Genomic DNA, 169,885 nt, shown 5'->3' with positions numbered 1-169,885 from the left:
TGTGCCTGTTCCTGCTTGAGATGGGTCTCGAGGCAGGGCGGCGGTTCGGCGACTTCCGACGTGTCGGGTTGGCCCTCGGCGCCTTCGGGCTGGTGATGCCGCTGATCGGCGGCGCGATCGGCGTGCTGGTCGGCCACTACATGCTCGGTTTCAGCATCGGCGGCACGACTCTGGTCGGCGTCCTCGGCGCAAGCGCCTCCTATATCGCCGTACCACCCGCAATGCGGCTTGCCATACCGGAGGCCAATCCGTCCCTGTATTTGACCTTGTCCCTTGGTGTCACCTTCCCCTTCAATGTCGTCATCGGTATCCCGATCTATTATCAGCTCGCCCGCATGTTGGCCGGCGGGGCCTGATCGACAGATGGGCGTCGGTGATACCGGCGCCCCCTTAGCCTGTTTTGAAGCGAGTCGTTGGAGCCCGTAAACATGCATCGACTGTTTCCCGAAAAGCTGATCACCGTCATCAGCACGGATCTGCTCGAAGAGCGGCTGGTCGCCTTAGTGCGCCGAAGAGGCGCAAGCGGCTACACACTCATCCGCGCCCGCGGCGCAGGCTCTGATGGTCTGCAGTCCGGCAATCTGGATGCCGACACCAACTTGGTGCTAAAGGTCATTCTGCCGCCGGATCGGATCTCCGATTTACTTGATGACCTGAACCAACTGATCCGCAAGGGCTACCACCTGACCGTCTTCGTATCGGATGTGTCCGTCCTTAGCCACGAGAAATTCGATCAGCCGATGGCCGACTGAAGCCAACGTTGGGGAGGTGCGACTCGGGTTGCCCATGCCATTTTTACGGCCCGAAGAGCCGGCCTGCCGATCTTCGTGACCGGACGCAAGATCGCCGGCCGGGAAGGGTCTCTTCTTGGCCTATTACACGGACTATACGGCCTACGTGGTGATGGCCGCGATGCAGCATGCCGCGCTCGATCTCTACGGCACCGCGATGCTCTGGTTCATCCTGCCGCTCACCGGAATCACCCTCGCGGTCATGTTCGCCAGGGATCACGTCAACGGGCGAGACAAGACCAACGGCGGTTAAGGCGATTTCCGCAAGATTCCATACCGGAGGTTGTGCTGACGATAGGAAGCACAACTCGCGCCGACGTTTGGTTGTGCCTCGCACGGCTCGGCACAACCTACGCCTGGATTGTGTCCCTTTCTGGGTTTGCCCCGAAACCGTGGTCCGGTCCGCTGCGCGGACCATCCCCGCCCGACCGCACCACCCACGTCCGGCCCGACACCTCGTCGGCCCGCATCGCCCATCGGTCCGCACAGTGGACCCTACCGGGTCTGTCCCGGGTTTGCCTAGTGTTCGTCGCCGACACCCATCGTCCGCACTGCCTGCAACCAATCATCCCCGTCGGGACTGATGAGCAGTTGGTCGCCGAGGTCTTCCAACGTTTGGAGGTCGGCGATGCGCGCAAGCAACGGTTGTGTCTGCTCGGCGATTGTTGGACCGAATCGGCGTCGCACCTGACGGACCAGGATGTGGCGGGGTGCCTCGCGACCTTGCTCCGAACCTTGCTCCAAACCTTGCTCCAAGCCTTCTCGTTTCCACTGATCGGTCCAGGTTTCCAGATTCTCGGCCAGCATGTGATACACCTCGCTGATCTGCTTCGCACGGCCCAAGCCGAAGGTGTCGTCGGGCTGCTGGGCGAACACCTGCTCAAGGGCCCGGAAGACGGACTCGCACCATCGGCCCTCCTCGACATCCTACGTCGCCGCGAGCAACGCGACGCATCCCTCGAGCTGATGCACGAGTCCGAATACCGGCGCATGCTCGAGACACTCGGCACCGCGGCCCAGCAGCCCGTCATCATCAAAGGCACCGCCCTGGCCTACAGCCTCTATCGCCAACCCCACCGGCGCAGTCGCTGCGATCTCGACCTGGTCTTTCGGAGCCGAGCCGCCGCCCTCTCTGTGATCGATCTTCTCACCGAGGCCGGCTACCGACGCCTGAATGCGGTCGACGGCGACTGGATCACCCAGGCCATAACGCTCGTGAAGCGCGATTCGCTCGGCATCACCCATTCGCTTGATCTGCACTGGTCCCCCATCAATCAACCCGCACTGGCAGCAACACTCGGGTTCGCCGAGATCGCCGCAGCCGCGCACGGGCTGCCGTCCCTCGGCCCGCATCCCGCCGCCGCCGCACGCCCTGTTGATCGCCTGCCTGCATCGAATCGCCAACATCCGCACCGGTCGCGCCAATCGATTGATCTGGCTCTACGACATCCATTTGCTCGCCGGAACGCTGGAACCGGACCAATGGCGGTCGCTCGAAGCGCTGGCCCGAGCACGCGGATTTGCCGGGCTCCTGCTCGATGGACTCCTGGCCGCGAGCGCTCGCCTCGGCACCCGACTCCCCGACGAAACCGTCGAAACCCTCCGAGATTCGGCGGCGTCGCAATGGCGCACGCCCGCCGGGTTCACCAGCGAACGCGCGGCCCGACCTGCGCGCACTTCCCGGCTGGCGCGCCCCTACACGACTGCTGCGCGAGCATCTGCTACCCTCCGCCGACTACATGCGCATCAAATACGCCGGCGTTGATCACCCCTTGCCCGTGCTCTATCTACGCCGCATCCTAAACCGACTGTTTCGCCCGAAGCGTTAGCCGTTCGGCGATTTCCCGAAGAATCGTCGGTAGGGCCCGCTGTGCGGACCGAACGCCCTCGCGGACCACACCGACCCCTCACCCAGCGCCGCCGGACGCCACCCGCGGCCTCCGAAAACGCTCCAGCTCACCTTGGAGCGCCGACAGCGGCACTGCCGCACGTTCGGGCTGCTCTCCCTGCAGCTTCAACTCCACACCCGGACAGAACAAGGGCGCGTCGAGCTGGGTCGGTCGCTCCCCCTAAAACGCTCGGCCGTGGCGACGGACAATTCGCGACCACGCTGGAACGCGCCCTTTTCCCCGGCCCAAATCTCCTTGACAGACTGCTCATGCAGATTCCCGGCAGACCAGCGCACATGCAGACAGGGATACAGGTTGCCGAAGGGATCAATGAGGATGTCCCCGCCGCCGATCCCGCAGTGATAGGGCTCCTCCTCACCACCCGGATCCCCGCCGAGCGCCTCGTCCGTCGAATCCTGCTGCGCATCTGCCCCCTCGCACTCCGCCGCCACCGGCGCTATTTATTACCCACACTGACCACAGCCCTCAGGGTCCAGCCGGGATCGAGGGGTAGAAGATGGCAAAGGTCTCGGTGATGTCGGTGAGCCGGTTCAGGCCACGCCACAACGCGGTAGCCCCGGGATCGCCGTCGCCGTTGCGCCCGAGAAAGCCGCCGAGCCGGGCGACCATGCGCATGGCCTCGCCGAGGCTCGGCGGGGTCTCCGGCGGGATGGGCGAGCGCTGATGATGGCAGACCAGGGCCTGCCACTCGGTCTCCTCGAAGAAGACCGTGCAGGGGATGTCCGGGGTCGCACGCCCGCGTTTGGCCAGATCCATCACCCGCCAGGCGACGACCAGATCGATGGCCAGGCACGCCTGCAGGCTGTCGGCATCGCCGAGGCGGCGGTCCTCGATGCGGCAGCCGCTTTTGAGGGTGCGGTGAAATACCTCGCTCGGGGCGGGCTCCACGCCGTAGAGTGCTTTGAGATTCGCCCGCGTCGTCTCCTCCCGGCGGTCGTGCTCGAACTGCAGCGGCGACGGATACTTCAGCCCGAACAACGCCAGCCCCGACATCAGATGATCCACCAGCGCAATCGCGTTGCCGGGCAGATCGGGGATCTTCCCGAACACCTGCCGCGCCGTGTGCAGCAGGCCTTCGGCGCTCAGTTGTTTGCGGACGAAAGGAGCACTCACCGGAATCTTCCTCGCAACCTTAGACTTGCACGGCAGCATACGGATTTCTCAACGAAAGTTTACGAAGAGCTTTTCTTGAGCCTGAGCTAACATGCAGTTTTTGAAAGGAAATTTTTTTTCGGCGGGGATTGCTGGCTCGAGCGCATTTGTGCATAGAGAAGATGCGTTCGGTTGCTCCCCATCAATGCTTTTTCGGCCGGAGGCGTCTATAGCCGAGCGCGCAATGGCTACGACATGACAGGGAGGTTTCCGGGGAGGTCTCTGCGGACGTTTGGGGCCCCGGCAGGCGGGTGGCGGATGGGCCTTGTTCGTATCGCCTGCCATCGCGGCACGTGGCGCAGAGCGCCACGGGGCAGGCGTGACACCGCGGAGCGGGTGTCACGAGCTCGTTTGCTGTCACCCGTCCGTGTAGTGTTGCGCGTTCGTTTTGGGTTTGGGTGGCCCGTCGAATGGGCGAGGCCGCCGGATGCACTGCACTGATCCGCCGACCGGCGGGCCTTGCGCGCAAGAGCGTCGGTCCGCACAGCGGACCCTACCGAGGCAACTCGATCCGCACGGCAGAACACGCAATCATCGTCGTAGGGTCCGCTGTGCGGACCAGATTTCGAAAAGGGCTCGGAGCCCTTTCCGATACGTTAAAGCAGCTTCACCAAAGCCGCCATAGCACCGACTTGGGCGAACATCAGCGGGATGAGCCACAGCAGCAAGCTGTTGCGGCTGCGCTCGATCGCGGCTGTCATATCGCCGCGCATTTTGACCATTTCTTTCTGAAGCCTGAGCTCGGTTTGGCGTAGCTCGCCGCGCAACTGCTCGATGTCGGCCTTCACCTCGCCGCGCAACTTCTCGATCTCGGTCTTGACCTCGCCGCGCAACTGCTCGATCTCGGTCTTGACCTCGCCGCGCAACTGCTCGATCTCGGTCTTGACCTCGCCGCGCAACTGCTCGATCTCGGCCGTTAAATCGCCGCGCAATTGGACGATTTCTTTCTGAAGCCTGAGCTCGGTCTGGCGTAGCTCGCCACGCAACTGCTCGATGTCTTTTTGCAGGCGCAGCTCCGTCTCGCTCAGATGCGTACGCGTTGCGAGATCCGGAAGATGCGGATAACGCTCCTCCAGCCGCTCGAACGCCTCGGCGATGACGCGCGCCCGGGCGCGCTCGTCCGGCGCGCTGGCAAGGGCTTCGTAAAGCTCGACTACGGTGCTCATCGTTGTTCGCCCACGCCTTGTTGATCTGAATCGCAGTTGACGCCCATGGCCCGTCGAGCGCTTTGACGCACGGAGAACCCCGCATCACCGTAGGGTCCGCTGCGCGGACCATCCGGTGCCAAAAACCACCGCCGGTGCCGCCCGAGGTCATTGGTCCGCACAGCGGACCCTACCGACGCAGGCTCAATCCGCACGGCAGAACCCCGCAAACTGAGCTTCCCTCGGTTTTTCGTCTTCCAAGGGCAGGGGTTCATGCGACCTGTTTTTCTCCCTCCCGAGTGTTGATCCAGTCCTTCAGAAACAGTGCCGGGGAAGTGTAACCGAGGGTGGAATGCAGACGCTTGCGATTGTAGAACACCTCGATGTACTCGAAGGCGGTGGCCTTCATGGCGTCGCGGGTGGCGAAGCGCTCCCCGAAGACACGCTCGTTCTTGAAGCTGTTGAACCCGCTCTCGGTCGGGGCGTTGTCCCAGCAGTTCCCCTTGCGGCTCATCGAGCAGACCATGCCGTGCTGCGCCGGCTTTTCCTGGAACGCATGGCTCGCGTACCGGCTCCCCCGATCGGAATGGTGGATCAGCCCCGGGGGCGGCTTGCCTCGAAACCAACCCATGGTCAGCGCGTCGGTGACAAGGTCGGCCGTCATGCGCGGCTGCAGCGACCAGCCCACGACCTCGCGGTTGAACAGGTCCAGCACGATGGCCGAGTACAGCCAGCCTTCATCCGTCCACAGGTCGGTGATGTCGGCACTCCAGACCTGATGCGGGCCGCTCGGGGCGACGTCGCGCGCGAGCAGGTTGTCGGCCACCGGCAGGCTGTGCTTGGAGTCGGTCGTGGCCTTGTCGCGGCGCTTGTGGCGCCCCCGGATGCCGTGCTCGCGCATCAGGCGCTCCACCCGTGCCTTGCTCGCCGAGAAGCCTCGCGCGCGCAGCTCACGCACCATCCGCGGGCTGCCGTAAGCACCCTTGAGCTCGGCATGGATGGATCGGATCAGGGCCAGCAACTGCGCATCCGTCAGCCCACGGCGATCCGGTGTGCCGCCACCCTGCCAGGCCCGGTAGCCGCCGACACTGACCTCCAGGACATCACACAGCTCGTTCAGGGCGAAGCCGTTGCGGTGCGCATCGATCCAGGCGTACGTCACAGCGCATCCCGCACGAAGTACGCCGTCGCTTTGTTTAAGATGTCGACCTCGCGCTTGAGCCGCGCGTTCTCCGCGCGCAGACGCGACAGCTCCATCGCCTCCGGTGTGACTTTCGCTGCGCCCGCACCGTTGAGCGTGCCGACGTCGAACGCCTTCACCCGGTTGCGCAGGGTCTACTCGACCAGACCCATCTCCTTGGCCACCGCGCTTACGCGCTTGCCGTCCTTGACCCGCTTGACCGCCTGTTCCTTGAACTCGGCGGTGTACTCTTGCTTCGGAATCTTCTGCATCATCGTCTTCAGTGTGACAGACAGTCTACGTCACCCTTGGAAGACGAAATTTCGGAGGAAACTCAAAGGGATTCCGCCACCGCTTTCGTTACCTCAACGGCATGCCGTTGAACGACGCCAACTTCGACCTCGAGGTGAACTTCCTCGAGTACCGGGAACACGCCCCCGACGGCAGCGTCACCCACTTCTCTTGGGTAACCGACATCCCCGTCGAGGACACCAACCTGATGACCCTGATGCGAGGAGCCCGCGCACGCTGGAAGATCGAAAACGGGTCACCGGATTGGGTCTCGAAGAGATCGCGGCCCTGCGCGCGGGTGGATCCGCACTGAACCGATGCGCGGCGCCCCGACGCCGCCATTGATCCGGTTATCCCGATGGAACCGTTGACGGCCCGGGCGAGCTGCGCCGACGGGGCCTCGGGCGGCACCGGCGGTGGTTCGGGGCACCGTATGGTCCGCGCAGCGGACCCTACGATGGTTGCGGGGTTGCGCCGTGCGGACCGAGCGCAGCGCCGGTAGGGTCCGCTGTGCGGACCGATGGCATCAACAGGCACCGGCGGTGGATTCTTGCGCCGATGGGCTCGGGCGAGCGCGCCCATCATCAATCGTACGAACCCCATGACCGATCAAACGCTCCTCGATCCGAAGAACGACTACGTTTTCAAGCGGCTGTTCGGGGAAGCGCCGGAGCTGTTGGTGGCCTTGATCAACGATCTGCGCCCGGACGTACCCGAGATCCGGTCCGCGGAGATCCTCAACCCCGGCATCCAGCCCGAGGAGCTGAGCGGCAAGTACATCATCCTGGACGTGCTTGCCCGCGATGCCGCCGGGACCTGCTACAACGTCGAGATCCAGGTGCGCCGTTATGACGCCCGGGGCCGTCGCGGGTTGTACTATTTGACGCGCGTGCTCGTGCAGCAGTTGGGTGCGGGCGAGGACTACGAGGTACTGGGCGCGGTCATCGGGATTCAACTGTTGGACTTCGACCTGTTCGAGGACGGCGCGGCGCAGCAGAACCAGGCGCTGTGGCGCTTCGAGATGCGCGACGCCACTCAACCCGAGGTGACGCTCGGGAACGTCCTGCAGCTGAATCTGATCGAATGGAAGAAAGCCGACCGGCTGGGACTCACGGCCGGTCCATTACGCGCGTGGGTGACGTTTTTCGAGCATTGGCGAGAGGAGGCCATCATGGCACAGGTCGAGCATCCCCCGATTCTGGAGGCGATGAACCGCGTTCGGGCGCTGAGCGCGGATGAGCAGGCGCGGCGCTTGGCGTTCGTGCGCGAGCGGGCGCTGCACGACGAGGTCACGCTGCTGAAGGAGGCGCAGCGCAGAGGCGAGCAGATCGGGTTGGAGAAAGGCGAACTGATCGGGCGGGAGAAAGGTCTTGAAGAAGGCCGCCGGGAAGCAGCGACGGAGACCGCCCGCGGACTCATCCAGCTCGGCGTGCTCGGCGACGAGCAGATCGCCCAGGTCACCGGCCTGAGTCTCGAACAGGTCGAGGCCCTGCGTGCGGGCGATCGGCGCTGAGCCGACATATACGGCGCAAAGACGCCGCCATCGATCCGGTCATCCCGCTAAAGCCGTTGGTGGCCCGGGTGAGCGGCGTCGGTAGGTTCCGCTGTGTGGACCGACGGCCTCGGGCGGCACCGGCGGTGGTTCGGGGCACCGGATGGTCCGCGCAGCCGACCCTACGGTGATGCGGGGTTCTCCGTGCGTCAAAGCGCTCGACGGGCCATGGGCGTAAACCGCGATTCAGATCAACAAGGCGTGGGCGAACAACGATGAGCACCGTAGTCGAGCTTTACGAAGCCCTTGCCAGCGCGCCGGACGAGCGCGCCCGGGCGCGCGTCATCGCCGAGGCGTTCGAGCGGCTGGAGGAGCGTTATCCGCATCTTCCGGATCTCGCAACGCGTACGCATCTGAGCGAGACGGAGCTGCGCCTGCAAAAGGACATCGAGCAGTTGCGTGGCGAGCTACGCCAGACCGAGCTCAGGCTTCAGAAAGAAATCGTCCAATTGCGCGGCGATTTAACGGCCGAGATCGAGCAGTTGCGCGGCGAGCTACGCCAGACGGAGCTCAGGCTTCAGAAAGAAATGGTCCAAATGCGCGGCGATATGACAGCCGCGATCGAGCGCAGCCGCAACAGCTTACTGCTGTGGCTCATCCCGCTGATGTTCGCCCAAGTCGGTGCTATGGCGGCTTTGGTGAAGCTGCTTTAACGTATCGGAAAGGGCTCCGAGCCCTTTTCGAAATCCGTGCGGACCGACGCTCTTGCGCGCGAGGCCGCCGGTCGGCGGATCAGTGCAGTGCATTCGGCGGCCTCGCCCATTCGACGGGCCACCCAAACCCAAAACGGACGCGCGACACCACACGGACGGGTGACACCAAACGAGCTCGTGACACCCGCTCCGCGGTGTCACGCCTGCCCCCGTGGTGCTCTGCGCCACGTGCCGCGATGGCAGGCGATACGAACAAGGCCCATCCGCCACCCGCCTGCCGGGGCCCCGAACGTCCGCAGAGACCTCCCCGGAAACCTCCCTGTCATCTCGCAGCCATCGCGCCCTCGGCAACAGACGCCTCCAGCCGAAAAAGCACTGATACGGGGCAACCGAACGCACCTTCTCCGTACACAAATGCACCCGAGCGTCTATGCTTGACACCGGATGTTCGTCCATAGTCGGTCGGCCCGATTGTGCTGACAAGCCGCAAGTTTTCACTTGGTTAAGCCGCCAGCTCAGCCAGAACCTCAGGGTGCTTCAGAGCGATCTTCAATAGACATAGCACCGCACCCGGCGGCACGGAGCGGCCCTGCTCCCAGTCGCGCAGGGTTGCCACGGGCGTCTGAATCAAGTCCGCGAACGCTGGCTGCGAAAGTCCTAAGGTGTTGCGGGTTATCCTGAGCAACAGCTGTTCCTCGGCGTACCTGCGGCCTGCGAGTCCCGCTTTCATCTCGGTTAGGCTTTCGCGCAAGTCCGGCAGGTCCTCCCCTGCGTCTTTTTCGATGGCCTTGGCGATCTGCTCGATGTTCACTCGGTGATCCTCTTGATCTCGTTGGGCTGGATGTTCGTCTGTTTCGATTTTTGATAGATGGCGATCAGATAGACCAATCCCTCGGCATCAAGATTGAAGTAGATCACTCGAACTCCGCCACGCTTACCCTTTGACGGCGCTGACCAGCGGACTTTCCTGACTCCATCGGCGCCGGGGATCACCTCGCCCGATAGCGGGTGCTGAGCGATCCAACTCACAAAATCGAGTCGTTCATCCTCCGACCAGATCCCATCGGCCTGCTTGCGGAAGGTCGGAGTTTCGATCACGGTTCGCATGTGAGAAAAGTACTGGATTCCAGTATTTCCATCAAGCGCGCTGACCGACGCGCGGGAGGGCTTCAGCCCGACAAATGCGCCGCAGGAGCATCCGGCACCCCGGCTGGCCACGTCGCCCGGTGGATACGGCGCGACAAGCGTCTTCGCCAAACCGCGACCGCCCTGCCGCGCGCCTTATCCTGCAACCCTCGCGGCCGGACGGGGCATTTGCCCCGTCCGGAACATTTTGGCCCGAACCTCGGCTTTGCCCGATGCTGAAAGCAACAGCTGTTCATCGGTGTACCTACGGCCCGCGAGGTACCGCGCCGAGGGCCTGCCGATCCATCTTGTCGGAATCGAGCTCAGCCGCCGGCAGTGCACCCGGGTGGGCTTCGAGGTCGAGACGCTGATGTGAGAGCCGGACGGCTTCACGCCGCTCCACATCGGTCTGTTGGCGGATGCACGATTCTGTAGGCGTTGGCAAACTTTCCAACATGAAGGCTGAGTTGCTCTTGCGCCGACGGGTCGTACTGGCGCCGCATGTGTTCGCCGAGCTGGTGATCTGGCGGTTGCCTGAGCCGTTGCGCAACAGCGTGCACCGTTTCAAGTATCGCTTGGCTCTCGTATGTACAGGCATTTGTTTGCTGCGTTACGACATTGAAGCCGGAAAAGGTGATCATCGGCATTGGGGCGACCAAGAAATGCCGCACCGCTTCGAGACAGTTGAAAGGCTGGTCGCGGCTTTCCAACGCGATAGTCAGCGGATGCGTGAGGAGAACGAGCGATGCCGATCTTGACGATGAAGGTCCAAGATCTGGGTGCGAGCCTGGGTGATTTTGCGCAGGCATGGAACACGGGCGCGCAGAGTGACCCGGTGATCAGTTTTGCCAGCCCAGAGTTGCTCTGGGAAGTGTTGACCGCCAAGCGTTGGCAAATCCTCAAGGCGATGACCGGGGCCGGTAGCCTGTCGATCCGAGCGGTAGCGCGCCGCGTCGGCCGAGATGTGAAGGCGGTGCATGCTGACCTCCATGCCTTGATCGACGCGGGCCTGATCGAACAAGACGCGCAAGGTGTCTGCTTTCCTTTTGATGCGGTGCATGTTGATTTCATGCTCGATGCGGCCTGACGCCTTTTGACTCTTGTTGTTGCTCACTTTGTTTCACCGCCCAATTCCCGAATTATTTCGCGCGGAATGCTCGCGGCTTTCCCGCACTGATCACCCCGGTGGCGCAGTGTCGGCAGGTGGAGGAGTGCGAGGAGCCCGAGGAGCGCGAAGGCGGCGTGTGGAGTGCGTCGCGGCGGTGGTCGACGCGCCCGGGTCGGGCGCCTGTGGGGAGGGTGCCCGGCGGGTGGCGACCCGCCGGGGGGGAGGGTCGGTCAGAAGGGCAGCGGATCGTCGAAGTCGTTCTCGAAGAGGTCCAGTTGGGTGACGGCGTCGGGCGGCGGGTGCGGGTCCGGATCGGTGTCCTCGCCGTCGAGCCACTGCCGCACGGCCGCTCCGTAGCGCGCCTGGATCTGCACGAGCAGTTCATCCAAACAATCCTGGACGGCCCAAGCCTGCTCGGGCGTCCAGTCCTCGGGCAGGAGGATGGTGAAGGGTTCGGGAAGCCGGTTCATGGGGCGACCTCCTCGCGGGCGGTCTGCACGTGCTCGGCGCTGACCTGGCGGGCCTGTTCCAGTGCCGCACCGGTGAGCGCGTAGTGGGCCAGACGATTGACCTTGCGGGGCATGCCGCGGGTGGCCTGGAACAGCGCCTCCACGGCGAACGGCTCGAACAGCGGCAGCTCGCAGCCGGCCAGGCGCAGCCGATGGGTCAGATAGGCCGGCAGCTCCTCGCGGGTCAGCCCGGTCACGTGATGACGCACCACGATGCGCTGGGCGAGCGACTCGTGCACCGCCATGCTCAGACGGCGGCGCAGCTCCGTGAGCCCGACCAACAGCAGACAGAGGCGATTCTCCGAATCCATTTGGTAGTTGGTGAGCAGGCGCAGATCCTCGAGCACCTCGTTGCGCAGATGATGGGCCTCGTCGACGATCAGGACAGGGCGTTGCTTGGCCTCCAGGCTCAAGCGGGTGATCTCGGTGCGGATGGTGCGGAAGGCCGCGGCGCGGTTGCGCTCCACCGGCAGGCCGAGCTCCCAGCCGATGGTCTTGTACATGTCCATCACGTTGCCGGTGGACAGCGGAATGTAGAACACCCGATAGAGGCCCGGATGCAGGTCGACGGCGACCTTGCGGCAGACCGTGGGTTTCAATCCGCGCCCGGCCAATTGGCCGGGCGATGCCTAGGCTGTTCAATTTCCCATCGGAAGGCCGAGAAATGTTCATGCAGTTTTCATGGCCGGTCTCAGAGCACGCCGACGGCGTGCGAGCATGGAGGGCCCGAGGTGCGTCTGGACCCACCGCTCGACATCAATGGTGCGCACCGATGCCATCGCCTCGCGGATGACCGGGGCAGTGAGCTCGCAGAGGAAGGCCGGAATCAGCAGCACGAGCCTGCCGACTTCTTTGAGCGGGCCGCGGGCGGTGAAGGCTTTGTAATGGCCGAAGACCGATTCGATGATATCGGAGGACGCCAGCCAGGTCGCCCCGGCGGGAAGCTTGGCCGCCTCGTGTTCGAGGTGCTGGAGTATCCGTGTCTGGAACTCGGCCACCGGGGCCGCCAGCGGTCCCTGCGCAGCCAACTCGGCCTGCACCACCGCCGGTGTGGCGCACGAGAGGCCCCGGGTTTTCAGGACCGTCTGGATGGTCTTGGACACGGCGATCGTCTGCGTCCACTCGGGCAAGCGCGCGCGATACGGCAAGACAAACACCGGTACTCGTGACCGTCGTCTCGACGGCCAGCACCGTCATGTCGCCATGCCGTGGCGATTAGCCGGTCTCGGCCAACCGGGCGACGGGAATGCCGAGCACGACCAAGCATTTCAGCGCACCCGGGCCCACCGTCTCATCGATGACGAAAATCCAATCGTCGCGCCGCGGCAGGGTTTTGAATGGCTCAACGCAATGCTCGGCCAGGTCTTGACCATCGGTTGGCCCAAACCGAGTTAGCAAAAAATCCGCCCCCCGCACCCGTTCAACCCTGGCCCCCGCACACCAGGCAGAAAGCAACGGTCGGATTCGGCCGCGAGGGCCACAATCAGATCCTCGCAGAGCCACAACCCCGAACCCTGCAGCTGCCAGAGCGGAATTTCCACCGACGCGATCAAACCTTTACGCTTGGCAAGAACAATGATTCCCGCTGTACCCGGGAGAAAAGGTCTCCATTTAGCCGACCCCGATTAATGGCACGACCTATTTTCTCGCACCCAAGACCGCCAGCGAACGTCGCAGTTGCAGCGCTATATGAACGGCGTAATGCGTTCCAGTTTGGGTTCCCGGGCTTGATCTGTCTCATTCCTGGCGGACCTCGACCCAGGCAACCAATTCAGACGCATATCCTTTTTCGGGACTCGCGATGCCGCGATAGCTCAGCTCACTCTGCAAGGTCGGCTCGATGTGCCGGTGCATCAGATCGATACGCTCCGACGGCTGGAAGACCGGATGGGCCGCGGGCGTCCGAAAGACATCGCGATAGCGCTTTTCGATCGCCGGAACGCGTTTGCCCTCCAGGTCGACGGCGATCGGGATGATGTCGGCGCCCGCGCCCGAGCCACCGCCGAAGGACTGCACCCACCAGACACTGAGGGCGATCGGTTGGTCCAGGTCGCCCTTCGCGACCGCGCCGATCCCGGCCGGCGGCGCGCTTCGCCACCGCTCCGACAGCCGGCCCAGGGTCGGATGATCGAGCCCCATCAGCACCAGAGCGTCGTCGCTCTGCGCGAGATCCCGGTCCAGCGTGCAGAGGATCGGCGCCGCTTGAGCGTCGAGCGTCAATTCAAAACGGCACGCGTCGATCTCACGGTAACGTCCGCCCTGATCTTCGACGGCCGCACGCAGGAAGGCGACCAGCCGCGCCTTGCCTGCGTCGATGTCGGCGAGGGGCTTGTAGTCGTCCAGGCTGAACCGATCCAGATCCTGAAACAGCTCGAAGACCACCCGACGCGCCTCACGGGCGTTGCTCATGGCCGCTTCAAGCTCTTCGCGGGTGCGTTTCAGCTCCGGGTCGGAGAGTGCCTCTCGATAGAGCTGGTCGTAGCTCAGCCGGTCGTTCAACTGACCGAGAATCTGACCACGCAGATCCTCCGTGACGTTGCCATGCTCGTCGACCTTGCCCAGGGTGCGGGCGATCTCGTTGAGCTTGTCGTTGAGCAGCAGAAAGATCCGGCCTTCGATGGTGTCTGAGAGGACCAGGTTATAGACCTGCGCCGTGTCCTTCTGGCCATAGCGATGGATGCGTCCGATCCGCTGCTCCATGTCCATCGGATTCCAGCCTTGGTCTCGCGCTCGCACGGAAAGGCGGCCAGCACCTCGGCGATGCGCAGACGCTCTTCGGGGAGCGCCAGCGCGACTGCCGTCGCAGCCAACTCCTCGCCCTCGGCGGTCAGTGTCTCCGCCGACTCCGATGACGCCACACTGGCCAATTGCTCTTCGTCCAGCTTGCGCATCAGCCGGAGCTTGAGGTCGGCGAGAATACGCTCGACCTCGCCCCGCCCGAGCGGATCATCCGGTAGACCGGTCTGCTCGTGGATCAGGTTCCGGGCCGCATCGATCAGGGCCTGGTGTCCATCGATATCCAGCGCCTGGTCCTTGAGGATGGCCTCGTGAAGGGTCAGCGCCAGTTGCCGACGCCGCAGCGTGCCCCGAACTGCCGCGAAGCTGGATGCGGCGATCTTCTGGAAGATCGTCATCACGAAACCCAGCGCCCGGCCCTGGTTGCCCTGCTGCTTGGCGAGGTCGAACCCATCGAGCAAATACTCGCGCAGCTTGCCGTAGAAGGCCGTTTCGGCAGGGGCCATGACAAAGGATTCCGTATGCACCCAGCGGCGCGTAAACAGCGGCGCCCCGTCCGGCGTGCAGGCATCGGCCTTGGTGCGGCGGTAGACCACCGCGTTGAGCCGATGGCGTTCCTCGACCATCTCTTCGGGGCTCTTGAACAGGGTCGGATCGAGCAACTGAACCAGCATCCAGAAGCGAAAGTGGTCGCCTTGGTGTGGGGTAGCGGACAACAGCAGCAGATCGCGCGCGTGGTCGCGCAGCGCCTCGGCGAGTTTGTAGTTCTCGGTCTTGCGGACCTTGCGGCCGTTGCGATAGGCGGACAGATGATGTGCCTCGTCGAACACCACCAGATCCCAGGTTGGCGCCTCCTTCAGGCGTTTGATGCGCGCCGGTCGCTTCAGGGTGTCGACGCTGGCGATGAGGCGGTCGTGCTTGGCGAAGGCGTTGCTCTTGCGGTCGGTGACGTCTCCCTCGGTGCCGAACACCTCGAAATCCAGGTTGAAGACCTCGTTCAGCTCGCGGTGCCAGTTGCTGACCAGGCCGGCGGGGACGACCATCAGGGCACGCGTCAGCTCCCGGCGACTGGCCAGCTCACGCAGGATCAGCGCCGTCTCGATCGTCTTGCCGAGCCCGACTTCGTCCGCCACCAAAAAGCGGCGGGGCGCGGCGGTCGCGACCTGATGCGTCAACACAACCTGATGCGGCAGCAGATCGATCTGCGCGGAGGTCAGCGCCGCCGCGTTGTCCATCAAGGGCAGCGCGTAGGCCTCCAGATGCAACCAGGCATGGCGCAGCCGCTCCGCGCCGCCCTGAACATGCGCGATGATCGCCTCGGTGCGACAGGTGACGATCTGGAGCGACGCGGCGAAGACCTGCCGCTCCCCGCCGGTGAAGAAGACCCGCACAGTGCCGTCGGAGGCGACGGCGAGCACTACCCCTTCACCGAATTCGGGATGGCGGACGCGCTGTCCGGGCTGAAAATCGAGCGGCATGGGATGCGATCCCGGTCAGTCAGGATCGGGGGCGAGCGTTGTCGGCAGAGCATCCACTTTAAGCGCCATACCCCGAAACTCCCCGGACTCGGTCTGAACGCGAACCTTTAGGACGCAGGGTCCGTCGAAGTGTATCGGAGAAAAAACCAACATGAACTGCGCCATCAGGAGCCGATCGGCCCTTTGGTTTTCTTCCATGTCGGCATCCACAGCAGATGCCGCCGCCAGCTCCGCATCATCCACAATCAGTTCTTGCAGGGTCTCTTCATCCTTCAAGACCTGCAAGGTCAAAGATCGGAGCGGTGCATTCGCGGGGGTGAGGATCCTGACGGCCAGGCAGAGCTTAGGTAGCGTGACCGGAAAGGCGCGAACAAACAGCCCCCCCGAATAGACCCCGATATAGGAGAGCTTGCCGCCGACCTCATGGCGGATGTCGTCACAAAAGAGGGTCTCGACGTGGCGTGCGATCATGGCTGCTTGGCTCGTACGATGGCTTCCTGCCGGTTTAGCGCCTGATCCAGCGTGTTCAAGTCGATGTCAAGCGCAGCAGCGAGCTTTCGGCAGGTCTGAATGGCGAGGTTCTCGGTGCCGCGCTCGATCCGAGCAACATGGGATTGACTCGTCCCCAATGCCTCGGCCAAACGGGTTTGAGACCAGCCTTTCCGCAGCCGCAGGGTGCGCACCGTATCGCCGTCACCGGGATAAAAGGTCTCCGCGACCCAATGTCGGCCTTCCTCGATGGCTGCCCGCTTTTCCGGGTTCTGCTCCCAACATTCGACCAGATCGCCGATCGTGACGTGTCGAGCGGGTGCCTTCGCCTTAGGCACGGCGTAGTCTTCAAAGGTATATATCTGACAGCGGGCGTTGCTGCTGGTCTCAACCGCCGTGCCGGGTTGGCCGACAACCTTCTCATAGCTCTTGATAGGCGCGGAGGATGCGCTGGCTGAAGGGATGGCTTGAGTCATAGTCGAATTTCCGCGGCGCGATCGCCAAAACGTGGTAGTGGTGTTGTTTGGGTGCAAAGGCATAGACAACGCGGTAGCGGAGTCCTTTGTCCTCCAGATCCCAAACCTTCAGGCGCCAGAGATCTCGCCCCTTGTTCCACTGCTCGAACCACTTGCTGACATGAAAATCGGCCGAGCGATGAGCACCGTAGTCATGCTGTGTCAGACGGTCGAGGAGGTCGAGATAGCCTTCCAATTGCTCGAACAGGGCCAGGAGACGGGCTGCCGCTCGGCGCCCAAAGGATCAGACCGGCCTGGCCCTCGTAGAAGTCCTGAAAGGAGAAGACGGCCTCGCGCAGATCGGTCTCGAGCCACTGAGCGGCGTCTTCGCCGGAGAGAACATCGAGACAGCCTTCCAGCCCGGCCACGATGAGTGCGTCTCCCTCGGCGGCCGGCAGCTCGTCCGGCCAGTCATCCACCAAGTCAATCCTGAAGCCGCTTCTTGGCGGCTGAATAGACCTGGCTCCGATCCCTCCGCCCGAGTGCAATCACAGTGATATAGACCACCTCATCGTCGACCCGATAGACGAGCCGATAACCCACGCCACGCAATTTGATCTTGTAGCAATCCGCCATCCCCGAGAGTGCGGCGGAAGGAACGCGCGGATTAGTCATCCGCTGCGCCAGTTTCTTCTTCAGCGGACCGCGGACACTCGGGTCCAACTTGCGCCATTCGGCCAGGGCGAGCTCATGGAAGCGCAGCCTATAGTTCATCGAGCATGACATCGACAAAGGGACCATCGGCGCGCTCACGAACGAGCGCGGCATCTTCGAGGTCCTCGAGCTGAGCCATTAGCCGTTCGTAGAAATCCGCCGACAAGAGATAAGCCTCCGGTTGATTGCGGTTGAACACGGCGACCGGGTGGTCTTCGGCTTCCCGGATGACGTTGGCATAGTTACGTTTGAGCTCGCTGACACTCACTGCGACCTCGGCGAGGATATTCTTCATCGTGTCTTACCCCTGATGGCTACCAAGTGCCGCGCCCCAAAGATCCAAATCGAGAGACACGAATGAAAAGATCAGGCGATTTCCGTGAATAGGCATGCCGAATGTGCATGTTGGAAAGACCTGTAGGGGCGAATTCATTCGCCCCTACACGCCAGTCGATCTTATCCCGGAAATCACCCAAGCAGAAAGCGACACGCATCGGCCTGTGCCCGTCAACTGATCCGCGGATGATGCAGCCCGGCCCACTGTTTGCCGTCGTAGTCGGCGCTGGAATCGTCGCTGCTCAGCAGTCGCTCGACCTCGTTCTCGGCGCCGGAGAAGAGCAGACGGCCGATCGGCAGGCCGTCGGGGCCGGCGTCGCGATGCTTCCAGTGGTAGGTCTCGCTCGCGCCATTCATGCTGATGCGGTTGCGGCCGCTCGGCACCCATAGGATCAGACCGGCCTGGCCCTCGTAGAAGTCCTGAAAGGAGAAGACGGCCTCGCGCAGATCCGTTTCGAGCCACTGGGCGGCATCGTCGCCGGAGAGGACATCGAGACAGCCCTCGAGCCCGGCGACAATCAGCGCGTCGCCCTCGGCGGCGGGCAGCTCGTCCGGCCAGTCATCCACCAAGTCGAAGAACTGGCGCAGCGACAGCACCGCGCCCGGCGGCGCGAGCCGGGCAAGGACGTCGGCGTCCCAGAGCAGCGCAAAGCCGCGTCGGGACCAGCCCTGGTTGTAGCGCACACGTACCATTCAATCACCTCCTGCCGCGTCTCCGTAGGTTGGGCAAAGCGCAGCGTGCCCAACGGCTCCCTGCGATGACGGCGCAGGTTGGGCACGCTGCGCTTTGCCCAACCTACTGGCTGTATGCGGCCGAGACTTGTCATGCCGCCATCGCTCGTTGTGCCAACAATCGATGCTCTTCGGTCATCTAGGCCGAAGGTTGGGCAAAGCGTAGCGTGCCCAACCCAAACCCTTATTCAAAGTTAAACCCCTGGATCTCCGTTGGCTCGATCGTGCCCCAATCGGGTGCATACCATCCTTTTTGAACGCACCGCTGGAAAGAACTATATGGCCATTCTCCTGCTGACCGCGCATAACCATGCTTCACTGGATTGAAATGAATATAATCGATATGCCGCCGCCAGTCTTCTTCGTCGCGGATGGTATGTTCCCAAAATCGTCGCTGCCAAACCATCCGCTCCCGTTTTTGTCGTCTTGAATCCGATTGTTCAGCGGTTGTCCCAATACAGCCGATACTAAAATAACGCTTGATCCGGCTCCATCGCCCCGAAAAATCCCGGTCCCCTTCAGGTAAATGCCATAGGGCATGCAGGTGGTCCGGCAGGATCACGATCGCATCCAAAGCGAATGGATACTTCTCGATCTCGCGTTTGAATGCCGCTCGCAGGCGATCGATATGGTCAGGCCGAGTCAGAATGGGCTGACGCTCATAGGTCACGAGTGTAAAGAAGAAGCTCCCGCCGGATTGTTGCGATCTGCGATACCGCATGATGTCCTCTCGCTGGCGTTTGGTTGGGCACGCTTCGCTTTGCCCAACCTACTTTCTTCGGCAAGGCGTAAGCTCCCGGGTCGCCCGACGCCGGCCACGACGACCTCCTGAAAGATGATATCCGGAGTCCAAAACTCGGGAAACAAGGCGTCCAACAGATCGAGCCGCCCGATCAGCGACAGCGCAACCAAGGGCCCGGCGTTGATGACAGCGCGCTCGATGAGCATCACGCGAACTCTTCGTCCAGATCGTCTCCGCTCAAATCGACCACCGGAACCCCTGCGCGGCCTGCGGCCAGAAGAAAGGCGACCCGCCCCATGCCGCAAAGCACTGCGGCTTTGCCCGAGGAGATTCGCCCCTGCTCGAACAATTTGAGCGCCAGCAGAAAACGCGCCTCATCGGTGCGCATTCCACGCCATTCGGCCACCTGTTCCACCACTATCCGGCCGGCGACTCCACCGGCATTCGGCCACCCGTTCCACGGCCATTCGGCCGGGGCAGTCGGAGCGAAGCGACGCAGGCGGGTCATTGTTACTCGGTGGGTGTGGTCGGCGTCAACGTCCGGGCGTGACGTTTGCGCATCGACTCGCCTTTGAGGGTGATCCGGTAGGCGTTGTGGACCAGCCGATCGAGGATCGCATCGGCCAGGGTGGGATCACCGATCAGGTCGTGCCAATGCTCGACCGGCAGCTGGCTGGTGATGAGGGTGGCGCGCCGGCCGTGGCGATCGTCGAGCAGTTCGAGCAGATCGCGCCGGGCCTCGGCGTCCAGGCCCATCAGTCCCCAGTCGTCCAGCAGCAGTAAATCGGTGTTGGCGAAGCTGCGCATGAGCTTGGGGAAGCCGCCGTCGGCGTGTGCGAGGCGCAGCTCCTCGAACAGGCGCGGGGCACGCAGATAGCGGGTGGTGAAGCCCTGGCGGCACGCCTGCTGTGCCAGGGCGCACGCCAGCCACGTTTTTCCGATGCCGGTCGGGCCGAGGACCAGGCAATTGAGACCCTCGCGGATCCATTGGCCGGTGGCCAGTTGGGTGACGAGGCCGCGATCCAGGCCGCGCGGGGTGGTGTAGTCGATATCTTCCAGACAGGCGCTGTGCTTGAGCTTGGCCTGGCGCAGGCGGGTCTGCAGACGGCGCTCCTCGCGGGCGGTCAGTTCCCGGTCCACGAGCAGGCCGAGGCGCTCCTCGAAACCCAAGGTGTGGATGTCGGGCAGGTCCAGCTGCTCGCGCAGTGCGGTGGACATGCCGGTGAGGCGCAGCTGTTGGAGCTTCTCCAGGGTGGGATGATATAACATGGGGTCGGACTCCTCTCTGGGGGTGTGACGGTCAGTGGAAATAGCCCGGACCACGCAGGTGGTCGTGGGCGGCGGGGAGATCCAAGCTGTGCTGCTCGGGGAGGGCTTGGCGGTCGAGGCCGCGTTGCAGGATCGACTCGATGCTCTTGTAGCGGCAGGCGTTCAGACGAAGGGCCCGCGCACAGGCGGCCTCCAGGCGGTCGTGACCGTAACGCTCGCCCAGACGCAGGATCCCCAGACAGGAGCGGAAGCCCTGCTGGGGATGCGGACGGTTGGCCATGATGTGACCGATGACCCCGGCGGTGGCCGGTCCGGTCTTTTCGGCCCAGCGCACCAGGCGTTCCGGGGTCCACTCGGCGTACTCGCGATGGGCCTTGGGCATGTGCTCGGCGACGGTGGTGTGGCGGCCCTTCAGCGGGGAGCGCACATGGCTGGCGATGCGCTGGCGGTGGTGGAAGCATTCGACCGTGTGGTCGGTGAGGCGCACGTCCAGCGCCTGCTTCACCAGGGTGTAGGGCACCGAGTAGTAGTGCCCGTCGACCTCGACGTGGTAGTCGATGTTCACCCGCACCCGCTTCCAGGTCGCGTAGACGTAGGGGGTCAGAGGGAGCGGACGCAGTGCCGGACGATCGATCGTCTCGAAGGCCGTGCGTCGCGAACCGGGCAGTTTCTTGAAGGGCCGCTGATTGAGCCGTTCCAGCAGGCCGCCGATCGCCGTGTTCAACGCGCTCAGGCTGAAGAAGCTCTGGTGGCGCAGAGCCGCCAGGATCCAGCGCTCGACGATCTGCACCCCGGTCTCCGCCTTGGCCTTATCGCGCGGTTTGCGCACCCGTGCCGGCACCACGGCCACGCCGTAGTGGTTGGCCAGCTCCAGATAGGTGGGATTGAGATCCGGCTCGTAGCGATGGGACTTGCTCACGCCGCTGCGCAGATTGTCCGGGACCAGAATGGCTGGAACCCCATCGAAGTAGGCGAAGGCCCGCACATGCGAGCCGATCCAGTCGGCCAGGGCCTGCGACCAGGTCGCCTCGGCGTAGGTGTAGTTCGAGGCCCCGAGCACCGCCACGAAGATCTGCGCGGTGCGGATCTCCCCGCTGGCCGGATCCACGACCTCCACCGTGTGCCCGGCATAGTCCACGAACAGCTTCTCCCCGGCACGGTGGGTCTGACGCATCACCACGTCGAGCGCGCCGCTCCAGTCTTCGTAGCGCTTGCAGAACCAGCTGTAGCCGAAGCCCTCGGGGTGCTCCGCCCGGTACTCCTCCCACAGCAGCATCAGCGTCACACCGGGACGGCGCAGCTCTTGATGCACCACCGTCCAGTCCGGCACCACGCGGGTGTCGGCCGGCACCGCCGGTGGCGGCGGAAACAGCCGCCGCTCCAGCTCCCGATCGCTCAAGGCCTCGGGCAAGGGCCAACTCAGCCCCGCGGCGGCAAAGCGCCGCTCGTACTCCCCGACGCTGCTGCGCGACACCTGCAGGCTCGCCGCGATCTGCCGAGCCGACAGGCCGACCTCGAACCGCAGGCGCAAATACTCACGAATCTTACGCATGGACAACCGCTCCATCTCGACCCCTCGCTTCGAAAAAAGGGTCGATCTTAGTGGATCGTGGTCCTGCGTCGCCCCCTGCCCGGGGGTGGCCGAATGGCCGTGGAATCAGTGGCCGGATCGCCGTGGAACGGGTGGCCGAATCAGCGTGGAATCAGTGGCCGAATGCCCGTGGAATGGGTGGCCGAATGGGCGTGGAATACGCAAATGGTTCCAACCCGAAGGGCCGGGTTTTCTGATTGCTACCATTGGTAGCAAATCCGAGAAGCGGCCTGTTTAAGGTCGATCGGGATTGAAAAGGCGGGTTTTTCTGATTTGGCACCAATGGTGCCAAAGATCAGAAACCGACCAAACGTGACCGCAACCACGCAAGGGTTGCGCCCGTTACTCACGTGAGTTACGGGCGCCTTCCGCGGTCGCCTATGGGTTGCCCTCCACGGCATCGACCCACGCCAGGCGGGCGGCTTCAAACGCCTTGCGGGCGGCCCGGGCCTTGCGTTCGGCGGCCGTGAGCTCGGCGCGGATCATGCGGGCGGCGGCTTCCATGCGCTCGAACTCGGCTTGGGCCTGGTCGCGGGTGGCCTTGAGGGTTTGGATTGAAGGCTTCATGCTGCGCGCTCCGCCCTCGCCCGGAGGGCCTCGGCGACGATGCACGCCCGTTCGGCGGCGGCTGCGGCTTCGCGCTGCGCGATGTCGTCATCCAGGGCCGCGCACAGCAGGCGGGCGGCGGCTTCCACGGGGGTTTCCCCGGTGTCGGCGGCGATGCGCTCAAGGGCTCGCGAGTGCCGACCGGACAGGGCGTCGTTGAAGGCGTCGGCGATCTGGAGCAGGCGGGCCGACAGGATGTGGGCGGCGCTCGCGATTCCTGAAAGGCGGTCGCGCTCGAACTCCGTATCAACGGACTCATGGTCTTCGATGTCGAGCGTTCGGGTCAGGCCTTGCAACGCCCACGCCGTTCTCCACAGCTCATCCATTCCGGTGTATGCGGTGCTCATCGTTCGATCTCCAGCGGGGGTTGGCGGTCTCCAATGAAGCGAAGCGCAGCCTCGGCGCGGGCCTGGACGGCGCCGAGGTGGTGGTCGTGCGCGAGGGTTGCGACGGCGCGCAGGGTGGCGTTGTTGCCGGTGCCGATCGCTCGGCGGATGACGCGCTCAAGTCGGCGCGCGTGCGTGCTGCTATGCTGGCGGTTAGCCATGATTCACCTCGGTATCAGGTGGGTTGTGGTCAGGCATCCTCGGGCGCGCCAACGCCCTTGGGTGCCGCTTCACTTCGGTTTCGCGCTTCTCTTTCCCTCCCTCAGCTTCTTGCAGATATCCCGGACCAGGGGCCTCGACTCCGCGGGTACCCAGTCAGTGACCGACACGAATCCTTCTGCTCGCATCCGAGCACGCCATTCGGCCATGCGGACGCGGGTCGGTTTCCCTTTCTCGGTATCGGTAACATGTGACATATGCTTAGTGTAACAGCGTGCGGGCGGAATTCTATACCGTTCGTCGGGTTTCTCGGTCGGCGCTGGATCCTCAAGGGGTCGCGCAAGTGATCGCCGATACTGGCGATTTTGGCGGGTGCGGTCGGAAGGCGATACCCGATCCAGGATGGGTTCGGACCTTTACTACACGTGTGGTAAACCTCAGCAGCTTTGTCGGAAGGCGATACCCGATCCAGGATGGGTTCGGACGATAAGGTCACGTGTGTGTAACCTTATGGGCGGAGTCGGAAGGCGATACCCGATCCAGGATGGGTTCGGACCCTAGATTCTGCTTGCGAAGAACAAATGGAAAATGCCGGAAGGCGATACCCGATCCAGGATGGGTTCGGACCTTGATCGATTTTTAAAGTCTTTAATTTTCGATCAGGCCGGAAGGCGATACCCGATCCAGGATGCGTTCGGACGCAATTCGGGATTCGGATCCCGAATTTAAAACGCGCCGGAAGGCGTGACACGATCCAGATTGCGTTCGGACGTTGCGGAAAAGCCACGTTGTGCCGGTTCCGGCACAACGTCGGAAGGCGTGACCCGATCCAGGTAGCGTTCGGACCCTGGGGTTAAGTCGCGTCTCAAACGCGACTTTGGCCGGACGTCGTGACAGTCACGGCGCTTACTTTTGAAACCTCGCGACGTCGCGAGGTTGTGACCGTCACTTACCCGGGGCGTCTCCTTACAGAGTAGGAGACCCCAACCGGGGCAGGGTGTTGACCGGCCGCGGTCACGTCGTCGTTCTGAATCTCGCTTTTTGCTTCGGTCTCGACAGGCGATTCAGCGGGTTCAGGTGCCGTTTCCGGGGTGTATTCGGGTTCAGGTACTTCTTCAGTCGCGGTTTGCGAGCGCTCGCATACCGGCGCAAAGTATTCATCCGGGCAGGGCGTTGTTCAGCGGGGCGGTGGTACCAGGCGGATCCGGGCGCGTCGCGCGGCGGCGGCGGCTTCCCGGTCGAGCCGTGCGCGCTCTGCTCGGAACCAGGACCGGAAGATCTCGACGGCGGTGTCTTCGTCGGTCGCACGCAGGTCGAACCCGCCCGAGTCGTTGGCGGCGATCAGGGGGCCGTCGATCTGCAGTTGTACGCTGTTCGTCACTGTGACGGCGGATCGGCGGCGGTGGTGATGACGAGAGATGTCTCGTTTCTGGATCGCGCAGGCACCTTGCCCCACGCGTGCCCCGTGCCATGCAGGCGGTTGACGCCGTTGGCGAAGCCGGGCGGGACCAGCGCGCCTTGCGCGTCGGGCGCCGGTCGGTCGGACCCGAACAGGACCTCGAATCCGTCGAAATCCCGTGACGTGACGCAAAAGGCCACGTCGGCGGCGTCGGCGAGCTTCGTCCAGGTGGTGCGGTTGATCTCGATGTGTGCCACGTCGGGGTTCCGTTGAAAGGGGTTGCCGGCTCACCATGGACGCGCCGGCGGCGACTCCTTCCCCCATGGCGGGGTCCATCGCAAAATCAAACCTCGAGATTGACCTCGGAGGGTGCGCGCCCGAGCTCGCGGGTGTCGCGCAGCACCAGCAACAAGTCTACGGCGTTCATCTCATGCAGCCGGGCGGTGGCGCGGCGGGCGGCGGCGATCTGCTCGGGGGTCGGCTCGGCGGTCGTGCGCACGGCAAGCCAGGCGTCGACGTCCTCGAGGACCTTCATCACGCGCGGATGGTCGGCGCTCATACGCCTTTCCCGGTGAAGGTGATCCGTGGCCCGGACGGCTCGCGGACGCCTTCCGGGTCGGCGAGCACAAGTCCGGCCTCGCGGGCGGCGTCGCGGATCGCCTGCAGCTCGCCTTCGGCCTTCTCGATCTGGCGATCCAGCTCCTCGAGGCGCTTCTCGCGGGCGGCGGCCGGGAGTCCCTCGTTCGGAATTCGCAGCGCGGCGACCCGCTCGGCGAGCTTGGCCTTGATGGTCTCGGGGCCGACGAAAAAGCACAGCGCGGCGTCGGATACGCTGCGCCGGGTCTCCAGCTTGCGCGGCGCGTCCCATGTCTTGTAGTGGCGCAGCAGGTGGAAGAGTCCGGTTTCTTCGCTGCGCTCAAGATCCAGGTGGCGCGCGACGTAGCTCGGGCCGATGCCTGCAAAGTGGTCGAGCTGGCGATCCAGGGCCTCGCGATAGTGCGCGGCGGCGCCGTCGATGCGCAGATTCAGCGCGTCGATGATGTCGACGCGGTTGGTCGGGGCGGCGGCGACGTCTTCGCGTTCCTGCTTGAGACGCTCGACCGAGGCGCGTAGCGCGCTGAAGTCTCCGGTGGCCTTGCCAAGGGCCGCACGCAGACCGCTGATGACGCTTTCGAGGTTAGCCATGGGTGGCGACCTCCGCACGCTGGCGGGCGGCGTAAGCGCCATAGCGGCGGGCGAGCTCGGGGTTTTCGCGGGCGAGGCGCAGTGGAGCGGTCGCCCTCGGCTCCCCGTGCATCACAAGCGTGTCGATCGTGGCGCGGTATGCGTCGGCGACGCTGTTGTCGAGCGGCGGCGGGGCGTGATCGGCGGCGGCTTGTGCGGCGAGTTCCGCATGTTCGCGAGCGGCGCGCAGGACGGCCTCGGGGCGGCTCATGCCTTCGGACTGGTATCGGGCGCGGACGGCTTCGAGCCGGGTGGCGGCGCTGTCGGTTGGCTTCATGGTGGATCCTCGGGGACTGGTCAGGGTTGATGCGAAGGTGCCTGCTCGATCGGCCATGCCGGCCTTGACGATGGCGGAGCCGACCAGGAGTCCGCCACGGCCGTAGTTGGTCGCGACGGTGGCGGGTGTCGTCGCACGGTAGCGGGCCACGTCGGCGAGGAAGACCGCGGCGAGGGCGTCGACCGTGCGCTGTATCTCGGCGCGGCCGTGCTCGGTCTCGGGCGTCGCCTGCTTGAGCGGACTTTGCGAAGAGATGACCTTGGTCGGGGCGTTGCGGTCGGGGCGGTAGGTCGCGACCACGCCGATGGAGCCGACCAGGGCGGAGCGACCACAGACGATCTCGTCAGCGGCCGATGCGAGCCAGTAGGCGGCGCTCGCGGCCATTCCCTCGACATAGGCCACGACGGGCTTGCGGCTTTGGCGGATCAGGGCAGCGAGCTCCGCGGTACCGCAGACCACACCTCCGGGACTGTCGATGTCCAGGACGATCCGTCCCACGCCTGGAGCGTCGTTCGCGGCGGTGATCTCGAGGGCGAGGGCCTCGACGGTGGGCCAGCCGAGGAGTCGGCTCAGGAAGCTGTTGCGGCGCAGGATGGGGCCGTACAGCGGAATGATGCGCACGCCAGGCGCTGGCTGGCGATCCAGGGCGGCGCGGCGCTGCAACTGGTCGGTAGCGCGCGGGTCGGTGGCGAGGCGCTCCAGTGCGTCGGTGATCGGGCGTAGGGCGTCGGGCTCGATTGCCCAGGGGTCGGTAAGTGCGTCGAGCATTCTGCACGGCCGGTGGTGTGGCGGTGATCGCATCATCGGCCGGGCAGGGCAACATCAACAGCGTCAGCTCGCGTTGTTGACGATGCGCGACAACTGCATCGGCGTCCCGGGCAGCGTGCCGAATTGTCGGGCGGCGAAGAGCTCAGCGCGCAGCAGCGAGGCGCCGGGCGGCGGCTCCGGTAGGTCACGCCAGCGGGGCCAGATGACCGACTCGAAGCGGGCGATCTCATCGGCCAGGGCGAGGCATCCGCGCCACGGCGAGGCGGCGCCGATGATGCCATGGGCAGCGACCAGGTGCCGGTCGCGTAGCGCGCGGCGGTGCAGCGTTCGGGCGGTCTCGCGGCCGGGGGCGCCGGTAAGCCCAAGGGCCTCGTCCAGCGTCGCGGCGTCGGCGGAAAGCCAGCGCTCGATCGCGTCGACCATGCGGCGCTCTGGCGATCCGGATTCAAAATTGAAGGCGGACAAGCGGCGCGCGACGGCGATCAGGGACTCCGCGGGACTCATACCCAATCCCATCCTTCGGGCAGCGCCGTGCCGGTGTCGCGCATGCGCCCGAGTCGCGTCTTGATGCTGCGGATCGCGATGCGTGCGCGTTCCTCGTCGTACCAGCGCAGGACGGCAGCCGGCTCGAACCGGTGGGACTGCCCCGGTCGACCCGAGATGGCCGGAACAAGCGGAAACTCGGCTGGCTGTCGCACAATCCAGGACCGGACGCTCGCGGTTGACCAGTGGACCCCTCGCTCGCTGAGAAGAAGCTCGGGTATGCAGGTAGTCTTGATGTAACCCATTGAATCAATAACCATAAAAGCTCCGTATAAGTACCTAGCCAAAGTCCGGGGCTTTGCCGCCCGCACCCTACGCGGGCGGTGGAAGGACCCACTTACGATCCGATAATGACGCGGCCGACCGCTCTCATGTCTTCGATCGCTGCTCCGCAGGCGTACCGGACCCATACGGAGCCCGACGCGTCGACCGTGATCTCAGACACGGCGGCGTCGAGTTCCTCGAAGGTGAGGGCCGACCAAAGCTCCGATACTTCCCAATGCCGACCGTTGGAAACCGGCGGCGCGGGCTCGGGGCGGTTTACCGCCTGATACTTTTTGCACGTGGTCGAGCGCGTCGTGATGAAGACCTTCCGAGCGACCCGACACAGACGCTCACCCTGGACGAAGAAGCGACACTCGGGGCAGTGCACGGGCGGCCGTGCGATGTCTTTACGGCTCATGGATTCCACCTTGCCACGCCAGCAGCGACGGCGGCGGCGTGCATCTGGGGTATGAAGCGCGGGTTGCGCGCTAGGTTGTCGAGATACTCGGCACGCAGCTCGGGGTCCGTCTCGCCGATGGCGTCGAGATAGGCGTCGGCGAGGGTCCGATCGGCTGGATCCAGGATGGGCGGCGGGGCGACCTGGGGGTTCTGCTCGTTGCCCAGTATCTGGACGATCTGGGCCTTGTAGATCCGCACCAGCTCGCGATGCGTTGTCGTGACGCGCGAAGCAGGGCGAACAATCAAGTCGTCCCCGTCCGCTTGGAGCTCCAATCCAGCAGCGCGGAGCCGTTGAATGGCAGCGGCGGCGCTCATCAGAATCGGGCCTCATCGGCTTCGCGTAGTCTATCTATGCCTACTGACGCCTCCGGGCTGTGCGCGTTTGAAACTAAAGTTTGCGCAAACCCCTTCGACTCCTTCGCACTCCTTCGCCACGCCTGTTCAACCCCTTCGCGGACTCCTTCGCACGCCTCAAACCCCTTCGCAGCTTGGCGAACCGAGGCAACCCAGTCGTGGGAGTCTTCTAACCAGCTGTTGGAATCCTCGCTGCGAAGGCGCAAGCGAAGCCCGTAGATGCAGGATGCACGGGTGCGGGGGTGTTGGCCGTTCTCCAGCAGGTAACCAAGTGACTCGGCAATATCCATCAGGACCGTTCCGAACTTCACGACGGACACCGGGCGGCGGTTCTGTTCGTCGCACCATTTGAGATAGTTCGGATACAGGCGGTCGTGCCAGTGCGCGAAGGTGATCGAGCCGGACTCGCGGACCTCCTTCTTCTCGCCGATCTGCGTCACATAAAGGTCGTGGTCGGCGGTTTTATCGGGCCGACCGGGAATGCACGACAACATCATCCAGTCCGCAACCGTATTGCCTGCGGCCATACCGAGCAGGTTGTCGGCGGCGACCCGTTCGGGAGGGGCTTCGATACGTCGGCGGATCTCCGCAACAGGCATATCCAGCAGCCAGTTGATGAGACCGGGCATCTCGGCATGCAGGACGCCTTGCTCGCCTCCGCGGCTGCGCCAATCCTCGCGTTCGGCCGGGGTTGCCGTTCTGGGGAATCGCACCATGACGCGTCGGCGCTCAAGCCCCGAGGTGGCGTCGGTCGATGCTATCTGCTCGTTCGTCGCCAGCAGGACTAGTCCGTTGAAGACGAAGGAGCCCGATTGCTGCACATGCTTGCGCTCAAGGGGGATGCTGTCGCCTCCGGTAACCGCTTTCAGCATGTTGAGCGCGCCTCCGTGCCGTCCGGCTTCGTTGATCATGGCAAGGCGTTTGCCGTAGAGCTTGGCAGTTTCGAAGCGGTTTTCTTCCAGGTCTCGCAGCGAGCTGATAGCGACGTTGACGGCTCCGACTAAAGCCATCGCGAGACGCTGGAATGTCCCCTTTCCCGATCCTCCTCGACCAATCAAAACGAGGAACATTTCCAGAAAAATCCCACGCACCAGGGCGGCGAGCCACGCACGGAGCAGTTGCACCGTTTCTTCATCATTTTCGACCGCCGACGATAACCACGCCTTGATGTTCGGGCATTTGGCGGTCGGGTCGAACCGATGGGGGAGCGACCAATCCAGCGCGTAATCCGGTGCTGCTGGCTGCAGGGTGCGGGTCTTCAAGTCCAGTAGGCCGTTCTCGAACGGGACCACGCCGGTAGGCCAGGTCGGAGGAGGAAGGAGCCCGCGGCGGCAGGCAATGCCGGTGATGCCGGTCAGGTAGCCGAGTCGGTAGCCGAGCGGGTCCGTCCCCACGGCCACGGCGTCGGCGATCAGCTTCTCGGCGGGGGCTGCGGTCACCAGGGGGCGCCAATGGGTGCCGACCCAAAGGAGCCACGAACCGGCTTCGGCATCCCATGCGAGACGATCGGTCAAGGCGCGCGACACGACGTCGGCGGCGGCTGAGTCGATCATGCGACGCGGACCTTTCTCCCCGTTCTCGATCAGCTCACCAGGCGTAATTGCGAAGGGGTTGCGAAGGGGTTGCGAAGGGGTTGAACCCGCGTGGCGAAGCAGTTCGAAGGAGTCGAAGGAGTTACAGGATAATAAGGAAGCGTTTTCCTCCTCATCTCGCGCGCGTAGTTCATCCATGCCTACCGGACCGTTTCGGGCATTTTCGCCGCGGGGGCTTTCGCTACCCGAAGGGGGGGGCGGCGCGGACCGTCCATCGGCAACGCCACGGGCATACCCGTCGGCAATGGTCTTGCGTTCGGCCTCGATGTTGATCGGGGCGGCTTCGCCGTTCGTATTGGTGGGGCGCATCCGCTCGGCAAACTCGGCGAGGATAAAATCCAGGGCCGATTCGGGGAGCCCGTCGCGCGCTGCAAAGGACCCGAGCTTGTAAATTTCCGCGTGGCGACCGAGGGCCGGGTCGTCGTGCGTGCGGCGGGCTCCGTTCCAGGCGAGGCGGCGCGCCTTCGGGAGCCATTCGGCGGCGGGCTCGGTGCTCGAGGGCGTCTCGATCGGGGCTGTCGTGACGTGCGGCGGGCTCAGGATGGCATCGCGGTCGAGCCCGAGCCCGAGGATAAGGTCGTCAAGGGTGACGCGGGCCGCGGGCTCCCAAGTTAAAAGGCGGTGGGGGTGCGGCGGGTCGTGCTTTGTGTTGGAGCCGACCGGGAGCCGGACGTAACGAACCGGGTTGTTCCCGTTCTTGTCGGCGGTGATGTGGCCCGCGTCGGCGAGGGCACGATGCAAACGGGTGGCCGCCCCCACATCCTCGATCGGATCCGCCAGCCTGTAACCGACCTGACAGTTCGATCGGCCTTCCGGTCGGGAGGTTTCCAGGATCCACGTCGGGGCAATGCCTTTCAGCGGCGCGGCGTCGTCGAGCACGACACACACCAAGCGCGCAAAATTCTCAAGGCGTCGGTGTTTCTTTCCCTTTTGATCCGTTTGCAGCGTTGCAACCGAGAAATAGGTATTGCGGTCGGGGTGGTCGCCTACAGGGCCGGCTACAGGATACCCGCCCCATTGGATCGGCTTCGCCTTGTTGGGGTGGGTCGGAAAGTGAGCGCACCATAGGTATTCTGATTCCGGGAGTTCTCCGAACAGTGCGGCGAGGAACTCGGCGTTGGTGATTGCGTCGGACACGTCGGTCTCCGTGATGTACGGGACCGACCGGACAGGCGGGCAGGGGCGCGACAGACCGACCGCGGACGCGGTATGATTGTCTCGCCGGTGCTCGGACTCTTATCCAGTCGGAGCTTAATCGCGAAGGGTTTGCGAGACCCTTCGTGGACGGCTTTCAATGTACTCGGGTCGGTCGCCCATCTCAACGCCTCGACGGGAGTCGGTTCCTGTCGGGGCGTTTTTCGTCCAGCGCTTCGAGCTCTTGGCGCGTCGTGCTGCACGTCGGTCTTGGCTTCGGCGGCTCATGATGCCGCACTCCTAACCGGCTGGACTTCCGCGGCTCGGGCGTAATCCGTCAGCGCTGTTTTCCTGTAGAAGACTCGGGCGCCGATACGGGTATAGGCGGGGCCACGTCCTTCACTCCGCCAGCGGGCGAGCGTGCGCTCGGTGCAACCAAGCTCCGCGGCGGCGTCGGTGGGCCGGATGTAGTCGTCGGCGAATCGCATCGGTGTGTCCTTTTTGGCTGTCGTTGGGGGTTACATGTCGACAGAGACACTCTATGCAGACTTAATTCGACTGTCCTCCGGGAATCCCGGAAAGCGCGGCGTCAGTTTCGGTATGGTTTTTGCCTATTCTTGTATCATTTCGGAAGTCTTCCGTTTTGATACAAGCAGGGCACGCTGCACCGTCAACGTCATGGATTAGTTCGTTCAATGGCCGATGATCTCGATCAGGCGGAGTTCCCATGCTTCCAGGGCCGCGCGGATCTCTTGCTGATACTTGTGCCGGTCATAGACCCCGGTCACGCCTTGAGCGGCGTGACCGATGACGCGCTCGGCGATCTCTTGGGGAATTCCGATCTCGGCGAGGCGGGTCCGGCAGGTGCGGCGTAGGTCGTGCGGTCGCCAGTAACCCCAGTCCGGGTGGTCACGGCTCCCGAGGGCGGGGCGGTAGCGGGTCAGCGCTTTTGAAAGTGCTGCGACCGTTCCGGGGTGGCCCTCCCTAAACTCGAAGACATAAGGCGACTCGGGCCAGTTGCGGCGATTGGCGAGGCGCGCGACCTCCGCGCGGGCGTCACTCACGAGGGCCAGCGCGGTCTTGGTCAAGGCAATGCTGTGCCCCGTGCCGGTCTTGCGGCGGCTCGCCGGTATCGTCCAGATAGAGCCCTCGATCTCGGTCTCGGTCATGCCCAGGACCTCGCCGGGGCGTTGCCCGGTAACCAAGATCAGCTTCAAGGCGAGGGCGGTCAGGCGATGAATGCCGCAGGTGTCGGCGGCGCTCCAGAACGCGCGGATCTCGTCATCGTCCAAGGTGCGGCCACGCTTTACGGTGGCCATGCGCTTGTTGATCCGAATCCCCTTGATGCCGGTCGCGGGTGAGACCTCGATCAGCTCCCGATCCTCCGCGAAGGACAGCAGCAGCTTGATGTAGCTGAGGAGCAGGGCGGCGGCGCGCGGGGTCTTCACTGCTCGGGACTCGACCAAGCCGATGATGTCGGCGCGCGTGATGGTTCGGACATTGCGCTTTCCGAGGGCCGGGATCAGGTCACGGTCGAAGTAGCGGCGGATTTCCGGGCCGCTCGCGAGCTCCCCGAGCCGGGCGGCCGCGAAGGTGTCGACCAGATCGGCGACGGTCGGGTCCGTGCGTTCCTTTCGGCGCTCCGCCAGCGGGTCCTCGCCGCAATCCACGCGGCGGCGGATCGCGTTCGCCTCCAGGCGGGCGGCGGCGAGGGTCCATGTCGGGTATGCTCCGATCGTTTGGATACGCGCGGCGCCGGCTTTCGTCTGGTAGCGCAGCACGAACGACCGTGCTCCACTGGCCATGATGCGCAGACCGAAGCCTTTCGGCGCGGATCGGTGGTGGTCGAAGACGACATGCTTGCCTGTCGCGGGCGCCGGCAGGGTGCGAACCAGTTGATCGGACAGCGCGACCGGAGCACGCCTCGGGGCGGGTGATTTCGGGGCGGTCGGTTGGTCGGACATCAAAACGCCTATGGGCATTGCTACAGGTGTGCCACAGCTTCGAAGTGTATTCGATGGCGTTTTATCGGTAAAGAATGTCTTTACATGTCGTTGAATGTCATAACCTAGTCAACCACTTAGGAAGTTTTAGATAGACGTGGCGCGGGGTTGGCTGCGGCGGTGGTAAATGATTGGTGCTCAGCTTCTGGGCACCACGTCCTTGTCGGTCGTCCGCCTGGTCGCTACCATCGGCGCGGCAACCGAACAGCAGCGATCCGGCGCGAGGAGCGAGTATGAGAGTGGTGATCATCGGCGGTGTGGCCGCAGGGATGAGCGCGGCGAGTCAGGCCAAGCGGGCACGCCCCGACGCCGAGATTATGGTTCTGGAGAAGACCCAGGACGTTTCCTACGGCGCCTGTGGACTGCCGTACAAGCTGCCTCCGGACACGGACATGGACGACCTGCTTGTCATCTCAGCGCAGCGCTTTCGCGAGGAGCGCAACATCGACGTGCGTCTCGGCCACGAGGTGCTGAAGATCGACCCGAGCCGGCGCGAGGTCGGCGGACGCAACGCCGAGGGTGATTTCGTGCTCGGCTACGACAAGCTGATCATCTGCACCGGCGCGCGGGTCTCGGTGCCGCCGATCAAGGGGCTAGATACCCTTTGGGGTGACGGCGCCTATCCGCTCAAAACCATCGACGACGGGCGGACCATCAAAGCGGCTATGGCGGCACATCCGCCCAAGCGTGTGGTGGTCATCGGCGCCGGCTACATTGGGCTGGAAGCGACCGAGAACTTCCGGGAGATGGGCGCCGAGGTGACCGTGGTGGAGGCCCTGCCCGAGATCCTGCCCTGGCTGCCCGAGACGCTGCGGGCGCGCGTGATGGACGAAGCGAAGGCGCACGGGGTCGAGATGCTGCTGGGCACACGGGTCGAGGCGATCGAGCGCACCGGTGCGGCGATCAGCGTCAAGACCGCGCAAGCCATCCTGGAGGCCGATCTGGTGCTGGTCGCGACCGGCGTTCGCCCCGAGTCCGAGCTGGCAGCGGCCGCGGGACTGGCGCTCGGGGCCGCCGGATCGATCGCGGTGGACGCCTACCTGCAAACCTCCGAGGAGCACATCTACGCAGCCGGCGACTGCGCCGACGCGATCCATGCCATCACCGGGGAGTCGGTCTGGTTTCCGCTTGCGCTGCGTGCCAATCGGGCGGGCAAGCTCGCGGGCGACAACATCTTCGGCCTGAAACGCCCGGCCCCTCCGGTGCTCGGCACGGCCGTGTTCAAGTTCTTCGGACTTGAGGTCGCCCGCACCGGGTTGTCGCGCAAAGAAGCCGATGCGGCCGGACTCGACACCGCGACCGCCGAAATCGTCGGCTCCACCCGTGCCGGCTACTACCCCGGCGGTGGCAAGCTCTCGGTCTGGCTGATCGGAGAGCGCAAGACGCGCAAGCTGCTCGGCTGCTGCATGGTCGGCCCCGAGGCGGCCGCGCACAAGATCGACACCGCCGCCGCGGCGATCCACGCCGGTATGACCGCCGAGCAGATCTACGACATGGACTTGGCCTACGCGCCGCCGTTTGGTCCCTCTTGGTCGCCCTTGTTGATTGCCGCGTCGCAGTTGAGCAAGGCGCTCGACTGAGTCGGCGACCGCCAGGGGCTGACGAATCGTGCGTAGTCTGGGCTTCCAGCCCTGATTCTTTCAGGCCAGGATGGCCTGACGACGCAATCAGCCGCCCATGCGGTCGGACCAATGGTCAAGACCTGCTGATTCAAGTCCACGAGGCTCAGCTTCATGACCACTGCAACGCACGGCAATTTCCAGCGTCTGATCTTCGCCGTCGAAACCATTCCGCCGGCACCGACCGCGGTCGCCCACCCCTGTAATGCCGCGGCATTGGGCGGGGCCGTCGATGCCGCGAAGGCCGGCATCATCACGCCCATCCTGGTTGGACCTCGCAAGAAAATCCTCGCGGCAGGGGCCGACGCGGGGATCGACCTCTACCCCTACGAGATCGTCGATGCCGAGCACAGTCACGCATCCGCCGAGAAGGCCGTCGCCCTGACACCGCCGTTGCGATGACGGCGAACGCTAGGCCGACACGCACATCGTCGTCGAGGCGCTCGTTCCCGGCGGTCGCGACCATCGCGTTGGGCGGGGCGATCCGGGTCATGACGGCGGACGATGCGAGGCGAGACGCGCACGCAGACCGCGGGCGGCGCGCAGCGCCCGTTCGCGGCCTTCCCAAAGCCACAGGGGCGGACCGGCTCGGCGGTGCAGCAGCCGGAAGTGCAGGGTCGGTGTTGCGCCGAGATAGTCCTTGAAGCGGCCGAGGGAGGTGGTCGGTGATCCGCCGAAGTTGATCCACTGCCAGGGCGTGGCGTCAACCGCCGCGCCGGTGTTCGGGGGCGCCAGCGCCTCAGCGACCGACCAGTACAGCGCGGGGATGGTGCCTAGGCCGACAGTCTCGGCGTCGAAGCCGGCGCGCCACAGATAGGCTTCCCGGTCCTCGCGGCTCAGCAAGACCAGCACGCTCGCCCGGCGGACGCCGGTGCCGTCACGGGCCGAGTACAGGCGCGCCCCGTCACGCGCCTGAAGCCATGCGATCCGCTTCTGCAACACCTCGGCCCAACGCCGGGTCGGCGCTTGACCGAAGCGCAGCACCACTCGGCGGTGCAGGTCGATGAAGGCCGTTACGGCGTCCGCTTCGCGGTCTTCGGCCAGGCGCAGCTGCTCCGAGGCACGCCGGATCTCGCGTCGCTTGTCCCGGTTCATTGCGGTCCACACGTCCGGCAGGTCGCAGAGCGGCCAGCGGTGGGTGTAGACCGGCACCAAGGTGAAGGGTCCGCGCAGCAGTGCACGTAGGTCCTGAAGCGCGGGATGGGTCTCGGCGACGATCAGATCGATCCGCGCCGCCACCGCCGCGGCCAGCGCCGCCAGTGCGTCGTAGCGCGCGCTGGCCTGGCGTACTGTCCCGGAGTCAAGGTCTGCGCTGAGGATCGGGCCGGCATAGAAGAGCTCGAAGTGATGGCTGATGGCGCCGCCGCAGCAGGGTCGCACCGGCAAGGCCCAGCCCGCCTGCAGCCGCCCGCCGTCGTCGCGCAACGCGAAGCGCAGCACCTGCAAGCGTGCCCCGTCGGTTTCCGCCAGCATCCGTAGCCAATCGCTGCGCAAAAAGGCTGAACCTTGTGGCGAGTCCTGCACGAGCGCATCCCAATCCGCATCGAGCGCGGGCGTCAGCGCATCGCAAATGACCTCCGGCATAAGCTTCCTCCTGACTGAGCGTCTGTTCCGGGTATGCGCGATGTTCAAGGATCCATCAAAACGGAAACAGCCAAGGCACCAGGGCCACCGACACCGTCATCGCGATGACGACGAACGGCAGGCCGACGCGCAGATAGTCGCCGAAGCGGTAGTTGCCCGCGGTTGCAACCATCGCGTTGGGCGGGGCGATCGGGGTCATGAACGCGGATGAGGCGGCCAAGGCGACGATGATCGCGAAAGGGTACGGCGAGGCGCCGAGCTCGGCGGCCAGTGCGAGCGCGACCGGAATCACCAGCACCGCGTTGGCGGCCGCGACCACGAAGAGGCCGATCAGTACGGTGATGAGATAGAGCGTCGCCAGGATCAGATAGGGTCCGGCGTCGCCGAGCAGTGCGACCAGCGCGGTGGCGGCGAGGTCGATCCCTCCCGTGCGTTCCAGGGCGATGCCGAAGGGCAGCATGCCGGCGATCAACACCAGGGTGCGCAGGCTGATGGCGCGGTAGGCGCTGTCGAGATCGATGCAGCGAAACAGACCCATCAGCAGGCAGCCGATCAGCGCCGCCTGCACCGCCGGCACCAGGTCGAGCACCATCAGGGCCACGGTGATGGCGAGAGCCAGCAGCGCGAAGGGCGCCTGTTTGGCGGCCGGCAGCACCTCGTCGAATTCCTTCGGTAGATTCAGCGCCACCAGATCGCGTCCGCCGCCGCGTAGCTGGCGGATCGCCTTCCAAGCACCGACCAAGAGCAGGGTGTCGCCGGGTTGCAGCCGTTCCTCGCGCAGTCGCTCGGGTGTCTGTGCGGTGGTGCCTCGACGCAATCCGATCGCAGTCAGATCGTATTGCGAGCGCAACTGCAGCTCGACGAGTGTCTTGCCGACCAGGCGCGAGTCCGCCGGCAGCATGACCTCGGCCATGCCCACACCCTGTGCCTGGTCGGTGAAATAGGCCCCGGACAGCGGCAGGCGCTCCAGTCCCAAGTCGGTGCAGCGGGCATCCGGTGCGGCGATCGGGGTCGGGCTGTCGATCAGCAGGATATCGCCGGCGGCGATCTCGGTGGTTGCATCCGGCCCGATGAGGCAGGTGCGGAACGGCCGACTGCGCTCGACGGCAAGGACCGCCAGCTCGGCATGGCCCGGCAGGGCGAGCGCGCCGAGCGGTTGCCCGACGAGCGGGGAGCCCTCGCGCACCCGCACGCGCAGCTCCCGCTCGGCCAGGCGGTAGGTCTCGACCCAATCGCTCAGGCTCGGCCGCCCGCCCGTGCGCTGTCCGTCCGCCCCTCCGGTGCCCAGCCAGTGGCGCGCGAACATCATGTAGGCGACGCCGAGCAGCAGGATCGGCAGGCCGATCGGGGTCAGCGTAAAGAAGGACATGCCCTCCGCCCCGGTGCGCACCAGCTCGTAATTGACGATCAGGTTCGGCGCCGCGGCGACCAGCGTCAGCATGCCGCTGATGAGCGCGGCGAAGGAGACCGGCATCAGGACCTGTGCCGGCGACATGCCGGTGCTCTGAGCGATGCGCAGCGCGACCGGGATGAAGATGGCGACCACGCCGGTGGAGTACATCACCGAGCCCAGCGCGCCGACGATCAACATCAGCATGGCGACCAGACGGGTCTCGTTCTTGCCGCCGCGAGCGACCAGCCAATCGCCTAGTCCCTGCGCGATGCCGGTTCGGGCCAAGCCCTCGCCGATGACGAACATGGCCGCAATCAGGACGATGTTCGGGTTGGCGAAACCGGCGATTGCCTCACGCACCGTGATGACCCCGGTGAAGGGCAGCGCGACCATCATCAGGAGACCCACGGCATCGGCCCGAGGGCGACCGAGGCTGAACATCAGGATCGCGCCGACCAACAGGGCCAGCACGAAGACCAAATCAAGGTTCACATTTCCCCCCTCGGCACGAATCAGGCGCCGTTCGGTTTGTTTCAGAACACTTCCCCGGCGTTGAAGCCCGCATCGACGGCCTGTTGGGCGGTACACGGTGGCCCTCGTTCTCGGTTGCGGCGAGCATCCTCGGCACTGTGCTCGGCGCAAATGATGCCTTCTTTCGCCGGCAGGACCTACAAAATCGGCGCGAGCAGGCGTACGGTCTTTGCGCCGACTTTTTGGTGGAATGGCAGGGCGTCATAGGCCCGGGTCCGACCAACCGTCGGCGCAAGTTGTACTTCCTATCGTCAGCACAACCTACAAGCTCGTGACAGGCGCAGGGCGTCGAGCGTGGTCACGGATAGGATCAGCACCGTCACGCCCGTGGCGATCACCACTGCGATGGCGGCGACCTGTCCCTTGAGGTCGAAGAGATCGCGCTGGAGCTTGGTACGGAGTGCTCGCGTCGGTCGACCTCGGCGACTCGACCGGGAACCCGGTCCGGACGTCCCCGCGCTCCCTACTTCTCCGATCCGCTCAGAAGGCGTCCGCTTCAACCTCCAGATAGGCCAGCGAGACGTGCTTGCCCAATTCCTCCTCGAAGCCCGGCCAATCCTTGAAGCGGGCAAGCTGCTCGGCGATGATCGGACGCATCTCGAAGTCGCTGCCGCCGCTCTCGTACAAGGCCGCGACACCGTCGTAGACCCCGGTCAGATAGTCGCGATAGGCATCGACGATCTCCCAGCCGCCGGTTTGGCCGTGCCCCGGAATCAGCACGCTCGCCCTCACCGTGGCTTTGACCCCATCCAACGCATTGATGCTGCCGATGAAGGATCCGTCGTCCATGCGCACGATGCGCCTGTTGCAGGCGTTGTCGCCCAGGAACAGCGCGTCTAGCTCCGGGATTTCGAACATCAGGTCCGAGGTGCTGTGCACGTGCGGGAAATAGTGGGTCTTGAAAGTAAGCCCTCCGATCGAAAGGGTCTCGCCACCCTCGAGGGCATGCGTCGGACCCTCGGCCACCGTCCCTTCGGTGGCGCCTTCGGTGGCGCTCAGCATGCGTTGCACCCACTCCTCGCCGGCCCCTTCGGCGACCAGCTTCAGCATCTCTGGATGCCCGTAGATCGGCACCTGCGGGGCCACGGCCAACATCGCCTGATTGCCCAGCCAATGGTCGCCGTGGACGTGCGTGTTCAGCACCGCCAGCAAGGGTTTGTCGGTCACCTTGCGGATCTGGCGCAGGACCATCTCTCCGGTCTGGACGCTCGACCCCGGATCTACGACGATCACGCCGGTCTCCGTGACCAGGAAGGCCGGGTTGTTCATGAATCCCTGGTTCTCGGGGGTCGGATAGTCCACCGGTCCGTGGATCACATAGAGACCGGGAGCGACCTGCTCCGCCGGGTAGTCCGGCAGGTCCGGGCCGCGATCCGCCAGGGCGGGGAAGGCGAGGGCGAGCATCAGGCAGGAGAGCAGGACGACCGGCCACGAGGGCCCGTGCGGGATTCGATCAAGCGGCATGGGTAAGCCTCCTCACGGTGAACCAAAATGGCGTTATACAGCAGGGGCGGCAAGGGAACATCCCGAGCCCGGTGCGATGCCGTGCTGCACTAGAAACTGGACCAGCCGAGATGCTCTCCGATCCATGCCTGAAGAGACCGCACCGCGGAGCGATCCTCCCAGGTGTCGTAAGAATCGGAAACCTGCCAATCCGGCTCGTTGCGCCAGCGCTGCTCGAACCAGGTCAGCGCAGCGCGGAGGAAGGGATCATCCGCCGGACCCACGACAAGGACATTCGTCTCCAGGTTGAAGTCGTCCAGGTTCCGTCGGGTGAAATTCGACGACCCTGTGATGAGCACGGCTTCGCCATCGGCGCGTTCCAGAACAAGCTGCTTGGCGTGACATTGCTCCCCGCTGGTATGACACCAGCGGACCGGGATTCCGGCATCGTGGAAACGCCGCCCGGTCTGGCGATTGGGGATTCCACTCTTCTCCCGGCCGAAGGCATCCCGGTTGGGGTCGAGCAGGATTCGGACATCGACGCCGCGACCCGCTGCGTCCTTGACGGCGCGGATCAGCGTCTCGTGAGAGAAATAGAACATGGCGATATTGAGCCGATCCCCGCGAGCCGCGCTCCGGATCGTGTCGAGCGCCGCCTCCCGGATTCGGCTTTCGGTGATGATCCGCGCCTGTAGTGGACTCGGCGCAGGCGCGTCTTGGTCGGCCGGGACCTCGAAGGGCACCTGCCCGGCGGAAAAGCGGATCACGGCGGTTTCGGTTTCCAGGAGATCCAGCGCCGCTTGGCCGCGAAACACCACAGCCGTGTTCACATGGGCGCTGCTCGCGTCATGCGGATTGGCCGACGTCACCAGTGCCACCCAGCCATCGCCTTCATCGGCCACGAGCGTCTTGCGATGATTGGCCTTGAGGTTGAGCAAGGCCAGATAGGTCCGCAGCGTGACCGCCTCTTCGCCCACCGGATTGGGCAGCCAGCCACGGGTGCTGTTGCCCAGCCACTTGCAGCAGAGTCGCCAAGCGGCCGACCAGAGGGGGTTGGGATCGCGCAGTCGATCGAGATCGGTATAGACCAGATGCGCACCCGCTGCCTCGAGCGCATCCAGGTGCGGCGCCGCGACCCCCCCGTAGAGGCTGTTGAAGGGGTCGGTGATGATGACCACTACGAGCCCCGGCCGGTCGCGCATGCGGAGCAGCAGGTTCTCGGTCAGCTCCCGAGACAGTGGCCGATGGGTTTCCGTGATCGTTCCCTGCATGGCATTGAACAGAAACATATCCAACACCAGCAGCCTGTCTGCACCCTGGATCAACGCGAAGACGCGATCGAAGATGACCTGTCGCGTGTGCCGTTCGCTCTCGGCATCCACCCAGGTGTGATCGGCGAGAAACTCCAGGTCATGCACCGGGCGCAGCGGTGGGGCAACGCTGATTCCAGACGGTAGGGGCTTGTAGGCATGGTAGAGGCCGTTGCCCAGAACAAGGGCAAGCAGCACCAGCAAAATGGCTTTCATCACCGGATCTATCGACGGGTCATGGGGCTCGATAGCCTACTGTACCTTGTCCCTGGGCCGAGGCCGCCCAAGGGCCGGGTTGGGTAACCGAATCCGACCGAGACGCGCCCGGCCATCAAGGACAACGCGCAAAGCGTCGTCGAGGACGTTCAGCGCATCCGTCGGCACCCCCTTGTTCCGGGCGATATTCCGATCGACGGCTACATCGACGACGTATGCACCGGCAAGCTTCTTGAAGTGCCGGAAGCTACTCAGGTCGGCATGGCATCGGTTTGATCGAAGCGGTGCGAACCTGCTCGTGACACCGCTCCGGCGGTGTCACGCCTCTCCCGGCGCTCCGCGCCACGATCCACAGTCTTACCCCCTTCCGTGGGTCTATCGGAGCGGCCGAGCTGTCGAGGGCCAAGGCAAAAGCTCGCGACCCTTAACCGACATCTTCCCGAACCCGCGCTCAACTCGCACTGATGACGAAGACGCCCGCACAGATCAACAACACCCCGAGGGCGCGCAGCAGGGTGACCTGCTCTCCAATCATAAATCCAACCAGCAGCGCCAACGCAAATCCCAGTCCCTCCAAGGGGTATGCCTTACTGACATCCCAACGCGCCAGCACCCACAACCAAGCGACAGCGCCAAGCGTATAGAGCGCGAAGCCGCCGATGATGGAGGGATTGAGCATGACGACCCCTGCCACGTGCAGTGCTGCTGGCTTCGCCATCGCCGCCTTGACCGCGACGCTCGACAGCCCTGCCTTGATCAGAAACTGAGCGGTTACAGATAATAGAACACAGCCAATCGCTGCGAGTGCCGTGTACATCGGTTTATCTGCTCACCATTTTTTGGTTGCTATCAAAGAAGCAATTCGGTTTCTTTCTTTGCGCTTGGCGCGGCCGAGCTTCGGGAGTTTGGACAAAGCCTTTGACGAGCAACGTCGCCATGCAGCCGGGTGCTCGGTTCCGGCCGGCCATGCAGGCGTGACGACCTCGCAGCCATCGGAGGATGAATCAACCCGACCCAATAGCGGGACCGTGCTCACGACACGAGTGCGCTGTCGTGCTTGCTCCAGAATTTGCGCGAGGATCTGCGGCACCTCGAAAACAGCACGGTTATCGATCCGTCGCACCCTGGATTGGTACTCGGGCAAGTTCCGCGTGATGTCGTCGACCGCTGCGCGGATGGACCGAAGACTGCGTTGCACAACACCCAAGCCATGTTCGCGCACCCATTCGGTATTCCAGCGCTCCTGCGGCATGGTCCATGCGTTGCGGGTCACGATCACCGGCAGCCCCTCGTGAACGGCCTCGCTTAGACTGCCCGGCCCCGGCTTCCCGATGAAGAAATCGGCCAGCCGCATCCATCGCGCAACGTCGGTCGTGAAGCCGACCACGACACGCGGCGCTGCCGCCGGCAGGGCGCGCAGTTCCGCTGCCAGGGTTTCGTTGCGGCCGCACATCAGAATCAGCGGGGTCTTCGGCAAGCGGGCGGCAATGCCCTTCATCGCTCGCGAGCCCGTGCCGCCGAACAACACCAAACCGGTTGGCGTCGCTGCATCCAAGCCCACCCGCTGCCGCTCTTCGCTGCGATCGACGGGCGCCTGCGTATAGAACTCGGGGCGCAGGATCATCCCGCTGCTGCGATACACGTGATCCGGCGAGCAGCCGGCGGCCAAAGCCTGCGCGTACGCGTACTCGGTACCGCACACCAGATGCTGAGCGAGGTCCGGCTCGATCCAGAAGTGTGGCGGGTGGTCGGCCATGTCGGTGAGCACCGTGACGAAGGGCACGCTCGCGTCGGCCAGCGCCAGACCGTCATACATCGCGCGGTTGAAGTTCGGGATCAGCGAAACGACAAGATCCGGCTTGGTCGTTCGCCAATGGATCGCCAGCCGCTGCACCATGAGGGCATGCGTCCAGCGGATCATGCCTTGCAGAAGCTTCAGCTCCTGCGCCAGCCCAAGCGTGAAGCCGGTGGCCAAGCGCCGATTGTAGATATCCTCCGGCTCCATCCCGGTAACGCGCCGAAAGTACCCGAGCGGATCCAGAACCTGCATCAGGTTGACCTTTCGCACCTGCCAAGGCAATCCCTGATCATGGATGACCTGCTCCAGCGCCAGCGCTGCAGCACGGTGACCACCCCCGGCATTGAACCAGATCAGATCGACGGTGGTCATGAGGGCAATCGTCGAGCGCAACGGCGACGGCGAGGGGAGATGTGGTGTTCAGTCAGCGGACGAAGAATCACGAGGCGACATACCGAGCGACTGGACCACATCCGGCTAGTGTAGCTCGGATGGTCGGCGGTTCCGGTGACAATCGTGTGACGCCTGCAGATGCCCGATACATTCATAGCGCTTGGCTTTTGGGTTGCCATCTTGAGTTTTATCAATAGATTAGACACCATTCGCTGGCCACCTATCAGTTGACGCCGGCGCCCTGGAGCCAGCTCGAAATGCCTCTCACGCAGACACGGACAGCACGGAGGATTCGAGATCTTTCCTTCGCGCCCTCCGTGACTCCATGGATCCGTGAGATATCTTAGAAACTGATCGGTGGCAAGACCCCATTCGTTGCGTTGCCGCGGTCGAGGTTGTCGCCTCGCTCGGGCCGCATGCGATGGCGTCCGTCATCACGCCGCGGCTCTGGCCTCGACCAGCTTCAGCACCTGCACCAACAGCTTCGCATCCTCCAGTGAGAACACCCCGGTCACGCCCTGGTCATCGAAATCCGTGAAGGGGCTTTCGTAGATGCGGCGGGGATCCAAGAGGCCGCGTTCGGTGAGGTGGTCGATGATGAGATTGATGAACTCGATCTGATTGGCGGTCAGCTCTCGTCCATCGATGAAGCCGGCAAGGGCCTGTTTCGCGGCCTCGCGGTCCAGACCGACCAGCGAGCGGATCAAGAGACCAATGCCGCCTTCGTTGCGGATGCGCTCCAAGTCCTCCGGACCGGCGATGCCCTCGTCCTCGAAATCGCTGTAGACCGTCTTGCGCTCGCCCGGCTCGATCAGCTTGACCAGACTGCGCAGACGGCGGCGGAGGTGCTCGAGCATCGGCAGGGTGATGTCCTGCCAGTAGTCCTCGGTCTGCACCTCGGCGCTTAACTGCTGCCAAGCGGCTTTGTCCTGGTACTTCTCGACGAAGCGCCGCTTCGGGCGAACGATGAAGTTGTCCAGGCTCATGCCGGCAACCTCTTCATGGAGCCGTTCGGCAAGACCTGCACGCAGCGCCGACAACTCCTCCGTCGCAACTCCGACATCCTTGCCTTGAATCTAGCCGATGAGCTCGACGCGGGTCACGAACAGCCGCTCGCCCAAGGAGCGACCGAGCGCCCCGTCGGTGGTCTTGGGGTTCTGGTTGAAGAGCTCGAAGTTCTGGCAGAAATCGAAGACCAGGAAGTGCTCCTTAATTGAACAGCCACTTGTTCAGCGCCGAGGCATCGACCTTGTCGGGGATGTCCCCGTCGTCCGTCCATTCCAGCGCATCCCACTGCTCCTTCTCCTCGTCCGAGAGGTCGTCGTAGCGGATGCCTTCGCGCTGAAACTTCAGCGGTACCGAGACCGCGATCGGCGGTACCAGGAAGCCGTCGGCAACCGCTTCGTCCAGATCATAGGCGTCGGTCGGGGCACCTCGCTCCAGATCGAAGAGGCTGTAGGTGTCGCGATCGATCTCGTCGCGCGGCGTGGCGGTAAGCCCCACCAGATAGCTGTCGAAATAGTCGAAGATCGCCCGGTACTTGCGATAGACGGAACGGTGCGCCTCGTCGATCACGATCAGGCCGAAATGCCCGGTGCCGTAGCCGTTGGTGAAGAAGAGGATCGATCGGCGCCGGTACTGCGCCTCCATGCAGTCGCCGTAGAGCTTCACCTGTTGCTGGCCTGCCCATGCATCGCTCTTGGTGCGCTTGCTCTCGACCAGCGCGAGCGGCTTGCCGTCATCGCCCCAGAGCACGTTGTCAACGAACCCTTTGCCCGTCGCGTTCGGCATCCCGGTCACCGGAAACTCGCGGTCGCGCGCCTGATCGAGCGGCCAACCGGCCTCATTCAGCAAGAGGTCGATGAAGGCGTCTCGGGTTTGCGCCTCGTTGTAGTCGTGATCATCGGGGACGGCTTGATTGGCTTTCTTGGTCGCCTCGATCTGCACGCGGAGCGCCTGGATCTGCGCTTCCAGCTCGTCGCGCTGCCGCTGGGTCTGGAGGCGCGCGGCCTCGGCCTCTTCGCGGGCCTTCGCCTGCTTGGCATAATCCTCGGCGATGCTCTGCAAGCGCGCAAGCGTCGTCGCCTCGACCATCTGCGTCTTCGGCAGGGCGTCGGCTGAGAACTGCAAGCCTGCTTCGGGCTTCTTGCCCTTGGCGTAGGTGCGAACCAGCCAGTAGGAAAAATGAAACAGCTCGCGCAGGGCGACGGTCGCCGTGTTCTCGGACACCGCGCGGCTGTCGTGGACGGCGCGATTGCCGAAATCCTTGATGAGCCGGGCCTTGGTCACGAGCGCGTTGCCGACCAACTGGAGGAAGGTGGCCTCGTGGATCAGCGCCGAGAGCGCCGTGCCGTAGGGGCTGCGCAGCGACCCGTCGTGCTGATACATCCAGCCGACGGCGGTTTCCAGGGCGAGCCGGGTATAGAAGCAAGCCGCCCGCGGATCAGAGCGTGCCAATGTCTCCGCCTGGCCCGCGTGCTCGAAGACTGCCGCGAATTCTGCTTGGAGGAAGGCGAATTGAGACATGGCGGCATGCTGCTTGATCAGCGTTGAGGCAACACGACTATGCAGCAGACTCGATCAGTGTGACACGATGCGTGAGTCCTAACTGATTGGCGCGCTTTTGAATACCCTGGTCAAGTGTCGCCAAACCGATGACTGGACCGGCCAGAGCCAGATGCAGCGCGTCGGCAAAGTCCATACCCTGCTCATACCAGTTCAGCGCATCGGCGACCTGCGGGCCGTGCTCGACTTGCACGGTCGGCAGCCCTGACACATGCCGAAGGCGCTCTGCGACGATCGCCGGTTCGAGCGCGTAACCGCGTTTCGATCCCATCACCTAAACCGCTTCGAGGACCACGGTGGGCAGGAGCAGGCAGCGATTCGCGCGAATGAACTGAGCCGCCAAGCGCGCCTGATGGGGGTCATCCTTGATCGCGTAGCGGATGATCAGGTTGGTATCCAGCGCGATCATCGCGCCTCGCCTCCTTCCCAGTCGATCGCCTCGCGCATCTGCTCCAGCGAGAGCGGCTGACCGTGATAGACGGACGGGGCGTCGTCAGACTCGAATTCCGTCGGCGCAAAGTCAGTCCCGGCGGTATCGATGCGGTGCCGGGTCAAGAGGAAATCCAGAAACTCTGCGAGCGCGATCCGCCCTGGCTCGTCGAGGATCCGCGCCTTTTGGTAAATCTCTTCAGCGTTGATCATGTCATCCTACCCGATCGTCTCGCTCGCAGATGTGGTGAGGGGAGCGTCGAAGTCGTCCGACACCCGATGCGCGCCGACGGCCTTTTTCGTCACTCCGGCTACTTCGGCGGGCGACGTGCGTCGACAGGCCATCTTGGCCTGATCTCGTTCCCACGCTCCAGCGTGGGAATGCGGTCCAGCCGCTCCAGCGGCCCGTGTTCCTGATACGCGACGCTGGAGCGTCGGGACTTGCTTCTACGCCGGAGCGTGGGAGCAAGAGAGAAAAAGGCATGTGTCGCACCATCAGGGCCGAACGGTCCAGCCCTTCCGTTTTCTCGACCTCCGGATGGACGGCACCATGAGCAATCAGGTGAAAGGCGGCGCACTCTTCCGGCTCTATGCCCCGGCTCCGCAGATTCCTGCGCAAGGCGTTCTGGGTCTTCGTAAAGCCGAGGTGCTGGCCCATGCGGTAATAAGGTTCGGTCGCGTGCGGGCTGGAGTTGTCTCCGGTGCGACCGACATAAAGCATTTCTCCCTTGGGCGTCTCCATCTGCCAGACATAGAGCCAGAAGCCGCGCTGAAGCATCGGCCCCGGTAATGTCATCCTGCATGTGGAAGGAGACGCCATGTCCTATAACTCCCCTCGAAAGGATCGGTGTTGGACGCAGGAAAAGAGGTTTGCCAGATACAAATACGACCTACTGCTCTGACTGCTTAGAAGATCTATTCCACCCAAGCGACGTTCGAACAGCTCTTGTTCATGTTTCGGGGGCAGCGGGATTTCGACGCAGGCCAATGTTTGACGTGTTATTTGTGGCTGCGCGGAGCCTGTAATTGCGTCATCAACACCTCTGACCCGCAAAGCCCACTCAAGATATCGTAATCCAACATTCGTGTTGTCTAGGTCATCTAGCGCCATGGCATTACCCGTCACATACGAAAAAGGATCACATACGTTGATGGTTCCACAGGTCGCTCCTCGGCAAGTGATAAGAACAGTAACTTGTTCATGGTTGTATTCTCTATAAAAACCGATCTTACCGTTTGCGCCATAGACGAGATAACCATGTTCTTCCATTTCGCTAGAGGGTATGGTTTTCCACTGCTTTGGCCGACAAAAAAGTGATAGTGGCACTTTTTCATATTGAGCTAGCCATCGTTCACGACTCCCAAACATCTCATAGAAAATCGCCTGCCCGAGGGAGTTGAGCCGGTCGATGGCGCGCTGCCGCAGGCGGCGCAGGCTATCGGCCTGATCGAGGATTGCCGCGATACGCTTTTGCTCTTCTAGTGGTGGGAGGGGGATTTTTAGTTCTTGAAACTTTGACTTAGAAATGATCGGAACAGTCGTCGCTGGTGCTAATTGCTCAAGAAGCGGTTTCAATCTTCTGCAAGCGTAATATCCGTACCTTGGGTAGATGGTCTTTCGATCAAACACAACGGAGTTGATTTGCTGGTTGGTGGCAAGCTCGCGGGCTGCAAAGCCAACTTTGCCGAGAGAGCCTATGCAACAAACCATTACCGAACCAGGGGGAACAGTATTCAGAAAACCTGCACCCTTATCAGTAAGCGTTCTCGGAGTTTCCTCTATGGGACCATCCGCATCAAGCTCAGTCGGGGTCACAAAAGGAATCGCCCCCCCCGAAATTCCAAGGATCAGATGTTGGTGGTGTCTTACCCGTTACAACTTTCCCAACCTCTTTTAAAGATATCATAGGCCAACTCATCCCAATATCTTCTCTAGCCGCGTCAGCCCTGCCGAAATCTCCCCCTCGATCTCGCGCAACTCGCGGATGATGTCGGCGGGCGCGTCGTGCTCGACATGCTCATGCTCGACCTTGCTTATAGCGGTTAAGTGACAGGTCATAACTGCCGGTGGCGGCAATCTCCGCCTTCGGCACGGAGAAACTCTGCGCGGTGCGAGGACGCTCCCGTTCGCTGCTCTCGCGCTGTTTCCATCTTGCCAGCACATCGGGCAGGTTGTTCTTGCCGTGCTCGTCTTTGCCGAGGGCTTCGCGCGGAACCGCCCCGAGCCTCTCGGGCGACAGCAGCGGCGTGCGCTTGTCGTCGAGCGAGTAGCCGTCGGCCTGCACGTCGTAGAACCAGACCTGATCGGTTCCGCCCACGCCGGTCTTGGTGAAGAACAGGATCGCAGTCGAGACACCGGCATAGGGCCGGAAGACGCCGGATGGCAGCTTGACCACGGCATCGAGCTTGTGGTCTTCGACCAGCATCCGACGCAGTGCCTGGTGGGCCTTGGATGAGCCGAACAGCACGCCGTCGGGCACGATGACGGCGGCCCGGCCTCCGGTCTTCAGGAGCCTCAGGAAGAGCGCCAGAAACAGAAGCTCGGTCTTCTTGGTCTTGACGATTTTTTGCAGATCCTTGGCCGTGCTTTCGTAGTCGAGCGATCCGGCAAAGGGCGGATTGGCGAGGACCAGAGAGTAGGTCCCGGCATCGGCGGTGTGATCCTGGGCGAGGCTGTCGCGGTAGGTCACGTTGGCGTTCTCGACGCCGTGCAGGATCATGTTCATCGCCCCGATGCGCAGCATGGTTGCGTCGAAATCGAAGCCGTGGAACAGCCCCTCGTGGAAGTGGCGGCGCTGCCGCTCGTTGCGGAACACCCTGGATGATGGGCGCGCAAATACTCCCCGACGGCGACCGGGAAGCCGAATGTCCCGGCGGCCGGGTCGCACATCACATCATCAGGCGTTGGCTCGACCATCTCGACCATGAGCTGGATGAAGTGGCGCGGCGTGCGGAACTGACCGTTCTGCCCGGCAGAGGCGATCTTGCCGAGCATGTAGTCGTAAAGGGTCGCCCTTGGTGTCCCGGTCATCCATCGGAACCTGATCCAGCATCTCGACCGCCTTGGCAAGCAGGGCGGGATTGCTGAAGCCCAGGCGCGCATCGCGCATGTGGCGGCCATAGCTGGAGCCTTCCTCGCCCAGCGTGCGCAGGAAGGGAAAGACGTGATCGGCGACCACATCTATCATCCGCCGCGGCTCGAAGTGCTTGAAGCGCGACCACCGCATGTCCTCGTAGGCGCAGCCTTTGTCGTCCTTGCCCAGCGGAAAGATCCGCCGATCCATCGGGATGCCGAGGGTCTGCGATTTGTTCTCCTCCAGGGTGTGCAGGTCGTCGAGGCGCTTGATGAACAGCAGGTAGGTGATCTGCTCGATCACCGAGAGCGGGTTGGAGACCCCGCCGGACCAGAAGGCATTCCAGATTTGATCGACCTGGTTGCGGATGTCACCTGTCAGCATGGTCTTCGTCGTCCTTCTATTCAGTCTTGGCCAAGATACCCTGCCTGCCGGTGGTCGGCCGGCTCAGTCTGCCCCGACGGGACTCTGACGTCTCGGTCACCGGGCCGCGAGGGTCGTCTTAGGCGAATACCGGAAACCCTCATACCAACGGCGTAGGTTGTGCCGAGCCGTGCGAGGCACAACCAACCGTCGGCGCAAGTTGTGCTTCCTATCGTCAGCACAACCTACGGGTATGGAAGTTTGCGGAAATCACCTTACGGCGTCTCAGGGACGCGGCTCCAGCTTCCACACATGCTCGGCGAGCGCGGTGAGGCCGCGTCGGCGAAAGTTCGGTGACTCGTCGATCACGTCGAAACTCGCCAGCGGCTCGATGTTGTAGCGGTCCCCGAAGCGCGCTTGCACCTCGTCGCGACCGACCGAGAAGGGCGGGCCGGACATCTCGGCCTGATCGTATTCGAGCGTGATCAGAAGGCTCTTTGCGGTCGCGGGCACGATGGTCTTGAAGTGCTCGGCGTAGGCCGGGCGCATCTGCGGGGGGAGGGCGATCAGCGAGGCGCGATCGAAGACGGCGCCGACGCCTTCCAAATGTGCAGGCGTGAGGTCGAAGTAGTCGCCCACGAGCACCCGTAGCTCGTCGACCGCGTAGGTGCGAAACGGCGGTGTCTCCGTCACGCGCGGTTCCAGACCGTTTTCGGCGAAGAGTTCCTTCACCCCCAGCTCGCTGATCTCCACCCCGACGACACCGTGGCCCCGGCTGGCGAGCCAGAGGAGGTCGAGTGTCTTGCCGCAGAGCGGGACGAAGACCAGGGTCTCGGGTACGAGCCCGAGACCGGGCCAAAAGTCTTGGAGATGCACGTTGATCTCGGGGAGATGCCAGCCGATCTCGCCATGTTTCCAACGGTCGAGCCAGAATTCAGGGGTCATGGGGGAAGTGGTGAGTGGTGAGTGAAGAGTCGTGAGCAGGGGGCTGACGGGATCGGGATCAGCGCGTGTCGTGTCGATCGCCGAGGCAGCGCGAGTGCGATTCGCGTGACAGACACGGCCCACGCCGAGGGTTTGTCCCGAGACCCGACGGAGGATTGTACGCCGATTGCGGCATGGAGACCTTCACCGGCGAGATCAAGTGCGGCCCGCTCGCCAGCGCAGTCTGAAGACCGACTGTCTGGATGCCTCCGACCGGTACGCCAGCCGTCCTGTCGCTCCGGCGGCCCGTGCTGCGGATGCGACGCTGGAGCGTGGGAGCAAGGAAGATCGGGCAGGCCATTCCACGCCGAGCGCGAATCCAAAAAAACCCGCTTGCGCGGGCTTGTTCTCAAGTGCCGACACGGGCGCTGCGACGCGGTAAGTGTCGAAGGCTCGGCAGCAATGGAAGGCGCTACTTGATCTTGCCTTCCTTATACATGACGTGCTGGCGGATGACGGGATCGAACTTCTTGATCTCCATCTTGCCGGGCTGATTGCGTTTGTTCTTGGTGGTCGTATAAAAGTGACCGGTACCGGCACTGGAATTGAGCCGGATTTTATCGCGTGCTGCCTTGGCCATGGTATGCCCTCCGGTTAGACCTTATCGCCGCGTGCACGGATCTCGCCCAGCACGGTATCGATACCGCGCTTGTCGATGATGCGCATGCCCTTCGTGGAGACCCGCAGCTTGACCCAGCGCTTCTCGCTCTCGACCCAAAACCGGTGGTCGTGGAGATTGGGCAGAAAACGCCGCTTCGTTCTGTTGTTCGCGTGCGAGACGTTATTGCCGGTAATCGGGCGCTTACCGGTGACCTGGCATACCTTGGACATGGCGGAATCCCTAGAATTCGGAGGTCGTGCTTCGGGGTAGAAAGAAGCGGAAAGCTAACATGTTTTCGCGATTCGACGCAACGCAAAATTCCTTGTCGTCGTCATCACCCCGCGTGCGCATGCGTTTCTCGGCCGCCGCAAGACCGTGACAACCGGGTGCAGCACGACTATACTTCCCGGCTCGGGCTGAGTGGCAGAGTGGTCATGCAGCGGCCTGCAAAGCCGTGCACCCCGGTTCGATTCCGGGCTCAGCCTCCATCATCAACCCCCGCAGGTACCCTTCTCGGAACTCTTCGTCGGTTGTCGACTCGGACGGTGTCGCCCCTTGTCGCAACTAAGGATCGAATGACGCACCGATCGGCGGACTCAGCCGGCAACCGTAAGCCTCACGCCGCGCCCGGGTGGCGAAATTGGTAGACGCAAGGGACTTAAAATCCCTCAGGGCAACCTATGCGGGTTCGAGTCCCGCCCCGGGCACCATCCCTCTTCGGACGGACTCATGTCGGAGCAAGACCCTCTCAAAGAGCTTCACATCGATCGCGCCGACCGTGACGGCGGCGGCCATCGCTGGCTTTGGCTCGTTCTCGTGATCCTCGCGGCCGGTGCGCTCGGCGGCGCGGCCTACTATGTGTTCTCCGAAAGTCCGATCCCGGTGGATGTCGTGATCGCGCAGGCACCGACCGCGGGTCCGACGGCCGTCCTGGATGCGACCGGCTATGTGATCGCCCGCCGCCAAGCGACGGTGTCGAGCAAGATCTCGGGCAAGCTCGCCGAGGTGTTGATCGAGGAAGGCGTCGAGGTTGAGGCGGATCAACTGCTCGCACGCCTCGACGACACAGACGCGAAGGCACAGCTCGATCTCGCCCGGGCGCGTCTGGCCGCGGCGCAGGCCCGGCTCGGCGAGATTCAGGTTCAACTTGAGCAAAACCGCCGAGGTCTCAAACGACAGACCGAGCTGCGCGCGCGTCAGTTGGCCTCGGAGGAGGCGCTCGAAACCGCCGCTACGCAGGTCGAGACCCTCTCGGCGCAGCTCGAGGCGCAGCGAAGCCAGGTGCGGGTGTCCGAAGCCGAGGTCGAGGTCGCGCAGGTCGCGTACGACAACACGGTCGTGCGCGCCCCCTTCGCCGGCGTGATCGTCGCGAAGGCCGCCCAGCCCGGCGAGATCGTCTCGCCGATGTCGGCCGGCGGCGGCTTCACCCGCACCGGCATCGGAACCATCGTGGATATGGATTCGCTCGAGATCGAGGTCGACGTCAACGAGGCGTTCATCAATCGCGTCAGACCCGATCAACCGGTGCAGGCTGTCCTCGACGCCTACCCGGATTGGACGATCCCGGCATCGGTGATCGCGATCATCCCAACGGCGGACCGCAGCAAGGCGACGGTACGGGTGCGGATCCGGATCGACGCGAAGGACCCGCGCCTGATCCCGGAGATGGGCGTGCGGGTGTCCTTTCTTCGGGACGATACGGAGGTCTCGGACGGCGCGACCGATGGGGTGCTGATCCCCGCGAGCGCGATCCGTGGCCATGACGACGGCAGTATTGTTTTCGTCATGGACGGCGATCATGTCCGGGAGCGGCAGGTGACCCCCGGCGAGGAGATCGGCGATCGACGCCTCGTCGTGCAGGGCCTGATCGCAGGTGAGCGCGTCGTGCGCGATCCGCCTCTCGCATTGGCCGATGGCATGCGGGTATCGCCGAGCGGCGGGGCCGAAACGCCGTGATGCCGAACAGATCGGATTGAATCGCCGGCCCGAACCCATGTCCGACATCATCGCGAGCCCCGAGCCCGGTAGCCCAGAACCCTTGGTCGCGATCCGCGGCGTCAGCAAGGTCTACGTGCGTGGCCGACAACGCATCGAGGTCCTGCATCATGTCGATCTGGATTTCCCGGAGGGCGATTTTCTCGCCTTGATGGGGCCGTCGGGATCGGGCAAGAGCACGCTGCTCAACATGATCGCTGGGCTGGATCTGCCGACCGAAGGGTCCTTGAGCGTTGCCGGGCACCGGATCGATCGGATGTCCTCGACCGAGCTTGCACGCTGGCGGGCGGCTAATGTCGGATTCGTCTTCCAGTTCTACAATCTCCTGCCGGCGCTCTCGGCGCAGAAGAACGTCGAGCTGCCGCTCTTGCTGACCCGGCTGTCGGCGGCCCGGCGTCGGCGCAACGCGGCGATTGCGCTCGATCTGGTCGGACTCGCCGACCGGGCATCCCACAAGCCGAACGAGCTTTCCGGCGGCCAGCAGCAGCGCGTCGCCATCGCCAGGGCGATCGTCTCGGATCCGACGCTTTTGGTTTGCGACGAGCCCACGGGGGATCTCGACCGCCACTCGGCCGAGGAGGTGCTGACCCTCCTGCAACGGCTCAACCGCGAATACGGCAAGACCATGATCATGGTGACCCACGACCCGAAAGCGGCCGAGTTTGCGCGACGGATCCTTCATTTGGATAAGGGGATTCTGGTCGAGCAGGCTGAGATCGGAGCCTGAAAGATGGGTTTCGCTGCGCTCTACCCATCCTACGCGTTGCTCCCGACTTCTGTTGGTAGGTGGCTGGTGGCTGGTGGCCGGAGGGTCTCCTCGCGATGAAATATCTCCCTCTTCTCTTCGCCGCGCTCATGCGCAAGAAGACGCGCACGCTGCTCACGCTGCTTTCGGTGGCGGCGGCCTTTGCGCTCTTTGGAATGCTGGATGCCGTGCGGGTGGCGTTCAACGCGCCTCAGAGCGTGATCGGGATCGATCGGCTCATTACGTCCTCGCGCCTCTCGCTGATTCAGCCCTTGCCCTATGCGGATCTGGCCCGGATCCAGTCGACGCCCGGTGTGAAGGCGGTCACCCATGCAAGCTGGTTCGGGGGTATCTATCAGGACCCGAAGAACTTCTTCCCGAATTTCCCGGTCGAGCCCGAGACCTATCTCGACATGTATCCGGAGTTGGTCCTCCCGCAGGCGCAGCGTCAAGCCTTCCTCAAGACGCGTACCGGAGCGATCGTCGGACAGGGTCTCGCGGATCTGCACGGATGGAAGGTTGGCGACAAGATCCCCTTGCGCCCGACCATCTACCCCAATCGCGACGGTGGAGAGGTTTGGACCTTTGACCTCGTCGGCATCTTCGAGGCCGCCCAGCCGGAGCTTCGTGCCGCGGAGAAGCAGATGTTGTTTCACCACACCTATTTCGACGAGGGGCGCGAGATCGGGCAAGGCACGGTCGGCTGGTATATCGTGCGGGTCGAGGACGCGTCGCAGGCCGACCGGATCGCGCAGGCGATTGACCGTCAGTTCGCCAATTCCGCCTCCGAGACACGCACCCAGAGCGAGCGCGAGTTCCAACTCGCCTTCGCCAAACAGATCGGTGACATCGGGCTCATCGTCACGGCGATCATGGCCGCGGTGTTCTTCACCTTGGTGCTGCTCACCGGCAATACCATGGCGCAATCCATCCGCGAGCGGATTCCAGAGCTGGCGGTGCTCAAGACGCTCGGGTTTACCAACCGCGCGATCCTTCTTCTCGTCATGGCCGAGGCGCTCGTACTGCTTTTGCTCGGGGGCCTGATCGGGCTCGTACTCGCCACTCTGGCCCTTCCGGTCATCGGCGAGGCCAGCTCCGGACAGCTCGACGTGGCGATGCGTCCGGAGAGCTGGCTGCTGGGGCTCGGGCTGATGGCGACCATCGGCATCCTGGTCGGACTGCCGCCGGCGCTCAAGGCGATGCGCCTGGGGATCGTCGATGCGTTGGCGGGACGATGAGCGAGCGACCGACGGCGTCGGGCGTTGCCCTGGATCAACTGCGGTCGACCTTGCCGACGGTCGCTGCGGGACTCGCCGTTGCAGCCTTCTTCGGGATCTGGATTCTGGTCCCTGCGCTCATGATCGCGCTCGCGCTGGTCTTCGTCGGCTGGCTGGTGCTGACGCGAACCGGGCGGCAGGCGCTCGCCGTCGCCCGGGTCGGGTTGAGCACGGTACCCGAGCGTCTCGGGGCGACCTCGGTGGTGGTGGTCGGCATCGCCGGGGTGGTCGGGGTGCTGGTCGCCTTGCAGGCGATGGCAACGGGTTTCGAGGCGACGCTCACGGGTGCGGGCAGCGACGACACCGCCCTGGTGCTGCGCGCCGCGGCCAACGCCGAGCTTTCCTCGGCGCTCGATCGTCCCTCCACGACGCTGATCATCCAGGCCCCGGGCATCAAGCGCGACGCGAACGACCGCCCCATTGCATCGGCCGAGGTGGTGGTCGTGGCCAGCGTCCCGAAGCGAACGACGGGGACGGATGCGAATCTCGAGGTTCGAGGGGTCGGCCCGGCCACCTGGCTGGTCCGTCCGCAGGTTCGGATCGTCGAGGGCCGCCGCTTCCGACCGGGATTGCGCGAGCTGATCGTCGGTCAGGGCGCGCTGCAACAATTCAGCGGGGTCGAGATCGGCGACAGCATCGTCCTCAACAACCAGGACTGGCGCATCGTCGGCGTCTTCGCCTCGGGCGATACGCACGAGTCGGAGGTCTGGGGAGACGCCGAGTCCATCGCGGCGGCCTACCGGAGCAACGGCTTTCAATCCGTCGCCGTGCGGTTGACCGAGCCGGCGGCGATCGAGCGCCTGCGCGCGGCCCTGAGCGCCGACCCGCGCTTGAGGGTCGAAGTGGAGACCACGCGCGCCTATTACGGCAAACAGTCGGAGCGTCTGACCAGGGTGATCCGGGCGGTCGGTATCGGGGTCGCCGTCATGATGGCGCTCGGGGCGGTCTTCGGTGCGCTCAACACCATGTATGCGGCGGTCGCGAGCCGCGCGCGCGAGATCGCCACCTTGCGCGCGCTGGGATTTACCGGACTGCCGGTCGTCGTTGCGGTCATGCTCGAGACCATGGCCTTGGCCTGTGCGGGCGGAATCCTCGGGGCCGGGATCGCCTGGGCCTTGTTTCACGGCTTCACGGTCTCGACTTTGGGATCGAACTTCAGTCAGGTGGTCTTCCAGTTCCAGGTGACCCCGGAGCTTCTGATCCGCGGCCTGCAATGGGCGCTCGGTATCGGATTCATCGGGGGCATCTTTCCGGCACTCCGTGCCGCCAGGCTTCCGGTGACGACGGCGTTGCGGGAGTCTTGAGGGGCTGCTTCGCTCGAGTTTAATTTGATCCTTGAATATGCGGCGCATAGACTCGGGATCCGAGGATTCACAGTCGCGCAACTTCCATGACCTGAAAAAGGCACCTAAACCGCGCCGGCTCCGACAATCGTCGAGTCTGCCGAGGCCGATTCCGTCCAAGAACATTACATGCTGCGCTGGGCGCGGTTCAAACACCCGGGGAAAGACGTCCGATGTCCCATACGCTCGTGCGCTACTCGAAGGTCGTGGAGATCGTCGGCGACCTGCTCAAGGTACTGGTTCCGCCCCCGGTGTCCGAGCAAGGCCAGCGTGTCGCGTTCGGTGACCTGGGTTGGGTCGAGGACCCGAGCGGTTTCAAATCGATGGCGCGCGTGATCAGGCTCGAAGGCGAGTTGGTGTCGCTTCAGGTCTTTTCGGGTACCAAGGGGCTCTCCACGCAGGCGTCGGTCCGCTTCCTCGGCCATCCGATGCGAGTGACCTACTCGCCGAACGTCCTGGGTCGCGTCTTTCGAGGCGACGGCACCCCCTTCGATACCGGACCCGGCCTCGCTCAAGACCCCAAGATCGAGATCGACGGCCCCTCGGCAAACCCGGCGCGCCGCTCGCTCGCCTCCAAGATGGTGCGCACCGACGTCCCCATGATCGACATCTTCAACTCTCTGGTGGAGAGTCAGAAGATCCCGATCTTCTCGGTCGCCGGCGAGCCGTACAACGCGCTGCTCGCACGCATCGGCATCCAGGCGGATGCGGACATCGTCGTCTTCGGCGGGCTTGGTCTGATCTTCGACGACTATCACTTCTTTCTGCGTCGCTTCGAGGACGCGGGCGTGTTCGCCCGCACCGTCATGTTCGTGAACCTCGCATCCGACCCCGTGGTCGAGCGCCTGTTGGTTCCCGATATGGCCCTTGCGGTCGCGGAGCGGTTCGCGGTCGAGGAAGGCAAACGGGTCCTCGTCCTGCTGAGCGACATGACCGCCTATGCCGACGCCATGAAGGAGGTGGGTATCGCGATGGAGGCCGTGCCGTCCAATCGCGGCTACATGGGCGATCTCTATTCCCAGCTTGCGCGACGTTACGAGAAGGCTGCCGACTTCAAGGACGGCGGCTCGCTCACCATCCTCACCGTGACCACGATGCCGGGCGGCGATGTGACGCACCCGGTCCCGGACAACACCGGCTACATCACGGAAGGCCAATTCTATCTCCACGACGGCATGCTCGACCCCTTCGGCTCGCTCTCGCGTCTGAAGCAGCACGTGATCGGCAAGGTCACGCGCGAGGACCACAGCCAGATCATGAACACCATGATCCGCTTCTACTCGGGCGCCCGCGATGCCGAGCAGAAACAGGCGATGGCCTTCGATCTGTCCGAGCTCGACATCCGCTTGATCAAGTTCGGGGACCTCTTCCGGGAGCGCTTCATGGACATCGATGTGAGCATCCCGCTGGAAAAGGGCCTGGATCTCTGCTGGCAAACCCTGGCCGAATGTTTCGATCGCGACGAGCTGCTGATGAAGGAGAACCTGATCGACAAGTATCTCCCGACGCTCGATGACGACGAGCCGATTCAAGCGGCGGCTTGACCCGGGACAGACCATCGCATGTCACGCGTCAGTCTCAGCAAGTCCTCGCTCGCCAAGCAGAACCGTGCCCTGCAGACCTACGAGCGCTACCTGCCTTCGCTCGATCTGAAGCGCAAGCAGATCATGACCGAGCGCGCGAAAGAGGTCCTGGCGCAAGCGGAGACCCAACGCAAGATCGCGGCACTGCGCGCGCGCGTGACCGAGAACCTGCCCATGCTCGCCAATCGCGAGATCGCGCTGACCGACCTGGTGCAGGTGCGCGGCGCTCGCCTCGGCGAGGAGAATCTGCTGGGAACGCGACTGCCCGTGCTCGAAGGGCTCGATCTCGTCAAGCGCAACTACGGCTTCTTGAGCAAACCCCATTGGGTGGACGTCTTGGTCGAAGCACTCTCCGAGATGCTGACGCTTCAAGCGCAACTGGCGCTGCACGATCGTCGTCTCCTTTTACTCGATGAAGCGGTGCGCAAGGTGACTCAGCGGGTGAATCTGTTCGATAAGGTGTTGATCCCGCGTACCCGCGAGAACATCAAGCGGATTCGCGTCCACCTCTCCGACGCCGAGCGTGCGGCGATCGTCCGCTCGAAGATCGCGAAGGGCAAACGACTCAGAGAGGCATCGGCATGAGCATTCAACGCCTGACGCGCCTGACCTTGGCCGGTCTCGCCACGGACAAGGACGCCGTGCTCGAGCGGCTCCAAACGCTCGGCTGTCTGCATCTGATCCCCTTGCGACCGGCACCGCGGGAGCCCGAGAAGGAGCCGGCCAGCCACGCCGTCGAGGCGCTGCAGGCCCTGCGCTACCTTCAGGATATGCGCGAGAAGCGTCGTCAGGTCCGTGACCCGGCGGGCTTCGATCTGCCCGGCACTATCGCGGCCGTCCTGGACAATCAGCAACGCCTGCGCGATACGAGCGACCGCCGCGATGCCCTGGTCGAGCGCATCGCCGAGCTTGAGCCCTGGGGGGATTTCACCCTGCCGCCCAAGCAGGATCTGGCCGGGCGCAAGTTTTGGTTCTACATCGTGCCGCAGCGCCAGATGGTGCAGCTTGCCACGCTCGAGCTGCCCTGGCAGGTGGTGCATCGCGACAACCGTCAATCCTGGGTCGTGGTGATCCACCCGGACGAGCCGCCCCGCGACGCCCTGCCGGTGTCGCGCACCCTGGCCGGGGCCCTGAGTCTCTCGGAGGTCCGCCGCCGTCTCGAGGCGGCCGAGCTGGAGCTCGAAGAGATCCAGGCCGAGCACGTTGCCTTAACCCGCTGGATCTACCTCATCTCGACACATCTCGCCCAAGCCGAGGACGAGGCGCAGCTTCGCCATGCACAGGCGCAGACGCGCGACGAGGAGTCGCTCTTTCTGGTGCAGGGCTGGGTGCCCGAGGACGCGGTCGCGCCGGTCGAGGCACTCGCCGAGCAACAGGGCCTGGCACTCTTGATGGAGGCGCCCGTACCGGACGACGCACCGCCGACCCTGCTCGACAATCCCGGCCCCATCGCCGCCGGCCAGGACCTGGTGGCCTTCTACCAGATGCCGGCCTACGACTCCTGGGATCCCTCGCGCGTGCTGTTCTTCTCCTTCGCGGCCTTCTTCGCGATGATCCTCTCCGATGCCGGTTACGCCGCCCTCCTGGGCGTCCTGTTGCTGGCCTATTGGCGCAAGATCGGCAGCAGCGCGCTCGGCGGGCGCCTGCGCATTCTGGCCGCGGCACTGGTCGGCACATCCCTGGCTTGGGGTGTCCTGGTCGGCAGTTATTTCGGCTTCGCACCCCGGCCGGACAGCCTCCCTGGCCATCTGCATCTGCTCGATATCAACAACTTCGAGGTCATGATGCGGTTGTCGGTCGGGATCGGCGTGGTCCACCTGATCCTCGCCAATCTCGAGATGGCGGGCGCTCAACGCGGCCGAGCCGCGGGGCGTGTGGCCATCGGCTGGATCGCGGTGATGCTGGGCGGCTTTACGCTCTGGATCGCGGGCGATGTCGGCGCACCAGAGTGGGTGATCCTCTCGGCACAGGTCCTAATGGGCCTCGGGCTCGCCGTGGTCCTGCTCCTCGGCAGCGATCGTCGCGTGGACGGCGTCAAGACGCTTGCCCTGCGCGGCTTCGACGGCCTGAGCAACCTGGTGCGGGTGACCCAAGTCTTCGGGGACGTGCTCTCCTATCTGCGACTCTTCGCGCTCGGGTTGGCCTCCGCCTCGATGGCCATAACCTTCAACGGCTTGGCGCGCGATGTGGCGACCGAGCTGCCCGGTCTGGGACTGCTGCTCGCCATCCTCATCCTCCTGGCCGGACATGCGCTGAATCTGCTGCTCGCGCTCATGAGCGGCGTGGTCCACGGGTTGCGGCTCAACTTCATCGAATTCTACAACTGGGCCCTGGCCGGCGAAGGCTACCCCTTCAAACCCTTTAAACGGACGGAGTTGCGCGAATGAATGAATTTGTGGTTGCGCTGGGCTGGGCCGGACTCTTCTCTCCTATGGCCCTGGGTGCGATCGGCAGCGTCATCGGCTGCTCCGTGGCCGGGCAGGCGGCGATCGGGGCGATGGTCGACACCGATTCCGGCTACGGACGTTACATCGGCGTCTCGGTGATGCCCTCCTCGCAGGTCATTTACGGCATCGTCATCATGTTCAGCCTGCAGCGCGACGTCACGCCCGTGACCGCACCGGCGCTCTTCGGCATCGGTCTGCTGTCGGGTCTCGCGCTGCTCTTCTCGGCGATGCGTCAGGGTCAGGCGTGCGCCTCGGCGATTCATGCGAGCAAGACCAAGCCCGAGATCTTCGGTCTGTCGTTGGCGCCGGCCGCCATCGTCGAGGGTTTCGCCGTGTTCGCCTTCGTGTTCGCGCTGGTGTTGGCCGGCGGGATCCCCGGATGAGCCGCACGAGCAGCGAGGGGCGCGACACCATGACCACAGAAGACAAGGGGGCACTCAAGGGCCTTGCATCGTCCGGCGTCGAGGCGCTGATCGAGCGGCTGCGCGACGAGGGCGTGCAGACCGGTCAAGCCGAGGCGCAGCGGATCGCGGCGGAGGCGCGGCGCGAGGCCGCCCGCATCGTGCGTGAGGCCGAGAACCGCGCCAAGGCCATCCGCGAGGCGACCCAACAGGAGGTCGATGCGCTGCGCAAGGGCGGCGAAGAGGCCCTGCGGATCGCCATGCGCGACACCGTGCTGCGGCTCAAGGCCGACCTTTCCGATCGCTTCAGCGACGAGGTCAAACGGCTGATTGCCGTCAAGATCGAGCAGGAGGCATTCCTTGAGCGTTTGATCCTGGAGGTGGCCGCCGAGGCACGCACGGAGGCCGGGATCGACGCCGGACAGGCCGTCGAGGTCCAGTTGCCGAAGGCCTTGGTGAGCCCCGAGGAGTTGCGCCGCAACCCGCTGGAGCTTCGCGAAGGATCCTTGTCGCACTTCGTGCTCTCCTTGGCGGGCAACATCCTAGCCGAGGGCGTGACCTTCGGGGTCGCTGCCGGAACGGACGGCAAGGGCATCCGGCTCGCACTCAAGGGCAAGGACGTGCACATCGACCTGACCGACGAGACGGTCGCCGCGACCCTGCTCGCGCACCTGCAACCACGCTTTCGGGCCATCCTCGAAGGCATGGTGAAGTAAGGATACGAGACGACCGTGGCGCACTCCGACCGTTACGCGATGCTCTTGAGCGCGTTGCCGTATCATGGCCCGCTCTTCGGTGCAAAACAGACCCCCTTGTCGCGCATTCGACTGAACCAGCGTCTCGCCTTGCTGGATCCGGTAGAAGCGGATTGTCTGCACCACGCCAGACGCCTACTCGAATGGGCCCAGCAGGAGCCCGACCGGACCGACGCACAGTCCGTGGTCCGAGCCAAACAGGTCATCGACGGGATCACGAACCCCTTTATCCGCGATCTGGTGACCTGGCGTCTTGAGATGCGCACGCTGGTCGCCGCCCTGCGGCGGCGGCACCGCGGCGAGTCCGCGCCGCGCGATCGCCGCTGGGGTTTCGGCCGCTGGACGAGCCGGATCATGCAGCACTGGAACGAGCCCGCCTTCGGTCTCGAACGCGCCTTTCCCTGGCTGCCCGAGGCCGAGCGTTTGCTCGCCCGCGGCGCCACCGTCGATCTGGAGCGCCTGCTGCTCGGTGCGGTGTGGAACCACTTGGAGAGCTGCAGCGACGGGCACTATCTCGATTTCGAGGCCGTCGTCATCTACGTCCTGCGCTGGGACATGATCGCGCGCTGGACGACGTACGACGGCGCGGAGGCCGCACGACGCTTCGACGAGCTGGTCGAGCAGGCGATGGCGGGGGTCGAGAAGAGCCTGCGGCCGTCCGCCGCTGCTGCCCGACCGGAACGCATTTAAACCGCGCCCGGTGCAGTATGCGATGTTTTTGGATGGGATCGGCCGCGGCAGACGTGACGACCGCTGGAGCTGGCGCGGTTTAAAGTATTGAAAAATTTTAAACTCTAAACCGCGTCTCACTGGGATCAAGAAAATCTCCGAAGCTAAGCGAGCAATGAAAACGACGCTTGTCGCTCTGGACGCGGTTTAGACGCGGTTTAACCCTGTCGACCGCTGGCTCGACGTCGGCGCCCTACTGGATCAACTCATGGCAAGACACACGACCCGAGGCAAGCCCAAGCACGAGGACCGGTCGCGTGCATCCGAAGGCGCCTCCCCGACACAGGACCTCGCCGAGATGCGCGACGACGCACCGATAGTCCCACAGGCACCCGCGACACAGGCCGACGCACTCGCACGGGTGATCGCGGTGCAGGAGAGCCTGGTGACCATCGAGGCCGGCTGGGAGAAGGGGACGCGCCGCCCCCTGATGAAGAACGAGGTGGTCCTCATCCTGCCGCGACGGGTTCCCACCGATGGACGCCAGGAACGGCTCAAGGCCGAGGTCCTGCGGGTGCGCGGCGATACTGCCGACGTCCAGGTGTTCGAGGATACGCGTGGCATTACCATCGGCGATCCGGTCGAGCAGACCGGCGAGATGTTGTCGGTCATCCTCGGACCCGGCTTACTGGGTCAAGTCTATGACGGCCTGCAAAGCCCGCTCGACAAGATCGCCATCGCGCATGGCATCTTCCTGCCGCGCGGCGTGGACGTCGATCCGTTGGACCGAGAGCGCAAATGGTCCTTCGTCCCTGCCGTGTCGCAAGGTGCGCGCCTGGGGTCCGGCGGCCTGCTCGGCACGGTCGCGGAGGGTCGCTTCACGCACAAGATCATGGTGCCGTTCGACCAGGTTGGCGAGGTCGAGGTCACCTGGATCCAGGAAGGGAGCGTGACGCTCGACACCCCGGTCGCGCGCATCCGCGATGCCGGGGGCGAGGAGCACTCGGTCGACCTGACCCAGCGCTGGCCGGTCCGCCGCCCCCTGACCGAGCAGATGCTGCGCGCGCGCACGACCGAGCGGCTCTATCCGAACGAGCCGATGATCACGACCATGCGGACCATCGACACCTTCTTCCCGGTCGCGCGCGGCGGGACCGCCTGCATCCCCGGCCCCTTCGGTGCCGGCAAGACCGTGCTGCAGCATTCGCTCGCCAAGCATGCGGACGTGGATATCGTGCTGGTGGTTGCCTGCGGCGAGCGCGCGGGCGAGGTCGTGGAAACCATCCAGGAGTTCCCGCGCATCAAGGACCCGGCGACCGGCGGCTCGCTGATGGACCGCACCATCATTATCTGCAATACCTCCTCCATGCCGGTCGCGGCGCGCGAGGCGTCGATCTACACCGGCATCACCATCGGCGAGTATTACCGCCAGATGGGCTATCACGTCCTACTCCTGGCGGACTCGACCTCCCGCTGGGCACAGGCGATGCGCGAGACTTCGGGGCGCCTGGAAGAGATTCCGGGCGAGGAGGCCTTCCCGGCCTATCTGGAATCGGCGATCCGCAGCGTCTACGAGCGCGCCGGCCTGATCCGCAGCGCCGACGGCAGCTTGGGAAGCCTGACCATGATCGGCACCGTCTCCCCGGCCGGCGGCAACTTCGAAGAACCCGTCACGCAGGGCACGCTCAGCACGGTCAAGAGCTTCCTCGGGCTCTCTTACGACCGTGCGTACCGCCGCTTCTACCCGGCGATCGATCCGCTGATCTCCTGGTCGCGCTACCTGGAGCAGTTGTCCGACTGGTATGCCCGCAACCTGGATCCGACCTGGACCGAGCGCGTCAAGGCCCTGAAGGATTCCCTTGTCCGCGGCGACAGCGTCCAGCAAATGATGCAGGTGACGGGCGAAGAAGGCATCACGACGGACGACTATGTCGTCTATCAAAAGGCGCTCTTCCTCGACATGGTCTTCCTCCAGCAGGACGCCTTCGACGATGTCGATGGCGCGGTCCCCATGGATCGCCAAAAACTCACCTTCGACCGCGTCTGGGGCATCGTCGAGCAGGAGCGCAGCTTCGAGGACAAGACCGCGGTGCGACACCATTTCAACAAGCTGACTGGCCTCTTCAAGAACTTCCACTATGCCGCACCCGAATCGCCGGACTACACGCGTCTGCTCGCCGAGATCGACGCGATGACCCACTGACATGACGGGCTGTCGGATATCAATGGAAATGACGGAAGCCCCGAAGCCTGTCGCACCAAGATCGATCGATGGATTCCAGCTCGTCCGGGATGCCGGCAAGCTCTGGCTCGAGCACAACGCCTTCAGCCATGCCGGCGCCTTGGCCTTCTTTACGCTCTTCTCCCTCGCACCCACCTTGGTCATCGTCGCCGCGGTCTTGGGCCTGGTGCTGGGCGAAAGTGCGGCCCAAGGCGAGATTGCCGCCCGGCTGCAGGACGCCATCGGGGTCGGCGCGGCTCAAGCGATCGAGCACGCGGCCTTGATGTCGCGGGTGGAGACGACGGGCTTGATGCCGACCCTGCTCGGGATCGGCGCCGTCGTGGTTGGTGCAACCACCGTCTTCGCCCAATTGCGCTTCTCGCTCAACACCATCTGGGGTGTCAGACCCAATCCCGAAAGCAGCGGTCTGTTGCACATCGCCATGACGCGGATCTTGGCCTTGTTCGTGGTCCTTTTGATCGGTCTGGCGTTGTTGCTCTACAGCGTGATCAGCACAGCGCTGAGTACGATCGCGCCCTACCTGGACCTGTCGTGGCCGGGCCTGGAGCTCTTGTGGAGTGGCGGGCAATCGGCGATCGCATTGCTGATCGCGACGGTATTCATCGCAACCCTGTTCAAAGTGATGCCGGACGTGATCCTCTCTTGGCGGGATGTGATGATCGGCGCCATTGTCACCGCGCTGATGTTCGCAATCGGTCGCTACGGCATGACCCTGTTTCTCGCACACACCGCGAAGGCGTCCACCTTCGGAGCGGCGGCCTCGTTGGTGATCGTCCTGTTTTGGGTCTATTTCTCGGCGCTGATTCTCTTACTGGGCGCGGCCTTTACGCGAATGCATCTTCAGGCGCGCGGCAAGCCCGTTGTCCCCCGAAAATCGGCGGTCAGGGTCACGCAGGAATTCGTTCGGCAATCGCCTTAGATGTTTCCTTTCGGGGAAATTTATCGTTGGCCCCGCACCCCGCACCCTGAACCCCGCACCCGGAATCCTGAACCCGCAGCGGCTCAACGACCGGGGTTGAGGGCCGGCAAAGCGGCACGTTTGATCCGGGCGACGCGGTCCTTGCGCGGACGCAGCGCGGCGCCGCGGCCGACTTGTCGCATGAAGTCGCGTTTCCATCGCGAGAAGTCGAGATCCTGTCGGCCGTAGAGCGCGGCGTCCAGCTCCTGCATCAGCCGGGTCAAGGTCGCCGGATCCGCGTGCGGGCGTAAGCTCAAGATGAGCCGGGTGAGGTTGGGCTGGGTGGCCTCGCCTTGGAAGCGGAGCCGGCTGCGGGCATCCGCCTCGAAGCGGTCGCACCAGTCGACGGGGTCCGATGCGCGATTGGCGTGGCCCACGCAGAGCAGGAATCGACTGCTCGGGGGGAGTGCTGCAGCCGCGGCTGCGCGCATGCGCGCGACCAGCGGTTCGGGTCGCAGCCGACGGGCGAGGCGACCCCAGCGGTTGCCTATCAGGGCACCGAATGCACTGAGTCTGCCGACGAGCCCTGCCGCCGTTCGGGCGGGCGGTCGATCCTGCGGCTGCGATTTGGTGGCGTAGAAGACGCCGCCCCAATAGCCGGCGAGCAGCAGCAGAAGCCCCGTCAGCGGGAGCCATACAAAGCTCCAGTCTTCCGCGGTCATGACGGAGGAGGGCATGCCGAAGGGGCCGCTCTCTCCGCCGATGCTCAAGGTACGCATCGGCAGACTCGCGAGCTCTCGGGTGCCCAAGTCGGTGTTCCACCAGGCGACACCGATCTCGGGAAGGGTCAGTCGACCGGAGGATTGAGGGACCAGGGTGTAGTACTCGGTACGGCGTGCGACCAGATCACGGCGGTCTGCCGAGAGGCCACTTTCCGTGAGCACCTGCTCGCGATAGACGCGGTGATCCGGTCCGGCGAGTTGGTCCTCCAGGCTCGGCAACTGCGCTGCAGTGCCTCCGGTGGCGACAAGCTCCAGCGCCAGCGTGACGGGCTGCCCGGGGACCAAAGTGGTTTCGCGACCGATGTCGGCCTTGAGACTTAATGATCTCAGGGGCAGCCAGGGCGTCACCGCGCTCACGGCCGGTCGAACCTGAAGGCGAATCGGGAGGTCGGTCACCGACTCGAAGCGCTGCATGCCGCCGCTCATGCCGCGTACGGTTCCCGTCACCTTGATGGGGGGAATCTCGATACTGCCCGGTCGCAACGGGATCAGGGTTAGGATGAAGGTGTTGACGATCTCGCGCCGGCCACCCTCGGCAGCGCGGGACTCCGGGGTCGGTCCGTCCAGACGCTGGACGATTGCGTCTCCGGTCGCCGGGAGATCGAGCGTGGCCTCACTGGGATTGTCCGAGGTGATGAGCCGAAGACGCAGCAGCAATGGCTGCTGCACATAGGGTTCCAGCTCGTCGAGCGTGGCTTCGAGCCGAGGCGGCTTGCCTTGAGCCTGGGTTCGGTATTGCCCCGGATATTGCCCCGGCATCTGGTGCGGGAACTGACCGTAACCGGGTGCCGGCATCTGACCCGGCGGATAGGCCGGGGGAACACCCTGCGGATTGGCCGGCGGGGTGCCTTGCGCGGTACTCGGCGGTTGGGGGCGGAACTGCCAGGACCCGGCCTGCGGCGGGGGTTGGCCGTAGGGTCCCCGAGGCTGGAAGGGCTGCTGTCCCGGAGGACCATAGGGCCAGGCGCTCGCCGCTGGCCCGAACAACCCCAGCGTCAGGCCCAGTATCAGGATCGGAATCAAGCAAAGTATCGGACTCGACGCCTGGATCACCAGGCCGAACGGCGTCGCGTGACGTCGGAGACTTTCGGTGCGCATCACCACGGACGATTCTCCAAGATTGGCGCACCCGTCGTCTGCATCCAACGCAGCTCCTCCAGGCGATACTGATTGCGGATTAAGAGTGACGGGTCGCCCTCCACCTGCTTGAGTCGCTGCTCCATCACGTCCATTCCTGCGCCCAGCGCGGGTGAGCCGTCGATCGCGCCTCGTTCGTCCGTCGTGTCCTCGCCCAATTGGTCGCCGGGGCGATCGCCGAGTTGATCGAAACGCTCTGCGGCCTCCGGCTGGGCCTCGGTGCCGAGCGTCTCGGGTGGTTTCACCTCTGCCGGACCGAGCCGATCCGGACGGGGTGTCCGGCCGATTGCGTCGTCGGTGCCACCGTCTTCGCGGTCGGGCTGGCTCGGGTCGGGGCCCGGGGCGTCTGCGCGACCCGGCTCTGCAGAATCCGGCTCCTTGCCGTTTTCGTCGTGAGATTCGGGCTCGCCGAGACTCGGGTCACGCCCGTCCATTGGGTCGTTCCCGGATGATTCATCTCGGGGCGATTCGTCTCGCGGTGCTTGCGTCGGGTCTTCCTCGCCGTCGGCGGGCTCGTCCTCTTGCGGTGTTGCGGAGGGTTCGGTCGATGGCCTGGATTCGGGCTCGTCCTCGCCGCCGCCCTCGCTGACATCGCCGGGCTCGCCGTCCTTTCCGGATTCGGACTCGGATGCAGTCTCCTCGCCGGATGCGCCGTTCGGCGTGGTCCGATCCCCGGCGTCGCCTCGATCGCTGTCGGTCTCGGGTTGATTGGACTCGCCGCCCTCCGAGTCGGTTGCGGTGTCCGCTGTCGTGCCGGCCTGTTCCGATTCATCCGCGCCGCGTGCGTCGCTGGAGTCACCCTGCGCCTCGCCATCGGTGGGTTCGGATGCGTCGCTGCCTTGCCCTTCACCCGCCTCGTCGCCTTCACCCTCGGTCTGCGACTCGCTTTGCTGGCCCGAGCCGTCGGAGGATTGATCCTGAGCGCCGCTGTCCTCGCCCTGCTCGTCGCCGGATTCCTCGCCTTCGGATTCTTGTTGCTGCTCCGCGCCTTCTTGTTGCTCGGATGGCTGTTGCTGCTCCCCCTGCTGTTGGTCCTCGGATTGACTATCCTCCTCTGATTCCTGCGCCTCCTCGGACTGCTGCGCCTCCTCGGACTTCTCCTGTGGCGATTGCTGCTCCTGTTGCTCTTCTTCTTGTGATGCCTGATCGCGATCTTCGGCACTCTGTGTCGGATCCTCCCCGTCCTCTTGTTCGGACTCGTCGCGAAACTGCTCCTGCTCGAGCCTCGCCAAGGTGGCTCGGGTGACGGCAAGGTTATGGGCCGCATCCGTGTGGCTCGGATCGTCGCGCAGAACCGACTCGTAGGCCGTCGCGGCGCCTGTGTAGTCGCCGCGCTCGAAGCGGGTGTTGCCGAGGTTGTAACGGGCCGATTGGCCCTCCTTGCCTTGCTCGGCCTGGTTGAAGGCGCGTTCGGCCTCGTCGAGTCGCCCCGCGCGGTAGAGGGCGACGCCTTGCCGATAGGGATCGGAGAAGGACTCCGCGGCGGTGTCGAAGTCACCCGACTGATAGGTCTCGAGCGCCTCCTGCTCGGAGGTCTTGAACCATCCGGCGACTGCCGGATACGGCAGGCAGACGGCGAGCATGAGGAGCACTGCGGCGGAGCGGGAAAGAACGCCGTGGCGTAGGATCAACGGGGTGCTCATGTGGAAGACCTCCGCCGCCGAATCGGCGCGCGGAACCGGGTCAGGAGAAGCAGCATGACGAGAACGACGGGGATCCAATAGCGCTCGTTCCACACCCGGGTGCGCTCTTCGCTCGATTGCGGCGGCAGGCGCGAGACCGAGACTGCGCGCAGGATGGCGTCCGAGTCCGAGTCACGATAGTCGGCGATCCGATGGATGCCGGCGCCGGCCTCCGCCAGACGCGCCAAGAGCGCGTCATCGAGCGAGGAGCGGATCGGCTCGCCGCTGAGATCCCGGATGAATCCGCCGGCCGGTCCCGGCACCAATCCGCCCTGCGTCGTCCCGATGCCCAGCGTGTGGATGCGGATCCCTCGGGATGCCAGCACGGCAAACTGCTCGGGGAGGTCGGGCTCCTCGAAGTCGCCGTCCGAGATCAAGAGGATCGAGCGGGCGCTGTCCTCGGGGAGGCCCGCCAGGAGCAGCTCGGCGCGCGCGAGTGCGGCGCCCACGCGACTGCCCTGCAGGTTCGGGTCGGCAAGCTCGCTCGATAAGGCGGGCAGGGCATTGAGGATCGTCTGGGTGTCTTCTGTGATCGGCGAGATGACGTGCGGCACGGTGGCGAAGACGATCAGGCCGAGCCGCGCCTCGCGGTTCTTGCGAATCAAATCGCTGATCTCGTGGCGGGCGCGCCCGAGGCGGTTCGGGGTGACGTCGGTGACCTGCATGGAACGAGATATATCCAACAAGATCAACAGGTTGTTTCCAGGATGGAAGAGCCGTACGTCGGTGGCGTCCCAGCGCGGGCCGGCCATCGCCGTGAGGATGAGCCCCCACAAGAGAGCCCAGCTCAGATAGCGGCCCCAGCGCTCGGTGGTGCGCAGATCGCGTGTCCCGGTCAGATGCGGCAGCAGGTGCGGATCGGCATAGCGGTGCAGCGGGCCTTGGGCTGCGCGGGCCGCGCTGCGCTTGAGCCAGTAGGCGACCGGGAGCAAGGCCAGGAGGCCCAGAAACCACAGGGGTTGCTCGAAGTGAAAGCCGCCGTCAAACACCCGCCGTCCTCCCGACGAAGCGCTTGCGGCCTTCGGGGAAGAGGCCGAGACCGAGCAACGCGATCAGGGCGAGTCCGAGCGGCCAGCGGTAGAGCGGTTGAGGCAGGTAGGCGGTGCGTGTTTCCGCCTCGGTCTTCTCGAGCTGGCCGATGCGTGCCGAGATCTCCTCAAGCGCGCGGGTATCGGTGGCACGGAAATAGGCCCCGCCAGTGAGCTCGGCGATCTCTTCGAGGGCGCCTTCGTCCATGGTCAGATCGTCGCGATACCGCACCACGCCCTCTTCGAGGATCGGGATGCTCGCCTGCTTGCTGCCGACCCCGATCACGTAGACGCGCACCCCGTTCTGTCGGGCCACCGTCGCCGCCTCGCTCGGTGCGAAACGTCCGGCATTGTTGTCCCCGTCGGCGATGACGATCATGACCCGCGACCCCTCGGGACGCTCGCGCAGCTTCACCACCCCGAGCGCGATGGCGTCGCCCAGCGCGGTGGCCGGACCGGCAATGCTCGGGACGATCCCGTCGAGGAGCTGCCGCACGGCCAGCCGGTCCAGGCTCAGGGGCGAGAGCACGAACGCCTGGCTGCCGAAGACCACCAGCCCGACGCGATCGCCGCTGCGACCCTCGATAAAGCGGCCCATGACCCCTCGCACCACGCTCATGCGGTTGACCGGGCGGCCATCGACCGTGAAATCCAGCGCCTCCATCGAGTGCGAGGCGTCGACCGTGATCATGAGATCGTACCCCGGCGTGCTGATCTCGGTGTAGGGCGTCAGCCACTGCGGACGCATCAGCGCGAGCACGAGCGCGATCCAGAGCAGATAGAGCAAGGTCCGATACAGCCAGCCGGTGAGCTGCAGACCGGGGCGTCGCGCGGCAAAGGCCGCCTGGAGTGCGACGATCTGCGGGTGCAGCAGGGTGACACGCTGACCTTCGAGCGTCGTCTCGCCTGGATCCTGTCCGCGCTCGGGCCAAAGCCAGGGCAGGAGAAGCGGCAAGGGCAAGAGGAGTGCGGCCCAATGCCAATGAAACTCAAACATGGCGGATCTCAACCACGGGCGCTCCCCCGCGCTCCGAGCCACGGCAGGCGCTGGATGGTGCCTTGGGTCAGGCGGCGGATCAGGACGTGGCGCCGACCCTGCGGCGCGTCGCGGACCTCGACCCAGGCGAGCGCCGCGTCGATCAGCGCCAGGAGATCCTTCGGGCCGACACCCTTGTGAAGTGCGCCGGCCGGTGCGTAGGGTGCGTCGATCAGGATGCGACCGCGCTCGTGCCAGAGGAAGCCGTTCGGATCCTGTGCGGCAAGCCAGTCGAGCCAGGCGGTCCCGACGAGACCCGCGCAGGCCGAACGCCCGAGTCGGGCCATCGCGATGCGGCGCAGCAGCTCGGAGAGCTCGCCGAGTGTCTGTTTGGCGTCCTGCCCCTTGCCGGCGCGGCGTCTGAGATCACGGAGCGCGGCAGCGGCCTCCCAGCGCCAACTGCCGAGTGTGATGCCGGGGATGGGGATGCGCAGGCTGAGCCGGGCACGCAAGCGCCAAACAAGGAGGGCAAGCAGCGTCAGGGCGATCGCCAGCAGCCACCAACCGGGGGCCGGCGGCCACCAATGGATGGGCGGGATATCGTGGATACCGCGCAGCATCGCGATGGGCGGCGAGGGAGCGAGGATCGGGTCCATCACACGGCCCTCGAGCGCGCCCGCTGCTCCAAGGCGCGGATCAAGCTGAGATGGATCTCGGCGTCGGTCCGCACCGGGAGCAGGATGATCCCGAGGCGATGGACCACCGCCTGGAGTAGGGCGCGCCGCTCCTCCCATGCCTCGCGATAGCTGCGCCGGGCCTGCGGGTCGTCCGTGTCGACCTCGACCAGGGTGCCGTCGGTACCGGTGAAGGTGGTGATGCCCATCGCCGGGATCTCCCAATCCGCCGGGTCGTCGACCGGGATCAGCGCGACCGAGTTGCGTTGTCCCAGATCACCGAGGATGGCCTCCAGCCCCATGGCATCGCGGTTGAGATCGGCGATCACGAAGACGAGCGAGCCGGTCGGCAGGCCCGAGGTCGCCCGCCGCAACGCACCGCCGAGACAGTCGATGGACGGATCCAGCTCGGCGCCGGGCACGGTCAGGGCGCGCAGCAGTTGCCAGAGCGCGCGGCGACCGCGCGAGGGGCGAAAGTGTTGGAGCCCGGTGGAGGGGTCGCCGAAGACCAGTCCGCCGACCCGGTCGTTGAGCCGACTCGCCGCCCAGCCGATCAGGGCCGCCGCGCGGGCCGCCTGCACCGACTTGAAGGTCCCGCGCGTGCCGAAGGCCATGTGCGGGCCCTTGTCGACACAGAGCATCACCGAGCGCTCGCGCTCCTCGCGGAAGATCTTCATGTGCGGCTCGTTGGTGCGGGCCGTCACCTTCCAATCCATATAGCGGATGTCGTCGCCCTCGCGATACTCGCGAACCTCCTCGAAGTTGACCCCCGCGCCGCGGAAGACCGACGCATAGAGTCCGGCGAAGGTCGAGTTAACCAGATGATGAGAGGGCAGTCCGAGCGTATGGGCCTGATGGCGCAGCTCCAGCAGGTCGTCGAGACGGGGGTAGAGACTCATGCGACGGCGGCCGATGTCAGGGGATGGCCACCAGGGTGAGTAGTCGGTTGACGAAGACGTCCGTGGTCACCCCCTCGGCCTCGGCCTCGAAGGTCAGCAGTAGACGATGGCGCAGGATCTCGGGAACGACGGCCTGAATATGGTGCGGTGCGACGAAGTCGTCGCCGTCGAGCCAAGCCCTTGCGCGGGCGCAGCGGGCCACGGCGATACTGGCGCGCGGCGAGGCGCCGAAGCGGCACCAACGCCCGAGGTCGCGGTCATAGAGCTTCGGCTGACGGGTCGCCTGCACCAGGTCGACGATATAGCTGTGCAGCTTGGGATCCAGGTAGAGCCCGGCGACGTCGCGACGCATCGCGAAGAGATCGGCCTGGCTGAGGCGCTCGACCGGCGCGGTCTCGGGCTCCTTCTGCTGGCGGGCGTCGAGCTCGAGGATCTTCAGTTCCTCGTCGCGACTGGGGTAGGTCACGACCGCCTGCATCAGGAAGCGGTCGAGCTGCGCCTCGGGCAGGTGATAGGTGCCTTCCTGCTCCACCGGGTTCTGGGTCGCCAGCACCATGAAGAGCTTGGGCAGCGGATAGGTCCTGAGCCCCACCGTGATCTGGTGCTCCGCCATCGACTCCAACAAGGCCGACTGGACCTTCGCCGGGGCGCGGTTGACCTCGTCGGCCAGCAGGATGTTGTGAAAGAGCGGGCCGGGTCGGAACTCGAACTCGCCTTTCTCGTGGCGATAGATGTCGGTGCCGATCAAATCCGACGGCAGGAGATCCGGCGTGAACTGAATGCGGTGGAAGTCGCCCTCGAGCGCATCGGCGAGCGCCTTCACTGCGGTCGTCTTGGCCAAACCCGGCATGCCCTCGACCAAGAGATGCCCGTCGCTCAGCAGGCAGATCAGCATGCTGTCGATGAAGGACGCTTGTCCGATGATGCGGGAGGCGATGTGATCGCGAACGGGCTTGAGATCGCTTGGCGTCATGCTCTTTTACGTCTTGTCCGGGTGGCTGACTGCTTGAAGGGGGCGTGGGTCGCCGATTCTTCCGATCGGTCGCATCAGGCCGTATAATCCTGTGCCTTTTCCGGGGCAAGTGCAAGCCTCGTCCAGACTGACGGGCTTGCTCGATTTATCAGCATATTCAGATGTTTTCATCCGGTTGCCTGCCGCGTCGGGCATGCGCACGAGGTGGCGGTGCCCGTCCGTCGACTCGACAACGGGACGTCGCTTGTCACCTGTCAGTCGACGCCGGCACTCTGGTTCCAGCTCGCAATGCCTCTCACGACGACGCGGAGGCCATGAAGAATCCGGGATCTTTCCTGAGTCGGCGTCGTAGCTCCGTGCCTCCGTGTTTCCGTGAGAGATTTTGAAACTGATCGGTGCCAAGGGGACGTCGCATGAGCCTTGACAAACCGGTTGTACACATGGACTCGGTGCCTCTTCTCGCCGTGTCCTTGATCATTCAAACAATCGTGTGCTGATCGTTCACGAAATGTCAATCTATTGTTTTAATGAGGTAAAATTCAGGCGATCAAGATCTGACCGATCTGTTTGCGACCGAGCAACCGTATGCCTTCGGACGCCTTGATCAGAGATTTTGCACAGACTTATCCACAGGTTCTGTTGGCATCTCCGAAATGCCTACTGGTGCGGATGTGTTGCCGCCCGGTTGCGAGTGCGGGGCGGAGGTGTTGCGGCTAAGTTGCGAAAAGCGCGTGCCTTGGTTCGAGCCTGCGCGGCTCGACCCGCTGACGTGTCGGGTGGTGGACTGCGGCGAGCCTGCAGAAGTCTGCGTCGCGTGAGGGCCGGCGGAGCGATCAGGCCGAGTGGGACTGCGCATGCGTTGGCTGATGGCCAAGCTGCGCTGAGATCTGCTCGGCGGCCTCGATGAGATCGGTGGTCCACTCGAGCCGGCGGCGCTCGATCGGGGCGGAGACCGACAGCCCGGCGCTCACGTTGCCGGTGCTGTCGTAGAGCAGAACGCCGATGCAGCCGACATCGAGCTCGGCCTCCTCGTTGTCCAAGGCATATCCCTGCGCCAGCGACTCGCGGCATTCGGCGAGCAGGCGGGGGAGGGTGCTGACGCTGTTGCGGGTGTAGGCGGGCAGATTGGTGCGGTTGGCATAGGCTCGGATCGCCTCCTCGCCGGCGGCGCCCAGCATCAGCTTGCCGACCGCGGTGACGTGCAGCGGGGCACGCGAGCCCACCAGTTGCTGCACATGGATCATCCGGTTCGGCGTCGCCTTCTCGATATAGACCACCGCGTCGCCCTCGCGGATGGTCAGGTTCACGGTCTCGCCCAACCGGTCGCGCAGCGAATCCATCACGGGGCGGGCGATGGCACGGACATCGACGTTGGCGTGCAGCCGCACACCCAGTTGGAGCAACCGCAGCCCGAGACGGTAACGCCCGACCGAGTCCTTCTCGACGAACCGGTTCTGGATCAGCGAGGCCAGGATGCGATGCGCGGTCGAGGCGTGCAGCCCCGTCTCGGCGGCCAGAATCTTGAGACTCACGGGCTCGGAATAACGGGCGATGGCGTCGAGCAGGGCGGCGGCCCGGTCGATGACCTGGATATGCGGTGCGACGGCGTGCTCGGACATGATCGGCTCAGCTCGGTGTCTCGATTGGAAGATCAGCGGGGTCAGGTCTTGACGTGTGCCTCGCCGGTCGGCGCGGGTGCATCGCGGATGCTGGTACCTCCATTTCAACAGATGGGCACGCAACACGGCCATTCGGCTCGCCAGCTCGCGCTGCGCGCTCTTTCCCACGTCATCGATCTCCTCGGCATGTGCGCGATATCCAAGCGGTCGAATTGTCCTTCTCGGCCTCGCTCGTAAGACCGGCCACCCAAACCTACTGACGCTCGTGACACCCGCTCCGAGACCGGGCAAGTATTCCGCGGCCGCCCGTCGACCCGCTCAAGCACTCGCCGGGGCGGCGGGCGGGACCGCAAAGGCGCCGCGGCGGCGGCGGTGGCGAATCGGCGCCGCGAGGCGGACCGGCGCGCGAGGCGCCCTTGCAGGCGTCCTCATGAGCTGCAGACGCTGAAAAATGACGCTTCGAGTTGGCCTTCCGCCCGAGCGGCGGCGCGCTTCACAGGCCGCCCGGAATCCGTCGAGTCCGAGGATGCTCGAGACCCGTCGGAAGTTGTCGCAGTGGACCAAAAGGGCCAGTTCTCCCTGGACCTTCTCCAGGCCGCGGACCAGGAAGTGGTCCCGGCCCATCCAGCGCTTGAGGGTGCCGAAGGGGTGCTCGCAGAGCGCCGCTCGCGCGCGATGGCCTTCCACTACATCGGCCAGCTCCGAGCGGTAGATCTGCCGGTAGGGGGTCTTCTCGGGCAGGCACCGCTTGGCAAGCGGACAGCCTTCGCAGCGCCCGGCCCTGGCGGCGTAGCGCTTGAGCGTCTTGCCGTTGCGTGCGACTTCGCCATAGGGGTGCAGGATCTCGCCGCCGGGACAGATGTGGACGTTTGGCCCGGGCAGGTCGTGAAAGGCGCTCGCGGGCAGGCGTCCGGCGTCGCGCACGGCGCGCTCGGTATCGGGGATGGGGACGTAAGGGAGGAGTCCGGCGCGCTCGCAGGCGGCAATATCGTCTTCTGTCCAATAGCCGGCGTCGGCGAAGACCTCCGCCTCCTTGATCCCCAGCGCGCTCTTGGCGGCCTCGGCCATCGGGGCAAGCTGACCGACGTCGTTGCCGGCCGAGGTCGCTTCTGCGACGACGATGAGCTTGTGCTTGTCGTCGACCACGCTCCGGACGTTGTAGCCGACGGTGGACTTACCGTGCTTCTTGAGCCGGCGGGCGTCGGTGTCGGTGCGCGAGATCTGCGTCTCGCCGGTGTCTTTCAGCGCGGCGATCCGCGCGGCCTTGGCCGCCTGGCGGGCGGTGAGCTCGTCGAGCTTGGCGGATACCGCGCCCGTCGGTGCCGCCTCGGCGTCCTCGCGGGTGTCGGCGCGGTCGAGCTCTTGGTGGTACCGGGCGTGCTCGCGCTCCAGCTGGGTCAGGGTCTTGACGCTCGCGTCGCCGGCGTTGGCGTTGAAGTGGCTGCCGTCGATGCCGAGGTGCTCCCCGCCGACCAGATCAAGCTCGCGGCACAGCAGGACGAACTCACGGTTGGCCGCCTTGAGCGCCTTGGCGTTGGTGCGGCGGAACTCGGCGATGGTGCGGTAGACCGGGCGCAGGCCCTCCAGGAGCCAGATGATTTCCAGGTTGCGCTCGGCTTCGGCTTGCAGCCGGCGGCTGGAGCGGATGCGGTTTAGATACCCGTAGAGGTCGAGCTTGAGCAGGTGGGCGGGCGCGTAGGGCTGCCCCGGCGTGAGCCCGCCCTCGGCGTGGCGGAAGCCGAGCGCCGCAAGGTCGAGGGTCTCGACGTCGATGTCGATGGCCCGCGCCAGGCGGTCCTCGCTCACGTCGTCATCCACGCTCGGGGGCAAGCGCATCGCCTGGCGGCGGTTCAGTCCCAATTTGTAGCGGCGCTCGCACATCGCGGGGGCTCCGCCGCGCTGCCCGCGCGGCTCGGTGAGCTCAGGGTCGGTGCCTATTCTACCAGTCCGCCCCTATCGGTGCAGCAGCGGTGGAGTTCTTGCCCAGTCTCGGAGCGGTGTCACGCGTCCTTGAACCTGGATCCGGTTCGACCGGCCGGAAGCAACGGCGGCGACCGTCGCGAATCGGCAGCTATCCGTGCGAGTCCGCTCGTCCGAGAAGGACGATCTCCCGGCCAGCGCCGCCATCGATACAACGCGCGCCGAAAGCCTGATGGAACGCGTCCTTTGCGGCGTCACCCGTGCAGTGGGTCGGCACCACGTAGGCGACGTCGAGGGCCTGCAGCGCGCGAATCGTCCGGTCGATCCCCGCGGCGTCCGAGTACATCAGGTGAAAGCCGCCGATGGCCCAATCGATCCTCTTCCCCAGCAGGCGCCAGGCGTGCTCGACGATCCGCTCCATTCCGGGATGTGCACAGCCGCTGATGACTGCCGTGACCCCGTCGGCTTCGATCACAATGGCGTGCTCGGAAGGGTCGCTCTCGAGCATGCCGGTCGAGAAGACGCCCGGGGCAAGCTGCAGAGGATCGGCGCCGACGACAACCAACTTGCCGCAGAGGCCATGAAGATCCTTGATCAGATGCTTCGAAAAACCCTCGTGCACCACGACGCTGACCTGTGGATTCAGCTCCAAGACGGAGTCAAACCCGCCGATGTGGTCCCAATGCGGATGGGAGAGAACGAGCAGATCGACCGATTCCGGGGCGATGTCGAGGGCGGCCATGTTCTTCAGCAGAATCCGGCCGTTGCTGCCCGTGTCGAACAGGATGGTTCGGCCCTGGATCCGAATCAGGGCTGCGAAACCCCAAAGGCTGCTTAGCCCCGGGACTCCGGGATAGTTGTCGAATAGGATCGTCATGCGGAAAGGGTTTGTCATGGGTCGCGTCCTCGGACCTCCCGAGACCTGCTCGGGTCGCCCGTGCTGTTGTGGGTCGGCGTTGCGGGAAAGCGGCCTCCCTCATGAAGACCGGCCATCCAAGACTTCAGTCGCTCGTGACACCCGCTCTGCGGTGTCACGCCTGCCCCGTGGCGCTCTGCGCCACGTGCCACGATGGTCGGAGTTACGAGCGAGGCCGCCTGTGCCGACCAAGGGTGTCCGTAATGTCCGGTGGCCTGGTTGGATTCCCGGACGGGACGCGTTATGGTCGTTCCGGGTCGACATCTGGCCTCGCCCCGTGCCGCGCATGCATTCTGAATTCCCGACAGCGAGAACAACGCGAATGAAATCGATACGACCAAAGCGCATCTTGATGACCTCGGCGTTACTGGCCCTGCTTTCGGCATCGCCCTTGCTGGCCGATGCCGATGCTGCAACCGCCGCCAAGGTCGAGACCATCATCGCTCTCAACCAACACCTCAGTGGCTATGCGATCCAGGTCCTCTCGCAGGACGGTCGCCTGCGCATCGAGGGATCGGTCCCGAGCGTCATCGAGCGAACCCTGGCCGAGGATCTGGCAAACCTGGTCGCGAATGGGGTGCCGGTCGACAACGCGCTCGAACTGGATGCGGCCTTCGCGGCGAGCCCGGGGCCTCTCACTGTCCGGGTCGAAGACCTGGATGTGGCGACTAGGATCCGCGAGCGCCTGGAGTGGCAGATCAGCACGAGCGGGCTGGAGGTTTCCGTCGAGATCGACGGGGGCATCGCTCGCTTCCAGGGTCGAGTCGGCTCGACCGGAGCGTCCGATCGCGTGGCGACACTCGTCAGGACCACCGAAGGGGTTCGCGAGGTCTTCAATTACATCAACGTCGACCCGGATATCTTAACCGAAGAGCGCGAGCGGCAGGCTGCGGTCGCCGAGGTGCGGCGCTCCGATACCTGGATCGCCAATCGCCTGGAGGCCGTCCTGCGCTACGACACCACCGTGAACGCGTCCAGCATGGAGGTGAGCTCGACCGACGGGGTGGTGTTGCTTCGCGGCACCGTCACGTCCCTGGCCGAGCGCCAAGTTGCCGAGGCGCTGGCGGGTGACATTTTGGGTGTGCGCGAGGTGGAATCGTTGCTGAGTTTCGAGAGACCCATGTGACCCTCGCGGTGCGCGTCTCTGCGCACCGAGGTGATGTCCTCGATTCCCCTTTTTGGATATGCATCCTCTCCAAGGCTCGGGCATGCATACGGTCGTTGCCATCAAGCCATGCTATTACCCATAACTTCCGCTGGCGTCGCTCTGCGCCTGCAGCGCGAGCACGAAATCGGCGGCGCGTTGCAGGCCGATCCAGATCCTTTGCGGTCCCGGAAAGCCGTCGCCTTTGCGGTTGAGGAAACCGCCGAGGCCGGCGACCATCCGCACCATCGTATCGAGCGAGGGCGGTTCGGTGGGTGGCGGCTGGCGGCGGGTCACCAGATAGACCGCTTGCCATTCCGCGTCGGCAATGACCGCGTCACACGGCATTTCGGGGCAGTCACGCCCCGCCAGGCGGATGCGCTCCTGGATGTCCGCGAGCGTCCCCTCGTCGCGCAGGTCCATCAGCAGGCGGGCCACCGACAGGTTCTCGGGCAAACCGACCGACAGCAGGACGATGCCGGCGAGGCGCAGGCGCACGCTGCCCACGCCGGCCTTCATGGTGCCGCCGGCGCTGTGGAGTCCAACCCCCTGCTTGCCGCGCGTGCTCAGCTCTTTGAGCAGGTCCATGATGTCTTGCGGCAGGGTCGCCAGGGTGCGCGCCGTCACGCCGTCCGACAGCGCGAAATCGGTCCAGAGGTAGCGCAGCACCTTCACCAGATGCGATTTTCCGCAGCCGAAGAATCCGCTGACCCAGGCCGCCCGTTGCTCTTTGTCCAGGCTGTCGAGAAAACCCTGCAGGATCTTGGCGAGGCCCGCTTGGTATTCCCCCTGGCAGACAAAGGTCTCCAGCTCATAGCGCAGGGTATCGAGATCTTCGACATTGTTGCTGGAGACGCCCTCGTTGGCGATCTGCCAGGCCAGGGGGTCTTTAACGAACAGCTCTCGGTTTTGCATGGTCAGTCGTCCGTGAGGATTGGGGTGGCGAGATAATTCCAGCCGGTGCGGGCACCGAGGAAGCGATAGGTGTTGCCCTCGCGCTCGCCCGGGAAGAAGAGCACGACGATGCCCGGCAAGTGGCTGTCCAGGGCATCAAGGAGGGCGGAGACGTGGACGAAGTCATACAACTCCATCAGCCCCGAGACGGCGAAGACGGTATGGACCGCGTCCGCGGCCGGCACCCCTGCCAGCTCGCGCCTGAGACGCTCGACGAGGTCGTCGACGAAACCGGGGTCGGCATAGGTCTCGACGATGTCGGGGGCCGCGAGGCAGTCGGCGCGCTCATCGGGATCGAAGGTGTCCATCCAGTCGGCGAACGCGCCGCCGAGATCGATCCGTCGCCAGTCGAGACCCTCATCGCGCGTGGCGATCTCGAACTCCGGGATGCGATTCACCAGGCGGCGCTCGTCCTCGGGCGGGTACACGATGAACCAGACCCGCTGGCTCAAGGGGAGGTTGTCGCGCGGGGTGAGCGAGACGTGGCGGCGGTAGCTCGCCAGCAATTGGTCAATGCGTGCCATTCAACAACGCCTCCTCGTCGGGGAGCAGCAGGCCCGAGAAGTCGATCTCCGTGACCCCGCCGCCGTGACGCAGGCGGAGCCAGTCGTTCTGCGAGCCGACGGCGAGGTGCGACAGGATGGTTGACGGGTCGGCCCCCACCAATCGTGTGAAGACCGAGGACACCAGCAGATCCCCGCGCAGGCCCAGCAGATAGCCGGCGAACATGGTGTAACTACAGGCGGCCGGGGTCGGGACGGGCAGTGCTCGGGTCCGCGTTGCGGTGCCCTTCAGGTGGCCGGTTGCCGCCCAGGTGACACCGAGACGGGTGGCGAGGCTGGACAGCATGACCGGGCTGTAGCGCTCGGGGTAAACCTCTTCCAGGTACGCCACCATCTGCGGACGAGTCAGGACCTCACCGGGTTTGAGGGTCTCGATCAAGTCGAAGCTGGCCCGCAGTTGGGGGTCTCTGCAAAACGCGCAGGTCAGGGCCAGCAGCGGCAGCGACGCGGGGTCTTCCGTGGCGAAGCGACGCAGCAACCGGAACAGGGCCAGGGCGGGGTCGAGCCCGTACGGCTCGTAAAGGTGCTTTTTGCTCTTTTGGCGACTGGAAAAGGTCGGCTTACCCAACACATTCTCGTCCCGAATGGCGGCGCGGTAGTCGGCGCGGCCGGCGGTCACGGGAACGGAGGCAAATAGCAGCCGTAACTCGGGCAGCATCAGGGAGCGTGACAGGTGGCCACCCGATCGGCGCAGGGAGAAGCCGAAAGCGGTCGCATGCGGTGGGATCACCAAGGGGCCGGCATCCATCGATGCAGTCATCCGGGAGTTGCGACGGTACAGGCAAATAAAAACCCGCACTCAGGCGGGTTCTTCGGTATCTGCGAGCGGCATGACAGGGTCATTTGGTGGAGCCGAGGGGGATCGAACCCCTGACCTCCGCATTGCGAACGCGGCGCTCTCCCAGCTGAGCTACGGCCCCGTGTGTCCGATTGTATCTGCGAGGGTCCGTCCCGATGTTCCTTTTCGAGTGAACCCGGCAGAAGGCGCATTGTGCACCGTGCCGGCGTCTGGAAACAAGTCCCGCGATCCTTCCCCGATCCTCCCGGAGTGTGCATGCTCGATTCCCTGCCGTTGCTCTTCCCGTCCGACTTTCCCGCGATCGACCGGCGTCGCTTGCAGACACTGCAGATCAACCTGGGCTATCGCTGTAATCAGAGCTGTCGTCACTGTCATGTCGATGCGGGGCCGAAGCGCTCCGAGTCGATGAGCGAGGAGACGGTCGAGGCGGTGCTCGCATTCCTGGACCGGCATCCGGTGCGCACGCTCGACATCACGGGCGGTGCGCCTGAGATGCACCCGGAGTTTCGTCGTCTGGCGCGCGAGGGTCGGCGCCGGGGCGCGGAGGTGATCGATCGCTGCAATCTGACGATCCTTTCGGAGCCCGGCCATGAAGATCTCGGTGCCTTCCTGGCGGAGCAAGGTGTTCGCATTATCGCGTCTTTGCCCTGTTATCTGGCCGACAATGTCGACACGCAGCGCGGCAGCGGTGTGTTTACGGCCAGCATCGCCGGTCTGCGCCAACTCAACCGTCTAGGCTATGGCGTCGAAGGCAGCGGCCTCGAGCTGGACCTGGTGTTCAACCCGCAGGGTCCGACCTTGCCGCCCGCTCAGTGCGCCTTGGAGGCCGACTACCGCGCCGTTCTCGGCGAGCGTTACGGCATCGTCTTCAGTCGGTTGTTGACCATCACGAACATGCCGATCAAGCGGTTCGGCAGTCTGCTCCAGTCGACCGGACAGTTCGCCGACTATATGACCCTTCTGAAGGGCGCCTATCGCGCGGAAAATCTCGACGCCGTCATGTGTCGCGATCTGATCAGCATCGATTGGCAGGGCTTCGTCTTCGATTGCGACTTCAATCAGATGCTTGGTCTGGCGCTCGAGCGGGACGCACGGCGTCTGCACATCTCCTCCCTCGGTCACGATGCGCTCGAGGGTCTGCGCATCCGCACCGCCGAGCACTGCTATGGCTGTACGGCGGGCCAAGGCAGTAGCTGCGGCGGGGCCTTGGCGTGAGGTGAGCGGCCCAGGTCATCCCGAGGGTGTGTCGGTGCTCTACCCGAATGCCCGCATCCTGATCTTCGCCAAGGCGCCGATCCCGGGACAGGTCAAGACCCGCCTGATTCCGACGCTGGGGCCTGCGGGTGCTGCCGAGCTTGCGTGTGATCTTCTCGAGCGACTGGTCGGGCGACTGTCGCTGGCTCGACTCGCTCGGTTGGAGCTCTGGTGCTCCCCCGATCCCGAGCATCCACTCTTTCGCGACCTTGCCGAATCGGCCGGCGTCGCGCTGCGCACGCAGCGGGGCGAGGATCTTGGCGAGCGCCTGAGCGCGGCAGCGGCGGATGCGCTGGGCCGTGCAGACGCGGTGCTTTTGGTTGGGGCCGATATTCCGGAGCTGGATGCGGACTACTGCGCTTCGGCCCTAGCCGCCCTTGCAGACTCGGATGCGGTTTTGGGCCCGGCCGAGGACGGCGGTTACGTCTTGCTCGGGCTCAAGGCCCCTGCGCCAGGGTTGTTCGGCAACATGCCTTGGGGCGGTGACCGCGTCGCCGCAATCACGCGGGGACGCATCGCCTCGATCGGGTGGCGCTGTCCGGAGCTTCCGATCCTCTGGGACCTGGACCGGCCCGAGGACGTCCTGCGTTACCGTCGCCTCGATGCCGATCGGGGCGACACGCGACCGAGGGTCGGTAACGTCGACGCCTGAGGCGATCTCCGGAAAAATCCACACCCGTAAGTTGTGCTGACGATAGGAAGCACAACTTGCGCCGAAGGTTGGTTGTGCCTCGCGGGCTCGGCACAACCTACGACGGCCGTGGCTTGAAGCGCCGCGATGCGCCGCTTGGCATAACGTTTTCCGGAATTCGGCTAAGAGGTGCGTTGCAGAACCAGCTCCAACACGGCCTTGCTGCCGAAGTAGGCCAGAATCAGCACGACGAATCCACCGAGCGTCCAGCCGATCGCGATACGACCGCGCCAGCCATTGCGAAACCGCCCGATGAGCAGTCCTCCGAACATCATCCACGCGAGGACCGAAAGCACCGTCTTGTGCACGAGGTGCTGTGCGAGCATGTTTTCGAGAAAGGCGAAACCGCTCAGCAAGGCCAGCGTCAGCAGCACGAAGCCCGCCGTGATCATCTCGAAGAGCAGGCTTTCCATCGTCTGAAGGGGCGGCAGGGTGCGCACGTAACCGCCCGGGTGGCGGCTGCGCAGATGGCTGTCCTGCACGGCCAACAGGATCGCCTGCACCGCGGCCAGGGTCAGAAGACTGTAGGCCAGCATCGAGAGCAGGACGTGGATTTTCAGGGGCCAATCCGCACTCGGGCGCATGAAGTCGACATCGACGAACGTTGCCTCCAAAACCAGGCTCAGGGCTGCGGCCGGCAAGAGCAGCAGGCCGAGGTTCTCGACCGGTTTGGTCAAGCTCGACACCAGCAGCAGGGTAATGATGGTCCAGGTGGTCAGCGCTAGCGCGTTGTAGAACCCGAGGTTGAGCCCGGCGTGGCTGAAGATGCTGTCCCAGAGCAGCCAGCTGTGAAGCGCGAGGCCGACGAAAACCAGCCCGAGCACTAGCGGGCGCTGCGGTGTCCAGCCTTCGGTCTTGCGGAACAAGCGCATGCCGATCAGGGTGGCGGCGGCCGAGTAGCAGAGGATGGCGACGATGGCGACGAGGGTATGGGTCATAGATGGAAACCGATGGGCCTAAACCGCGCCCGGCGCGGTATGCGATGTTTTTGGATGGGATCGGCCCCGGCAGACTTGACGACCGTTGGAGCCGGCGCGGTTTAAGATATTAAAAAATATATTATTTTAAACCGCGTCCCCACTAAGTGTTGTGGATTCATCAAACGTCTAGCTCACTCGAAACTCAGCATCTTGCTCTGGCCGCGGTTTAAGTGGGATCGCATACAGGGCTAGCGCAAACCTGACGTCGTCGAGACGGGGCCTTGTCGTATCGCCTGCCGGTGGCCGGCATTATACTCGGAACTTTCGCGACAGGCCGGGCCGACGCCGGCCTAATTCCGAACGAGTGTCCGTGCGGGCAGCGCGGCCCGACGAGGATCGAGGTCCACCCTATGTTTGAGAATCTCCAGGATCGCTTCGGCGATGTCCTGAACCATCTGCGCGGTCAGGGCCGTCTGACCGAAGAGAACATCAAGGAGACCGTCCGCCAGGTGCGCATGGCGCTCCTGGAGGCCGACGTTGCCCTCCCGGTGGTGCGGCAGTTCGTCGAGGAGGTGCGCGAGAAGGCGCTCGGCGAGACCGTGACCCGGAGCCTGACCCCCGGCCAGGTCATGATCAAGATCGTCAACGACGAGCTGGTCAAGCTGATGGGACAGGCCAACGAGCAGTTGGATCTGACCGCACAGCCGCCGGCCGTGGTGCTGATGGCGGGCCTGCAGGGCTCGGGCAAGACGACCAGCGTCGCCAAACTCGCACGCTGGCTGCAGGAGAAGCAGGGCAAGTCGGTGATGGTCGTGAGCTGCGATGTCTACCGCCCGGCCGCCATCGAGCAGTTGAAAACGGTCGCGGCCGAGGTCGGGGCCGAGTTCTGTCCGAGCACGCCGGATCAGAACCCGATCGATATCGCCAAGCGCGCTCTCGATGCGGCGCGCAAGCACTTCAAGGATGTCCTGATCGTCGACACCGCCGGCCGGTTGCATGTCGACTCCGCCATGATGGACGAGATCAAGGCGGTTCATGCTGCGTTGAAGCCGATCGAGACCCTCTTCGTCGTGGATGCCATGACGGGTCAGGACGCGGCCAATACGGCCAAAGCCTTCGACGAGGCCCTGCCGCTCACCGGCGTCGTTTTGACCAAGACCGACGGCGATGCCCGCGGTGGTGCGGCCCTCTCGATCCGCCACATCACCGGCAAGCCGATCAAGTTCCTCGGCACCGGCGAGAAGACCACGGCACTCGAACCCTTTTATCCGGATCGTGTCGCCTCGCGCATCCTCGGAATGGGGGATGTGGTCTCCTTGGTCGAGGAGGTCCAGTCCAAGGTCGACAAGGACAAGACCGAGAAGCTGGTCAAGAAGCTCAAGAAGGGCAAGGAGTTCGACCTCGCCGACTTCAAGGAACAGCTCGATCAGATGGCCAATATGGGCGGCATGATGAGCCTGATGGACAAGCTGCCCGGAATGGGACAAATCCCCGACCACGTCAAAAACAAGGCCAGCGATAAAGAGATGGGCAAGCTGATCGCGATCATCAACTCCATGACGCCGCAGGAGCGTCGTTTCCCGGCCGTCATCAAGGGTTCGCGGAAGCGTCGCATCGCCGCGGGATCAGGCACCGAGGTGCAGGACGTGAACCGCCTGCTCAAGCAATTCGCTCAGATGCAGAAGGTATTCAAAAAAATGAAGGGCGGCGGCATGGCTAAGATGATGCGCTCCATGCAGGGGCGCATGCCCGGAGGCTTCCCGCCGGGCGGCATGCCGCCAGGTGGCTTCCCGATGTAGCATGTCGGCGTCGGCGGTGTGGCGGTGCTGGTCGGCCCCGTCCTTCGAGATGGCTCAACCGAGCCTCGCCGGACGCCCTCGAGCCCACCGGGGTGAATCGTGGCGCTCGCGCGCTGTTATCATCGTTGCGCTAGGGGAACAGTACGCCGAACGGGCGAAGAATGATCGAGGAAAGGGCTGGTCGGAACAGGGTGTCCTACCAAAAAGGCATTAGAAGTTAGAACCTTGGATCTGGCGCTCCCTAGGGGGTTCGAACCCCTGTTACCGGCGTGAGAGGCCAGCGTCCTAACCGCTAGACGAAGGGAGCAGGTACTGCGGCGTGGAAGCGCGTATTATACGCGCATCACGGCGCTCTACAAGCCGGCTGTGACCTTCCCCTTACCAATGGCTGCAGCTTTGCGCCCCGTCGTGCTCGGCACCGGGTGTCGCCTTCATGGGTGCGGCCCTCAGCGATCAGGAATTCCTCCGAAAAGGTGATGCAGGAACCTTTCCAAAACACGAGCTCGGACGCGATCGCGGCGACCCCATTGATCGTGCCTCGGCCCGAGCACGGGATCTCGCGCGCGAACATCAGCGAGAACGCACTCAAGGTGCTCTACCGTCTGAAGCAAGAGAATTTTCAAGCCCATTTGGTCGGCGGCGGCGTGCGTGACCTTTTGCTCGGTCACGAGCCGAAGGATTTCGACGTGGCGACCGACGCGACTCCCGAAGAGGTCCGGCAGGTCTTTCGCAACTGTCGTCTGATCGGGCGACGCTTTCGTTTGGCGCATGTCCATTTCGGGCGCGAGATCATCGAGGTGGCGACCTTCCGAGGGACGACGACATCTGACGGCGACGAGAACGACAGGCAGATGGAGAACGGTCGGATTCTCAGGGACAACACCTACGGCACCATCGCCGAGGACGCTTTGCGCCGGGATTTCACGGTCAATGCGCTCTACTACAATATCGCCGATTTTTCGCTCATCGATTACGCCGACGGGCTCGAGGACATCAAGGCCGGTCGGCTGCGTCTGATCGGCGACCCGGAGCAGCGCTATCGCGAAGACCCGGTGCGGATGCTCCGGGCGGTGCGCTTCGCCTGCAAATTGGGCTTCACGATCGAGCCGCAGACCGAGCAGCCTCTGTTCGAGCTTGCGCACCTACTCGCCGACATTGCCCCGGCGCGACTCTTCGATGAGCTGATCAAGCTCTTCCATTCGGGGTACGGCCTCGGCGTCTTCGAGAAGCTGCGACAGTACGGGCTGTTCGGGGAGCTTTTCCCGGCGACCGAGGACTGCTTGGCGCGGGAAGACCAAGGTTTCCCCCTCACCTTCGTCAGTCGGGGTTTGGCCAATACCGACAAGCGCCTGTACGAGGACAAATCCGTCACGCCGGCCTTCCTGTTCGGCGTGCTCCTCTGGGAGCCGGTCCGGCAGCGTTTCGAGGAGTATCTGGCCGGCGGGGAGGCTGCCAACGAGGCGATGTTCTTGGCGGCGAGCGAGATCTGTTCGCAGCAGCAATCGCTTGTTGCGATCCCGAAGCGATTTTCGCTGCCGATGCGCGAGATCTGGTCGATGCAGCCTCGCCTCGAACAGCGTGACGGCAAGCGTCCACAGCGCTTGGTGACGCATCCGCGGTTCCGGGCCGCCTATGACTTCCTGGTCCTGCGCGCGGAAGCCGGCGAGGCGGATCCGGAGCTGGCGGCTTGGTGGACGCGCTTCCAAGAGGCGAGCGGGCAGGAGCGCGCGAACATGACCGAAGGCGGGGCCAAACGGCGGCGGCGTCCGCGGCGGCGCAAGAGGGGAGATGCCGCGGGTCGCGGGACGGAGGCGGCGGGCGTCGTGGAAAGCGGCGGCTGATCCTTCGGTTCGGACGCGATCGAGCGCTGGGTAGCGTTGCTCGATCTCGGCCACTATCCTCGCTTCTATCGAGCCTGATCCTCGGAGTCGACCATGTCTCTCGCGCCGATCTCGGTCGCCACCCTCGCCGGTATGAAGGCGAAGGGCGAGCGTATCGCTTGTCTCACCTGTTACGACGCCAGCTTCGCGCGCCTGCTCGATACGGCAGGTGTCGATCTGATGCTGGTGGGGGATTCTCTCGGAATGGTGCTCCAGGGGCACCGCACGACCGTGCCGGTCACGATCGAGCAGATGGTCTATCACGCGGCTTGTGTTGCGCGCGGACGGGGGCGGGCATTGCTGGTCGTGGATCTGCCCTTTCTCGCCTGCGCGACGTCCGAGCGCGCAATCGATGCGGCCGGGCGGCTGATGCAGGAGGGCGGGGCGGAGGTGGTGAAGCTCGAGGGCGGGGCGCCGATGCTGGAGACGGTGCGGCGTCTGACGGATCAAGGCGTGCCCGTGTGCGCCCATTTGGGACTTCTACCTCAGTCGGTGCACCGCATCGGGGGTTATCGTTTCCAAGGTCGGGACCACGCCTCGGCAGAGGCGATCCGGCACGATGCCATCGCCATGCAGGAGGCCGGCGCGAGCCTCTTGGTCTTGGAGTGTGTTCCCGAGGCGCTGGCCTCCGAGATCGCCTTGACCCTGGCCATCCCGGTTATCGGGATCGGCGCCGGGGCAGGATGCGATGGCCAGGTGCTTGTGCTCTACGACATGCTGGGACTCAATCCGGGTCGTCCGCCGAGCTTCAGCCGGAATTTCGTGACCGGGCAGGTTTCCATCGCGGATGCGGTCGCGGCCTACGTCCGAGCGGTGAAGGCGCGTGAGTTCCCCGGCCGTGATGAGATACCTTATTGATGACGGATCGATACCGAATCCGAGCCGATCAAGCAGTGTCGGCCACTGCAGCGGGATAGGGCGATGAACACGATCGAGACCCTGGTGGACTTGCGGTCGCAGGTGCGTGCTTGGCGTGCCGCCGGCGAGTGCGTGGCCTTTGTCCCGACGATGGGGAATCTGCATGCCGGGCATCTGACCTTGGTCGCGGAGGCGCGCGCGCGCGCGCCGCGGGTGGTCGCGAGCATCTTCGTCAACCCGATGCAGTTCGGTCCCGCCGAGGATCTCGACGCCTATCCGCGGACCTTCGCGCGCGACCGGGAGCTGCTCGAGGCGGCGGGTTGTGACCTCTTGTTCGCCCCGAGTGTCGCGACCGTCTACCCGCGCGGCAGCGAGGCGCAAACGCGCGTGGAGGTGCCGGGACTCTCCGATGTCCTCTGCGGCGAGAGCCGTCCCGGACATTTTCGCGGCGTGGCGACGGTGGTGTGCAAGCTGTTCAATATGGTGCAACCCGATGTCGCACTGTTCGGCGAGAAGGATTTTCAGCAGCTCTTGGTGATCCGGCGGATGGTCGAGGACCTTGACATGCCGATCGAGATCGTCGGGGTGCCGACGGTGCGCGAGTCCGACGGGCTCGCCATGAGCTCGCGCAACGGCTACCTTTCGCCGTCGGAGCGGGCCCGCGCGCCGGCGCTGCGGCGGGTGTTGATGGCGGCTCGGGAAGCCTTGCTGGCAGGACATGCCGCGGCGTCGGTCGAACGGGAGGCCGAGGACGCTTTGCGCGAGGCCGGTTTGACCCCAGACTATGTCCAAGTGCGTGCGGCGGATGACCTACGCCCGGCAACGGAGGCCGACCGAGATCGGGTGATCCTCGTTGCCGCCTATCTCGGTCGGGCGCGTCTGATCGACAATCTCTGGGTGCAGCCGGACGCGAATGCTGCGCCGCAACAAACGCTGCGGTAGACTACGCCGATTCTTAGATCGAGAGCGCTTCGTTCAGGTCACGAAGACGCGGCCATCCCGGCCTTTCGGAGGATTGAAGACATGCATCTGACCTTATTGAAGTGCAAGCTGCATCGGGCTTGTGTAACCCACGCGGAAGTCGATTACGAGGGCTCCTGTGCCATCGACGAGGAGCTGTTGCAGCTGGCCGGCATTCGCGAGTACGAGCAAATTCAAATCTACAACGTCACCAACGGCGAGCGGTTCACGACTTATGCCATCCGCGCCGAGCCGGGCTCGCGTATGATCTCGGTCAATGGGGCTGCGGCGCACAAGGCCGCGCCGGGCGATCGCGTGATCATCTGCGCCTATGCTGCCATGACCGAGGCCGAGGCTGATGCCCACAAGCCGGTGCTCGTCTATCTCAACGAGCACAACCGCGTGACCCGAACCGGGGATTTCATCCCGGCGCAGGTCGCGTGATCTCGCTCAAATCGGCCCGACCGAGGACGACTTTTTTTTAGACCTCCACCCGGTTCCGCCCGACCGGGAGGCTACGCCGATGCGGCGCTCGCCTGAGCCGCCTCCGCCGCGATCGCCCGCTCGGCGATCGCCTCCGCGTAAAGCCGCACATAGCTGCGTGCGCTTGCCTCCCAACTGAAGTCCTGACGCATCCCTGTCGTTGCGAGCGTACGCCACGTCTGCGGATTGTCGCGGTAGAGTTGTAGGGCCTGTCGGACGGCGTCGAGCAGGGCATCGGCGCGTGGCTCGTCGAACAGAAAGCCGGTCGCGGTGCCGTCGGCGAGCGTGTTCGGGGTCGCGTGGACGACGGTGTCGGCCAGCCCGCCGGTGCGGTGGGCGATGGGCGGCGTCCCGTACCTCAGGCTATAGATCTGGTTGAGCCCGCAGGGCTCGAAGCGCGATGGCATCAAGAAGGCGTCCGAGCCGGCCTCGATGCGGTGTGCACGCGACTCCTCGTACTCGATGAAGCCCCCGACCTGACGTGGATACTGGGCCGCGATGGCCAAAAGCGCCTGCTCCGTGCTGCGCTCTCCGGTCCCCTGGAAGACGACCTGGATGCGTGGGTCTTCGAGAAGCCGCGGGAGCATGGCGAGGATCAGGTCCACACCCTTCTGCTCGACCAGGCGCCCGATATAGCCCAGGACGAAGGCGTCCTCGTTGCGCGGAAGCCCGACCTCGCGTTGGATGTCGAGCTTGTTCTCCGCCTTGAGTCCAAAGGTCTCCGGGTCATAGCATTGGAGGATATAGGGATCGGTCAGGGGATCCCAGATCCGATAATCGACTCCGTTGAGGATGCCGCTGAAGCGGCTGCCGATCTGGCGTAGAAGTCCGTCGAGCCCGAATCCGAAACGTGCCGTGCGTACCTCCGCGGCATAGCATGGGCTGACGGTGTTGACCCGATCCGAGAAGATGATTCCTCCCTTGATGAAGGACATTCTCTGATGGAACTCCAAGCCCGAGACACTCCAGAGTGCAGGCAGCAGGCCGAGGCGCTCGAAGGTCGCGCGATCGAACAGACCCTGGTAGGCGAGATTGTGGATCGTAAACACGGTTGCGGGACGTCGGGGCAGATCCTGAAAGAGCGCCGGAGCCAGTCCGGTTTGCCAGTCGTTCCCATGCAGCACATCCGGTTGCCAGTCGACTGCCGGCAGCCCGCGAGCGATCAGGGCAATGACCCGACAGAAGAGCAGGAACCGCTCGGGGTTATCGCCCCAGTCGCGTCCGCTAAGGTCGGTGTAGGGGTTGCCTTCGCGGCAGAAGTGCTCGGGTGCGTCGACCAGATAGATCGGCAGGTCGTGATCCGGATGCTTGCCTTCGAGAATGCGCACCTGGGTGCGACTCGTCGGGATCTTCAGCTCGCACAGCATCTTGGCGTCGCGCAACTGGCGTGCCGCGCGAGGATAAGCCGGCAGTATGAGCCGCGCGTCGTGGCCCAGGTCGCGCAATGCCGCCGGTAGACTGGCAGCGACATCGGCGAGACCGCCGGTCTTGATCAGCGGGTGAGCCTCGCTGCTCGCCATGAGGATATGCAGCGGCCGCTCCGGCGCGGTAATGTCCGGGGATAGAAGTAGCGTTGGCTCCATGGAGGGTCCCTAAATCCGAGCGAAGCGGTTGCCGGCGCGGCACGCCTGGCTTGGCAACAGTATGACAGGGCTCACGTTATCACATTTGTCCGCGATCGAGGCACCAAGGCCATGCTGGATCCCTGTACCATCCTGATCTTCGGCTCGACGGGTAACCTGGTGAGCATCAAGCTGCTCCCGGCGCTCTATCACATCGAGGCGGCGGAACGTCTTCATCCGGAGACTCGTATCATTGGATTCGGCCGACGCCCTTGGTCGGATGACCACTGGCGCGAGGAGGTCCGGGTGAGGCTTGCCGAACGACTGCCCGGCGCCACCGACGCGTGTGTCTTGGGGCGTCTGCTCGGTCGGATGCTCTTTGTCGAAGGCGACTTGGAAGAGTCCGCCGGTTACGTTCGCCTGGCCGAACGATTGCGCGAGGAGACGGACATCCCGGCCAACCTCATGACCTATCTGGCGGTGGCGCCGAAGCATTACGGCGGTATCGTGGACAACCTCGCCGCTCATGGTTTGAACACCGAGGACGGACGTTGGTCGCGTCTGGTAGTCGAGAAACCCTTCGGTTTCGACCTCGAGAGCGCGGCCATCCTCGATCGCCGCATCCGGCGTTGTTTTGGCGAGTCGCAGATTTTTCGCATCGATCACTATCTGGGCAAGAGCACGGTTCAGAATATCCTGGTGTTCCGCTTTGCAAATTTGCTGCTCGAGCCCCTTTGGAATCGCAACTATATCGATCATGTCCAGATCTCGCACGCCGAGGCGGCCGGGATCGGGGAGCGCGCCGGTTTCTACGACGGTGTGGGCGCCATGCGCGACATGATCCAAAGCCATCTGTTGCAGATGCTGACCCTGGTGGCGATGGAGCCTCCACCCTGTTTGGATGCCGAAGCGCTGCGCGACGAAAAGGTCAAGGTCCTGCGCTCCATCCGGCCGATCCCGCGCGAGGCGGTGCATGCCCAAGCCTTTCGCGCGCAATACGGGTCCGGCGCTTCCGGCGGAAGCAAGGTTGCGGCCTATCGCGACGAGCCCGGCGTTGGGCACAACAGCACCACCGAGACCTATGCCTCGCTGAAGCTCTATATCGACAACTGGCGCTGGCGCAACGTGCCCTTTTATCTGCGTACCGGAAAGCGTCTTGCCCGCAGCAATTCCTTGATCGCCATCCGGTTCAAGCATCCGCCGCAGCAGTTGTTCCGCTATACGGCCATCGAGCAGCTCAAACCCAACTGGTTGCTGCTCAACATCCAGCCCAACGAGTGCATCCGCATGGAGATCCAGGTCAAGCAGCCCGGACTTGAGATGCGCACCCAAACCGAGCGGTTGGACGCGAGCCGATGCACCATCCCCTCCGAGCAGATCGATGCCTACGAGGCGCTCATCCTGGACGTGATCGAGGGCGACCATACCCATTTCCTGCGTTTCGACGAGGTCGATTGGGCTTGGCGGGTGGTCGATCCGATTCTGAAGCTGTGGTCTACCGAGCGCGATTTCATCCAGACCTATCCGGCCGGGTCCTGCGGGCCGCCCGAAGCCAACCGTTTGTTCGATCGGGATGATCAGTCTTGGCGCGAGGGGATGGACGAGTGAGTTGCGAGACCGTCGAGCCGGGAAACTGCATAATCTGCCAATGCCTTATCAGGAGAATCTCATGACGTCACTCATTAATCAAACACCCGCATGGCTGGCGCTTGAGCGGCACAGACACGAGATGCAGGGTGTCGCGATGCGCGATCTCTTCGCCTCCGATCCCGGCCGTGCCGACAGGATGCGCCTGTCTGTCATGGGACTGCATCTGGACTACTCGAAGAATCTGGCTACACCGCGGACCCTTGCGCTGCTGCTCGATCTGGCTGAAACCGCAGACATGAGCGGTTGGATCGCCCGGATGTTCGCCGGCGAGCCCATCAACAACACCGAGGAGCGCGCGGTGTTGCATGTCGCCCTGCGCAATCGCTCCAATCGACCGATCTTGGCCGAAGGTCAGGACGTGATGCCCGGGGTTAATCGCGTGCTCGAGCGTCTTGAGTCGTTCGTTGGGCTGGTCCGCTCGGGCGACTGGAAGGGATTTCAGGGTCAGTCCATCCGCGATGTCGTCAACATCGGCATCGGCGGCTCCAACCTCGGACCCAAGATGGTCTGCACGGCGCTCGGCGCTTACGGCAGCAACGATCTGCGGGTCCACTTCGTCTCGAACGTCGACGGGACCCATCTCCTGGAAACGCTCAATGACCTGGATCCGGCACGCACACTCTTCATTGTGGCCTCCAAGACCTTCACAACACAGGAGACCATGACCAATGCCATCAGTGCTCGCGATTGGCTGCTGGCGGCGGCGCGCGACCCAGCGGTGGTCGCCAAGCACTTCGTCGCGGTCTCGACCAATGCCGAGAAGGTGTCCGCCTTCGGGATCGACACCCGGAACATGTTCGGGTTCTGGGATTGGGTTGGCGGACGCTACTCGCTCTGGTCGGCCATCGGTCTGCCGATCGCGTTGGCGGTCGGCTACGAGCGCTTCGTGGAGCTGCTGGAAGGCGCCTTTGCGATGGACGAGCACTTCCGAACCGCCCCGCCTGCGGAAAACATGCCCGTCGTGCTGGGCCTGCTCGGGGTCTGGTACGCCAATTTTTGGGACGCACGAACGCATTGCGTCTTGCCCTACGACCAGTACCTGAGGCTCCTGCCGGCGTACCTTCAGCAAGGCGATATGGAGAGCAACGGCAAAGGCGTTACCCGCGAGGGTGTCGCCGTGGACTACACGACCGGCCCAGTCGTTTGGGGCGAACCGGGCACCGACGGGCAACATGCCTTCTACCAGCTCATTCATCAGGGCACGCAACTGATCCCGGCGGATTTCATCGGCGCGATCAAGAGCCACAACGAGCTCGGCGATCACCACCTGAAGCTCATGGCCAACTTCTTTGCGCAAACCGAGGCACTGATGCGCGGTCGAACCATGCAGGAGGCGCTCGCCGAGATGCTGAGTGCCGGAGTGCCCGCGGATCGGGCGCAGTTCCTCGCGCATCATCGCACCTTCCCCGGAAATCGACCCACCAACAGCATTTTGATGGAGCGCCTGACCCCCTTCACTCTTGGGGCCTTGATCGCGCTCTACGAGCATCGGATCTTCGTACAGGGCGTACTTTGGGGGATCAACTCGTTCGACCAGTGGGGCGTGGAGCTCGGCAAACAGCTTGCCGGGGTCATCCTCGAGGAGCTCTCCGACGGGAAGATTACGGCAGATCACGATGCATCGACGCGCTCCCTGCTGAGCGACTTCATCCAGGGCCGCTGCGCCTGAGGTCGATGCATCACATCCGCGCGCGATGTGATGTCGAGGCGGGGCGCCGTTCGGGTCTGGTCGCCGACGGGGCTGCGGGGTGACCCGAGCTCAGCAAGCGTTCACCGGGGATGCTCCGTGCGGGATGAACCCCGGCGTCGGCGCGCTGTCTTTAAAACGGCGTGGCGTCTTGGTGCTAGTCTCTATGCATCGGCGTGGGGCGACGGTTGCCCACCACTGAAGCGTGCGGAGGGGAGCGTCCGGTCGAGTCGTCGTTGATTTCGGCAAAATCCGTTCGACCGAAACGCTGCTATGTCGCTCGTACGGCGACATCAGCGCCCATCGGCGGGTCCGATTGACGCTGTCGATCCCCCGGCCAGTAGCTGCACCTTTGTGGTGCGGAATTCTGCCGAGACGGTGCGCTGCTGTACCGAGCTCGATCCGGCCCGGTACCGGCGCAGTGCAGTTGCGGCGTTCAATACTATGGCGCGCATATTGCAAATATCCGAATCCAAGCCTTGTCTTTCCTACAGTTCGCCCCGAGCACTACACCGAGGTGAGATGCAGTCGACAATGGGGTCGGGCAAGCAACATCAGCTTCCGAGCGAGGTAACATCTATGTCGATCTTCGAACGCTACCAGGCACGCTACGAGTCATCCCGCGAGGAGGTGATGAGCCTGGACGACTACTTGCAACTGTGCAAGTCCGACCCGAGCACCTACGCAGGGGCGGCGCAGCGCTTGCTGTCGGCGATCGGCGAGCCGGAGCTCGTCAATACCCGCGACGATCCGAGACTCAGTCGTATCTTCCAAAACAAGATGATTCGACGCTATCCCGCGTTCTCCGAGTTCTATGGTATGGAGGAGGCGATCGAGCATCTGGTCTCCTACCTAAAGCATGCGGCTCAAGGTCTGGAAGAGAAGAAGCAGATCCTGTATCTCTTGGGACCGGTCGGCGGCGGGAAATCGTCTCTCGCCGAGAAGCTCAAGGAGCTCATGGAGGTGCGACCCTTCTACGCCATTCACGGATCGCCCGTGTTCGAATCACCCCTAGGATTGTTTTCTCCCGAAGAAGACGGCCCCATCCTCGAGGAAGACTATGGAATTCCGTCGCGCTACCTGCGGACGATTATGTCGCCATGGGCGGTCAAGCGTCTGCAGGAATACCGCGGCGACATTACGCAATTCAAGGTTGTGAAACTCTACCCGTCGGTTCTCGAGCAGGTTGCCATCGCGAAGACCGAGCCCGGTGACGAGAACAACCAGGACATCTCCTCGCTGGTCGGCAAGGTGGACATCCGGCAGTTGGAGCGATTTGCTCAGCACGACGCGGACGCCTACAGCTACTCCGGTGCACTGTGCCGTGCAAACCAAGGCGTGATGGAGTTTGTCGAGATGTTCAAGGCACCGATCAAGGTGCTGCATCCGCTTCTCACCGCGACCCAAGAAGGCAATTACAACGGAACCGAGGGTCTGTCCGCGCTGCCGTTCCAAGGCATCATCCTTGCGCACTCCAACGAGTCGGAATGGCAGAGCTTTCGCAACAACAAGAACAACGAGGCATTCCTCGACCGTGTCTTCATCGTCAAGGTTCCCTATTGCCTGCGCGTCAACGAAGAGACTCAGATCTACGAGAAGCTGCTCTTCAACAGCTCGCTTTCCGATGCGCCTTGTGCGCCAGGAACCCTGTCGATGATGGCACAGTTCTCGGTGCTGACGCGTCTGAAAGAGCCCGAGAATTCGAGTATTTTCTCGAAAATGCGCGTCTACAACGGGGAAAACCTCAAAGACACCGATCCGAAAGCCAAGTCCATGCAAGAGTATCGGGACTATGCCGGGGTCGACGAGGGGATGTCGGGCATCTCGACACGCTTTGCGTTCAAAATCCTCTCGCAGGTCTTCAACTTCGATCACAGCGAGGTTGCGGCGAATCCCGTTCACCTCTTGTACGTTCTCGAGCGCCAGATCACGCGTGAGCAGTTGCCTCCCGAAACCCACGAACGCTATCTGAGCTTCCTCAAGCAATACCTCGCGCCTCGGTATGCGGAATTCATCGGTAAGGAGCTTCAAACGGCCTATCTCGAGTCCTATGCGGAATATGGCCAGAACATCTTCGATCGCTATGTGACCTATGCCGACTACTGGATTCAGGATCAGGAGTATCGTGACCCGGATACGGGCGAGATGATGAATCGCAGCGGACTCAACGAAGAATTGGAGAAGATCGAGAAGCCGGCCGGGATCTCCAACCCCAAGGATTTCCGAAACGAGATCGTGAACTTCGTGCTGCGGGCGCGCGCGAACAACGGCGGTGCCAATCCGAAGTGGACCAGCTACGAGAAATTGCGTGTTGTCATCGAGAAGAAGATGTTCTCCAACACCGAGGAGCTTTTGCCTGTCATTTCCTTCAACGCCAAGGCGTCGGTCGACGAGCAGAAGAAGCACGATCAGTTCGTCGATCGCATGACCGAGAAGGGCTATACGCCAAAGCAGGTTAGGCTGCTGTCGGAATGGTATCTCCGGGTGCGCAAATCGCAGTAGACGAGACGGGGAGACACCGATCAGAGCGGTGTTTCTTTCAAAGGTCGGGTGACTCTCGCGGCGAGGGCAGGCCGCCCAGGACTCGCCGGATGGCGGTCGGTCGGTTGTACGACCGCCATGTCCGGCGGCATCATGACGGTGCCGAAACCTGCAAAGGGAGAAGACGATCAGGGAGCGAATGCAGGCGCGGGCGCCGACTTGCGCGATGTGTCGTTGTTTCACCCAGCCGAGCAGGCAAGAGTCCATATGTCACATTTCATCGACCGTCGACTGAACGGAAAGAACAAGAGTACGGTCAATAGACAGCGTTTCTTGAAGCGATACAAGTCGCAGCTCAAGCGCTCGGTCGCCGATGCCGTTAATAAACGCAGCATTACCGATATCGACTCGGGTGAGCGTGTGGGTATTCCGTCGAAGGACATCTCCGAGCCGGTGTTTCACCACGGCAAAGGGGGTGTGCGAGACATGGTGCACCCCGGCAACAAGGATTTTGTCACCGGAGATCGGATCCGCCGTCCCGATGGCGGCGGCGGAGAGGGCTCTGGTCAAGGCAAGGCAGGGAAGGGCGGAAAAGGCGACGACGACTTCGTCTTCGAGCTGTCGCGCGAAGAATTCATGGACCTTTTGTTCGACGACCTCGAGCTTCCCAATCTGGTCCGGAATCAGTTAATGGGAACGACCGAGTTCAAAACGGTCAGGGCCGGTTATTCAACCGACGGATCGCCCTCCAATATCGATGTCGTGCGGTCCCTCAAAGGAGCCATCGCGCGCCGAACGGCAATCGGGGCACCGCTGCGCGCGCGTGCGCGCGTATTGGAGGAGGAGCTTCAGACACTGCTCGACAGCGGCATCGAGGAAACCGATGCGCGTGTACGCGAGATTCGCGAGGAGATCGATCGCCTGCGCACCCGGATCGCGGCCTTGCCCTTCATCGACACCTTCGACCTACGCTATCAAAGCTTCACGAAGCTTCCCGAGCCGACAAGCAAGGCGGTGATGGTCTGTATTATGGACGTCTCGGGCTCGATGGATCAGGTCCGCAAAAATCTCGCCAAGCGTTTCTTTATCCTGTTGTACCTGTTCCTCCAGCGGAACTACGACAAGATAGATGTCGTCTTCATTCGCCATCATACGATCGCCCAAGAGGTCGACGAGCAGGAGTTCTTCTATTCGCGCGAGACCGGGGGCACGGTCGTGTCGAGTGCGTTGAACCTGGCCTACGACATTCTCAAAGAGCGCTACGATTCGTCGGTTTGGAACATCTATGCCGCGCAGGCGTCGGACGGCGACAATTGGGATTCCGACTCCACGGTCTGTCGTGATCTGCTGGTGGAGAAGCTGATGCCCTTGATGCGCTATTTCGCCTATGTCGAGATCACCCCGCGCCAGCATCAGAGCCTTTGGTACGCTTACCAAGAGGTCAGAGCCAAGCATCGGCACTTTGCGATTCAGGAGATCGACGGTGCCGAGGATATCTTTCCGGTGTTTCGTGAGCTGTTCAAGAGGCAAGAGGCATGACCAATAACCTCATCTCGGATTCCTCCGAATGGTCGTTCCCTTTGCTCGAGAAGTTCGACCGGGAGATCGGCCGCCTGGCGCACGATGTCTACGGTTTGGACACCTATGCCAACCAGATCGAGGTCATCAGCTCCGAGCAGATGATCGACGCCTATTCGTCGGTTGGTCTGCCCATCAATTATCCGCATTGGTCGTTCGGTAAACAGTTCGTCGCGACCGAGCAGACCTATCGACGCGGTCAGATGGGATTGGCATACGAGATCGTGATCAACTCCGATCCCTGTATTGCCTACCTCATGGAGGAGAATACACTGCCGATGCAGGCGCTCGTCATCGCTCATGCCTGTTACGGCCACAATAGCTTTTTTAAGGGCAATTATCTCTTTCGCACCTGGACCAGCGCCGATGCGATCATCGATTACCTGGTCTTCGCCCGGCGATTCATCGCCGAATGCGAAGAGCGTTACGGCGAGGCCGAGGTCGAGATTCTGCTCGATTCCTGCCACGCGCTGATGAACCACGGCGTTGATCGTTACAAGCGTCCGACGCCGCTGACGCTCGCCGAGGAGCAGCGCCGCCAAAAGGACCGTGCCGCGTATCTTCAATCGATGGTCAATGATTTGTGGCGTACATTGCCGACCTTCGATGCGGACGGCGGCGGGGAGCATGACGTGCGCTGGCCGGAAGAGCCGCAGGAGAACCTGCTCTACTTCATCGAAAAGAACGCCCCGCTGCTCGATCCTTGGCAACGCGAGATCGTTCGGATCGTCCGTAAGCTCGGCCAGTATTTCTATCCGCAGCGCCAGACTCAAGTCATGAACGAGGGTTGGGCAACCTTCTGGCATTACACACTCATGAATCATCTTTACGACGACGGATTCGTCACCGATGGATTCATGATGGAGTTCCTGCAGTCGCATACCGGCGTGGTTTTCCAGCCTACGTTCGACGTGCCTTATTACAACGGGATCAATCCCTACGCGCTCGGCTTTGCGATGATGCGCGATATCCGCAGGATCTGCGAGCATCCAACTGACGAGGACCGCCACTGGTTCCCGGACATCGCCGGTGGTGACTGGCTGAAGGTCATGGACTTCGCCATGCGCAACTTCAAAGACGAGAGTTATGTTGCACAGTATCTTTCGCCGACGGTCATGCGCGATCTGCGGTTGTTTGCGATCGCGGACGACGACCGCGAGGAGCACCTGGAAGTCACGGCGATTCACGAGGAGCTAGGCTATCGGGCGTTGCGACAGTCACTGGCCGAGCAGTACAACCTCGGCTCCCGCGAGCCGAATATTCAGGTGTTCAATGTCGATCGTCGCGGCGACCGCTCCATGACCTTGCGGCACTATCGGCACAATCGCCGGCCTCTGGGTGACTCGGTCGAAGAGATGCTGCGCCATATCAGGCGATTGTGGGGCTTTACCGTCCGCTTGGAGACCTTGGACGAGAACGGCAGGACTCAGTTGATCGGCGAGTGTTGATTCACCCGGGATGGGTCGGGCCCGAGGGATAATCGGTATGCGTTTCCGTTTGGTCGGTCTGTTTTTGTTCTCGGTGGTCGTCTCGGCACCGGCGTCCACGGATGGATTGCTGCGCCCGACGCTTGATTCGATCCGGGATGCGAGAACCGTCGCCGTCGATAGCGTGCCGCTCTTGTCCGGACGTCTGCTGTCAGAGCTCTACGCGCAGCGCGGCGATGTCTTGGTCTGGGCTGAACCCGCGCTGATTTCGGGTCTCTTGGACCTTGTGCAGCGCAGCGTGTCCGAGGGCTTCCGACCCGAGGATTTCCATGCCGAGCATCTACATCGACTCGCGGCGCCGGGTGCGCTCGAATCCCTGACCGGCAACGCGCGGATTTCAGCCGATTTCGTCCTCAGCGATGCCTTGGCGCGCTACGTTCACCATCATCGGTACGGCAAGCTCGATCCGGTCGCTGTCGATTCGAAATGGCACGACCGATCTCCGGTGCCCAGCGAGGTCATCCTGGCCGACATGACTCGGGCGCTCGACGGCGATGATCTCGCAGGCAGCCTGCGCGGGCGTATCTCGCACCCGTTTTGGTATGAGGACCTGAAGATGGCGCTGCAGCGCGACACCGCTCAGACCTCACTTGTGGGACTGCCTCCCCTGCCGGCCGGGTCGAATTTGGCCAAAGGAAGCCGGCATCCGCGCGTCGCGATGCTGCGTGAGCGTCTCGCGCGTATTGATGGTGCGGCGGTCTCGGAGGCATCCGATGCCGATCTCTTCGATACGGCACTCCACGAGGCCGTGCTGTCTTTTCAGCAGCGATCAGGGCTTACGGCCGACGGCGTCGTGGGTCCCTCGACCCTCGCTGCGCTCAACGGGCACGGCGATGAGACGAAGGCCGAACAGATCCGGATCAATCTGGAGCGGATGCGCTGGCTCTATCAGGACCTGCCGGAAGATTACGTTTTCGTGGATGTGTCCGCGTTCAAGGTTCACCTTGCGCGCGGCGGGAGCTTCGTGTGGTCGACGCGCGTCATCGTCGGAACGCCCGAGACCCAAACTCCGATGTTTCGCGACACCATGGACCACCTGGTCTTCAATCCAACTTGGACGGTGCCCGTGTCGATCCAGAAGAAGATGGGCAGGGTCTCCGGCGACTATCGGTTGGTCGATCGACGAACCGGGAAGCAGGTCGGCAGCGGGAATGCCGGCGATTACACGCGTTATCGGCTTGTCCAGGCGCCGGGTCCGAAGAACGCACTCGGCCGCGTCAAGTTCATGTTTCCGAACCGCCATGCAATCTATCTCCACGACACGCCAGGAAAGGCTGCGTTTGGGCGCCAAGCGCGCGCCCTGAGCAACGGCTGCGTCAGGGTGCAAGACCCGTTGGCTCTGGCGGAGGCGATTCTCGACCGGCCCAACTGGGATCGGTCGGGGATCGAGAGTGTGGTCGAGCGCGGACGGACGCGTTATGTCGATCTCCCGGACACCCTGCCGGTGCTGCTCTACTATTTGACGGCCTTTGCCGACGGGGACGGCAAGGTCGGCTTTCGGCAGGATATTTACGGCCGTGACGAGGCCTTGCGTGCCGCCTTTTCGGGTCCGGTGTTGCGCACGCGGATCGCCTTCCCCGAGCCCCCCACGCCGGAGCCGAGCCGCCACCTGGAGCAGCCCGAGCAGGCACCGGGCGCCGATCCTCCGGATCCCCCCGACCCGAGCACATCGGTTCGCCTCACTCGGCGGGATTCCGCGGACACCCCCGACGGCGAGGGCACGTCTACAACCAATGGGGCCGAACCAGAGGTCTCGACCGTCGATCGCTCCGAGGCGAGTCCGGCGGGCCGGCTCTGATGTCGAACCCCATAGGTCTGCCGTTCTAACGATCGCCGATTATGGCGACCTGGCCTCGCGCGCCTCTTCCGCGAGGGGCGTTCTTGGCGTTTCGTGTCCGTTCGGGGGTAGATTCAAATCCCCTCTGCCGTTAGAATCCGGCTTCGTCGCGATTCGGAAGGCATGCGAATCTCGGCCAAAACACCAATCGTTACGAACGGAGAACTCTGTTTTGATTCGACAGAACATCTGGTTGACCCCAGCGCTCGCACTGTTGGCGTTTCTTCCTACGGCAACCCTTCAGGCCAATATCACGGATGGTGTGGCTTCTTACTACGGAGACCGTTTCGATGGCCGGCGCACCGCCAGCGGTGCCCGGTTCGACATGGATGCACTGACCGCGGCACATCGGACACTGGAGTTCGGTACGCGTGTGACGGTGACGAACAAGGCGAACGGACGTTCCGTCGATGTCGTCATCAACGATCGGGGCCCGTTCTCGCGTGGCCGTACCATCGACCTCTCGAAGGCGGCGGCCCGTGAAATTGGGATGTTGGGTCGAGGCGTTGCCCCGGTCCGACTCGAGGTCGTCGATGCGGGTAGCCCCTCATGGTCCACCGGCGAGACGATCGCGCTCGCCGAGGCCCAACGGGTCATCATGGATCTCTTCTAAACCGCGGCTGCCCGATGCTTAGGCGAATAAAGGAGAGCAATGACGACACGAGGTGGGGGCGACTGAAGTCGCCCCCTACCGGCGTCCGCACTTGGATTGTTTGTGTTGCGACGCCCGCCTGATTGATTGGTTGAGGGCGTTGGCCGCTCGAGACGGATCCATATCCATATCCATGTCCTACCGGATATGGTTTAGCGCCCGAGGCGCTTCCCCCAAGTCTGTGCGGCCGCAATGATCCGAGCGTTGTCGAGCCCGGTGGGCAGGCCGTCGCGGATCAAGTGGCGACCCCGCACCCAGACCTGACGCACCTGTTGCTGACTCGCCGCGTAGACCAGTTGCGAGACCGGGTGATAGAGGGGCTGGGTGTGGGAGTCCCGCAGATCGAGCGCGACCAAGTCGGCTGATTTGCCGGGCTCAAGCGAGCCAAGCTCGTCGTCCAATCCCAGCGCTCTGGCACCGTTGATGGTCGCCATCCGCAAGGCCGTTGCGGCCGGCAGCGCGGAGGCGGAGCCTGCCACGCCCTTGCCGAGCAGGGCAGCCGTGCGCATCTCCCCGAGCATGTTCAGATCGTTGTTGCTCGCCGCCCCGTCGGTGCCGATCGCGACGTTGACGCCTGCATCCAAGAGCTTTACGACCGGGCAGAACCCGCTCGCGAGCTTCAGATTCGACTCCGGGCAATGCACCACATGGGCACCCGTGTTGGCCAGAAGCGCGATCTCGTCCTCCTCGAGCTGGGTCATGTGTACGCACGCCAGTCCGGGGCCGAGCAACCCGAGCCGATTCAGCCGCGACAGGGGTCGCTCGCCATGATCACGCAGCGACTGGAGGATCTCGTCGTGTGTCTCGTGGAGATGGATATGGACCGGAACCTCCAACTCGTCGGCAAGCGCGCGCACCCGTTGCAGCGGAGCGTCGGATACCGCGTAGGGCGAATGTGGCGCAAAGGCGACCCGGATCAACGGATGGTCCCGATAATGCTCGTGCAGGGCGAGCCCCTTGGTGATGTATTCGTCGGCACTTGCGGCATAGCCGGTTGGGAAATCCACCACGATCATCCCGATCAGTGCACGCATCCCGGCCTCGGCGGTCACCTGTGCCGTGACCTCCGGATGGAAATACATGTCGTTGTAGCAGGTGATCCCGCCGCGCAGCATCTCGAGTACGGCCAGCCGGGTCCCGTCGGCGACGAACGCGGGATCCACCCAACGCTGCTCGGCCGGCCAGATATGCTCGTGCAGCCAGGTCATCAGGGGCAGGTCGTCGGCCAGCCCCCGCATCAGCACCATGGCGGCGTGGGTGTGAGCATTGATCAGGCCCGGGATGAGCAGATGACCCGGCAGATCGATCACCCGCTGGGCATCGATACTGCTCCGCGCCTCTTCGGACGGCAGCACGGCGAGGATACGCCCGTCCGCGATCGCAACCGCATGATCGTTGAGCTGGCGATCCCGGGGATCGACGGGTAATACCCACTGGGCATGGATCAGAAGCTCGGCTTGCATCGGTCGGTCCTTTCAGTCGGGGCGGGGGATGGGCGACAATGGCGAGAACATGCCACAAGGAGCCCCCGATGAAAACAACGACCCCGACCGTGCCGACCCCGGACGACGCGGCACTTTGGCACGAGGGTGCCCTCTATCTCGCGGATCAGCGTCTGCTGCCCGACCGCGCGGAGTTTTTGCGTCTGACGGATGCGGGAGCGGTGGCCGATGCGATCCGTGCCATGGTGGTGCGCGGTGCGCCGGCCATCGGTGTCGCCGCGGCCTACGGGGTTGCGTTGGCGGGGCGGGACGCCTACGCAGCCGTCGGTGCGGATTGGAAGATGGCGATCGAATCCGACCTCGCTTGCCTGGCCGCTTCGCGGCCGACCGCCGTCAACCTCTTCTGGGCGATCGATCGGATGCGCCGCTTGATCGCGCGTCTGGATGAACGCGATCCCTTCCCGGCCTTGGTGGACGAGGCGCTGGCCATCCATGCCGAAGACCGTGCGGCCAATCACGTAATCGGCGACCTTGGCGCGGCGCTGATCGAGGGTCCGACCGACATCATCACCCATTGCAACGCCGGAGCGATCGCCACCGGCGGCTACGGCACGGCGCTCGGCGTCATCCGCAGCGCCTACGCGGCGGGCAAGGTCGGGCGTGTCTTCGCCGACGAGACGCGCCCCTGGATGCAAGGGGCACGACTCACCGCCTGGGAGCTGATGCACGACGACATTCCGGTGACCCTGCAGGCGGACGGAGCGGCGGCAAGCCTGATGGCCGGCGGCTCGGTTGGCTGGGTGATCGTCGGATCGGATCGGATTGCGGCCAACGGGGATGTTGCCAACAAGATCGGGACCTACGGCCTAGCGATCCTCGCGAAACATCACGGCGTCAAATTCATGGTCGCGGCACCCACGTCCACCATCGACATGGAGGTCGCCCGCGGCAAGGAGATTCCGATCGAGGAGCGCGATCCGGAAGAGCTGCTGAGCTGCGGCGAGCGGCGTCTTGCACCCGCCGGGTGTATCGCCCGTAACCCCGTCTTCGACGTCACACCGGCGGAGCTGGTCGATGCCCTCGTGACCGAGCGCGGCGTGGTGCTTCACCCGACCAAGGAGAAGATCCGGGCCTTGATGGGTGGCTTCGGGCTCTAAACCGCGTCCGGAGCGATATGCGTCGTTTTGGGATTGGACCAGCCTCGGCCTGATCCTTGAGCGTCGGAGGTGACGCGGTTTAGACGGGACGGTCGGATTCTTCCGGCCGCTCCCTGACCCTTACTCTCGGCTGCGGCGCAGCGTCACGCTCTCCCCGCCGATACCCCAGTTGTCGGTCTCCACCTCGTCGATGACGACCATCGTCGTCTGCGGATTCTTGCCGAGCACGTCGACCAGCAGCTGTGTGACGCCCTTGATGAGTGCCGCCTTCTGCTCCGCGGTCGCACCCTCGCGGGTGATCTTGATGTTGACGTAGGGCATGTCGGTCTCCGGTTGATCCGAGCGGGATAAGGAAACAGCGAAAAACAAAACGACGTGACCGGGGATGGCCGGGGCTGCACATAAACCCGCTCACGTCGCTGATTGCAGCAGTGAGTGTATAAGGAACGATTCTAAAACAACCGAAACACGTAGGATGGGTAGAGCGAAGCGAAACCCATCCAGCCCGCGCCAAGCGCATCAGACCGAAACCCGGCAACGCGGCGGTTTGGAGGATGGGTTTCGCTGACGCTCTACCCATCCTACGCGTTCATCTAGGCGTTCACCTTGTTTCTGAATCGTCACTAAGTCCGGATTGCCGACCTCTGCGATGCCGCCTACCCGAAAGACTTCATGACACTCCGGACGCGGTTCACTCCGGAGCCAAGAGACGTTCGAGGATGCCGCCGTAGATGCCGGAGAGCTCGTCGAGCTCCGCGACTCCGACGCATTCGTTGACCTGATGGATGGTGGTGTTGACCGGCCCCAGCTCGACAACCTGAGCGCCGGTGGGTCCGATGAAGCGCCCGTCGGAGGTGCCGCCGCTCGTCGAGAGCTGGGTCTGGATGCCGGTGACCGCGGCGATCGACGCGCGGCTGGCGGCAACCAGCTCGCCGGCCGGTGTCAGGAAGGGGTTTCCCGAGAGCCGCCACTCAAGCGCGTAGTCGAAATCACCGGCGTCGAGGATCGAGCGCACGCGCGCCTGGATGGTTTCCGGGTCCAACTCGGTGGAGAAGCGGAGGTTGAACTGGGCCTCGAGCTGCCCCGGGATCACGTTCTCCGCGCCCGTTCCCATGTTCAGGTTGGCGATCTGAAAGCTGGTGGGCGGGAAGTGATCGTTGCCCTGATCCCAGACCTCGGCGCAGAGTGCGGCCAAGGTGTCGACGCAGGCGTGGAAAGGGTTCTTGGCCAGGTGCGGATAGGCGACGTGGCCTTGTTTGCCCTGCACCCGCAGGACGCCGTTCAGACTCCCGCGTCGACCGTTCTTGATGGTGTCGCCGAGGCGCTCGCGCGCCGAGGGTTCGCCGACCAAGGCATAGTCGATCTTCTCGCCGCGCTGCTCCAAACGCTCCACGACACGGCGGGTCCCGTCCACGGACGGCCCTTCCTCGTCGCTTGTGATGAGGAAGGCGATGGATCCGCGATGGTCCGGATGATCGCCGACGAACGCTTCCACTGCGGTGATCATGGCCGCGAGCGAGCCCTTCATGTCGCAGGCGCCGCGCCCGAACAGACGGCCGTCGCGGATGGTCGGCTCGAAGGGGGCCGAGGTCCACTGCTCGATCGGGCCGGTCGGAACCACGTCCGTGTGACCGGCGAAGCAAAAGAGCGGGCCGTCATCGCCGCGTCTGGCCCAAAGGTTGGCGACCTCCCCGAAAGGCATCTCCTCGATCCGAAAACCGATCGCGGCCAGCCGCTCGGCCATGAGGGCCTGGCAGCCCGCGTCGTCGGGTGTGACGGAAGGGCGGCGGATCAGCTCGCCCGCCAGCTTCAGTGTCGGGGACATCGACATCAGCCGAGTAGCCTCTCGTAATCGGTTTCCGAGAAACCCGCGTGTCGAACTTCGCCCGTGTCGAGCAAGGGTCGACGAATGATCGACGGGGTCTCCCGCATGACCCGGATCGCGGCCTCTGTATCCATACCCTCGCGCACGTCCTCGGGCAGCTTGCGCCAGATCGTGCCCCGACGGTTCACGAGCGTCTCCCAGCCTAGCTCCTCGACCCAGCTGCGCAAGCGGGTCTCGTCGATCCCTTCGCGTTTGTAATCGTGGAACCGATAGTCGACGCCATGCGCGTCCAGCCAGACGCGGGCCTTCTTCATGGTGTCGCAGTTGGGAATCCCGTAGAGCTCGACCACGTCTTTAAACCGCGCCCGGTGCGGTATGCGTCATTTGGTGGATGGCTTGGCCGCGCCGGCTCCGACGACTGTCGGAGCCGGCGCGGTTTAAAGGATTAAACATCTTAAATTCTAAACCGCGTCTCACTGGGATCAAGGATATCTCCGAAGCTAAACGAACAATGAAAACGACGCATCTCGCTCTGGACGCGGTTTAGATATCCCGAAGCAGCTCGTTGAGACCGACCTTTCCGCGGGTCTTCTCGTCGACCTGTTTGATGATGACCGCGCAATAGAGGCTGTGACTTCCGTCCTTGGCCGGGAGACTGCCGGGGACGACCACGGCGCCGGGCGGGACGCGGCCGTAGAGGATCTCCCCGGTCTCGCGGTTGTAGATCTTGGTGCTTTGACCGATGTAGACGCCCATCGACAGCACGGCACCCTCGCCGACGATCACGCCTTCGACGACCTCGGAGCGTGCACCGATGAAGCAGTTGTCTTCGATGATGGTCGGTGCGGCCTGCACCGGCTCGAGTACGCCGCCGATCCCGACACCGCCGGAGAGATGGACGTTCTTGCCGATCTGCGCACAGGAGCCGACGGTCGCCCAGGTGTCGACCATGGTGCCCGAGTCGACATAGGCGCCGATGTTGACGTAGGAGGGCATGAGCACGCAGCTCGATGCGATGTAGGCGCCTTTGCGCGCGGTCGCCGGCGGCACGACCCGAACCCCGCCGTCGCGGAACTCGCGTGAGTTGGTGTCGGCAAACTTGGAGGCGACCTTGTCGTAATAGTTGGTGAAACCGCCCTTGATGAAGCTGTTGTCTTCGATCCGGAACGACAGCAGGACCGCCTTCTTGAGCCATTCGTGGACGACCCAGTCGCCGTCGCGCTTCTCGGCGACCCGCAGCTCCCCGCGGTCGAGCCGCTCGATGGTGTCCTGCACGGCATCGCGCACGCGGGTCTCGACCGTGCGCGGGGTGATCTCGGCGCGTCGCTCGAAGGCCTCTTCAATGATGGATTGCTGGTCGCTCATGGGGTGTTCTCTGTTGTCGTGTTGAAGACCTCGGCAAACGCAGGTCTCGTGAATGTGAATCGCAAAGGCGCGAAAGGCTCAAATTGAAGACGATGCCGTCAGAGCCGCTCCAGGCAGCGTCGAATCCGATACGCGGCATCCACGCACTCGTCCAGCGGCGGGACCAGGGCAAGCCGGATGCGGTTCCTCCCCGGGTCGGCCCCGTCGACGACACGGGAGAGGTAACGGCCCGGCAGGACCGTCAGGTTCTCCTCGGCGAAGAGGCGTGCGGCGAAGTCGGTGTCCGGGATCGGTGTCTGTGGCCAAAGGTAGAAGCCGGCCTTCGGCGGCGCTAGGCCAAGCGCGTCCCCGAGGATCTCCAGGACCGCGCCGAGCTTCTCGCGATAGAGTCGGCGGTTCTCTTGCACATGGGCCTCGTCGCTCCATGCCGCGATGCTGGCATGTTGATGGGGCAGGGGCATGGCGCAGCCGTGATAGGTGCGGTAGGCGAAGAAGCCGCGGATCAGCTCCGCATCGCCCGCAACGAATCCCGAGCGTAGACCCGGTGCGTTGGAGCGCTTCGAGAGGCTATGGAAGACGATGCAGCGACTGAATGCGGTGTTGCCGATAGCGGCCGAGACCTGGAGCAACCCGAGCGGCGGGTCGGATTCGTCCAGATAGAGCTCGGAGTAGCATTCATCCGAGGCGATGACGAAGTCGTGCCGGTGCGCGAGCTCGATGAGACGTGCATAGGTCGCCTGATCGAGCAGGGCGCCGGTCGGATTGCCGGGCGAGCAAATGTACAGCAACCGGCAAGACCGCCAGGTCGCATCGTCAACCGCTTCGAAATCCGGGACGAAGCCATTCGCCGCCTCGCAGGCGAGATAGCGCGGCTGTGCGCCGGCGAGGAATGCCGCACCCTCATAGATCTGGTAAAAGGGGTTGGGCATCAAGACCAGCGCGTCCTGCGATTGATCGATCACGGCTTGCGCGAAGGCGAAGAGAGCCTCGCGGGTGCCGTTCACCGGCAGGATCTGCGTTGCCGGGTCGATACCGAGTCTGCCCGGCCCCGTCGAGCCGGCCGTCCCGAGCTCGAATCGCTTCGAGAGCCAGGCCGCGATCGTCTCGCGCAGGGCCGGGGTGCCGCGCGTCGTCGGATAGACGGCGAGCTGATGCAGGTGCGCGATCAGCGCATCCGTGACGAGCGCCGGGGTCGGATGTTTCGGCTCCCCGATGGAAAGCGCGATGTGGTGGCGATCGGCCGGCGGAACCAGCCCGTGCTTCAGCGCGGCGAGTCGTTCGAAAGGGTAGGGCTGCAAGCGCCCGAGATCCGAGTTCATCGGGTCATCCTGAGTTGGCGGTATAGTATAGGCGAACGTCCAAGCCGGCTCCATGCCGAGGGGGATCCGATGCCGCTGATTCACTCCATCCATCACGTCAGTCTGATCGTCGCCGATGCCGCGCGGGCGCTCGACTTCTATCACGGGATTCTTGGTCTTGAGCTTGATCGGGAACGTCCGGATCTGTCCTTCCCCGGGGCCTGGCTTTGGGTGGGCGATCAGCAGATCCACCTGCTCGAGCTGCCGAACCCGGATCCGGTGGCGGGCCGTCCCGAGCACGGCGGCCGGGACCGACATCTCGCGATGCGGGTGAGCGGCTTGGACGAAATGACCGCGCGGCTCAAGTCCGCCGGCCTCGCTTATACCCTCAGTCGCTCGGGGCGACGGGCGCTATTCTGTCGCGATCCGGACGGCAACGCGCTCGAGTTGATCGAGACCGGGTGAGGCGCCGAGCCATCTCCCCGAGCGACCTTAGAATCCCCTGAAATACCAGTGGTTGTCCCAGCCGGGCGGCGCAAAGATCGACGGCTCGTCGGCCGGGGTGTCGGGCGACGTCGCGCCGCTGCCGGTCTCCGGTAGTGTGGGCATCCCGGTAACCCACGGCCAAGGCGGCGGAAGCTGAGCGGGTCCGAGACTGCGAAAGAGCTCGCGCTCCTGATCCATGAATTCGAGACGGTCGGCACGTCGACGGCGTACATCCTCCTCCCACGCCTCCTGCTGAGCGGCGGCCCTCGGATTGTTGGCACGCCGGCGCGCCTCGTAGGCATTGCGCGTCGCCTCCCGCCTGGCCTCCCACGCCTGTCGTTGGGCGCGAACCTCGTCGAGCCAAGGTGTCGGCGTGATCCCCGAAATCGGGTCGCCGAAGGTCTGGCTGACCGGCTGGATGGGCAGGACGAGGCTCTCGTCGGCTGCGGTGGCGGCGGGGATCGACAGGAGTCCGACGAGCAGCACAGCGGCGCCGAGTCGCACGCACTTCAAGCGAGCCTTCAAGTGTGTCGGTCTGCCGAGTCCGACGCGATCGCGAGGCTCAGCGCGTCCCATGGCCTTCCAGCCGATCGTGGATCTCGCGTCGCAGGCAGGACAGGGCGGTCTCGCAGGTGATGGGGGTTTCGTCGCCGTTGGTGATGAAGAAGACATCGTCGACCTCGGCACCGACCGTCGCGATCTTGGCGTTCTGTAGGCGGATGCCGCAATCCTGGAAGACCGCGCCGACTTCCGCGAGCAGGCCGGGGCGATCCAGGGTGGCGAGCCGCATGATGGTGCGGCGGTTTGGCTCGTCGGTGGAAAAGGTCACCCGCGTCTCCGTGGGAAAATACCGATGGCGTCTCGGCATGGAGCGTGCAACTTGGATCTCCTCCCCGGCATCCTCGGCGAGATCCGCAACCAAGCAGGATCGAATCTCTTCCATCCTCAAGGTGTCGTGGATCGGGCTGCCGTCCTGGTCCAACACCTGGTAGGTGTTGACCGCCATTCCGCCGTCTGTGGTCATGATGCGAGCATCCATGATGCTGAGGCCGACCTGATCCAGCAGCGCCGTGATGCGTCCGAAGAGGTTTGCGCGGTCGGCGGTGTAGATGAAGATCTCGGTCCCCCCGCGCGCCGTGACCGGGCGAATGACCACGAGCGGCAGTTGATCGGGCTCGCACGCAAGGATCTGGCGTGTCTGCCAGGCGATCTCGTCCGGGGAGTTGTGCAGGAATAGATCCAGGCTGAATCTGTTCCAGAGCCGATTGCAGGCGGCGGGATCCCCGCCGTAGCGCGCGACCAGACGCCGAGCCTCGGTCTGCTTCTGCTGAATCAGCTCGTCCTGGGCTTGGGGGTTCTCGAGACCGCGCAGCAGCGCGCGGCGTGTTCCGTGATACAGCTCGCGCAGCAGGGCGTCTTTCCAACTGTTCCAACGCTCGGGATTGGTCGCTCGGGCATCCGCCACCGTCAACAGATAAAGATAATCCAAGCGAGTCGGGTCGCCGACGATGGCGGCGAAGGACTGGATCACCTCCGGATCGCTGATGTCTTTGCGTTGCGCCGTCATCGACATCAGCAGATGTTTCTCCACCAGCCAGCCGACGAGCCGACTGTCGAACTCGGGCAGACCGTGGAGCCGACAGAAGGTGCGGGCGTCGTCGGCGCCGAGCAGCGAATGGTCTCCGCCGCGCCCCTTCGCGATGTCGTGAAAGAGACCCGCGAGATACAGGAGCTCAAGCTTGGGGATACGCCTGGCGATCGCGCTGCAGAGCGGGAACTCGTCGTCGTGCTTGGTGACGGTGAAGCGGCGCAGATTGCGCAGAAGCGACAGCGTGTGCTCGTCGACCGTGTAGACGTGCAGCAGATCGTACTGCATACGTCCGACGATGTTGGCGAACGCCGGGATGTAGGCGGCCAGCACGCCGTAACGGTTCATGCGTCGAATCGCATGGGTGAGCCCGCCGGGGTGACGCAGGATCTCCATGAAGAGACTGCGCGCGCGTAGATCGGCTCGGAAGTCATCGTCGATGCGGTGGCGGTTCTCGCGGATCAGCCGGATGGTACTGGCACGTACGCCTTCGAGCTGCGTGTGGACCTGCAGGACATGAAAGATCTCGAGGAGGGCGATCGGATAGCGCTGAAAAACACTCGCCGAGGTTACCTCGAGATAGCCGCTGCGAGACTGGAAGCGCTTGTTGACCGGTACCGGGGGGCCGATGTCGTCATGCAGGAGAATCGCCTCGCGAAACAACTGAAGCAGCATCTCGTTGAGCCGATTGAGCTCCTGGACGGTGCGATAGTATTGCTGCATCAACTGCTCGACGGCGAGGTTGTTCGCCCCGTCTTCGAAGCCGAACTGGGTGGCGAGGGTCCGCTGATACTCGAACAGGAGGCGGTCCTCGCGCCGCCCGGCGATGCGGTGCAGCGCGAAGCGGATTCGCCACAGCAGTGTTTGCCCGTCGATCAGCGTGCCGTATTCGGATTCGGTCAAGAAACCGTGACCCACCAGCTCATGCAAGGTCTCTGCGTTGAAGTGGCGCTTGGCGACCCAGCCGATCATCTGGATATCGCGCAAGCCGCCCGGGTTCTCCTTGATGTTGGGCTCGAGGTTGTAGGCGGTGCCGCCGTATTTCTGCCAACGCGTGCGTTGCTCCCGGGTCTTGGCGGCGAAGAATTGCTCGCTGTCCCACATCCGCTCGGGGCTGACGACCTCGCGCATCCGATGGCACAGCGCGCTGCTGCCGCGAATCAGGCGCGCCTCCATCATGTTCGTCATGACGGTCACGTCGTCCGCGGCCTCGCGTGCACACTCCTCGGAGGTTCGCACGCTGTGCCCGACCTCTAGGCCGATGTCCCACAGACAGGTCACGAGCCCTTCCAGGGGCGCTGCAAGATGCGCGTCGGCATTGGCTTCGACGATGACTAGGATGTCGATGTCGGAGGCGGGCTGGAGCTCCCGTCGACCGTATCCGCCGACGGCGACCAAGGCGGCGTCCTCGGTTTCGCCGAGGTGGTAGTCCCAGACCTCGCGCAGGACGTCGTCGATGAGAAGACTGCGTCCGAGGACCAGGTTCGCCACCGGTGTGCCCCGATCGAAGTCCGCGAAGAGTCGTTCGCGCCCGGCCCTGAGACGGTCCTTCCAATCGGCGATCAGTGCCGTTGGATTGTCGGCGGTCGTCGCCTCCGTGGCCACCCACGGCGAGGGGCGCGGTGCAGCGCTCATGGGCGGGCGACGATGTTGCGCTCCGCCTTGTACTCTTCGGCGGGGGTTTCGTCGGCGCGCTCCTCGGCGCGCAAGGTCAGGATCTCATGGCCTTGCGTGGTAACTAGGACAGTGTGCTCCCATTGCGCCGACAAACTGCGATCCTTGGTGACGACCGTCCATCCGTCCGGGAGCAGCTTGATGAAACGCTTGCCGGCGTTGACCATTGGCTCGACGGTGAAGCACATCCCCGCCTTCAGGACTAAGCCCTCGCCGGCCTTGCCGTAGTGCAGAACTTGCGGCTCTTCGTGAAAGGCCTGACCGATCCCGTGCCCGCAATATTCGCGGACGACCGAGCACCCTTGTGCCTCGACGAATTGCTGAATCGCGTGGCCGATGTCTCCCAAGGTCGCGCCGGGGCGCACCTTCGCGATGCCGAGACGCATGGCCTGTTGCGTGACGGTGACGAGACGACGGGCCAGGATGCTCGGCTCGCCCACGAAGAACATCTTGCTGGTATCGCCGTGATAGCCATCCTTGATGACGGTGATGTCGATGTTGACGATATCGCCTTTCTTCAGGCGCTTGTTCCCCGGAATCCCGTGGCAGACCTGATGGTTGACGGAGGTGCAGATCGAACGGGGAAAGCCGCGGTAGTTCAGGGGCGCCGGGATGGCCCGTTGGACGCGCGTTATATAGTCGTGACAAATGCGGTCGAGCTCGTCCGTGGTGGCGCCGGGGACGACGTGGGGGGCGATCATGTCGAGAACGTCGGCTGCCAGCCGTCCCGCCACGCGCATCTTGGCGATGGCCTCAGGGGTCTTGATTGGCACACTCATGGCGTGCGTCGCTGAATCGACATCAGGTCCAGATCTCACAGAAAACCTTGAGGTAATTGCTCATAATTAACGCACTATGGTATAAAACCCGGCGCGCTGCGGCAAATCGGTTGCTGTCGGGCTTTCGACGAGCCGAAGAGCTGCCGAGATCCTGCGCGCAATCGGCCCCAAGCCCGGCCCCGAGTCTGCCCTAAGTCCCGGGCGATCCGGGCTGAGAATCGCCGAATCGAGACCGGCCCCGCTCCGCGGGCGTCGAAAAATGTCCGCACACGCATCGACACAACCGGCCGGGTGCCTCGCAAATAGGTTGCCGTTTGGGATGCGTGGAGGCCCAACCCAGATCATAGGAAGCAAGACTTTGAGCGAAGTGACCATGCGCCAGATGTTGGAAGCGGGCGTCCATTTCGGACACCAAACCCGCTACTGGAACCCCAAGATGGGGGCCTTCATCTTTGGGCAACGCAATAAAATCCATATCGTGAACCTGGAAAAGACGCTGCCGCTCTATCAAGAGGCCGTCAATTTCATGGGTTCGCTGACGGCCAACGGCGGCCGTATCCTCTTCGTCGGCACCAAGCGTGCGGCACGCGAGTCGATTCAGGAAGAGGCCATGCGCTGCGGGATGCCCTTCGTCAATCATCGCTGGCTCGGCGGCATGCTGACCAACTTCAAGACCATCCGACACTCGGTCAAGCGCCTCAAGGAGCTCGAGACGATGTTCGCGGAAGGGACGATCGAGCGCTTCAACAAGAAGGAAGCACTGGGTCTCGCGCGCGAACGTGCAAAGCTCGAGCAGAGCATCGGCGGGATCAAAGAAATGGACGGCCTCCCGGACGCCATGTTCGTGATCGATGTGGGCCACGAGAAGATCGCCGTCACCGAAGCCAATAAGCTCGGCATCCCGGTGGTGGGCGTGGTCGATACAAACAACGATCCGAGCAAGGTCGATTACGTGATTCCGGGCAACGACGACGCGATCCGCGCCGTGCGCCTCTATATCAGCGGCGCAGCGGATGCGATCCTCGACGGCCGCAACACCGCTGCCGCCATGATCGGTCGTGGTGATTCCTTTATCGAGGCACCTGTCGAGAGCGTCTCGGCGCCGCGCGCCGTCGCGGAGGCCGTGGCCGAGTAAAGCGGCTCCGGCGACCCGGGCGCGATCCGAATCCGATCCGGGCGCGTCTACTTTCTCCGTTCGCATCCGAGCAACCGGGTGCGGGCGTACCCAAGTACAACCCGAAGTCGTCCCGCGAGGGACCGAGGAAACAAACGATGGCGATTACAGCGGCATTGGTGAAAGAGCTCCGGGAGCGCACCGGCGCCGGCATGATGGAGTGCAAGAAGGCGTTGGTGGAGTCCGACGGGGACATCGAAGCGGCGATCGAGGCGATGCGCAAGGCCGGTCAGGCGAAGGCCGCGAAGAAATCCGGACGCACGGCCGCCGAAGGCGTGGTCATGATCGAGACCGCGCAGGACGGCAAACGCGGCGTCTTGGTCGAGATCAACTGCGAGACCGATTTCGTAGCGAAGGACACCAATTTTGTCGGCTTTGCGCAGTCAACCGCAGAGACGGCACTCGCCGGCGATATGGCCGACGCGGAGACGCTCTCGGCAACAGCCCTGCGCGACGCCCCGGCGACCACCGTCGACCAGGCTCGCGAGGCCCTGATCACGAAGATCGGCGAGAATGTTCAGGTGCGTCGATTGGTGCGCTTCGACGATGCCGAAGGCACTCTCTACAGCTATCGTCACGGTGTACGCATCGGCGTCGTGGTCGAGATGAGCGGCGGCGACGAGGCGCTCGGGCGCGACATCGCCATGCACATTGCAGCGACCAACCCGCTGTGTCTCGGGGCCGACGAGGTTCCGCCCGAGACGCTTGCCAAAGAGCGCGAGATCTTCAAGGCCCAGGCGCTCGACAGCGGCAAGCCCGAGGCGATCGTCGACAAGATCATCGACGGGCGCGTGCGAAAGTATCTTGAAGAGGTGACCCTGCTCGGACAGCCATTCGTGAAGGATCCCGACACCTCGGTGGAGAAACTCCTGAAGCAGGCGGGTGCGAAGGTCCACCGCTTTGCCCGTGTCGAAGTCGGCGAGGGCATCGAGAAGAAGGTCGAGAACTTCGCCGAGGAGGTCATGGCGCAGGTTCGGTCGACCTAGCCTGCACGATTCGATCGCCGCGACGGGCCCCATCCGGACCGCTGGGCCCCGAAGGCTGCGCGAATCCCGCGCGGCCTTTCCCGACTCAAACCCATGACGAGGTCATCCTGCCATGACAGCGCCCCTTTATCGACGCATCCTGCTCAAGCTCAGCGGTGAGGCATTGGTCGGCTCCGAGGCTTACGGCATCGATCCGGAGGTACTTGATCGCTTTGCCGGCGAGATCCGCGATCTCGCCGCCGTCGGTGTCCAGGTGGCGCTGGTCATCGGTGGCGGGAACATCTTCCGCGGAGCGGGTCTTGCGGCCAAGGGGATGGACCGCGTTACCGGCGACCAGATGGGGATGCTCGCGACCGTCATGAACGGGTTGGCGATGCAGGATGCGCTTGAGCGTCTGGGTATCGCGGCGCGCGTGATGTCGGCTCTGAAAATCAATCAGGTCTGCGAGGATTACATCCGGCGACGCGCCATGCGGCATCTCGAGAAGGGGCGCGTCGTCGTCTTTGCCGCCGGGACCGGCAACCCGTTTTTCACGACGGATTCTGCGGCGAGCCTGCGTGCAATCGAGGTCGGTGCGGATCTGCTGATCAAGGCCACCAAGGTCGACGGCATCTATTCGGCCGACCCGATGATCGATCCGGGGGCGACCTTCTACCCCCGCATCAGTTATGATCGTGCGCTTCGTGAAGGACTGCAGGTTATGGACACAACGGCGATCGTGCTGTGTCGTGACCATGGCATGCCACTGCGTGTAATGAATATCAACGAGCCCGGCGCGCTCTTACGGCTGATCCGTGGAGAAGACATCGGCTCGTTGGTCGTGAGCGGGAACTGACATGATCGACGACATCAAGAAGGACGCTGCGGAGCGTATGGCCAAGAGCGTCGAAGCTCTGAGCCACGAGCTGGCCAAGATCCGAACCGGCCGGGCGCATCCCTCCCTATTGGACCATGTGATGGTCTCCTACTACGGTTCCGAGATGCCGATCCGTCAGGTCGCCAACGTGAGCGCGGAGGACGCGCGAACGCTTGCCGTCACGCCATGGGAGCGAAACATGGTGCAGGCGGTCGAGAAGGCGATCATGCAATCGGATCTCGGGCTCAACCCCAACACTGCGGGGACCGTCATTCGCGTTCCCATGCCCGCGCTGACCGAAGAGCGACGACGCGACCTCATCAAGGTCGCCCGCAACGAGGCCGAGCAGGCGCGGGTCGCCGTGCGCAACATTCGCCGCGACGCCAACCATGACCTCAAGGAGCTCGTGAAGGACAAGATGATTTCCGAGGACGACGAGCACCGCGGTCAGGAGCTGGTTCAGAAGCTGACCGATCAGTACATTAAAGATGTCGATGCGGTCCTGGCGGAGAAAGAAGCGGACTTGATGTCGATCTGAGGCGGGGCGGGCGATCCCGACTACGACCACCGTGGATATTGCATCGCCCGCAATCGGAATGAGCGATCCGGACCCATCCGTGCCGCGGCATGTCGCCATTATCATGGACGGCAACGGCCGCTGGGCCAAGCAGCGCGATCGTCCCCGCACGGCAGGTCATCGGGAGGGCGTGAAAAGCGTCCGCGCCGTGGTGGAGGAGAGCGTCCGACGCGGCGTCGGAACGCTGACCCTCTTCGCCTTCAGCAGCGAGAATTGGCAGCGACCGCGCTCGGAGGTCAACATCCTCATGGAGCTCTTCATGAGCGCCTTGCGCGGTGAGGTGCGACGCCTGAACGAGAACGACGTTCGGCTGCGCATCATCGGCGAGCGCCGGGCCTTCCCGGAGAAGCTCCAACGGCGGATCGCCGAGGCCGAAGAACTGACCGCAAGCAACAGATCCCTCAATCTCCAAGTGGCAGCCAATTACGGCGGACGCTGGGACATTACCACGGCCGCCCGACGGCTTGTGGAGGATGCGCTGAGCGGGGCGCTCGATCCGGATGCGATCGACGAGGATGCCCTCGCGAGCCGCCTCTCGTTCCCCGATCTCCCGGAGCCGGACTTCTTTATTCGCACCGGCGGGGAGCAGCGTCTGAGCAATTTCGTGCTGTGGCAGTCCGCATATGCCGAGCTCTATTTCACCGACCTCCTGTGGCCCGACTTCGACGCGGCCGCGTATGGTCGAGCGCTCGAGAACTATGCGCGTCGGCAAAGGCGTTTCGGGCGGACCGGCGAGCAGGTCGAGACGCAGGCCCCGATGAGTGCCTATGGGCGGGGTTGACGTCTTGCCGGCATCCAGCGCACTGAAGCGTCGGACCATCACGGCACTGTCCTTGGTGCCGCTCGTGATCGCTGCCGTCCTTTGGCTGCCGACGCCTGCCTTCGCCTTCGTCGTGGCCGGGGTCTTGATGCTGGCGGCCGTCGAATGGTGCACCTTGGCCGGGTTGACACGGCCCATCCCGCGCATCACCTACTCGATTGCTATCCTCTCCGCGATGGCGATCCTCTGGATCTGGCCGCAGGGTCAGCCTTGGTTTTTCGGCCTCAGTGCCGTCTGGTGGGCGGGTCAGGCGGTGGTCTTGCCTCGGGTGCGCGAGGTTCCCAGGGTCGAGGGCATGCAGTGGTCTTTGCTTGCAACCGGTCTCCTTGTGCTTGTGGGCCCTTGGGCGGCACTGATCCATCTGCACGGGCTCCCGAATACGGGACCGGTGTTCGTCCTCTTCCTGCTCTTCCTGATGTGGACGGCCGATTCCATGGCCTATTTCGTCGGCCGTGCCTGGGGTGGTGGCCGAGCAAAGCTCGCGCCGGTGCTGAGTCCGGGCAAGACGCGGGTCGGCGTCTACGGGGCGATGGCCGGGGCGGGCGCCTGCGGTCTGACGTTCGCGTGGATCCTGTCGGCAAGTGCGACGGAAACCCTCCTGATCCTGCTGGTTTGCTGCGTGTCGGTCATGATCTCGATCGTGGGGGACCTCTACGAGAGTCTCCTCAAGCGTCGCCGCGGTCTGAAGGACTCAAGTCATCTCTTGCCGGGCCACGGTGGTATGCTCGACCGAATCGACAGCCTGACGGCAGCCGCACCCGTATTTGCCTTGGGTATCACCTTGATTGGAGTGACGACGTGATCGGCGTAACCGTCCTTGGCTCGACCGGCTCGGTCGGCGTAAGCACCCTCGATGTCGTTGCGCGTCATCCCGAGCAGTTTCGCACGGTCGCCTTGACCGCGCATCGCGACAGCGAGCGCATGGCGGAGCAATGCCGGCGCCACCGTCCGCAGATCGCGGTGATGGTCGAGGAGGAGGCGGCGCGGTGTTTGCTTGAGCGGCTCTCGGACATGCCGGGGCGCCCCGAGATCCTCTCGGGTGTCGAGGGCCTCGAGCAGGTCGCGACCATGCCGGAGACGGACTACGTGATGGCGGCGATCGTCGGTGCGGCGGGTCTGCCGCCCACGCTGGCCGCCGCCCGCGCTGGCAAGCGTCTGCTGCTCGCCAACAAGGAGTCCTTGGTGGTGGCCGGCGCCTTGCTCATGCGTGCCGTGGAGGAGAGCGGCGCGGAGCTGCTGCCCATCGATAGCGAGCACAACGCCATCTTCCAATGTTTGCCGCCGAACTTCTGCGATGGGTTGCCCTCGGTTGGGGTGGAGCGGATCCTGTTGACCGCCTCCGGTGGTCCGCTGCGCGAGTGGCCGATCGAGCAACTCGCGTCCGTGACCCCCGAGCAGGCGTGTGCACATCCCACCTGGGCGATGGGCCGCAAGATCTCGGTCGACTCGGCCACCATGATGAACAAGGGCCTGGAGGTCATCGAGGCCTGTTGGCTGTTCGGGACCGACACCGACCGCATCCAGGTGGTCGTCCACCCGCAGAGCGTGATCCACTCCTTGGTGCAGTACCAGGATGGCTCCGTACTTGCCCAGCTCGGCAATCCTGATATGCGCACCCCGATCGCCCACGCGCTCGGTTGGCCGGTGCGCCTGGATGCCGGCGTTGCGCCCCTGGATCTCTTCAAGGTCGGTCAGCTGAATTTCGAAGAGCCGGATCTTGCACGCTTCCCCTGCCTCGGGCTGGCCTTCAAGGCTGCGTGTCAAGGCGGCACCGCGCCGGCGATCCTGAACGCGGCCAATGAAATCGCGGTCGCCGCCTTTCTCGACCGACGGATCGATCTTCCCGGGATTGCCGCCGTCGTGGAGGACACCCTCGGGTCCCTTCCGAACGAGGACGTCGCCGGCCAGGATCTCGCGTTCCTCTTGGACGTGGATCGGCGTGCACGCGAGCGCGCCGAACACCTGATCCGATCGCGGGTGATTTAAACCGCGTCCGGATCGGCATTCAGTGGTCGTGCAACAACGTGTTGCCCGCACTACCCACGGATGTCGATGCCGACGCGGATTAAATAGCATTTAAAATTAAATGCTTAAATCGCGTCACTCCGATCGCCGTTGATGGCCGGAGCCGTTGCCCGCAACTCCTTCCTCATTCGCCACTCCGGACGCGATTTAAATGGATATTCTCTTTACGATCGGCTCCTTTGTCGTCGCCCTTGCGATCCTCATCGCCGTCCACGAGCTCGGGCACTTTTGGGTCGCCAGGCGTCTCGGAGTGAAGGTGCTGCGCTTCTCGATCGGTTTCGGTCGGCCCTTGCTGCGGGTTCAGCGTCATCCCGACGCGACCGAATATGTCCTCGCGCTCATCCCCCTCGGCGGCTACGTCAAGATGCTCGACGAGCGCGAAGAGGAGGTCCCGGCGGCACAGGCGCATCTTGCCTTCAACCGCCAAGCGCTTTGGAAGCGCTCCGCGATCGTCGTCGCCGGCCCTCTGTTCAACTTTCTTTTCGCGATCTTCGCCTACTGGGCCATCTTTATGTCCGGCGACTCCGGCTTGAGACCGATTGTCGGCGTCGTCGAGCCCCAATCGATCGCTGCCGCGGCCGGTTTTCAGTCCGGCGACGAGCTGATCCGGGTCGGCGACCGCGAGGCGGGAAGTTGGGAGACGGCCGTGATCGCGTTCGTGGGCAAATCGCTCGACGGGCGAGAGCTGGCTGTTCAGGTGCGCGACGCCTCGGGTTTCGAGATGACCCGCTGGATCCCCTCTGACGCGGTACGGAGTCTCGCCGAAGAGCCTGACCTCCTCGGACGCCTGGGCCTTTCTCCCAAACGTCCGACCTTGCCCGCCGTGATCGGCGAGCTCGCCCCAGGCGAAGCGGCCGAGGACTCAGGATTGCAGATCGGCGATCGTATCTTATCTGCCGATGGCCGCTCGATCGAAGGTTGGCAGGACTGGGTCGGCTTGGTACAGGAGCACCCGGATAAGACCTTGGCTGTCGAAATCGAGCGCGCCGACGGCGAGCGCCTTACATTGAGCATTACGCCGCGATCGACGCAGGTCGAGGGGAACACCATCGGTCGGATCGGGGCCGGTGTGCTGGTTCCGGAGGGTCTGATGGACGACTACAGCGTCGAGGTTCGCTATGGTCCCGTCGAATCACTCGATCGGGCCGTCTCCAAGACCGTCGAGATGAGCGTGATGACGTTGCGGGTTGTCGGGCGCATGTTGATCGGCCAGGCATCGGTGGAGAATCTCAGTGGCCCCATCACGATCGCCGAGACAGCCGGGCGAACCGCGAGCTATGGATTGGAATCTTTCGTGAAATTCCTCGCAGTCGTGAGTATCAGCCTCGGCATCCTGAACCTCCTGCCGGTGCCTATACTCGACGGTGGGCATCTGTTGTATTTTTTCATCGAGTGGGTCAAAGGCAGTCCGCTCTCCGAGGAGGCACAGATGCAGGGCCAAAAGATCGGCCTGGTTCTCCTGGCCGCCCTCATGTCGCTGGCCTTCTACTTGGATTTCGCTCGGCTATTGGGCTAGGCGTGGCGAATCCCTTATACTTGCGACCCTGAAACGCCGACTGCGCCGCAGACTTCGGCTTGATCGAGGGGACCTGTCTTGCGCGCGATACCTCTGATGCTCCGTAGCTGCGCACGTCGGCAGCTCGCTCTGATGACCCTCCTGCTCGCGATCAACATGCCGGTCGCCGCCGAGGTGTTCCAGATCGCCGACATCCGCGTGGAGGGCCTGCAGCGGATCGCACCAGGGACCGTCTTCAACTATCTTCCGGTGCAGGTCGGAGATACGGTCGGAGACGGCGTCACCGGCGGGATCATTCGCTCGCTCTACCAAACCGGCTTCTTCGACGATGTTCGCGTCGAGCGCGAGGGCAACGTCCTCGTTCTCTGGGTCCGCGAGCGACCGGCGATCGCCTCGATCGACATTACCGGCAACCGCGACATCGACACTAAGGCGTTGACGGCTGCCTTGGCCGACATCGGGCTCAAGGAGGGACGCGTTTTCGATCGGTCGGTGCTCGATCGTATCGAGCAGGAGCTTGAGAGGCAGTATTTCTCGCGCGGCAAGTACGGTGTGCTGATTCAGTCGACTGTCTCGCCGCTCGAGCGAAACCGCGTCGCGGTTCGCATCGAGATCACCGAGGGACTGACGGCTCGCATCAAGCAGATCAACATCATCGGCAACGAGGCATTCCCCGAAAAGGAGCTGCTTAAGCGCTTCGAGCTTGGCACGACCGGCTGGACCTCGTTCTATTCCAAGAACGACCAGTATTCCAAACAGAAACTCGCCGGAGATTTGGAGTCGCTGCGTTCCTTCTATTTGGACCGCGGCTTTATCCGGTTCGACATCAAGTCGACGCAAGTCTCCATCAGCGCCGACAAGAAAGAGATCTATATCACCGTCGCCGTCGACGAAGGTGAGCCCTACCGCATCAGCGACATCAAGCTCGCGGGCGAGCCATCGATCCCGGCCGAGGAGCTATTCCCTTTGATTCAGCTCAGGCGCGGGGACTTTTTCTCGCGCCGGGCGACTACCGAGAGCGCCGAGCGGATCTCGAACCTGCTCGGTGATCGCGGCTACGCCTTCGCAAATGTCAATACCATACCCGAGATCGACGAGGAGGCCCGTGAGGTCTCGGTCACCTTCTTCGTCGACCCGGGTCAGCGCGTCTATGTGCGCCGCGTCAACATGAAGGGCAATACCCGAACCCGCGACGAGGTGCTGCGGCGCGAGATGCGTCAGTTGGAATCGGCCTGGTTCTCGGCCGAGCTGGTCCGCAAGTCGCGTGAGCGACTCCAGCGTCTCGGCTACTTCGAAGATGTCACCATCGAGACGCCCGCCGTGCCGGGTTCTGCCGATCAAGTCGATGTGGATGTGACGGTGACGGAGAAGCCTGCCGGTAATCTTTCGGCCGGCGTTGGTTACTCCCAGTCGCAGGGTATCCTGTTCAACGCCAGCGTGACGCAGAACAACTTCCTCGGGACCGGTAAGCGCGTGTCGTTCGGGGTCAATACGAGCGAAGCGACCCAGTTCTATCAGATTGCCTATACCAACCCCTTCTATACAGTCGACGGGATCAGTCGAGGCTTCAACGTTTCCTATCGCGAAACAAATTTCGACGAGCTGATCGGTGCGGATTACGCGACCGATGTCGGCGTGCTCGGCATGAACTTCGGTCTGCCGATTTCCGAGACCAGCCGGGCCGGACTGGGTGTGCGGTATCAGTATACGAACTTCATCGCGGGCAACACCTCCGAGTTGGCCCAACAGTTCGTCGAAGACAACGGCAACGTCTTCAACGACTTCGTTCTATCCGCCAGCTACACGAACGACAGTCGCGACACGGCGATCTTCCCGACTCAAGGCGGTTTGCGTCTCTTGAGGGCCGACCTGACGGTTCCGGGCAGCGATCTCCAGTATTACAAGCTGACCTATCAGGAGCAGGTCTATGTCCCCTTGACCTCTCGGTTCGTGGTGTCCTTGAGCGGCGATGTTGGCTACGGCGAGGGTTACGGCGAGACCAAGTCGCTGCCGTTCTTCGAGAACTTTTACGCGGGCGGACCGCGGTCCGTGCGCGGGTATGTCGCCAACTCACTGGGCCCTCGCGAGATCGGCGATGACGATCCGGTCGGCGGTAACTTCAGGATGGCCGGTAGCCTCGAGCTATTTGTGCCGGCGCCGGGCGGACCACAGCTCAGTAAGACCTTGCGTCTCGGCGCCTTCCTGGACTTCGGCAACGTCTGGGAAACCAATAGCTCGAATCTTATCGAGCCCACCGGTTTCGATATCGGTGATCTACGTTACTCGACGGGCCTCTCGGCAACCTGGCTGTCGCCGATCGGTGCCCTTTCGATCAGTTTGGCGGCTCCGCTCAACGAAGAAGAGGGCGACGAGACCCAAGTCTTTCAGTTCGGTATCGGACAGACCTTCTAAAGGAGTCAATGCGTGAGGCTGGCTGTTCTTTGGTTGTCGACGATCGCGTTGGTCCCGGTGTCGAGCCTCGTGCTCGCATCGGATTACCGGATCGCAGTCGTCGACCCCAACACTGTCGTCGAGCAGTCGCCGCAGTACGAGGCCGCACGGGCCGCACTTCAGCGGGAAGTCGAAGACCGGGAGCGTATTCTCCGCGAGCAGCAGGAGCAGATCTCTGCGCTGCAAGGCCGCTTGGAGCGCGAAGGTGCCTTGATGAGCGAGAGCGAGATTCAGCGCCTGCAGAACGATATTCGAAGTCGAACCCGGAAGCTCAAGTATGCGAGAGACGAATTTCAGGAAGACTTCGCGTTGCGTCAGAACGAGCTTCGCACCAAGCTCGCCCTGCAGGTTCGCGAGGTGATCGTCGAGGTCGCCAAGGAGGAGAAGATCGATCTCGTCATCAGTGAAGGGCTGGTTTACTTCAGTCCACGCATCGATATCTCGGCGCAAGTCATCGAGCGACTTAAACAGGAGTTTGGCGACAAGTGACGATTCCGTCGGCACCAATTCGGCGCGGTTGGTGACGCCTTGGAGATCTCGCTCGGCGAATTGGCGGACCGTTTGGCTGCTCCATTGCGGGGCGACCGCGATGCGCGCGTCTGCCGTATCGCGTCGCTGATGTCGGCCGACTCAACCGGCCTCAGCTTCCTCGGCGATGGGCGTTTCCGACGCCATCTCGAACACACTCGGGCGGGCTGCGTGATTCTCTCGGACGCCGACGCCGATGCTTGTCGGGTGCCGGTCCTGCTGAGCGACAACCCTTACCTGACGTTTGCGATGGCGGCCAGGATTCTATACCCGCAACCGGCGATCGTCGGCGGCATCCATCGGAGTGCCGTCTTGGATCCGACGGCACGGGTCGACCCGACGGCATGGGTCGGTCCGACCTGTGTTCTGGAGGCCGGCGTGGTTGTCGGTCCACGCGTGTTTCTCGGACCCGGTTGTATCCTCGGCGAAGGGGTCCGGATCGGCGAGGAGAGTCGGTTGGTGGCGCGCGTCACGCTCTGCTCGGGCACGCTCGTCGGCAAACGCGCACTCCTGCACCCAGGCAGCGTGATCGGGCGGGACGGCTTCGGTTTCGCGCGCGACGGCGATCGGTGGGTGCGTATCCCGCAGGTCGGGCGTGCGATCCTGGGCGATGATGTCGAGATCGGCGCCAACACGACGGTCGATCGCGGTGCGATCGGCGATACCCTGATCGGCGACGGGGTTAAGCTGGATAACCATATCCAGATCGGTCACAACGTCGAGATCGGCGAGAATTCGGCGGTGGCCGCGAACACCGGCATCTCGGGATCGACCCGAATCGGTCGAAACTGCACCATCGCGGGCGCCGTCGGGATGGCGGGTCATTTGGAGATCGGCGATGGCGTCCACTTTACTGGAATGGCCATGGTCACCCGATCGGTTTCGGAGCCCGGCTCCTACAGCAGCGGGATTCCGGCCATGCCAAGCGCGGATTGGCGACGCAACGTGGCTCGGTTCAGGCGTCTGGACGAGCTTGCGCGACGCATCAAACAACTAGAGACACGTATCGATACAATGAACGAAACAATTGGGCGGGAGGCTACCTAGCATGGAGGGATCGAATCCCACGCCGACGGATTCTGGTTTGCGTCTTGACCGCTCGGAGGACGTTGTGAGCACAATGGACATCCATAAGATATTGAGCCTCTTGCCGCACCGGTATCCTTTTCTATTGGTCGACAAGGTCATCGACTACAAGGTGAACGACTATCTGCTCGCCTTGAAGAACGTCTCATACAACGAGCCCTTCTTTACGGGGCATTTCCCGGTGCGCCCGGTGATGCCCGGCGTGCTGATCATCGAGGCGCTCGCGCAGGCGACCGGTTTGTTGGCAATGGCCTCGCGCCCGGACGAGGTCGGCAACAAGCTGTATTACTTCGTCGGTATCGACAAGGCGCGATTCAAACGCCCCGTCGAGCCGGGCGATCAGTTGATTCTGGACGTGAAGCTCGGACCCGTGCGTCAGGGGATCTGGAAGTTCGACGGCGAGGCGCGCGTGGACGATCGCCTCGTGGCCAGCGCCGAGATCATGTGTACGGCCCGAGATTTTGCTGCTTGATTCACCCGACCGCCTTGGTTGACCCGGGGGCGGCTCTGGATTCCGATGTGGAGGTCGGTCCCTTCGCCGTCATCGGTCCGGATGTCGAGGTCGGTGCGGGGAGCCGGATCGGCCCCCATGCCGTGATCAAGGGTCCGACCCGGATCGGGCGCGACAATCGGATCTTTCAGTTTGCGAGTGTCGGTGAAGACCCCCAGGACAAGAAGTACGGCGGCGAGACGACGCGCCTCGAGATCGGCGATCGCAACCAGATCCGCGAGTTCACGACGCTCCATCGCGGCACGGTCCAAGACCGGGGTGTGACCCGGATCGGCAACGACAATCTCCTCATGGCCTATGTCCACGTGGCACACGACTGCCGAATCGGCGACAACGTCATCATGGCCAACGCCGCCTCTCTGGGCGGCCATGTCGAGATCCAGGACTGGGCTATCCTCGGCGGCTTTACCATCGTCCACCAGTTCTGCAGGATCGGCGCCCACGGTTTCTGTGCCATGGGTTCGGTTCTGAGCAAGGACGTTCCTCCCTACGTGACCGTCGGCGGGCATCCGGCCGAGCCCCGGGGAATCAACGCCGAGGGATTGCGGCGCCGTGGGTTTTCAGACCTCGCCATTCAAGCGATCAAGCGTGCCTATCGCACGCTCTATATGGGAAATCTGAAGCTCGCCGAGGCGATCGCCGAGTTGACTCGGATGTCCACGGAGATTCCCGAGATCGCCGCCATGGCGGACTTCATCGGCGACAGCAGCCGCAGCATCGTGCGCTGATGTTGCGGATCGGGATCGTCGCGAACGAGGCGTCGGGCGACATCTTGGGTGCCGCTTTGGCGCGCGAGATCCGCAAACGGATCCCCGATGTCCGCTTCTTCGGCGTTGCCGGCCCGCGGATGCAGGAGGAGGGCTGCGAGACCCTCTTCCCCATGGAACGGCTCTCCGTGATGGGGCTCATGGAGGTTCTCGGACAGCTGCGCGAGCTTCTCGGACTCAGACGCGAGCTGGTCCGCTATTTCGTCGAGAATCCCCCGGATGTCTTTATCGGCGTGGATGCGCCCGACTTCAATCTCGGTCTCGAGCGCCGACTGCGCGGGGCAGGGATTCGCACCGTCCACATGGTCAGTCCGACCGTCTGGGCCTGGCGTCCGGGTCGGGTCAAGTCGATCCGCCGCTCCGTCGATCTCATGCTGAGCGTCTTCCCGTTCGAGGAGGCATTCCTGCGCGAGCACGGCGTGCCGGCACGCTATGTCGGTCATCCGCTTGCAGACGAGATCCCGGTGGAGAGCGATCGGGTCGGTGCGCGACGGGCCCTCGGTCTGCCGCAGGCCGGATCCTTGGTCGCCCTGCTGCCGGGCAGTCGGATAGGTGAGGTCGAGCGTCTGGCCGGTCCCTTTATCGAGACCGCCGCGCGTTGTTTTGCCGCCCGCCCGGACCTGCGGTTTGTCGTCCCCTTGGTCAACGCCCGGTTGCGCGAGCACTTCTGCCAAGTCTTGGCACGGCTTGCCCCCGATCTCCCGATCACTCTGGTCGACGGGCGCAGTCGCGAGGTCCTAGCCGCGGCCGATGTCGTGCTGACCGCATCGGGCACGGCAACCCTGGAGACCCTCCTGTCCAAACGCCCGATGGTCGTCGCCTATCGCGTCCATCCGATCTCCTATCACCTGGTCAAACAGCTCGGTCTGGTCAAGGTGCCCTACATCGCCATGGCCAACCTCCTGGCCGAGAGGGAGTTGGCGCCCGAGTTTATCCAAGACCTCTGTCGCGCCGACTTATTGGCGCCGGCCGTCCTGGCGTTTCTGGATGATACGGGGCGCGTCGCCGAGATCCAGGCCGAGTATCGGCGGATCCATATTCGGTTGCGAAAGGATGCCGCCGCGAGCGCGGCCCAGGCAGTCCTTGAATTGATCGGGGATTGAATCGCGTCCGATACAGTCCGTGCCGTCGTGTCGTGGATTCACCCTTGAATGTTCCAGCGGCCCCGGCGGGGATGCGATTCAAGACTATTTTGGTTTTTCTCACTAAAACCGCGTCGAGTAAAAGGCATTTGATGGCCTTGAGAATGCGGATATGAGGCAAACGTCGTTGATCACACCGGACGCGGTTTTATGGGTTGCGGGAGTCGACGAGGCGGGGAGGGGGCCACTTGCCGGGCCGGTCAGCGCCGCGGCGGTGATCTTGGATCCGGCTCGCCCGATCCCGGGCCTCGACGATTCCAAAAAACTGACCCCTGCTCGGCGCGATGCCTTGGATCTGGAGATTCGCGAGCGCGCTCTGGCTTGGGCTGTCGCTTGGGCCAGCGCGGAGGAGATCGACCGGATCAATATCCTCCAGGCGTCCATGCTGGCAATGCAGCGTGCGGTCGCGGCCTTGTCGATCCGACCCCGACGTGTTCTGGTCGACGGTAACCGCTGCCCCGACGTCGGTTGCGAGGCTCGTGCCGTGATCGGCGGTGACGGCTTGGTCCCCTCGATCGGCGCTGCGTCGATCCTCGCCAAGGTTGCCCGGGATCGGCTCATGTGCGAACTGGACCACGCCTTTCCCGGCTACGGTTTTGCCGGGCACAAAGGCTATCCCACCCGTGTCCACATCGAGGCACTGCGCCGACTCGGGCCCTGTCCGGAGCATAGACGCAGCTTTGGCCCGGTCCGGGCGTTGATCGAGGTTGCCGGCTGATCCGTCCTATCGCAATCGTTTTCGGTTCGCCCGCATTGTGTTGCCGATGAGCGGCTCGGTCGGTCTCATGATGCCTCCATTTCGCGTTCCAGCCGTCGTTTCACGTCATTGGGGGATCCGGTGTGGCGGGCGAGCAGGTCGTAGGCGACCGGGACGACAAACAGGGTAAAAAGCGTGGCCGCGAGGACACCCGCAAGGATGACGGTGCCGATGACGGTGCGGGTCTCGGCGCCCGCACCGCTCGAGAGCAGCAGCGGCAGCGAGCCGGCAGCCGTGGTGATGCCGGTCATGACGATCGGACGCAGACGCACGTCGGCCGCTTCGAGCAGCGCCTCGCGGAACGCCTTGCCCTGGTCGCGCAGCTGGTTGGCGAATTCCACGATCAGGATGCCGTTCTTGGCCGCAAGTCCGACCAGCATGATCAGCCCGATCTGGCTGTAGATGTTGAGTGTTTGTCCGCTCAGCCAGAGGGCAAGCAGCGCACCCGCCATGGCCAGCGGGACCGTCAGCATGATGACGAGCGGATGTATCCAGCTCTCGAACTGCGCCGCCAGTACTAGGAACACCACGAGCAGGCCCAGAACGAAGACGAAGAGGATGTCTTGGTTGCTGGTCCGGAAGTCGCGGCTCTGTCCCTTGAAGTCGATCTGGGCCTGTTCGGGCAGGTGCTCGGTGACCTTGGCCTCCAGATCGCTCAGCGCATCGCCGAGGGACAGTCCGGACTCCAGGTTTGCCTCGATGGTGATGGCACGCAGCCGGTTGTAGCGGTTCAGGCTTTGTGAGTCGGCCGACTCGATCACGCTGACCAGGTTGGACAGGGGGATCAGCTCGCCGCTGCGGTCCGAGCGCACATAGAGGTTTTCCAGGCTCCCCGGCGTGCGCTGCGCGTCGCGCTCGCCTTCGAGGATGACGTCGTATTCCTCCCCGGCCTCCAAGTAGGTCGTCACCTTGCTCGAACCGAGCATGGTCTCGAGCGTGCGTCCGATGTCGCCGATCGTCACCCCGAGATCGGCCGCACGATCGTAGTCGATCTCGACCTTGAGCTGCGGTTTGGTCTCCTTGTAGTCCCAATCGATGCCGATCAGGCCGGGGTTGTCCTTCTCGATCGCCGCGAGGAGCAGATCCCGCCACTGCGCGAGCTCCTCGTAGGTTCCGCCGCCGATCACGAACTGCACCGGTTTCTGGATGCGTGCGCCGAATCCCTGACGCATCACCGGAAAGGCGGTGACGCCGGGCAGGTCGGCGAGCTTCGCACGCACCTCGTCCATGATGATCCAGCCGGAGCGGCGCTTGCCGAACTCGTTCAGCACCATCACCGCCATGCCGGTGTTGAAGAGCGCGGTATTGGAGAAGGTGCGGGGCGCACGCACCAGCAGCCGGATCGCCTCGCCGGATTCGGTGTAGGGCATGAGGCGGCGCTCGATCTCGTCCATGTAGTCGCTCATGTACTGATAAGACGCGCCTTCGGGGCCGTTGATCAGGACAAAGAAGGCACCGCGATCCTCTTTCGGCGCATATTCCTGCGGGATCTGCTCGAACAGCCAGACGGCTGCGCCGAGTGTGCCGATGAAGGACAGCACGACGATCCAGGGCTGACGCAGCAGGAACCGCAGCAGCGTGCCGTAGCCGCGCCGCACCCATTGAAAGACCCAGTCGACCCCGTGGGTCAGGGATGCGCGCCGGTGCGATTGGGGCAGGATCTGCGAGGCGAGCATCGGCGACAGCGACAGGGCGACGAAGGACGAGAAGGCCACCGCCGCGGCCATGGTGAGTGCGAACTCCGCGAAGAGTCGCCCGACATCGCCCTGCAGAAAGGCGATGGGTACGAAGACCGAGATCAAGACGATGGTGGTGGCCACGACGGCGAAGGCGACCTGACGGGTCCCGCGATAGGCGGCGACGAGCCGCGTCTCGCCGTATTGCTCCATCCGGCGATGGATGTTCTCAAGCACCACGATGGCGTCGTCCACGACCAGGCCGATCGCCAGGACCAGCGCCAGCAGGGTCAGGATGTTGACGGAGAAACCGAGTCCGAGCAGGACAGTGAAGGTCGCCACGATCGACACCGGGACGGTCACGGCCGGCACCAGCATCGCGCGTACGCTGCCCAGGAACAGGAAGATGATCAGGATGACCAAGCCGATGGCGATCGCGAGTGTCTTGTAGACCTCCTTGATGGCGTCCTTGACGAACACCGAGGAGTCGAAGCTTTGTTTGATCTCCATGCCTTCGGGCAGGTTGGCGTTGATCCGGGCGGCCTCCGCCTTGGCCGCGTCCGCCACGGCAACGGTATTCGCGGTCGATTGCTTGACCACGCCGATCCCGACCATGGGCACGCCGTTGCCCCGGAAGAAGGTGCGGTTCTCCTCGGTGCCGCGCTCCACCCGTGCCACATCGCCGAGGCGCACTAGATGGTCGTCGCTCCCGCGCGCAAGTACGAGACGGGAAAAATCATCCGGGCCATAGAAGGTGCGGTTCATGCGCACGCTGAACTGGCGGTCGACCGATTCGATGCTGCCGGCCGGGAGCTCCAGGTTCTCGGCGCGCAGTGCGGCCTCGACATCCGAGACCGTCAAGCCGCGCGCGGCCAGTTCGTTGCGGTCGAGCCAGACGCGCATTGCATAGACCTGACTGCCGCCGACCTGGATGCGCGCCACGCCGTCGATGACCGAGAAGCGATCGACCAGATAGCGCGAGGCATAGTCGGTCAGCTCCGGGACGCTCATGCGGTCGCTGACCAGATTCAGCCACATGATGACGTCTTCGTTGCTGTCGACCTTGCGGATGTTGGGCGGCTCCGCCTCTGCCGGGAGCTGATCGAGCACGGCCGAGACGCGATCGCGGATATCGTTGGCGGCCCCGTCGATGTCGCGGTCGATGTTGAACTGGATCGTGATCGCCGAGCGTCCGTCCTCGCTGACGGATTCGACTGTGCGGATACCCTCGACCCCGGCGATGCGGTCCTCGATGAGCTGCGTGATCCGCGTCTCGACGACGTTGGCCGCGGCGCCCGGATAGACGGTCTCGATCGAGACGACCGGCGGGTCGATGTCCGGATACTCGCGCAGCGGCAATCGATCGAAGGCGACCAGCCCAAAGGCGACCAGCAGGAGCGACAGGACGGTGGCGAGGACAGGGCGGGTAACCGAGATATCCGACAGGATCATGCGGCCGGCTCCTTCGCCGCGGTTGGCTCGATCGGGTTGTCGTCCGCGCTCGGGATCTCGATCGGCTGCCCCGGCCGAGCCTTGAGGTGACCGTGCACGATCACGCGATCGCCTTCAGCCAGCCCCTCGCGCACCTCGACCAGCCCCGGCTTGCGTGTCCCGATCCGGACCTGACGCCGCTCGGAGGTCAGACCCTCGTCACCCTCCACGATGACCTGAACGAAGTGATCCTGACCCTGGTGAAGGATCGCGGCCTCCGGGACGACCAATCCGTCGCGCGGATCCACCAGCAGCTCGACTTGCATCAGCAGCCCGGGCTTGAGCGTGCGTTCCGGGTTGGGGATGAGTGCCCGGACCTGAATAGATCGGGTGACCGGGTCGACGCGACTGTCGACGCCCCGCACCACCCCTTCGAAAACCCGATCGCCGTAAGCACGTGCGCGCGCCTCGATCCGCAGCCCCGGTTTAAGATCGTTCATGAAGACGCTCGGGACAGTGAAGTCCACCTTCATGAAGCTGTCGTCGTCGAGTGTCGTGATGGTATCGGCGGGCTCGACCAGGGTGCCGCGGCTGACGTTGCGCAGACCCAGCACGCCGTCGAACGGCGCCTTGATGAGGCGGTCGGATAGGCGCGATTCGATGGCCACCAAGACGGCACGGGCCGTGTCGAGGTCACGCTTGCGCTCGTCGAGGAGCGACTCGGATGCCGCACGCTGGGCAACCAGTGTCTTGACCCGATCGTACTGCCGCTCGGCCTCGTCGACCCGGACCTGCGCCTCGTCGAGCAATGCATGCTGCTCGACGCTGGTGAGCTCGACCAGGATGTCGCCCTCGTCGACCCGTTGGCCGTCGTCGAAATGGATCGCCGAGATGGTCTCGGTGACGTTCGCGGTGATGTTGACCGATTCGTTCGCCTTCAGAGTCCCGAGGGCTTCGACCCGTTCGGTCAACGGCATCGATCGGACGTCCGCAACCAGGACGGCGACGGCAGAGGCAGGACTCGGCGCCGATAGGCTCGCGATGATAACGAAGGGGAAAAAGGCGAGCGTACGGGCGAGGCGTGTTGAAGATGGCATGCATCGAAATCCATGTTGTCGGGCGGGCGCATGCTCAGCGGCTTATTGCCCCATGCCGGCGCGCCGCACGGCGACTCGTGCGGGATCCGACGTCACACGTAGAGGACAGGTGCCGCCGAGACGCGACGAGCCCCGGCGGCGTATCTAAAGGGCAATCAAGCGAATGGTGCTCGGATCTCAGCAGGTCGCAGACCTAGCCTGACCCTTCATCTTGTTGACGATGGCGTAAACGCCGACGTGCCGATTGGGGCTCAGGTGCTCTTGGAGCCGGAGCGCCTCGAACAGTTCCTCGACATCCAATGCCTCGATCTCATCGGGACGTTTTCCGGTGAAGAGCCCGACCAACAGGGCAACGACACCCTTGATAATTGCGGTGTCGCAATCGCCCCTGAAGACCAGGTGTCCGGGTTGCTCCGGGCTCGGGTGCGCGGCAGTGTGGACCAGACTCATACACTCGATGACCCGGTTACGGTCGGTCTTGTCCTCGGTCGGCATCGGCGCCATGCGCTCGCCGATCTCGACCAGATACTGATAGCGCTCGTCCCAATCGCCGAGAAGCTCGAAGTTTTCAAGGATCTCGGTCATTTCGTCGTTGAGCATGAATGCGGACCACTCCGAGTCGAGACTGAGGCGAACTCCGGAAACCTTCATGCCAAGGGCGTAGGTTGTGCCGAGCCGTGCGAGGCACAACCAACCGTCGGCGCAAGTTGTGCTTCCTATCGTCAGCACAACCTACGGGTATGGAGATTTGCGGAAATCGCCTAAGAAGGTTAAAACCAAGCACCAAGCGCGAAAGGCAGCTAGACGTCGGCGGTGCGTAACGCATCGACCGCACGGCACCGTTGATATCCTTAGATCTCGCAACCCGCAAAATCCTGAATCGCGTCGACTCCTGCGCAGTTTGAAGCTTGCTGATGCGAGTCGACGCCAGAACTCGCCATGACGCTCCGGACGCGATTCAGACGCTGAAGGACTCGCCGCAACCGCAGGTATCCTTGACCTTAGGGTTGCGGAACTCGAAGCCCTGGTTGAGCAGGCTGGAGCGCACGAAATCAATCACCATACCGTCGATGCGGCCGAGACTCTCCACGTCGACGACGACCTTCACGCCGTGGCTCTCGAAGATCCGATCGGCCGGATCCACTGCATCCGCGTAGTCGACATCGTAAGCGAAGCCGGTACAGCCACTCTTGCGTGTGCCGACGCGCAGTCCAACGCCGTGTCCCCGCTTGCTGAGCATGCCGGCGACGTGTTTTGCCGCGGCTTCGGTCAGTGTTACTGCCATGAGTTTTGCCCCTTGATCGTTAACGACTCGCCAACCCTGCGAACTAAGCTCCGATCAGGGTTTTTCAACCCCGTTCTCATCGGAGCCCTGCCTCTCGTCGTCGGCGCCTACCTAGGGAACGGCCCCGAATCCCTCGCCACTGTGGTTAGATCGTCTTCCGACGCTCTGAAACGCGACACCAGAGGGCCGTTTGCGGAGACATGACCGCGCCGACTCCCGACGGTGAATACCCCCGATTGGGCGCGGTTCAGTGGCGGTGCTCGGCAGTATCCATGCTCGCTGCCGCGGCCATATCGAGAAGTCCGCGCATCAGCGCGGCGCGGTCACCCGTCGGGAGGGTCTCGATCAAGGCCTGTTTGTCCTCCGGGCTTAGCGGGAGATGGGCGCACAAAAGATTCGTCAGGTCCTTGTCGGCCATCTGCTCGACATCGTCCCAAGGGACCTCTACGCCGCGCAAAGCGCAGTAGGCCTTCAGCGAGGTCAAAAAGCCCTTGCGATCCGCGATCGGGGAGTCGCTCTCCTGATAGTCTGCCGCGAACCGCTCCCAGTCCGCGCGAACCTGCCGATAGCCGTGTTCTTCGGCGATCTCGCTGATCACTTGGAAGCGGCACACCCCGGTTAGTACCAGGACGATTCTGCCGTCGGTCGTCTCGCTGTAGGAGGTGATTCGACCGGCGCAACCGATTCGGTGGATCTCCGGCACCTCCTCGTTCATGGTCTCGCTGGTGGGCTGAATCATGCCGATGAGGTGATTCGATGCCAATGCATCCGTCACCATCTTGACATAACGTGGCTCGAAGATGTTGAGCGGTAACTGCACTCCCGGCAAGACCACGGCGCCGGGCAACGGGAAGATCGGGATCTCGGCGGGTAAGTCGGAGAATTTCGGAAAAAACGGGGTGCGGGTCATCGGCTGCTCCAGCGCCCGAACCCGCGGGAGGTTCCGGCGATGCGGTTGATCGAATGCGACGTCAGAGAGCTAGATGGGGTGTCGGTCGCACTTCCCTAGACGGGTGCGCACTCAACCCGGAGAATCTTTGCCGCCGGGATCCTGCGGGGCGGTCCGATCGTCGAGGCCGGATCCGAGCCGATAGCAAACATGATCGGAGGCGTGCCGATCTCGGTCGTCGGCATGATATACCGAGCGCAGGCCAGCCGCCGATCGCCGAGCGGACCCTCGCCAAGGTGCTGCCGAGCCCGGCAGGGCGGCAGGTCCGCGTCGTGCGGGCTTAAGCGCATCGTTGGTATCGGCATCCGCCGATCTTTGTCCCGATGCTGGAAATCCTGCGACCTGGACGCACCATTGCGAGCGAGCCGGTGATCGATGGTCGCGGTTTTCCCGAGGTTGCGTGACGCGTCCACGGTTCCTCGGGCTCGGCGGTGAGGCATCGAGCCGTTCGGATGACATCCGAGCCCCGAGAAGTCGCCGTTTCGGCTGCACGTGTCTATGGAACCCGATCCGTCAACAACCGAGAGCGAGACTCAGATGTCCCTTCAACCCGCTGGTGCCTACCAGGACGCTGCTGTGCGTGCGGATCTATCGCGCGACTTTAGGCGCGTCCGCGCCCTGACCGAACAGCTGTGCAAGCCGCTCGCGATCGAAGATTACATGCTCCAGACTCGAATCGAGACGAGCCCGCCGAAGTGGCACCTGGCCCATGTCTCCTGGTTCTACGAGACCTTCCTGCTGAGGCCATTCCTGCCCGGCTACCGGGTCTTCCACCCGCGTTTCGAGTATCTCTTCAACAGCTACTACGAGCAGACCGGAACGGGCTTCTGGCCGAGACCCGAGCGGGGACTCCTGTCCCGGCCGACGGTCGCAGAGGTCTACGACTACCGGCATCATGTCGACGAGGCGATGCTCAGACTCATCGACGAGTGTGCGTCGGCCGATTGGCCGACCGTCGCCCAACGTCTGCACATCGGTCTGCATCACGAGCAGCAGCACCAAGAGCTCCTGGTGACCGACATCAAGCAAAACTTTGCCTACAACCCATTGCGGCCCGCCTACCGGGAGGATCTGCCGCACGCCCCGCCGGTTGATCCGGATCCGCTGTATTGGGTTGGTTTCGAGGGGGGGCTGGTCGAGATCGGCACGGGTTCGCAGGGTTTCGCCTACGACAACGAAGGCCCCCGCCATCGGACCTTTCTCGCGCCCTATGCCCTTGCCGATCGCCCCGTGACCAACGGCGAATTTCGACGGTTCATCGACGACGGAGGCTATCGCGATCCGGCCCTTTGGTTATCCGACGGCTGGGCGACGGTCCGCAAGGAGGGCTGGCAATCCCCGCTCTACTGGGAAGAGATCGACGGGGACTGGCAGATCATGACGCTCGGCGGGATGCGCCCGCTGAATCCGGCCGAGCCGGTCTGTCACGTCAGCTACTTCGAGGCCGACGCCTTCGCGACCTGGGCCGGCAAGCGGCTGCCGACCGAGGCCGAGTGGGAGCATGCCGCGGAAGGTGTGTTCGCCAAAGGCAACTTCGTCGGCGAAGGATATCTCCATCCACGCCCTGCCGCGCGCGGCGTCGAGGATCAAGCGGGCGGGCTCAGGCAACTCTTCGGCGATGTCTGGGAGTGGACGGCGTCCGCCTATCTGCCCTACCCGGGTTATCGGGCGGCGGCCGGTGCGCTCGGTGAGTACAACGGCAAGTTCATGTGCAATCAGATGGTGCTCCGCGGCGGATCCTGTGCCAGCTCGCAGGATCACCTACGGGCGACCTATCGCAACTTTTTCTATCCCCAAGAGCGCTGGCAGTTCAAGGGATTTCGACTCGCGGAGACGACACCATGACCCAATTCAGCGCCTTGCAACGCTCCGAGACAGAGCTGTTTCCGCAGGAGACGACAGACCGGGAGGCGGTGAACGCACGCCGATCGCTGCAGACTCCGGGCTCGATTCGGTTCTTCGACTACCGACCGACCCCGGCGGACGTGCGCGCCGAGGTCTTGGAAGGGTTGGGACGTCCGGCCAAGTGTCTGTCGCCGAAGCTCTTCTACGACCAGCGCGGCTCGCAGCTCTTCGACGCCATTACCGAGCTGCCCGAGTATTACCCGGCACGAACCGAGATCGGAATCCTGCGCGAATATGGCTCCGCGATGGCCGACCTGCTCGGGCGGGACAACGTTCTGATCGAGCTCGGAAGCGGGAGCAGTCTGAAGATTCAAACCCTGCTCGCCGCGCTGCAGCCCAGCGTCTACATGCCCGTGGATATCTCCAAAGAGCATCTGCTGGAGTCTGCCCATGCCCTGGCCGAGCGCTTCCCGGGTCTGTCGATCCGCGCCGCCTGCGCGGACTACTCGGCCCCCTTTAGGCTCCCTTTGGAGCCGGACTGGACCGATCTGGCCGCGTTCTTTCCGGGTTCGAGTATCGGCAACTTTGATCCCGACGAGGCGCGCCTTCTCCTCGGGCGTGTCGCGAGCCTGCTCGGTACCGGCGGGCGGCTCCTCATCGGTGTCGACCTTCCGAAGGATCCGGCGATCCTGAACGCGGCCTACGATGATGCCCAAGGCGTGACCGCTGCCTTCAACCTCAACCTCTTGAGCCGGATCAATCGCGAGCTGGAAGGCGACTTCGACTTGGATGCCTTTAGCCACCATGCCTTTTTCAACACCGAGCGCAGTCGCGTGGAGATGCATTTGGTCAGCAGGATCGAGCAACGGGTCGAGGTTGCAGGGGTGCGCTTCGGTTTTCGTGCCGGGGAGACGATTCATACCGAAAATTCGTACAAGTACGGGATCGACGCCTTCCATCGGCTCGCCGGTGATGCCGGCTTCGCTGCCGAGGAGGTCTGGACCGACGAGCAAGGGCTCTTCAGCGTGCACTGTCTGCGTGTCGTGGACGACTGCTCGGGGAGTTGATGTCGACCGCTACGACCCCCGGAGCACGCCACGCGCGGCGCCCGAGTGCGTTGCAACGCCTTGTCGTAGAATCACTGCGACGCCTCGTTGCGACTTGCCGGACACCGCGCGGGATGCACTATTGCGAGCTCGGGCGGTAGACAAGTCGGGAGAGGTTCGGTCGGGTTGCGGGTGGCGAAGCTCCGAGGATGCCCGACAGGATATCCCCGACAGACGCCGGGCTTTTGTCGGTCGGGCTTCGGCAAGGTAGTATCCGAGTCTCGATTCGCACCCTTTTCGCGACGGCCCGTATGGCGGCTGTCCGCACAGAGTAACGCCCGATGAACGCTGTTCCACAAGACCAGGCGCTGGAGCGCGACGTCCAGCTCTTTACGGCACTGCTCGGCGAGGTGCTGCGCGAGCACAGCCGCAAGCGCGTGTTGGTGATCGTCGAGCGTCTGCGCGACGGCTTCATGCAGCTGCGCGAAGGCGACGACCCCGAGCTGCGCGAGAAGCTGATGAAGCGGATCGAGGGGTTGGACGCTCAGACGCTTTCGGAGGTTATCCGCGCCTTCAACATCTATTTCGGCCTAGTCAATACCGCCGAGGAGCTCAACGCCTATCTTGCCCGCATGGATCTGATCTCGGCCGGTCAGCGGCTCTGGGTCGGCTCCTTCGACGATATGGCGCGCGGGCTCAAGGACGACGGGGTGAGCCCGGAGAGCTTCCAGAGCCTGCTTGAGCACCTGATCTATCTTCCGGTCTTCACCGCGCATCCCACCGAGGCCAAGCGACGGACGACCTTGGAGACCTTCCGCCGGATCTTTCTGGTCGGCCAGGATCTGCACCGCAGCAAGCTCAACGACGAGGAGTTGGAGGATCGCCTCCAAGAGATCCTCACCCAGATCCAGATCCTTTGGAAGACCGACGAGGTGCGAATCCACAAGCCGCAGGTCACCGACGAGGTGCGGCAAGGGCTCTACTTCTTCCGCGAGTCGCTCTTCGAGGCCGTCCCCCGGGTCTATCGCTTTCTGGAGAAGGCGGTGCGCCGGGTCTACGGTTCGCAATGCGGGATCAAGGTCCCGAGCTTCATCCGGTTCGGTTCCTGGATCGGCGGGGACCGCGACGGCAACCCCTTTGTGAAGCCCGAGACCACCGAGCTTGCCGTTCGCATGCACGGCGAGCTGGTCCTGGAGCTATATCTCGAGCGCATCCGCAAGCTGCACCGCATGCTCAGCCATGCCAGCTCCATCTGCCAGCCGTCGCCGGCCCTCTTGGACAGCCTCGATTCCGACGAGGACTATTGGGTCGACACGATGGGCCAGAGCCTGCGTCGCTACGTCCACGAGCCCTATCGGCGCAAGCTGGCGATGATGGATCACCGTCTGAGCGCGAATCTCGAGCGTATCCGCTCGCGCATGGCGGGACGGTACGATCCGAGCCAACCGGACGGTTACCCGAGCGAGCGCGGCTTTCTCGGCGACCTCTATCTGATTCGCGACTCGCTGCACCACCACGGCGATGCCAATGCCGCCGCCGGCCCCTTGCAGGATCTCATCCGGCTCGCCGAGACCTTCGGCTTTCACCTGGTTCATCTCGACATCCGTCAGGAATCGATTCGCCACACCCAGGCCGTGACCGAGCTGTTCGCGCGCCAAGCCGGCGCTCCCTACTATCAGGCCTTCGACGAGGAGCAGCGCCTGATGGCCTTGGCGGAGGCCATCGCCCATCCGCACCCCTTCGTGATCGACAAGGCGACCTTGACCCCGGAGACCCGCGAGACCCTGGAGGTCTTCGAGGTGATGGCGCGCATGCGCGCCGAGATCAGCGAGAACTTGTTCGGCCAGTACGTCATCTCCATGACCCATTACGCCAGTCATGTGATGGAGGTCATGCTGTTGGCACGGCTTGCCGGACTCGCCGGCAATGATCGCCAGGGCTGGTTCTGCAAGATCCAGATCTCGCCCCTGTTCGAGACGATCGACGACCTGAATCGGATCGGCGAGGTGATGGGGCGATTGTTCCGGGATCCGACCTATAGCGCGCTGCTGAAGGCATCGGGTAATCAGCAGGAGGTGATGCTCGGGTATTCGGATTCCTGTAAAGACGGCGGCATCCTGGCCTCGAGCTGGCGTCTCTACGAGGCGCAGCGCCGCGTGATCCAGCTCGCCGATGACGAGGGTGTCTCCTGCCGGCTCTTCCACGGACGCGGCGGCACGGTCGGGCGCGGCGGTGGGCCGACCCACGAGGCCATCCTCGCCCAACCCACAGACACGGTGCATGGTCAGATCAAGCTCACCGAGCAGGGCGAGGTGCTGTCGTATCGCTACGCCAATCCGGAGACCGCACGCTACGAGCTGACCCTGGGCATCAGCGGGCTCATCAAGGCCAGCCGCTGTCTGATCGAGCCGCCGCCGGAGGACCGCAAGGACTACCTCGGCATCATGGACGAGCTCGCCCGCTACGGCGAAGATGCCTATCGGAAGCTCACCCAGGAGACCGATGGCTTTCTCGATTATTTCTACGAGTGCACCCCGCTCGACGGCATCGCCCTGCTGAACATCGGCTCGCGCCCGTCACATCGCAAGAAGGCGGATCGCTCCTTGAAGTCCATCCGCGCGATCCCCTGGGTCTTCGGATGGGCCCAGTCGCGTCAGACCTTGCCGGCCTGGTTCGGAATCGGCTATGCCATCGAGCGGTATCGGGGCAACGAGCTCGATCGCCTCGTGAAGCTCCAGAAGATGTATCAGGATTGGCCCTATTTCCGGGCTCTCTTGTCCAACACCCAGATGTCGCTTTTCAAGGCCGAGATGCATATCGCGCGTGCCTACGCCCGCTTGGCCGAGAACCAGGAGCGGGCGCAGGCGATCTACGGCGTTATCGAGGCCGAATACGGACGCACCCTCACTCAGGTCATGAACGTCGCCGGTTTGCGCGGTCTCATGGAGGAGACCCCGGATCTCCAGCACTCGCTGGCGCGTCGCAACATCTATTTAGACCCCTTGAATCACATCCAGGTCTCTTTACTGGAACGCTACCGCGCCGAGCGGGACGAAGAGAAGCGAGAGGAGTGGCTGGATCCGCTGCTGCGATCGATTAATGCGATTGCGGCGGGGATGCGCAATACCGGGTGACGGGCCGCCGATCCGTCCGAGGCAGGTCTGGACTGGTCGGGACCGGGATACCGAATCTGGGATAGACTGTGCTCATAGCACCGGATGTCAGCAGGGTGACGAATCGAATGGGCTCTGTCGTCGAACTTTACGAGGCACTCGCCAGCGCGCCTGACGATCGGGCGCGCGCGCGGGTAATCGCTTCCGCCTTCGAGCGTTTGGAGGAACGTTACCCGCACTTGCCGGACTTGGTGACCAATCAGCAGCTGCGTGAGACCGAGCTGCGGCTTCAGAGAGAGATCGAGCACTTACGTGCCGATCTTGTGGTGCGGATCGAGCAGCTCCGGGGCGAGGTCAAGACCGAGATCGAGCAGTTGCGGGGCGAGGTCAAGACCGAGATCGAGCAGCTGCGGGGCGAGGTCAAGACCGAGATCGAGCAGCTGCGCGGTGATCTGCGCGAAACCGAGCTGCGACTCCAGAAGGAGATCCAGCAGCTTCGCGGCGAGGTCATGACCGCGATCGAGCGCAGCCGCAATACCTTGCTGATGTGGCTCATACCCCTCATGTTTGCTCAGGTCGGCGCATTGACGGCGCTGGTGAAGCTGCTCTGACGAGGGAGGGCTTACGCCCTCGAGTACATCCCGTAGCGGAAATCCGAGTATGCCCGAGTTACGAACGATCGTCCCTCCATCGCCAACGCGACCCCCTTTGGGTCTCCGTCTGCTTGGTGGGGTCTTGCTCACCTTCAGCGTGGGTCTGGTCTCTTGTCAGGCGATGTTCGTCCTCTGATGGCCGGTCCCGCGAGCACCCCTCCCGAGCAGCGTCGGACGCTGAGTCTGACCGAGCTGATTCTCGGGGTCAGGCCGGATCGTCACCCTGATCCCGACACGACTATGCCCGCCCGGGGAAAACCTCGCGCGAAAGGCACGCTCCTGTTCCTCCTCCCGATCCCGCTGCTGATCGGTGCCTTGATCGGGCTCGGGGCCGGTCAGTTGGATGTCGTCTTGGTCGACGGGGGCATCTTCGCGCTTTTCATGGCGGCAGCCGATCTGACCCGTCGGGGGCTGCGCGCGGAGTACGCCCAACAGATCCTGCGGTTTTCGCGGCTCCAGCGCATCCCGCTGAAGACCATCGGCGGTTTGCTGACAGGCGCTGCGACCGGACTGGCCGCCTGGTTGGCGGTCGGGCAGGGGCCCGCGCTCAGCCTCGTTTATGCGACGGTGGCCATGATCGGCTTTCACCTGATCTATGGGCTTGAGCCGCTCGGTCGAGCACGTCCCTTCGCGACCGACGACGAGCGGACGCGCAAGGTCGCGGCGGCCTTGGACGAGGCCGAGCGCAAGCTGATTGACCTGGACCGCGCGGCGAAGACCATCGCCAATCCGGAGTTGAAGATCCGCCTGCAACGTATCGGCTCGCAGGGCCGGTCGATCCTGAATCAGATCGCGGATCGACCCACCGACCTGTTTCGTGCACGCAAGTTTTTGAGCGTTTATCTCGACGGTGTCCAGCAGGTCGCCGACGGTTACGCGCGGACCCATCGTCTGGCGGATTCGCGTGAGTTGGAGCAGAATTTTCGGAATGTCCTGGTGACGGTCGAGCAGGTGTTCGACGAGCAACACCAGCGGCTTCTGAAGACGGACGTCATGGACCTCGATATCCAGATCGAGGTGCTGAAGAAGCAGCTCGAGCGCGAAGGAATTCAGTAGCTAAACCGCGCTAAGGTTAACATGCGTCGTTTCGGGGTCGGTGTCCTGTCGCCGCGACCAATGGCCTCGGTGGGGCGCGGTTTAGGAGGGGCAATTATAGTGAGCTCGAAGTTTGGTGCATCCACAGTCCTTGGCAGGTACGCGGTTTAAGCCTCTATATTTGTTAATTTTTTAAACCGCGCCGGCTCAAGCGGTCGTCAAGTCTGCCGGGGCCGATCCCATCCGAAAACAGCGCATACCGCGCCGGGCGCGGTTTATTATCCAAATCGATTGGGAGAGATTGTGTGAGCGAGCGAGAGCGAGGCGATGCGGTGATGGATCCTCACGCACAGGGGCAAGCGACGGGCGCCCGGCCTGCGCCGACAGCCGATCCCGTCGCGGAGATCGTCATCGTCGATTCGCCGACTCCGGCGCAGCGGCCGCTCGTGGTCGCCGAGGATGCGCAGGCGCCGCAGATCAGCGAGGCTCAGCTCGGGCGCCTGCTGCAGGAGCTGGATCTGAACGACACCCACTCCATTCTCTTTTTCGGCTCCAAGGCCCAAGAGCGCCTCACCGAGGTCTCCGACCAAATGCTCGAAGGCGTAAGGGCAAAGGATGTGGGTCCCGCCGGGGCCGCGCTGAGCGAGATGGTGACGACGCTCAAGGGATTTCGTGTCGATGATCTCAATCCGAACCGCAAGCCCGGTTTATTGGCGCGTCTGACCGGCAAAGGTCGGCCCGTCGTCAAGTTCCTGCAGGAGTACGAGGCGGTCCGCGATCAGATCGAGACTATCTCCGGACAGTTGGAGCGGCACAAGACCAAGCTCCTAACCGACGTCACGTCGCTAGACCGGCTCTACGCGGCCAACCTGGACTATTTTCGGACCCTGGAGCAGTACATCGCGGCAGGCGAGGCGAAGCTCGTCGAGTTGGACGAATCGACCATCCCCGCGCTGGCGGCGCAGGTCGCGACCAGCACCGACATGGTCGAGGTGCAGCGCCTAAAGGATCTGCGCGGCGTCCGCGACGAGCTGGACCGGCGCGTCTATGACCTGCGGCTCACGCGACAGGTGACCATGCAGGGCCTACCCAGTATCCGTATGGTCCAGGAAAACGACAAGGGACTGATCAACAAGATCAACTCGACCCTGGTCAACACCGTGCCTCTGTGGCGTCAACAACTGGCCCAGGCGGTCACCATCTATCGCTCGGGCGAGGCGGCCGATACCATCAGGGCGGCCACCGATCTCACCAACGATCTGCTGCGCGCCAATGCGGATAATCTCAAATCGGCCAACGCCGAGTCGCGCCGGCAGATCGAGCGCGGCGTCTTCGACATCGAGGTGGTCAAGCACGCCAATCAGACCCTGATCGAGACGATCGAGGAGAGTCTGGCGATCGCCGACGAGGGTAAGCGCGCCCGCGCCATCGCCAGCCAGGAGCTCGAACGCCTGGAGGCCGATCTGCGTCAAACCCTGACCTCGGCGAGCGCCCGGCGAACCGATCAATAGCAGGCGCGCTTGGTATACCACTTCCATTTTCCGGCAGATTCTGTATATTTGCGCGTTTACCTGCGGGGCCATTCCCGCAACGTCCAATCGTATGGGTCCAGGACAGCACATGGTTACGATTCGTTTGTCTCGGGGTGGCTCCAAAAAGAACCCTTTTTATCAGATCGTTGTCGCCGACATCCGCGCCAAGCGTGATGGACGCTATATCGAGCGCCTCGGTTTCTTCAACCCGCTCGCCAAGGGCGGCGAGGTCGAACTGCGCGTCGATCGTCAGCGTGCCGACTATTGGGTCGAGCGCGGCGCCCAGCCGACCGACCGCGTCAAGCAGCTTCTGAAGCAGGCCGCTCGCGAAGAGTCGGCAACCGCAGTCGCTGCTTAGTCCGAACGATCGCACCGCGAGAAGCCGACTCGAAGCGCCCCGATCGATGGCCGGACAACCGGATTCGACGCGTATCGTCGTCGGACATATCGCCGGAGTGTACGGGGTGCGCGGCTGGTTGAAGGTGATGTCGGAGACGGATCCTCCGGAGGGCATCCTGAGTTACTCCCCCTGGCTGCTCGGCGCAGACGCGACAGCTTGGACGGTGAACGAAGGAAAGCGGCACGGCAAAGGCATCGTCGTCAGCCTTCTCGGCTGTGACGACCGCGACCGAGCGGCCGCGCTCGTCGGGCGGGATATCGCCGTTGTTCGTGATCAGCTGCCGCCGGCCTCGCACGATGAGTTTTACTGGGTCGATCTCGAAGGTCTTTCGGTGGAGACGACCGAGGGTGTCGTGCTTGGCGCGATCGATCATCTTTTCGCGACCGGCGCAAACGATGTCATCGTTGTCAAGGGTGATCGCGAACGTCTATTGCCCTTCGTGTGGGGCGATGTGGTCAAGGATGTCGATTTCGAGCAGCGCCGGATGCTGGTGGATTGGGATCCGTCGTTCTAGCGAGTCGGCTTCCACACCCTCGACGGCGCCTCGTGCTCGAGATGCTCCGATGTGATCCGCGCCGGTATCCGTGATGCGCTTCGATGTCGTCACCCTATTCCCGGAGCTGTTCGGGGTCCTGCTCGATCAAGGTGTGACGGGGCGAGCCCTGATCCGCGGTGTGGCCGAGCTGCACCTTTGGAACCCGCGCGACTTCACGCACGATCGGCATCGCACCGTCGACGACCGCCCCTATGGCGGTGGCCCTGGGATGTTGATGAAGGTCGAGCCGTTGCGCGATGCCATCGTCGCGGCGCGCGCGGAGGCTCCTGAGAGTCGGGTCGCTTACCTCTCGCCGCAGGGCAGGGTTTTGGATCAGGCTGCGATGGTCGAGCTGTCGCGCCGGCCCGGCTGGATCCTGGTCGCCGGACGTTACGAAGGCGTCGACGAGCGCCTGATCGAGGGCCATGTCGATGAGGAATGGTCGATCGGCGATTACGTCCTGAGCGGCGGAGAGTTGGCAGCCATGGTGGTGATGGACGCGGTCATTCGACTGCTTCCCGGTGCACTCGGACACGCCGACTCGGCCGTCCAGGATTCGCACACCGACGGGTTGCTGGATTGCCCGCATTACACCCGACCGCCCGAGATCGACGGGCGCCGGGTGCCTGAAGTCTTGAGCGGCGGCGATCACGCCGCGATCGCGCGCTGGAGGTTGCAGCAGGCCCTCGGGCGAACCTACCGGCGTCGCCCCGATCTGTTGGAGCGGCGCGGTTTGAGTCCGCACGAGCAGGCGCTGCTCGATGAATTTGTCCGGTCCCGTCACGACGATGAGGCCGGTTGAGAACAGGAGCCGAAGGAAACCATGAGCAACATCATTCTCCAGCTCGAAGCCGAGCAAATGAAAGCCGAAGTCCCCGAGTTTTCTCCGGGCGACACCGTCGTCGTCCAGGTCCGCGTGAAGGAAGGCGCCCGCGAGCGTCTGCAGGCCTTCGAGGGCGTGGTGATCGCCATCCGCAACCGCGGTCTGAACTCGGCCTTCACGGTCCGCAAGATGTCCCACGGCGAAGGGGTCGAGCGCGTCTTCCAGACCCATAGCCCAGTGATCGCCGGCATCGAGGTCAAGCGCAAGGGCGACGTGCGTCGCGCCAAGCTCTACTACCTTCGAGGCCGCACCGGCAAGAGCGCCCGTATCCGCGAGAAGATTTAAACCGCGCCCGGTGCGGTATGCGCTGTGTTTGGATGGGATCGGCCCCGGCAGTTTGGACGACCGCTGGAGTCGGCGCGGTTTAAGATATTAAAAAAATACATTATTTTAAACCGCGCCCCCACAAAGGCGGGATAAAGCCTTCGAGTCCGACACACTATGATCACGACGCATTTCACTCCGGACGCGGTTTAAGGCGAGTGGCCGGTCGTCCGAACGCGCCGACCTTTCTCTGGCACGACTACGAGACCTGGGGCTCGGATCCGCGTCGGGACCGGCCGTGCCAGTTCGCCGCTGTCCGCACGGACGTCGATCTCAACGAGATCGGCGCTCCATGCATGTTCTTTTGTCGCCCCTCGACCGATCTGCTCCCACACCCTGAAGCCTGCCTCATCACCGGCATCACGCCCGGGATCGCCGAGCGCGAGGGGCTGATCGAGGCCGAGTTTGCCGCCGCCGTCAACGCCGAGCTGAGCGTCCCCGGAACCTGCGGGGTCGGCTACAACAGCATGCGCTTCGACGACGAGGTCACGCGCAACCTGCTCTATCGCAACCTGCGCGACCCCTATGCGCGCGAGTGGCGCAACGGCAACTCCCGCTGGGATCTGATCGACGCCTTGCGGCTTGCCCATGCGCTACGCCCGGACGGTTTGGAATGGCCGACCCGCGAAGACGGCACCACCTCCTTCAAGCTCGAGCATCTCACCGCCGCCAACGGGATCGATCACGGTCAGGCCCATGACGCGCTCGCCGACGTGCGCGCGACCATCGCCTTGGCGCGACGTCTGCGGCACGCCCAGCCCAAGCTGTTTGACTATGCCCTCACCCTGCGCGACAAGCGGCGCGTCCGCGAGTTGCTCGATCGCGGCGTGCCGCTCCTGCATGCCTCGGCGCGCTATCCGTCCGCCCAAGGCTGTATTGCGCCGATCCTGCCGCTCTGTGCACATCCGATCAACGGAAACGGCGTGATCTGTGTCGATCTGCGCGCGCCGCCGGAGCTGTTGCTCGATCTTTCCGTCGACGAGTTGCGGACCCGACTCTTCACGCCCGGGAGCGAGCTTCCCGACGGCGTCGACCGAGTCCCGTTGAAGACGATCCACGTCAATCGCGCGCCGGTTCTGGCCCCGATGAAGACCCTAGCGCCCGATGCGGCGGCGCGCTGGTCGATCGATCCGGACGCGGTCGGCGATCACGCCCGCAGGTTACGTGAGGCCGCGGCGACGATCGAGGAGAAGGTCCGCGCCGTCCATGGCGCCCCCGATGGGCCGACCGAGACCGACCCTGATCTCATGATCTACTCGGGCGGATTCTTCTCGGACGCCGATCGTCGCGCTATGGACGCGATCCACAGACTCGACCCCGCCGAGCTGAGCGACCATGCGCCGAGCTTTCAGGATCCTCGCCTGGGCGAGATGCTGCTGCGCTACCGCGCCCGGAACTGGCCCGAGACCCTCACCCCCGAAGAGCGCGAGGATTGGGACCTGTTCCGTTTCGCCCGCCTTACCGATCCCGACGCCGGCGGCAGTCTCGTGATCGAGCAGTTCGAGCAGTGTCTGAGCGAGCTGGCCGAGCAGCACGCCGGTGATCCGGGCAAGCTTGCGATCCTCGAAGACCTCGCCGAGTGGGCCGAACGGGTGCTCGACGCGGAGGCTTGAGGTGGTCCGTGACGAGGTCTTGGAGCGAGCCGGCGAGACACCGTGACCGGCAGTTCCGCCCGCTCCGAGGGCAGTTGAGCCGCAAAGAACACAAAACGGTTCAACTGCTTCCGGCAGTTTCTGCTGCGCGGCCTGAATGCCGTGCAGGGTGAGTGGGCAGTGGTGTGCGTGGGGTGGAACCTCAAGCGCTTTTTTGAGCTTAAGCCTAGAAAAAGGGCAAAACGCGCGCGGTTTCGTGAAAAATAGCGGCGATTTCGGGTTTTCAGCCCTAATCGCCCGTCGCATTTTTACCAAACCCGGATGTCAGATTTGATTCTGGAACGTAAGTCGAAAAGTCTCCTAGACTCTAGGTTGTCAGCAGTCCATTAACCTATGGAGAGATCTGAGATGCGCGGTTATTTGATCCCATCCATTTTCGCCGCCCTGGGGGTCGTCGTGCTCTATCGTGCGAGCGATGCGCCGCCCAACGAGCTCGATCAACGATCACTCGGCGCAACCGCTGCAGCGCCCATCAGTCTTCAAGAGCCGCTAGCACGGGAGCGCAGCCGCCCTGCCCTCCCCTGGGCGGCCCAGTTGCGCTACAGCGCCGAGGGTCCGAGTCCAGTGCACCTCGCCGAGGTGCCCGTCGCAGAATTCGACGCCAACAACAAGCTGAGCCGCGGCTGGGGGCAGGATGGAACGCCCAAGCGGATGCGCGGACCGATACCACGCGAAGAAATGGACCGGCTGCGAGAGGCGGCACGTCTGCTCCCGCCCAATCCCAACGTCCAGCGCCTCGATGGGTCTGGGATTACGCCGCTGGCGCTCGCACCGGGCGTCAGCTTCGATAGCCTCGATTACAACGATTGCTGCGGGGGCGGTGGCAATGTCCCACCGGACCCTGAGTTCGCGGTAGGCCCGAACCACATCATTGCGGTGGTAAACGTCGCCTTCGAGATCTACGACAAGAGCGGCACGCGACTCGCGGGACCCACGACCTTCGCGAGCTTCTTCGCCGGGTCCGGCTGCCCGAGCCAAGTCTTCGATCCCAATGTGCTTTATGACGAGTCCGCCGACCGGTTCATCCTCGGCATCGACGGCGACGGCACCGACTATTGTGTGGCCGCGACCACGGGAGCGGATCCGCTGGGCGCTTGGCATCGCTACCATTTCGCGACCGATTTCGCCGGGGCCTTCTTCGACTATCCCCATGCCGGCGTTGGAAGGTCCGCGATCTACATGGGCTCCAACCAGTTCGACGGCAGCTTGCCGGGTGGTTTCGAGAGCCGCGTATTCGCGTTCGACAAGGCCGCGCTGTATAGCGGGACAGCACTGACGGTGGTGTCGCACAGCCTCGGCGCGAGCAACTCGACGCCGCAGCCGATGAATCTCCATGGCTTCGCCCAGGGCACCTGGCCGAGCTCGGGGCCCCATTTCGTCATGACGGAGAAGTTCGATGGTGCCCGTCACTCAGTCTGGTCCTGGCAGGACCCTTTCGGTGCCGACCTCCTCACTGAGACGGGGGTGCTCAATCTCAATACGGCGACCGGAGTAACCGCGGGGTTTCCCGTCGACGTGCCCCAACAGGGCTCGACGGCAAGGCTCCAAGCCAACGATTGGCGCGGACTCGACACCGAGTATCGCAATGGACGGATCTGGATGACCAACACTCTCTCCTGCAATCCCGGCTCGGGAACCGTGGATTGCATCCGCTGGGCCGAAATCGATCCATCGGTGCCGGCGGTGATCGATGCCGGGGTATTCGCAAGCAACGGTGAGTACCGCTTCTTCCCCGATCTCGCAGTGAACCAGTGCGGCGATATGGCCGTCGGCTACACCAAGTCCAGCGCCTCGATGTTCCCGTCGGTGTTCGTCACCGGACGGGAAGCCACGGATCCCGCCGGAACCTTGCAACCCGAGGTCCAGCTCAAAGCCGGTGAGCTCTTCTACACCGGGTTCGACGCCAGCCCCCATCGCTGGGGCGATTACACCGGGATGACCATCGACCCCGATGGCCAGCGCTTCTGGTACCTGGGCGAGTACAGCAAGAATACCGGGACCATCGATGGCCGCTGGGGGAATTTCATCGGCGCCTTCAGCTATCCAGGCTGCGGCGGCGGGCCGGATGACTGCGACATCGATGGGGACGGTGACGCAGACCGCGCCGATGCGGTGGCCTTCTTCCGCGGCTGTCGTGGCGGCAGCGCAAGCTGGGACTGCGACCGGGATGGCAGTGGCGGCTTCGATATCGCCGACCTGATCGACTTCGTGCTCAGCTGTCGCTGAGGCCCTTGAGCCGGAGCCTCGCGCAGCCGGGGCTCCGGCGACTCAGGTCACTGCCTCAGACCGTGCCCCGGGGTGGGAGTTGGCCGATATAGGCGCTGATCCCATCCATCAGCAGTTGCACCACGATCATGATCAACAGCATCCCGTTGAGCCGCACCAGCACCCGCAACGCGCGCCGCCCGAGCATGTCCATCCGGGCCGTTGTCGGCCTTGATCCGGACCAGGGTGATGCGCTCGCGCTGCTCGGGCGATTGCCGTTCCCACCAGTCATATAGGCAGTCGACGATGAAGTCGCTGGTCTTGGCGGAACTTCCGAAGGTCAGGTGCAGCGCGCCGGTGTCCTCGTTGACCAGACCGAACGGGGTGTATTTCTCGTGACAGCCCGTGTCATGGTCGGCGGCCTTGGTCTCGCCGCGGCTACAGCCGCCGCGCGAGTACTCGCCGATCATCACCGTGGCCTTGCAGTCGATGCTCAGTCGCGCGACGCGTCCGCCCGCCATGACAGTCCGCGCGTTGATTTAGACTCAGTCGCGACTATCGCACACAATGGTATAACTTTCCTCGTAAATCACCTAAGGCGCGAGGGCGCCTCTCGAGGCTCATCCCCAAGCCGCCCTGAGCGCCCAGGTTTGCTCGGGACAGAAGGTCAGCGGGGGTGGGGCGGGCCCGTCGACGAGCGGCTTGCCTTGCTGACCGAACGGGCCGTTCCGGCGGTTGTCCTGGGATGCGAGTCTATTTGTCGGTATTCAGCTTGAGGGGCAGGTAGACGGGGCACCAGCGCAAGAGCCCGGTGGCTAAGGGCACCAGCCCGATGGCGCCGAGCCAGTTTTGGGCATAGACGCCCCAGCCGACGATGACGACACCGGCGACGATACGGAGGGTGCGATCGAGTGTTCCGACATTCGGGGTCATAGCGTGGTCTCTGCTGTTGTTGCGACCGGCGCGTTCGGCCGATCCGGTGAGGGTGTAGTCGAAGACTAATCGGAGCGATCCCGCGTTTCAGTGACTTTGTCACCAAGCGGCGACTTGTCCCTGCTCAGCCATCCCGTGCCCGCAGCTCGAGCGCCGGAATGTCGAGCAGCTCGATCAGGCCGCGGGTCGTGCGCAGCAGCTCTTGCGACTCGAGACCCTTGAGTACGCGGCTGATGACCTCGCGGGACGACCCCAGCTCCACCGCGAGGGACTGATGCGTCATATGGATGTCTCGTCCCGAAGTCGTCTCGCGCAGGCTCAAGAGAGAGGCCATCAGCCGTTGATCCAGGCGTTGGAACAGCACCGCATCGAGAACGCCGAAGACCTCCTGCAAGCGGCTCGCGATCAAGCCGAAGATGTATTCCCGCCAAGGCTCCGACGTGGCCATCCAGCGGCGGACCTCGGCCGGCCGCACCACGACCGCCTCGACCGCGCTCTCGCACACGGCGAAGGCCGGAAAGACCCGGTCGCTGAGGATGCAGGAGGTGGTGACCACGCAGCTCTCGCCGGGATGAACGCGATACAGGGTGATCTCCCGACCGTTTTCGCCGAGCTTGTAGACCCGCCCGGTGCCGGTCAGCACCAACGGCAGTTGCGTGCAGTGTGCACCGTCGTAACAGATGAGTTGACCGACCGGCAGCCGGACCAATGCGACCTGAGCGAACAACTCGGCGCGGAACTCCTCCGGCGTCGCGTGCAGAAACGGGAAGGCATCGAGCAGACGCTGGCGCTGCCACGGATCGCCGATCATCCGCCGATCTCCCGACCGACCCCGCCATCGAGACAGGCTGCGCCGAAGGCATGCCGAAACGCCGCCTTGCCGGCGTCTCCGGTGCAGTGGGTCGGGACCACGCCGATCACCCCGAGCGCCTTCAGTGCGCTTACGGACTGCTCGATTCCGACGGGGTCCGTGTCCATCAAGTGAAAGCCCCCGATCGCCCAGTCCACCGGCTTGCCGAGGAAGCGGCCGGCACGTGCGACGATCTGCTCCATCCCGGGATGCGCGCAGCCGCTGACCGCGGCCGTGGACTCGCCCGTGTCGATCACCAGCGCGTGCTCCGGGGGGGTGCTGTCGAGCATCCCGGTCGAGAAGAGCCCCTGACCGAGTGCATGAGGCTCGGCTCCGACCACGATCAGCTCGCCGCACAGACCCCGCAGATCTCGGATCAGGTGCTTGGAAAAGCCCTCGTGCACCGCCACGGTCACCTGCGGGTTCAGTTCCAAGACCGAATCCCACCCGCCGATATGATCCCAATGGGGGTGGGAGAGAAAGAGCAGGTCAAGGGATTGCGCGGCGACGCCGAGGGCGGCCATGTTCTTGAGAAGCACGCGGCCGTTGCTGCCGGTGTCGAACAGGATCGTCCGACCGCCGACGCGAATCAGCGCCGCGAATCCCCAGAGGCTTGTCAGACCCGGAAGTCCCGGCTCGTTGTCGAACAGAATTGTCAGGCGTGGGGGAGCGGCCATGATTGCCTCCGATCGAGGTCATCCTGTGAAGTCTTTGCCCTGGCCGAGCCCCGTTGTCGAGGCGAGGCAGGGGGGGCCGAGCGGGCGCCCATGAGAGCATCGCGACACAGGTGCAGTGAATCAACCGCTTACCGTGGCGCGAGCGCCCTCAGCCGTGTCCGTGCGCAACGCTTTCGGCGCAGGGCGCTGCGGCAACGAGCGTGCCGCCCAGGTAGCTCTCCAGCGACGCGCGCACCGTACCGCTTGCCCCGGTCGCGGTTCTGATGCCGGCCTGCGTAAAGAACTCGATGGCGCGCCCGCCCATCCCGCCGCTCAACATGACGTCGACTTGCTGCTGCTTGATGAAGTCCGGAATCTGTCCCGGCTGGTGCGCCTCGGCGAAGGGGTTGGCGATGTCCCATGTTGCGGTGACCGCGCCGTTTTCGATGTCCACCACAATGAAGTAGGGGGCATGGCCGAAGTGTTGTGCGACCTGGCTGTCGAGACCCTGGCTGGACTCGGCGGTAATGGCAATCTTCATCGTCGTTCTCCTGGTTCTTCGGGGGTCGGCCGGAGGCCGATCGGGGTTTTCAGGCGCGTCGTTGTTGATTCTTGCGGGCGTCATGAGATCCTGCAGGCGTCTCCGAAAGGACTGCGGCAACCCGCTCCCACACGGCGGACAGGGCGAGACTGGCGGGGGCGTCCGGGTGATAGGCCGTGACGGTCTCGCCCGCGACCATCGCCTCGGGTATCGCTGAATCGAACGGGATCAGGCCGATGCCGTCGATCCCTTTCGCCCGGCAAAAGGCTTCGATCTCCCGCGCGCCGACGGGATAGACATCGGCCTTGTTGATGCAGACCAGCGCCGGCACCCCGAAGTGCTTAACGGTCTGCAGGGCGCGGCGCAGGTCGTGTATGTCTGCCACGGTCGGCTCGGTCACCAGCAGCGCCAAGTCCGCGCCCGAGACGGCGGCGATGACTGTCGGTGATGGCCTGCTCCGGGCACATCCAGGTGCAGCTTCCGCAGCCGTGACAGAGATCGTCGAACACGAGCGTCGTTCCGCCGACCACCGCAATCGCATTGAATCGGCAGATCTCCGCGCAGGTGCCGCAAGCGTTGCAGGCTTGCGGATCCACCCGCGGCACGCGGATCCCGACGTCGCGGTGGACATCCAGAATCGGATCCAGAAACAGCGCGGCGTTGGGCGTTTCCACGTCGCAATCGAGAAAACGCACCGCATCCCGTTCGGCCGCCACCTGCGCGAGGCTGGTGGCGACGGTGGTCTTGCCGGTGCCGCCCTTGCCGCCGGCTACAACGATGCGCATCCGGTTCAGTCTCCGTGGTGGCCGCCATGCGTGGCGCCATCGGCCAGGGCCAAGCGTCCCGAGGTGAACGCCTTGCCCGGTAGGCCATCCGCGCCGGAGTGATCGGCATTCTGCCGCGTTCTCCCGGCGCATGACCCTGATATCCGTCAATGTGAAACGAGCATATGTGCGTTTTACTGAGCCCGCGAATCGGAACACTTCATCTTGTGGAGGCATGATGCCGGGTCGAAAACGACGCGCTCGCTGTATCGGATTCGATCCGGGCTTTCTCTGCTTCAAACCCTGCGGTCGACCGGGACGGGGCCTGGAGACCTTGACCCTGCGCGCCGACGAGATGGAAGCCATTCGGCTTGCGGACCTCGAAGGTTTGTATCAGGAGGATTGTGCCGTGCGGATGGGCATCTCGCGGACCACCTTGTCGCGAACCCTGGCGCAGGCGCGCCGCAAGGTGACGGATGCGCTGATCAACGGCAAGCGACTTGTGGTGGAACCGACTCGGGAGAGTGAGGGCACTGCGGCGGCGGGGACCGGGGCGTTCGTTACGTCGGATCGGCCGGGGGACGAAACAGGTAGCGATGTCTGAATCGGACTTGAGCCGGATACGCGGGCGGTCGACGTTTTTGAGCCGCGCCGATCGACCGGAATGCCGATCTCACCTATCCACTCATGTTGCTCGACGGAGCGGGCGGGTCGAGGACGTCGTGCGGGGCGAGTGTCCTGACCCCGTCCGCTCGAACGTCCGAGGCGCGGCTCAATCCGCTCGCGGAGCCGCCGGTGCTTGAGCGACGGCCTCGGGGCCTTCGACCAATTGGCGGACGATGTCGCGACATTCGGCGGCGTTGCTGATCCACTGCAGTCCGGCCTCGGCTGGCACGGCGCCGCTTTTCTCGCGGATCTTCGCGATCGTGGTGGCGATCAGCGCGTCGATCTGAGCGGGATCGGTCACCAGACCACTTTCTTCGGCCGTCTCGACCGCCAGGCATGCGCCGGCCTGAGACCCGATCACCAGTCCGCTCGCGGCACCCAATCCGGCACCGAAGCCAAGTGCGAGGAATCCTCCGACGGCGCTTCCGATCAGCAGAAAGATCAGGGCGAGGATGAATGTCTTCATTGGCGTCTCTCGATGAGAAATGAAATGTCGGAGGCTGCGGATCACATCGGCAGGTCAGCGACCGCTCGGGCCCCATTGCCAGATGCTCTCCCCGCGCGGTAAGGAGACCTCGCCCAGCGCGTCGAAGCGTCCCGTCAGCCCTTCGGTGTCGATGCTCCCTTTGAATCCGATCTCCCCTTCGATGGGGTGGACAGCCGCGAAGGAAATGCCGTCGCCCTGAATCGCCAGGTCGACGAGCTGAGGTCGAGTCGGCAGGCCATCGGAGAACTGAACCAAGGCGACGTAAGCGACCTCGTCATCCTGGATATGAGGCAGGATGAAGACCTCGATGCCGACCAGCTCCCCTTGCTCCACCGACGGCTCCATGTTGGAGTAGATGCCTTTGAGCTTCGGCGCGTCGGCGGCCGCGCAGCTGCCGGCAGAGCCCAAGAGTGCGATGGCCATGCCCATGAGGGTCAGGTAAGGGTGTCGAAGGTGCATCGGCATTGTCCTCTCCACTGGGCCGTCGGCGACCGCGATTAGAACGGGTCCGGGCCGGAAGTGTCGCCGACTCGGCGGGTGCCGGCAAGAGTATCAGGATCTTTCCATCAGGACCTTTCCAACGTCCATGTTCACCCGTCCATCGTCTGTCCGCGCCGAGTCGGCCGTGTTAAGAGGCCGAGCATCGACGGCGCTGTTTTTCGTCCTGTGCGTCCTGTTCGGTCAGCCCTGCGCTTATGATCGTCCAGCGTTTGCGGCTGCCGAGCGTGCGCTCGAGGCCGATGACCTTGAGACCTTCGACCGGCTCTCCGCAGGTCTCGCCGATCATCCGTTGTATCCTTACCTACGCTTCGCCGTCGTGACGCGGGACCTCGCGGCGACGTCGGATGAGGAGATCGAGCGGTTTTTGAGCGATTTTCCGCAGACCCAGCTCGCCACCCGTCTGCGCCTGGCCTATCTGGCACGTCTCGCGGCGGCCGAGCGTTGGTCGGATTATGCACGGATCTACCGGCCGGACAGCGCGCCCGAGCGGCGCTGTCTCTACCTTCGCGCACTCCTCGAGACCGGGCGTCGTGACGAGGCGCTGGCCCGGGTCGAGTCCCTGTGGTTATCGGCCGGGTCGCAGCCGGCCGCCTGCGATCCCGTCTTCGCAGCCTGGCGCGATGCCGGGGGCCTTACCACCGAGCGCATCCTGCAGCGCATCCGTTTGGCGATGGAGGCCGGCGAGCGCGGTGTCGCCGGCTATCTGGGCGGGCTCCTCCCGGACTCGGAGAAGCACCGCTATGCAGCCTGGCGTGCGGTCGACGCGGATCCGGCGCTGGTCCTGGATCCGGCTTCCGTCGAGGACGACCATCCGCAGCGCGCTGCGATCCTGGCCCATGGCCTGGTCGGTCTGGCCCGTCGATCTCCCGTGATGGCCGCCGACGCGTTGATATCTCTCCAAGACCTTCTGAGCGCCGATGGGGCGGCCTCCGATCGCGCCCATGCGGCGATCGGACAGGCCTTGATCCGCGACGGGGATCCGCGCGGGCTTACGGTTTGGGACGGCCTGCGCGCGACCGAGACGACGACGACCGAGCAAGAGGCTCGCCTGCGCGCGGCCGTCGCCCTGCGTGCCTGGGAGCGGGTCGCGGACTGGGTGGCTCGGATGCCAGAGGGCACCGTCAAGCGTGACCGCTGGCTCTATTGGCAAGGGCGTGCCGAGGCGGAGCTTGGCCGCGACGAGGCAGCGCGCGCCACCCTGGCGCGGGCCGCCGAGGGGCGTAGTCTTTGGGCCTTCCTGGCGGCGGACCGGCTGGGGCTGCCCTATCGGCTCGATCATGCCGGGACACCCGCGGAGCCGCAACGCATCCGCGCCATGGTGGCCAGCCCCACCTTCGCACGCATGCGTGAGCTCAGCCGACTCGGCCGCGAGACCGATATGCGCCGCGAGTGGCGCGAGCTGATGGAGTCTCTGGACGGCCCGGATCTGATGGCGGCCGCCTATGTGGCCGATGTCATGCGCTGGCACGATCAGGCGGTGCAGGCCTTAGCGCGATCAGGCTACTGGGACGACATGGCGTTGCGCTTCCCAGTGCAGCATCGCGCCTTGGTCGATGAGCAGGCTTGGCAGCGGGGTGTGGAGCCGGATTGGGTACTTGCCGTGATCCGACAGGAGAGTGTTTTTGCGCGGACGCTGGCCTCTCACGCCGGTGCGATCGGTTTGATGCAACTCCTGCCGGGAACGGCCCGGGAGGTCGCGCAGACGCTCGACCTGGATCCGCCGTCGCGTTGGGATCTGCTCGACCCCTCGATCAACATCACGCTGGGCAGTGCATACCTCACCCGCATGCGCGATCGTTTCGGTCACGTCGCCTTAGCCACGGCGGCCTATAATGCCGGTCCAGCGCGCGTGTCGCGCTGGCTGCCGGACGACTGCCTCGAGGCCGATCTTTGGATCCTGTCGATCCCCTTCCTCGAGACGCGTCGTTACGTCGAGCGTGTTCTCGCCTATCGGGTGATCTACGGCGATCGTCTGGGCCTTCCGCCGACACGCCTGTCCGATTGGCTTCCTCCCGTGCCCGGCGCGGACTTCTTCAGGCGGTGAACGAAACACTGATGTCGAACGTCGTCCGTCCTTACCTTACCATCATCGCGATCTGCCTCTCGGTCTCGGTCGTGCCCCCGGTCGTTGCCGATACCCGCTCGGCCATGGCCGACGCCATGGTGCGCATGATGGAGGCGATGGGTCTCTTCGGCGCCGCCGGCGGCGCTATGTCCGGCGGGTCGCCGGCCGTCCCGAACCCTATGGGCATGCCCGGCTGGCCGTCCGGGTTCGGGTCCATGCCGGGCATTCCGGGCGCGGGAACGATGCCCTTCCCCGGTGGCTCGCAGATGGATCCGACGAGCCAGATGGGTCAGATGGGCCAAATGATGGAGCGCTTCGATCCGGGTAGCGCCATGACCGGTGCGATGCCTTGGACAGCGGGTCCGTTGGAGGGCATCTGGGAGGGCAGCGACGATGGACTCCTGATCGTGCAGGGCGGACGCTATCGCATCTACGCGCCATTCAGCGGCTACATCGACGGGGACATTCGCATCGCGGGAGACCGTGTCGAGCTGACCAATCGGCGCGAGAGCTTCAGCCAGGAGTTCGAATATGCCCTCGACCAAGGCCGCCTGGTGCTGCGCGACCGCCAGGGCCAGATCTATCTCTACCGCCGCCTCGTCCTCGAGGGCGGCTGAACCGCGTCCGGCGCAATCCGCCGTGTCGTCGTGATTCGCGACGTCGAAGATCCCAGAAGCCTCGGCAAGATGCGGCTCAGAATAGAGGAGTGAGTGCGTAGGTTGTGCCGAGCCGTGCGAGGCACAACCAACCGTCGGCGCAAGTTGTGCTTCCTATCGTCAGCACAACCTACGGGTATGGAAGTTTGCGGAAATCGCCTTAAACCGCGTCGACTCCGACATTCCCGGATCGTTCCGAGGTTAACCCAGTCTCCGAGCCTTGCATATCGGACACCCGGACGCGGTTTAAGAGGCCAAGCGCAGGGCGATCAAGAGCAGAAATACCCCGAACAGCCGCTTCAAGAGTGCAACCGGCAGCCGATGCGCCAAAGACGCACCCAAGGGTGCAGTGGGCATGCTGGCGAGCAGGATGGCCCCGACGGCAGGCCAGTAGACGAAACCCGTGCTTGCCTCGGGTAATCCTTCGCGGCCCCAGCCGACCACCATGAAGCCGACGGCGCCGGCGAGTGCGATCGGCAGACCGCAGGCGGCCGAGGTGCCCACGGCCGTGCGCATGTCGATCCCTCGGTTGCCGAGAAACGGCACCGTCAGGGTGCCGCCGCCGATCCCGACCAGCGCGGAGAGCGTCCCGATGCCTCCGCCGGCGGCCCACATCCCCCCGGAGCCGGGCAGGGTGCGCGCGCGATGGATCTTCTGGGTAACCAGCATGCGGATGCCGACGTAGGTCAGAAAGACGGCAAAGAGACGGGTCAGCCAGAGCTCGGGGATGATCCCCGCCAAGGCGGCGCCGAGCCAGGCCCCGAGGACGATGCCGGGTGCCAGTCGGGCGACTAGATCCCAGCGCACCGCACCGCGCCTCTGGTGCGCATAGGTCGAGGCGGAACCCGTCCCGACGATGGCGGCAAGAGAGCTTCCGACGGCGAGGTGCGGGATCCACTCCGACCCCATGCCGATCTGCGTGAACAGTAGGATCAGCGACGGCACGACGATCACGCCGCCGCCGACCCCGAAAAGACCGGCAAGCATCCCGGACGCGGCGCCGATAAGAAGATAGGCCAAGAGCTCAAACACTGGATGCGGTCCCGAACGATCGAAGGCCCGGATGGCCGAAGGGCGGCCGCCTCATTCCGACCTTTGCGCAGACGCGGCTTAGACTCTACTATTTTTGATCTCTTAAACCGCGCCGACTCCAACGGTCGTCAAGTCTGCCGGGGCCGATCCCATCCAAAAACAGCACATACCGCACCGGGCGCGGTTTAATGGTTGAATACCGAATTGTATGTCGCGCACGACCTGTGCCAGTCTCGTCCCGTCGAGTTTCCCGAGCGTCCTCGGCCATCGGGCTTGTTTTGGGCGCGGCGGAGTCAATCCATAATCCTGAAGAACGATAAATGGCACTGTTTCAGTTTCCTAAACCGCGTTTCGCCAAGGCCGCAGGTCGCGGCGAGGCCGGCCGCTCCTCGGGGCGACAACGAAGAGACCGGGACGCGTATAGCCCGATCACGGGCGCCGAGCCGCCCCAGACGAGTCAAGACGACATCATGAGACATCCGCGCATTTGTGTCATTGGGGGAACCGGCTTCGTCGGTCGGCATTTGTTGAATCGCCTGTCCGGCGCCGGGTATCAGACCCGTGTGCCGACGCGACATCCTCACCGCCATCGACACCTTCGGCTCGTTCCGGGCTGCGAGCTGGTGCAGCTCGAGCGCTGGGACGAGAGCGGTCTGCGTGACCTGATGGCTGGTTGCCATGGCGTGGTGAATCTGGTCGGCATCCTCAACGAGGCGGGTGGGCGCACCTTCGAGCAGACCCACGTCGGGATGGTCGAGTCGACGACACGCGCGGCGCTAGCCGCCGGTGTCGGCGCGTATCTGCACATGAGTGCGCTGAATGCGGACCCGGCCGGTCCGAGCGCGTATTTACGCAGCAAGGGTAAGGGCGAGGCGGCGGCGCTGGCGGCGGCCGAGCAGGGACTGGCGGTGACGGTGTTTCGCCCGTCAGTCATCTTCGGGCCGGGCGACGGCATCTTCAATCGCTTCGCATCCCTGCTGCGTCTGCTGCCGGGACCCTTCCCGCTGGCCTGTGCCGATGCGCGATTCGCGCCCGTCTATGTCGGCGATGTCGCCACCGCCATGCTTCGCTCACTCCAGGATCCGGCGAGCCGAGGACAGATCTTCGAGCTGTGCGGTCCGCGCACCTTCGCGCTACGCGATATCCTGACCTACACGGGCAGCCGCATCGGGCGCAAGGTTCGAGTGATCGCTCTGAGCGATCGTCTCGCGCGACTTCAGGCGCGCATCTTCGAGAAGCTGCCGGGTAAGCCCTTCAGTACGGACAACTATCTGTCCCTTCAGATCGACAGCCTCTGTCGCGAGGACGGACTTGGTCGACTCGGCATCTCGGCGACCGATGTGGACGCCGTGGTGCCCGGCTATCTGGGTTAGCCGCCCGAGCATGGCGCCGGATCAGCAGAAGGAGCCGGGCCGCCCGAGCCCTCGATCGCATGCTCTACCTCGATAAGCTGCTCAGCCAACTGGCCTATCCGCTCGGGCTCTCCATCGTCTTGGCGGTGATGGCGTTCGTGCTCATCCTTGCGGGTTGGCGTCGATCCGGACTTTTGTCCTTGTCGATCGGGATCCTTTGGCTCGGTTTCTGGTCGATACCCATCGTCTCGGACGGTTTGAGGCTGTCTCTGGAGGGTCGGTTCGCGCCTGAGCCGGTCGGCGCCTTGCCGGCGGCGGAGGCCGTCGTCGTCCTCGGCGGCGGCATCCGCGGAGGCCCGCCCGATTGGCCGGATCCCGATCTCGGGCGGGCTTCGGACCGGGTTTGGCATGCGGCGCGGATCCATCATGCGGGGAAGGCGGCGCGCGTCATCGTCTCGGGCGGCTCCATGCCTTGGGCAGGCGAGCGCCGCAGCGAGGCCGAGGCGATGTTGCGTTTCCTCGCCGATCTGGGTGTGCCGAACGATGCGATCCTGCTGGAGGGACGCAGCCGCAATACCCGCGAGAACGCGCTCTATACCGCCGAGATCCTGAGCTCGGAGGGCATCGATCGCGTCCTGCTGGTGACCTCGGCCCTGCACATGCCGCGTGCCTTGGCGACATTTCGCGCGGCTGGGATCGATGCGGTGCCGGCGCCGACCGATTTCGAGGTGATGCCCGAGCCGCCACATCTTATCCGTTGGCTCCCGGACGCCGAAGCCTTATCGGACAGCACGCGTGCCCTGAAGGAGTATGTCGGATGGCGGGTCTACCGGTGGCGCGGCTGGGCCGAGGACTGAGCTCGCCGATTGTCGGGCGTCGGCGATCCAACGATCCGACCCCGGTGCAGCCGGCGCGAGCGAAACCAGGGCAGGTGAGATCGCCCCGGCGATTTCGATTCACCAGGTCAATTCAATGGAGGCAACGATGAAACGGCATGTTTTGATTGCGATGATTCTGGCGGCCGCGCTGCTCGCTGCCCCCGCGCAGGCGTTGGATGGCGGTGTCGAAAGCCTGCGCGAGACCGGCAAGGCGTTCGCCTCGGTCGGGCGGGCGGTGTCCCCGTCCGTGGTCTTTATTCGCGTCGAGGGCCAGCGCGCGACGACCGCACAAGCACCCCTTTCCACACCCTTCGACGATGCGATTCCCTTCGGCGACGAGTTTTTCAAACGCTTTTTCGGCGAGGGCTTTCCGGGAATCCCGCGTGGCCAAGCGCCCCAAGTACCGCGCAGCGAGCCGCGCACGATGGGGCAAGGGTCGGGTTTCGTGTTCGCCGCACAGACGGGTCTGCTCGCCGACAAGACTTACATCATGACCAACAATCATGTTGTCGAGGGCGCCGAGCGGATCCGCGTCACCTTTCAGGACGGGCGTGAATTCAATGCCGAGGTGACCGGCCGCGACCCTCAGTCCGATGTGGCCGTCATCGAAATCAAGACCGGCGGCCTACCCGCACTCGCCATGGGTGATTCGGCGAAGCTCGAGGTCGGCGAGTGGGTGGTCGCGATCGGCAATCCCTTCGGACTGAGCCACACCCTGACGGTCGGCGTGGTCAGCGCCACCGGTCGCACCAGCCTGGGCATCAACGACTATGAGGACTTCATCCAGACGGACGCAGCCATCAACCCGGGGAACTCCGGGGGGCCGCTCGTGAATCTGGATGGCGCCGTGGTCGGCATGAACACCGCCATCTTCAGCCGCAGCGGCGGCTACATGGGCGTGGGTTTCGCCATCCCGATCAATCTCGCCAACGCCATTGCCAATCAGCTGATCGAGCAAGGCGAGGTGACGCGTGGTTTCCTCGGCATCGTGATCCAGCCGCTGACCGCGGATCTGGCGGAATCCTTCGGGATGCAGCAGGGCGAGGGGATTTTGATTGCCCAGGTCACTGAAGACAGTCCCGCCGGGAAGGCCGGCCTGCGCCAAGGTGACGTCATTGTTGCCTATCGCGGGGAGCCCGTAACCGATGTCGGCAACTTCCGGAACCGGGTCGCACTGACCCCTCCGGGGAGCACTCAAGAGCTCACCATCGTGCGCGAGCGTCAGCGCCAAACCCTCGGCGTTACCATCGGGACGCTGAACACCGATGCGCTCGCATCCTCGTCCCCGACGCAGACCAGCGCGGAGCTGGGGCTCACCCTCCAGACCCTCACGCCGCAGCTTGCCGAGCAGTTCGGCGGTCAACCCGGCGAGGGTGTTCTGGTCACGGAGGTGAAACCCGGATCCATCGCCGCAGCGGCCGGCATCGAGCCGGGCACGCTGATCCTGCAGGTCAACCGCGAGTGGGTGAAAAGCGTCGCGGACTTTCAGCAAGCTGTGAAGGCAGGGCGCGAAACCGGACGAGTGCTGCTGCTGGTCCGCAAGGACGAGATGCAGCGCTTCGTGGTGTTGAGCTGGTAGCCGCATCCGGCGGGGATGGATTCCCGCCGGTCATTCCGGTCGCTGGTGCGGGGCACCTCACGTCCTAGGCGGGCGACTGTTCTCACCGACGTTGCGTGACGCCGCGATCGGACCCCGTGATCGGCCCAGGCCATCGATTCGAGTCATCGACAGGACTTGCGAACCATTCAATTCGCGACTAGTCTGTTTCTGAAGACCAAGCGCGAAAGTTGGTTTTGAAGTCCGCGCCGACCGGGGTTCCGTGAGGCAGTGCATCGGATCTCGTCCAGACCAGCGATCCCCTCGACAGCATCGTTTCGCGATGCCGCGAGGATACTCGTCGCGGTTCCGGCAACCCCTGTCGGTCGTTCACGATAACCGTCGGGAGGAAGCATTATGAGTCTCGTAACCCACCTGAGTGGACATGGCGGCCATGCGTTGCCCGTCGTGCCCGTTTCTTTGGCAAGACCCTTCATCTGGCTGAGCAGGGGTTGGGAGGATCTGCGTCAAACCCCGCGTGCCAGCCTCGCCTACGGATTGCTTGTCTCCCTGTTGGGGGCGGTGATCCTCGGGTTCTGGCGGCATCCGTATTTCCTCGCCGCCGCCGTCACCGGTTTCCTGCTGGTTGGTCCGCTGTTTACGGCCGGCTTGTGCGAGTTGTCGCGTCGTCGAGCCGCCGGGGAGTCTGCCGATTTCGACAGTTCGCTCTCGGTTCTTGCAGGTCATCGCAAGGCATTGCTTAGGTTCTCGGTCGAGCTGTTGGCGATCGGTGCGATCTGGTTTGCCGGCTCCGTTCTGATGCTGCATCTGGCCTTGGGAAGCGCGGGTCCGGGCGTCGAGGCAACCATGTGGGGTGGTGTGCTCGAGCAGTTGACCGCGGCTCAGATGATCTCCTACGCGGTTGTCGGCGGCCTTCTCGCGTGCGTCGTTTTCGCGCGATCGGTCGTCGCGGTCCCGCTCATCATCGACCGTCATGTCGATTCTCCGACGGCGGTGCGCACCAGTATCCGTGTCACGCTTGCCGATCTGCCGGCGATGATCCTGTGGGCCGCGCTGATTGTGATCCTGGTCGGCGTGGGCTTCGCGACCTTTCTCATCGGCATGGTGGCGGTCTTCCCGCTGCTCGGGCATGCGACCTGGCATGCCTACCGCGACTTGGTGAAGTAAGGAACATGTCGGAAACAAGTTGAGCACCAAATCCAATCGTTGTCGTTGTCGTAATCGACAACGGCAACCTTGGCAAAGGTGTTCTCTCGTCAAGTTGTTTTACTTATTTTTGAACCATTTCGAAGGAGCGCGACCGGCCCCGTGAGCCTGGTTCAGAGCGCAGGTAGGGTGGCCGGCTCGATGAACAAAGCTGTTCCGCCCGACCGGCGACTCGCCCGAGCGGGCACGCATCGTGCGAAGTCGAGTCGCTCGTGCCTCCACCATTGGACCTCATCCCCATTCTGCCTTAGATTGCGCATTTGCCGGCAGAACCGAGATGATCGATCCCGATGTCTTCAAACAGCGCGCCGCCGAGCTGATCGGTGTCGGGCACTTTTGTTTTTCACGCGGCTGGTTGCCTGCGACCTCCGGCAACCTCTCGGCGCGTCTGGATGCGAGCCGCATCGCCATCACCGTTTCGGGGCGTCACAAGGGCGAGCTCGACGCGAGCGGCGTCATGGCGATGGATGTCGACGGCACCATCCTGAGCGCGGGCTGTCGTCCGTCAGCCGAGACCGAGCTCCATCTCATGCTGTATCGACGCGATCCGGCGATCGGTGCCGTGCTGCACACCCATTCGGTCAACGCGACCGTGCTGTCTCGTTTGGCGGACGATGCCTTGACCCTGTCCGACTACGAGGTCTTGAAGGCGTTGCCCGGGATCCAGACGCACGAGACGCGGCTCGCGTTGCCCGTCTTTCCCAACGATCAGGACATCGCCCGTCTGGCGCTCGAGGTCGAGCGGACCCTGGAGCGCACGCCGGATTTGCCCGGCTACTTGATTGCCGGACACGGCCTCTATACCTGGGGCAACAACGTCGCCGACGCGCGTCGGCGGATCGAGGCGTTCGAGTTCCTGCTCGAATGCGAAACCCTGACGAGGAGCATGATCCGATGAGCGAGCTGCGCATTCACGCCGAAGACCGCCCTATATCCGAGGCAGTCTTCACCGACTTCGCCGATATCCGGCGCGAGCTTGGCGCCCTCGGCGTCAATTTCGAGCGCTGGCAGGCCGACCGCGACTTGACGGCGGATGCGACGCCGGACGACGTCATCGCCGCCTATCGCGGCGATATCGATCGGTTGATGACCGATTACGGTTTCGGCTCGGTGGATGTCCTGCGCATGACGCCGGATCATCCCGACCGCGAGGCCCTGCGCGCGAAGTTCCTGAACGAGCACACCCACAGCGAGTTCGAGGTGCGCTTCTTCGTCGAGGGCAGTGGTCTCTTTTATCTGCACACCGGCGGCCGGGTCTATGCCGTGATCTGCGAGCAGGGCGATCTCATCAGTGTGCCCGACGGCACGGCCCATTGGTTCGACATGGGCCCGCGCCCGCACTTCACCGCGATCCGACTCTTCACCAACCCCGCGGGCTGGGTCGCCAACTTCACCGGCAGCGACATTGCGTCGCGTTTTCCCCGCTTCGAGTAATCAGTCCCCATGGTCAAGGCGATCCTCACCGATATCGAGGGCACCACCTCGAGCCTCTCGTTCGTCAAGGACGTCCTCTTTCCCTATGCGGCGGAGCGTCTTCCCGACTTCGTGCGGGCGCATCGCGACGATCCGCAGGTCGCGCAGTTACTTGAGGATTCGCGTGCCGTTGCGGGTGGGTTAGGGGACGAGGAGGCGCTGATCGCGCATCTGCTCGACTGGATCGCGACCGACCGCAAGATCGCGCCGCTCAAGGCATTGCAGGGACTGATCTGGGAGGAGGGCTACGCCCGCGGCGAATTCCGCGGCCACGTCTACGAGGATGCCGCCCGCCGCCTTCGCGACTGGCACAGCGCAGGTCTGCGGCTTTATGTCTATTCCTCCGGCTCGGTACATGCCCAGACGCTGCTGTTCGGGCACACCGAGTACGGCGACCTTGTGCCCTTGTTCTCCGGCTTCTTCGATACGCGCATCGGCGGAAAGCGCGAACCTGAATCTTATCGTGTCATCGCCTCCGAGATCGGTCTGCAGCCCGGAGAGATTCTCTTCCTCGCCGACATCCGAGAAGAGCTGGATGCCGCGCGCGATGTCGGCATGGCGACGACCGCCCTGCGCCGCGAAGGCGTCACCGGCCCCTTTGGCAAGCACCCGGTCGTCGATGATTTCGATGGGGTTCGTCCGATCGCGGACTAAACGGCGGCCTCAACCCCTGACCAAGGCGTCTCGCATCTGCATAAAGGCGATCAGATACTCGAACATGATGCGCCACATCAGCTCCATGAAGAGGAACGCGGCGACGAACAGCAGGATTCCGAGCACGCGCCAACGCAGTCGCACCGTCGCGGTTAGAAGACCCATACCGGCTCGATAAGCATCGCCCACCGGCTCGAAGCGGCGCATAAAGTACAGTGCCATGAGCCAGGCCGCGACGGGCATGACGACGGCGCCCAGATAGTAGAACACCAGCAGCGCCTGGCGGCTGAGCATGGTTTCGAAGGTGAGGAAGTCGGTCATCGGAAAGCACCAAGGTGTCTCGCTAAGGCATCCGCGGAAGGCAGGACGCCGGCCAAGGGCTTTGCGGCAATCGATTCAGACAGGGGTAGGCTCGGTTTCCTGTGACTCGGGGTGAGCCTCATTCGAAATGCGATGGTGCCGAGGAATGACGTCGAATGTCTTCGGCATGATTCTAACATATTGAAATTAAATCGAAAAGACGTAAAGGCTTCACCTCTTTGGACGAGCCTAGCGGACTCGTAACCACCACGCAAGGCACTTCCGTTCGCCGGTTAGGCGGTCAGTCTAACCTGTTCGCCCGCGGGGTGCTCTTCCTCGAAGTCGCTGCAGCCGTCGATCCCGGCGGGTGCGGAGGTCACGGCGCCTGATCCGTTTCCGGCGGATACGACCGTCAAGTGGAGCTCCAGTCGCGGACTTTCGTGGCAGTCCCGCGCAACGACGAGGCGGCACAGGCGTTTCAGCGCGACGGGTACGCGGGTGTCGACTCATCCAGTATTCTGGGGTTCTACGCATTGTCGTTGGCCATCGTCCTTGTCGAGGCATTACCGACTGGGTTGGCGAAGCGTTATCCCCCGTCAGATTCCGGTGACACGCCTTGGTCGCTTGGCCGCTCGGCTCGACATGCAGAGGCAGGGGTTCGGGAGGATGCTGCTGGCGGATGCCGTCAATCGAGCCCGTGGCGCGGCGCAAGTCGTCGGCAGTGCCGGAATCACCGTAGACGCCAGGGACGATGCCGCTCATCTTTGATCGAGCTTCGCGGACTCGCGACCACCAAGCAACCCACTCCGGCGAAACTGCGAAACGCCACAGGACGGAGAGTGTTGTTTCCAATAGTATCCCGTCACGGATTTCCAGGATTCTCCCACCCGACACCTGGCTTTTTCCCGGAATCGTGGCCCCGGCAGAGATGCAGTGCAAAGGTCCGGACTCGCCCCGGATCCGCCGCTCGGCGTCTCTTCCCGGGCGACCGTTCCGGACGCATTGCCGCCTCGGGCGCGCTGATCCAGGGATAGAAAAAACCATCGCTCCGCGTGGCTTCATGGCTGCTAGCATGCGCGATCGCCGTGCTGCCTGCGCATTCCACGCCATTCGGCCACCTGTTCCACCACTATCCGGCCGGCGACTCCACCGGCATTCGGCCACCCGTTCCACGGCCATTCGGCCGGGGCAGTCGGAGCGAAGCGACGCAGGC

General features: G+C 64.0%; 173 protein-coding genes, 4 tRNA genes, 2 pseudogenes and 1 CRISPR repeat array. Of the genes and pseudogenes, 82 read left to right on the top strand and 97 right to left on the bottom strand.

The features are described from left to right. The 3 genes from AADX97_RS08320 to AADX97_RS08310 form a co-directional block, all read left to right on the top strand. Window positions 1-356 (top strand): sodium-dependent bicarbonate transport family permease (locus AADX97_RS08320; RefSeq protein ID WP_374239288.1); only part of this gene is annotated, 356 nt, incomplete at its 5' end. Between the two features lie 72 nt (window positions 357-428). Further along, window positions 429-752, top strand: coding sequence for a P-II family nitrogen regulator (locus tag AADX97_RS08315; RefSeq protein ID WP_374235223.1), 324 nt, complete (start codon window positions 429-431; stop codon window positions 750-752). A 115-nt stretch (window positions 753-867) separates the two neighbouring features. After that, window positions 868-1,044 (top strand): hypothetical protein, encoded by a 177-nt coding sequence (locus AADX97_RS08310; RefSeq protein WP_374235224.1) that lies wholly within the window; start codon window positions 868-870, stop codon window positions 1,042-1,044. A gap of 266 nt (window positions 1,045-1,310) precedes the next feature. On the opposite strand, the gene AADX97_RS08305 is transcribed toward AADX97_RS08310, so the two are convergent. Then, on the bottom strand, window positions 1,311-1,667 hold the full coding sequence (locus tag AADX97_RS08305; RefSeq protein ID WP_374235226.1) for a transposase: 357 nt from the start codon (window positions 1,665-1,667) through the stop codon (window positions 1,311-1,313). On the opposite strand from AADX97_RS08305, the pseudogene AADX97_RS08300 reads away from it, so the two are divergent. Both AADX97_RS08300 and AADX97_RS08295 read left to right on the top strand, forming a co-directional pair. Beyond that, a pseudogene (locus AADX97_RS08300) lies at window positions 1,599-2,009 on the top strand (nucleotidyltransferase family protein); the annotation flags it as partial. The gene AADX97_RS08305 and the pseudogene AADX97_RS08300 sit on opposite strands and share 69 nt — an antisense overlap. 157 nt (window positions 2,010-2,166) lie before the next feature. Then, window positions 2,167-2,556, top strand: coding sequence for a hypothetical protein (locus tag AADX97_RS08295; protein ID WP_374235277.1), 390 nt, complete (start codon window positions 2,167-2,169; stop codon window positions 2,554-2,556). A 249-nt stretch (window positions 2,557-2,805) separates the two neighbouring features. On the opposite strand, the gene AADX97_RS08290 is transcribed toward AADX97_RS08295, so the two are convergent. From AADX97_RS08290 to AADX97_RS08275, 4 genes and pseudogenes are all read right to left on the bottom strand, one after another. Then, window positions 2,806-3,132 (bottom strand): SPASM domain-containing protein, encoded by a 327-nt coding sequence (locus AADX97_RS08290; protein ID WP_374235227.1) that lies wholly within the window; start codon window positions 3,130-3,132, stop codon window positions 2,806-2,808. A 34-nt stretch (window positions 3,133-3,166) separates the two neighbouring features. Then, entirely contained in the window at window positions 3,167-3,814 is a 648-nt protein-coding gene (locus AADX97_RS08285) for an IS4 family transposase (RefSeq protein ID WP_374235228.1), read from the bottom strand. 635 nt (window positions 3,815-4,449) lie between these two features. Further along, on the bottom strand, window positions 4,450-5,019 hold the full coding sequence (locus AADX97_RS08280) for a DUF1640 domain-containing protein (protein ID WP_374235229.1): 570 nt from the start codon (window positions 5,017-5,019) through the stop codon (window positions 4,450-4,452). Between the two features lie 250 nt (window positions 5,020-5,269). Then, window positions 5,270-6,450: pseudogene (locus tag AADX97_RS08275) on the bottom strand (IS3 family transposase). A 101-nt stretch (window positions 6,451-6,551) separates the two neighbouring features. Between AADX97_RS08275 and AADX97_RS08270 the strand changes: the two are divergent. The 3 genes from AADX97_RS08270 (at window position 6,552) to AADX97_RS08260 (ending at window position 8,674) form a co-directional block, all read left to right on the top strand. Further along, a complete protein-coding gene (locus AADX97_RS08270; protein WP_374235230.1) occupies window positions 6,552-6,782 on the top strand; it encodes a hypothetical protein in 231 nt (76 codons plus the stop codon). Between the two features lie 288 nt (window positions 6,783-7,070). After that, window positions 7,071-7,982: an Rpn family recombination-promoting nuclease/putative transposase gene (locus tag AADX97_RS08265; protein WP_374235231.1), complete on the top strand. Its 912-nt coding sequence runs from the start codon at window positions 7,071-7,073 to the stop codon at window positions 7,980-7,982. Between the two features lie 254 nt (window positions 7,983-8,236). Continuing rightward, window positions 8,237-8,674 carry a DUF1640 domain-containing protein gene (locus tag AADX97_RS08260; protein WP_374235232.1) on the top strand — a complete coding sequence of 146 codons (438 nt, stop codon included), beginning with the start codon at window positions 8,237-8,239 and terminating at the stop codon, window positions 8,672-8,674. A 502-nt stretch (window positions 8,675-9,176) separates the two neighbouring features. Here the strand turns inward: AADX97_RS08260 and AADX97_RS08255 are convergent. Both AADX97_RS08255 and AADX97_RS08250 read right to left on the bottom strand, forming a co-directional pair. After that, a complete protein-coding gene (locus AADX97_RS08255) occupies window positions 9,177-9,485 on the bottom strand; it encodes a helix-turn-helix domain-containing protein (RefSeq protein WP_374235233.1) in 309 nt (102 codons plus the stop codon). After that, window positions 9,482-9,931: a hypothetical protein gene (locus tag AADX97_RS08250; protein ID WP_374235234.1), complete on the bottom strand. Its 450-nt coding sequence runs from the start codon at window positions 9,929-9,931 to the stop codon at window positions 9,482-9,484. The genes AADX97_RS08255 and AADX97_RS08250 overlap by 4 nt, the downstream gene beginning before the upstream one ends. Window positions 9,932-10,218: 287 nt before the next feature. Here AADX97_RS08250 and AADX97_RS08245 point away from each other — a divergent pair, with 287 nt between their 5' ends. Both AADX97_RS08245 and AADX97_RS08240 read left to right on the top strand, forming a co-directional pair. After that, window positions 10,219-10,557: a DUF6516 family protein gene (locus tag AADX97_RS08245; RefSeq protein WP_374235235.1), complete on the top strand. Its 339-nt coding sequence runs from the start codon at window positions 10,219-10,221 to the stop codon at window positions 10,555-10,557. Continuing rightward, a complete protein-coding gene (locus AADX97_RS08240; protein ID WP_374235236.1) occupies window positions 10,545-10,886 on the top strand; it encodes a winged helix-turn-helix transcriptional regulator in 342 nt (113 codons plus the stop codon). Before AADX97_RS08245 ends, AADX97_RS08240 begins: the two co-directional genes overlap by 13 nt. A 251-nt stretch (window positions 10,887-11,137) precedes the next feature. Here AADX97_RS08240 and AADX97_RS08235 read toward each other — a convergent pair whose 3' ends face one another. The 30 genes from AADX97_RS08235 to AADX97_RS08090 form a co-directional block, all read right to left on the bottom strand. After that, window positions 11,138-11,377, bottom strand: a complete 240-nt coding sequence (locus AADX97_RS08235) for a hypothetical protein (RefSeq protein ID WP_374235237.1) — start codon at window positions 11,375-11,377, stop codon at window positions 11,138-11,140. Further along, window positions 11,374-12,015 carry an ExeA family protein gene (locus tag AADX97_RS08230; protein ID WP_374235238.1) on the bottom strand — a complete coding sequence of 214 codons (642 nt, stop codon included), beginning with the start codon at window positions 12,013-12,015 and terminating at the stop codon, window positions 11,374-11,376. Before AADX97_RS08230 ends, AADX97_RS08235 begins: the two co-directional genes overlap by 4 nt. Before the next feature lie 69 nt (window positions 12,016-12,084). After that, the gene (locus tag AADX97_RS08225) at window positions 12,085-12,573 is read right to left on the bottom strand and encodes a hypothetical protein (protein ID WP_374235239.1); all 489 of its coding nucleotides are present in this window, start codon (window positions 12,571-12,573) and stop codon (window positions 12,085-12,087) included. Window positions 12,574-13,911: 1,338 nt separating this feature from the next. Beyond that, window positions 13,912-15,630, bottom strand: a complete 1,719-nt coding sequence (locus AADX97_RS08220; RefSeq protein WP_374235240.1) for a DEAD/DEAH box helicase — start codon at window positions 15,628-15,630, stop codon at window positions 13,912-13,914. A gap of 15 nt (window positions 15,631-15,645) precedes the next feature. Beyond that, window positions 15,646-16,101: a DUF6941 family protein gene (locus AADX97_RS08215; RefSeq protein WP_374235241.1), complete on the bottom strand. Its 456-nt coding sequence runs from the start codon at window positions 16,099-16,101 to the stop codon at window positions 15,646-15,648. After that, complete coding sequence (locus AADX97_RS08210; protein ID WP_374235242.1) at window positions 16,098-16,595, bottom strand: helix-turn-helix domain-containing protein; 498 nt, start codon at window positions 16,593-16,595, stop codon at window positions 16,098-16,100. The genes AADX97_RS08215 and AADX97_RS08210 overlap by 4 nt, the downstream gene beginning before the upstream one ends. Continuing rightward, the gene (locus AADX97_RS08205) at window positions 16,540-16,830 is read right to left on the bottom strand and encodes a hypothetical protein (RefSeq protein ID WP_374235243.1); all 291 of its coding nucleotides are present in this window, start codon (window positions 16,828-16,830) and stop codon (window positions 16,540-16,542) included. Before AADX97_RS08205 ends, AADX97_RS08210 begins: the two co-directional genes overlap by 56 nt. After that, window positions 16,787-17,053: a hypothetical protein gene (locus AADX97_RS08200; RefSeq protein ID WP_374235244.1), complete on the bottom strand. Its 267-nt coding sequence runs from the start codon at window positions 17,051-17,053 to the stop codon at window positions 16,787-16,789. The genes AADX97_RS08205 and AADX97_RS08200 overlap by 44 nt, the downstream gene beginning before the upstream one ends. A 4-nt stretch (window positions 17,054-17,057) precedes the next feature. After that, on the bottom strand, window positions 17,058-17,348 hold the full coding sequence (locus tag AADX97_RS08195; protein ID WP_374235245.1) for a type II toxin-antitoxin system RelE/ParE family toxin: 291 nt from the start codon (window positions 17,346-17,348) through the stop codon (window positions 17,058-17,060). Next, on the bottom strand, window positions 17,338-17,583 hold the full coding sequence (locus AADX97_RS08190; protein WP_374235246.1) for a type II toxin-antitoxin system Phd/YefM family antitoxin: 246 nt from the start codon (window positions 17,581-17,583) through the stop codon (window positions 17,338-17,340). Before AADX97_RS08190 ends, AADX97_RS08195 begins: the two co-directional genes overlap by 11 nt. A 212-nt stretch (window positions 17,584-17,795) precedes the next feature. Next, on the bottom strand, window positions 17,796-18,317 hold the full coding sequence (locus AADX97_RS08185) for a hypothetical protein (RefSeq protein WP_374235247.1): 522 nt from the start codon (window positions 18,315-18,317) through the stop codon (window positions 17,796-17,798). A 223-nt stretch (window positions 18,318-18,540) separates the two neighbouring features. After that, a complete protein-coding gene (locus tag AADX97_RS08180; protein WP_374235274.1) occupies window positions 18,541-19,080 on the bottom strand; it encodes a transposase in 540 nt (179 codons plus the stop codon). Between the two features lie 223 nt (window positions 19,081-19,303). Next, window positions 19,304-19,606, bottom strand: coding sequence for a UPF0175 family protein (locus AADX97_RS08175; RefSeq protein WP_374235248.1), 303 nt, complete (start codon window positions 19,604-19,606; stop codon window positions 19,304-19,306). Window positions 19,607-19,608: 2 nt separating this feature from the next. Then, complete coding sequence (gene istB / locus AADX97_RS08170; RefSeq protein WP_374235249.1) at window positions 19,609-20,367, bottom strand: IS21-like element helper ATPase IstB; 759 nt, start codon at window positions 20,365-20,367, stop codon at window positions 19,609-19,611. 31 nt (window positions 20,368-20,398) lie between these two features. Continuing rightward, the gene (istA, locus tag AADX97_RS08165) at window positions 20,399-21,934 is read right to left on the bottom strand and encodes an IS21 family transposase (RefSeq protein WP_374235250.1); all 1,536 of its coding nucleotides are present in this window, start codon (window positions 21,932-21,934) and stop codon (window positions 20,399-20,401) included. Window positions 21,935-22,336: 402 nt separating this feature from the next. Further along, complete coding sequence (locus tag AADX97_RS08160) at window positions 22,337-22,525, bottom strand: hypothetical protein (RefSeq protein ID WP_374233595.1); 189 nt, start codon at window positions 22,523-22,525, stop codon at window positions 22,337-22,339. After that, window positions 22,522-22,911: a hypothetical protein gene (locus AADX97_RS08155; protein WP_374233594.1), complete on the bottom strand. Its 390-nt coding sequence runs from the start codon at window positions 22,909-22,911 to the stop codon at window positions 22,522-22,524. The genes AADX97_RS08160 and AADX97_RS08155 overlap by 4 nt, the downstream gene beginning before the upstream one ends. Further along, entirely contained in the window at window positions 22,908-23,111 is a 204-nt protein-coding gene (locus AADX97_RS08150; RefSeq protein ID WP_374233593.1) for a hypothetical protein, read from the bottom strand. The genes AADX97_RS08155 and AADX97_RS08150 overlap by 4 nt, the downstream gene beginning before the upstream one ends. Window positions 23,112-23,486: 375 nt before the next feature. Further along, window positions 23,487-23,955: direct repeats of the CRISPR family, unit length 35 nt; unit sequence CGGAAGGCGATACCCGATCCAGGATGGGTTCGGAC. 331 nt (window positions 23,956-24,286) lie between these two features. Beyond that, window positions 24,287-24,490, bottom strand: coding sequence for a hypothetical protein (locus tag AADX97_RS08145; protein WP_374233592.1), 204 nt, complete (start codon window positions 24,488-24,490; stop codon window positions 24,287-24,289). Then, the gene (locus AADX97_RS08140; RefSeq protein WP_374233591.1) at window positions 24,487-24,765 is read right to left on the bottom strand and encodes a hypothetical protein; all 279 of its coding nucleotides are present in this window, start codon (window positions 24,763-24,765) and stop codon (window positions 24,487-24,489) included. The genes AADX97_RS08145 and AADX97_RS08140 overlap by 4 nt, the downstream gene beginning before the upstream one ends. A gap of 86 nt (window positions 24,766-24,851) precedes the next feature. Next, window positions 24,852-25,067, bottom strand: coding sequence for a hypothetical protein (locus AADX97_RS08135; protein WP_374233590.1), 216 nt, complete (start codon window positions 25,065-25,067; stop codon window positions 24,852-24,854). After that, window positions 25,064-25,693, bottom strand: coding sequence for a hypothetical protein (locus AADX97_RS08130; RefSeq protein ID WP_374233589.1), 630 nt, complete (start codon window positions 25,691-25,693; stop codon window positions 25,064-25,066). The genes AADX97_RS08135 and AADX97_RS08130 overlap by 4 nt, the downstream gene beginning before the upstream one ends. Next, window positions 25,686-26,777, bottom strand: coding sequence for a S49 family peptidase (locus tag AADX97_RS08125; RefSeq protein ID WP_374233588.1), 1,092 nt, complete (start codon window positions 26,775-26,777; stop codon window positions 25,686-25,688). The genes AADX97_RS08130 and AADX97_RS08125 overlap by 8 nt, the downstream gene beginning before the upstream one ends. Window positions 26,778-26,840: 63 nt before the next feature. Beyond that, window positions 26,841-27,281, bottom strand: coding sequence for a hypothetical protein (locus tag AADX97_RS08120; protein WP_374233587.1), 441 nt, complete (start codon window positions 27,279-27,281; stop codon window positions 26,841-26,843). Continuing rightward, window positions 27,278-27,580 carry a hypothetical protein gene (locus tag AADX97_RS08115; RefSeq protein ID WP_374233586.1) on the bottom strand — a complete coding sequence of 101 codons (303 nt, stop codon included), beginning with the start codon at window positions 27,578-27,580 and terminating at the stop codon, window positions 27,278-27,280. The genes AADX97_RS08120 and AADX97_RS08115 overlap by 4 nt, the downstream gene beginning before the upstream one ends. Window positions 27,581-27,657: 77 nt before the next feature. Next, a complete protein-coding gene (locus tag AADX97_RS08110; RefSeq protein ID WP_374233585.1) occupies window positions 27,658-28,002 on the bottom strand; it encodes a hypothetical protein in 345 nt (114 codons plus the stop codon). Then, window positions 27,999-28,358, bottom strand: coding sequence for a hypothetical protein (locus AADX97_RS08105; protein ID WP_374233584.1), 360 nt, complete (start codon window positions 28,356-28,358; stop codon window positions 27,999-28,001). The genes AADX97_RS08110 and AADX97_RS08105 overlap by 4 nt, the downstream gene beginning before the upstream one ends. Beyond that, window positions 28,358-31,126: a DUF5906 domain-containing protein gene (locus AADX97_RS08100; protein ID WP_374233583.1), complete on the bottom strand. Its 2,769-nt coding sequence runs from the start codon at window positions 31,124-31,126 to the stop codon at window positions 28,358-28,360. The genes AADX97_RS08105 and AADX97_RS08100 overlap by 1 nt, the downstream gene beginning before the upstream one ends. A gap of 281 nt (window positions 31,127-31,407) precedes the next feature. Beyond that, complete coding sequence (locus tag AADX97_RS08095; protein WP_374233582.1) at window positions 31,408-31,611, bottom strand: helix-turn-helix transcriptional regulator; 204 nt, start codon at window positions 31,609-31,611, stop codon at window positions 31,408-31,410. A gap of 204 nt (window positions 31,612-31,815) precedes the next feature. Beyond that, a complete protein-coding gene (locus tag AADX97_RS08090; protein ID WP_374233581.1) occupies window positions 31,816-33,087 on the bottom strand; it encodes a tyrosine-type recombinase/integrase in 1,272 nt (423 codons plus the stop codon). Window positions 33,088-33,359: 272 nt separating this feature from the next. On the opposite strand from AADX97_RS08090, the gene AADX97_RS08085 reads away from it, so the two are divergent. Then, complete coding sequence (locus AADX97_RS08085; protein WP_374233580.1) at window positions 33,360-34,706, top strand: FAD-dependent oxidoreductase; 1,347 nt, start codon at window positions 33,360-33,362, stop codon at window positions 34,704-34,706. Between the two features lie 153 nt (window positions 34,707-34,859). Then, window positions 34,860-35,147, top strand: a complete 288-nt coding sequence (locus tag AADX97_RS08080) for a hypothetical protein (RefSeq protein WP_374233579.1) — start codon at window positions 34,860-34,862, stop codon at window positions 35,145-35,147. Between the two features lie 87 nt (window positions 35,148-35,234). Here AADX97_RS08080 and AADX97_RS08075 read toward each other — a convergent pair whose 3' ends face one another. From AADX97_RS08075 to AADX97_RS08045, 7 genes are all read right to left on the bottom strand, one after another. Then, a complete protein-coding gene (locus tag AADX97_RS08075) occupies window positions 35,235-36,329 on the bottom strand; it encodes a GNAT family N-acetyltransferase (RefSeq protein ID WP_374233578.1) in 1,095 nt (364 codons plus the stop codon). Window positions 36,330-36,384: 55 nt separating this feature from the next. Next, a complete protein-coding gene (locus AADX97_RS08070; protein ID WP_374233577.1) occupies window positions 36,385-38,214 on the bottom strand; it encodes an SLC13 family permease in 1,830 nt (609 codons plus the stop codon). Window positions 38,215-38,733: 519 nt separating this feature from the next. Further along, window positions 38,734-39,717 carry an MBL fold metallo-hydrolase gene (locus tag AADX97_RS08065; RefSeq protein WP_374233576.1) on the bottom strand — a complete coding sequence of 328 codons (984 nt, stop codon included), beginning with the start codon at window positions 39,715-39,717 and terminating at the stop codon, window positions 38,734-38,736. Window positions 39,718-39,806: 89 nt separating this feature from the next. Beyond that, window positions 39,807-41,222: a phospholipase D-like domain-containing protein gene (locus AADX97_RS08060; protein WP_374233575.1), complete on the bottom strand. Its 1,416-nt coding sequence runs from the start codon at window positions 41,220-41,222 to the stop codon at window positions 39,807-39,809. A 451-nt stretch (window positions 41,223-41,673) separates the two neighbouring features. Further along, window positions 41,674-42,039 (bottom strand): hypothetical protein, encoded by a 366-nt coding sequence (locus tag AADX97_RS08055; RefSeq protein ID WP_374233574.1) that lies wholly within the window; start codon window positions 42,037-42,039, stop codon window positions 41,674-41,676. A gap of 12 nt (window positions 42,040-42,051) precedes the next feature. Beyond that, a complete protein-coding gene (locus AADX97_RS08050; protein ID WP_374239286.1) occupies window positions 42,052-43,392 on the bottom strand; it encodes a galactosyldiacylglycerol synthase in 1,341 nt (446 codons plus the stop codon). Window positions 43,393-43,847: 455 nt separating this feature from the next. Further along, the gene (locus tag AADX97_RS08045) at window positions 43,848-44,399 is read right to left on the bottom strand and encodes a type I restriction-modification enzyme R subunit C-terminal domain-containing protein (protein ID WP_374233572.1); all 552 of its coding nucleotides are present in this window, start codon (window positions 44,397-44,399) and stop codon (window positions 43,848-43,850) included. 15 nt (window positions 44,400-44,414) lie between these two features. Here AADX97_RS08045 and AADX97_RS08040 point away from each other — a divergent pair, with 15 nt between their 5' ends. Continuing rightward, window positions 44,415-44,630, top strand: a complete 216-nt coding sequence (locus AADX97_RS08040; protein ID WP_374233571.1) for a hypothetical protein — start codon at window positions 44,415-44,417, stop codon at window positions 44,628-44,630. On the opposite strand, the gene AADX97_RS08035 is transcribed toward AADX97_RS08040, so the two are convergent. Genes AADX97_RS08035 through AADX97_RS08020 form a run of 4 tightly spaced genes read right to left on the bottom strand, consistent with a single transcriptional unit; the run spans window position 44,623 to window position 46,620 of the window. Beyond that, a complete protein-coding gene (locus AADX97_RS08035) occupies window positions 44,623-45,939 on the bottom strand; it encodes a DEAD/DEAH box helicase family protein (RefSeq protein WP_374233570.1) in 1,317 nt (438 codons plus the stop codon). The two genes, AADX97_RS08040 and AADX97_RS08035, sit on opposite strands and share 8 nt — an antisense overlap. A gap of 37 nt (window positions 45,940-45,976) precedes the next feature. Continuing rightward, entirely contained in the window at window positions 45,977-46,249 is a 273-nt protein-coding gene (locus AADX97_RS08030) for a hypothetical protein (RefSeq protein ID WP_374233569.1), read from the bottom strand. 3 nt (window positions 46,250-46,252) lie between these two features. After that, window positions 46,253-46,387: a hypothetical protein gene (locus AADX97_RS08025; RefSeq protein ID WP_374233567.1), complete on the bottom strand. Its 135-nt coding sequence runs from the start codon at window positions 46,385-46,387 to the stop codon at window positions 46,253-46,255. Continuing rightward, window positions 46,384-46,620 (bottom strand): hypothetical protein, encoded by a 237-nt coding sequence (locus AADX97_RS08020; protein WP_374233566.1) that lies wholly within the window; start codon window positions 46,618-46,620, stop codon window positions 46,384-46,386. The genes AADX97_RS08025 and AADX97_RS08020 overlap by 4 nt, the downstream gene beginning before the upstream one ends. A gap of 325 nt (window positions 46,621-46,945) precedes the next feature. On the opposite strand from AADX97_RS08020, the gene AADX97_RS08015 reads away from it, so the two are divergent. Continuing rightward, complete coding sequence (locus tag AADX97_RS08015; protein WP_374238610.1) at window positions 46,946-47,197, top strand: hypothetical protein; 252 nt, start codon at window positions 46,946-46,948, stop codon at window positions 47,195-47,197. 33 nt (window positions 47,198-47,230) lie between these two features. On the opposite strand, the gene AADX97_RS08010 is transcribed toward AADX97_RS08015, so the two are convergent. The 7 genes from AADX97_RS08010 to rpmB form a co-directional block, all read right to left on the bottom strand. Beyond that, window positions 47,231-48,232 (bottom strand): restriction endonuclease subunit S, encoded by a 1,002-nt coding sequence (locus AADX97_RS08010; protein ID WP_374233599.1) that lies wholly within the window; start codon window positions 48,230-48,232, stop codon window positions 47,231-47,233. A 193-nt stretch (window positions 48,233-48,425) separates the two neighbouring features. Beyond that, window positions 48,426-49,223, bottom strand: coding sequence for a class I SAM-dependent DNA methyltransferase (locus tag AADX97_RS08005; protein ID WP_374233564.1), 798 nt, complete (start codon window positions 49,221-49,223; stop codon window positions 48,426-48,428). Beyond that, complete coding sequence (locus AADX97_RS08000; RefSeq protein WP_374233563.1) at window positions 49,130-49,402, bottom strand: N-6 DNA methylase; 273 nt, start codon at window positions 49,400-49,402, stop codon at window positions 49,130-49,132. Before AADX97_RS08000 ends, AADX97_RS08005 begins: the two co-directional genes overlap by 94 nt. Next, a complete protein-coding gene (locus AADX97_RS07995) occupies window positions 49,305-49,865 on the bottom strand; it encodes a type I restriction-modification system subunit M N-terminal domain-containing protein (protein ID WP_374233562.1) in 561 nt (186 codons plus the stop codon). Before AADX97_RS07995 ends, AADX97_RS08000 begins: the two co-directional genes overlap by 98 nt. A 264-nt stretch (window positions 49,866-50,129) precedes the next feature. After that, window positions 50,130-50,789 carry a thiopurine S-methyltransferase gene (gene tmpT, locus AADX97_RS07990; RefSeq protein ID WP_374233561.1) on the bottom strand — a complete coding sequence of 220 codons (660 nt, stop codon included), beginning with the start codon at window positions 50,787-50,789 and terminating at the stop codon, window positions 50,130-50,132. A gap of 451 nt (window positions 50,790-51,240) precedes the next feature. Then, a complete protein-coding gene (gene rpmG, locus AADX97_RS07985; protein ID WP_007193702.1) occupies window positions 51,241-51,408 on the bottom strand; it encodes a 50S ribosomal protein L33 in 168 nt (55 codons plus the stop codon). A gap of 14 nt (window positions 51,409-51,422) precedes the next feature. Beyond that, a complete protein-coding gene (gene rpmB / locus AADX97_RS07980) occupies window positions 51,423-51,659 on the bottom strand; it encodes a 50S ribosomal protein L28 (protein ID WP_213456440.1) in 237 nt (78 codons plus the stop codon). A 184-nt stretch (window positions 51,660-51,843) separates the two neighbouring features. Here rpmB and AADX97_RS07975 point away from each other — a divergent pair. The 14 genes from AADX97_RS07975 (at window position 51,844) to AADX97_RS07910 (ending at window position 65,805) form a co-directional block, all read left to right on the top strand. Beyond that, window positions 51,844-51,917: transfer RNA gene (locus tag AADX97_RS07975), tRNA-Cys, on the top strand. A 137-nt stretch (window positions 51,918-52,054) separates the two neighbouring features. Then, window positions 52,055-52,139 (top strand) — tRNA-Leu (locus AADX97_RS07970). A gap of 19 nt (window positions 52,140-52,158) precedes the next feature. Then, complete coding sequence (locus AADX97_RS07965; protein WP_374233560.1) at window positions 52,159-53,385, top strand: efflux RND transporter periplasmic adaptor subunit; 1,227 nt, start codon at window positions 52,159-52,161, stop codon at window positions 53,383-53,385. Window positions 53,386-53,422: 37 nt separating this feature from the next. After that, window positions 53,423-54,151, top strand: coding sequence for an ABC transporter ATP-binding protein (locus tag AADX97_RS07960; protein ID WP_374233559.1), 729 nt, complete (start codon window positions 53,423-53,425; stop codon window positions 54,149-54,151). Between the two features lie 95 nt (window positions 54,152-54,246). Then, window positions 54,247-55,407, top strand: coding sequence for an ABC transporter permease (locus AADX97_RS07955; protein WP_374233558.1), 1,161 nt, complete (start codon window positions 54,247-54,249; stop codon window positions 55,405-55,407). Further along, entirely contained in the window at window positions 55,404-56,750 is a 1,347-nt protein-coding gene (locus AADX97_RS07950; protein ID WP_374233557.1) for an ABC transporter permease, read from the top strand. The genes AADX97_RS07955 and AADX97_RS07950 overlap by 4 nt, the downstream gene beginning before the upstream one ends. A 212-nt stretch (window positions 56,751-56,962) precedes the next feature. Beyond that, a complete protein-coding gene (locus tag AADX97_RS07945; RefSeq protein ID WP_374233556.1) occupies window positions 56,963-58,333 on the top strand; it encodes a V-type ATP synthase subunit B in 1,371 nt (456 codons plus the stop codon). Between the two features lie 18 nt (window positions 58,334-58,351). Then, complete coding sequence (locus AADX97_RS07940; RefSeq protein WP_374233554.1) at window positions 58,352-58,957, top strand: V-type ATP synthase subunit D; 606 nt, start codon at window positions 58,352-58,354, stop codon at window positions 58,955-58,957. Continuing rightward, window positions 58,954-60,759, top strand: coding sequence for a V-type ATP synthase subunit I (locus AADX97_RS07935; protein WP_374233552.1), 1,806 nt, complete (start codon window positions 58,954-58,956; stop codon window positions 60,757-60,759). The genes AADX97_RS07940 and AADX97_RS07935 overlap by 4 nt, the downstream gene beginning before the upstream one ends. Then, a complete protein-coding gene (locus tag AADX97_RS07930; protein ID WP_213456425.1) occupies window positions 60,756-61,202 on the top strand; it encodes an ATP synthase subunit C in 447 nt (148 codons plus the stop codon). The genes AADX97_RS07935 and AADX97_RS07930 overlap by 4 nt, the downstream gene beginning before the upstream one ends. After that, window positions 61,199-61,936, top strand: coding sequence for a hypothetical protein (locus AADX97_RS07925; RefSeq protein WP_374233550.1), 738 nt, complete (start codon window positions 61,199-61,201; stop codon window positions 61,934-61,936). The genes AADX97_RS07930 and AADX97_RS07925 overlap by 4 nt, the downstream gene beginning before the upstream one ends. A 15-nt stretch (window positions 61,937-61,951) precedes the next feature. Beyond that, window positions 61,952-62,665, top strand: coding sequence for a DUF2764 family protein (locus AADX97_RS07920; protein ID WP_374233549.1), 714 nt, complete (start codon window positions 61,952-61,954; stop codon window positions 62,663-62,665). A 337-nt stretch (window positions 62,666-63,002) separates the two neighbouring features. Beyond that, window positions 63,003-64,847: a V-type ATP synthase subunit A gene (locus AADX97_RS07915; protein WP_374233598.1), complete on the top strand. Its 1,845-nt coding sequence runs from the start codon at window positions 63,003-63,005 to the stop codon at window positions 64,845-64,847. 28 nt (window positions 64,848-64,875) lie between these two features. Then, window positions 64,876-65,805, top strand: coding sequence for a YihY/virulence factor BrkB family protein (locus AADX97_RS07910; protein WP_374233548.1), 930 nt, complete (start codon window positions 64,876-64,878; stop codon window positions 65,803-65,805). 83 nt (window positions 65,806-65,888) lie between these two features. Here AADX97_RS07910 and AADX97_RS07905 read toward each other — a convergent pair whose 3' ends face one another. The 10 genes from AADX97_RS07905 to AADX97_RS07860 form a co-directional block, all read right to left on the bottom strand. Beyond that, entirely contained in the window at window positions 65,889-67,667 is a 1,779-nt protein-coding gene (locus AADX97_RS07905; RefSeq protein ID WP_374238817.1) for a hypothetical protein, read from the bottom strand. Further along, window positions 67,664-69,346, bottom strand: a complete 1,683-nt coding sequence (locus AADX97_RS07900) for a tetratricopeptide repeat protein (RefSeq protein WP_374233546.1) — start codon at window positions 69,344-69,346, stop codon at window positions 67,664-67,666. Before AADX97_RS07900 ends, AADX97_RS07905 begins: the two co-directional genes overlap by 4 nt. Then, complete coding sequence (locus AADX97_RS07895) at window positions 69,343-70,374, bottom strand: VWA domain-containing protein (protein WP_374233544.1); 1,032 nt, start codon at window positions 70,372-70,374, stop codon at window positions 69,343-69,345. The genes AADX97_RS07900 and AADX97_RS07895 overlap by 4 nt, the downstream gene beginning before the upstream one ends. After that, window positions 70,367-71,410 (bottom strand): VWA domain-containing protein, encoded by a 1,044-nt coding sequence (locus AADX97_RS07890; protein ID WP_374233543.1) that lies wholly within the window; start codon window positions 71,408-71,410, stop codon window positions 70,367-70,369. Before AADX97_RS07890 ends, AADX97_RS07895 begins: the two co-directional genes overlap by 8 nt. An 8-nt stretch (window positions 71,411-71,418) precedes the next feature. Then, entirely contained in the window at window positions 71,419-72,045 is a 627-nt protein-coding gene (locus AADX97_RS07885) for a DUF4381 domain-containing protein (protein ID WP_374233542.1), read from the bottom strand. Further along, window positions 72,045-72,962, bottom strand: a complete 918-nt coding sequence (locus tag AADX97_RS07880) for a DUF58 domain-containing protein (RefSeq protein WP_374233541.1) — start codon at window positions 72,960-72,962, stop codon at window positions 72,045-72,047. Before AADX97_RS07880 ends, AADX97_RS07885 begins: the two co-directional genes overlap by 1 nt. A gap of 16 nt (window positions 72,963-72,978) precedes the next feature. Further along, the gene (locus tag AADX97_RS07875; RefSeq protein ID WP_374233540.1) at window positions 72,979-73,935 is read right to left on the bottom strand and encodes an AAA family ATPase; all 957 of its coding nucleotides are present in this window, start codon (window positions 73,933-73,935) and stop codon (window positions 72,979-72,981) included. A gap of 833 nt (window positions 73,936-74,768) precedes the next feature. Beyond that, the gene (locus tag AADX97_RS07870; RefSeq protein WP_374233539.1) at window positions 74,769-75,722 is read right to left on the bottom strand and encodes a DUF29 family protein; all 954 of its coding nucleotides are present in this window, start codon (window positions 75,720-75,722) and stop codon (window positions 74,769-74,771) included. Between the two features lie 150 nt (window positions 75,723-75,872). Then, the gene (locus AADX97_RS07865; protein WP_374233538.1) at window positions 75,873-77,435 is read right to left on the bottom strand and encodes an IS1182 family transposase; all 1,563 of its coding nucleotides are present in this window, start codon (window positions 77,433-77,435) and stop codon (window positions 75,873-75,875) included. 190 nt (window positions 77,436-77,625) lie between these two features. Further along, window positions 77,626-78,369, bottom strand: a complete 744-nt coding sequence (locus AADX97_RS07860) for an MBL fold metallo-hydrolase (protein ID WP_374233537.1) — start codon at window positions 78,367-78,369, stop codon at window positions 77,626-77,628. A 343-nt stretch (window positions 78,370-78,712) separates the two neighbouring features. Between AADX97_RS07860 and AADX97_RS07855 the strand changes: the two genes are divergently transcribed. Continuing rightward, a complete protein-coding gene (locus tag AADX97_RS07855; RefSeq protein WP_374233536.1) occupies window positions 78,713-79,516 on the top strand; it encodes a BON domain-containing protein in 804 nt (267 codons plus the stop codon). Between the two features lie 114 nt (window positions 79,517-79,630). Here the strand turns inward: AADX97_RS07855 and AADX97_RS07850 are convergent, their stop codons facing one another. The 4 genes from AADX97_RS07850 to AADX97_RS07835 form a co-directional block, all read right to left on the bottom strand. After that, window positions 79,631-80,449 carry an IS4 family transposase gene (locus AADX97_RS07850; protein ID WP_374233535.1) on the bottom strand — a complete coding sequence of 273 codons (819 nt, stop codon included), beginning with the start codon at window positions 80,447-80,449 and terminating at the stop codon, window positions 79,631-79,633. Between the two features lie 2 nt (window positions 80,450-80,451). Then, window positions 80,452-81,012, bottom strand: coding sequence for a hypothetical protein (locus AADX97_RS07845; protein ID WP_374233534.1), 561 nt, complete (start codon window positions 81,010-81,012; stop codon window positions 80,452-80,454). Further along, window positions 80,999-81,799, bottom strand: coding sequence for a hypothetical protein (locus tag AADX97_RS07840; protein ID WP_374233532.1), 801 nt, complete (start codon window positions 81,797-81,799; stop codon window positions 80,999-81,001). The genes AADX97_RS07845 and AADX97_RS07840 overlap by 14 nt, the downstream gene beginning before the upstream one ends. 96 nt (window positions 81,800-81,895) lie before the next feature. Beyond that, window positions 81,896-81,971: transfer RNA gene (locus AADX97_RS07835), tRNA-Ala, on the bottom strand. A gap of 134 nt (window positions 81,972-82,105) precedes the next feature. On the opposite strand from AADX97_RS07835, the gene arsS reads away from it, so the two are divergent. After that, entirely contained in the window at window positions 82,106-83,065 is a 960-nt protein-coding gene (arsS, locus tag AADX97_RS07830; RefSeq protein ID WP_374233531.1) for an arsenosugar biosynthesis radical SAM (seleno)protein ArsS, read from the top strand. Next, window positions 83,016-83,756 (top strand): TIGR04282 family arsenosugar biosynthesis glycosyltransferase, encoded by a 741-nt coding sequence (locus AADX97_RS07825; protein WP_374233530.1) that lies wholly within the window; start codon window positions 83,016-83,018, stop codon window positions 83,754-83,756. Before arsS ends, AADX97_RS07825 begins: the two co-directional genes overlap by 50 nt. Window positions 83,757-83,917: 161 nt before the next feature. Here the strand turns inward: AADX97_RS07825 and AADX97_RS07820 are convergent, their stop codons facing one another. Beyond that, window positions 83,918-84,733, bottom strand: coding sequence for an inner membrane protein YpjD (locus AADX97_RS07820; RefSeq protein ID WP_374233529.1), 816 nt, complete (start codon window positions 84,731-84,733; stop codon window positions 83,918-83,920). Window positions 84,734-85,125: 392 nt separating this feature from the next. Between AADX97_RS07820 and ffh the strand changes: the two genes are divergently transcribed. Next, the gene (gene ffh, locus AADX97_RS07815; RefSeq protein ID WP_374233527.1) at window positions 85,126-86,514 is read left to right on the top strand and encodes a signal recognition particle protein; all 1,389 of its coding nucleotides are present in this window, start codon (window positions 85,126-85,128) and stop codon (window positions 86,512-86,514) included. Between the two features lie 232 nt (window positions 86,515-86,746). Here ffh and AADX97_RS07810 read toward each other — a convergent pair. Further along, window positions 86,747-86,821, bottom strand: a tRNA-Glu gene (locus AADX97_RS07810). A 169-nt stretch (window positions 86,822-86,990) separates the two neighbouring features. Here AADX97_RS07810 and pcnB point away from each other — a divergent pair. The 4 genes from pcnB to panD all read left to right on the top strand — a co-directional run bounded on the left by pcnB (window position 86,991) and on the right by panD (window position 90,656). Beyond that, window positions 86,991-88,355: a polynucleotide adenylyltransferase PcnB gene (gene pcnB, locus AADX97_RS07805; RefSeq protein WP_374233526.1), complete on the top strand. Its 1,365-nt coding sequence runs from the start codon at window positions 86,991-86,993 to the stop codon at window positions 88,353-88,355. Between the two features lie 93 nt (window positions 88,356-88,448). Continuing rightward, the gene (panB, locus tag AADX97_RS07800; RefSeq protein ID WP_374233525.1) at window positions 88,449-89,252 is read left to right on the top strand and encodes a 3-methyl-2-oxobutanoate hydroxymethyltransferase; all 804 of its coding nucleotides are present in this window, start codon (window positions 88,449-88,451) and stop codon (window positions 89,250-89,252) included. A 63-nt stretch (window positions 89,253-89,315) separates the two neighbouring features. Further along, window positions 89,316-90,194 carry a pantoate--beta-alanine ligase gene (gene panC / locus AADX97_RS07795; RefSeq protein WP_374233524.1) on the top strand — a complete coding sequence of 293 codons (879 nt, stop codon included), beginning with the start codon at window positions 89,316-89,318 and terminating at the stop codon, window positions 90,192-90,194. 81 nt (window positions 90,195-90,275) lie between these two features. After that, a complete protein-coding gene (panD, locus tag AADX97_RS07790) occupies window positions 90,276-90,656 on the top strand; it encodes an aspartate 1-decarboxylase (protein WP_374233523.1) in 381 nt (126 codons plus the stop codon). 71 nt (window positions 90,657-90,727) lie between these two features. Here the strand turns inward: panD and glgA are convergent, their stop codons facing one another. Continuing rightward, window positions 90,728-92,278: a glycogen synthase GlgA gene (glgA, locus tag AADX97_RS07785; RefSeq protein WP_374233522.1), complete on the bottom strand. Its 1,551-nt coding sequence runs from the start codon at window positions 92,276-92,278 to the stop codon at window positions 90,728-90,730. A 111-nt stretch (window positions 92,279-92,389) separates the two neighbouring features. Here glgA and zwf point away from each other — a divergent pair, with 111 nt between their 5' ends. The 7 genes from zwf (at window position 92,390) to AADX97_RS07750 (ending at window position 103,590) form a co-directional block, all read left to right on the top strand. After that, window positions 92,390-93,865, top strand: coding sequence for a glucose-6-phosphate dehydrogenase (gene zwf / locus AADX97_RS07780; protein ID WP_374233521.1), 1,476 nt, complete (start codon window positions 92,390-92,392; stop codon window positions 93,863-93,865). A 61-nt stretch (window positions 93,866-93,926) separates the two neighbouring features. Then, complete coding sequence (pgi, locus tag AADX97_RS07775) at window positions 93,927-95,576, top strand: glucose-6-phosphate isomerase (protein ID WP_374233520.1); 1,650 nt, start codon at window positions 93,927-93,929, stop codon at window positions 95,574-95,576. 597 nt (window positions 95,577-96,173) lie between these two features. Then, window positions 96,174-98,096, top strand: coding sequence for a PrkA family serine protein kinase (locus tag AADX97_RS07770; RefSeq protein ID WP_374233519.1), 1,923 nt, complete (start codon window positions 96,174-96,176; stop codon window positions 98,094-98,096). A 246-nt stretch (window positions 98,097-98,342) separates the two neighbouring features. Continuing rightward, on the top strand, window positions 98,343-99,614 hold the full coding sequence (locus AADX97_RS07765) for a YeaH/YhbH family protein (protein WP_374233517.1): 1,272 nt from the start codon (window positions 98,343-98,345) through the stop codon (window positions 99,612-99,614). Next, a complete protein-coding gene (locus tag AADX97_RS07760) occupies window positions 99,611-101,101 on the top strand; it encodes a SpoVR family protein (protein ID WP_374233516.1) in 1,491 nt (496 codons plus the stop codon). The genes AADX97_RS07765 and AADX97_RS07760 overlap by 4 nt, the downstream gene beginning before the upstream one ends. Window positions 101,102-101,138: 37 nt before the next feature. Next, window positions 101,139-102,938, top strand: coding sequence for a murein L,D-transpeptidase (locus tag AADX97_RS07755; RefSeq protein ID WP_374233515.1), 1,800 nt, complete (start codon window positions 101,139-101,141; stop codon window positions 102,936-102,938). Between the two features lie 211 nt (window positions 102,939-103,149). Next, window positions 103,150-103,590, top strand: a complete 441-nt coding sequence (locus AADX97_RS07750) for a septal ring lytic transglycosylase RlpA family protein (protein ID WP_374233514.1) — start codon at window positions 103,150-103,152, stop codon at window positions 103,588-103,590. 191 nt (window positions 103,591-103,781) lie between these two features. Here the strand turns inward: AADX97_RS07750 and AADX97_RS07745 are convergent, their stop codons facing one another. Then, the gene (locus AADX97_RS07745) at window positions 103,782-105,092 is read right to left on the bottom strand and encodes a TRZ/ATZ family hydrolase (protein WP_374233513.1); all 1,311 of its coding nucleotides are present in this window, start codon (window positions 105,090-105,092) and stop codon (window positions 103,782-103,784) included. Between the two features lie 68 nt (window positions 105,093-105,160). Here AADX97_RS07745 and mtnA point away from each other — a divergent pair, with 68 nt between their 5' ends. Further along, window positions 105,161-106,228: an S-methyl-5-thioribose-1-phosphate isomerase gene (gene mtnA, locus AADX97_RS07740; protein WP_374233512.1), complete on the top strand. Its 1,068-nt coding sequence runs from the start codon at window positions 105,161-105,163 to the stop codon at window positions 106,226-106,228. Window positions 106,229-106,348: 120 nt separating this feature from the next. On the opposite strand, the gene AADX97_RS07735 is transcribed toward mtnA, so the two are convergent. From AADX97_RS07735 to dapC, 5 genes are all read right to left on the bottom strand, one after another. Then, on the bottom strand, window positions 106,349-106,549 hold the full coding sequence (locus tag AADX97_RS07735; protein ID WP_374233511.1) for a 4-oxalocrotonate tautomerase family protein: 201 nt from the start codon (window positions 106,547-106,549) through the stop codon (window positions 106,349-106,351). A 370-nt stretch (window positions 106,550-106,919) separates the two neighbouring features. Beyond that, window positions 106,920-108,053, bottom strand: coding sequence for a succinyl-diaminopimelate desuccinylase (gene dapE / locus AADX97_RS07730; RefSeq protein ID WP_374233510.1), 1,134 nt, complete (start codon window positions 108,051-108,053; stop codon window positions 106,920-106,922). Window positions 108,054-108,058: 5 nt separating this feature from the next. Further along, window positions 108,059-108,403, bottom strand: coding sequence for an ArsC family reductase (locus AADX97_RS07725; protein ID WP_374233508.1), 345 nt, complete (start codon window positions 108,401-108,403; stop codon window positions 108,059-108,061). Window positions 108,404-108,596: 193 nt separating this feature from the next. Beyond that, the gene (gene dapD, locus AADX97_RS07720; protein ID WP_374233507.1) at window positions 108,597-109,418 is read right to left on the bottom strand and encodes a 2,3,4,5-tetrahydropyridine-2,6-dicarboxylate N-succinyltransferase; all 822 of its coding nucleotides are present in this window, start codon (window positions 109,416-109,418) and stop codon (window positions 108,597-108,599) included. A 98-nt stretch (window positions 109,419-109,516) separates the two neighbouring features. Then, window positions 109,517-110,737 (bottom strand): succinyldiaminopimelate transaminase, encoded by a 1,221-nt coding sequence (gene dapC, locus AADX97_RS07715; RefSeq protein ID WP_374233505.1) that lies wholly within the window; start codon window positions 110,735-110,737, stop codon window positions 109,517-109,519. Between the two features lie 69 nt (window positions 110,738-110,806). Here dapC and AADX97_RS07710 point away from each other — a divergent pair, with 69 nt between their 5' ends. After that, window positions 110,807-111,181, top strand: coding sequence for a VOC family protein (locus AADX97_RS07710; RefSeq protein WP_374233504.1), 375 nt, complete (start codon window positions 110,807-110,809; stop codon window positions 111,179-111,181). A 27-nt stretch (window positions 111,182-111,208) separates the two neighbouring features. On the opposite strand, the gene AADX97_RS07705 is transcribed toward AADX97_RS07710, so the two are convergent. From AADX97_RS07705 to map, 3 genes are read right to left on the bottom strand one after another with little or no spacing between them, the layout of a single operon-like run. Beyond that, entirely contained in the window at window positions 111,209-111,727 is a 519-nt protein-coding gene (locus tag AADX97_RS07705) for a hypothetical protein (protein WP_374238611.1), read from the bottom strand. Window positions 111,728-111,764: 37 nt separating this feature from the next. Next, complete coding sequence (gene glnD, locus AADX97_RS07700) at window positions 111,765-114,425, bottom strand: [protein-PII] uridylyltransferase (RefSeq protein WP_374233502.1); 2,661 nt, start codon at window positions 114,423-114,425, stop codon at window positions 111,765-111,767. Further along, the gene (gene map / locus AADX97_RS07695; protein WP_374233501.1) at window positions 114,422-115,243 is read right to left on the bottom strand and encodes a type I methionyl aminopeptidase; all 822 of its coding nucleotides are present in this window, start codon (window positions 115,241-115,243) and stop codon (window positions 114,422-114,424) included. Before map ends, glnD begins: the two co-directional genes overlap by 4 nt. Before the next feature lie 373 nt (window positions 115,244-115,616). On the opposite strand from map, the gene rpsB reads away from it, so the two are divergent. From rpsB to rnhB, 15 genes are all read left to right on the top strand, one after another. Continuing rightward, window positions 115,617-116,378 carry a 30S ribosomal protein S2 gene (gene rpsB, locus AADX97_RS07690; RefSeq protein WP_374233597.1) on the top strand — a complete coding sequence of 254 codons (762 nt, stop codon included), beginning with the start codon at window positions 115,617-115,619 and terminating at the stop codon, window positions 116,376-116,378. A gap of 137 nt (window positions 116,379-116,515) precedes the next feature. After that, window positions 116,516-117,403, top strand: coding sequence for a translation elongation factor Ts (tsf, locus tag AADX97_RS07685; RefSeq protein WP_374233500.1), 888 nt, complete (start codon window positions 116,516-116,518; stop codon window positions 117,401-117,403). Window positions 117,404-117,515: 112 nt separating this feature from the next. Further along, window positions 117,516-118,238, top strand: coding sequence for a UMP kinase (pyrH, locus tag AADX97_RS07680; RefSeq protein ID WP_374233499.1), 723 nt, complete (start codon window positions 117,516-117,518; stop codon window positions 118,236-118,238). A 1-nt stretch (window position 118,239) separates the two neighbouring features. After that, window positions 118,240-118,797 (top strand): ribosome recycling factor, encoded by a 558-nt coding sequence (gene frr, locus AADX97_RS07675; RefSeq protein WP_374233498.1) that lies wholly within the window; start codon window positions 118,240-118,242, stop codon window positions 118,795-118,797. A 58-nt stretch (window positions 118,798-118,855) separates the two neighbouring features. Beyond that, window positions 118,856-119,617, top strand: coding sequence for an isoprenyl transferase (locus tag AADX97_RS07670; RefSeq protein ID WP_374233497.1), 762 nt, complete (start codon window positions 118,856-118,858; stop codon window positions 119,615-119,617). Continuing rightward, the gene (locus AADX97_RS07665; protein WP_374233496.1) at window positions 119,604-120,458 is read left to right on the top strand and encodes a phosphatidate cytidylyltransferase; all 855 of its coding nucleotides are present in this window, start codon (window positions 119,604-119,606) and stop codon (window positions 120,456-120,458) included. Before AADX97_RS07670 ends, AADX97_RS07665 begins: the two co-directional genes overlap by 14 nt. Next, window positions 120,455-121,642: a 1-deoxy-D-xylulose-5-phosphate reductoisomerase gene (gene ispC, locus AADX97_RS07660; protein WP_374233495.1), complete on the top strand. Its 1,188-nt coding sequence runs from the start codon at window positions 120,455-120,457 to the stop codon at window positions 121,640-121,642. Before AADX97_RS07665 ends, ispC begins: the two co-directional genes overlap by 4 nt. 190 nt (window positions 121,643-121,832) lie before the next feature. After that, a complete protein-coding gene (gene rseP, locus AADX97_RS07655) occupies window positions 121,833-123,197 on the top strand; it encodes an RIP metalloprotease RseP (protein WP_374233494.1) in 1,365 nt (454 codons plus the stop codon). Between the two features lie 96 nt (window positions 123,198-123,293). Then, the gene (bamA, locus tag AADX97_RS07650; protein ID WP_374233493.1) at window positions 123,294-125,609 is read left to right on the top strand and encodes an outer membrane protein assembly factor BamA; all 2,316 of its coding nucleotides are present in this window, start codon (window positions 123,294-123,296) and stop codon (window positions 125,607-125,609) included. A gap of 18 nt (window positions 125,610-125,627) precedes the next feature. Further along, on the top strand, window positions 125,628-126,137 hold the full coding sequence (locus tag AADX97_RS07645; protein ID WP_374233596.1) for an OmpH family outer membrane protein: 510 nt from the start codon (window positions 125,628-125,630) through the stop codon (window positions 126,135-126,137). Window positions 126,138-126,176: 39 nt separating this feature from the next. After that, on the top strand, window positions 126,177-127,223 hold the full coding sequence (lpxD, locus tag AADX97_RS07640; protein ID WP_374233492.1) for a UDP-3-O-(3-hydroxymyristoyl)glucosamine N-acyltransferase: 1,047 nt from the start codon (window positions 126,177-126,179) through the stop codon (window positions 127,221-127,223). Window position 127,224: 1 nt separating this feature from the next. Further along, window positions 127,225-127,734, top strand: coding sequence for a 3-hydroxyacyl-ACP dehydratase FabZ (fabZ, locus tag AADX97_RS07635; protein ID WP_374233491.1), 510 nt, complete (start codon window positions 127,225-127,227; stop codon window positions 127,732-127,734). Beyond that, window positions 127,731-128,501, top strand: coding sequence for an acyl-ACP--UDP-N-acetylglucosamine O-acyltransferase (lpxA, locus tag AADX97_RS07630; RefSeq protein WP_374233490.1), 771 nt, complete (start codon window positions 127,731-127,733; stop codon window positions 128,499-128,501). The genes fabZ and lpxA overlap by 4 nt, the downstream gene beginning before the upstream one ends. Beyond that, the gene (gene lpxB, locus AADX97_RS07625; protein WP_374233489.1) at window positions 128,501-129,643 is read left to right on the top strand and encodes a lipid-A-disaccharide synthase; all 1,143 of its coding nucleotides are present in this window, start codon (window positions 128,501-128,503) and stop codon (window positions 129,641-129,643) included. The genes lpxA and lpxB overlap by 1 nt, the downstream gene beginning before the upstream one ends. A 151-nt stretch (window positions 129,644-129,794) precedes the next feature. Beyond that, a complete protein-coding gene (gene rnhB / locus AADX97_RS07620; protein WP_374233488.1) occupies window positions 129,795-130,400 on the top strand; it encodes a ribonuclease HII in 606 nt (201 codons plus the stop codon). 65 nt (window positions 130,401-130,465) lie between these two features. Here rnhB and AADX97_RS07615 read toward each other — a convergent pair whose 3' ends face one another. The 5 genes from AADX97_RS07615 to AADX97_RS07595 form a co-directional block, all read right to left on the bottom strand. Then, window positions 130,466-133,567, bottom strand: coding sequence for an efflux RND transporter permease subunit (locus tag AADX97_RS07615; protein WP_374233487.1), 3,102 nt, complete (start codon window positions 133,565-133,567; stop codon window positions 130,466-130,468). Continuing rightward, window positions 133,564-134,643, bottom strand: a complete 1,080-nt coding sequence (locus AADX97_RS07610) for an efflux RND transporter periplasmic adaptor subunit (RefSeq protein ID WP_374233485.1) — start codon at window positions 134,641-134,643, stop codon at window positions 133,564-133,566. Before AADX97_RS07610 ends, AADX97_RS07615 begins: the two co-directional genes overlap by 4 nt. A 177-nt stretch (window positions 134,644-134,820) precedes the next feature. Further along, a complete protein-coding gene (locus AADX97_RS07605) occupies window positions 134,821-135,243 on the bottom strand; it encodes a SufE family protein (RefSeq protein WP_374233484.1) in 423 nt (140 codons plus the stop codon). 358 nt (window positions 135,244-135,601) lie between these two features. After that, window positions 135,602-135,928 carry a HesB/IscA family protein gene (locus AADX97_RS07600; RefSeq protein ID WP_374233483.1) on the bottom strand — a complete coding sequence of 109 codons (327 nt, stop codon included), beginning with the start codon at window positions 135,926-135,928 and terminating at the stop codon, window positions 135,602-135,604. A 247-nt stretch (window positions 135,929-136,175) separates the two neighbouring features. Continuing rightward, window positions 136,176-136,838, bottom strand: a complete 663-nt coding sequence (locus tag AADX97_RS07595; protein WP_374233482.1) for an LON peptidase substrate-binding domain-containing protein — start codon at window positions 136,836-136,838, stop codon at window positions 136,176-136,178. 576 nt (window positions 136,839-137,414) lie between these two features. Between AADX97_RS07595 and egtB the strand changes: the two genes are divergently transcribed. From egtB to AADX97_RS07535, 12 genes are all read left to right on the top strand, one after another. Then, entirely contained in the window at window positions 137,415-138,722 is a 1,308-nt protein-coding gene (gene egtB, locus AADX97_RS07590) for an ergothioneine biosynthesis protein EgtB (protein WP_374233481.1), read from the top strand. Then, the gene (egtD, locus tag AADX97_RS07585; protein WP_374233480.1) at window positions 138,719-139,789 is read left to right on the top strand and encodes an L-histidine N(alpha)-methyltransferase; all 1,071 of its coding nucleotides are present in this window, start codon (window positions 138,719-138,721) and stop codon (window positions 139,787-139,789) included. Before egtB ends, egtD begins: the two co-directional genes overlap by 4 nt. Window positions 139,790-140,109: 320 nt before the next feature. After that, entirely contained in the window at window positions 140,110-142,902 is a 2,793-nt protein-coding gene (ppc, locus tag AADX97_RS07580; RefSeq protein ID WP_374233479.1) for a phosphoenolpyruvate carboxylase, read from the top strand. 107 nt (window positions 142,903-143,009) lie between these two features. Beyond that, on the top strand, window positions 143,010-143,492 hold the full coding sequence (locus tag AADX97_RS07575) for a DUF1640 domain-containing protein (RefSeq protein WP_374233478.1): 483 nt from the start codon (window positions 143,010-143,012) through the stop codon (window positions 143,490-143,492). A 177-nt stretch (window positions 143,493-143,669) separates the two neighbouring features. After that, window positions 143,670-144,590, top strand: a complete 921-nt coding sequence (locus AADX97_RS07570) for a 5-bromo-4-chloroindolyl phosphate hydrolysis family protein (protein WP_374233477.1) — start codon at window positions 143,670-143,672, stop codon at window positions 144,588-144,590. Between the two features lie 284 nt (window positions 144,591-144,874). Continuing rightward, a complete protein-coding gene (locus AADX97_RS07565; RefSeq protein ID WP_374233476.1) occupies window positions 144,875-146,080 on the top strand; it encodes a toxic anion resistance protein in 1,206 nt (401 codons plus the stop codon). 109 nt (window positions 146,081-146,189) lie between these two features. Further along, complete coding sequence (gene rpsP / locus AADX97_RS07560) at window positions 146,190-146,459, top strand: 30S ribosomal protein S16 (protein ID WP_374233474.1); 270 nt, start codon at window positions 146,190-146,192, stop codon at window positions 146,457-146,459. Between the two features lie 46 nt (window positions 146,460-146,505). Beyond that, entirely contained in the window at window positions 146,506-147,015 is a 510-nt protein-coding gene (gene rimM / locus AADX97_RS07555; RefSeq protein ID WP_374233473.1) for a ribosome maturation factor RimM, read from the top strand. A gap of 73 nt (window positions 147,016-147,088) precedes the next feature. After that, entirely contained in the window at window positions 147,089-147,838 is a 750-nt protein-coding gene (gene trmD, locus AADX97_RS07550) for a tRNA (guanosine(37)-N1)-methyltransferase TrmD (RefSeq protein WP_374233472.1), read from the top strand. Window positions 147,839-147,859: 21 nt separating this feature from the next. Beyond that, window positions 147,860-148,204, top strand: a complete 345-nt coding sequence (gene rplS / locus AADX97_RS07545; RefSeq protein ID WP_093029092.1) for a 50S ribosomal protein L19 — start codon at window positions 147,860-147,862, stop codon at window positions 148,202-148,204. A 197-nt stretch (window positions 148,205-148,401) separates the two neighbouring features. Further along, window positions 148,402-149,856 (top strand): exodeoxyribonuclease I, encoded by a 1,455-nt coding sequence (gene sbcB / locus AADX97_RS07540; protein WP_374233471.1) that lies wholly within the window; start codon window positions 148,402-148,404, stop codon window positions 149,854-149,856. A gap of 387 nt (window positions 149,857-150,243) precedes the next feature. Beyond that, entirely contained in the window at window positions 150,244-152,121 is a 1,878-nt protein-coding gene (locus AADX97_RS07535) for a hypothetical protein (protein ID WP_374233469.1), read from the top strand. Window positions 152,122-152,168: 47 nt separating this feature from the next. Here AADX97_RS07535 and AADX97_RS07530 read toward each other — a convergent pair whose 3' ends face one another. From AADX97_RS07530 to AADX97_RS07500, 7 genes are all read right to left on the bottom strand, one after another. Then, window positions 152,169-152,621, bottom strand: coding sequence for a hypothetical protein (locus AADX97_RS07530; protein WP_374233468.1), 453 nt, complete (start codon window positions 152,619-152,621; stop codon window positions 152,169-152,171). Window positions 152,622-152,853: 232 nt separating this feature from the next. Further along, window positions 152,854-153,033 (bottom strand): DUF2892 domain-containing protein, encoded by a 180-nt coding sequence (locus AADX97_RS07525; RefSeq protein WP_374233467.1) that lies wholly within the window; start codon window positions 153,031-153,033, stop codon window positions 152,854-152,856. Between the two features lie 124 nt (window positions 153,034-153,157). Further along, the gene (locus AADX97_RS07520) at window positions 153,158-153,844 is read right to left on the bottom strand and encodes a Crp/Fnr family transcriptional regulator (RefSeq protein ID WP_374233466.1); all 687 of its coding nucleotides are present in this window, start codon (window positions 153,842-153,844) and stop codon (window positions 153,158-153,160) included. Next, window positions 153,841-154,560 carry an MBL fold metallo-hydrolase gene (locus AADX97_RS07515; RefSeq protein ID WP_374233465.1) on the bottom strand — a complete coding sequence of 240 codons (720 nt, stop codon included), beginning with the start codon at window positions 154,558-154,560 and terminating at the stop codon, window positions 153,841-153,843. The genes AADX97_RS07520 and AADX97_RS07515 overlap by 4 nt, the downstream gene beginning before the upstream one ends. A 148-nt stretch (window positions 154,561-154,708) precedes the next feature. Beyond that, window positions 154,709-155,080, bottom strand: a complete 372-nt coding sequence (locus AADX97_RS07510) for a NifB/NifX family molybdenum-iron cluster-binding protein (RefSeq protein ID WP_374233464.1) — start codon at window positions 155,078-155,080, stop codon at window positions 154,709-154,711. Between the two features lie 49 nt (window positions 155,081-155,129). Next, complete coding sequence (locus AADX97_RS07505) at window positions 155,130-155,465, bottom strand: hypothetical protein (RefSeq protein WP_374233463.1); 336 nt, start codon at window positions 155,463-155,465, stop codon at window positions 155,130-155,132. Beyond that, complete coding sequence (locus AADX97_RS07500) at window positions 155,422-155,865, bottom strand: 4Fe-4S binding protein (protein WP_374233461.1); 444 nt, start codon at window positions 155,863-155,865, stop codon at window positions 155,422-155,424. The genes AADX97_RS07505 and AADX97_RS07500 overlap by 44 nt, the downstream gene beginning before the upstream one ends. 217 nt (window positions 155,866-156,082) lie before the next feature. On the opposite strand from AADX97_RS07500, the gene AADX97_RS07495 reads away from it, so the two are divergent. After that, the gene (locus AADX97_RS07495; protein ID WP_374238816.1) at window positions 156,083-156,448 is read left to right on the top strand and encodes a DUF134 domain-containing protein; all 366 of its coding nucleotides are present in this window, start codon (window positions 156,083-156,085) and stop codon (window positions 156,446-156,448) included. A gap of 168 nt (window positions 156,449-156,616) precedes the next feature. Here the strand turns inward: AADX97_RS07495 and AADX97_RS07490 are convergent, their stop codons facing one another. After that, window positions 156,617-156,976: a hypothetical protein gene (locus AADX97_RS07490; protein WP_374233459.1), complete on the bottom strand. Its 360-nt coding sequence runs from the start codon at window positions 156,974-156,976 to the stop codon at window positions 156,617-156,619. A 54-nt stretch (window positions 156,977-157,030) separates the two neighbouring features. Beyond that, window positions 157,031-157,456: a hypothetical protein gene (locus AADX97_RS07485; protein WP_374233458.1), complete on the bottom strand. Its 426-nt coding sequence runs from the start codon at window positions 157,454-157,456 to the stop codon at window positions 157,031-157,033. A 166-nt stretch (window positions 157,457-157,622) separates the two neighbouring features. Between AADX97_RS07485 and AADX97_RS07480 the strand changes: the two genes are divergently transcribed. Together AADX97_RS07480 and AADX97_RS07475 are read left to right on the top strand one after the other, a co-directional pair. Then, window positions 157,623-159,542, top strand: coding sequence for a transglycosylase SLT domain-containing protein (locus AADX97_RS07480; protein WP_374233457.1), 1,920 nt, complete (start codon window positions 157,623-157,625; stop codon window positions 159,540-159,542). Window positions 159,543-159,553: 11 nt separating this feature from the next. Further along, window positions 159,554-160,180, top strand: coding sequence for a hypothetical protein (locus AADX97_RS07475; protein ID WP_374233456.1), 627 nt, complete (start codon window positions 159,554-159,556; stop codon window positions 160,178-160,180). Window positions 160,181-160,465: 285 nt separating this feature from the next. On the opposite strand, the gene AADX97_RS07470 is transcribed toward AADX97_RS07475, so the two are convergent. Next, window positions 160,466-161,251, bottom strand: a complete 786-nt coding sequence (locus tag AADX97_RS07470) for a sulfite exporter TauE/SafE family protein (RefSeq protein ID WP_374233455.1) — start codon at window positions 161,249-161,251, stop codon at window positions 160,466-160,468. Window positions 161,252-161,571: 320 nt separating this feature from the next. On the opposite strand from AADX97_RS07470, the gene AADX97_RS07465 reads away from it, so the two are divergent. The 7 genes from AADX97_RS07465 (at window position 161,572) to mtnC (ending at window position 168,372) form a co-directional block, all read left to right on the top strand. Beyond that, window positions 161,572-162,624: a complex I NDUFA9 subunit family protein gene (locus AADX97_RS07465; protein WP_374233454.1), complete on the top strand. Its 1,053-nt coding sequence runs from the start codon at window positions 161,572-161,574 to the stop codon at window positions 162,622-162,624. A 59-nt stretch (window positions 162,625-162,683) separates the two neighbouring features. Beyond that, complete coding sequence (locus tag AADX97_RS07460) at window positions 162,684-163,460, top strand: YdcF family protein (protein WP_374233453.1); 777 nt, start codon at window positions 162,684-162,686, stop codon at window positions 163,458-163,460. Window positions 163,461-163,587: 127 nt separating this feature from the next. Further along, window positions 163,588-165,060: a DegQ family serine endoprotease gene (locus AADX97_RS07455; RefSeq protein ID WP_374233452.1), complete on the top strand. Its 1,473-nt coding sequence runs from the start codon at window positions 163,588-163,590 to the stop codon at window positions 165,058-165,060. A 375-nt stretch (window positions 165,061-165,435) separates the two neighbouring features. After that, window positions 165,436-166,206 (top strand): DUF2189 domain-containing protein, encoded by a 771-nt coding sequence (locus AADX97_RS07450; RefSeq protein WP_374233451.1) that lies wholly within the window; start codon window positions 165,436-165,438, stop codon window positions 166,204-166,206. A gap of 316 nt (window positions 166,207-166,522) precedes the next feature. After that, window positions 166,523-167,143: a methylthioribulose 1-phosphate dehydratase gene (locus tag AADX97_RS07445; RefSeq protein WP_374233450.1), complete on the top strand. Its 621-nt coding sequence runs from the start codon at window positions 166,523-166,525 to the stop codon at window positions 167,141-167,143. Continuing rightward, the gene (locus AADX97_RS07440; protein WP_374233449.1) at window positions 167,140-167,679 is read left to right on the top strand and encodes an acireductone dioxygenase; all 540 of its coding nucleotides are present in this window, start codon (window positions 167,140-167,142) and stop codon (window positions 167,677-167,679) included. Before AADX97_RS07445 ends, AADX97_RS07440 begins: the two co-directional genes overlap by 4 nt. A 9-nt stretch (window positions 167,680-167,688) precedes the next feature. Then, window positions 167,689-168,372, top strand: a complete 684-nt coding sequence (mtnC, locus tag AADX97_RS07435) for an acireductone synthase (protein WP_374233448.1) — start codon at window positions 167,689-167,691, stop codon at window positions 168,370-168,372. A gap of 9 nt (window positions 168,373-168,381) precedes the next feature. Here mtnC and AADX97_RS07430 read toward each other — a convergent pair whose 3' ends face one another. Further along, window positions 168,382-168,693: a DUF4282 domain-containing protein gene (locus AADX97_RS07430; RefSeq protein WP_374233447.1), complete on the bottom strand. Its 312-nt coding sequence runs from the start codon at window positions 168,691-168,693 to the stop codon at window positions 168,382-168,384. Between the last annotated feature and the right edge of the window lie 1,192 nt (window positions 168,694-169,885).

The organism is Thiocapsa sp. C2-2m (assembly GCF_041903745.1).
Lineage (GTDB): Bacteria > Pseudomonadota > Gammaproteobacteria > Chromatiales > Chromatiaceae > Thiocapsa > Thiocapsa roseilacustris.
The sequence above is the reverse complement of the archived record's forward strand: the minus strand, read 5'-3'. Positions and strand labels throughout refer to the sequence as shown.

Bases quoted from the DNA above. Each gene is read 5' to 3' on its own strand.
- egtD (WP_374233480.1), top strand. From the start codon at position 138,719: ATGACCCAATTCAGCGCCTTGCAACGCTCCGAGACAGAGCTGTTTCCG.
- AADX97_RS08155 (WP_374233594.1), bottom strand. From the start codon at position 22,911: ATGAGCACCGCATACACCGGAATGGATGAGCTGTGGAGAACGGCGTGG.
- AADX97_RS07880 (WP_374233541.1), bottom strand. From the start codon at position 72,962: ATGAGTCTCTACCCCCGTCTCGACGACCTGCTGGAGCTGCGCCATCAG.
- AADX97_RS08105 (WP_374233584.1), bottom strand. From the start codon at position 28,358: ATGAGCGCCGCCGCTGCCATTCAACGGCTCCGCGCTGCTGGATTGGAG.
- rplS (WP_093029092.1), top strand. From the start codon at position 147,860: ATGAGCAACATCATTCTCCAGCTCGAAGCCGAGCAAATGAAAGCCGAA.
- AADX97_RS07950 (WP_374233557.1), top strand. From the start codon at position 55,404: ATGAGCGAGCGACCGACGGCGTCGGGCGTTGCCCTGGATCAACTGCGG.
- AADX97_RS07500 (WP_374233461.1), bottom strand. From the start codon at position 155,865: ATGCGCATCGTTGTAGCCGGCGGCAAGGGCGGCACCGGCAAGACCACC.
- AADX97_RS08085 (WP_374233580.1), top strand. From the start codon at position 33,360: ATGAGAGTGGTGATCATCGGCGGTGTGGCCGCAGGGATGAGCGCGGCG.
- AADX97_RS07995 (WP_374233562.1), bottom strand. From the start codon at position 49,865: ATGCTGACAGGTGACATCCGCAACCAGGTCGATCAAATCTGGAATGCC.
- panB (WP_374233525.1), top strand. From the start codon at position 88,449: ATGTCTCTCGCGCCGATCTCGGTCGCCACCCTCGCCGGTATGAAGGCG.
- rseP (WP_374233494.1), top strand. From the start codon at position 121,833: ATGGATATTCTCTTTACGATCGGCTCCTTTGTCGTCGCCCTTGCGATC.
- AADX97_RS08115 (WP_374233586.1), bottom strand. From the start codon at position 27,580: ATGGTTATTGATTCAATGGGTTACATCAAGACTACCTGCATACCCGAG.
- AADX97_RS07875 (WP_374233540.1), bottom strand. From the start codon at position 73,935: ATGACGCCAAGCGATCTCAAGCCCGTTCGCGATCACATCGCCTCCCGC.
- zwf (WP_374233521.1), top strand. From the start codon at position 92,390: ATGCTGGATCCCTGTACCATCCTGATCTTCGGCTCGACGGGTAACCTG.
- AADX97_RS08175 (WP_374235248.1), bottom strand. From the start codon at position 19,606: ATGACCCGCCTGCGTCGCTTCGCTCCGACTGCCCCGGCCGAATGGCCG.
- AADX97_RS07600 (WP_374233483.1), bottom strand. From the start codon at position 135,928: ATGGCAGTAACACTGACCGAAGCCGCGGCAAAACACGTCGCCGGCATG.
- AADX97_RS08080 (WP_374233579.1), top strand. From the start codon at position 34,860: ATGACCACTGCAACGCACGGCAATTTCCAGCGTCTGATCTTCGCCGTC.
- frr (WP_374233498.1), top strand. From the start codon at position 118,240: ATGATCGACGACATCAAGAAGGACGCTGCGGAGCGTATGGCCAAGAGC.
- AADX97_RS07460 (WP_374233453.1), top strand. From the start codon at position 162,684: ATGCTCTACCTCGATAAGCTGCTCAGCCAACTGGCCTATCCGCTCGGG.
- AADX97_RS07755 (WP_374233515.1), top strand. From the start codon at position 101,139: ATGCGTTTCCGTTTGGTCGGTCTGTTTTTGTTCTCGGTGGTCGTCTCG.
- AADX97_RS08270 (WP_374235230.1), top strand. From the start codon at position 6,552: ATGCCGTTGAACGACGCCAACTTCGACCTCGAGGTGAACTTCCTCGAG.
- AADX97_RS08210 (WP_374235242.1), bottom strand. From the start codon at position 16,595: ATGACTCAAGCCATCCCTTCAGCCAGCGCATCCTCCGCGCCTATCAAG.
- AADX97_RS07940 (WP_374233554.1), top strand. From the start codon at position 58,352: ATGTCACGCGTCAGTCTCAGCAAGTCCTCGCTCGCCAAGCAGAACCGT.
- AADX97_RS08245 (WP_374235235.1), top strand. From the start codon at position 10,219: ATGCACGATTCTGTAGGCGTTGGCAAACTTTCCAACATGAAGGCTGAG.
- AADX97_RS07930 (WP_213456425.1), top strand. From the start codon at position 60,756: ATGAATGAATTTGTGGTTGCGCTGGGCTGGGCCGGACTCTTCTCTCCT.
- AADX97_RS07860 (WP_374233537.1), bottom strand. From the start codon at position 78,369: ATGACAAACCCTTTCCGCATGACGATCCTATTCGACAACTATCCCGGA.
- istA (WP_374235250.1), bottom strand. From the start codon at position 21,934: ATGGAGCGGTTGTCCATGCGTAAGATTCGTGAGTATTTGCGCCTGCGG.
- tmpT (WP_374233561.1), bottom strand. From the start codon at position 50,789: ATGACCCCTGAATTCTGGCTCGACCGTTGGAAACATGGCGAGATCGGC.
- AADX97_RS07520 (WP_374233466.1), bottom strand. From the start codon at position 153,844: ATGATCGGCGATCCGTGGCAGCGCCAGCGTCTGCTCGATGCCTTCCCG.
- AADX97_RS07855 (WP_374233536.1), top strand. From the start codon at position 78,713: ATGAAATCGATACGACCAAAGCGCATCTTGATGACCTCGGCGTTACTG.
- AADX97_RS08060 (WP_374233575.1), bottom strand. From the start codon at position 41,222: ATGAAAGCCATTTTGCTGGTGCTGCTTGCCCTTGTTCTGGGCAACGGC.
- AADX97_RS08095 (WP_374233582.1), bottom strand. From the start codon at position 31,611: ATGCGATTCGCCGACGACTACATCCGGCCCACCGACGCCGCCGCGGAG.
- AADX97_RS07530 (WP_374233468.1), bottom strand. From the start codon at position 152,621: ATGGCGGGCGGACGCGTCGCGCGACTGAGCATCGACTGCAAGGCCACG.
- AADX97_RS07925 (WP_374233550.1), top strand. From the start codon at position 61,199: ATGAGCCGCACGAGCAGCGAGGGGCGCGACACCATGACCACAGAAGAC.
- AADX97_RS07770 (WP_374233519.1), top strand. From the start codon at position 96,174: ATGTCGATCTTCGAACGCTACCAGGCACGCTACGAGTCATCCCGCGAG.
- AADX97_RS07960 (WP_374233559.1), top strand. From the start codon at position 53,423: ATGTCCGACATCATCGCGAGCCCCGAGCCCGGTAGCCCAGAACCCTTG.
- panD (WP_374233523.1), top strand. From the start codon at position 90,276: ATGCATCTGACCTTATTGAAGTGCAAGCTGCATCGGGCTTGTGTAACC.
- AADX97_RS08235 (WP_374235237.1), bottom strand. From the start codon at position 11,377: ATGAACCGGCTTCCCGAACCCTTCACCATCCTCCTGCCCGAGGACTGG.
- AADX97_RS08125 (WP_374233588.1), bottom strand. From the start codon at position 26,777: ATGCTCGACGCACTTACCGACCCCTGGGCAATCGAGCCCGACGCCCTA.
- AADX97_RS07465 (WP_374233454.1), top strand. From the start codon at position 161,572: ATGGCACTGTTTCAGTTTCCTAAACCGCGTTTCGCCAAGGCCGCAGGT.
- AADX97_RS08015 (WP_374238610.1), top strand. From the start codon at position 46,946: ATGGACGGCACCATGAGCAATCAGGTGAAAGGCGGCGCACTCTTCCGG.
- panC (WP_374233524.1), top strand. From the start codon at position 89,316: ATGAACACGATCGAGACCCTGGTGGACTTGCGGTCGCAGGTGCGTGCT.
- AADX97_RS08000 (WP_374233563.1), bottom strand. From the start codon at position 49,402: ATGCTCGGCAAGATCGCCTCTGCCGGGCAGAACGGTCAGTTCCGCACG.
- glnD (WP_374233502.1), bottom strand. From the start codon at position 114,425: ATGAGCGCTGCACCGCGCCCCTCGCCGTGGGTGGCCACGGAGGCGACG.
- AADX97_RS08260 (WP_374235232.1), top strand. From the start codon at position 8,237: ATGAGCACCGTAGTCGAGCTTTACGAAGCCCTTGCCAGCGCGCCGGAC.
- pcnB (WP_374233526.1), top strand. From the start codon at position 86,991: ATGCAGGAACCTTTCCAAAACACGAGCTCGGACGCGATCGCGGCGACC.
- pyrH (WP_374233499.1), top strand. From the start codon at position 117,516: ATGACAGCGCCCCTTTATCGACGCATCCTGCTCAAGCTCAGCGGTGAG.
- arsS (WP_374233531.1), top strand. From the start codon at position 82,106: ATGCTCGATTCCCTGCCGTTGCTCTTCCCGTCCGACTTTCCCGCGATC.
- AADX97_RS08265 (WP_374235231.1), top strand. From the start codon at position 7,071: ATGACCGATCAAACGCTCCTCGATCCGAAGAACGACTACGTTTTCAAG.
- AADX97_RS07825 (WP_374233530.1), top strand. From the start codon at position 83,016: ATGGCTGTACGGCGGGCCAAGGCAGTAGCTGCGGCGGGGCCTTGGCGT.
- pgi (WP_374233520.1), top strand. From the start codon at position 93,927: ATGACGTCACTCATTAATCAAACACCCGCATGGCTGGCGCTTGAGCGG.
- AADX97_RS07440 (WP_374233449.1), top strand. From the start codon at position 167,140: ATGAGCGAGCTGCGCATTCACGCCGAAGACCGCCCTATATCCGAGGCA.
- AADX97_RS07765 (WP_374233517.1), top strand. From the start codon at position 98,343: ATGTCACATTTCATCGACCGTCGACTGAACGGAAAGAACAAGAGTACG.
- AADX97_RS07445 (WP_374233450.1), top strand. From the start codon at position 166,523: ATGATCGATCCCGATGTCTTCAAACAGCGCGCCGCCGAGCTGATCGGT.
- AADX97_RS08220 (WP_374235240.1), bottom strand. From the start codon at position 15,630: ATGCCGCTCGATTTTCAGCCCGGACAGCGCGTCCGCCATCCCGAATTC.
- lpxB (WP_374233489.1), top strand. From the start codon at position 128,501: ATGTTGCGGATCGGGATCGTCGCGAACGAGGCGTCGGGCGACATCTTG.
- AADX97_RS08055 (WP_374233574.1), bottom strand. From the start codon at position 42,039: ATGTACACGGCACTCGCAGCGATTGGCTGTGTTCTATTATCTGTAACC.
- AADX97_RS07525 (WP_374233467.1), bottom strand. From the start codon at position 153,033: ATGACCCCGAATGTCGGAACACTCGATCGCACCCTCCGTATCGTCGCC.
- AADX97_RS08150 (WP_374233593.1), bottom strand. From the start codon at position 23,111: ATGGCTAACCGCCAGCATAGCAGCACGCACGCGCGCCGACTTGAGCGC.
- AADX97_RS07495 (WP_374238816.1), top strand. From the start codon at position 156,083: ATGCCGGGTCGAAAACGACGCGCTCGCTGTATCGGATTCGATCCGGGC.
- AADX97_RS07535 (WP_374233469.1), top strand. From the start codon at position 150,244: ATGCGCGGTTATTTGATCCCATCCATTTTCGCCGCCCTGGGGGTCGTC.
- trmD (WP_374233472.1), top strand. From the start codon at position 147,089: ATGCGCTTCGATGTCGTCACCCTATTCCCGGAGCTGTTCGGGGTCCTG.
- AADX97_RS08025 (WP_374233567.1), bottom strand. From the start codon at position 46,387: ATGATCGCGCTGGATACCAACCTGATCATCCGCTACGCGATCAAGGAT.
- AADX97_RS07890 (WP_374233543.1), bottom strand. From the start codon at position 71,410: ATGTTTGAGTTTCATTGGCATTGGGCCGCACTCCTCTTGCCCTTGCCG.
- rnhB (WP_374233488.1), top strand. From the start codon at position 129,795: ATGAGGCAAACGTCGTTGATCACACCGGACGCGGTTTTATGGGTTGCG.
- bamA (WP_374233493.1), top strand. From the start codon at position 123,294: ATGCTCCGTAGCTGCGCACGTCGGCAGCTCGCTCTGATGACCCTCCTG.
- rpmG (WP_007193702.1), bottom strand. From the start codon at position 51,408: ATGGCCAAGGCAGCACGCGATAAAATCCGGCTCAATTCCAGTGCCGGT.
- rpsB (WP_374233597.1), top strand. From the start codon at position 115,617: ATGCGCCAGATGTTGGAAGCGGGCGTCCATTTCGGACACCAAACCCGC.
- AADX97_RS08120 (WP_374233587.1), bottom strand. From the start codon at position 27,281: ATGAGTCCCGCGGAGTCCCTGATCGCCGTCGCGCGCCGCTTGTCCGCC.
- AADX97_RS07915 (WP_374233598.1), top strand. From the start codon at position 63,003: ATGCGCGACGACGCACCGATAGTCCCACAGGCACCCGCGACACAGGCC.
- AADX97_RS07955 (WP_374233558.1), top strand. From the start codon at position 54,247: ATGAAATATCTCCCTCTTCTCTTCGCCGCGCTCATGCGCAAGAAGACG.
- AADX97_RS07575 (WP_374233478.1), top strand. From the start codon at position 143,010: ATGGGCTCTGTCGTCGAACTTTACGAGGCACTCGCCAGCGCGCCTGAC.
- AADX97_RS07900 (WP_374233546.1), bottom strand. From the start codon at position 69,346: ATGAGCACCCCGTTGATCCTACGCCACGGCGTTCTTTCCCGCTCCGCC.
- ffh (WP_374233527.1), top strand. From the start codon at position 85,126: ATGTTTGAGAATCTCCAGGATCGCTTCGGCGATGTCCTGAACCATCTG.
- AADX97_RS08090 (WP_374233581.1), bottom strand. From the start codon at position 33,087: ATGTCCGACCAACCGACCGCCCCGAAATCACCCGCCCCGAGGCGTGCT.
- dapE (WP_374233510.1), bottom strand. From the start codon at position 108,053: ATGTCCCCGACACTGAAGCTGGCGGGCGAGCTGATCCGCCGCCCTTCC.
- AADX97_RS07665 (WP_374233496.1), top strand. From the start codon at position 119,604: ATGGGCGGGGTTGACGTCTTGCCGGCATCCAGCGCACTGAAGCGTCGG.
- AADX97_RS07615 (WP_374233487.1), bottom strand. From the start codon at position 133,567: ATGATCCTGTCGGATATCTCGGTTACCCGCCCTGTCCTCGCCACCGTC.
- AADX97_RS08240 (WP_374235236.1), top strand. From the start codon at position 10,545: ATGCCGATCTTGACGATGAAGGTCCAAGATCTGGGTGCGAGCCTGGGT.
- AADX97_RS08065 (WP_374233576.1), bottom strand. From the start codon at position 39,717: ATGCCGCTTGATCGAATCCCGCACGGGCCCTCGTGGCCGGTCGTCCTG.
- AADX97_RS08135 (WP_374233590.1), bottom strand. From the start codon at position 25,067: ATGAGCGCCGACCATCCGCGCGTGATGAAGGTCCTCGAGGACGTCGAC.
- AADX97_RS07485 (WP_374233458.1), bottom strand. From the start codon at position 157,456: ATGCACCTTCGACACCCTTACCTGACCCTCATGGGCATGGCCATCGCA.
- rpmB (WP_213456440.1), bottom strand. From the start codon at position 51,659: ATGTCCAAGGTATGCCAGGTCACCGGTAAGCGCCCGATTACCGGCAAT.
- AADX97_RS07965 (WP_374233560.1), top strand. From the start codon at position 52,159: ATGTCGGAGCAAGACCCTCTCAAAGAGCTTCACATCGATCGCGCCGAC.
- AADX97_RS07490 (WP_374233459.1), bottom strand. From the start codon at position 156,976: ATGAAGACATTCATCCTCGCCCTGATCTTTCTGCTGATCGGAAGCGCC.
- AADX97_RS07745 (WP_374233513.1), bottom strand. From the start codon at position 105,092: ATGCAAGCCGAGCTTCTGATCCATGCCCAGTGGGTATTACCCGTCGAT.
- mtnC (WP_374233448.1), top strand. From the start codon at position 167,689: ATGGTCAAGGCGATCCTCACCGATATCGAGGGCACCACCTCGAGCCTC.
- istB (WP_374235249.1), bottom strand. From the start codon at position 20,367: ATGTTATATCATCCCACCCTGGAGAAGCTCCAACAGCTGCGCCTCACC.
- ppc (WP_374233479.1), top strand. From the start codon at position 140,110: ATGAACGCTGTTCCACAAGACCAGGCGCTGGAGCGCGACGTCCAGCTC.
- AADX97_RS07840 (WP_374233532.1), bottom strand. From the start codon at position 81,799: ATGGATGCCGGCCCCTTGGTGATCCCACCGCATGCGACCGCTTTCGGC.
- dapD (WP_374233507.1), bottom strand. From the start codon at position 109,418: ATGAGCGACCAGCAATCCATCATTGAAGAGGCCTTCGAGCGACGCGCC.
- rpsP (WP_374233474.1), top strand. From the start codon at position 146,190: ATGGTTACGATTCGTTTGTCTCGGGGTGGCTCCAAAAAGAACCCTTTT.
- AADX97_RS08215 (WP_374235241.1), bottom strand. From the start codon at position 16,101: ATGATCGCACGCCACGTCGAGACCCTCTTTTGTGACGACATCCGCCAT.
- AADX97_RS08045 (WP_374233572.1), bottom strand. From the start codon at position 44,399: ATGAGCCTGGACAACTTCATCGTTCGCCCGAAGCGGCGCTTCGTCGAG.
- AADX97_RS07515 (WP_374233465.1), bottom strand. From the start codon at position 154,560: ATGGCCGCTCCCCCACGCCTGACAATTCTGTTCGACAACGAGCCGGGA.
- AADX97_RS07865 (WP_374233538.1), bottom strand. From the start codon at position 77,435: ATGTGCGAGCGCCGCTACAAATTGGGACTGAACCGCCGCCAGGCGATG.
- dapC (WP_374233505.1), bottom strand. From the start codon at position 110,737: ATGAACTCGGATCTCGGGCGCTTGCAGCCCTACCCTTTCGAACGACTC.
- AADX97_RS07735 (WP_374233511.1), bottom strand. From the start codon at position 106,549: ATGCCCTACGTCAACATCAAGATCACCCGCGAGGGTGCGACCGCGGAG.
- AADX97_RS08190 (WP_374235246.1), bottom strand. From the start codon at position 17,583: ATGAAGAATATCCTCGCCGAGGTCGCAGTGAGTGTCAGCGAGCTCAAA.
- egtB (WP_374233481.1), top strand. From the start codon at position 137,415: ATGTCCCTTCAACCCGCTGGTGCCTACCAGGACGCTGCTGTGCGTGCG.
- AADX97_RS07885 (WP_374233542.1), bottom strand. From the start codon at position 72,045: ATGGACCCGATCCTCGCTCCCTCGCCGCCCATCGCGATGCTGCGCGGT.
- AADX97_RS07945 (WP_374233556.1), top strand. From the start codon at position 56,963: ATGTCCCATACGCTCGTGCGCTACTCGAAGGTCGTGGAGATCGTCGGC.
- AADX97_RS07935 (WP_374233552.1), top strand. From the start codon at position 58,954: ATGAGCATTCAACGCCTGACGCGCCTGACCTTGGCCGGTCTCGCCACG.
- AADX97_RS07455 (WP_374233452.1), top strand. From the start codon at position 163,588: ATGAAACGGCATGTTTTGATTGCGATGATTCTGGCGGCCGCGCTGCTC.
- AADX97_RS08030 (WP_374233569.1), bottom strand. From the start codon at position 46,249: ATGGGATCGAAACGCGGTTACGCGCTCGAACCGGCGATCGTCGCAGAG.
- AADX97_RS07450 (WP_374233451.1), top strand. From the start codon at position 165,436: ATGAGTCTCGTAACCCACCTGAGTGGACATGGCGGCCATGCGTTGCCC.
- AADX97_RS08110 (WP_374233585.1), bottom strand. From the start codon at position 28,002: ATGAGCCGTAAAGACATCGCACGGCCGCCCGTGCACTGCCCCGAGTGT.
- rimM (WP_374233473.1), top strand. From the start codon at position 146,506: ATGGCCGGACAACCGGATTCGACGCGTATCGTCGTCGGACATATCGCC.
- AADX97_RS07570 (WP_374233477.1), top strand. From the start codon at position 143,670: ATGGCCGGTCCCGCGAGCACCCCTCCCGAGCAGCGTCGGACGCTGAGT.
- AADX97_RS08195 (WP_374235245.1), bottom strand. From the start codon at position 17,348: ATGAACTATAGGCTGCGCTTCCATGAGCTCGCCCTGGCCGAATGGCGC.
- map (WP_374233501.1), bottom strand. From the start codon at position 115,243: ATGAGTGTGCCAATCAAGACCCCTGAGGCCATCGCCAAGATGCGCGTG.
- fabZ (WP_374233491.1), top strand. From the start codon at position 127,225: ATGGAGGGATCGAATCCCACGCCGACGGATTCTGGTTTGCGTCTTGAC.
- AADX97_RS07710 (WP_374233504.1), top strand. From the start codon at position 110,807: ATGCCGCTGATTCACTCCATCCATCACGTCAGTCTGATCGTCGCCGAT.
- AADX97_RS07510 (WP_374233464.1), bottom strand. From the start codon at position 155,080: ATGAAGATTGCCATTACCGCCGAGTCCAGCCAGGGTCTCGACAGCCAG.
- AADX97_RS07475 (WP_374233456.1), top strand. From the start codon at position 159,554: ATGTCGAACGTCGTCCGTCCTTACCTTACCATCATCGCGATCTGCCTC.
- glgA (WP_374233522.1), bottom strand. From the start codon at position 92,278: ATGGAGCCAACGCTACTTCTATCCCCGGACATTACCGCGCCGGAGCGG.
- AADX97_RS08185 (WP_374235247.1), bottom strand. From the start codon at position 18,317: ATGGTACGTGTGCGCTACAACCAGGGCTGGTCCCGACGCGGCTTTGCG.
- AADX97_RS08315 (WP_374235223.1), top strand. From the start codon at position 429: ATGCATCGACTGTTTCCCGAAAAGCTGATCACCGTCATCAGCACGGAT.
- tsf (WP_374233500.1), top strand. From the start codon at position 116,516: ATGGCGATTACAGCGGCATTGGTGAAAGAGCTCCGGGAGCGCACCGGC.
- AADX97_RS07820 (WP_374233529.1), bottom strand. From the start codon at position 84,733: ATGACCCATACCCTCGTCGCCATCGTCGCCATCCTCTGCTACTCGGCC.
- AADX97_RS08040 (WP_374233571.1), top strand. From the start codon at position 44,415: ATGGAGCCGTTCGGCAAGACCTGCACGCAGCGCCGACAACTCCTCCGT.
- AADX97_RS07845 (WP_374233534.1), bottom strand. From the start codon at position 81,012: ATGGCACGCATTGACCAATTGCTGGCGAGCTACCGCCGCCACGTCTCG.
- AADX97_RS08280 (WP_374235229.1), bottom strand. From the start codon at position 5,019: ATGAGCACCGTAGTCGAGCTTTACGAAGCCCTTGCCAGCGCGCCGGAC.
- mtnA (WP_374233512.1), top strand. From the start codon at position 105,161: ATGAAAACAACGACCCCGACCGTGCCGACCCCGGACGACGCGGCACTT.
- AADX97_RS07595 (WP_374233482.1), bottom strand. From the start codon at position 136,838: ATGACCCGCACCCCGTTTTTTCCGAAATTCTCCGACTTACCCGCCGAG.
- AADX97_RS07430 (WP_374233447.1), bottom strand. From the start codon at position 168,693: ATGACCGACTTCCTCACCTTCGAAACCATGCTCAGCCGCCAGGCGCTG.
- AADX97_RS08160 (WP_374233595.1), bottom strand. From the start codon at position 22,525: ATGAAGCCTTCAATCCAAACCCTCAAGGCCACCCGCGACCAGGCCCAA.
- AADX97_RS08050 (WP_374239286.1), bottom strand. From the start codon at position 43,392: ATGACCACCGTCGATCTGATCTGGTTCAATGCCGGGGGTGGTCACCGT.
- AADX97_RS08075 (WP_374233578.1), bottom strand. From the start codon at position 36,329: ATGCCGGAGGTCATTTGCGATGCGCTGACGCCCGCGCTCGATGCGGAT.
- AADX97_RS07670 (WP_374233497.1), top strand. From the start codon at position 118,856: ATGAGCGATCCGGACCCATCCGTGCCGCGGCATGTCGCCATTATCATG.
- AADX97_RS07610 (WP_374233485.1), bottom strand. From the start codon at position 134,643: ATGCCATCTTCAACACGCCTCGCCCGTACGCTCGCCTTTTTCCCCTTC.
- AADX97_RS07850 (WP_374233535.1), bottom strand. From the start codon at position 80,449: ATGCAAAACCGAGAGCTGTTCGTTAAAGACCCCCTGGCCTGGCAGATC.
- AADX97_RS08020 (WP_374233566.1), bottom strand. From the start codon at position 46,620: ATGATCAACGCTGAAGAGATTTACCAAAAGGCGCGGATCCTCGACGAG.
- AADX97_RS07910 (WP_374233548.1), top strand. From the start codon at position 64,876: ATGACGGAAGCCCCGAAGCCTGTCGCACCAAGATCGATCGATGGATTC.
- AADX97_RS07760 (WP_374233516.1), top strand. From the start codon at position 99,611: ATGACCAATAACCTCATCTCGGATTCCTCCGAATGGTCGTTCCCTTTG.
- AADX97_RS08130 (WP_374233589.1), bottom strand. From the start codon at position 25,693: ATGGCTAACCTCGAAAGCGTCATCAGCGGTCTGCGTGCGGCCCTTGGC.
- AADX97_RS08035 (WP_374233570.1), bottom strand. From the start codon at position 45,939: ATGTCTCAATTCGCCTTCCTCCAAGCAGAATTCGCGGCAGTCTTCGAG.
- AADX97_RS07605 (WP_374233484.1), bottom strand. From the start codon at position 135,243: ATGCTCAACGACGAAATGACCGAGATCCTTGAAAACTTCGAGCTTCTC.